A 224573-nucleotide genomic window follows, 5' to 3' on the forward strand; every position below is an offset into this window, starting at 1 on the left:
AGGGAATCAGGTCCTCGCCCGCGCGGTCCGGCCCCAGCGCCAGCGGCGGCAGGGTGCGGCCCGCCTCGAGGGCGGCCAGCGTGGCCGCTTTCTCGTCGGCCCGCCCGAGCTGCCAGCGGCCCAGCGCGACCGTCACCACGACCGTGGCTGCCAGCAGCACCAGGGCCAGCGGGACGGAACCACCGCCGGCATGCCGGCGGACAGCCGCCGGAACTGGCGCCGGCATGCCGGCGAGATCGGACGCCGGGCGTTTCATGCGGCGGAAGAAGCGCACGGCACCGCGTGGACTGCCATAATCGCGGGCTGGAGGAGAGATTCGATGCGCATCATAGTAGGCATAGCCTTCGTCGGCATTCTGTACAGCTTGGCTTCCGCCCTGATCTACCTGATGAGGGATACCGGCAATAGCAAGCGCATGGTCTACGCGCTGACGGCCCGGATCGGCCTGTCGGTGCTGTTGTTCCTGTTCGTGCTGTTCGCCCATTGGATGGGCTGGATCCAGAGCACCGGCCTGCGTTGACCGGTCCGCGCCAGGCGGCGCGACATCTGGACGGCTGCGGCGGCCCCGACGGGCAGGCCCCTGTCCGGCCCACCGGAAGGCCCTAGCCTGCTAGTGTGCCAGCGCCCCACCCACCCCGGAAGCGGCCAACTGTCGCAGGCGGCGCGAGGGCAGATCAACGCTCCCTCACACACCCGCCCCCCACTCCAGGGCACTGCGGATCCGGCTTTGCCGGTCCGCTGGTGCCGCCCCTACGGGGCCCGGCGCCGGGCCGCCCCAAGGCGGGTCCCGGCCCCCTCGGGGGGCTGCCGCGTAGCGGCTGGGGGCTCACCATGCTGGGCGCGCGTCAGCGCGTAGGGGGGATCCCTTCTAGAACCAGTAGACGAAGAGGTACAGGCCCAGCCAGACCACGTCGACGAAGTGCCAGTACCAGGCGGCGCCTTCGAAACCGAAATGGTGGGTAGCCGTGAAATCGCCCCGGATCAGGCGGCGCAGCATCACCGCCAGCATCAACGCCCCCATGGTGACGTGGAAGCCGTGAAAGCCCGTCAGCATGTAGAAGGTGGAGCCGAAGGCGCCCGAGGTCAGCTTGAGGTTCAGCTCGGTGTAGGCGTGGAAGTACTCATAGGCCTGGAAGCCCATGAAGGTCGCGCCCAGCAGGATGGTGACGAACAGCCAGAACGCGGCCTTCGTGCGGTTGCTGGCCAGCAGCGCGTGGTGCGAGATGGTCAGCGTCACGCCCGAGGTCAGCAGCAGGGCCGTATTGATGGTGGGGATCCAGAAGGGTCCCATCGCGGTGAAGGGCTCGATGGTCCCGGCCGGGCCGGTATTGGGCCAGGCGCCGGCGAAATCGGGCCACAGCACCATGCGGGTGTCCAGGTCGGACAGCCAGGGCGTCGTGATCGCGCGGGCATAGAACAACGCGCCGAAGAAGGCCGCGAAGAACATGACCTCGGAGAAGATGAACCAGCTCATGCTCCAGCGGTACGAGACGTCGACGCGCTTGCTGTAGAGCCCGCCGGTGGACTCGGCGATGGCGTCGCCGAACCAGCGGTAGAGCACGAAGAGGAAGCCGAGTACGCCGGCCAGCACGAACCATGGGCCGACGCTCACGCTGTTGACCCACAGGGCCATGCCCAGCAGGAAGAACAGCAGTGCCAGGCTGGCCGTGGCGGGATGCACGGATGGAGCCGGCACGAAATAGTACGGCGCCTCCTTGCCCGAAACCGAGTGACTTGCACTCATCTCAACTCTCCTTCGCGAATTCCACAAAACCGCACATGATTCGGAGACGGCCGTCCCGGCCATCCTTGTTGTTCTAGCCGACGACCGTCCTGACGATCAACAGCAGCACTACCACAAACACCACCGCCATCACGACACCGGCGATGATGACGTAGATCGGATTGAGCTTGGCGGCGTCGTTGCGGTAGTCCGCCCCCCGCCGCAAGCCCGTGAAGGACCACAGCACCGCACCCAGGGTCTGGAAGAAATTGAGCTTGCGGCCGGCCGCCGATTTCAGATCGTCGCTCAACTCTTGCCTCCGGACTCGGCGGGCCGCGCGTCGGCTGCCGGCGCGCCCACCTCGAAGAACGTGTACGACAGCGTGATCGTATTCACATCCTTCGGCAGCTTGGGGTCCACCACGAACACCACCGGGAACTGGCGCGTCTCGCGCGCTTTCAGGTCCTGCTGGGAAAAGCAGAAGCATTCCAGCTTCTTGAAATACTGGCCGGCCAGCATGGGCGCATAGCTGGGGATGGCCTGCCCCGCCATTTCGCGGTCCTGCTGGTTGGCGATCTCGTAGACGATGGTCGCCAGTTCGCCCGGATTGACGTCCATGGACGACTGCACCGGACGGAACCGCCACGGACCGTGGATGTTCGCATCGAACACGATCTTGACGGTACGGCTGGTATCGACCTGCGTATTGCGCGCGAAGGCGGCGGCATCGGCGTCGACCTTGGTCAACACGTTGATGCCGGTCACCTCGCAAATGGCGCGGTACATCGGAACCAGTGCATAGCCGAAGCCGAACATCATCGCGATGATGACGGCCAGCTTGCCCAGCATCCGGCTGTTGTCGGATGCGGGTTTGGCGGGTTGCCTGGGGTCGGGAGGCGTCATAGGGGCACCTGCGACACGTATCGGGTCAGCCGAGGAAGACCTTGCGCAGGATCACCGCCAGGAAAAACGCGGCGACCAGAGCTGCGAGTGCAAGGCCCGTGCGCCGGTTGCGGCGGCGCTGCTCGGACGTGACCATCTACTTGACCTGGGGCGGCGTTTCGAACGAATGGTACGGCGCCGGCGAAGGAAGGGTCCATTCCAGGCCGCCGTCCTCGGCGCCCCAGGGATTGGCGGGAGCGGGCTCGCCATGGCCCCGGTAGGCCTTCAGCACGACGTACAGGAACAGCAGTTGCGACAGACCGAACCAGAAGGCGCCAATGGTGGCGATCTGGTGGAAGTCGGTGAACTGGGCGGCGTAGTCCGCGTAGCGGCGGGGCATGCCGGCCAGGCCCAGGAAGTGCATCGGGAAGAACGTGATGTTGAACGAGATCAGCGAGGACCAGAAGTGGATCTTGCCCAGCTTCTCGTCGTACATCACGCCCGTCCACTTGGGCAGCCAGTAGTAGGTGCCGCCGAACAGCGCGAACAGCGAACCGGCCACCAGCACGTAGTGGAAGTGCGCCACCACGTAGTAGGTGTCCTGCACCTGGATGTCGATGGGCGCGACGGCCAGGATCAGGCCGGTGAAGCCGCCCATCGTGAACACGAAGATGAAGCCGATCGCGAACAGCATCGGCGTCTCGAAGGTCATGGAACCGCGCCACATGGTGGCCAGCCAGTTGAAAATCTTCACGCCCGTGGGCACCGCGATCAGCATGGTCGCGTACATGAAGAAGAGCTGGCCGGTAACGGGCATGCCGGTCGTGAACATGTGGTGGGCCCACACGATGAACGACAGGATGGCGATCGAGGCCGTGGCATACACCATGGAGGCATAGCCGAACAGGCGCTTGCGGGCGAACACCGGGACGATGGCCGACACGATGCCGAACGCCGGCAAGATCATGATGTAGACCTCGGGGTGCCCGAAGAACCAGAAGATGTGCTGGTACATGACCGGGTCGCCGCCGCCGGCCGCGTTGAAGAACGAGGTGCCGAAGTGGCGGTCGGTCAGCACCATGGTGATGGCGCCGGCCAGCACGGGCATCACGGCGATCAGCAGGTAGGCGGTGATGAGCCAGGTCCAGCAGAACAGCGGCATCTTCATCAGCGTCATGCCGGGCGCGCGCATGTTCAGGATGGTCACGATGATGTTGATCGAGCCCATGATGGACGAGGCGCCCATGATGTGGACCGCGAAGATCGCGAAGTCCATGCCCGGTCCCATCTGGACCGACAGCGGCGCATACAGCGTCCAGCCCGCGGCGGTGGCGCCGCCGGGCACGAAGAACGAAACCGTCAGCAGGATGGCGGCCACGGGCAGCAGCCAGAAGCTGAAGTTGTTCATCCGCGCGAAGGCCATGTCCGAGGCGCCGATCTGCAGCGGGATCATCCAGTTCGCGAAGCCCACGAAGGCCGGCATGATCGCGCCGAACACCATGATCAGGCCGTGCATGGTGGTGAACTGGTTGAACAGTTCGGGCTGGAAGAACTGGATGCCCGGCTCGAACAGCTCGGTGCGCAGCAGCAGCGCCAGCAGTCCGCCTTCCAGCAGCATCGTGAAGGAAAAGATCAGGTACATCGTACCGATATCTTTGTGGTTCGTGGCGAACAGCCAACGCCGCCAGCCAGTCGGATGACCGTGGGCGTGGTCGTCATGATCGTGCCCGTGGGCGTGATCGATCGCGGTGCTGCTCATGATGGCTCCTTGCTGCTCCGTACTGCTGTCTTCGCTATCGTGACGAAGGCGCTCAATATGTGAAAACTGAACCGGTACTGCATGGCCGCCCCCTCGGGGCGGCGGCGCGTCCTTAGCGGGCCGACTTCACATCGGCGGGCTGCACGACGGGATCCTGGCCCTTGCCCGCGTTGCTCCAGGCATTGCGGGTGTAGGTGATGACCGCGGCGATCTCGACGTCGGACAAGTGCGCGAACGAGGCCATGGCGGTGCCGGGACGGCCCTTCAGCAAGGTTTCGATCTGCTTGTCCTTGGGGCCCAGTACGGTCGGGTCGGCGTCCAGCGCGGGGAAGGTGCCCGGCACGCCCTTGCCGTTGGCCTGGTGACAGGCCACGCAGTTGGACGCGAACACCTTTTCGCCGCGGGTTTTCAGTTCGTCGGCCGTCCAGGTCTTGTTGGGGTCGTCGGCTTGCGCGGCCAGCTTGGCCTTCTGCTCCTCGACCCACTTACTATAGTCTTCCTGGGACACGACCTTCACGACGATGGGCATGAAGGCGTGGTCCTTGCCGCACAGTTCCGCGCACTGGCCGCGGAATTCACCGGTTTTCTCGGCACGGAACCAGGTGTCGCGCACGAAGCCGGGAATGGCATCCTGCTTGACGCCGAAGGCCGGCACCATCCAGGCGTGGATGACGTCGTTGGCGGTGGTGATGACGCGGACCTTCTTGTTGACCGGCACGACCAGGGGATTGTCGACCTCGATCAGGTAGTTGTCGCCCTTGGGCTCGGTACCGTTGCGCTGCTCGATCGGGGTGGACAGGTTGGACAGGAAGGAGATGCCCTCGCCTTCGCCGTTCAGGTAGTCGTAGCCCCATTTCCACTGGTAGCCGGTGGCCTTCACCGTCACGTCGGCATTGGACGTGTCCTTCATCGCGACCACGGTCTTGGTGGCCGGCAGGGCCATGCCGATGACGATCAGGAACGGAATCACGGTCCATGCGACTTCGACGCCTATGCTCTCGTGGAACGACGCGGGCTTGGCCCCGCGCGACTTCCGGTGCGCCCAGATGGAATAGAACATCACCGCGAACACCGCGATGAAAATGACCATACAGATGGCCAGCATCATCCAGTGCAGCCACTCGATCTGCGCGGCGATGCTGGTGACAGGCTCGTGCAGATTGAGCTGATTGACTTTCGGGCCGCCCACGCTGTCGTTGACGGCAAATGCTGCGTTGCCGGCCAGCATGCTGACCATCAACGCCCCCAACGACCCACCCAACCACTTCTTCATGTCCGACCTCGAAGAACAGCGTTTAGTGTTATTCAGGCAGCCGACACCGTGCGCAGCTTGCGCGGGCCCCCACCGCCACAAAACTCCTCACCATGCGCCGTGGAAAATAATTATGTTGCTAGCGCATAGAATCGCAAGATTATACGGGGTGCCAGACGGGACCAGCAACCCGAGCCACTTTGAGCAGGCTCAGCGCACCCCGCCGCGCCCTATGGACGAGACCGGAATATGCGTCTCGCCGGGCGCCGACCGGTATGACGCGGCACGCCACGCATGGCCGTACGCGACTTCGGCGGTCAGGCGGATCAGGCCGTCCGGCCCGCGTCCCGCCTCGATGGCCTCGACCAGCCGCGCGCGCCACGCGGGCGTGGCCAGCCCCCTCCTGCGGCCGCGCGCGGGATTGCCGCCCAGCCGCCGCACGTCGTCGAGCAGGCTGTCGGCGTGCCGGTAGGTGAAGGTAAGCACCTCCTGGTCCATGACCGGATCCGCGAAGCCGTTCTCGATCAGCAGATCGCCGAAATCGTGCATGTCGACGAACTCGGGCGTGACCGTATCCAGGCCGGCCCGCGCCACCGCCTCGCGCAGCTCGCGGAACGTCGCGGGCCCCAGGCAGCTGAACATCGCCAGCCCGCCCACGCGCAGCAGGCGGCGCCATTCGGCCAGCACCGCGTGCGGCTCGGGGTGCCAGTGCAGGGCCATGTTGGACCAGACGAGATCGAGCGACTCGGGCGGCAGGCCCGTGGCGGCCATGTCGGACTGGACGAACGCCGGCAGCGGCGGCGCGCCGCGGCCGGCCAGCTTGAGCGCGGAATGGCGCAGGCGCGCGCCCATCGACGCAGGAAGGTGCAGCCGGCGCGCATGGGCCAGCACGGCCGCGCTCAGGTCCACGCCGGTATAGGCGGCCCCGGGATAGCGCGCCTGGAGCCGCTCCAGCGCCGCGCCGGCGCCGCAACCCGCGTCCAGCATGGCTTTCGGCGCCAGCCGGATGTATTCCAGGCGCTCGAACATACGGGCGCCGATCTCGCCGTACAGGAACTGCGCCGCCTCCAGGTCGCCCCGGCGCCCGAACTGCAGCGCCACGTGCTCGCGCGCCAGGGGCAGCGTCGGCAGGCGTTCTGGATGGGAGCTTTCTGTCATTGCAACACGCACGAAAATCCAAGGAATTCCTAAACTGCGGCGCAAAAGCGCCCGGACGCGGTAGCCGCGTCCACCCTCCATGATGCCACCGACAGGTTTTTCATGCCCGCACCCTTCCCCCTGCCGCGCTGGCGGCACCTGGCGGCGCGCCTGCGCGCGCTCGTGCCGTCCGACTGCCCCCTGTGCGCCAGCCGCGGCCGCGGCGGCATGCTGTGCGCCGCCTGCGAGGACGCCGCCTGCCGGACCGCCCGCACCCTACCGGGCCTGGGTTTGCCGTGGCGCTGCGCCCGCTGCGCGCTGCCCCTGCCGGAGCACGACACCGCCTGCCCCGACTGCGCGGACCTCGCGCCGGCGTTCTCGCGCACCATCATCGCCTTCGACTACGCGCCGCCGGCCGACGCCCTGGTGCTGCAATTGAAGAACGGCCGCCGCTACGGCCGCGCCGACCTGCTGGGCAACCTGCTGGCCGAGGCCGTGCGCCACCAGCCGCAACCCCTGGAGTCCGGGACCGTATTGGTTCCCATTCCCGCCTCGTTCGCGTCGTTGCGGCGGCGCGGCTTCAATCCCGCCGCCGAGATCGCCCGCGCCCTGGGCCGCGACCTGGCGCTGCCGGTGCGCCACGACCTGCTGCGCCGCCGCCGCGAACAGGCCAAGCAGAGCGGCCTGGGGCGCCTGGGCAGGCGCGAGGCGGTGCGGGGGCTGTATGCTTGCGCGCCGCAGGCCCGGGGGCTGTGCGTCGGGCTGGTGGACGACGTCATGACCACGGGCAGCACCCTGCACGCGGCGGCGGCCGCGCTGCGGATGGCCGGGGCCGCCTCGGTGGTCGCACTGGCCGTGGCGCGCACCCCGGGGCAATTTCCCGCCGGTTTGCGTGCCAGGCCGCGGGCAGAATGTCGGGACTGAGGCAACAAACGATTTCGATCGATTTCAAACCCGGGCTTCTTGTCAACACATTGCGCCGCAACTGGAATACCTTAGAGGGCGCCGCGATCCGGGGCATTTTCCCCGCGGCGCGAATCAGGCAAGCCTTATCTGGAACTCCATGGCCGACATTCCCCCCCAGCCCGAACGGGCTCCGTCTTCTTCCCCGTCGAACGGCAAGAAAAAACAGCGCTGGCTCTGGCTGGCGGTCGTGGTCGCCCTGGCCGGCGGCGGATACTGGTGGTGGCACGCGCGCCAGCAGGCGGCGCCCGAAGCGGGCAAGCCAGGCGTCGGCGCGCCGCGCGGGCCGGGTGGACCAGGCGGGCCGGGCGGCTTCCAGGCCGCCACGCCGGTCCGGGTCTCGCCCGCCCGGGCCGAGGACATGAAGGTCTACCTGAAGGCGCTGGGCACGGTCACCGCGTACAACACGGCCACGGTGCGCAGCAAGGTGGACGGTGAACTGCAGAAGATCCTTTTCCAGGAAGGCCAGTTCGTCAAGGCCGGCGACCTGCTGGTGCAGATCGACCCCCGCCCCTACCAGGTGGCGCTGGCCCAGGCCCAGGGCACGCTGGAACAGAACCGCGCGCAGCTCGACAACGCGCGGCGCGACCTGGAACGCTACCAGACCCTGTACGCGCAGGATTCCATCGCGCGCCAGCAGGTGGACACGCAGGTGGCCCTGGTGCGCCAGTACGAAGGCACGCTCAAGACCAACCAGGCGGCGGTGGACAACGCCAAGCTGCAGCTCGACTACACCCGCGTCGCCGCGCCGATCTCCGGCCGCCTGGGCCTGCGCCAGGTCGACCTGGGCAACCTCGTGCGCAGCAGCGATACCAACGGCCTGGTCATCATCACCCAGACCCAGCCCATCTCGCTGCTGTTCACCATTGCCGAGGGCGATCTGCCCGACGTGCTGGCCCAGCTGCGGGCGGGCAAGACGCTGGCCGTCCAGGCCTATGACCGGGCCGACGTGCGCCACCTCGCCGACGGCGTGCTGACCACGGTGGACAACCAGATCGACACGACCACCGGCACGGTCAAGCTCAAGGCCCGCTTCGAGAACAAGGACGAGAGCCTGTTCCCCAACCAGTTCGTCAACGCCCGGCTGCACGTGCGCACGCTGGCCGGCGCCACGGTCATTCCCGCCGGCGCGGTGCAGCGCGGCACGCCGGGCACCTTCGTCTATGTGGTCAACGACGACAACACCGTCTCGCTGCGCGTGATCAAGCTCGGCCCGAGCGACGGCGAGCGGGTATCGGTGCAGGAAGGCCTCAAGCCCGGCGACCGCATCGTGGTCGAGGGCGTGGACCGCCTGCGCGACGGCGCACCGGTGCAGGTCGTGACCGGCGGCGAGGCCGTGCCCGAGGCGGCCGGCTCGCAGTTGCAGCGCGGTGCCGGCCAGGGCGCGCGCCGCCGCGGCAACGGACGCGCGGCGCCATGAATCCGTCGCGGCTGTTCATCCTGCGCCCGATCGCCACGTCGCTGGCGATGCTGGCGATCCTGCTGTCGGGCCTGATCGCCTACAAGATGCTGCCGGTCTCGGCGCTGCCCGAGGTCGACTATCCGACCATCCAGGTGGTGACGCAGTATCCCGGCGCCAGCCCCGACGTCATGACCTCGCTGGTGACGGCGCCGCTGGAGCGCCAGTTCGGCCAGATGCCCGGCCTGAACCAGATGTCGTCCATCAGTTCGGGCGGGGCCTCGGTCATCACCCTGAAGTTCAACCTCGACCTGCCGCTGGACGTGGCCGAGCAGGAGGTCCAGGCGGCCATCAACGCCGGCTCGAACCTGCTGCCCAACGATCTGCCCGCGCCACCCATCTACAACAAGGTCAATCCCGCCGACACGCCGGTCCTGACGCTGGCGATCAGCTCGCCCACGCTGCCGCTCTACCAGGTGCGCGACCTGGTGGACACGCGCATGGCGCAGAAGATCTCGCAGGTCTCGGGCGTGGGCCTGGTCAGCATCGCCGGCGGCCAGCGCCCGGCCGTGCGCATCCGCGCGAACCCGCGCGCCCTGGCCTCGGTGGGGCTGAACCTCGGCAACGTGCGCACCGCCATCACCGGCGCCAACGTCAACCAGCCCAAGGGCAACTTCGACGGCCCCAGCCGCGCCACCACGCTCGACGCCAACGACCAGTTGAAGACCATCGAGCAGTACCGCGACCTGATCATCGCCTACGCCAACAACGCGCCGGTGCGGCTGTCGGACGTGGCCGAGATCGAACGCGACGCCGAGAACACCCGCCAGGCCGCCTGGGCCGACGGCCAGCCGGCCATCCTTTTGAACGTGCAGCGCCAGCCCGGCGCCAACGTGATCCAGGTGGTGGACAACATCCGCAAGCTGCTGCCCGACCTGCAGGCGGCGCTGCCCAGCACGCTGGACGTGGCCGTGCTGTCGGACCGCACCGAATCCATCCGCTCGTCCGTCAAGGACGTGCAGTTCGAGCTGCTGCTGGCGGTCGCGCTGGTGGTCATGGTCACCTTCGTGTTCCTGCGCAATCTCACGGCCACCATCATTCCCAGCGTGGTCGTCCCGTTGTCGCTGATCGGCACCTTCGGCGTCATGTACCTGGCCGGCTTCAGCGTCAACAACCTCACGCTGATGGCGCTGACCATCGCCACCGGCTTCGTGGTGGACGACGCCATCGTCATGATCGAGAACATCGCCCGCTACCTGGAACAGGGCGAGACGCCGGTGCAGGCTGCCCTGAAGGGCGCGGCGCAGATCGGCTTCACGCTGATCTCGCTGACGTTCTCGCTGATCGCCGTGCTGATTCCGCTGCTGTTCATGGGCGACGTGATCGGCAGGCTGTTCCGCGAATTCGCCATCACCCTGGCGGTCTCCATCCTGATCTCGCTGGTGATCTCGCTCAGCCTGACCCCCATGATGTGCTCGAAGTACCTGCGCCACATCCCCGACGAGGAGCAGGGCCGGTTCTACCGCAAGAGCGGCGAATGGTTCGACCGCATCATCGCCGGCTACGACCGCATGCTGCGCTGGGTGCTGTCGCACCAGCCGCTGACGCTGCTGGTCGCGCTGGGCACGCTGCTGCTGACCGTGCTGCTGTACGCCGTCATTCCCAAGGGCTTCTTCCCCCAGCAGGACACGGGCGTCATCCAGGCCATCAGCGAAAGCTCGCCGTCGGTGTCCTTCGCCGCCATGGCGCGGCGCCAGCAGGCGGCGGCCGAGGTCATCCTGCGCGATCCGGACGTGGCCAGCCTGTCGTCCTTCATCGGCGTGGACGGCACCAACGCCACGCTCAATGCCGGCCGCCTGCAGATCAACCTGAAGCCGCACGGCGAACGCAGCGCGTCGGCGGCGCAGGTGATCGCCCGCCTGCAGCCGCAGTTGGACAAGCTGGAGGACCTGCGGCTGTACATGCAGCCGGTGCAGGACCTGACCATCGAGGACAGCGTCAGCCGCACCCAGTACCAGTTCACGTTGCAAGACCCCGACCTGGACACGCTGGGCACCTGGACGCGCAAGCTGGTCGAGCGGCTCAAGCAGCTGCCGCAACTGGCCGACGTGACCCACGACCTGCAGGACCGCGGCCTGCAGACCTACGTCGAGATCGACCGCAACGCCGCCTCGCGGCTGGGCGTGACGGCGGCCGACATCAACAACGCGCTGTACGACGCGCTGGGCCAGCGGCTGATATCGACCATCTTCACCCAGGCCAACCAGTACCGCGTGGTGCTGGAGGTCGCGCCGCAGTTCCGGCAGGATCCGTCGTCGCTGTCGCAGATCTACGTGGCCACCAGCGACGGCAAGCAGGTGCCGCTGACCAACATCGTGCGGGTGTCCGAGCGCACCACGGCGCTGTCGATCAGCCACCTGGGGCAATTCCCGTCGGCCACGGTGTCGTTCAACCTGGCCCATGGCGCCTCGCTCAGCGGCGCGGTCGACGCCATCCTCCAGGCCGAGCACGAGATCGGCATGCCGCTGGGCATCCAGACCAGCTTCCAGGGCGCGGCCCAGGCTTTCCAGGCCTCGCTGAACAGCACCCTGCTGCTGATCCTGGCCGCCATCGCCACGATGTACATCGTGCTGGGCGTGCTGTACGAAAGCTACATCCACCCCATCACCATCCTGTCCACCCTGCCCTCGGCCGGCGTGGGCGCGCTGCTGGCGCTGATGATCGCGGGCAGCGATCTGGACATGATCGGCATCATCGGGATCATCCTGCTGATCGGCATCGTGAAGAAGAACGCCATCATGATGATCGACTTCGCGCTCGAGGCCGAGCGCAAGCAGGGCATGGCGCCGCGCGACGCCATCCACCAGGCGGCGCTGCTGCGCTTCCGGCCGATCCTGATGACCACCTTCGCCGCGCTGTTCGGCGCGGTGCCGCTGATGCTCAGTACCGGTAGCGGCGCCGAACTGCGCCAGCCGCTGGGCATCGTGATGGTGGGCGGCCTGCTGTTCAGCCAGCTGCTGACGCTGTTCACGACGCCGGTCATCTACCTGATGTTCGACCGCCTGGGTCATGCGATGAACCGCAGGCGCGAGCGGCGCACGGCCTCGGTGGGCCAGCCGGGCGGTACGGCATGAACATCTCCGCGCCGTTCATCATGCGGCCGGTGGCCACGGTGCTGCTGGCCATCGCGGTGGTGCTGGCCGGCGCCCTGGCCTTCGTCAAGCTGCCTGTCGCGCCACTGCCGCAGGTGGACTTCCCCACGATATCGGTGCGCGCCAGCCTGCCCGGCGCCAGCCCCGAGACCATGGCCTCCAGCGTCGCCACGCCGCTGGAGCGCTCGCTGGGCAGCATCGCCGGCATCAGCGAGATGACCTCGCGCAGCACCCAGGGCTCGACCAGCGTCACCTTGCAGTTCGACCTGAGCCGCGACATCGACGGCGCCGCGCGCGACGTGCAGGGCGCCATCAATGCTGCGCGCACCATGCTGCCCAGCTCGCTGCGCAGCAACCCGACCTATACCAAGCGCAACCCCGCTTCCGCGCCCATCATGGTGCTGGCGCTGACCTCGCCCACGCTGGACCAGGGTCAGCTCTACGACGTGGGCTCGACCATCCTGGCGCAGCGCATCGCGCAGATCAAGGGCGTCAGCGACGTCCAGGTCGGCGGCAGCTCGCTGCCGGCGGTGCGGGTGGAACTGAACCCGACCGCGCTCAACCAGTACGGCATCGCGCTGGACGAGGTGCGCACCGCGTTGAACAACGCCAACGCGCGCGGACCCAAGGGCGTGCTCGAGAACAGCGACACGAGCTGGCAGGTCGCCACCAACGACCAGTTGCGCAAAGCCTCCGAATATCGCCAGCTGATCGTGGCCTACCGCAACGGCTCGCCGGTGGTGCTGAGCGACGTGGCGCGGGTCGAGGACTCGGTGGAAGACCTCTTCAACATGGGGTTCCTGAACAACAGCCCCGCCATCCTGCTGGTGGTGGGCCGCCAGCCCGCCGCCAACATCATCGAGACCGTGGACCGCATCCGCGAGGCGCTGCCGCAGATGCGGGCGCTGTTGCCGGGCGACGTCGCGCTCACGGTGGCGCAGGACCGCACGCCCAGCATCCGCGCCTCGCTGGCCGAGGCCGAGCACACGCTCGTCATCGCCGTCATCCTGGTCATCCTGGTGGTGCTGCTGTTCCTGCGCAACGTCCGCGCCGCCATCATTCCCAGCGTGGCGGTCCCGGTCTCGCTCATCGCCACCTTCGCCGTCATGTACCTGTGCGGCTATTCGCTCAACACCATGTCGCTGATGGCGCTGATCGTCGCCACCGGCTTCGTGGTGGACGACGCCATCGTCGTGCTGGAGAACATCTCGCGGCACCTGGAGGCCGGCATGTCGCCGCTGCGAGCCGCCCTCGTGGGCTCCCGCGAGGTCGGTTTCACGGTGCTGTCGATGAGCCTGTCGCTGATCGCGGTGTTCATCCCCATCCTGCTGATGGGCGACATCGTCGGCCGGCTGTTCCGCGAATTCTCCGTCACGCTGTCCGCCGCCATCCTGATGTCGCTGATCGTGTCGGTCACGCTGACGCCCATGATGTGCGCCCGCATGCTGCGCCCCGTGCGCGAAGCGCGGCCCCCGGGGCGGATCTCCCGCCTGATGGAAGCCGGCTTCGCCGGCATGACGCGGGGCTACGGCCGGGCGCTGCACTGGGTGCTGCGCCATTCGCTGCTGACCCTGATCGTGCTGGGCGTGGTGGTCGGGCTCAACGTGTACCTGTACGTGAAGGTGCCCAAGGGCTTCTTCCCGCAGCAGGACACGGGCCAGCTCATGGGCTTCATCCGCGCCGACCAGGGCACGTCCTTCCAGGCCATGCGCCCCAAGCTGGAGTACTTCCGCAAGGTGGTGCTGGCCGATCCGGCGGTCGAGAGCATGGTCGGCTACAGCGGTGGGCGCGGCGGCAGCAACACCAGTTTCATGATGATCCAGCTCAAACCCCTGGCCGAACGCAAGGTATCCGTGGACGACGTGATGAACCGGCTGCGCGGCAAGCTGGGCAACGTGCCTGGCGCGCGCATGTTCCTGATGCCCAACCAGGACATACGCATCGGGGCGCGCATGTCCAACTCCAGCTACCAGTATTCGCTGAAGGCATCGGAGCTGTCGACGCTGCGGACCTGGATGCCGCGCGTCCAGCGGGCGCTGGCGGCCCTGCCCGAACTGACCGACATCGACGTGGACGTCGAGGACAAGGGCCGGCAGATCTCGCTGGAGATCGACCGCGAGACCGCGACGCGGCTGGGGGTGAACATGTCCATGATCGCCGCGGTGCTGAACAACTCGTTCAGCCAGCGGCAGGTCTCGGTCATCTACAACCCGCTCAACCAGTACCGCGTGGTCATGGAGGTGGACCAGCGCTTCGCCCAGAACGCCGACGCGCTGCAGCAGGTCACCGTCATCACCTCGACCGGCGCCCGCGTGCCGCTGTCGGCCTTCGCGAAGTGGCGCACCACCAACGCGCCGCTGAGCGTCTCGCACGAGAGCCAGTTCGCCGCCGACACCATCGCCTTCAACCTGGCCCCGGGCGTATCGCTGGAACAGGCCACCCGCGCGGTCAACGAGGCGGTGGCCCGCATCAGCCTGCCGACCACCGAGATCCAGGCGGGCTTCGCCGGCAGCGCCAAGGCGCTGCAATCGTCGCTGAGCGCCCAGCCCTGGCTGATCCTGGCCGCCCTGGTCACCATGTACCTGGTGCTGGGCATGCTGTACGAGAGCTACATCCATCCGCTGACCATCCTGTCCACCCTGCCCTCGGCCGGGCTGGGCGCCCTGCTGGCGCTGATGATGCTGGGCCGGGAGTTCTCGCTGATCGCGCTGATCGGGGTGTTCCTGCTGATCGGCATCGTCAAGAAGAACGCCATCATGATGGTGGACTTCGCGCTGGATGCCGAACGGCGGCGCGGCCTGAGTTCGCGCGAGGCCATCCACGAAGCCTGCCTGATGCGCTTCCGTCCCATCCTGATGACCACCATGGCGGCCATCCTGGGCGCCGTGCCGCTGGTGATCAGCACCGGCGCCGGCGCCGAGCTGCGCCAGCCGCTGGGCATCACCATCGTCGGCGGGCTGGTCGTCAGCCAGCTGCTGACCCTGTTCACCACCCCGGTGGTCTATCTGTACCTCGACCGCCTGCACTGGCGGGCGCAACGGCGCTGGGGCCGGCCGCGATCGGCGGGCCTCGCGCTACCCGGAGACAATCTATGACCAAGACGTGGCCCGCCGTGGCGGGCACGCCCTGCCCTTCCCCGCTTGCCGATCGCCGCCCGCCGCGGGCCGGCGGCGCGCGCCTGGCTGTCTGCGCCGCGCTGGCCGCCCTGCTGGCCGGATGCGCCATGGGGCCCGATTACGTGCGGCCGACCGTGAACAGCGGCGTCCAGTTCAAGGAAGCCGCCGGCTGGAAGGCCGCCGAGCCTCGCGACGACGTGGGCCGCGGCCCGTGGTGGGAGGTCTACGGCGACCCCGAGCTGTCGCGCCTGATGGCGCAGGTCGAGACCGCCAACCAGACCATCGCGCAGGCCGAGGCGCAGTACCGGCAGGCGCTGGCCACCGTGCAGGCCACGCGCGCCGGGCAGTTCCCCACGCTGAGCGGCAGCGCCTCGGCCACGCGCAGCGGTACCGGCACGAGCAGCAGCACCACCACCAACAGCAGCGGCGTCGTCATCAGCCAGGGCGGCTCGCAAAGCATCCGCAACCAGTACAGCATGAGCGCCACGGCCAGCTGGGAAGCCGACTTGTGGGGCCGCATCCGCCGCAGCATCGAGGCCGACACCGCCAGCGCGCAGGCCAGCGCGGCCAACCTGGCCAACGCCCACCTGAGCGCGCAGGCCGAACTGGCGCGCAACTACTTCCAGTTGCGCATCATGGACGAGCAGCAGCGCCTGCTGGAAGCCACCATCAAGGTCTATGAACGCTCGCTGCGCCTGAACGAGAACCGCTATGCGGTGGGCGTCTCGGCCAAGGCCGAGATCGCCCAGGCCCGCACCCAACTGGAATCGACCCGGGCCCAGGCCGTGGACCTGCGCTGGCAGCGCGCCCAGCTCGAGCACGCCATCGCCATCCTGGCCGGCCAGCCACCGTCCGAGTTCAGCCTTGCCCCCACGACTTTCCAGGCCATGCTGCCGGCGGTCCCGGTGGGCCTGCCCTCGGAACTGCTGGAGCGCCGGCCCGACATCGCCGCGGCCGAACGCCAGGTCCAGGCGGCCAACGCGCGCATCGGCGTCGCCAAGGCGGCCTACTTCCCCTCGTTGACCCTGTCCGCCTCGATGGGCTATCGCAGCTCGCAGTTCTCGGACTGGCTGACCGCGCCGGCGCGCTTCTGGTCGCTGGGCCCCTCGCTGGCCGCGCCGCTGTTCGACGCCGGCCTGCGCCGCGCGCAGACCCGCCAGGCCGAAGCCACCTACGACCAGCAGGTGGCCGCCTACCGGCAGACCGTGCTGTCCGCGCTGGGCGAGGTGGAGAACTACCTGTCGCAACTACGCGTGATGGAAGAGGAACAGGTCGTGCAGCAGCGCGCCCTGGATGCGGCGCGCGAATCGCTGCGGCTCACCACCAACCAGTTCGAATCCGGCCTGATCGACTACCTGAGCGTGGTCACCGTGCAGACCTCGGCGCTCAGCAACGAGCGCACCGCGCTGTCATTGCTGGGCAATCGCCTGACCGCCAGCGTGAACCTGATCGCCGCGCTGGGCGGAGGCTGGCATGCGGACGCCCTGGCGTCCACGCGGGACGGCGCTCAGGCGGATTCGTCCACGCGGTGACGGCCGGCCAGGCGTGCGTCAGACGTCCACGACGGGAACGAAGCCGCCGAATATCATGCGCTTGCCATCGAAAGGCATGGTCTCGCCCATGGCCTTCATGCGCGGGTCGGACATCATCTTCTGGTTGGCGGCATCCCGTACTTCCTTGGACGGATACTCGAACCAGCTGAAGACGACCACTTCGTCTTCCTTGGCCTGCACGGCCCGGCGGAAATCGGTCAGCTTGCCGTCGGGCACGTCGTCGCCCCAGCACTCGACCATGCGCGTGACGCCGAATTCCTTGAACAGCGGCGCCGCGTCGGCGGCGTGCTTGATGTACTGCTCCTTGTTGGCGGCCGGCACGGCCACGAGGAAACCCTCCACATATTTCATCGCCATCGTCGATCTCCTTTGCGGGTGTGGCGGTCCGCCCCCGCGGCGGACCGGTCTTCGTTGGCGATCATGCCTCGCCAATTTGACATTTATGTTGATATCAACATAATAGCCTCATCATGTCAAAGAAAATTCCGTTCGACACCACGCAGGAAGTGCGCGACACCTGCCTGTGCCTGCATGTGCAGCGCGCGGCGCGGGCGCTGGCCAAGCGCTTCGACGATGCCCTGCGGCCGGCGGGCCTGACCAATGGGCAGTTCTCGCTGCTGATGGCGTTGAACCGTCCGCAACCGCCCTCCATCGCACCGGTGGCGACGCTGCTGGCGATGGACCGCACCACGCTGACGGCCGCGCTCAAGCCGCTCGAGCGCGACGGCATGGTGCGGATCGAGATCGATCCCGACGACCGCCGCAGCCGGTTGCTGGTCCTGACCGACGCGGGCCATCTTGCGCTGGCCCGCGCCCTGCCGATCTGGCTGGCCACGCACGCGGACGTCGAGGCCGGATTGCCGGACCAGGACGCGGATCGGCTGCGCGCCAGCCTGCGCGCGCTGGCTTGAGCCCCATTGGCCCGGCTCAGTCGATGCGCAGGCTGCGGGCCCGGATCACGGCGCCGAAACGTTCGGTGTCGGAACGCGCCTTCTGCATCAGCTCCGCGGGCGTGACCGCCAATGGCTGCCCGCCCAGGGTCGCCAGCCCTTCCCTGACTTCCGGCCGTTCGAGGATACGGTTGATCTCCGTGTTGAGGCGATCGACGATGTCGGCCGGTACGCCGGCCGGGGCATAGATGCCGTACCACGAGTTCGCTTCGAACCCTGGCAGCCCCGATTCGGCCAAGGTCGGCAGTTCGGGAAACAGCGGCGAACGCTTCAGGTCGGCAATGGCCAGCCGCTTGAGCTTGCCCGCGCGCACCTGGGCCAGGCCGATGCCGGGATCGAACATGTACTGCACCTGCCCGCCCAACAGGTCCGCCAATGCCGGGGCGGCGCCTCGGTACGGTACGTGCAGGGAGCGGATACCCGCCGCTTCGTTGAACATTTCCCCCGCCAGGTGCGGCAGGCTGCCGGTGCCGGCCGAACCGTACGACAGCTTGCCAGGATGCGTGCGTCCCCATTCGATGAACTCGCGCACGTTCGAAACCGGCAGCGACGCATTGGCGGTCAGGAATACCGAAACCCGCATGATGCCCGCCACCGGCTGCAAGTCCCGGTCGACGCTGAAGGACATATTGGGATACAGGGCAGTGTTGACCGCGAACACGCCGCCCGCGCTGGCCAGCAGGGTATAGCCGTCCGGCGCGGCGCGGGCCACCGCCTCGGCGCCGATATTGCCGTTCGCACCGCCGCGGTTCTCGATGATGACGGGCTGGTGCAGGACCTGAGCCAGCGGCGTGGCGACCAGGCGGGCCACCACGTCGACCGCGCCTCCCGCGGGATTGTTGACGACGATCCGGATCGGACCCGTGGGCCAGGCATCTGCCCAGGCCGGTGTACCCAGGGCCCAGGCCAGCGGCGACAACAACAGTCCCTGCCCCAGCGCGCGGCGGGCGCGAACGAACGATGCTTGCATTTTCCTTCTCCAGGAACGTTGCGGCCGACATACCGGGCGGCCACGGCCCGTATGGCTACCTGGCGAGCACCTGGCCGGTCACGGACGCCAGCCTCACGTCCACGACCGCCGCCTTGCCGCTGCGTACCGTGGCGAGCGCCTGGCGCAGCGTGGCTTGCAGTTGTTCACGGCCGTCGACGCGATACCCGACCGCGCCACCTGTTGCCTCGGCCACCGCCGAGAACTGCGTGCCCGCGCCGGCCGCCACCCAATAGGTATCGTTGCGCTGCGCGGGCCCTTCGGGATGGACGTAGACCGTCGACATCCGCGGCGACTTCCAGCCACCATTGTTGTAGACGATGGTCAAGTGAGGCGCGCGGTACGCGCCCGCGACCCAGTACGCGCTGCTCGGCACGCCGAACATGAAACAGCCGTCGCCGAGCAGGGTGATGACTTCGGCATCGGGATTCGCCAGCTTCACGCCGATCGCGGCATTCGCGCCCCAACCCAGCCCCGCGCCGTGATTGCCGTAGTAGCTTCCGGGCCGGTTCATGCGCAGGATCGCGGGGATCATCTGCGACGCTGACGGCGCCTCCACCAGCACGATCGACCGCTCGTTGACGAGTTCGCGCACGGCCCGCGTCAGTTCCACCGGCGTAATGGCGCCGTCGCCGCCGTCCGGTCCGAATGCCGGCGCATGGGCGCGGCGGGCTTCGGTGATCCAGGCAAGCCTCTCCGCCCGCAGCCGGTCCGCATCCTTGGCCGGCAAGCCGAGCAATTGCTCGAGCACCTGCCGGCTGTCGGCCTGGTAGCTGCGCTGGGCGGGGAAATGCCAGTAGCCCAGGCCGGGCTTGAGCGGATCCAGGTCGACATGAAATACCCTGGCTCCCTTGGCAGGCGTGACCCGGGACTCGATCCAGGGCACGTCGACGTCCACCATCAGGATCAGGTCAGCCTCGGCAATCAGGGTATTTCGCTGATAACCGAGATGGTGGGGATGATCGCCCGGGAAATTCAGGTAATGCGGTCCCAGTTCGCATACGCCGATGCCGAAGCGCTCGGACAGCTCCACCAGCCGCCCCACGCTTTCCTGCTGGTATCCCAGATACGTGGTCACGACCAGCGGCCGCCGCGCCTGCGCCAACGCACGATGCAACTCGAGCAGATCGTCCAGCGCCAGTCCCGCGAACTTCGAGACCGCCCAATTCCCGGCCTCGTCTTCCGGCGGCGACGCCGTGGCTTCCCACGTCTCGCGCGCGCCCGTCAGGTACACCGGTCCCTGGGGCATGGAGCACGCCAGCTGGTGGGCGCGGCGCACCACCTTGTCGGTCATCTCGGCACTGCGCAGCTCGTAGCACCACTTCATGTACTGATCGACGATACCGGCCTGGCGCGGCGCATCCTGCGTGTAGTGGATGTATTCGTTGCGGTGGCCCACGGTGCCCGCATGGGTGGAAACGGGAGACAGGCCCGCCACCACGATCGCGGGCACCCGGCCCCTGGCCGCGTTGTGCACGCTCGCGCCCAGGTTCTGGGTGCCGACGTCCACGTGCACCAGCACCAGTTGCGGCCGACGCGTCACCATCGCATAGCCGTGGGCCGCGCTGAGCGTGGTCATCTCGTGCGGACAGACGATGATGCGCGGCATGGGGCGGCCTTCCTGCTCCAGCCTGGCGAAGGCGTCGATGAACGCCGGATGGTCGCTGCCCAGGTTGGTGAACAGGTATTCGACCCCCAGGCTGGAGCAGACGCGCAGCAACTGCTCGGCAGCGGAAGGAAGACGATCGTCGGTCAGGATGGGTTCCATGCTCACGCGAGACTCCCTTGGGGACCGGTAATGGTGTGATAGCCGCGAAACGACAGCACCCCTTCGAAGCCGAGATTGCGACCGACGCCGCTCTGCTTGAAGCCGCCGAACGGTCCGCGGTCATCCTGGCCCAGCGGCCCGTGCGTATTGATGTAGGTGTAGCCGGCCTCGAACTGCCGGGCGAGCCGCCACGCGCGCGCCATGTCGCGGGTCCATACCGACGAGCACAGGCCAAAGCGCGTGTCGTTCGCCATCGCCATGCCCTGCGCTTCGTCGTCGATCGGAATGATGGGCAGGGCCGGCCCGAATTGCTCTTCGCGCACGATGTCCAGGTGTGGTTCGGGATCGAGCACCAGCGCGGGCTTCTGGAAGAAGCCCGCTCGATAGAGCGCCTCGTCGGGCACCGTACCGCACTCCCGGACTTCGGCGCCCGCGGCGCGAGCCTGCGCCAGCATGTCGGTGACGACCTTCAACTGGCGGCGATTGTTCACCGGGCCCATGGTGGTTTCCGGCAGCAGGCCGTCGCCGACCACCTGGGCCGCGGCCATGGCAGACAGACCGTCCACCACTTCGTCGTAGCGCGAACGATGCACGTACAGCCGCTTGAGCGCCATGCAGATCTGGCCCGAGGTCATGAACGCGCCCAGGTACATGCGCTGGAAGGCAGCCTGGTCCAGCACGGCATCCTCCAGCACCAGGGCCGCATCGTTACCGCCCAGTTCCAGGGTGACCGGCACCAGTTGCCCGGCAGCCATCTTCATCACGTGCCGGCCCACCGGAATGCTGCCGGTGAAATTGATCATGCGGACCGCCGGGTGCGTCAGCATCGCGTCGCCGATCTCGGACGACGAACCGGTGATCAGGTTGACCACGCCGGGCGGCAGGGCCTCGGCGATGCGGGCCACGGTCATGGCCGGCGCCATCGACGAATTCTCGGGAAGCTTGATGACGACGGTGTTGCCCGCCAGCAGCGCCTGCGGCAGTTTCGCCCCGAGGATGGACAGCGGCCAGTTCCAGGGCACGACCAGCAGGGCGACTCCGCGCGGCTGGTGCTCCACCACGGTATCGAACGGCGGGCCCTTCATGACGTCCTGCGTGTCGAGCCGCTGCGCATACGAAGCCACTTGCACGAAGCGGCCCCCCAGCCGGCCCATCTCGATGCGCGACTCCTTCAGCACCTTGCCGTGTTCCCGTGTGAACAGCCGGATGCGCGCCTCGAAATCGGCCTCGTCCGAGGTCAGGTGCACGGCGATGCGCTGCAGGTATTCGGCGCGTTCGGCACACGACAGATCGCGCCAGGCGGGGAACGCCCGCTGCGCGGCATCGAACGCCGCCTCCACGTCGGCGATACCGGCCCGGGCCGCATGGCCGACCAGTTCGCCGGGCCGGGCGGGGTTGTAAAGAGGGTACGTCCTGCCATCGGCCGCAGGCCGGCGCTGCCCGTCGATAAACAGCTGCGATGCGCCGAGCGGATGAGCATGGTCCATCTGGGTCTCCTCGCGGCATCTTCACGTGGTGCCGCTTGCGGGACGCAGTGTAGGAGTGCAGTGGAAGATTGTTCTATACAACGCAACGTCCGGGTACACCCTAGGCTCGTCTGCGCCGCGGATCCGCTTTTGCGTACTATTCGTCTCACCGCACTGAACCGCCGCGCGCCCGCGCAGGAGCTCCCGCCCATGCCCAGCAGCAAACGCCCCGCCCCCGCCGCCACGAAAACCGCCGCGCCGGACCGGCGCAGCAAGGTGCAGTCGGCCGGCATGGGCATGTCCATACTGAAAGCCCTGGCCGGCATGGGCGGCGCGGCCTCGCTGACCGCGCTGGCCGCCCGGGTGGGCGAGAACCCATCCAAGGTGCACCGCTATCTGGCCAGCCTGGTGGAGGCCGACCTGGTCGTGCAGGACATCTCCAGTTCACACTACGTGCTGGGCCCGGAATCGCTGGCCATCGGACTGGCCGCGATGCGGCAGTCCGACCCCCTGACCCTGGCGGCGGCCGAGCTGGTGCAACTGGGCGAGTCCCGCAACCTGTCCTGCTTCGTATCGGTGCTCGGCAACTGCGGCCCGACCATCGTGCGCTGGAGCGAACCGACGCAGCCGGTCGCCGTGAACGTAAGGATCGGCTCGGTGATGCCGGTATTGTGGTCGGCCACCGGGCGCGCATTCGGCGCCTTCTCGCGTTCGACCGCGCAACTCGAGGCGCTGATCGCGCACGAACTGGAAATCGCCACGCCCCGGCAGCGCGCACTGCTGGCCGATCGCCGCGCCGCGGATCACTTGTTCGAGGAAATCCGCGCGCAGGGCTGCGCGCCGGTCAGCGACCTGTACCTGAACGGCATCAGCGCGGTCGCCGCCCCGGTGCGCAACGCCGATGGCGCGGTGCCCGTGGTGATCACCGCGCTGGGGCCATCCGGCGCGTTCGACCCCTCCCCCGGCGGCGAAATCGCTGGAGCGGTACGACAGGCAGCGGCCGCGGTCAGCAAGCGGCTCGGTCATGGGGGGTGGTGATTCTCCCGATTTAATTTTACGCATTGCGTATAATAATTACGCAAATGGACCCCTCCCCTCGGGATCCGGCAACAGGAGACACGCCATGTCCGCACCCCCGCCCCGGGCCGGAGGCTGCCCGATCCATCACGACGCCGCGTCCGCCGGCGTCGGTCCCACCGGCTGCCCCGTCAGCACGCGCGCCGCCGGTTTCGACCCGTTCGAAGACGGCTACCAGCAGGACCCGCCCGAGTACGTGCGCTGGGCGCGCGAACAGGAACCCATTTTCTACAGCCCCCGGCTGGGCTACTGGGTGGTTACGCGCTACGAGGCCATCAAGGCCATCTTCCGCGACAACATCACCTTCAGCCCTTCGATCGCGCTGGAGAAGATCACGCCCACGGGGCCCGAGGCCAACGCCGTGCTCGAGCAGTACGGCTACGCGATGAACCGCACCCTGGTCAACGAGGACGAGCCGGCGCACATGCCGCGCCGGCGCGTCCTGATGGAGCCTTTCACGCCCGAGCACCTGAAGCACCACGAACCCATGGTGCGGCGGCTGGCGCGCGAATACGTGGACCGCTTCGTCAATGACGGCCGCGCCGACCTGGTCGACCAGATGCTGTGGGAAGTGCCGCTGACCGTGGCGCTGCATTTCCTGGGCGTGCCCGAGGAAGACATGGACACGCTGCGGCGCTATTCCATCGCCCACACCGTCAACACCTGGGGCCGTCCCGAACCCGAGGAACAGGTGGCGGTGGCCCATGCCGTCGGCAACTTCTGGCAATACGCCGGCAAGGTGCTGGAAAAAATGCGCCAGGCCCCGGACCAGCCCGGCTGGATGCGCTACGGCATCCGCAAGCAGCAGGAACACCCGGAGGTCGTGACCGACTCCTACCTGCATTCGATGATGATGGCCGGCATCGTCGCCGCCCACGAGACCACCGCCAACGCCACGGCCAACGCGATCAAGCTGCTGTTGCAGCATCCCGACGCCTGGCGCGAAATCTGCGAGGACCCGGGCCTGATCCCCAGCGCGGTCGAGGAATGCCTGCGCCACAACGGCTCGGTGGCGGCCTGGCGCCGCCTGGTGACCCGCGACACGCGCATCGAGGGCGTGGATATCCCCGCCGGATCGAAGCTGCTGATCGTGACCTCGTCGGCCAACCACGACGACCGCCACTTCGCCGACGCCGATTTCTTCGACATCCGCCGCGAGAATGCCAGCGATCACCTGACCTTCGGCTATGGCTCGCACCAATGCATGGGCAAGAACCTGGCCCGCATGGAAATGCAGATTTTCCTGCAGGAGCTGACGCGCCGCCTGCCTCACATGCGCCTGGCCGACCAGCGTTTCAGCTATGTGCCCAATACCTCGTTCCGCGGGCCGGAGCACCTGTGGGTGGAGTGGGACCCGGCACGGAACCCCGAGCGCCAGGATGCCACGCTGCTGCAAATCCAGCCGCCGGTGCGCATAGGCGAACCCTCGCGCCACGCCATCGCGCGCAGCGTGGTGGTGGAAAGCGCCACCCCGGTGGCCGACGGCATCGTCAAGCTGCGCCTGGTGTCGCCCGACGGCCGCGCGCTGCCGCGCTGGGCCCCCGGCTCGCACATCGACGTCGAGTGCGGCGAACCCGAACGCTCGCGCCAATACTCGCTGTGCGGAGACCCCGCCGACGCGGGCGCTCTGGAGATCGCTGTCCTGCATGAACCCGAGGGGCGCGGCGGATCATCCTGGATACACGGCCGCGTGCGCGTGGGCGACAAGCTGCGCATACGCGGCCCGCGCAACCACTTCCGCCTGGACGAGACGGCGGAGAAACTGATACTGGTCGCCGGCGGCATCGGCATCACGCCCATCGCCGCCATGGCCCGCCGCGCCCGCGAACTGGGCATGGACTACGAGCTGCACTACAGCGGCCGCAGTCGCGCCGGCATGGCCTTCCTGGACGAACTGGCCACCCTGCATGGCGAGCGCCTGCACGTGTACGTCTCGGAAGAAGGCCAGCGCAACGACCTGGCCGCGCTGCTGGGCCAGCCCCGGGAAGGCTGGAAGATCTGCGCCTGCGGCCCCAAGCGCATGCTCCAAGCCCTGGAAGCGCACTGCGCGGCCTGGCCGGACGATGCGCTGCGCATCGAGCACTTCGAGTCCAATCTCGCCCAGCTCGACCCGGCCAGGGAACACGCCTTCGAGGTGGAACTGAAGGATTCCGGCATCACCGTGACGGTCCCGGCGGATCGCACCGTGCTGGCCTCGCTGCGCGCCGCCAACATCGACGTGCCCAGCGACTGCGAGGAAGGCCTGTGCGGTTCGTGCGAGGTGCGCGTGCTGGCCGGCCAGGTCGACCATCGCGACATGGTGCTGACCAAGGCCGAGCGCGAGGCGAACGACCGGATGATGACCTGCTGTTCGCGGGCGTGCGCCGGGAAACTGGTGCTGGAGCTGTAGCGCGCCTGCCGGGCGGGATGCGGTACCATCGGCCCACCCAGTCCCGCTCCGTCCCGCACCGTGTTCCACGTCATCCTCGTCCACCCCGAAATACCGCCCAACACCGGCAACGCCATCCGGCTCGCCGCCAATACCGGCGTGCAACTGCACCTGGTGCGCCCGCTGGGCTTCGAGCTCGAGGACGCCAAGCTGCGGCGCGCGGGGCTGGACTATCACGAATGGGCCTCGGTCCAGGTGCATGACGACTTCGCCGCCGCCATCGCCGCCACCGGCGCGGCGGCGGACCGCGTGTTCGCCTTCACGACGCGCGGGTCGCGGCTGTTCGGCGCGGTCCGTTTCCAGCCCGGCGACGCCTTCGTGTTCGGCAGCGAGACGGCCGGCCTGCCCGCCGCCATCCGCGACGGCTTTCCCGAGGAACAGCGGCTGCGCCTGCCGATGCGGCCGGGCCAGCGCAGCCTGAACCTGTCCAACTCCGTGGCGGTAACGGTGTTCGAAGCCTGGCGGCAATCCGGCTACGAAGGCGGCCTGTAAGATACGAAAAAAGGAGGAACGCGATGCCCATACTGACCACCCACGTCGGCAGCCTGCCCCGCGGCGACGAGCTGGCGCAGCTGCTGCTCGCGCGCGACCATGGCCAGGAGGTCGACCCCGATCAATTCGAGCGGACCGTGCAGGCGGCCATCGACGGCGCGGTGCAGAAGCAGGTCCAGGCCGGCGTCGACATCATGAGCGACGGCGAACTCGGCAAGGTCGGCTACGCCACCTACATCACCGAACGGCTGGAAGGCTTCGGCGGCCACATCGACCGGCAGCCCGCCAAGGATCTGGCCGACTTCCCCGACCTGCGCAAGAAGCTGGCCGCGATCATGGGGTCCCAGGAATTCGTGCGCGCCGCCTGCGTCGGCCCGGTCAAGCTGCGCACCATGGAGCCCTGCCATGCCGACATCCGCCGCTTCAAGTCCGCGGTCGAGCGGCACGGCCAGGGCCGCCGGGCCTTCATGAACGCCGCCTCGCCGGGGCTGGTGACCGCGTTCCAGCCCAACAAGCACTACCCGACGCACGAGGCCTACCTGGCGGACCTGGTCGAGGCCATGCGTCCTGAATACGAGGCCATCGTGGCGGCGGGCTTCGACCTGCAACTGGACTGCCCGGACCTGGCCATGGCCGCGCACACCGGCTACCAGAACCTGAGCGAAGCCGAATTCGTGCAGCGGGCGTGGCAGAACGTCGAGGCGCTGAACGCGGCCACGAGCAACATCCCGCCCGAGAAGCTGCGCATGCACATCTGCTGGGGCAACTACGAGGGCCCCCATCACTGCGACATCGCGCTGGAAAAGGTCATCGACCTGATCCTGGCCGCCCGGCCGGCCACCATCCTGTTCGAAGCGGCCAATCCGCGCCACGAGCACGAATGGGAGATCTGGCGCGCGGCCAGGCCCGAGAACAAGATCCTCGCCCCCGGGCTGATCGACAGTTGTTCGAACTATGTCGAGCATCCGGAGCTGATCCGCCAGCGGCTGGAGCGCTACGTCTCGTTCATGGGTGAAGACCGGGTGGTGGCAAGCACCGACTGCGGCTTCGGCACCTTCGCGAACTACGGCAAGATCGATCCGGCCGTGACCTGGATGAAGCTGTCGGCGCTGCGCGACGGCGCCGACCGGGCCAGCGCGGCCCGATAGGCGGACACGGAAGCGGCGGCCCGCGCCGCGGGCCGCCGCCTACCACTCCACCGCCACGTACTTCGTCTCCATGTATTCCTGCATGCCTTCCCAGCTGCCTTCCCGGCCCAGGCCGCTCTGCTTGACGCCGCCGAACGGCGCCGCCGGGTCCGAGACCAGCCCCCGGTTCAGCGCCACCATGCCGAACTCCAGCCGCTCGGCCAGCTTCAGGCCCTTGGCCAGGTCGCGCGTGTAGAGATACGCCGCCAGGCCGTATTCCGTGCCGTTGGCCAGTTCCACCATCTCGTCCTCGGACGCCACGCGCACGATGGGCGCGACGGGGCCGAAGATCTCCTCGCTCAGCACGCGGCTGTCGGCAGGGACATCACCCAGGACGGTGGGCGGATAGAAATAGCCGGGACCGGACAGCCTTTCCCCGCCGCACAGCACTTTCGCCCCGCGCGAGACGGCGTCCTCGACCAGTTCCTCGACCTTGTCGCGGGTCGCGGCGTCGATCAGGCTGCCGACCTGGTTGGCCTCGTCCAGGCCGTGGCCGATCTTCTGGGCGCGCATCCGTTCTGCGAAAGCGCGGACGAAGGCGTCGTAGACGCCCGCCCCGACGTAGAAGCGGTTGGCCGCCGTGCAGGCCTCGCCCATGTTGCGCATCTTGGCGATCATCGCGCCGTCGACCGCGGCTTGCACGTCGGCGTCGTCCAGCACCAGGAACGGCGCGTTGCCGCCCAGCTCCATCGGCGTCTTCAAGACCTGGTCGGCGGCGGCCTTCAGCAGGATGCGCCCCACCTCGGTCGAGCCGGTGAAGGACACCAGCCGCACGCGCGGATCGTGCAGCCAAAGATCCACCAGCGGACCCGAGCGCGACGTCGGCACGATATTGACCACGCCGTCAGGCACGCCCGCCTCGGCCAGGATGTCGGCCAGGGCCAGCATGCTGAGCGGCGTCAGCGAGGCCGGCTTGACCAGCACCGTGCACCCGGCCGCCAACGCGGGCGCGATCTTGCGCGCCCCCATGGCCGAGGGAAAATTCCAGGGCGTGACCAGCGCCACGACGCCTATGGGCTGGTGCTGGACCAGGATCCGGTAGCCGCCGGCCGGCGCGTGGCTGACCGATCCCAGGTTGCGGCAGGCCTCTTCCGAATACCAGCGGAAGAACTCCGCGGCGTAGCGGGTCTCGGCCCGGCTATCGGCCAGCGGCTTGCCGTTTTCCAGCGTGATGATGCGCGCCAGCTCCTCCAGCCGTTCCAGCATCAGCAGGTGGACCTTGCGCAGCACCTCGGCCCGGGTGCGGGGCGGCGTGTCGCGCCACGCGGGCAGGGCCGCCGCCGCCGCGTCGACGGCCGCGCGCGCGTCGTCCAGGCCGGCATCGGCCACCTGGGCGACCCGCTCGCCCGTGGCCGGGTCCGAGACCGTGAACGAACGCGGCTGGGCCGGCTTGGCCCAGTTGCCGTCTATGTAGAGATCGGTGGGCAGATTGGCGATGGATAGCATGGGGGTCTCGCGCATGAGCTCAGGCCGCGGTATCCATGGGATGCCGGCCGACGAAGAAATCGCCGTTGGGCGAGTCGGTGGGCGTCAGGCCCGACTTGACCAGCGCCTGCCGCAGGCTGTTCATGGTGTTCTCGTTGATGCGCATGGTCGGCTGGCGCACCGGGCCGCCGTTGAAGCCGTTGAGCCAGCCCTCGAACTTCCACAGCATGCGGTTCAGGAACTGGGTCTGCGAGGAATACGAGTTGGCCGCGGCGCGGGCCTTGCGCGCCGGCGTCAACTGCCAGTAGAGCCGGGTGGCCTCGTCGTACTTCTTCTCCTGGATCAGGTTGAAGATGCGCGGGATCATGCCGCCGTAGTATTCGGTGTCGCTGGTGCCGATGAACTGGATGGGCACGAGCTGGGCCAGCGCCAGGGCGTACTGTTCGAGCGGCATGGTCACGACCACGTCCTTGCTGAACAGGCGATAGGCCTCCACCCAGCCCATGATGCTGGGCATGCCGCCCTCGGCCTTCAGCGCGGCGATGTTCGGGCAGTCGTCCAGCAGGCGCCGGATCAGCGGCGCCTCGAGGTCGGACGGGTGCACGCGCTCGAAGCCCCAGTGCGGCACCTGGAACAGCATCACGCCCAGGTCCGTCGCGTCGCAGAAGGCCTTGGTGTAGTCGTAGATGTCCTGCGACGTGCGGGCGTAGAAGTTGGCCGGGTACGACAGCAGGATGAGTTCGGCACCGTTGCGCTCGGCAATCTTCGCCGCCTCGATGTTCTCTTCCAGCGTGTTGAAACTGGCGTGGTGAATGAGTTTCAGCCGCCCGCGCGATTCGTCGTTCGCCCAGGCGAAGAACTGCTCGTACTCGGGCAGCGTGATGGCCACTTCCGAGACCATCAGCGTGCCGGAGAAGCCCAGCTCGATCTCGTGGCGGATGTCGTGCCGGATGCCCTGCTCGTTCAGGCCCTTGAGGTCGGCGGTGAACGAGGGGATCACGACGTTGGCGACGCCGCGCAGGTGTTCGTGCGCCCAGTCGCGGGCTTCGTGTCGTTTGTAGGAGGCCATGTTCCAGTTCCTGGTCGAAGAAATCTATTGTTTGTAGGTAAAGGCAATGGGCAGCTCGACGGCCAGCCCCGCGTCGGTAGCCAGGTCGAAGACGAGCTCGGCCGCGACGATGTCCTGCAAGGCCGAGCCCACCGACTTGAACATCGGCAGCCGGGCACCGGCCGCGATCTCGCCGCGCACCAGCTGGTTGAGCGAGCGCAGCCTGGGCGCGAAATCGATACCGCGCGCCCGCGCCTCCAGCATGTCGCCGGACTCGGCGCTGACCTCGTCGGGCATGTCGCAGACGATGAGATCGCAGCGCTCCACCACCGAGGCGTCGATCTCGCGCTGTTGCGGCAGCGTGGAGCCGACCGACACCAGCACCATGCCGTCGCGCAGCGCGTCGGCATGCAGGATGGGGGTCTCGTCGCGCGACCGGGCGGCGGCGATGCCGATGTCGGCACCTTCCATGGCCTGCGCGGCGGTCGCGGCCGGCCGGCAGGGCACGCCCAGCATCGCCTCGAAATCACGCGCGAACTGCTCGCGGTTGGCCGGCGTCGGACTGTAGATCCGCAAGCTCTCGACCTGCCGCAGCGAGGCGATGGCCTGGACGTGGGCGCGCGCCTCGGCGCCGCTGCCCAGCACGCCCAGCCGCACCGGCCGCCGGGGCGCCAGGCAGTCGACCGCCAGCGCCGAGGTGGCCGCGGTGCGGTAGGCGGTGATCTTGTTGGCATCGAGCAGCGCGCGGATCTCGCCCGTGTCCTGGTCCGCCAGCGAGATCAGGTAGTTCATGCCGCGATTGCGGCCGCGGCCGAACACCTTGGCGCCCATGAAGCGCTTGCCGGGCGGCACGCTGGCCAGGGCGCGCAGCGACGCGCCGTCGCCCCGGGCGAAGGTGCGGGGCGGGCTGATGTGCTCGTCGTGGCGCTGGGCATAGGCATCGCGCAGCGCGGCCACCAGCGCGTCCCAGGTCAGCACCCGCTCGACCGCGTCGGTGCCGATGAAGACCGGCGCCGTGCCGCTCATTTGACCACCTCCCGCGTCTCGGTCGCGGCGATCCGGTGCGTGATGGCCGCGATCGACTTCACGTAGGATGCCCAGAACGTCGCGAACTTGGTTCCGGCGGAATACTTGACCTCGCCGCCCGCGCTGGACACGATCTTCTTGAACTCGGGATCGCCGGCCGCGGCCTCCACCGCCTGCCGGATCTTCCGCTCCACGGCCTCCGGCGTGCCGGAGGAAATGAACAGGGCCGTGCCCGCGACCGAGTCGAAGTCCACGCCGCCGTCCTTCATCCGCGGCAGGCCCGCGGGATCGGCCCAGGGTTCGTCGCCGGCCGTGGCCAGGTACTTCAGCCGTCCGGCCTTGACCTGGGTCAGCGACAGCGACCGCGACAGCAGCGCGAAATCGACCTCGCCGGCCACCAGCGCGGTCACCAGCGGACCACCCCCCTGGTAGGGAATGTGCCGCACCTTGATGTGCGCCGTGTCCGCGAACGCCGCGGTGCGCACGTGCACCTCGCCAAAGAAGCCGGTCGATCCGTAGGTCAGGGCATCGGGCCTGGCCTTGGCTGCCGCGATCAGTTCGGGAAAAGTCTTGTAGGGGCTGGCCTCGGGCACCACCATGGCCACCGGCTCGGCGCTCAGCATCGCGACGGGCGTGAGCTGCTCCAGCGTGAACGGCGGTTTCTGCTTGTTGACCACCGCCTGCTCGGGCAGGCTGGCCACGCTCAGCAGCGAGCACAGGATCGAGTAGCCGTCCGCCGGCGCGTTGGCGACCTGGCTCACGCCGATCGCGCCACCCGCCCCCGGGCGATTGATGACGACCACGGTCTGCTTGAGCGCGCGCTGGAGGGCGGGCTGCAACGCGCGAGCCATGTTGTCCGCCGTGCCGCCCGGCGGGAAGGGAACGATCAGGTTGATCGGCCGGTCGGGATACTCCGCCCGCGCGCCCGGCGCGGCGACCAGCGACAGGGCGGTGAACGCCGCGGCCCACAGCGTGGTTTTCATGATGGTCTGTCTCCATGAGAAGGTGGTCTTGTCGCGCTCTGGCGGCGCCTTGCGGACGGCCCGGCATCCGGGCCGCATGACGGTCATCGCGGCGCGACGAACCGGTTTTCGATCACGCCCAGCCCGTCGATCTCGATGCGGACGACGTCGCCCGCGGCCAGGTAGCGCGGCGGCGTCAGCCCCATGCCGACGCCAGCGGGCGTGCCCGTCGCGATGATGTCCCCGGGGTGCAGCGTGATGCCCCGCGAGCAGGTCTCGATCAGCGTCGGAATGTCGAAGATGAAATCGCGGGTGCCGGCGTCCTGCCTGAGCTCGCCGTTGACCCAGCAGCGCACGCGCGTGTCGGTCCCATCCAGCGCGTCGGCGGTCACCACCCACGGCCCCATGGGGCAGAAGGTATCGAAGGACTTGCCCAGGTCCCACTGCTGGTGCCGCATCTGCACATCGCGGGCGGTCACGTCGTTGACGATGGTGTAGCCATAGACGTGGCCCAGGGCCTCGTCGCGCGAGATGTTCTTGCCGCCCTTGCCGATCACCACGGCCAGTTCGGCCTCGTAGTCGATCTGGGTCGAGACCTCGCCCGGCAGCACGACGTCGTCCGCCGGGCCGACGACGCATTCCGGCACCTTGGTGAACACGATGGGCCACGCGGCCGGGTCGGTGTTGCTGGCCTTGAAGACCGAGCCCGACAGTTCCTTGGCATGGGCGTGGTAGTTCCGGCCGACGCAGAACACGTTGCGGCGGGGAACGGGAATGGGTGCTTCCAGGCGTACGCCGTCGAAGGGCACGGTCCTGCCGCGCAGCGTCCCGATGTCGACGCCTCGCGCGGCCATCTCGACCAGCGGCAGCACGCCCCGGTCCGCCGCGCCGTCGGGCAGGTCGAGCAGCGTGACATGGCGGGCGTCGTCGGAAACCATTCCCACATGGCGTTGGCCGTCGAGCATGAAAGTGGCGAGTCGCATGGCAGTCCTTGCTGGATGGTCGGATTCGCTATCTGGCCCGACCAATTGGTTTAATTTGGTTTTAAATGGTATTGATTTGTCGAACTATAAAGCCATTCTCTCACCAAATATACGGGGTTTTCACCTAGATTCACGGCGAATTTGCGCTTTACAATAAAACCAATTTGAACCAATCAAGGGCCAGCGCAACCATGTACCCGTCTCCCAGCCTCCAGGTCCGCACCGACCCCGTCCAGGCGCTGCGCACGGAACTGCTCGATGGCCTGCGCACCGGCAAGTGGGCGCCCGGCAGCCGGCTGCCGACCGAACGCAGCCTGTGCGCGGACTTCGGCGTCAGCCGGTCGGCCCTGCGCCGCGTGCTGCAGGAGCTACGGGACCAGGGCCTGATCGTGCAGAAGGTGGGAAGTGGAACCTATGTGTCGGACACGCCGTCCGGCACCGCGCCGGACATCGTGGCGGCGGCGGGCAAGCTGCTCACGATTCCCTCGGCCAGCCCGGCCGAAATCATGGAAGCCCGGCTGCTGCTCGAGCCCATGATCGTCGAGCTCATCGTCAGCAACGCGACCCTGGCCGACTTCGAACGGCTCGAGGCCTGCTGCGCCCGGTCCGAGACCGCCGACACGCTGGAGGAATTCGAGCACTGGGACAACGCGCTGCACGAGCACCTGGCGCTGGCCACGCACAACGCGCTGTTCGTGAGCGTGTTCAGGCTGCTGGCGGAGGTGCGCAACAGCGGGGAATGGGGCTTCCTGAAGAAAAAGATCGTGACGCCCGAGCGGCGCAGGGAATACGAGGCGGAACACCGCCGCATCGTGGAAGCCTTGAAGCATCGCGACGCGGACACCGCGCGGCGGGAAATCTTCGAACACATCGTGCACGCGCGGACCAATCTGCTGGGCCGGATCTGACGCTCCGGCCCGGGCGAACGCTCAGGCGCGCGCCGGCCGCCGTACCGACCTGAGCGTCCCGCTCTTGCCGCCGCCGCAGAAGAAGCGGTCGCCGCCATCGGATTCCAGTCCCGAGACCCCCGTGCCGGGCGGCATCTCCAGCCTGGCCAGAACCTCGCCGCTTTGCGCATCGATGCGCCGCAGGTCGCTGGCATCGCCTTCCCAGGTGCCGTGCCAAAGCTCGCCGTCCACCCAGGTCACGCCGGTGACGAAGCGCTCGGAGGTGATCGAGCGCAGGATCTTCCCGGTCTCGGGATCGATCTGGTGGATTTTGCGCGCGCGGTAGTGCCCGACCCACAGGGATCCCTCGGCCCATGCCAGCCCCGAGTCCTCGCCGCCGGCCGGCGACGGGATGGTGGCCAGCACACGGCCGGAGTCCGGGTCGATCTTGCGGATCTGGCCATCGGCGATCTGGTACAGGTGCCGGCCATCGAACGCGGTGCCTGCGTTTGCCGGCGTCTGGATCGAGCGCTGCACCTCGCCGCTGGCCGGATCCATGGCACAGAGCCGGTCGCCGATGGCGAACCAGACGTTCTTGCCGTCATAGGTCACGCCGTGCACGCCGTCGGCCTCGGGGAAAGGACCATATTCACGAAGGATGTGGGCTGTCGATGTCTTCATGGCGTCTGCTCGCTGCAAAAGTTGACGAAGAGGATGTCCATGGAGGCATCCTAGCCCTCCGGCAACGCGGCCGGGAGTAACAAGGTTGTCGCGAACCCCGGCACCGGCGGCATCAGCCAGCGGCGGGCCGGCCCCCGCCCGGTGGCCTGCACCCGGCCCGCCTCGGCCAGCTCATCCAGGGCCCGCTGCACGGTGCGCTGGCTGGCTCCCAGTGCCAGCGACAGCGCCGAGCTCGACCATGATTCGCCGTCCGCCAGCAGGGCCAGCACCGGCGCATGCGGCCCCTCGACCGGCCGCGTCAGCACCGCGACGTCGAGCGCCCGGCGCGGCGCCAGCGCGAAGCCGCGCCGGGTCGCCGCCACGTCGGCCAGCCCCGCCAGCGCCTTGCGCAAGCGACCGATTTCCACGCGCAGCCGCGCGCGATGCGTCTCGTCGGGATGCCGGGTACGGAAAGCACGTTCGATCAACGTCTCGCGCGCCACGTCGGCGGGCCAGGCTTCGCCCAGCGCACGCGCGAGCGCGAACAGCACCGGCCGCCGCGCCAGCGGGACCACCTGTCCCGCCTCGCGCACCGCGTGGCGGCAGGCATCGATCACCAGCGCATCCGAGGCCAGCAGCGTTTCCACCTCGGCCAGCGCAATCAGGCGCTCTTCTCCCCGCCACGCCAGCCGCGCCGCGGGCATGTCCAGCACGGAAGCCGCCTGCCGGACCTCGGCTTGCAGCGCGGGGATGCCGGCGCGGTTCGCGGCCTGTTCCGCGCGCGCCAGCGCGGCGCGGGCGGCGGCCGTGCGCAGGCGCCGCATCGCGATCCCCGCCGCCAGCAACTCATGGATGGCCACCGCCGCGACCGTGAGGGGACGGGCATCGACCCCGGCCAGCAAGTGCTCGGCCTCGTCCAGCCGGCCGATAAGCAGGCAGCGCCGGATTTCCAGCTGGCGCACGTGCGCGACATTGGCCAGATCGCCATGCGACTCGAGCGTGGCGCGCGCGGCGGCCAGCGCCTTGTCGGGCCAGGCCAGCTCGCGCGAGGCGAGCGCGATCTCGGCCTCGGCCACGATGCAGCGCGCGCGGGCCAGGGCCTGCCTCGTGCCGAACGCGCTGGCCGCTCGCCGCACCAGCATCCGGGCACGCGCGAACTCGCCAAGCTGGGCCATCGCGATGCCGCGCAGCGCCAGCGCCGGCGGATCGTCGCGCAGCGCCACGCGATTCAAGGCCCCGAAGGGATCACCCGCGGCCAGCGCCTGGGCGGCCTCGGCTATCAATGCATCCATCCGGATCCCGCCACATTTGTCACTCCCGCCGTCCGGCGGCCCGAACCTAATCTAGCACACGCCCCCCGCAGATACGTCGCGCCAGCCGGGCGCGGTCGACGGGACATCCAAGGAGAAAACGATGCGACATACGACAGGCACACGGGAAGAATGGCTGGCCGCGCGGCTGGACCTGCTGGAAGCCGAAAAGGCCTTGACGCGCCAGTCGGACGAACTGGCGCGGCGGCGCCAGGCGCTGCCCTGGGTGGTGGTCGACAAGGACTACCGCTTCGACATCGACCAGGGTCGCGCCTCGCTGGCCGACCTCTTCCAGGGACGCTCGCAACTGCTCGTCTATCACTTCATGTTCGGCCCCGACTACCAGGCCGGCTGTCCGTCCTGCTCGTCGATCGCCGACGGCTTCGACGGCTTCGCGGTCCACCTGGCCAATCACGACGTCATGCTCATGGCGGTCTCGCGCGCCCCGCTGGCCAGGCTGCGGGAATACAAGCAGCGCATGGGCTGGCGCTTCCCCTGGGCCTCGTCCCAGGACGCCGACTTCAACTTCGACTTCAGCGTCTCGCACACCGAAGCCCAGCAGTTCGAGCAAGGCATAGCCTACAACTACCGGCGCGAACCCGCCTGCGGGTGCCACCCGGCCCCCGCCGACAGCGGCCAGAGCCCCGAGGGCCGCCTGGCCGCGATGTGCAGCACCGACACCAACACCTACCTGCGCGAACGCCCCGGCATGAGCGCCTTCGCCATCCAGGACGGCACCGTCTATCACACCTACTCCACCTACGCGCGCGGTCTGGACGGGCTCTGGGGCATGTACCAGTGGCTGGACCGGGCGCCGTTGGGGCGCAACGAGCAGGGCGTGTGGTGGCGGCGGCGCGATGAGTACGGCAGGCGTTGAGCCGACAGCCGCGTCGCCCGCGCCGGCGGAACGGCGCGCCGGCCTGCGCTTTTTCGGCATGCTGGCACTGGCGATGGCCGCCGCCCTCCTCGCCTGGGCCACCGCCATGCGGATCATGGCCGGCATGGCCGTCCTGTGCGGGGACATGGCGATGTCCTGGCTACCCCCACCGGGCGGGACGTGGCTCGGCGTGCTGGCGGCCTTCCTGGGCATGTGGACGGCCATGGCGGTGGCGATGATGCTGCCTGCCGTCGCGCCCGCGCTGTGGCGCTATCGCCGCCGGCTGCATGCATCGGGCTCGCGCCGCGCGGACGGACTGGCCGCGACGGCCGCCCTGGGCTACTTCTGCACGTGGGCGCTGATCGGCCTGCTGGTGTTTCCGCTGGGCGCCATCGTGGCCGTGCTGGAGGCGCAGGCCCCCGCGCTGGCGCGCCTCGGCCCCGCGGCGGCGGGCCTGGCCGTCCTGGCGGGCGGCCTGTTCCAGCTCACCGCGTTCAAGGCCCGCTACCTGGCCGGTTGCCGCCTGGATGCCTGCGAGGCCATCCCGTGCGCGCGCCGCGGCGCGGCCTGGCGCCACGGACTGCGGCTGGGCCTGCGCTGCGGCGTGTCCTGCGCCGGCCTGACCGCCAGCCTGCTTGCCGTCGGCATGATGGACTGGCGGGCCATGGCGATCGCCGCGGCGGCCACGGCGGGCGAACGCCTCGCGCCCGGCGGCCTGCGGGTGGCGCGCATCGCCGGGCTGGTACTGGCCGCCGCCGGCATGTTCATGCTGGCGCGGGCGGCGCATTCGGCCTGAAGCACCAGAAAAAAACGGCGCCCCGAGGGGCGCCGTTTTTGCGGGGAACAGATGCCGCCCGGCTCAATCCAGCGTCAGGTTCAGGCGCTTGATCACCGCGCCCAGCGTCCGCTGTTCCTTCTTGATCAGCGCGGTCAGCTCGGCCGGGGTGGACGGCGCGGCGGTGAAGTACTGGGCGGTCAGCTGCTTCTGCACTTCCTCGCTCTTGATGATCTGCACCAGTTCCTTGTTCAGCCGGTCGACGATGGGCTGCGGCGTGCCGGCGGGCACCAGGATGGCTTGCCAGGAGATCACCTCGAAGTCGGGCACACCCTGCTCCGCCATGGTCGGCAGGTCGGGCAGCGCCGGGCTGCGCTTGGCGCTGGTCACGGCCAGGGCCTTGAGCTTGCCGTCGCGCACCTGCGGCATGGCGATGGCGGGCACCATGAAACCGGCCTGCACCTGGCCGCCCAGCATGGCGGTCACGACCTGCGGGAAGCCGGCGTACGGCACGTGCAGGATGTCCAGGTTCTCCTTGCCCTTGAGCAGTTCCATCGCCAGGTGGGCGGAGCTGCCGGCGCCGACGGTGCCGAAGTTCAGCTTGCCGGGTTCTTTCTTCACCAGCGAGGTGAAGGCGCCGACCGAGTCGACGTTCAGCGAGGGCGGCACGACCAGCACGTTGGGGCTGGTGGCGACCAGCGTGACGGGCGCGAGGTCCTTCAGCGGGTCGTAGTTGAGCTTGGAGTAGAGCGCGGGGGCGGTGGCCAGCGGTCCGTTGATGGTGAACAGCATGGTGTAGCCGTCCGGCGTGGCATGGGCCACCGTGCCGGTACCGATGTTGCCGCCAGCGCCGGGCTTGTTGTCGATCACGATCGCCTGGCCGAGCTGCTTGGCGAGCGGCTGCGAGATCACGCGCGCGATGATGTCGGGCGACGAGCCGGCCGGGAACGGCACGACCAGCTTGATGGGCCGGCTGGGCCAGTCATGCTGGGCGAAGGCGGGGGTGGCGGCCATGAGGCCGGCGGCCACGGCCGCGCCCAGAAGGCCGCGGCGCAGGGCCGACGCGGAAGAAGCGGAAGAATGCATGGATATCTCCGTTATTTGGTGTTGGACTGGCGGGCGGGGCTGCTTCAGACCGCGTCGCTGTTCTTGACCCATCGGTCCACATGTACCGGCTGCGCGCTGGCCAGGCGGTCCAGCAGGCGGTCGATATCCGTGTCGACGATCAGCGCCTCGAGATGCACCGCGCGCACGAAACCCTGTTCATGGGCATGGCGAGCGAAGGCAAGCAAGGCATCGTAATAGCCGTTGGCGTTGAGCAACCCCACCGGCTTGGAGTGGTAGCCGATCTGTTGCCAGGTCAGCACCTCGAAAAGTTCGTCCAGCGTGCCGAAACCGCCGGGCAGCGCGACGAAGGCGTCCGAGAGTTCGACCATGCGGGCCTTGCGGGCATGCATGGTCGGCACGACGTACATGTCGGTCAGGCCCTTGTGGCCGACCTCTTTTTCCCACAGCCGTTCGGGGATGACGCCGGTCACCTGCCCGCCCGCCTCGAGCGCGGCATTGGCCACGTGCCCCATCAGCCCGACACTGCCGCCGCCATATACCAGCCGCATTCCCCGCCCCGCCACCGCGCGCCCGAAGTCGCGCGCCACGTCGGCAAAGAAAGGATCGTTCCCGGCACTGGCGCCGCAATACACACAAACCGCATCCATCTAAATTCCCTCGACTTTTGGATCCCTGGCCAGCAGGCGCGACACTGCCTGCGCCGGCGGCACGCGGTCGAACAGCACCGCGCAGACGGCCTCGGTGATCGGCATCTCGACCCCGCGGCGGCGAGCCAGGTCGCGCACGGCCGGCGCGCAGCGCACGCCCTCGGCCACCTGGGTCATGTCGCCCAGGATCTCGTCCAGCGACCGGCCGCGGCCGATCTCCAGGCCGACGTGGCGGTTGCGGGACAGGTCCCCGGTGGCGGTCAGGATCAGGTCGCCCAGTCCGGTCAGGCCGGAGAAGGTGTCTGCCTGCGCGCCCAGGGCCACGCCCAGGCGCGTCATCTCGGCCAGGCCGCGGGTGATGAGGGCGGCACGGGCGTTGGCGCCCATGCCCAGGCCATCGCCGATGCCGCAGGCGATGGCCATGATGTTCTTGACGGCCCCCCCCACCTCGACGCCGACGATGTCCTCGCTGCCGTAGACGCGGATCGCGCCGCCGTGCAGCGCATCGGTGACGCGGCCGCGCAGTTCCGCGCTGGCGCTGGCGATGGTCAGCGCCACCGGCAGGCCCCGCGCCACTTCCTTGGCGAAAGACGGCCCCGACAGGACACCGGTGGACAGCCCCGCCGCACCGGCGAACGCGGCCTCGGCGATGGCGTGCGGCAGGCGGCCGGTGTCCGCGTCCAGGCCCTTGCAGGTCCAGGCCACCGCCAGGTCGTTCAGGCCGTGGCGGGCCACGCCCGCCGCCACCTCGCGGCAGGCCTGCTCCATGCCGGCCACCGGCACGCCCAGGATCAGCAGCGGGCGCGGGGCGCCGCGCAGGTGCTCGAACAGGTCGTCGAGGTCGCTGGTGCAGCCCAGGTCCTGCGGCAGCGCGACCCCGGGCAGGTAGTCGGCGTTCTCGTGGGTATCGGCGATGCGGCGCGCCAGCTCGGGCCGGCGGGCCCACAGCATGGTGGCATGGCCCCGGGCGCAGGCGGCGGCCAGGGCCGTGCCCCAGCTGCCCGCCCCCAGGACGGCGACGCGCAGGCCCGGCGCCATGTCCGCCACGGTGCTGGCGCCGCTCAGTGCTTGGTGCCCGGCGGCAGGATCAGGCCGGCGTCGTTGCCGGCCTGGGCCACCTGCTGCTCGGCGGCGGCCTGGGCCACGCGCTGCTCGTAGATGGCCTGGAAGTTGACCTCGGCCAGGTGCAGCGGGGCCATCGACGCGCGGGTGATGGCGTCGGCGATGTTGCTGCGCAGGTAGGGGTAGATGATGCCGGGGCAGGCGATGCCCAGGATGGGGTCGAGCTGTTCCAGGGGGATGTTGGCCAGTTCGAAGATGCCGGACTGCTTGCCTTCGACCAGGTACAGGACCTTGTCGCCGACCTTGGTGGTCACGGTGGCGGTCACGGTCACTTCGAAGACGGTCTCGGCCAGCGCCTGGGCGCCGACGTCGATGGCGACCTCGACCCCGGGCTGCTCGGTTTCCAGGAAGATCTGGGGCGCGTTGGGCAACTCCAGCGACAGGTCTTTCAGGTAGACGCGCTGGATGTTGAACACGGGGGCTTGCTGCTCTTGATTATCGGACATGGGAGAAAGTCTGGAAACGGAAAGCCTGCTGGCTGAACCCGGCCCCCGGTACGCGCGGGGCCGAAACGTATGCACCAAAAGAACATGCCGGGGACACGCCCCGGCCACAACGAAATCAATGGTCCTGCTTCGCCGGGCCGGCAAGCAGCGGTTGCAGCCCGCCCGCGCGGTCGAGCGCGGCGAGTTCGTCGAAACCGCCCACGTGCGTATCGCCGATGTAGATCTGCGGCACCGTGCGCCGGCCGGTACGCTCGATCATCTCGGCCCGGCGCTCGGGCTCGGCGTCGATGCGCACCTTCTCGATCTCCTGCACGCCGCGCTGCTTGAGCAGCATCTCGGCGCGCATGCAAAAGGGGCAATACCCCGTCGAATACATCAGGACTTTCTGCATGGCGCTATCCCTTCGCAATGGGCATGCCCGCCTGCACCCAGCCGGACAGGCCGCCCGACAGGCTGCTGACTTCGGCGAAGCCCTGGGCCTTGAACTGAGCCACCGCCTTGGCCGCGTCGCGGCCGTTGCTGCCCACCAGGATGAGCGGCTTGTTCTTGGGCAGGCCGGCCGCCTTCTGCGCCAGGTCGGCCAGCGGCACGCTGCGCGACTGGGCGATGTGGCCAGCCGAGAAGTCGGCCGCCGGGCGCACGTCGACGAACACCGCCTGGCGCTGGTTCGCCGCGGCCGTGGCCTCGGCCGCGCTCATGGCGCCGCCGGACTGGCCGCCGCGCAGCGATTGCCACAGCAGCAGGCCGCCCGAGACGAGAGCCAATGCGATCAGGAGAATGTTGTCGAGGATGAATTTCACGAGCGGACCCTGGGAAACCTGGTGAGAGGAACACACGTGCCGCCGGCCGGACAGCCTGGCGTTACGCGCGCTTACGAATTCGCAAAACGGCGGGAAAACCACATGATCCGCCGGTTTTTTGCCATTGCGGCGGCCCGATTCCGGTCCCACGGCAAAGACAATGCCGCAGGATTATAAAATGTCGGGATAGGCAGCCGTTTTTTCAACGGGCTGCCGTCCGTCCCCGCCGTTTTCCGGGCGGGCAGCCGAATTGTATTCAACCTTTACGCGCAGCGCCCCTGCGCTCCTGGGACATGGTCAAACTCGTACTGATGCGTCACGGCGAAAGCCAATGGAACCTTGAAAACCGCTTCACCGGCTGGACCGACGTCGACCTGACGGACAAAGGCCGCGAAGAGGCCCGCAAGGCGGGCGAACTGCTCAAGCAGGAAGGCTACGATTTCGACCTCGCCTACACCTCGGTCCTGCGCCGCGCGATCCGCACCCTGTGGATCGCCCTGGACGCCATGGATCACATGTACTTGCCGATCGAGCACAGCTGGCGCCTGAACGAGCGCCACTACGGCGCCCTGCAGGGCCTGAACAAGGCCGAGACCGCCGCCCAGTTCGGCGAAGAGCAGGTCCTGGTGTGGCGCCGCGCCTACGCCATCCCGCCCAATCCCCTGGCGGCCGACGACGAGCGCCATCCGCGCTTCGACCCCCGCTACGCCGGCCTGGCCGCCAGCGAGCTGCCGGCCACCGAGTGCCTGAAGGACACCGTGGCCCGGGTCGTTCCCTACTGGAACGAAACCATCGCGCCCTCGCTGAAGGCCGGCAAGCGCGTGCTGATCGCCGCCCACGGCAACAGCCTGCGCGCGCTGATCAAGCACCTGGACGGCATTTCCGACGACGACATCGTGGGCCTGAACATCCCCACGGCCCAGCCGCTGGTCTACGAACTCGACGACGACCTCAAGCCCATCCGCCACTACTACCTGGGCAACGCGGACGAGATCGCCGCGGCCATGGCCGCCGTGGCCGCGCAAGGAAAGGCCAAGGCCAAGTGAAACGGCTCGCGGCGATACTGCTGATCGCGCTGTCCGCTGCGTCGGGCTGGCCGCTTGCCGCGGCCGCCGCCGACGCGGGCAAGGCGTCCTCCGACCCGGCCGCCGTGGCGCGCGAGCGCGAAGCCCTGCGCAAGCGGCTGGAGGCGCTCAAGAAGGACATCGCCGAGGGCGAGGAAGAACACGCCGACGCCGCCGACGCCTTGAAGGAGTCGGAACAGACCATCTCCAAGGTCAACCGCCGGCTGGTCGAGCTGAGCAACGCCCAGCGCCGCGCCAACGCCGAGCTGGAGCGCCAGAAGCAGGCCATCGCCGAGAAGGAAAAGAACCTGGCCCAGCGCCAGGCGCACCTGGCCGACCTGCTGCGCCGCCAGTACGCGGTGGGCGGGCTCACGCCCTGGGGCGCGCTGCTGTCGGGCGACGACCCGCAGCGGCTCAACCGCAATCTTGCCTACCTGGGCTACATCGCCCAGGCCCGGGCCACCACCGTGACCGAACTGCAGGGCGAGCTGGACGAGCTGGCCCAATTGCGCGCCCAGGCCGACACCAAGCGCGGCGAACTCGAACAACTGGCTTCCGAGGAAAACAACCAGCGCCAGGAACTGCTCAAGCAGTCCGACCAGCGCCGCAAGGTACTGGCCGACATCTCGTCCAAACTGAGCAGCCAGCGCCGCCAGGCCGCCAGCCTGGCGCGCGACGAGCGGCGCCTGTCGCGCGTGATCGAGGACCTGACCCGCATGCTGGCCAAACGCGCCGAGGAAGCCCGCCGCAAGGCCGAGCAGGCGCGCAAGGCGGAACTCGCCCGCCGGGCCGAGGAAGCGGCCAGGCGCGCCGCCGCCCAGCGCGCCGCCGAACAGGCCGCGCGCGAAGCGGGCAAGCCTCCCCCGCCGCCGCCACCCGAGCCGCCGCCGGAGCGGGCCGTCGCACGCAACGACACCCTGCCCGACGCCTCGCTGTCCGGCCAGTTCGAGAAGCTGCGCGGCCGCCTGCGCCTGCCCGTGCGGGGCGACATCGTCGGCCGCTTCGGCGCCGCCCGCGGCGAAGGCGGCACCTGGAAGGGCGTCTTCATCCGCGCCAGCGAAGGCACCGAGGTGCGGGCCGTGGCAGCCGGCAAGGTGGTCTTCGCGGACTGGCTGCGGGGCTTCGGCAACCTCCTGATCATCGACCACGGCAGCCAGTACCTGTCGATTTACGGCAACAACCAGTCGGTGCTTCGCCACGTCGGCGACGACGTCAAGAGCGGCGACATCGTGGCCAACGTGGGCGCCACCGGAGGACAGGCGGAATCGGGCCTATACTTTGAACTGCGGCACAAAGGCGCGCCGTTCGACCCGCTGCGGTGGGCCTCGTTGCGCTGACCCCCCTACCCGGATATCCTGATTGCACGCGCATTTGCGCGCCTTCCCCAGCACATTCAACCTATCGACGAGAACCCGCGAGGCCCCTGGGATGTCAAACGTTGGACGTCCCCAACCGGGGCCCGGAGGAATACATGGGCAGCAAGAGTAAAGTTCGCAGTATCGGCCTGGTCAGCTTGGGCGTGGTCGCCGGCGTCCTGGTCAGCCTGGGCATCACCGCCGTGGCCCAACGGGAAACCCGCGGCCCCTTGCCGCTGGAAGAACTCCGGCAGTTCTCGAATGTCTTCGCCACCATCAAGAACAACTACGTCGAGCCGGTCGAGGACAAGAAGCTGATCGACGGCGCCATCGCCGGCATGCTGTCCGACCTCGACCCCCACTCGGCCTACCTGGACGCCGATGCCTACCGCGAAATGCAGACCGCCACGCAAGGCGAGTTCGGCGGCCTGGGCATCGAGGTCGGCACCGAGGACGGCTTCGTCAAGGTCATCTCGCCCATCGAGGACACCCCCGCCGCGCGCGCGGGCGTCAAGGCGGGCGACCTCATCATCAAGATCGACGACAAGTCCACCAAGGGCCTGCTGCTGAACGACGCGGTCAAGCTGATGCGCGGCAAGCCCAAGACCTCGATCACCCTGACGCTGGTGCGCAAGAACGAGGCGCAGCCCATCGTCGTCAAGATCGAGCGCGACATCATCAAGGTCCAGAGCGTGCGCAGCAAGACGCTGGACGGCAATACCGCCTACGTGCGGATCGCCCAGTTCCAGGAACAGACGGGCGCCGACCTCGCCACGCACCTCGAACGCCTGGGCAAGAGCGGCGTGCCGAAGGCGCTGGTGCTGGATCTGCGCAACGACCCGGGCGGCCTGCTGCACAGCGCGATCGCGGTCTCGGCCGCCTTCCTGCCGCAGAACACCCTGGTGGTCTCCACCGACGGCCGCACCGCCGACGCCAAGCGCAAGTACCAGACCAACCCGGCCGACTACCTGCGCAGCAGCGACGACTACATCAAGCGCCTGCCGGCCTGGACCAAGACCGTGCCCATGGTGGTGCTGGTGAACGCCGGCTCGGCCTCGGCCTCGGAAATCGTGGCCGGCGCGCTGCAGGACCAGAAGCGCGCCCGGGTGCTGGGTGCCCAGACCTTCGGCAAGGGCTCGGTGCAGGTGATCCTGCCGATCTCGCGCGATTCGGCCATCAAGCTGACCACCTCGCGCTACTACACGCCCAACGGACGCTCCATCCAGGCCAAGGGCATCGTGCCCGACTACCCGGTCACCGATACGCCCGAGGGCGATCTGTACGAGCGGCCGCGCGAAGCCGACCTGGCCAAGCACCTGCTGAACGACAAGGATCCCAACGGCGAGATCAAGTCGGCGGCGCAGGATCCGGCCAAGGCCGCCGAACGCAAGGCCATCAAGCCGATCGAATTCGGCAGCGCCGACGATTTCCAGCTCGCGCAGGCGATGAACCTGCTGGCCGGCAAGCCGGTGCAGCTGGCCAAGGCGGAAGACGTGGCCAAGGCCGCCGCCGAACTGGCCGAGCGCAACAAGACCCCCGCCGAAAAGGCCAAGGACGCCACGAAGGACGAGAAGCCCGCCGCGCCCGTCCCCGCGCCGCCCGAACAACCCGTTCCCGCGCCGGCCAAGTGAACGACGAGCAGCTACTGCGCTATTCGCGGCATGTGCTGCTGGACGAAATCGGCATCGAAGGGCAGCAGCGCCTCCTGGAGGCGCGTGCCCTGATCGTCGGGGCGGGCGGCCTGGGGTCGCCCGCCGCCTTCTACCTGGCCTCGGCGGGCGTGGGCAATCTGGTGCTGGCCGACGACGACACCGTCGACCTGACCAACCTGCAACGCCAGATCCTGCACACCACCGACCGCGTGGGCCGCTACAAGGCCGAATCCGGCAAGCAGACGCTGGCCGCCATCAACCCCGAGGTCGCCGTCCAGGCCCTGACCCAGCGGCTGATGGACGAGGCGCTTGACGCCCAGGTGGCCGCCGTCGACATCGTGCTGGACTGCACCGACAACTTCGCGACCCGCCACGCCATCAACCGCGCCTGTGTCCGGCACCGCAAGCCGCTGGTATCGGGCGCGGCCATCCGGTTCGACGGCCAGGTCGGCGTGTTCGACCTGCGGCGGGACGACGCGCCGTGCTATCACTGCCTGTTTCCCGATGGCGAGGACGTGGACGAAGTCAATTGCGCCACCATGGGCGTATTCGCGCCGCTGGTGGGCATCGTCGGCTCGACCGAGGCGGCCGAGGCGATCAAGCTGGTGGCGGGCATCGGCACCAGCCTGTCGGGGCGCCTGCTGATGCTGGACGCGCTGGCGATGAAGTGGCACGAAGTGCGGGTGGGCCGGGACGCGGGCTGCCCGGTATGCGGCCAGCGTCCCGGGAGGTCCCCATGAAAATCAAGCACATCGCGCTGGTCGTCCCCGATCTCGAGGCCGCCGCCACCTTCTACGAAACCGCCTTCGACATGAAGCGCGTCGGGCGCGACGACCTGGAAATGGGCTCGGGCATCTACCTGTCGGACGGCAGCACCAACCTGGCGCTGCTGCAGTACAAGGAAGGCCATCCGCTGGCGCCGTCCAGCGGTTTTGCCGGCGTGCACCACTTCGGCTTCCAGGTCGACGACCTGGCCGAGGCCGAGCGCCGGATCGAGGCGGCGGGCGGCAAGTTCTTCTTTTCGCTCGGCAACGATCCGGAAAAGAAGAACTTCGAGAAGAAGTTCAAGGACCCCTTCGGCGTGGTGTTCGACATCTCGAAAAGCGGCTGGGAAGGCACCAGCCGGGACTGACCGCCGGGCGGCGGCGATCAGGCCAGCATGATCTGGATCTGCACGTCCAGGAACTCCGACGGCGACTTCTTCCAGCCGCTCTTGGCATAGCGCTGCCAGCGCCCCAGGATGAAATGCAGGATCAGGCTGGCGCGCGCGTGGATGTCGTCGGTGGGAGGCAGCTCGTTCAAGGCCAGCGCGTTGCGCAGGCACTGCCGCAGCGAGGCCTCGATGCGGTCCAGGAACTGGTTCATGCGTTCCTGCAGCCGCTCGTCCTCGGACACCAGCGCATCGCCGATCAGCACCCGCGTCATGCCCTTGTTGCGCTCGGCGAAGGTCAGCAGCATCAGGATCGCCTTGCGCGCCTGGGCGAGGCCGCTGGTCTCGGATTCGGAAATGACGTTGAACAGGCCGAACACCGAGGTCTCGATGAACTCGATCAGGCCCTCGAACATCTGGGCCTTGCTGGCGAAATGCCGGTACAGCGCGGCTTCGGAAACCTGGAGACGCGCGGCCAGCGCCGCGGTGGTGATGCGTTCGCCCTTGGGGTGCTCGAGCATCTCGGCCAGCATCTGAAGGATCTGGGTCTTGCGCTCGCCCGTCTTGCTAGAGGCCATGTCGCGGTGGGTTTCCGTGCAAAGGAGGAAAAATCGCCCGCTTCGAAGAGCCGACTCCAGCGGAAACGGCTAGCTGCGGCGCAGGGCGCGACGCTGTAACAACAAGTGACTGACGGAGTTTACTTGAAGGTCGATGAAAAGCGGACGTCCTCGATGCGTCTTGGCGAACGGCGTGCCCGGATGCCGCACGTAGACCGTGCGCATGCCGGCCCTGCGGGCACCGCGCAGGTTGGCGGACGTGTCCTCGACCAGCACGGAATTGTTAGCGCTTACTCCCTCCATCGCCATGACGTGGCGCATCAGGGCCGGTGAAGGCTTGACCCGGAATTCGCCGTGGAACCGCATGTCCTCGACCGCCCAGAGACTGTCGAAGCAGTGCAGGATGCCCAGGTGGCGGAGAATGGTGCGGGCGTAATTATGTGGCGCGTTCGTCAACAGGATCTTGCGTCCGGGCAGCCGTGACAACCGGTTACGCAAATCCTTGTCGGCGCGCACCAGCGGACGGATGTCGAAGCTGTGGCTGCGGTGCAGAAACTCCGCCGGCGACACGCCGTGGTGCCGGACCATGCCGATCAGCGTCGCGCCGTAGCGCTGCCAATAGCGCTTGCGCAGCACATGAGCCTCTTCCTCGGACACGTTCAGCGTCTCCATGACCGCCTGGGTCATGGACAAATCGATGTGCGAGAAAATGGCGTGCGAGGCATCGTGCAGCGTGTTGTCAAGGTCGAAGAACCAGACCGGCTGCCCCTTCCCCGCTCCCACCGGCCGCCGCGTCACCCGCACCCGGCTCAGCGGCCGCCGCACCTGCCGCCGCGGCGCCGACGCCACCGAAGGCACGCCGGTCACCGCCGCCGCCACTTCACTTACGTAGAGGTCCCCCCCTACGCGCTGCGCGCGCCCCCCAGGGGGCGATGCGGGCGGACCGGCGGAGCCGGATCCGCCGCATCCTGGGTCCGAAGAAAACGATGCGAGAGTTTGTGTGGATATATCCTGACTCATGAACGAAAACTACCCTCAACCAAACGGTGAGTTGCCAGGGCACAGCGGATCCGGCTCTGCCGGTCCGCCAGTGCCGCCCCCTGGGGGGCGCGCGTAAGCGCGTAGGGGGGGCCTTCTACTAGTGGCTTTTGATCATGGTTCCCACGCCTTGCGCGGTCAGGATTTCCAGCAGCAGACAGTGTTCGACGCGGCCGTCGACGACGTGCACGGAATTCACGCCGCTCTTGGCGGCTTCCAGGGCCGACGAGATCTTGGGCAGCATGCCGCCCGAGATGGTGCCGTCGGCGAACAGCTCGTCGATCTTGCTGGCGGTCAGGCCGGTCAGCAGGTTGCCGTTCTTGTCCAGCACGCCCGGGGTGTTGGTCATCATGATCAGCTTCTCGGCGTGCAATACCTCGGCGATCTTGCCGGCCACCAGGTCGGCGTTGATGTTGTAGGCCATGCCGTCCTCGCCGAAGCCAATGGGCGAGATGACGGGAATGAACTGGTCGTCCTGCAGCGCCTTCACCACCGACGGATCGACCGACGCGATCTCGCCCACGAAGCCAAGGTCCAGCTGCGCGCCGGGGTTGTTCTTGTCCGGCATCAGCATCTTGCGGGCGCGGATCAGGCCGCCGTCCTTGCCGGTCAGCCCCACGGCCTTGCCGCCGAACTCGTTGATCATCATCACGATGTCCTGCTGGACCTGGCCGCCCAGCACCCACTCCACCACTTCCATGGTCTCGGCGTCGGTCACGCGCATGCCCTGCACGAAGGTGCCCTGCTTGCCGACGCGCTTGAGCGCATCGTCGATCTGCGGGCCGCCGCCGTGCACCACGATGGGATTGAGGCCCACCAGCTTGAGCAGCACCACGTCATGCGCGAAGCTGCGCTGCAGGCGCTCTTCCGTCATGGCGTTGCCGCCGTACTTGACCACGATCGTCTTGCCATGGAAACGGCGGATGTACGGCAGGGCTTCGGCCAGCACGCCGGCCTTGATCCGTGGCGTGAGCGTAGCCAGCGGCCCGTGTTCGGAAGACGAGGAATCTGCTTGGTTGGTGTCGGTCATGGCGGCGCGCCTGAGGGAAGGAATGGCAAACAGGCTCAATTGTAGCCACTGCGCCCGCCGGATTCCGTCCACAGGATATCCCGCCGTTATCCCGGGCTTGTCCCGGCCTTTTCCCCAGGCTTGTCCGCAGGGCTGTCCACGGCTTTCCCACAGAGTTCCACACAGCTTTTCCACATGGCCGCCCCCGGTTGTCCACCTGATTTCCCCAGGAAACCCACAGCTTGCCCACAGCCTTTCCACACCGTTGCCCACAAGTTTTCCACATGGGTTTCCAACGGCTTTCCACAGCCTTGTCCCCAGGGTTGTCCACCGCAGCCGGCACGGCTTGAAATACCGGCGAACGACCGTATTTACCTTGACATGATGGCAAGGTCTAGAATCCGCTCCATCTGCCAAGGAGATTGCCATGCAAGCGCTGAACATAGGACAGGCTTCCGACGCCTCAGGCGTTTCGGCCAAGATGATCCGGCATTACGAATCCATAGGACTGATACCGCCCGCCCACCGCACCGAGTCCGGCTATCGGCTCTACGGCGAAAGCGACGTCCATATGCTGCAGTTCATCCGCAACGCGCGCGACCTGGGCTTTTCCATTCCCCAGATCGGGACGCTGCTGGAACTGTGGAACGACCGCGGCCGGCCCAGCGCCGAGGTCAAGCGCCTGGCCTGCGCGCACATCGATGAACTGGACGAGAAGATCCGCGGTCTACAAGCCATGAAGGCCACGCTGGAGCAGCTAGCCTCCCATTGCCACGGCGACCACCGTCCGGACTGCCCCATCCTGAGCGGCCTGGCCACCCCCGGCATGGGCACGCGCGGCCTGGCCGAGCACACCTGCAACGGATGAAACCAATCCCCATGCCCGGGCGGCGCGCTGGTGGACCCTGTTAGCATTTCAGGTATCGGCGGCCAGCCCGCCGCGTCTATCGCCAGAAGGAGAACGCAGTGAAACGTCTACTCGCCCTGATCGCCACGGTCGCCGCCCTCGCGCTGACCGCGGGCGCCGCGCTTGCGCAGGCGCTCAATGCCGAAGGCGAGGTGCGCCGCATCGACGCGGCGAACGGCAAGGTCACCCTCAAGCACGGCCCCATTTCGAACCTTCAGCTGCCGGCCATGACGCTGGTCTTCAAGGTAGCGGACCCCTCGATGCTGAACCAGATCAAGGCCGGCGACAACGTGCGCTTCGCCGCCGACAAGATCAACGGCCAGTACACCATCACGGCCATCCAGCCGAAATAAGGCCTAGAGCACGTAGCGCGCCAGGTCCTGGTGCGCCGCGGCTTCTTCCAGCTGCCGGTTGACGTATTCGGTGTCGATGCGCACCACTTCCCCGCTCTTGCGGGTCGCATCGAACGACAGCTCTTCCAGCAGCTTTTCCATCACCGTGTACAGCCGGCGCGCGCCGATGTTCTCGGTCTTCTCGTTCACCGCGAAGGCCAATTCGGCCAGGCGCTCGATGCCCTCGTCGGTGAACTCCAGCCTGACGCCTTCGGTCTCGAGCAGCGCCGTATATTGCTTGACCAGCGAGGCGTCGGTCTCGGACAGGATGCGCACGAAATCCTTGGCCGACAGCGAATCGAGCTCGACCCGGATCGGGAAGCGCCCTTGCAACTCGGGGATCAGGTCCGACGGCCGCGACAGGTGGAAGGCCCCCGACGCGATGAACAGGATGTGATCGGTGCGCACCATGCCGTACTTGGTGTTGACGGTCGTGCCCTCGACCAGCGGCAGCAGGTCGCGCTGCACACCCTGGCGCGAGACGTCCGAGCCGCTGGTTTCCTGGCGGGTGGCGATCTTGTCGACTTCGTCCAGGAACACGATGCCGTTCTGCTCGACGCTGGCCAGCGCCTTGGTACGCAGCTCTTCCTCGTTCACGCGGCGGCCCGCTTCCTCGTCCACCAGCAGCTTGAAGGCTTCCTTGATGCTCAGCTTGCGGACCTTTTTCTTGCCCTGGGCCATGCCGGCGAACATGCCGCGGATCTGCTCGGTCATTTCCTCCATGCCCGGCGGCGACATGATCTCCATCTGCGGCACGGACTGGGCCACTTCGATCTCGATCTCCTTGTCGTCCAGCTGCCCTTCGCGCAGGCGCTTGCGGAAAGTCTGGCGCGCGGCATTGTCGTCACGCTGGGGATTGCCCATCGCGTCGCGCGCGGGCGGGACCAGCACGTCCAGGATGCGGTCCTCGGCGGCGTCCTCGGCCTGCGTGCGCACCCGGCGCATCTCCGCTTCACGCACCTGCTTGACGGCCACCTCGGCCAGGTCGCGGATGATGGTGTCGACGTCGCGGCCCACGTAGCCCACCTCGGTGAACTTGGTGGCCTCGACCTTCACGAAGGGCGCATCGGCCAGCTTGGCCAGGCGGCGCGCGATCTCGGTCTTGCCCACGCCCGTCGGCCCTATCATCAGGATGTTCTTGGGATGGATCTCGTGGCGCAGCGGCTCGGCCACCTGCTGGCGGCGCCAGCGGTTGCGCAGCGCAATGGCCACTGAACGCTTGGCGCGGTCCTGGCCGACGATGTACTTGTCCAGTTCGGAGACGATCTCACCGGGGGTCATCATGTTCATTCCAGTACCTCGACGGTGTGATGCTGGTTGGTGTAAATGCAGAGATCGCCCGCGATCGCCAGCGACTTCCTGACGACGTCCTCGGGCGCCATGTCGGTGTTCTGCAGCAGCGCCAGGCCGGCGGACTGCGCATAGGCGCCGCCCGAGCCGATGGCCGCCAGGCCGTGCTCGGGTTCCAGCACGTCGCCGTTGCCGGTCAGCACCAGCGTCGATTCCCGGTCGGCCACGATCAGCATGGCTTCCAGCCGGCGCAGCACGCGGTCGGTACGCCAGTCACGCGTCAGGTCCACCGCCGCGCGCAGCAGGTGGCCCTGGTGTTTTTCCAGCTTGCCCTCGAAACGCTCGATCAGCGTGAAGGCATCGGCCGTGGCGCCGGCGAAACCCGCCAGCACCGAATCCTTGTACAGGCGGCGCACCTTGCGGGCGCTGCCCTTCATGACGATGTTTCCCAGGGTGACCTGCCCGTCGCCGCCCAGGGCAACGCGGTTGCCGCGGCGCACGCTGATGATGGTCGTGCCGTGGAATTGTTCCATTTGCTCTTCCTGATGGGCCCGTGGCCCCGCGCTGGCGCGCCGGGCCGACGAGCGAAAACGACTGCTACGGTAGGTGGGGGCGCGAAAGTCCCGATTCAAGGCCGACCGGGCAAAAAAACGGCGCCAGAGGCGCCGTTCATACGGATCGCGCGGACGATCGCGTCAGTCGCCGTACAGCTTCTGCCGCAGTTCGCGGCGCTGCTGCGCCTCCAGCGACAGCGTGGCCGTGGGCCGCGCCAGCAACCGGGCAACGCCGATGGGCTCGCCGGTTTCCTCGCACCAGCCGTACTCGCCCGACTCGATGCGGCCCAGGGCCTGCTGGACCTTCTTCAGCAGCTTGCGCTCGCGGTCGCGGGTGCGCAGTTCCAGCGCATGCTCTTCCTCGATCGTGGCGCGATCGGCCGGATCCGGCACGAAAGGCGTCTCGCGCAGGTGCTCGGTGGTTTCACCTGCGTTCTGCAGCAGCTCGCGTTCGATTTCCTGGAGCCGGCTCTTGAAAAAGGCAAGCTGCGCTTCGTTCATATAGTCGGCCTCGGGCATGGCCAACAACTCTTTTTCAGAGAGCACGGCCTCGGCCGGCTTGGTCATCACGTTTTCCAACGCGTCCTCCTGAGTGACTTTTAAGGTTTTGCTCGACGCTTTCGTTGCCATGAAAATGCTCCGCGCGAATCAATAAGGCTTTCCAATTCCCACACAGCACCGCATATTCCAATCGCTCCCGGCAAGCCGGGTATCCCACCATGGGCGCCGCGGATCCGGCTCCGCCGGTCCGCCAGCGCCGCCCCCTGGGGGGCACGCGTCAGCGCGTAGGGGGGGGCGACCTACACCAGACATTGCTCCAGGCCGTGCATGAAGACATCGCGGGGCAGGTTGCGGCCGATGAAGACCAGTTTGCTGCCGCGTTTTTCGCCCGGCGCCCAGGCCCGGCCGGCATCGGCGCCCATCAGCATGTGCACGCCCTGGAACAGCATCCGGCGGTTCACGCCACTCATGTACAGAATACCCTTGTACCTCAATAAATCGGTTCCGTACACCTGCACCACGCCACCCAGGAATTCCTCCAGGCGCATGGGGTCGAACGGCTTGTCCGACTTGAACACGAAGGCGCCGATGGCGTCGTCGTGATGGTGGTGGTGATGGCCGTGCGCATGATGATGGCCGGGGTCGTTGCAGCCGTCGACCGCGCACTGCTCGCCATGTTCGTGACCGTGGTCGTGGCCATGATCGTGCCCGTGATCATGGTCATGGCCGTGGTCATGCGCCGCGGCATCGGGATGTTCGTCGGCCAGGAACTCCGGATCGATGTCCAGGATGGCGTTCAGGTTGAAGCCATTGATGTCCAGGATTTCCTTCAGGTCGACTTCGCCGAAGTTGACCGGCGTGATCGTGGCGCGCGGGTTGATGTGGACCAGGCGCGAACGCAGGGCCTGGTAGTCGGCGTCGTCGACCAGGTCCACCTTGGAAACCAGCAGGCGGTCGGCGAAGCCCACCTGGTTGAGCGCCTCGGGCTGCTCGTCCAGCGTCTGCATGCCGTGCTTGGCGTCCACCACGGTGATGACGGCATCCAGCCTGAAGTAGCTGGCCACCTCGTCTTCCATGAAGAAGGTCTGGCACACCGGGCCGGGGTTGGCCATGCCGGTGGTCTCGATGATGACCCGCTCGTACTTCAGCGCGCCGGCGCGCTGCTTGTCCTTCAGGTCGATCAGGATGCGCACCAGATCGCCGCGCACCGTGCAGCACACGCAGCCGTTGTTCATCTCGATGATCTGTTCGTCGCGGTCCTGGATCAGGAGATCATTGTCCACGCCTTCGGGCCCGAACTCGTTCTCGATCACCGCGATCCGGCGGCCATGGTGCTCAGTCAGAATCCGGTTGAGCAGCGTGGTCTTGCCCGCGCCCAGGAACCCCGTCAGGACAGTGACCGGAATCTGCTTCGGTGTTTTGTCCGCAGCCTTCATCTATACAGCTCCTTGCACATGCGTCCAGGGACGCGTCAATGCGTTTTGCGTTCGTCGCCGGCTTCGCGGCCGGCCTGGACGCAGGCGGGACAGCGCCCGCGCACGACCATTTCCACATCGCGCCCTTCGAAACCGTCGGGCAGGCGATCGAGATTCTGCTGGATACCCACCGGTGCATCGATACAGAACATGCGCCGGCAGACATCGCATTGAAAGTGCCCATGCGGCTCGCCGTGGTGGTGATGCGCGTGGGGCGTTCCCGCATCGTCGCCGGGCCGGGCGACGCTGAAGCGCCAGACGCGGTCTTCCCCGGCGATGCGGTGCGCGAGGCCGGTCTGCACCAGCCACTCCAGCACGCGGTACACGGTGACCCGGTCGACCGACACCGACGACCCGATGCGGTCGAACAGTTCCTGGTGCGACAGCGCGCTCGCCACCTCCATCAGGGTCGCCAAGACATGCACCCGGGTTGCGGTGACTCGTGCGCCTTGGGCACGTATCGCCTCGCGGGCCAGATCCTCCACGCGTCGCTCCTTCCGTTCGGCCCGCCAAGCGGGGCCGGATTACAGCACAAGCCGCTTTGCCAGGGCAAACCCGGACTAACCCCCGGTCTGCCCTGCGGCGCAAACTGCTTCTCCCCCCGGGGAAACCGCCCCAGGCAAAAAGCACCGGACGGTGTACCACGAATCGCCGCCGGCAGAGGCGAGATATGGGGGCGCTTTGGGGGAATTCAAGCCTTTCGGCCGATTTTGGTAACCGTTTGCGACGAAAGCGGACGAATACGCCCTAGACCCGCTGCAACAGCAGCCCTTTCAGGTACTCGCCTTCGGGGTGGGTCATGCGCATGGGATGGTCGATCCCGGCCGCCAGCCGCTCCAGCAGCACGAAGTCCTGGCGCGCGTCCACCGCGGCGCCGGCCACGATCTTCTGGAACAGGTCCACGCCGATGGCGCCCGAACACGAGAAGGTCAGCAGGTAGCCGCCCGGCTTGACCAGCTTCATGCCCTTCAGGTTGACGTCCTTGTAGGCGCGCGCCGCCTTGTCCACGTGGTGCGCCGAGGGGGCGAACTTGGGCGGGTCCAGCACCACGATGTCGAACAACTGCCCTTCGGCGGCCAGCGCCTTCTGCGCCTCGGCCACCTTGGACACCCGGCACTCGAAGGCGGCTTCGTCCAGGCCGTTGCGGGCCGCGTTGCGGGCGGCCATCGCCAGCGCGTCGGCCGACGAATCCACCGACACGGCGCGGGCCGCCCCGGCGCGCATGGCCGCCAGCGAAAAACCGCCCGTGTACGAGAAGCAGTTCAGCACCGTGGCGCCGGGCCCGGCCAGCGCGGCCAGTTCCGCCACCCGGCGCCGGCTCTCGCGCTGGTCCAGGTAGAAGCCGGTCTTGTGGCCGTGGACCACGTCCACGCCGTAGCGCACGCCGTCCTCGACGATCTCGACCTCGGCGGGCGGCTCCGTCCCCCGCAGCACGCCGGTGCGGGGCGCCAGGCCCTCGCGCTCGCGCGCCGCGGCATCGGAGCGCTCGTACACGTCGGCGCAGCCGGTGGCGGCCACCAGCGCGTCGACCAGGACGTCGCGCCAGCGCTCGACCCCGGCGGCCAGGAACTGGACCACCAACTGGCCGGCGTAGCGGTCCGCCACGAAGCCCGGCAGCGCATCGGCCTCGCCGAACACCAGCCGGACCGCGTCGGTACGGCCGGCCAGCGTGGCGCGGCGGGCCACGGCGTCGGCCACCCGGGCGGCCATCCAGCCGGCGTCGACCGGTTCGTCCTCGCGGAAGGTCCAGCAGCGCACGCGTATCTGCGAATCGGGGCTGTAAGCGCCCCAGGCCAGGAAATTGCCGCGGCCGTCGACCACGCGCACGGTATCGCCGGCCTGCGGCCGGCCAACGGCCTGCGCCACGGCGGTGGCGTAGACCCAGGGATGGCGCCGCAGCAGGGATTTTTCCTTGCCGGGCTTGAGAACGACGTCGTTCATCGGGACTTCTTCAAAGCGGGATGGGGCCGGATGGCAGGCCGCCATGGTACCGCCGCCGGGCCCGAGGCCCAAATCCCGCCCGTCCGGTAGCCGGCTCAGGCCAGGCCGGCATACGCCGGCTTGCTGGCATACACGTCGTCGGGCCGCGCTGCCAGCATGGCCTCCAGCCGCGCGCGCAGGCCAGCATATCCGGGTTCGTGGAAGACGTTGCGCGTCTCCTGCGGATCCGCTTGCAGGTCGTACATCTCGCCGTCTCCGCTGCCCATCTCCATCGTCAGCTTGGCGGTCGCCGTGCGCACGGCCCGCAGCTGCAGCGGCACCCCCCTGCGGCCGGCGCCCAGGTCCCATTCGCACAAGGCATGTTCGCGGCGGTCACGCCCTTCGATCAGGCCGCGCAGCGTCGCGCCGTGCATGGGCGCGGGGGCCGGCACGCCACCGTAGTCGAGCAGCGTGGCGGCCACGTCCAGCGTGGATACCGGATCGGCCACGATCTTGCCCGGCGGGATGCCGGGCCCCTTGGCGATCATGCCGACGCGCATCAATCCGTCGTACAGCATCGGTCCCTTCTGCAACAGGCCGTGGTCCCCCAGCCATTCGCCATGGTCGGAGGTGAAGACGACCAGGGTGTCGCCGGCCAGGCCCAGTTCGGAGACGAGCGCCTCGATGCGGCCCACCTGGTGGTCGATGAGCGAGATCATGCCGTAGTAGTTGGCGATGATGTGCCGAAGCTGGGCATCGGACGGCGGCTCGTTCGCCGGCCGGATGCGCAGGCTCCGCAGGTCCTCGCGGCCCACGGTCGACACGCCCTCCAGGTAGGCTCGGTGCCACCACGGCTTGTCCTCCAGGCGGCGCGTCCGCACCCGTGGCAGGTCGATGTCCGACGGCGCGTGCAGCCTGGACCAGGGCTCGGGACAGTCGAAGGGATGATGGGGATCCGGGAACGATGCCCAGACGACGAACGGGCGGTCGTGGTTGCGTCGTATGAACTCCAGGGTCCGGTCGCCGATCCAGGTCGAGTTGTGCCATGCCACCGGCAGGGCGGAGTAATGCGTTTCCCAGGCGCCGCCGGTCGAGGGACCCAGGTCCCGGGAATACAGCGCGTTGCGCTCCGCCCCCCGGCCATCGCCGTAGTACCAGCGCGAGTAGTGCTGCCCGGCGGGCGGTTCGAAGGGAGGATGGTTGTTGTGCCCCTCAACGATCAGCTCCACGTGCTGAAAACCCATGTAGGGGCCGTTCCAGTCGGCGCCGAAGCTGGCCTGGCTGTGGCGGCACTCCGGGCTGCCCGTGGGCTCGAAGGTCAGGTGCGAGGCGAAGTGGGCCTTGCCGATGAATCCGGTGCGATAGCCGGCGTTCGACAGCGCCGCGGCGAATCCGCGTTCCCCCATTGCCGCCGGCAGGTCGATGCCGTTGTCGCTCACGCCATGCGTCATCGGCAGCAGGCCCGTCAGGATCGAGGCGCGCGCCGGCTGGCAGACCACGCTGGGCGTCACGCAGTGGGCGAAGCGGGTCCCGTGCCGCGCCATGTCGTCCAGGTGGGGCGTGCTGACGTGCCGGCCCTCGAAGCCGTAGCAGTCTCCACGGTGCTGGTCCGACGTGATGAAGATGATGTTCATGCGCTGGTATCCGCTCATTTCCTCAGGGTATTCAGGACCTGGTCCCGTTCGGACGCGATGCGCCGCGCGAACTCGGCCGGCGAGCACGACGTCGCGACGATCCCCGCCTCGGCCAGTTGCCGCGATACCTCGGGCAGCGCCAGCACCCGCGCGACCTCGGCATGAAGCCTGGCCTGGACGTCGGCCGGCAGGCCCGCCGGCGCCAGCAGACCGAACCAGGCCTCGAACGTATAGCCCGGCAGCGCTTCGGCCACTGCCGGCACGTCGGGCATGACATCCAGCCGCCGGGCCGAGGTCACGCCCAGGGCCTGCATCCGGCCGGCCTTGCGCTGCTGTTCGGCCGGTCCCGGCGCGAGCAGCATGGTGTCGATGTTGCCGGCCATGACGTCGTTCATCGCCTGCGGCCCCGCCCGGTAGGGAACGTGCATCATGCTGATGCCCGCCGCCTTCTGCAGCAAGGCCATGCCAACATAGTGGACGGAGGCGTCGCCGGCAGAACCGAAGCGCAGCTTGCCCGGGCTGCGCTTCGCGGTATCGAGCAGGCTGTCCAGCGAGCGCAGGCCCGATGACGGACTCGCCACCACGACCATGGGCAGCGTCGCGAGCAGGGAGATGGGCGTGAAGTCCCGCCGCACGTCGTAGGGCAGGTCCGGCATCAGCGCGGGCACGATGGTCAGGGCGTTCTCGCTGGTCGCCAGCAAGGTATAGCCGTCCGGCCTGGCCCGCGCGACCGCGCTCGCGCCTATGCTGGCATTGGCCCCGGGCCGGTTCTCGATCACGACCGGGGTATCGAGCCCCTTGGCCAGTTGATTGCCGACGATGCGCGACACCGTGTCCAGCGCGCCGCCCGGCGCCGAGGACACGACGATCGTGATCGAACGCGAGGGATAAGTCGACGCCTGCGGCGCGGAACACGCCAGGCAGAGAAACCAGGCGCCTGCCAACTTGGATACCATGGGCGCATTCATCGCCGTGTCTCCCGGGATCTGATTGAAGTCCTTTGCCAGGAATGATGGCCGCTTCCCGGGCGGCAGGCCAATCGCGAATTCGCCGCGGGCCATATTCATCCGGATATGGCACCGGGGCACACGGGGGGGCGACTCACATGCTCAGAGAGGACTGGTATCTTCGCGACCGCCTGAAGCTGCGGCATCTCCAGATCCTGGTGACGCTCGCCTCGGTGCGCAACCTGAGCCAGGCGGCCCGGCTGCTGCACACGACGCAGCCCGCGCTGTCCAAGGCCCTGGGCGAACTGGAGAAAATGCTGGGCGTGAGCCTGTTCGAACGCCTGCCCAAGGGCCTGGCCCCGACGGCGCACTGCCTGGGCATCGTCGAACGCGCCCGGGAAGTGCTGGGCTCGCTGGGCCGGATGCGCGAGGACCTGGACGCGGTCGACACGGGCATCGACGGCGTGATCAACGTCGGGGCGAACACGTCCGCCACCGCCCTGCTGCTGCCGCACATCATCCTGCGCATCAAGTCGCTGCTGCCCGGCGTAACCGTGCGGGTGCACGATGGCGCCTTCGAGGACCTGATGGCCGGCCTGCGCGCCAACCGGCTCGATTTCCTGCTCGGCCGCTTCCACGCCGCCGAGCACCTGGACAACGTCGAGAACATCGGACTCTTCAACATCCGCATGGTCGCAGTCTGCGCCAACGGCCATCCCATCCTGAAGCGGCGGCGCGCCACGCTCGCCCAGCTCGCGCAATGGCCGTGGATACTGCCGCCCGGCGACGGCATCACCCGCCGGGGCCTGGAACTGATCTTCATGGAGGCGGGCGGCGCGCCCCCGCGCTTCGGCGTCGAGTGCGCCTCGGTGCTGGCCAACATGGTCATCATGCAGAACAGCCGCGCCCTGGCGGTGGCGGCCCTGCCCACCGCCACGCTGTTCGCGTCCTCGGGGCAGTTGTCCATCGTGCCGGTGACGCTGCCCCCGGTGTTCGGCCGCATCTCGCTGCTGCATCTGCGCGACCGCGCCCTGCACGCCCGCGACAAACTGTTCATGGACTGCGTGCAGAACGTCTCGGCGCAACTGGGCGAAAGCTACCTGAAATAGCCCGCCCTATTCCTTCTTCCCGGGCTCCTTGCGGCCCGCCCGGGGATGCGCCTTGTCGTACACCTTGGCCAGGTGCTGGAAATCCAGCCGGGTATAGATCTGGGTGGTCGAGATGCTGGCGTGGCCCAGCATTTCCTGCACCGCGCGCAGGTCCTCGGCCGATTGCAGCACGTGGCTGGCGAAGCTGTGCCGCAGCACGTGCGGATGGACGTGGGTGGGCACGCCCGCGGCCTGGCCTCGCCTGGCCAGTTGCGCCTGGACCACGCGGGCCGAGATGCGGCGGCCGCGCAGTCCGACGAACAGCGCATGGACGTCGCCGCCCCCCGCCACCAGGGTGGGGCGCGCCGCCAGCCAGGCGCGCAGGGCCTCGCAGGCCTGGCTGCCGACCGGCACGATGCGGCGCTTGCTGCCCTTGCCCAGCACGCTGACCTCGGCCTCGGCCAGGTCAAGCCAGCTGGACGATTCGTAGCCGGGTTCGCGCGCATAGGCCGTGTCCAGGCCCACCAGTTCGGACAGGCGCAGGCCGCTGGAATAGAACAGCTCGAACATGGCGGTGTCGCGCACTTCGACGGCATGGCGCTGCTCGGCGCTCTGGCCGGTGACTTCGGCCGCGACGGGCGGGGCGTGGTCGAGCAGGGCCTGCGTCTGGTCGACCGACAAGGCCTTGGGCAGGCCGCGCGGCGCCTTGGGGCCGCGCACGCCCGCGGCCGGGTTGCCGGGCATGCCCACGCGCGGCGCCCACCATTGGTAGAAGCCGCGCCAGCTGGCCAGCAGCCGGGCCAGGCTGCGCGGGCTCAGGCCCTGCGCGTGCAGTTGTCCCAGGTAGCGGCGCACGTGCCCCTGCGACACGCGTTCCAGCGGCACGTCATCCGCCAGTTCGACCAGATGGGCGAGGTCCCGCCGGTAGGCGGCCAGGGTGTGGGGGGAATAGCGGCGGCCCGAGCCCAGGTGTTCGAGCCATTCCAGCATGGGCCGGGCCAGCGCCGGCCCCGTGGCCTCGGAACCGGGATGGGGATCGTCGGCCACGGTACGTGTCAGGCGCGCGGCGCCTCGGTCAGGAGGCGCGACAGCGATGCGCTGGCCAGTTCACCGATACGCGTCAGAAAGGTCGTGCCCATCGAGGGCGTGAAACGCTCGGCGTCGGGCGATGCCAGCACCAGCAGCCCGAAGGCCTCGGGCGCGATGCCCACGCGCAGCGGGATCAGGGCCAGCGAACGCACTTCGCGGTCGAGCCAGGCGGCGGCCTCGAAGCCCGAATTCGGGCCGCAGTACGGCGACATCAGCCCATTGGCAAAGGTGCGGGCATCGGCCGAGACTTCGCCGCGCCAGGGGGCTTCGGCATCGCCCGGGGCGGTGTCGGCCCAGAGGCGCAGCGCCACGTCGGGCACGCTGAAGATCTCGCCCAGGCCGCCGGCCACGGCGGCGGGCAGCGCCTGCGGGTCGCGTTCCTTGAGCAGGCCGCGGCTCCACAGCAGCAGCCGGTCGGAAATGTGTTCGTTCTCGGCCGCGGCGCGCACCAGCTCCGACACCCGCAGTTCCATGCCGCGCACGCGCTCGCGCAGCGCCAGCACCTGGCGCTCGGCCAGCGAGACGGCCTTGCCCTCGTGGGGATGGGGCACCTTCATGGTGGAGAACAGCTCGGCGTGCCGTTCGAAGAAATCGGTGTTGTCCTTGAGGTATTGCGCGACTTCGTTGGCGTCCATGTACGTTCCGGAATTCATTGTTGATATAAGGCAAGGGCGCGCGAAGCGCGTAGGAGGTGGATTCCCCTCCCCCTCTAACCCAGGAGGCGGTCGACGTCGACGGTGCCTTCGAACACGGTCACGGCCGGGCCGGTCATCAGCAGTTGCTCGCCGTCCCAGGAGATGGTCAGCACCCCGCCTCGCGTCTGCACGCGCACCGGCGACTCCAGCAACCCGCGGCGGATGCCCGCGGCCACCGCCGCGCAGGCGCCCGTGCCGCAGGCCAGCGTCTCGCCCGCGCCGCGCTCGTAGACGCGCAGCCGGATGTCGTGGCGACCGACGATCTGCATGAAACCGGCATTGACCCGGCGGGGAAAGCGCGGATGGCTCTCGACCCGCGGGCCGACGGACGCCACCGGCGCGAGGTCGACGTCGTCGACCACCTGCACCGCGTGCGGATTGGAAATGCCGACGGCCGACACCCAGACGACGCGCTCGGCCTCGCCCGGCGCCGACACGTCCAGCGGCCAGACGTCGTCCTGGCCTTCGCGCCGGGGCGTCAGGCCCGCCGGGTCGAACGGCACGGCGGCCGGATCGAAGCTGGTGCGGCCCATGTCGACGCTGACCTCGCCGTCGTCCTGTTCGTTCAGCACGATGATGCCGGTGCAGATCTCGGCGCGCACGGGATTGCGGTCGGTCAGGCCCTGCTCGTGGACGAAGCGCACGAAGCAGCGGGCGCCATTGCCGCAATGCTCGACCTCGCCGCCGTCGGCGTTGAAGATGCGGTAGCGGAAGTCGGCGTCGGAGCGGGTGGGCCGCTCGACCAGCAGGATCTGGTCGGCCCCGATGCCGAATTGCCGATGGGCGAGCTTGCGCGCCCGCTCGGGAGTGAGTCGGATATCTTGGCGCACGCCGTCCAGGACGACGAAATCATTGCCCGCGCCATGCATTTTGGTGAAGTGCCAGGTCATGCCGGAATTATAGTCCGCGCCCAGGCGCCACGCGCCGCCGGGGGCGGAGCTTGGTATTCTGGCGACTGGCCGGTCTACTGGAACTTGCAATGGCTCGTATCGTCCCCGACGGCTGGCGGGAAATCAACGCCACCGGCGCCGCCCGCCGGGAAATCGAAACCCTGGCCACGCTCGAACGCGGCCTGCCCGATTCCTACACCGTCTACCATGCCGTCCACTGGACCAACGTGGAGCATGGCTTCTCGGTCTATGGCGACATCGACTTCGCCATCGTCAACGCCGCCGGCGACCTGCTGCTGATCGAGCAGGTCAGCGGGTTCCTGGAGGAAACCGCCGACGGGCTCTGCAAGAAATACCCCAGCCACAGCACCAACGTGCCGATACAGATCGCGCGCCAGCTGGCGGTGCTGCGCGGCCGGCTGGCCCGGCGCCCCCACCTGGACGCCATCCGCGTCGAGTACCTGCTGTATTGCCCGGACTACTCGGTGCGCCATCCCGAGACCGCCGGGCTGTCGGCCGAGCGCATCGTCGACGCCGCCGAGCGCGACCGCCTGTGCGCGGTCATCCAGCTGGCGCTGCCGCAGGCGCCCGCCACCCAGGCCGCGCCGGCCGTGCGCCGCTTCCTGGACGACATCATCCAGCTCGAACCCGACGCCAACGCCCTGGTGGGGCAGGCGCGGGCGCTGGTCACCCGCATCTCGGGCGGCCTGGCGCACTGGGCGCGGCGGCTGGAGTTCGACCCGTTCCGCCTGAGGGTGATCGGCACCGCCGGGTCGGGCAAGACCCAGCTCGCCCACGCCGAGTTCCGCACCGCCATCGATGCCGGCCGCCGGCCGTTGTACGTCTGCTTCAACCGGCCGCTGGCGGACCACTTCAACGGCATCGCGCCCGAAGGCGGGCTGGCGTGCACCTTCCACACCCTGTGCGACAAGGTGCTGCACGCCGCCGGGCAGCCGGTGGACTTCTCGGGCCCCGACGCCTTCACCAGCCTGGTGTCGCGCGCCGCGCGCGAAGCCGTGCCCGACCACCTGCGCTTCGACACCATCATCATCGACGAAGGCCAGGACTTCTCCGATGAATGGCGCGACCAGATCCTGCGCCATGCGCGCGAGCACGCGCGCCTGGTCTGGCTGGAAGACCCGATGCAGAACCTGTACGGCAAGCCGGCCGTGCACCTGCCGGACTGGGTCACGCTGCGCGCGCAAAGCAACTACCGCAGTCCGCGCAGCATCGTGAAGCTGCTGGACCGCCTGTTGCCCGACGACCAGCACATCGAGCCGCGCGGCCCCATCGCCGCCGGCGGGCTGGGCGTGCTGGTCTACGACAATGAGGCGGACCTGCTGGTGCACACCAAGAAGGCCATCTCGCAAAGCCTGGCCGCCGGCTTCAAGCGCGCCGACATCGCGGTGGTCAGCTTCCGGGGCCGCGAAAGCTCGGCCGTGCTGGGCCAGACCCAGCTCGGCCCGCATGCCATGCGCACCTTCACCGGGCGCTACGACCTGTTCGGCAAGCCCGAGTTCTCGGAAGGCGAAGTGCTGATGGAGTCGGTCTACCGCTTCAAGGGCCAGGCCGCGCCCGCCGTCGTGTTCACCGAGGTCGACTTCGACCACCTGGACGAGCGGACGGCGCGCAAGCTCTTCGTGGGCGCCACGCGTGCCATGCTGCGGCTGGAACTGGTGGTGTCGCGGCACGCGATGGAGCACGGGCTGGCCGCGATACTGGAAAGCGCGGCCTGAGGCCTGTCGACGCTAGTCCACCGTCGCGCCCGACTCCCGCACCACCGCGCCCAGCTTGGCGATCTCGCTGCGGATGAAGCGCCCGAACTCCTCGGGCGTATCGCCCACCGGCTGCATGACCTGGGCCAGCAGCCTGGCCTTGACCTCCTTGTCCCGCAGGGCCAGGGCGATCTTGCGCGACAGCGTCTCGACGATGGGTTGCGGCGTTCCCGCCGGCGCGACCAGCCCCAGCCAGCCGACGAACTCGTAGCCGGGCAGCGTCTCCGCCACGGTGGGAACGTCCGGCATCGATTCGAAGCGCTTGGCGCTGGTAACCGCCAGGGCTCGCAGCTTGCCCGACTCCACGTGCGGCATGACGACGGGAATGCTCTCGAAGTCCACGCCGACCTGGCCGGCCAGCAGGGCCGCCACGGCCGGGGCGCTGCCGCGATAGGGAACGTGGGTCATGCGGGTGCCGGCCAGGCTGTTGAACAGCTCGCCGGCGATGTGCATCGAGGTGCCGTTGCCCGCGGAGCCGCGGTTCACCTTGCCAGGGTGCTGGCGGACATAGGCCAGGAACTCCGTCATGTTGGCAACAGGGACGGTGGCGGGGTTGATGGCCAGCACCAGCGGATAGGTGACGGCCAGGGAAATCGGCGTGAAGTCCTTGACCGCGTCGTAGCCCAGCTTGCGATACAGCGTCGGGTTGATGCCGTGCGTGCTGACCGTGCCCATCAGCAACGTATAGCCGTCGGGCTCGGCCCGCGCCACGGTCTCGGCGGCGATGACGCCGCCGCCCCCGCCGCGATTCTCGACGATGAAGGGCACCCCCATGCTTTGCGACAGCTTGTCCCCCAGCAGCCGCGCGACCAGGTCGGTGGGTCCGCCGGGCGCGGCGCCGACGACGATGCGCACGGGTTTGGAGGGATAGCCGTTCTGGGCCGGCGCCGGTCCGGCAAGCGCGGCGGCCGACGTGAACACGATGAAGCGCAGCAAGGCATGCATGGAGGTCTCCTCGTTGTCGAAAGGGCCGCGCCCGGCCTAGGCGGCGGGCGCGACCACGCGGCCGTGGGTGATGTGGCGGTTGAAGATCCAGGTGTCGTAGCGCTTGCGCGTGTCGTTGAGCGCGGAATGCGCCAGGTGCCAGTCCAGCGCGGCCTGGTCCTTCCATTCCTCGAACAGGAAGACGCGGTCGTCCATCGGCGCCGACGGCGTGACGATCTTGAACTGCAGGCAGCCTTCTTCCTTGAGCGAGTTGGCGGCGTGCGTCTGCATGACCGCGAGGAATTCCTCGCGGTGTTCGGGCTTGATGGAGAACTCGACGATCAGCGATATGGCTTGCATGGTGTCTTTCCGTTGCATGAGTTTGAAAAGGGTTCAGGCCGGGATGGCCGCCTCGAGCGTCCGGCAGCGATCGATGGCGATGCGCACCACCTCGTCCGGATCGCGCTCCCACCAGTCGGTGGAGAAGATCTCGACTTCGTACGGACCGGCGTAGCCGTTGCGCGCCAGGCAGGCCAGCAGCCCCGCCAGGTCGGCGGCGCCGTCTCCCATCATGGCGCGGTCGTTGACCGGATGGCGGGTGGGCACGCGCCAGTCGCACAACTGCACGGTGGCGATGTAGGGCAGGTGCCGCGGCGCGAGGCTGTCGTACAGGTCGGGATCCCACCAGGTGTGAAAAACGTCGAGCACGACGCCGCAGCCCGGGCCGGCTTCCTGGCACAGGCGCAGCGCCTGCGCCAGCGTGTTCACGCAGCCCCGCTCGGCCGCGTGCATGGGGTGGAAGGGTTCGATGCCCAGCGTCACGCCCGCCTGGGCCGCCAGCGGCGCGGCCTCGCACAGCAGGTCCCGCACTTCCCCGCGCGCCCGCGCCAGGCCCGCCGCCGCGCCGCCTCCACAGACGAACACGACGGCCCCCGCGCCGATCTCGGCCGCCTCGTCGATGGCCTGCCGGCAATCGGCCAGCGCGGCGCCCGGCCCGCGTGCGCGCAGTTGCGCCAGGTCTCCCGCCTTGCACAGCGACGGCACCCAGGCGTCCGCGTCCCGCAGCAGCCGGCGGGCCCGCGCCACGCCGCATTCGGCCAGCTTGTCGCGCCACACGCCCACGCCGCGCACGCCGTGGCGCGCGTAGCCGGCAATGGCCTCCTCCAGCGACCAGGCGGGCGTGGTGATCTGGTTGATGGCCAGACGCTCCCGCATCATGCGCGTCTCCCGCCGGTGCGGCGCGCCATTACCGCGACCGCAAGGCGTCGATGTTGCGCACCTCGGCCACCTTGCGCACGTATTCCTCGGGCGGAGCCTGGTACAGCAGCTTGCGGCTGACGTGCACGCCGGTCATCTCTTTCATGGCCACGACCATTTCCGTCGCCTTGACCAGCAGCCGGTAGCAGTCCAGCAGCGGCACGCCGTCGACCTCGAAGATGCCGCGCTGGGCCAGCAGCGTGGACGACGGCCCGGCGGGGATCACCACTTCGGCACCGCGCTCGATGGACTTGCGGGACGCGGCCAGGATCTGCTCCACACAATCGTCGCCGGCGCGGGTATCGGTGAACACGGAATCGAAGCCGCGGATATTCGAGAACTCGATGTACTCGACCGAGGCCAGCCGGTCGCGCAACCCGTAGCCGATGGGGATCTCGCGATAGCGCGGCACCATCTTCTCGTTGGGCACGACCAGGCCGAAGCGCTCGCCCATGGTGCAGGCATGGAAGCAGCAGACCTCCATGAAAGACACCACGGGGATGTCGAGGATCTCGCGCAGTTCGACCAGCGCGGGGTCCAGCGAGTTGGCCAGCACGAACGCGTCGTAGCCGCCCTGCTGGCGGATGGCCAGCGCGTTGTCGATGATCTCGCGCACGTCGTAGTTCCAGAACAGGCGGAACTGGTCGCCCAGCGCGCCCTGCTGGGTGCCGCGCACTTCCACCTTGGTCCCCGGCAGCGCGGCGCCGTCGCACAGCGCCTGGGTGGCACGCAGGAAATTCGCCATGCCGGTCTCGGACGAGACGAGCTGATACCAGATACGCATTACAGCCTCCTTGGTTGGGCGGGCACGGCTGCGCCATGCCCATGCAAAAGATGTTGCGCGGCGTCCAGCCGCAGGTCGGTACCCAGTTCCCGGCTCAGGTCCCGCACCTTCTCGAGCAGCTTCAGGCCCTGGCCGTTGCGCGCCAGCCTGGGCAGGCCGTCGGGCCCTTCTCCCTCGGCCCACAAGGTGAGCGGCTGCAGCGTGAACGCGGGCGAACCGTCGCGGCCACAGGTCAGGCGGATGAACAGGGCTTCCCAGGCCGAACGCCGGTGGTAGAAACCGGCGTTGTCGCGCCGCGCCTGGTAGACGTCGGCCAGAGGCCGGTCGCGCATCGCGTAGGCATCGAAGAAGTCCGCGGGCTGGGTGGGAAACAGATAGGGCTGGAACACGAAGGCGCCGATGCCATGGAAGATGGGCCGGCCGCGATGCAGCTCCACGCCCCGTACGCCGTGCGCGCCGTGTCCGATGACGGCATCGGCCCCGGCATCGATGGCGCGGCGGGCCATCTCCACCGCGAAGTCCGGCGGCATGTCGGGGCGCGCGTCGTACTCGTGCGTGTGCATGCTCAGCAGCACCCAGTCGGCGTCGCGGCGCGCCGCGCGCACCGCCGCCTCGATGTCGGCCGCGTCGTCGGGCGCGGCCCAGGACTCCACGCCGAAATCCTTGCCGCGCACGAAGCGCGCGCCCAGCAGCGACAGCGCCGGTCCGCGTTCGTCGTCGTAGGCGCGCGCCAGCGGATGTTCGCGATGATGGCCCGCGGGCAACCGTTCCAGGATGCGCTCGAGCGCGGCATAGGCCTCGGCATCGACGCGGTAGCGCGTGCCGAAGCGCAGCGGCGCGACGCCCGGCCGGCCCGGCGTATCGTCTCGCGTCCGCCCTGCCCGCGCGTGGTCGAGATGGCTGGAGGAAACGGCCAGCACGGCAACGCGGCCGCCCGGCGTATCGACCACGGCGGGGCGCAGGGCCTGCTCCAGGTCGGCGCCGGTGCCGGCATGGGGAATGCCCAGGTCGCGAAGCGTGGCCTCGGTCTGGCGCAGGCCGTCGACGCCATAGTCGCCGGCATGGTTGTTGGCCGTGGACGCCACGTTGACACCCAGCCAGGCCACGTCCCCGGCCAGCGCCGCGGGTGCGCCGGCCCAGGCGCCCGGCGCCTGGGCCGCGGCCACCGTCGGGTGGCTCAGCAACTGGACTTCGAGATTGGCGAAGCGTACGTCGCATTCGCGCAAGGCCCGGACCGCCGCGGCGAAGCCCGGGTCCGTCTCGCCACGCAGCGGCTTGCCGATGTAGAGGTCGCCCACGGCGCCTATCGTGACCGTCGGCGCCCCGCGTGCCGGCTCGTTGGAGGGCATGGCGTCACTCGGCCTGGATGTTGGCGGTCTTCACGACCTTGGCGACGCGGGCGCGCTCGCGGGCGATGAAGTCGGCGAACTGCTGGCGCGTGCCGGGCGACGGCGTCGCCCCCAGGTCCACCAGCCGCTGCTTCACCGCCGCCTCGTCCACGACTTCGCGCAGCACCGCATTCAGCCTGTCCAGCACCGCCGGCGGCGTGGCAGCGGGCGCGGCCAGCCCGTACCACACCGATTCCTCGTAACCGGGCACGCCCGCCTCGGCCGCGGTCGGCACGTCGGGCAGCAGGTCCATGCGGCTGGCGCGCGCGATCGCCAGCGCGCGCAGCTTGCCGCCCTTGATGTGCGACATGGATTCGACCGTGTTCAGCGGCATGAACGAGATGCGCCCGCCCAGCATGTCCGCCAGCGCGGGCGCGGCGCCCTTGTAGGGCACGTGCAGAACCTCGATGCCCGCCGCCTGCTTCAGCGACTCGCCCGCCAGGTGGGCGGAGCTGCCTATGCCCGGCGACGCGTAGGTCAATTCCCCGGGCTTGGCGCGAGCCCGGGCCAGCAGGTCGCCCAGCGTCTTGAACGGCGAGCCCGCCGGCACCGCCACCACCAGCGGCGCGGAGGCGATCATGCCCACCGGTGCGAAGTCGCGCTGGCCGTCGAACGGCAGGTCGGCGAACAGGCTGTTGTTGGTGGCGATGGAATTGGCCACCAGCAACAGGGTGTAGCCGTCGGCCGCCGCGCGCGCCACGGCCTGCATCCCGATGTTGGAACTGCCGCCGGGCTTGTTCTCGACGATGAACGGCTGCCCGAGTTTTTCCGCCATGCGCTGCCCCACCAGCCGCGCGACCGCGTCGGTCGCGCCTCCCGGCGCATAGGGCACGACGATGGTGACCGGATGTGTCGGCCAGGATCCGGCGGCCGCGTGCGCGGATCCCGCCAGCGCCAAGGCGGCCAAAGCCGCCAGAAAGTGTCGAGCCATGCTTGTCTCCGGCATTTATTAAACCAACGTTTGAATTATTAATGCCGATTATAGGCCGTCGTCGACCGCTGGCCACCGGGGTTAACCCTGGCATGGACGGATCGAAAAGCATGCGCCCGGCACGACGAACGCGCCACCGGGCGGCGTGCGCAGGGAGGCGTACGGAAAACGCGAAAAGGGAAGTTGCGGCGCGGGACCGCGCCGGAAAGCTAGTCGGCCAGCAGGCCGGCCAGGAAGAAGCGCACCATGCGGTCGACCATGTCGTCGGGCCGGTGGTGGACGTGCGGCAACGGCGCGGACGCGAAGGCCGCGGGCGGGCGCTCCATGCGCTCCCAGCCGCCCATGGCGTAGATGATGCCGCCCACCATCAGGTTGTAGCGCCAGATCACTTCCTCCAGCGGCAGCTTGGGCAGGAAGTGCTTGAGCGCCAGGATGAAACGGCTGCGCACGGGCTCGTAGTAGGTCTGCAGGAATTCGTTCTCGCCCGGCATGGCGAAGGCGCGCGACAGGAACTGCATGACCACCAGCGCCGAGTTGTTGCTGCGGGCGTTGATCGCCGCGGTCAGCTTCATGGGCGGCTCGACGAAGGCCCGCACCACCGCTTCCAGCGTGGGGGCGCCGCTGGCCAGCGCCGCATCCAGCAGCGCCAGCCGTTCATCGTTCAGCGGCACGACGCGGCGCCGGAACATTTCCTCGAACAACTGGGACTTGCCGCCGAAGTGGTAGGTGATGGCGGCCAGGTTGACGCCGGCCGCATCGCTGATGGCACGCACCGACAAGGCTTCGAACCCTTCCGCCGCGCAGATGCGCTCGGCCACGTCGAGGATGGTGGTGCGCGTTTCCTCTCCGGCCGCGTTCTGCGAGCCACGGGGCCGGACTCGCGTGGCGGGCGGGGCTGACACGGCGGAAGCGGATTTACGGGTCATGGATGGAAGGCCGTAGCGGGAACGAGTCCCGATTGTACGTCGGAAGCGTTGACCGCCTTATTTTGCCTCGCCTATAATTTAAACAAACGTATGTATTTAAGGAGGAGATAGTGCCCACCCCCATCCTGACCTGCGCCATCACGGGCGGGGACGACACGGCCGGGCGATTCCCGGCCGTTCCGGTCACGCCGCGGCAGATCGCGGAATCGGCCATCGAGGCCTGCCGCGCGGGCGCGGCCATCGCCCATATCCACGTGCGCGACCCGGCCACCGGCAAGCCGTCGCTGGACCCCGCGCTGTACCGGGAAGTGGTGGAACGCGTGCGCGACAGCGGCTCGCCCGTCATCCTGAACCTGACCACCGGCGCCGGCGCGCGCTTCCTGCCCGATGCGTCCGCGCCGAACACCGCGGCGGCGGGCTCCAACCTGCGCCCGCCGGCCGAGCGCTGCGCCCACATCCTGGAACTGCGGCCGGAGATCTGCACGCTGGACATGGGGTCGCTCAACTTCGGCAAGGGCGCGCTCATCAACGTGCCGGACCACATCGAGGCCATCGCCGCCGTGATCCGGGAGGCCGGCTCCAAGACCGAACTGGAAATCTTCGACACCGGCCACATCGCGCTGGCGCGGCACCTGATCGACCGCGGCGTGATCGAACCCCAGCCCTTGTGGCAGCTGGTGCTGGGCGTGCCGTGGGGTGCGCCCGCCAACAGCGAGACCATGATGCACCTGCGCGGCCAGTTGCCGCCGGGGGCGCGCTGGGCGGCATTCGGCATCGGCCGCCAGGAATTCCCCATGCTGGCGCAGGCCGCGCTGCTGGGCGGCCACGTGCGCGTGGGTCTGGAGGACAACCTGTACCTGAAACAGGGCGTGCAGGCCCGCAGCAACGCGGAACTGGTCGGCCGCGCGGTCGAGATCCTGCATGCGCTCGACATGGAACCCGCCACGCCCGACGAGGCGCGGCGCATGATCGGACTGCGGCCGCGATGACCACGGAAGACCCGCTGCGCGTCGCGCTGGCGCAGGTGCGGCCGGGCCCGGACCTGGACCGCAACCTGGACGAGCTGGCGGCCATGGCCCTGCAGGCGCGCCGCAAGAGCGCGCAGTGGCTGCTGCTGCCCGAGTACGCCGCCATGCTGCACGGCAGCCGGCAGGCCATGCGGGCCGCGGCCGACCGCGCCGACGACGTCGAGGCCGCCGTGCGCAGCCTGGCGCGGGACCTGGGCATGTGGGTGCTGCTGGGCTCGATGGTGGTGCCCGACGGCCCGCAGCGCATGTTCAACCGCAGCCTGCTGTTCGACGCCGAAGGCCGCCTGGCCGCCCGCTACGACAAGCTTCACCTGTTCGACGCCACGCTGCCCGACGGCCGGACGATACGCGAATCGTCCGCCTATACCGCGGGCGACGAGGCCGTCGCGGTCGATACCCCCTGGGGGCGCGTGGGACTTTCCATCTGCTACGACCTGCGCTTTCCCGGCCTGTACCGGGCGCTGGCGCTGGCCGGCGCGCAGATCCTCGTGGTCCCCGCCGCCTTCGCCCGCGCCACCGGCGCCGCCCACTGGCATGCGCTGCTGCGCGCCCGCGCGATCGAGAACGGTGCCTTCGTGCTGGCCCCCGCCACCTGCGGCGACAGCCCCGGCGGCCGGGCCAGCTACGGCCACAGCCTGGCGCTGGGACCCTGGGGCGACACGCTGGGCGAACTGGACGACGAACCCGGCTGCCTGGTCGTTCCGCTGGACCTGGCCGCCGTGGCCCGGGTCCGCGCGGAACTGCCCGGCCTGTCCCACGAACGCGCGTTCAGCCTGCGGCTGGCCGGCCCTTCACCCTTTGTCCCTTCCGACGGAATGCCTCATGACACAACCGCATGAACAGCGCTCGCCCGCCCGGCCGAGCCAGCCTTCGAACCTTCGCTCGCGCTACGTCGACGCAGCCGCCATGGCCTGGCATCCGACCGATTTTCCCGGCATCGACATGAAAATCCTTTACGCCGATGCCGACAGCGGCATGTCGACCATCCTGTTCCGGATGGCGCCCGGCTCGGTCGTGCCCCTGCACGAACACACGGCGCTGGAGCAGACCTACATCCTGTCCGGACGCCTGGTGGACGACGAGGGCGAAGTAGGACCGGGGGGATTCGTCTGGCGGCCGGGCGGCAACATCCACATCGCCCGCGCCCCGGAAGGCGCGACCTTCCTGTCGGTCTTCATGAAGCCCAACCGCTTCTTCGGCGGAGCGAAGTTCTTCACCGACTGAAGCGCGCGTCATGCCGCGGGCGGGGTCTCGCCGCGTGGCGCCTTGTAGCGGTTGTAGCCCCACAGGTACTGCTCGGGACAACGGCGGATCATGGCCTCCATGCCGGCGTTGACCCAGGCGGCCTGGTCCTCCGCCGTCTCGGGCACCGGGCCGGACAACCGCACGAAATGGACCTTCCAGCCCTGCCCGCCGGGCAGGCGTTCGCCCGCCGCCAGCACCACGGCGGCGCCGGTCTGCGCCGCCAGCCGGCCGGGCAGCACCATGCTGAACGCGGGCTTGCCGAAGAACGGCGCCCACACACCTTCGCCGTTGCCGGGGACCTGGTCCGGCAGGATGCCGATGGCCTCGCCGCGGCGCAGGGCCCGCACCAGCTGGCGCACGCCCTGCAGATTGGCGGGTGCGGTATCCAGGTTGGGCCCGCGCCGGCCGCCCTCGACCAGCTGCGATACCCAGGCCTTGCGCGGCGGCCGGTACAGCACCGTGATGGGGCCGCCCCGGTGGGCGTAGTAGCGCGCCGCGACTTCGAAGCAGCCCAGGTGCGGCGTCAGGAACAGGATGCCCTTGCCCTCGTCCAGCGCACCCTGCACGGCGTCCCAGTCGTCGGTGCGGCACTCGGCCAGCGCCCGGTCGGGCCGGAACCAGACGCGCGGGATCTCCAGCGCGCCCTCGCCCGCGGCGGCGGCCGCACGGCGCGCGAAGTCCTCGCCTTCATAGCCGCCCAGGGCGGCGTTGGCACGCAGGCGCGCGGCATAGTCGGCGGAACTGCGATACACCAGCAATCCCAGGCAGCGCCCCAGGCGGTGCAGCCAGCCCAGCGGCAGCCGCGCGAGCAAACGATAGAAAGTCAGCAGCATCGAACGATCCGAACCTCGAAGAACAAGCCCCGCGGCCACCATGCCGGCAGGGGGGTGGGCTCCATCCGGATTTTCCCCTAAAATGGAAAAGATCGCCGAGTTAACAGACAACTTGCGGGGCGATCGCGGCGCCGGTCCGTCCGGTGCGCGCATAAATGCCGCTAAAGCGTCGCTGCTCGCCACAGGTCCAAGACCCAGCAACGTGCAACACGCCGCGGAACCGATAGCCGGCGTGCGCGCCGGTCAGCTTTCAAAGGACTATCGAGTGGCCAATTCCTACCTCTTCACTTCGGAATCCGTCTCCGAAGGACACCCCGACAAAGTCGCCGACCAGGTCTCGGATGCCATCCTGGACGCCATCCTCGCGCAGGACCCGACCTCGCGCGTGGCCGCGGAAACGCTGTGCAACACCGGCCTGGTCGTGCTGGCGGGCGAGATCACCACGCGCGCCAACGTCGACTACATCCAGGTCGCGCGCGACACCATCAAGCGCATCGGCTACGACAACACCGACTACGGCATCGACTACAAGGGCTGCGCGGTGCTGGTCGCCTACGACAAGCAGTCGCCCGACATCGCCCAGGGCGTGGACCGCGCCTCGGACGACTACCTGAACCAGGGCGCCGGCGACCAGGGCCTGATGTTCGGCTACGCCTGCACCGAAACGCCCGACCTGATGCCCGCGCCGATCTGGTACGCGCACCGCCTGGTCCAGCGCCAGAGCGAGCTGCGCAAGGACGGCCGCCTGCCGTGGCTGCGCCCGGACGCCAAGTCCCAGGTCACCTTCCGCTACGTCGACGGCAAGCCGGTCGAGGTCGACACCGTGGTGCTGTCCACCCAGCACTCGCCCGACGTCAGCCAGGACACCATCCGCGAAGCCGTCATCGAAGAGATCATCAAGAAGACCTTCGCCGACGGCCTGATCACCGACAAAACCCGCTACCTGGTCAACCCGACCGGCCGCTTCGTCATCGGCGGCCCGCAGGGCGACTGCGGCCTGACCGGCCGCAAGATCATCGTCGACACCTACGGCGGCGCATGCCCGCACGGCGGCGGCGCGTTCTCGGGCAAGGATCCGTCCAAGGTCGACCGCTCGGCCGCCTATGCCGCCCGCTACGTGGCCAAGAACATCGTCGCCGCGGGCCTGGCCACGCGCGCGCAGATCCAGGTCAGCTACGCCATCGGCGTGGCCGAGCCCATCAACATCACGGTCGACACCTACGGTACCGGCGTCATCCCCGACGACCAGATCGCCAAGCTGGTACGCGAGCACTTCGACCTGCGTCCGAAGGGCATCGTCAACATGCTGGACCTGCTGCGCCCGATCTACCAGAAGTCGGCCGCCTACGGCCACTTCGGCCGCTCGGAGCCGGAGTTCAGCTGGGAAGCCACCGACAAGGCGGCGGCGCTGCGGTCGGCGCGTTAACTCCCCGCTACCCGCTGAACTCGCCGTAGACTTCGCGCGGATTGCGGACCAGGATCCGTTCGAGCACCGGGCGGTCCTCCACCCACTCGGCCAGCAGGTCGAACAGGTCGCCGTCGTTGGGCATGCCCCTGCCCTGCATATTCGTGTGCGGCCAGTCGCTGCCCCACAGCAGGCGTTCGGGCGCATGACGCACCAGGGCGCGTGCCAGGGTAGTGACCTCGGAATAGGGGTAGTCCTGCGGCGTGCTGCGCATCGGGCCGGAGATCTTCACCCACACGCGCCCGGTATCCAGCAGCTCCAGCAAGCGCCGGAAGGCCGGCTGGTCCACTCCGCCCGCGGCGGGAATGCAGGCGAAGTGATCCAGCACGATGCGGTTGGGCAGGCGCAGCAGCGCATCGGCATGCTCGACCAGATCGGTGCCGTGGGGATAGAACTGTACGTGCCAGCCGAACTCCGCGATCAGTTCGGGAATGCGCGGCGACGACAACCGGGGCAAGGCGCCGCGGTGGCCATGGCTGACGAAGCGGGCGCCGCGCACGCCCAGCGCGTCGAGCTCGGCCACGCGGGCGCGGTCCACGTCGTCGGGCAGCAGCGCCACGCCGCGAAAACGATCCGGGAAACGCCGCAGCACCTCGGCCAGGTGGTCCGGATTCTGGCCGTAGCCGGCGCCGCTGACCACCACCGCGCCGGACAATCCCAAGGTGTCCTGCAAGGCGATGTTGGTCTCGGGCAGCGCGTCCGCCGAGCGGTACTTGCTGTCCGGGTGGAACGGATAGCGGCTGGCGGGTCCGAACAAGTGCACGTGGCAATCGATGGCGCCCGCCGGCGCGGCCAGCCGGGGCTTGCGCGGGTGCGGATCGGGCGGCGGCGTCAGGGGCAGCGCGTCGTGGCCGGGCATCGCGGCCTCCACTAGTTGGCCGTGATGCGGGCACGCCGCACCACGTCCTTCCATTGCCGGATCTCGGCCGAGATCATCGCGGCGAAATCTTCGGGCGTGCTGGTCCTGGGCTCCACGCCCGCCGCCTGCAACTGGCTGTTCCAGGCGGGGTCCTTGCCGATATCCGCCATCGTCCGGTGCAGCACGTCGATCACCTCGCGCGGCGTACCCGCCGGCGCCAGCACGCCCAGCCACAGGAGGCCTTCGTAGCCCGGCACGCCGGACTCGGCAATGGTCGGCACCTCGGGCAGCAACGCCGAGCGCTTCGCGCTGGCGATGGCCAGCGGCTTGATCCTGCCGCCGGCGAAATGCGGCTGCGAGGTGGTGACCGTGTCCATCTTGACCGCGATCTGGCCGCCCAGCAGGTCGTTGAGCGCCGGCGCCGCACCTTTGTACGGCACGTGCACGACCTGGATGCCGAGCCGCTCCAGCAGGAGTTCCGTCGTGACGTGGGGCAGCGTGCCGTTGCCCGCCGATCCATAGGTCAGCTTACCCGGGTTCTTGCGGGCGAAATCGACGAAGCCCTTGAAGTCGTCGAAGGGCTGGTTGCCGCTGGCCACCAGCAGCTCGGGAATCTGCGCGACGAGTCCTATGGGCGCGAAGTCCTTTTCCGTATCGAAGGACAGGCGTGGTGTGATCGCCGGGTTGATGGTGTGGTTGGGTGTCGTGAACAGCAGCGTGTAGCCGTCGGGCGCCGCGCGCGCGACGCGCTGGGTGGAGATCACGCCACCGGCGCCGGGAACGTTCTCGACCACGAACTGCGCGTCGAGCCGCCGGCCGAGCTGCGCGGCCAGCATGCGCGCCACGGCGTCCACCGATCCGCCGGCCGAGAACGGCACCACCAGCGTGACCGGCCGGGACGGATAGCGGGCGGCCTGGGCCGGCGCGGCCAGCGGCAGGCCCGCGGCCAGGCAGGCGGCGGCATGCAGCCACGCGCGACGGACAGGGTATGGGCACGGCATCGGGTCTCGCCTCCTGGTTTGCGGGACGCTGAGCTTAGAGGTCCCGCCGGGCCCGCTTCAAATGATTGTTTTGCACCAGTCCATGAATTCCTTGCATGCCGCCCTGCTCGTGATGATGATGTCGCTGTGCCGTTTTTCTTCCGACGAGACATCCATGCAAATCGATTTCCTCGGCATGCAGGCCTTTCTCTGCATCGTCGAGCAAGGCGGCTTCCTGCCGGCCGCCACCCACCTGAATCTGTCCCAGACGGCGGTCAGCCACCGCCTGCGCAAGCTGGAGGACAGCCTGGGCATGAAGCTGCTGACCCGCACCACGCGCGCGATCACGCTGACCGACGCCGGCCGCGCCTTGCTGCCACGCGTGCGCAAGGCCATGCAGGAACTGGAACTGTCCTACGACACGGTGCGCCAGCACGCCGGCACCGCACCGCGCTGGCTGGTGTTCGGCTGCCTGCCGACCCTGGCGATCACCCAGTTGTCGCCGGCGCTGCTGCGCTTCGCGACGCGGCATCCGGACATCTCGGTGCGCGTGCTGGACGACTCCATCGGCGAGATCGCCGAGCACGTGCACAACGGCACCGCGGCCTTCGGCGTGTCGCTGGCCAGCTCGAACCGGTTCGGCCTGGACATGGACGTGTTCGCCGAAGAACCGTTCGTGTTGGCCTGCCCGCCCCGCCATCGCCTGGCGCGGGCCAGGGAAGTGGATTGGGAACGCCTGCGCGGCGAACCCCTGATCCGCATCAGCCTGCCCGCCGGCAACGCGGCCACCATCGACGACGCGCTGGGCGATCGCCGCCTGCAGTTCCGCTGGGCCTACGAGGCCCAGCACACGTCGATCGCGCTGGACTTCGTCGCCAACGGACTGGGACTGACCGTGGTGCCGGCGCTGTCGGCCACCAAGGCGCCCGGCGTGGTCACGCGTCCGCTGGCCGGCCCCGCGGTGGCGCGACATCTGGCGGTAGTGACGCGCCACGGCGCCGTGCTTGCCCCGGCCGCGCAGGCCATGCGCGACCTGCTCGTGGCCGAGATCCGGGGCCGCCTGGCGGCGGTCCATGAACGGCGCGCATGAATCCGCCAAACAATTCATTTGTCCGCGCCACCCCGACTGCCTAGACTGGCGGCGAATCGACGGTCCTCCCGCATGCTCCCGGCGCGGGCCCGGACCGCGCCACGAGGAGACCGCCATGTTCCACCGCGCCGCGCGGCCCATTGCCGCCGCGCTGATGTTCGCCGCCATCGCCCCGCTCCACGCGCAGGACGACCGCTACCCCGAGCAGCCCATCCGCGTGGTGGTGCCCTTCGGCGTCGGCGGGCTGGCCGACATCTCGCTGCGCCTGGTCACGCAGCGCCTGTCCGAACGCCTGGGCCAGCAGGTCGTGGTCGAGAACAAGCCCGGCGCGGGCGGCGTAGTGGCCGCCAACGCCGTGCTGGGCGCGCCGCACGACGGCTACACGCTGGCGGTATTCGCCAACGGCACGGCGATCAGCAAGACGCTTTTCAAGCTGCCCTACGATCCCGTCGCCGATTTCGAGCCCATCTCCACCGTCGCCTACTTCGACCTGGTGCTGCTGACCAACGCCAAGGGCAAGCTGCAATCCCTGCCCGCGCTGCTGGCCGAGGGCAAGAAACGCCAGCTGGTGCTGGGCACCATCAACCCGGGCAGCACGCAGAACCTGTCGGCTGAACTGTTCAAGTCCATGGCCGGCGTCGACGCCATGATCGTGCCTTTCAAGAGCACGCCCGAAGTGCTGACCGCCTTGCTGCGCGGCGACGTCGACGTGATGTTCGAGTCGTATGCCGCGCTCAGGGGCGCCATCACGTCGGGCCAGGCAACGCCGATCGCGGCCACCGGCAGCCACCGCTCGAGCTGGTTGCCCAAGGTGCCCACCGTGGCCGAGAGCGGCGTGCCCGGCTATGAAGTCGCGGGCTGGAACGCCCTGTTCGCGCCGGCCGGCACGCCGCCCCGCAGGCTGGACCGCCTGAACGCCGCGCTGAACGAAGTGCTGCGCGAGCCCGCCATCCGCCAGCGCCTGGAGGAACTCGGCACGCAGGCCCAGGGCAGCACGCGCGGGGAACTCGCTGACGTGTTCAAGCGCGACATCGCCAAGTGGGCGGACGTCATCCGCAAGGCGGGCATCCCCATGCAGCAGAACTAGCAGGAGTTTTTCCGTGACCTTCGCGATTTCCCCGGCCGACGCCGTGCTGGTCGATGCCCACGTCCACGTCTTCACGCGCGACATGCCGCTCGTGCCCAATCCCCGGCACAGTCCGGACTACAGTTTCACGGTGGAGCAGCTGCTCGACACCATGGACCGGCACGGCGTGCACTACGCCGTCATCGCCGCCGCCAGCCCCTGGGGGGACTACAACGACTACGTGCTCGAATCCCTGGGCAAGTCGGCGCGGCTGCGCGGCACCATCATCGCCGACCCCGCCGTGGAGAAGGTCTCGCTGGACGCCATGCACGCCGCCGGCATGCGGGGCGTGCGGCTGCCCTTCATCGGCCTGCCGGAACTGCCCGACCTGGACTCGTGGAACTATCGCAAGTTCCTGCGCCGGCTGGTGGACCTGGACTGGCACGTGCACGTGCACATCGAGGGGCCCCGGCTGCCGGCGGTGCTGCCCTTGCTCGAGCAATCGGGCGTGAAGATCGTCATCGATCACATCGGCCGGCCCGATCCGGTCTCGGGAACGGCCAGCGAAGGTTTCCAGGCCATGCTGCGATCGGTTCGCAAGGGCCGCACCTGGGTGAAGATGTCGGGCGCCTACCGGCTGGGAGCCAATGCCCGCGAATGCGCGCAGGCGCTGTACCGCGAAGTGGATGTAGACAGGCTGATGTGGGCCAGCGACTGCCCCTTCGTGGGCGCGGAATCGACCATGACCTACGAGGCCGCCATCACGTGGCTGGAGGAAACGATTCCGGACGCGGCCGACCGGCGCCGCATCTTCGGCGGCAACGCCCTGCGCTTCTATTTCTCGTGATCGACCGCGTCCGGCAGGTTCAACGCGCCGAGTCGCCCCAGCGGTAGACCTGCGTCAGCTCGTCCAGCCGCTGCTTCAGTCCCGCGTCCAGCACGTAGCCGGCCGCCGCCAGCGTATCGTCGAGTTGATCGGGCCGGCTCGCGCCCAGCAGCGGCGCGGTAACGAGCGGATTGGCCAGCACCCAGGCCACCGACAGCGTCGTCAGCGATACCCCCGCTTCCTTCGCCAGCGCCTGCAGCGCGTCCACCGTGTCGAAATACCGGTCGGCCCAGTAACGCTCCTGGTAGCGCTCGGCCGCGGTGCCCAGCGTGAAGCGGGTGCCTTCGGTGGGCGCGCCGCGGCGATGCTTGCCGGTCAGCAGCCCGCCGGCCAGCGGGTTGTACGGAATCACGCCCAGGCCCTCTTCCTGCGCCAGCGGCAGCAGTTCACGCTCGATCTCGCGGAACAACAGGCTGTAGCGGGGCTGCACCGAGACGAAGCGCACGAGGCCGTGCAGCTCGGACTTGCCCAGCGCGCGGGCCAGGCGGTACGCCAGGAAATTGGACACGCCCACGTAGCGGGCGCGACCGGACCGCACGATGGTGTCCAGGGCCTCCAGGGTCTCGTCCAGCGGCGTGCGCGTGTCGTCGCCATGCAGTTGGTAGAGATCGACGTAGTCCGTCTGCAGCCGTGCCAGCGAGGCGTCGATCGCATCCAGCAGATGCTTGCGCGACGACCCCTGGTCCCAGGGATGCGGGCCGGTCCGGCCGAAGGCCTTGGTCGCCACGACGAAACCGGCGCGCCGGCCCGGCGCCTCGCGCAGCCAGCGGCCCAGGATTTCCTCGGTGGTGCCTATCGTCTTCAAGCCGCCGCCCAGCGGATAGACGTCGGCGGTGTCCAGGAAGTTGATGCCGCCGTGGGCGGCCTTGTCCAGGATCTGGCGGGCGACGGATTCCTCGGTCTGCAGGCCGAAGGTCATGGTGCCGAGCGCGAGGCGGCTGACGGTCAGGCCGGTGCGGCCCAGGCGGGTGGTGGCCAAGGTCATGGTGGATGCGTCGGTAGGAATGGAAGGAACCACCTATGCTAGAACACCCCGGCGCTTCCTGGAACCATTCCCTGGAAGTAAGGATATGCAGGCCTGGCGCGCGCTGCCGGAAGGGGCCGCGGTTGGCGTTACACTGCCTTCATATGACCGCCAAGCTACCCGTTTCCGATCCCCCACCCTCCGCCTCCCTTCCCGATTCGCCCTGCGTGGCGGTGTGCTCCACCCTGTTCGACGAAATCTGCCGCGGATGCGGCCGTACCGCGATGGAAGTCGCCAACTGGGTGCAGATGAGTCCCGAGGAAAAACAGGTCGTGTGGCAGCGGATCCGGGCCCAGGGCTACCCCCGGCGCAAGGGCTGACCGGCCGCGCGGGGCCGCGGCCCGCTTCATGACAGTCTTCGGCCTGTCACATGCCGCAGGCTAAATAGGCGCCATCGCACCGACCTCTACCGCCCATGCGCATCGTCCTCGTCACGGATGCCTGGCATCCGCAAATCAACGGCGTCGTCCACACCTGGACGTACATGCAGAAAACGCTGACCTCCTGGGGCCACGAACTCATCATCGTCAGCCCCGTCGGCAGCCGCACCATCCCCACCCCTACCGAGCCCGACGTGCGGCTGTGCGTGGAACCGCGCCGGCACCTGCTGCGCACGCTGGCGGACCGCGAACCCGACACCCTGCACATCGCCACCGAAGGGCCGCTGGGCCTGGCGGCGCGGCGGCTGGCGCGGCAGCGGGGCTGGCGCTACACCACGTCCTTCCACACCATGTTCCCGGATTATCTCCAGGCCCGGATAGGCCTCCCGGCGAACTGGACGTGGCACTTCATGCGCTGGTTCCACCGGCCTTCGCAGCGGGTGCTGGTACCGACCCCCACCGTGCGCGACACGCTCGCGGCCAAGGGGCTGGGCAACCTCCACATCTGGGCGCGCGGGGTGGACACCGAGCGCTTCCGGCCCGAGGCCGGCAACGCGCTGCCCTACCCCGGCCCCATCTTCCTGAGCGTGGGCCGCCTGGCCAGGGAAAAGAACCTCGATGCCTTCCTGTCCCTGGACCTGCCGGGCACCAAGGTGGTCGTGGGCGGCGGCCCGGACGAGCCCCGGCTGCGGCGCAAGTTCCCCGGCGCGGTCTTCCTGGGCATGAAGCCGCACAGCGAACTGGCGCGCTACTACGCGGGCGCCGACGTGTTCGTCTTCCCCAGCCAGACCGATACGTTCGGCCTGGTCATGCTGGAGGCGATCGCCTGCGGCACGCCGGTGGCCGCCTATCGCAGCGAGGCGCCGATGGCGGTCGTGAGCGAAGGGCGCACCGGCGTCCTGCACGACGACCTGCGCGCGGCCTGCATGGGGGCGCTGGAACTGTCGGGCACCGACATCCGGCAGCATGCGCTGGAGCACAGCTGGACAGCCATCGCCTCGCGCCTGCTGGAGTTGCAGGTGCCGGCCGATCCGAAACGCGAGAAGGCCGACCTGGACTGGTATCCCCAGGGCGCGGTGTAGCGGTCCCGGGCTCAGGCGCCGGGCGTGCCTTCCCTGAGCGCGACGTCCAGATCGACCAGCACCGGCGCATTGCGCGGCAGCTCGCTCACGCCGATGACGGAACGCGGATGGCGCCCCCGGTCGCCGAACAGCGCCACCAGCAGCTCGGACCCTTCGTCGGCCAGCTCCGACCACCGGCCGCGCTCGCGCCCGACCTGGAAGAAGTAGTTCACGCGCAGCACGCGGTCGACGCCGGCAAGCGTGCCGCCGGCCAGGTGCTGCACCCACGCCAGGGCATGCAGCACGCACAGCCTGACGGCCTCGCGGCCCACGCCGGCGTCCACCGATTCGCCCACGACTCCCTGCGCCAGGAGCGTCTCGGCCCCGGTCTTGGGGATCTGTCCGGCGACGTGGATGGTATCGCGGTGCCGAATCGCCGGCGCGTAGGAGAACAGCGTGGGCGTGGGCGGCGGCAGCGCAAGCCCCAGTGCGCGCAGGCGTTCATCGGCATTCGACATGGGCGGCCCTCCTAGCGCTTGGTGGGCTGGAAGCCCACTTCCCGGGCCAGCTTGGCCCACCGCTGGTTCTCGCCCTCGACGAAGGCGGCGAACTGGGCGGCGGAGCCTCCTTTCACCGATACCCCCTGCTCCTTCAGGCGCGCCGCGACCTCGGGCGACTTGAGCGCGCGGTTGAACGCCGCGTTCAAGGTCTCGACCACCTCGCGCGGGGTGGCGGCCGGCGCCACGATGCCTTGCCAGGACGTGATGTCCAGCCCCTCCAGGCCGGCTTCCTTGTAGGTCGGGATCTCGGGCGCGATGTCGATGCGCGTGGGCGAGGTCACCGCCAGGGCCTGGATCTTCCCGGCCCGCGCATGCGGCAGCAGCGTGATGACGGGATCGAGCAACAGGTCGATGTGTCCGCCCAGCAGGTCGTTGATGGCGGGGGCGCTGCCCTTGTAGGGCACGTGCGTCATCCGCGTACCGGCCCGCGCGTTGAAAAGCTCGCCCGCCAGGTAGGTCGAGCTGGACGCCGAGCCGAACGTCAGCGCGCCGGGCTTCTGCTTGGCCAGCCGGGTGAACGCGGCCAGGTCGGCGACCGGCAGGCCGGGCTTGGCGGCGATGATGTACGGCTGGTCCGCCAGCATGACGACGGGCGTGAAATCGCGGCTCGCGGAGTAAGGCAGGTCCGAGTATTGCAGCTCGTTGATGGACAGGACCGGCAGGTTCGCCACCAGCAGCGTATAGCCATCGGGCGCGGCTCGCGCCACGTGTTCCGCGCCGATGATGCCGCTGGCGCCCGGCTTGTTGTCGACCACCACGGGCTGGCCGATGTCCTGGGCCACCTTCTGGCCCACCGTGCGCGTCACGAGGTCGGCCACGCCGCCGGGGGGAAAGGGCACGACGAGGTGGATCATCTTGCTGGGAAAGGACGCCGCGTGGGCGCCCGCGGCACACGACAGCGCCAGGACGGCGGCGGCGATACGATGCATGGACATGAGAGGTCTCCTTCTTGATGGTTCAGGCCGCGGCGATCGCGACGATTTCTATGTCGCACCCGGGCGAAGCCAGCGCGGCCTGCACCGTGGCGCGGGCCGGGGCCTGGCCGGCGGCGACCCAGGCATCCCAGACTTCGTTCATGGACGCGAACAGCGCCATGTCCCGCAGGAATATCTGGCAGGACAGCAGCCGGGACCGGTTGCTGCCCACGCCTTCCAGCAGCCCGTCGATCATGGCCAGCACTTCCGCCGTCTGTTCGCGGATGTCGCGCCCGCGGGTCTCCCGGGGTACCTGGCCCGCCAGGTACAGGACGCCGTTGAAGACCGAGATTTCCGACATGCGCTTGCCGGGTCCGATTCTCTGGATGCTCATCACGCGGCCTCCCGCGCATCGGCTGGCATGGGTCCGAAACCCGCTTCGAAGAAGCGCAGCCAGTTCTCGCCCAGCACCATCGCGGTGTCCCGGTCGGAGAAGCCCACGGCGCGCAGCCCGGCCTCGATCCGCGCCATGTCGCGGCTGTCCCGGAACCAGTCCGGCTGCGGCGGGAACCCCGGCTGCGCGGCCGATCCTTCACCATAGTCCATGCGCTTGGTGTAACGCCCCATCCGCATCCACTGCACGACGGAGTCCGGCTGGTCCTGGCACAGATCCGAGCCTATGCCCAATGCCTCGACCCCCGCCAGCTCGGCGGTCCGCGCCACCATCTCGCAGAAAGTTTCCAGGCGGCAGGCCGACTTGTCCTTCAGGTGATGGGGATACAGGGAAAAGCCCAGCATGCCGCCGGACGCGGCCAGCGCCTTGATGACCGTGTCCGACTTGTTGCGCAGCGCGGGCGCCCAGGCATGCGGGTTGGCGTGGCTGACGACGATGGGGCGCTGCGACAGCTCGATCGCCTCGAGCGTCGAACGCTCGCCCGAGTGGCTCATGTCGATTACCAGGCCGACGCGGTTCATCTCGCGTATGACCTCGCGCCCCATGCGGGTGACGCCGCCGTCGTTCGCTTCATAGCAGCCGCTGGCCAGCAGGGACTGGTTGTTGTAGGTCAGCTGCATGAAGCGCACGCCCAGCGTATGCAGCACTTCCACCAGACCGATGTCGTCCTCGATGGGCGAGGGATTCTGGCATCCGAACACGACCGCCGTGCGCCCTTCGCCGCGGGCCCGGCGCACGTCGTCGGCGCCGCGGGCCAGGACGATGAGTTCGGGGAAAGTCTCGAACCAGCGGTTCCAGCGTTCGATGACCTGCACCATCTCCCGGAAGTTCTCGTGGTACGCGATGGTGACGTGCACGGCGTCCAGGCCGCCCTCGCGCCATTGGCGGAAGATCTTCTCGGACCAGTTGTTGTATTGCAGCCCGTCGATGCGAAAGGGTTGCGTCCTGTCATTGCCCATTCCCGGTTCCAGCTCCTGCGATATGGATGGCGAAACTGTAGAGATCCGGGGCAAATTCAGTCAAACTAAAAGATATTCAATAAATTCAAATTTTTCTTAAATTAAAATCGACCAACTACGGACTTTCGTCGCGGTGGTGGACACGGGCGCGCTGGTCGAGGCGGGCGACCGGATGGGCCGCACGCCCGCCGCGCTGTCGATGACCCTGAAGCAGATCGAATCGGAACTGGGCGGCGCGCTGTTCGAGGGTGAACGCAAGAACCGGCTGACGCCGCTGGGCCGGCACGTGCATCTCCAGGCGCAGCGGGCCCTGCATGCCTTCGATGCCGCGCTGGCCCAGATGCGCGGCTACGCCCGCGGCGGCCAGGGTATCGCACGGATCGCGGCCGTGCCGTCGGCGGCCACCCGCCTGCTGCCGGCCGCGATCGCGCGCATGCGGGCCACCCACCCCGGCGTGCGCATCGACCTGCGGGACATCGATTCGGCGGCGGTCATCCAGGCCGTTTCCGCCGGCGTCGTCGACTTCGGCATCGCCACGGCACCCGCATCCAGTGCCCATCCGGACCTGAATGCCGAACCGCTGCTGAAGGATCCCTTCGTACTGGTCTGCCCCGCCGGACACCGCCTGAACACGCTGAAACGGCCGGTCCGCTGGCGCGACATCGATCCGGCGGAGTTCATCGCCAACGGCCTGTGCTCGCGCTTTTCCTCGCCCGAGCTGTCGCGCCTGGTGGAACAGGCGCCGCTGAATCTGCACAACACCACGTCGCTGCTGACCTTCGTGGCCCAGGGGTTCGGCGTCACGCTGCTGCCCACCATGGCCGTCACGGCCAGCCGGACGGTCCGCCTGCTGCCGCTGGCCGACCATGGCGCGACACGCAGCCTGGACCTGATCACGCAGCGCGACGCCAGCCTGAGCCCGGCGTCCCAGGCCATGCTGGAACGGGTCCTGGACTGCAGCCGCACCATGGCCGCCACGGTCTGAATCGGGGAATCGGGACCGATGCTCAGATTTGCTCAGATAAGGATGCGATGCCCCCCTTATCCTTTGCATTCTTGACTATCGGTCCATGGGCATGGGCGGCAGGTCGAGAGAACTGACGTCGAAGGCAGCATCCCATGCAGGTTACCCATCCATCGCCAGCGCAGCCGGCCCTCCCTCTCTCCTTCCCCCTCCCTCCGCCCGTTTACGCCGTCACGCCCGCCATGCCCGGCCCCGATGTCCGGGCCTTGGCGTTCCAGCCCATCTCGTCGCTGCTGGACGGCACGTGCAATCTCTACCAGAGCGTCACGGCCCGCCTGCTGGCGGCGCCGGATGACGACGTGCCGGACGCGCCCGGCCTCCCGCTCGTCCAGGCCGTGATGGCGGTCCTGCGCGACCACCCCTGGATCACGCTGGGCTGCGCGGTCTCGCCCGACATGCTGGCCGACGAGGCCGGCTGGGCTCCCCTGCTGGGCGAACTCCGCGCCGACAACCGGCTCGCCCGGCGGCTGGTGATCGAACTGGCACAAGGTGGCGACCGGCTGGAAACGCGGCAAGCCCTCGGCCTTGCCGGCCGGCTGCGGCGACTGGGCTGCCTGCTGGCCATCGACGACTTCGGCGCGGCCGGCGGCACCGTGGACTTCCTGCTGGATGCCCGTCCCGACATCGTCAGGATCGCCCCGGCGTACCTGCATCGCGCGCGGCGCCTGCATGGCGTCGGCGGCACCTCCGGCCTGATCCGGCTGTGCCGCCGGCTGGCGCCGGCGATCGTCATCCAGGGCGTGGACGATCCCGCCGACCTGCTGCGCCTGCCGCGCGAGGCCGGCGTATGGATCCAGGGTGTCATGGCGGGCCTTCCGGCGCTGCATGCTCCCTGGCTGCGGCACAGCCCCTGGCGCCTGGCGGCCTGCGCCGGCGAACGCCACTGACCGGACCCGCCTCCATGACCACCGCCCCCGCCCGGAACGAACAAGCCGACCCCGCCGCCAAGGCCCGCCCCGCGCGCAAGACGCCGCGCCGCAGCGCCAAGCGCATCTCCCGCAACGATTTCGCCCTGGCCATCGCCACCCCCTCTTCGCCGCCCGTGCGCACCAACAAGCGCGTGCTGGTGGCCGACATGGGCAAGCGGTTCTGCGCCGACGTCTGCGACTTCCTCAGCCAGCAGGGCTGCCATGCGCGTGCCGTGCACGACCGGCGGCACCTCCTCCAGACCCTGGCCGAATGGCAGCCGACGACACTGTTCCTGAACGTCTCCCTGCCCAGCCTCGACCTGGGAGAACTGACGCCGCTGTACACCCACTTGCCGCGGGACTTCCAGATCGTCCTGCTGCTCGAGCCCGGCGTCCCCTTCACCTTGTCCGTTCCGCCCAAGACGCCATGCCTAGCCCGTCTACTCAAGTCCCCATGCCTGACGGATCTGCGCCACTTCCTGTGACCCGGCAGGCCGCCGGCGCCACCGGCGGGGCAGGCCACGTCCGGGGCGACCGGCGCTCCCCGACCGGATTGCGCCGCCTCCTGTCCAGGCTCGTCCGCAACTACGTCCACGGCATGAAACGTCACGAGCGCTATCTCATGGACCCCGTGCACGGCCGGTCCCCGGCGCTGCGGCCCGCCGCTCGGCGCTGGCCGGCCGGCGGCGGCCCCCGCTCCATGACCGCGCCCCGGGCCTTCTCCTTCCAGGGCATCGAACGCGTCCTGCCGGATTCGCGCGGCTGGCATCACCAGCCCTGGGGCCAGGACTGGATCGCCCAACTGCACCGCTTCGACGACCTGAATGCCGCCGACGCCGAGCAGCGGCGGGACTGGCACCGGGCGCTGGTCCTGAACTGGGCCGTCTCCAACGGCCCGGGCCGCGGCCCCGGATGGGAGGCGCCCAGCCTGGCGCCCCGCATCGTCAACTGGATCAAATGGGACCTGCGCGGCGGCGGACTGGCCAGCGAGACCACCCGCCGCAGCCTCGTCGTCCAGGTCCGCTACCTGCGCCACTTCTTCTCGCGCCACTGGCGCGACGGTTCGCGCCCGGACATCGCCAAGGCGCTGATCTTCGCCGGCAGCTATTTCGCCGACAGCCGCGAATCGCGGGCCTGGCTGCGCAAGGGCATGCGGGCCTTGAACACGCTGGAGCCGACCGCGCTGTCCACGGAAGACCTGCGCGACCTGGCGCTACTATCCCTGGCCTACCCGGACCTGCATCCGCCGCACGGCCACCGCTGACGCCTCAGGCAACCCCGGCGGGCAGCGGCGATGCGTCGGCATGCTCGATCATGGACGCCAGCAGGAGATCGGTCAGCTCGGCGCGGCGGCCTGCCGCGGCCGGATCGTCCCAGAGATTACGCTGCTCCAGCGGATCCTGCTCCAGGTCATAGAGTTCGCACAGCGCCCGGTCGTCCGACTGCGTGATCCGCCACCGTCCGGTCAACAGCGTACGCAGGCGGAAGCGCCGCGGACGTCCGAACTGGAACATGACCGGCTCGTTCTCCACCAGCACGCCCGGCCGCGGCAGCGGGGCGCCGTGCTCCAGCATCCGGCGCAGGCTCAGGCCCTGCATGCCGTTGTAGGCGGCGATGCCCGCCCGGTCGAGCACGGTCCCGGCGATGTCCAGGGTCCCGGCCGGCGCCCCGCAGGCCGTTCCGCGCCGGGTTGCCGGCAACGCGGGATCGCTCCAGATGAACGGCACCCTGACCACGCCCTGGTAATGCATGGGCCCCTTCAGCATGACGCCGTGGTCTCCCATCATGTCGCCGTGGTCGCTGGTGAAGACGACGATGGTGTTCTCGCGCATGCCCAGGCGGTCCAGCGTCGCCATCACGCGGCCGACCTGCTCGTCGATCAGGCCGATCATGCCGTAGGTCAGGGCCGTGATCTCGCGGCACTCGCGCTCCGAGACGGGGAAGGCCGTATAGCCCTCGCGCGTGCCGCCGTCACGGCCGTAGTCGTGCACGCCCCGTACCAGCGGCGAGCTGCCGGGCGCGCGGAACGATGCCGGCAGCGGCACGTCCGCCGGATCGTACATGTCCCAGAACCGGCCCGGCGGCGTGAAGGGGTGGTGCGGGTCGGGAAAGGAGCACATCAGGAAGAACGGCGATGCCGTCCCCGCTTCGGCGGCCCGGGACTCCAGCCAGCCGCAGGCCCGCTCGCCGATGTAGGACGAGGGATAGAGCGACTCCGGCAGGCGCGTGCGCCAGGCCTGCGGCGCCCCGTACCCTTCGGCGGACAATGCATGGTCCCGCCCGCGCAGGCTGTCGGGATCCGGATGGCGCTCGGCCAGCCAGCGGGCGTAGTCGCCCTGCACCTGGTCGCCATGCAGCGTGCACAGTTCGACGTGATCGAAGCCGTAGTAGGGCGTGTCGACGCGCTGGCGCCGCCCCGCCTTCCAGTCCGGCGTCCATTCGTTGCCGTAGCCGTCCCCCATGCGCGGCCGCTTGGTGGCGTCGCGCAGGCCCTCGGCGGGCGACCGGCGCCCCTCGACGGGCCGCCAGGCGCGCTTGTCGGGATGGTCGTAGCCGAAGCATTGCAGGTGCGACTTGCCGATCAGCGCGGTGGCATAGCCCGCATCCCGCAGCAGTTCCACGAAGGTGGTCTGGTCCAGCGACAGGTTGATGCCGTTGTGGACGACTCCGTGCACCGATGGCAGGCGTCCCGTCATCAGCGTCGCGCGGTTGGACATGCAGGTCGTGCTGGCGGCGTAGAAACGCTCGGCGCGGACGCCCGCCGACGCCAGCGCGTCGATGTGGGGCGTGCGCAGCGCGGGGTTGCCGTAGCAGCCCAGATGGTCGGCCCGGTGCTGGTCGGTGATGAAGATCAGGATGTTGGGCGCGGCCATGGCTCAGTCCGCCTGGATCTTGAAGCGTTTCACGATCTCGCCGTAACGCTCGTAGTCGTCGCGGGTGGCCTTGGCCAGCACCTCGCGCGGGCCGCCCACCACCAGTTCGCCGCGCTGCTTGAAATGCTCCACGGCATCCGGCTCGCGCAGGGCCGCGTTGATCTGCGCGTTCAACGAGTCGGCCAGCGCGGGCGCCATCCCCGCCGGACCGTAGACGCCGAACCAGATGTTCACGAACACGCCGGGGAAGCCCTGCTCCGCCATCGTGGGCAGGTCGGGGATCAGCGGGCTGCGGCGTTCGTCCACCACGGCGAGCGGCACCAGCCGTCCGCTCTCGATGTAGGGCTTGGCGCCGCCGTAGCCGAGATAGATGAGCTTGACCTGTCCGCCCAGCGCGTCGTTCAGCGCCGGCCCCACGCCACGGTACGGAGAATGCAGCAGCGACAGCCCGGCGGCGCGGTTGAACAGTTCGCCGGCGATGTGCATGGGCGACCCGTTGCCGGAGGTCGCATAGGCCAGCGGCGGTCCGGTCCGGGCAAGCCCGGCCAGTTCGCGGGCGTTCTTCACGCCCAGGCCGGGATGCGCCAGCAGCAGCATGGGCGTGGAGGAAATCATCGCGATGGGCGTGAAGTCCCGCTGCACGTCGAAGGTATAGCCCAGGTTCCGGGGCAGGACGTGGGGCGCCATGGCGAAGGTGTTGGCCGTGACCAGCAAGGTGTAGCCGTCGGGTTCTGCACGCGCCACGATGCCGGTGCCTATGCTGCTGCCCCCGCCGGGACGGTTGCTGACCACCACCGGCTGGCCCCAGGCCTTGCCCAGCTTCTCGCTCAGCAGCCGGGCGATGGGGTCCACCCCGCCCCCTGGCGGGAACGGCACGACCAGCGTCACCGCCCTGGCGGGAAATCCCTGGGCCATCGCGGGCCGCGGCAGCAGCCCCCCGCCCGCGAGCCAGCAGGCCCCCAGCCCGGCGCCCGCGCGCAGCCCCGCTCGCCGGCCGGGCCGCATGCCGTCCTTGCGCTTGCCATCCATGCTTGCTCTCCCAAAGGCGTTCGATGCAAACGCAGTCTAGGGTGGTCGATATTTATCGTGTAGTGGATAATCGCTTGAATCACTTTCAATCTGTATTTGTAAATCCATGGACCACCTGCGGCTCATCGTCACGTTCGCCCGGGCGGCGGAAGCGGGCAGCTTCAGCAAGGCGGCCCGCACGCTGGGCGTCACGCCGCAGGCCGTCAGCGCCCAGATCCGGCAGCTCGAACAACAGGTCGGCGTGCGCCTGTTCTACCGCACCACCCGCAGCATCAACCTGACCGAGGAAGGCCGGGCCTTCCACGAACGCTGCCGCGCCGGCATGGAAACCATCCAGGGCGGGCTCGACGTCCTGCGCGACCGCACCGAGCAAATGGTGGGCACGGTCAGGCTGGCGCTGCCCTATGCCATCAGCTATGAACTGGTCGCGCCGCTGATGGGGCGCTTCATGGACCGCTATCCCCAGGTCCGGGTCGACATGCTGACCCTGAACCAGTTGCCGGACGTGGTCGAGCACGGCGTGGACGTGGGCATCATCGGCGGCGAGCTTCCCAGCAGCTCGCTGGTCGCCCGCAAGGCCGGGGCCTTCAACCACGTGCTGTGCGCCTCGCCGGACTACCTGGACGAACGGGGCGTGCCGGACCACGTGGACGCGTTGCGCGACCATCGCTGCGTGCTGCTGCGCCACCCCCGCACGGGAAGGCTCTGGCCCTGGACCTTCCAGTCGGGCGGCGACATCGTCACGCTCAATCCCGAAGGCGCGCTGTCGGTGCAGGACGCCGAAAGCCAGCACCGCGCGGTGCTGCACGGCGCGGGCATCGGCCAGATCGCCAGCTACTACGCGGCGCCGCACATTCGCGCGGGCAGGCTGCGCCCGCTGTCCATCGGCTACGTCTCGCGCCAGGTCGACGTCCATCTCTACCTGCCCCAGCGCGACCACATCCCCTTGCGCTGCCGGGCGCTGGCCGACTATCTGCTGGCCGAACTCAAGCGCAATCCGGACCTGGTTCCCGCAACATTCTGATGCCCGAATCCCGCGCCGCGCGCCCTCTCCTGTCATGCCGGCGACGCGGGAACCCGCTACAATGCCAGCCACCTGAGGAGCGTTGCGACGACCGGCATCCCCGCCAGGCCGCCAGGCTCAGGTAACGGATCGGCCGCGGCCCGCCTGGGCGGCACCGGTCCACGGCAACGGCGCTCGCCCCACATCCTGCCCCTTGCAGGCCATGCGGCGAGCCTTCCCGGCTCACGCCGCGGCGTCAAAGGGCAAGCACTTTGGAGTCCTCATGAACGCTGTACCCAACGCCCAGACCCCCGACCACCGCATCGCCGACATCGCACTGGCCAACTGGGGCCGCCGCGAGATCAGCATCGCCGAGACCGAGATGCCCGGCCTGATGGCGATCCGCGAGGAATTCGCCGCCACCCAGCCGCTCAAGGGCGCCCGCATCGCCGGCAGCCTGCACATGACCATCCAGACCGCCGTGCTGATCGAGACGCTCAAGGCCCTGGGCGCCGACGTGCGCTGGGCTTCGTGCAACATCTTCTCGACCCAGGACCACGCCGCGGCGGCCATCGCCGCCTCGGGCACGCCGGTGTTCGCGATCAAGGGCGAGTCGCTGGCCGACTATTGGGAATACACCCACCAGATCTTCGAATGGCCGGCCGGCGCCCATGCCAACATGATCCTGGACGACGGCGGCGACGCCACCCTGCTGCTGCATCTGGGCACCCGCGCCGAGCAGGACGCCACCGTGCTGGCCAAGCCCGGCAGCGAAGAGGAAGTCGCGCTGTTCGACTCGATCCGCAGCACCCTCAAGCGCGATCCGAAGTGGTACTCCACCCGCCTCGCCCAGATCAAGGGCGTGACCGAAGAAACCACGACCGGCGTGCACCGCCTCTACCAGATGTCCAAGAAGGGCGAGCTGGCCTTCGCCGCGATCAACGTCAACGACTCGGTCACCAAGTCCAAGTTCGACAACCTGTACGGCTGCCGTGAATCGCTGGTGGACGGCATCAAGCGCGCCACCGACGTCATGGTCGCGGGCAAGGTCGCGGTCGTGTGCGGCTACGGCGACGTGGGCAAGGGCTGCGCCCAGGCTCTGGCCGCGCTGCGCGCCCAGGTCTGGGTGACGGAAGTCGATCCCATCTGCGCGCTGCAGGCCGCGATGGAAGGCTACAAGGTCGTGACCATGGACTACGCGGCCGACAAGGCCGACATCTTCGTCACCGCCACCGGCAACTACCACGTCATCACGCACGAGCACCTGGTGGCGATGAAGGACGAGGCCATCGTCTGCAACATCGGCCACTTCGACAACGAGATCGATGTCGCCTCGCTCAAGCAGTACAAGTGGGAAGAGATCAAGCCGCAGGTCGACCACATCGTCCTGCCCTCGGGCAAGCGCATCATCCTGCTGGCGCAAGGGCGGCTGGTGAACCTGGGCTGCGCCACCGGCCATCCCTCGTTCGTGATGTCGTCCTCGTTCGCCAACCAGACCATCGCGCAGATCGAGCTGTGGACCCGCAACGAGAACTACGCCAAGGGCCAGGTCTACGTGCTGCCCAAGCAGCTGGACGAGAAGGTCGCGCGCCTGCACCTGAAGAAGCTGGGCGTCCAGCTGACCCAGCTGCGCGCCGACCAGGCCGCCTACATCAACGTGGCGGTCGAAGGCCCCTACAAGCCCGAGCACTACCGCTATTGATCGATCCCGTCCGGGGCCCCGCGCCCCGGAACGCCCCACCCTTTTCCCTCTGGCAAGGAGTTCGCGATGACCCTGTTACTCGTCTGGTTGCTCAACGCCGTGGCACTGCTGGTCGTGGCCTATCTGCTGCCCGGCATCACCGTGGCGAGCTTCGGTTCGGCGCTGATCGCGGCGCTGGTGCTGGGCCTGCTCAATTCGCTGGTCAAGCCGGTGCTGGTGCTGCTGACGCTGCCGATCACCGTGGTCACGCTGGGCCTGTTCCTGATCGTGCTGAACGCGCTGCTGTTCTGGTTCGCGGGTTCGATCCTGAAGGGCTTCCAGGTCAGCGGTTTCTGGTGGGCCGTGATCGGGGCGCTGCTCTACAGTCTGATCTCGGGCCTGTTGTCGGCCATCGTGCCGAACTGACCCTTTACCTACAGGTTGCCCGCAAGTGAGTTCATCCTTATCTCCCGACCCGGCGCCGGCTGACGCCGCGCCGGTCTTCAGCCTGGAGTTCTTTCCGCCGCGCGACATCGCGGCGCAGGAACGGCTGGTACGCACGGCCAAGCAGTTGCAGGGCCTGCATCCCCATTTCGCCAGCGTGACGTTCGGCGCGGGCGGTTCGACCCGCGACGGCACGATGCTGGCGGTGTCGATGCTGCAGAAGCTGGGCTACGAGGCCGCGCCGCATCTGTCGTGCATAGGTTCGACCCCCGAAAGCCTGCGCGACATTCTCTATACCTACCGTCAGGCCGGGATCCTGCGCCTGGTGGCCCTGCGCGGGGACATGCCGTCCGGCATGGGCGACATGGGCGAGCTGCGCTATGCGCGGGACCTGGTGGAGTTCATCCGCCAGGAAACGGGGGACTGGTTCCATATCGAGGTGGCGGCGTATCCGGAGATGCATCCGCAGGCCCAGGGGCCGGAGGCGGATCTGGACCGGTTCGTGGAGAAGATGCGGGCGGGCGCGGACAGCGCGATCACGCAGTATTTCTTCAATGCGGATGCGTACTTCGATTTCGTGGACCGGGCGACGGCGAAGGGCGTGTTGGCGCCCATCGTGCCGGGGATCATGCCGATCACGAATTACACGCAGCTGGCGCGGTTCTCGGATATGTGCGGGGCGGAGATTCCTCGATGGATACGGTTGCGGCTGGCGTCGTACGGGGATGATCGGGCTTCCATCCGGGCGTTCGGGCACGACGTGGTGGTGGAGCTTTGCCAGACCTTGCTGGACGGGGGCGCGCCGGGGCTGCATTTCTATACGATGAACCAGGCGGACGCTACCCAGGCTGTCTGGAAGGAATTGGAGCGGTGACGTCTCTTGGACGTTAGGGTTCTTTAGACGGTTGTTTCCGGCCTTGGGGCGCGGGGCGCTGTGAGGCGCAGCGCCCCGCGCCCCAAGGCCGGAAACAACCTGCGGCGTCTTATGGTGTGGCGCCTTGGTCGGTGGTGTGGGGACCGGGCATGCATCCTTCTTCGGTGATGATGGCGTCGAGCCGCATGTCGTGCGGCTCGGGTACGTGCACGTCGGGAGCCAGGCGGCCGCAGGCGTAGGCGATGCCCAGGGCCAGGGTCTCGTGGCCGCCCTGGCGCAGGGCGGCCAGGGTGCGGTCGTAGTAGCCGCCGCCGTAGCCGATGCGGTCGCCGTCGACGGTGTAGCCCAGGGTGGGGACGAGGACGATGTCGGGGGTACGGGGCTCGGTGGACCGGGGTTCGGGGATGCCGTAGGCGCCGGGGGCCATGGGGGTGTCGGGGGTCCAGGCGCGGAACTCCAGGGGGGCGGCCTTGGTCAAGATCACGGGTAGGGTCAGTTCCAGCCGGTCGTCGCGGGCCCAGGCCTGCAAGGCGGGGCGCAGGTCGGGTTCGTCGCCGATGGGCCAGAAAGCCGACAGCACCACGCGCCTGCCGCCCCCAGGGGCCGCGGCCAGGTAGTCGTGTATCCTGCCTTGCAGGAGGCCGGCGATGCGGGCGTCGGCCGCGGCGCGCTCGGTGGCGCTCATGGCCGCGCGCAGGGCGCGCAGGCGTGGACGCAGGGCCGCGGCGGTGGCCTCCCTGGGTTTACCCGATGCTATTCTTGCTGCCATGGCCTATTCAGCTCTCTTCAACAGAATCCGCATTACAGCACTTGCCGCCGTGCTGGCAAGCGCCGCCGTGGGCTCCGCCTGCGCGCAGGTCTCGGCGCCCGGGTCCGACGACGCCCTGCTGGCGGCGCGCACCGCGGTGCAGACCGGCAACTGGGACATCGTCCAATCGCTGATCCCGCGGCTGGAAGGCCATGTGCTGGCGGCCTATCCGCAGTACTGGGTGCTGCGGCAGCAGTTGAACGATCCGCGCAAGCCGCTGCCCGAGTCCGAGCTGAACGAATTCGTGAACGCCCATCGCGGCACCTACCTGGCCGAGCGGCTGCGCGGCGAATGGCTGCTGGCCGCCGCCAAGCAGGCCGACTACGCCACGGTGCGCACGCTGGCCGACACCACGGTCAACACGCCGCAGGTGGACTGTGCGGTGCTGCTGGCCATGCATGCGCGCGGCGAACGGGTCACGGCCCAACTGGCCATGTCCAAGTTCGAGCCCGGCGACAGTTGCTGGTCGCTGTACGACCGGCTCCAGGCCGACGGCGTCATGCAGTGGGACGACTTCGCCACGCAGATGCGCAACCTGTTCGAGACCAACTCGCTGGCCCATGCCAGGCGCATGGCGCGCTACGTGTTCGACCCGGCCCAGCAGAAAACGCTGAACGGCCTGCTGGACCAGCCCATGATCTGGCTGGTGCGGCAGAACACCCTGCCGCGCGACCGGGCCGGCCGCGAACTGGTGGTGACCGCGCTAAGCCGCCTGGCGCGCAACGACCTGCAGGTGGGCTACGACTATTTCGAACGCAGCTGGGCACGGCAGTTGCCGGCCGACGATGCCAGCTGGGTGCGCAACCAGTTCGCGCTGCACGCCTCGTTCAAGCTCGATCCGGTCGCGGTCGCCTGGTACCGCGCGGGCGAAGGCGGCAGGCTGACCGAATACAACCAGGGCTGGCGCGCCCGCATGGTGCTGCGCCAGCAGCCCGTGGACTGGCGCACGCTGAACCGCTACATCGAGCAGATGCCGCCGGCCATGCGCGAGGACCCCACCTGGGTCTACTGGCACTCGCGCGGCCTGGTCGCGCAGGGCGCCGTGCAGGAAGGCCAGGCGGGCTACCGCAGCATCGCCGGGCAGTTCAACTTCTACGGCCAGCTGGCCGCCGAGGAACTGGGCATTGCCACCACCATCCCGACCTCCACCGCGCCGATCACTCCGGATGAACTGGCCAAGGCGCAGTACAACCCCGGCCTGCAACGCGCGGTCGCGCTGTTCCGGCTGGGCTGGCGCACGGAGGGGGTGCGCGAATGGAACTACGCGCTGCGCGGCATGAACGACCGGCAACTGCTGGCCGCCGCCCAGCTCGCCCACCGCGAGAACCTGTACGACCGCGCGGTGAACACCGCCGAGCGCACGCGCGACCAGCACGATTTCAACCTGCGTTTCCTGACGCCCTTCCGCGACCAGCTGGTGGACAAGTCGCGCGAGATCGGCGTGGACGCGACCTGGGTGTATGGCCTGATCCGCCAGGAATCGCGCTTCGTCATGGATGCCCGCTCCAGCGTCGGCGCCTCCGGCCTGATGCAGCTGATGCCGGCCACCGCCAAGTGGGTAGCGCGCCGCATCGGCATGAGCGACTACGCGCAGCACCGCGTCAACGACATGGACACCAACCTGACCCTGGGCACCAGCTATCTGCGCATCGTGCTGGACGACCTGGGGGGTTCGCCCCTGCTGGCCTCGGCGGGCTACAACGCCGGTCCCCGCCGGCCCCATACCTGGCGCTCGACCCTGCCGGGCCCGGTGGAAGGGGCGATCTTCGCCGAGACCATTCCCTTCACCGAGACCCGCGACTACGTCAAGAAGGTGCTGTCCAACGCCACGTACTACGCGGCCCTGTTCACGGGCCAGCCGCAGTCGCTCAAGGCCCGGCTGGGAACGGTCGCCCCGCAAACGGTGGAGACCACCGCCATACCCTGAGGAAGCGCACGCCATGACCATGATCTATCCACGCATACTCGTGCTGGGCGGTTCGGGCTTCATCGGCAGCCACCTGGTCGCCCGCCTGGCGGCCCAGGGCCGCAAGCTGCTGGTCCCGACCCGCCGCTACATGAGCGCCCGCCACCTGCTGCCGCTGCCCACGGTGGACATCGCCCAGGCCGACCTGTCCGACGACGCCACCCTGAACCGCCTGGTCCAGGGATGCGACGCGGTCATCAACCTGATCGGCACGCTGCACGGCGACCGCGGCACGCCCTACGGCAAGACCTTCCGCAAGCTGCACGTCGAGCTGCCCGAGCGCCTGGCCCGGGTCTGCGTGGCGCATGGCGTGACCCGCATGCTGCACATGAGCGCACTGGGCGCGGATTCCCACGGCGCCAGCATGTACCAGCGCTCCAAGGGCGACGGCGAAACCGCCGTGCGCGGCGTGTTCGATGCCTGGCCCGAGGGCGCGCTGACCATCTTCCGGCCGTCGGTGGTATTCGGCCCCGACGACCGCTTCCTGAATACCTTCGCCGCGCTGGCGCGCTGCTTCCCGGTGCTGCCGGTGGCGGGCGGATCGGCGCGCCTGCAGCCCATCTACGTGGGCGACCTGACCGAGGCCATGACCAACGCGCTGGACGACCACCGCACCTACGGCAAGACCTATGCCGTGGCCGGGCCGCAGGCCTATACGCTGCGGGAACTGGTCGAGAAGGCCGCCGCCTGGAGCGGCCATCCCCGCCGCGTGCTGCCGCTGCCCATGGGCCTGGGCAAGCTCCAGGCGGCCGCCATGGAAATGCTGCCCGGCGCGCCGCTGATCACGCGCGACAACCTCGATACGCTGACGCGGGATGCGGTCCTGGACGGGCCGCTGGCGCCGGAGCTGGGCATCCATCCCAGCTCGCTGGAAGCGCTGGCGCCCGACTATCTCGGACAGGCCGAACACACGCGCTTCGACATGTTCCGCATGCGCCATGGCCGACGCTGACCTCGCCCGGCCGGCGCCGGGTCCCGACCCGGCCACCGACGGACTGGAGGTCTTCGTCGTGGGTGGCGCGGTGCGCGACGCCCTGCTGGGCCTGCCCGCGGGCGACCGCGACTGGGTGGTGGTGGGCGCCACGCCGGAACAGATGTCGGCCCGCGGCTTCGTGCCCGTGGGCGGCGACTTTCCCGTCTTCCTGCACCCGGCCACCCGCGAGGAATACGCGCTGGCCCGCACCGAGCGCAAATCGGGACGCGGCTACAAGGGCTTCACCTTCCACACCGGCCCCGAGGTCACGCTGGAAGACGACCTGGGCCGGCGCGACCTGACGATCAACGCCATCGCCCAGGCGCCCGACGGCCGCCTGATCGACCCCTACGGCGGCCAGGACGACCTGCGCGCCCGACGCTTTCGCCACGTCGGCCCGGCCTTCGCCGAAGACCCGGTGCGCATCCTGCGGCTGGCGCGCTTCGCGGCCCGCTTCCACGACTTCGAGGTGGTGCCGGAAACCCTGGCGCTGTGCCGCCGCATGGCGGCCGAGGGCGAGGTCGACGCCCTGGTGCCCGAACGCGTCTGGCGCGAACTGTCGCGCGGCCTGATGCAGGAGCGGCCTTCCCGCATGCTGCAGGTGCTGGCCGACACCGACGCGCTGCCGCGCGTCGCGCCCGGCCTGGCGGTGGACGGCCCGTTGCTGGCCATTCTGGACCTGGCCGCCGATGCGGGACTGCCGCTGGCCTCGCGTTACGCGCTGCTGTGCTCCGACAGCGCCGACCCGGCCGGATTGGGCAAGCGGCTGCGCGCCTCGAACGACTGCAACGACATGGCGCGCCTGCTGCAACTGGCCCTGGCCGAACTGCCGCGCGCGGGCCGGGATCCCGAACGCGTGCTGGCCTTGCTGGAACGCGCCGACGCCCTACGCAAGCCCGAGCGTTTCGAACAGTTGCTGGCCGCCGCGCAGCGGCGGATGCCGGTGGACGTGGCGCAGTGGACGGCGTGGCGGGACACGGTCAGGGCGGTCGACGCGGGCGCCATCGCCGCCCGGCATGCCGATCAGCCCGGCGGCATACGCGAGGCCGTGCGGGCCGCCCGGCTGGCGGCCCTCGCCCCCGCCACCGACACGGGCGCCTGACCGTCCTTCCGGTCGCTCAGTTCGCGTCCAGCTTCAACCCCTTGGCCGCTTCGCCCATCCAGACCAGGTCCGCTTCGATCAGTTGCTTGAAGTCTCGGCTGCTGGAGCTGATTGCCGGATGAATGCTGAAAGTCGCCAGACTCTCGCGAACCTGCGGCGCCATGGCGGCCTTCGCGACGGCCTGCCTCATGGCCTGCGCAACGGCCGGCGGCGTGTCGGCCCGGATGCCGTAGCCTCCCCAGAGCACGAGCGGCGGCACCCGGTAGCCGGCTTCCGCCACGGTGGGAACATCCGGCATGTCCGGCATCCGTTTGTCGTCGACCACCGCCAGCGCGCGCACCTGTCCCTTGGGCACATACATGGACGCGAAGGTCGCCGCGGTCATGGTGAAATCGACGCGGCCGGCGATCAGGTCCGTCATCATGTCAGGCCCCGATTTATAGGGAACGTTGGCTGCGTCGAACCCTGCGATCCGGCCGAACTGCACCGCTTTCAGGTGCTCGGTGCTGCCGACGCCCAGGGACGAATAGTTCAGCTTGCCGGGATGCTGCCGCGCAAACGCCACCAGGTCCTTGAGCGACCTGAAGGGCGAATTGCCCGGCACGAGCAGCACCATGGGCGTCACGGTCGTCTGGGTAAGGGGCAGCAGGTCGCGGGTCAGGTCGAACTGCTTCTGCACGACCTGCACGGATGCCAGGCTGTTGTAGAGATAGAGCAGCGTCAACCCGTCGGGCGGGGCAGCATGCAGGGCGCGCATGCCGATGGTGAACAGGCCGCCTGGCTTGTTCTCGACGATGACTGGACGGTTGAGGATCTTGCCGAGTTCGCCCGCCAGGTTGCGGCTGCTGGTATCGGCCACGCCGCCGGCCGTCAGGGGAACGATGATCCTGACCGGGCCAGCCGCCGGCAGGAGGCCGGCATCGGACGCCCAGGCCGGGGATGCCAGCGATGCCGCAACGGCCGTGGCCACGGCCAGGCGCCGCAGGGAACGGATCAGCGATGTAGTCAACATGGGGTCTCCTCCCACTTCTCGAGCAGGTTCTTGTCGGCTGACGCGGATCGCGCCCGCCGCCTCGCGGTCAATGATTCATCATGCCGCCGTTGATGTGCAGGGTCTGGCCCGTGATCCAACGGCTGTCGTCGCTCATCAGGAAGCTCGCCACCCCCACCATGTCGCCGGTATCAGCGGTCCGCGCCAGCGCCTGGGACTTCAGGATGGCCGCCAATTGCTCCTGGGTGAACGTGGCGCGGGGCACTGCGGTCTCGATGAAACCCGGGGACAAGGAGTTCACGCGGATGTTGTACGCCCCGAGCTCGCGCGACATCGCATTGGTCATGCCAAAGATGCCCCCCTTGCTGGCGACGTAGTGCAGGTATCCCGTCTTGCCCATCCAGGCGGCGTCCGACCCGATGTTGACCAGGCTGGCGCCCGGAGAACGCCGCAGGTGCGGCAGCAAGGCCTTCACCAGCAGCCACGGCCCTTTCACATTGACGGCCATGACGCGGTCCCATTCCTGCTCCTCGATTTCCCAGAACGGTTTCAGGGTCAGGGCGGAGAAAATCGCCGCGTTATTGATCAGTCCGTCCAGGCGACCGTACTGCTCGCCTATCCAGTCGGCGAAGGCGCCCACGTCGCGGGCGTCGGCCACGTTCATGGCGAACTGGCCGACGGCCAGGCCTTCCGAGGCCAGTCTCCGGACCGCGTCGGCCAATCCCTGCTCGTTGATATCGGTCAGAACGACGGTGGCGCCATCGCGCGCCAGCCGCCTGGCGTAGGCCGTGCCTATGCCCTGGCCGGCGCCGGTCACGACGATGATCTTGCCCGCCAGGACGCCACGGACGGTAGAAGACTGTTCGATGCTCATGCGGATTCTCCTCGGGTTCAGGCCATGCGGAAAGGATCGCGGGTCGCCCCCGCCAGCTCGACCCAGATCGACTTGGACTCCAGAAAGTCGTTGATGGAATCCAGGCCGTTCTCCCGCCCCATGCCGCTCGCCCCGAAGCCGCCGAACGGAGCGCTAGGCGCCACCGCCCGGTAGGAATTGATCCACACTGTGCCAGCGCGCAGTCGGGCCGCCGCGCGATGCGCGCGGCGCACGTCGTTGGTCCATACGGATCCGGCCAGCCCGTACTCCGTATCGTTCGCGATGCGCAGGGCCTCCTCCTCGGTCTCGAAGGTCTGCGTGCAGAGCACCGGTCCGAACACCTCGTCGCGCGCGATGTGCATGCCGGCCTTCACCCTGGTGAACACGGTGGGTTTGATGAACCATCCGCCAAGCTCTTCATCGGGGCCGCCGTACACGCACGTGGCGCCCTCGTCGCGGGCAGTCCGAAGATGCGACAGGATGCGCTCGTACTGCGGAGCGTTGGAGATCGGCCCCAGCTCCGTCGCCTCGTCCTGCGGATCGCCCAGGCGTATGGTCCGGGCCCGCGCCAGCACGCGCTCGATCACGGCGTCGTGGATGTCGCGATGGATGACCAGGCGGGAACCCGCCATGCACGTCTGGCCCGCCGCAGCGAAGATGCCGGCAATCACGCCATTGGCGGCCGCTTCGACGTCGGCGTCTTCGAACACTACCTGGGGCGACTTCCCCCCCAGTTCCAGTACGACGCCGTTCAGGTTGCCGCCCGCAGCCTGGGCCACCTTGCGCCCGGTCGCCGACGAGCCGGTGAACAGTACCCGGTCCACCCCGGGATGCGCGGCCAGGTAGGCACCCAGCTCCGGCGAACTTCCCGTCACGGCATTGAATACTCCGGGCGGAAAACCCGCTTCCTCCAGCAGTCTCCCAAACGCCAGCGTCGAGGCAGGCGCATGTTCGGACGGCTTGACGACAAAGGTGCAGCCGGCCGCCAGCGCGGGCGCCAGCTTGAACGCCATCAGCATCAGCGGGGCGTTCCACGGCGTGATCGCCGCCACGACCCCCGCGGGCTCGCGCGTGGTGTAGACGAGAAAATTGCGCTTGTCCGTCGGAATGCACCGGCCCTCCAGCTTATCGGCCAGACCGGCGAAGTAACGGAACCACACCGGCAGGTAGCGGAGCTGGAAGATCATTTCGCGGTACAGCTTGCCCGAGTCCTGGACTTCGGTGCGAGCCAGACTCTCGGCCTGTGTCTCCAGCCTGTCCGCGAGGGCGTGCATGAGCCGGGCGCGGTCGAAGCCGGTCATGCCGCCCCACGGCCCCTGCAACGCCCGCCGCGCCGCGGCCACCGCGGCGTCAACGTCGGCAGTCCCACCGTCCGGAACGCTGGCCCAGGGTTTGCAGGTATAGGGGTCCAGAGTCTCGAAGCTGCGGCCGGTTCGGGCTTCGACCGCCTTGCCGTCAATCAACATGGGAAAAAAGCGGGTGGACGCATCCACGGTGTGTCTCCTGTACGGGTAGTAGGTACGGGGTCTGGGGCCCCCATCGACCGGAACCGTCACTGTAGAAACACAGCTATTACTTTAGTATTGAATTTTCTGGGCAACCGTATATCCTTTGGTTATATGATCTCGCCGTGCCGGTTCCCGCGAACGTCCTCATGAGCAGCCTTCACCCCTTGCTGAACCGGGTCCGCCTGACCCACCTGCGCCTGCTCGTCGCCATCGCGGACTCCGGCTCGCTGCTGGCCGCTGCCCAGCTGCTGCACATGAGCCAGCCGGCGGCCACCAAGGCCCTCAAGCAGATGGAAGCGGGGCTGGGAGAAACCCTGGTCACTCGCACGGCGACGGGCAGCGCCCTCACACCGGTGGGACACCTGCTGTGCCACCGGGCCCGGCAGGTGTTGGCCGAACTGCGCGATGCCGAGCACGACATCGAGCTGTTCCACGAGGGCCACGTCGGCCAGGTCATCGTCGGATCGCTACCAGTCGCAACGACCTCGCTCGTACCCCAGGCCGTCTCCCGGCTGAACCAGGATCATCCCGGCATCGCCCTGCGGGTGTTCGAAGGCAGTTCCGAATCGCTGTTCCCCCGCCTCATGCAGGGCGACCTCGACGTGCTGATCGGCCGCTTCTGGCTGGGCGAACAGTCGGGTCTCGTCAACGAACCGCTGTTCGATTCGGAGTTTCGCATCGCGGCCGGCGCGCACCATCCGTTGGCGGCGCACGCCGGCCTCACGCTCGACGACCTGTTGACCTACCCCTGGATTCTTCCCCCGCCGAGCGATCACTTCCGAGTAGCCATCGACGACTTCTTCCGGTACCGGCGCGTGCGCCCGCCCGCGCACATCGTCGAGACGACCGCCTATGGCGTAGTGCGCGGGCTGCTGCGCACCACGAACATGGTGGTGCTGCTGCCGGAGGTCACGTTGCGCGACGACGTGCGCGACGGGTTCATTCGCTGGCTTCCGCTCAATCTGGAACTGCGCCTGCCGCCGGTCGGCATCGTCCGGGTGGCCCAGCGACCGGTGGCGCCCGCCGTGCAGACCTGGCTGCGCTACGTCCGGCAATCGGCCGCCGACCTGCTCACGCCTCCGGCGCCGGGCGCCCCCTTTAAGGCGTCCTTAAGCCTGCCTGGCTAGGATGCTCGGGAGTCCCTTCGACCGAGTACAAGCCATGTCCCTCGCCATGCCCCGCCACGACGCCCCGGCCGCCGACACCGGCCCGGCGCCCCGCGACATCCGCGGGCAGCTGCGACTGGGCGCCACGTGGCGGCTGCTCAAGCCCTACTGGGTGTCCGGCGACCGCAGGGCGGCGCTCGGCCTGCTGGCGCTGGTCGTCGGCCTGAACCTGGCCCTGGTGGCCGCCAACGTCTGGCTGACCAACTGGAACCGCGTCTTCTACAACGCCCTGGAAGCGCGCGACTTCGCGGCCTTCAAGCTGCAACTGGCGCACTTCTGCGCGATCGCGGTGGCATTCATCGTCATCGCCATCATGAAGCAGTTCTACACCATGATGCTGGAGATGCGCTGGCGCACCTGGCTGACCGGCGAATGGCTGCAGCGCTGGACCTCGGGCCAGGCGTACTACCGGGTCGAGCAGGCTCACGGCGCCGACAACCCGGACCAGCGCCTGGCCGAAGACCTGCGCACCCTGGCCAGCACCAGCCTGACGCTGTCGCTGGGGCTGCTCAATTCGGTGGTGACGCTGCTGTCCTTCGTCACGCTGCTGTGGACCATATCCGGACCGCTCGTATTCGCGCTGGGCGGCAGGACCGTTTCCATTCCCGGCTACATGGTGTGGTTCGCCGTGCTGTATGCCGTCGCGGGATCCTGGCTGACCCACAGGATAGGCAAACCGCTGATCGGCCTGAGCTTCCGCCAGGAACAGACCGAGGCCGATTTCCGCTACGCCCTGATGCGGCTGCGCGAGAATGCCGAGGGCGTCGCGCTGTACGGCGGCGAACCCGCCGAACGCGCGGGGCTGCGCGGATCCTTCGATCACATCCGCGAAAACTGGCGCGGGCTGATGGTCTACACGCGCCGGCTGGTATTCGTGAACTCCGGCTATGGGCAGGTGGCGATCGTCTTTCCGCTGATCGTGGCCGCGCCGCATTATTTCTCCGGCGCGATCACGCTGGGCGTCCTGATGCAGATCGCCTCGGCCTTCGGCCAGGTGCAGGGCGCGCTGTCGTGGTTCGTGGACGGCTATGCCTCGCTGGTGGGCTGGCAGGCCGCCGCCAACCGCCTGCTGGATTTCCAGTCGGCGCTGGGCGCGGCCGAGGCCGAGCAGGCGGCGCGCGACGGCCTGCGCGGCATCGCGCTGGTCGAACGGGACCGCGCGCCAGCGCTTGGCGCCATCACCGCCGCCGGACTGGTGCTGGCCCTTCCCGGCCGGAACGAACGGCGGCCGTTGACCGATCCGTTCTCGATGACCGTGCGGCCGGGCGAACGGGTGCTGGTGACCGGTCCATCGGGCGCGGGCAAGAGCGTGCTGTTCCGCGCCATGGCCGGCATCTGGCCCTACGGCCGCGGCATCATCGAACGCCCCGCCGATGCGCACACCCTGTTCCTGCCGCAGCGCAGCTACGTCCCCTCCGGCACGCTTGCCGCCGCGCTCGACTACCCCTCGCCGCCGGGCACCCACGACGACGCTACCCTGGCCGCCCTGCTGCGCGACTGCCGGCTGGAGCGGCTGGCCGGCCTTCTGCAGCGGCGCGACAACTGGGGGATGCGGCTGTCGCCGGGCGAGCAGCAGCGCCTGGCCTTCGCCCGCGCCATCCTGCAGCAGCCCGACTTCCTGTTCCTGGACGAGGCGACCTCGGCGCTGGACGAGGAAACCGAGGCCGCCATGTATGCCCTGCTGGTCGAACGCCTGCCGCGCGCGGCCATCGTCAGCATCGCCCACCGCAGCACGGTCGCGCGCTGGCATGGCCGGCATCTGCGCTACCGGCCGGTGCACGCGGCGGGGGACGAACCGCGCTACCTGCCGGCGGACGAAACGCTGCCGCAGCCCGCTTAGGCGGCCGCGTCCCTGGCCTGGGCCGCCACCCGCTCGAACGCCGCCCGCAGCACGGCCAGCGCCGGCTTGTCGACGTCCGCGCGGCGGCAGACGAAGGCGATCTGGCGGCGGGGACCGCCGCGCCCCAGCGACAGTTCGCGGAAGCGGTAGGCCTTGCGCAACGGGTCGTAGGGCTGCGGAATGATGGAGACCCCCAGTCCCGCCGAGACCATCGCGATGATGGCGTGGCTGGACAGGAGATCGATGCGGCTCTTCATGCGCGGATGCAGGCGGTGCACGTATTGCGCGGCGATGCGGCCGCCGGTGGAGGTCTTGTCGAAGCGTATCCAGTCATGGCCGCGCAGCAGTTGCTCGACCGTGTCGCCCCGCGCGTCGGGCGGCGCCACCAGCACCATGGTTTCGTGCATCAGCGTCTGCCAGTGCAGCCGGCTCGATCCGCCCGATTGCGGCCGCACCAGCACCGCGGCGTCGATGGCGCCGTCGCGCAGCTCGCCCAGCAGCCGCTCCGAGCGGCCCCGGGCCAGGTGCACGTCCAGTTCGGGATAGTCCGATTGCAGCACCTTCATCGCCATGGGCAGCAGCGTGGCCTGAATGGAATCGATGGTGCCCAGCGCGACCTTGCCGGACACCCGGGTCTGGCGCCGCGCGCGCAGGGTCTCCAGCGATTCCAGCGTGCCCTGGACCAGCGCCGCGAGTTCGTGGGCGAACGGCGTGGGGCGCGCCCGGCGCGCCGCGCGGTCGAACAGGGGCTGACCGAAATGCTGCTCCAGGTACTTGATGTGCTGGCTGACCGCCCCGGGGGTCAGGTTCACCTCTTCGGCGGCGGCCGCGAAAGTGCCTCGGCGCAGGACGGCGCAAAGGGTCTGCAGGAATTCCAGTTTCATTAGATTTCCTAAACTGACGTATCACGAAAAATCGCTTTTCGTAGTTTATCGAGTGTCTAGAATCCTCCGGATAATCATGACAGGAGACACCCGTGAAGACCGTCCCGCCCACCCCTGATCTGCCCCTTTTCCGTCCCGGCCGCCGCGCGGCCTGCCTGGCCGCGGCGCTTGCCTGCGCCGGACCGGCGCAGGTGCTGGCCCTGGAAGCCTTTCCCGCCCGGCCGGTCACGCTGATCGTGCCCAATCCGCCCGGCGGCTCCAACGACGTGTTCGCCCGCGCGATCGGCAAGCGCCTGGGCGACGCGCTGGGCCAGCCGGTGGTGGTGGACAACAAGGCCGGCGCGGGCGGCAGTGTGGGCGCGGGGCTGGCTGCGCGCGCGCAGCCGGACGGCTACACGCTGCTGTTCGTGTCGTCCACCTACACCACCAACGCCGCCATCCAGACCGGCCTGCCGTTCGATCCGGTGCACGCGTTCACGCCGGTCGCCATGGTGGCCAAGGGACCGATGATCCTGACGGTGAACAACGACCTGCCGGCCAAGACGCCGCAGGAGCTGCTCGCGCTGGCGAAAAGCCAGCCGGGCAAGCTGAACTACGCCAGTTCGGGGGTGGGCAGCATCAACCACTTCGCCACCCACCAATACGCGCAGGTCGCGGGCGTACGGATGACGCACGTCCCGTACAAGGGCATGGCGCCGGCCATCAACGACCTGATCGGCGGACACATCCAGGTGCTGATCGCCAGCGGTCCGTCCATCCTGCCCTCCGTGAAGGCGGGCAAGGTGCGCGCGCTGGGCGTGACCAGCGCCACGCCCTCGGCGGTGGCGCCCGGGCTCGCGCCGCTGGCCGCCACCGGCGCGCCGGGCTACGAGTCGGGACTGTGGTGGGGCATCCTGGCGCCCGCGGGCACGCCGGCCCCGGTCGTGGCTCGCCTGAACACCGAGATCAATCGTATCCTGGGCCAGGACGAGATCAAGGACCTGCTGCTGCGCGAAGGCGCCGAGCCCGACCCCAAGACGGCGGACGCGTTCGGCGCCCAGCTGCGGGGCGACATCGAGCAATGGCGCCGCATCGCCCAGCAGGCGAACATCAAGGCGGAGTGATGGCATCGTTGAAGCAACGCGGTTACGAACCCGGCGCGGGCGGCCCGCTGTCGGACGTGCGCATCCTGGACCTGTCGCGGCTGGTGGCGGGCAACACGCTCACCCAGGTGCTGGCGGACTTCGGCGCCGACGTGGTCAAGGTGGAAAGCCCGGACGGCGACACCCTGCGCGCCTGGCGCACCCAGGACGTGGACACCAACTGGAAGCTGTACGCGCGCAACAAGAAAAGCCTGGGCCTGGACTTGCGCCAACCCGCGGCGCGCGAACTGCTGCTGGAGTTGGCGGCATCGGCCGCGGTGCTGGTCGAGAGTTTCAAGCCGGGCGTGCTGGAAGCCATGGGCCTCGCGCCCGACGTGCTGCTGGCGCGCAATCCCCGCCTGGTCGTGGTGCGCATCTCGGGCTGGGGCCAGACCGGGCCCTATCGCGGCCGGCCCGGCTTCGGCACGCTGGTCGAAGGCATCTCGGGCTTCGCCGCCATGAACGGCTTCGCCGACCGCGAACCGGTGCTGCCACCCATGTACCTGGCCGACACGGTGGCCGGGCTGTACGGCGTGGCGGGCCTGCTGATCGCGCTGCGCGAGGTCGAGGTCAACGGCGGCCAGGGGCAGGTGATCGACCTGCCCCTGCTCGACCCGCTGTTCGCGGTGCTCGGCCCGCAAGCCGCCAACTACCGGCTGACCGGACGCGTCAAGCCGCGCACCGGCAGCCGCTCGACCAACTCCGGTCCGCGCAACGCCTATCGCTGCAAGGACGGCCTGTACGTGGGCCTGTCGGCCTCGACCCAGAAGATGGCCGAGCGCCTGTTCGTTTCCATCGGCCGGCCCGACCTGGCCGCCGATCCCCGCTACCGCACCAACGCCGACCGCGTGCGCCATGCCGAGGAACTCGACGCCATCATCGCCGCCTTCATCGCCCAGCGCACGCAGGCCGAGAACGTCCGCTTCTTCGAGCAGGCCCAGGTCACCATCGGCCCCATCTACGACATCTCGCAGATCGTCGACGACCCGCACTTCCTCGACCGCGAGATCCTGGCCGACTACCCCGATCCCGACATGGGCGCCTTTCCCATGCATCACGTGGTGCCGCGCATGAGCGGCACGCCCGGCGCGATCCGCACCCCGGCCCCGGCCATCGGCCAGCACAACCGCGAGCTGCTGGCGGGGCTGGGCGTGGACGACGGCCGCTATCGCGAACTGCTGCGGGACGGCGCCGTACACCAGGAAAACGAGGACCGCTGAAGGTTCCCACCGCCAAGAGATTTCCCATGCGCAGCAAACTCTTCGTTCCCGGCTCCCGCCCCGAACTCTTCGCCAAGGCCCTGGCCGGCGAGGCCGACGCACTGTCCTTCGATCTGGAGGATTCGGTACCGCCCGACCGCAAGAACGAGGCGCGCGAGGCCGTCGCGGCCTGCCTCGCGCAGCGGACCGCCGACTCGGGCAAGCGCATGGTCGTGCGCATCAACGCCTGGGATACGCCGCATTTCGGCGCCGACCTGGACGCGGTGGCGCTGCCGGCGCTGGACCTGGTCAACCTGCCCAAGGCCGAATCGCCGCGCGCCATCCAGGCCACGGCGCTGCGGCTGGACGAGATCGAACGGGCGCGGGGCATCGTCCGGCCGATCGGCATCCTGGTCAACATCGAGACGCCCGAGGCCCTGGCGCGGGCCGCGGAACTGGCGGGCGCCCATCCGCGCGTGGCGGGCCTGCAAGTCGGGCTGGGCGACCTGTTCGAAGACCTGGGCGTGGACCGGCGCGACGCCGCCGCCGTCCACCACGTCCTGCTGGCCATACGGCTGGCCGCCGGCCGCGCGGGCGTCTGGGCCTGCGACGGCGCCTACGCCGACATCGCCGATCGCGCGGGCTACGTGGCCGAGGCGCACATGGCCCGGCGGCTGGGCTACGTGGGCAAGAGCTGTATCCACCCCAGCCAGGTGGCGGCGGCCAACGAGGCCTTCCGGCCCACCGACGAGGAAATCCGGCACGCGGCACGGGTGCTGCAAGCCGAGCAGGAAGCGGCGCGCGCCGGCCTGGGCGCCTTCACCGTGGACGGCCGCATGGTGGACGCGCCCTTCATCCGCCGGGCCCGCGCGATCGTGGAAACGGCGCGCCGCCTGGGGCTGGCGGTCTAGGGCCTGTTCACGCTAAAAGGAGGCTCGCACAGGCCGGGAACGGGCCCTAGTATCCCCGCCGCGGGTCCAGGCCCTGGAGCGGTTCGCCGGCCTCGTGGCGGGCGATGCGGGCGGCGATCTGCGCCACGCTTTCCTCGACCATGGACAGCGCCGAGACGTGCGGCGTGACTTCGATGCGGGGATGGCGCCAGAAGGGATGGTCCGGCGGCAGCGGTTCCTGGTGGAACACGTCGAGCGCCGCGCGACTGAGCCGGCCGCTGTCCAACGCGCGCAGGAGGTCCGCCTCGACGACGTGGCTGCCGCGGCCCAGGTTCACCACATGACCGCCCTCGGCCATGGCATCGAACACCCGGGCCGACAGGATGCCCCGGGTGGCCGGCGTGTCGGGCAGGAGGTTGAGCAGCATGCGCGCGCCGGACGCGAAGCGGATCAAGGCGTCGGGGCCGACATGCGTCTCGATGCCCGGGACCGTTCGCGGCGTGCGGCTATAAAGCCGCACCGGATAGCCCTGGGCCGCCAGCGCGCGCGCCACCGGCAGGCCGAGCTGGCCGGCACCGAGCACGCCTACCGTGAACGCCTCGGTGCGATGGGGCTCCAGCGGTTGCCATACGCCCTCGCGCGCCTGTTCCTCGTAGGCGTCGAAACGCCGCTGGTAGCGCAGCGCGCAGTACAGCGCGTACTCGACCATCTGCCGCGCCATGCCCGCATCCTCCAGGCGCAGCAGCGGCACGCGATGCGTCACGGCTTCGGGGTGGGCGCGCATGATGGCCAACAGGGCGTCCACGCCCGCGCCCAGGTTGAAGACGGCCTTCAGGCCGGGGCGCTCGGCCAGGGACGGCGCCGGCGCCATCCAGTACAACAGGTAGTCGGCGGGTCCGTCGTCGCCGGGTTGCCAGCTGCGCACCCGCGCCGACGGCAGCGCCGCGCGCAGCGCCGCCAGCCAGCGGCCGTGGTCGATCCCGCTCATGGCCAGGAGTATGTCCATCGCGTTCCCCAACGGCTACAGCGTGTGGCTGCGGTCGCCCCGGCCGAAGCCCGACAGCGGCCGGTCCAGGCCGCGGCCCACCGCCAGCACCTTGAACAGCTCGCCCATCTCGGCCGGCGACAGCAGTTTCTGCACCGGCGCCACCGCCTGCGCATAAGCGGCCACTTCGGCCGGATCCACGCGCGACAACAGGTCCATCAGCCCGGCGTTCATCAGGAAGCTGGCCTGCGAGGCATAACCCAGCACCTCCAGCCCGCCCTCGACCGCCGCCTCGGCCATGGCCGTGAAATCGACGTGGGCGGTGATGTCCTGCACGCCCACGGCGACGAGCGGATCGGCGTGCGCCACGTGCCGCAGGTGGCACATCAGCGTGCCTTCCGCGCGCTGCGGATGGTAGTACTCGGCCCGCGCGAATCCATAGTCGACCAGCAGCGCCGCGCCCGCCTTCAGCCATGCGCCCATGCCGCGCACGAAAGCCTCGCCCCGCAGGTTGATCTCGGACACGTAACCCGGCAACGGCGGCATTCTCGATGAAACGGCCTCGGCCAGGTCGGCCGGGGCGGCGCGCTCCCGCCATACGAAGCGCGCGTTCTCGTCCAGGGCCACGCCGCGCTCCGCCAGGCCGCCTTCGGTCCAGCGGAACAGCCGCACGGGCATGGCGTCGAGCACCTCGTTGGCGACCACGCAGCCGGTAAAGGCGGCTGGCAGGGCATCGAGCCATTCCACCCGGTCGCCGTAAGCGGCCAGCCGGGCGCGCTGGCGATCGCGCAAGTCGGCCGAAACCTCCACGATGCGGTAGCGCGCCGCCACGCCCAGTTCGTCCAGCGCCGCCAGCATCCCCGCCGCCAAGGCGCCGGTGCCGGCGCCGAACTCCAATACCTCGATGCCGCCGCAGGCCTCGAGCACCTCGGCCACCTGGCGCGCCATGGTCTGCGCAAACAGCGGCGTGAGTTCGGGCGCGGTCACGAAATCGCCGGACGGATGCCGTCCCCCTTCGGCCAGCTTGGCGCTGCCGGCGGCGTAGTAGCCCAGGCCGGGCGCATAAAGGGCCTGCTCCATCCAGCGATCGAACGGCAGCCAGCCCGCAGCGCCGCGTATCCGCGCGGCAAGATGGTCGGCAACCAGACGGGAATGGGCGCTGGACGCGGGGTCGAGATCGGGAAGCTTGTTCATGCCGCCATTTTCCCATGACCTCGCGCCGCAACCGGCGGACGGCCTTGCGAATACCCACTTATAGGGATCCCGCCCCGCCGGCGGCGCTGATAGGCTGATCCGTCCTTCATGCGAACCGGATCCCATGGATAGACGTGATTTCCTGAACACCGCCGCCGCGAGCGGCATGCTGGCGTGGCTGTCCGGCTGCGGAGGCAGCGGCGCCATCGTGTCCGACGAGATCGAGTACCGCTACGGCCTCGACATGCTGCCCGAATCCCCGGCCATCGACCCCGCCCTGCTGTCGGCGCCCACGCCGGGCCAGAGCTTCTCGGTATCGGTCATGATCGGCGATACCCCGCAAGCCGGCGTGCAGGTACAGGTCTACGACATCCACGACATCCTGGTGGACAGCGGCACCACCGATGCCGCCGGCGCATTCGTTTCCACCGCGGAAGGCCGGAATTTCCTGGTGGCCGTGGCCGATACGGCCCAGGGTCGGCTGTACGGGTTCGAATACAACTTCGGGACGAAGATCCAGCCCGTGATCGACGTCAACCTGCTGCCGACCGTCCTGGCCAGGCTGTACGATCGCACCCGCCTGTCTCCGGCCGGCATCGATTTCGTGATGAAGAAGTTCTTCGGCGTCGACGCCTGGATCCTGCTGTCGGACCTCGGCCCGACGGGCAGCGCGCTGGACCAGGCCCGGCTCGCGCAGCGCGCCCAGGCCTCGGGCCTGGGGCTGCAAGGCTACCTCGACGCGCTGGTCGATGGCATGGCCCAAGGCATCGCCGACGGCTTCGCCACGAACTACGAGACGCTGGCCGGCTCCGGCTCCCGGCGTTCCGTGCAATCGGCGGCCAAGGCGCCGGACGAGTGCGGCGGCACGCCCCGGTACGACGATCTCATCGATGAAAACATTCCCGACGAGTTGAAGGATCTGGTCAACCGCTACTGGACCCAGGCCGCCAAGTGGGCCCTGGGCTTCGCCGTCAAGAAAGGCGCGAGCGCCATCGGCGTGCCCATCATCGGCACCGTGGGCGACCTGATCCTGGGGATGCTGTTCCCTTCTTCCGATCCCGTCAAGGAAGCCCTGGCGGAAATCAAGGCGCAGCTGCGCGACCTGTCCGCCAACATCCAGCAGCTCCTGCAACGGCTGGACAAGGCCGAGTTCAACCGCAGCTTCGACGAAGTGCGCAGCGTATTCAACGCCTTCGACGCGATCGCCGTCTCGATAAACCGCACCTCCGGCAACTACGAACGCGGCGCGATTTCGCTGGAAGACTACTCGGCCGACATGCTCAGGCACTGCAACGACCTGGTGGCCCGGGACGCGCAACTGGTCGAAGCCTACAACCGCTTCGTCGGCCTGCGTTCATTCCTCGGTGCCGGCGTGCTTACCCGCTGGATGGAATACATGGGCAAGGGCCACTATTACTCCGCCCTGGTGCAGAAGCAATACACCGACCTGCTCGATTACTTCCAGCAGTGGAACACCCTGTGCTACGCCTACCTGATCAATGCCCATGTGTCGATCGAGAAGCTTACCGGCAAGAAGGTCAACGCCGCGACGGTGCTGCGGCTGAACCAGTTGCTGGAAGCCACCGCCACCAATCTGGAAAAGCTGCGCCCGCGCTACCTGGGCAGCCGCCGCCAGTTCATCGACCTGCGCTACGGCCTTACCTGGGTTGGCCGCTGCACGGCCACCGACCAGGTGGATGCCATGATGCCCGCGGCGCAAAGCCAGGCGTTCCGGCTGCCCGGCCATCTGGACCTGCCCAGGGAGATGCGCAATACCTACGTCGATCCGTGCTCGCCCGACGACATGCCGCCCGGATGGTCCGCGGCCATCGGCGAAGACCTGATCGCCCAGTTCTCGTGGCGGCTGCCCAGCGCGGCCGAGCTCAACAGCTCGTTCGCCACCGTCATCCGCGACCGCTACGGCAAGGCGTTCAACTTCCAGACTTTCGCCGACGAGTTCAACCTGTCCGACAGCACCGGCTTTTGCCGCGTATCCAAGCCCGCCGTACCCATCGACGCCGTCGTGCTGCGCGACCCCATCGAGGGCGCGGGCCGCCGGCCCATCGACGGCGGCAGGGGCTTCCGGCTGAGCCTGTACGACCTGGGCAAGCTGGCCTCCTACAAAAGGACCGCCTATGCCCAGCCGGACGGCGGCCAGTTGTTGGGCGGTGAATACTATTTCTTCCCCGTGGCCGACATACCGCAGGAAACCCTGGCCAGGTACCTGCCCTGGTCCGTCTATCAGGCGGCCGACGATCTGAACCTGTAATCCACCCGCCTTCTCCCCCCGGCCCTGGCCGGGCGAGGGGCGCAGCCGGGCGGCTCCTTGCTAAAATCCCCGCTTTGCCGCCTTTCCGGACCCGACTCGCCATGCGCGAAGCGCGCCCTTCCTCCCCCCGTCCCGTCGTCCTGGTCACCGGCGCCGCCCGCCGCATCGGCCGGGAAATCGCGCTGGCCTTCGCCCGCGCGGGCTGGGACGTGGCCGTGCACTATGCGACCTCGCGCGACGCCGCGCTGGAAACCTGCGACGCCCTGCGGGCCCTGGGCGCCCGCGCCGAGGCCCATGCCTGCGACCTGGCCGACCCGGCCGCCGCCGAAACGCTGGTCCCCGCCGTCCAGGCCGGATTCGGCCGCGTGGACGCGCTGGTCAACAACGCCTCCACCTTCGAATACGACGACGTCGCCTCGTTCGACGCCCGGATGCTGCAGACCCATCTGCTGCCCAACCTGGTCGCGCCCGTGGTACTGGCGCGCGCGCTGGCGGCGGACGTGGCGCGGCGCGGCCCGGACGCCCGCGGGGCGGTGGTCAACCTGCTGGACCAGAAGCTCTGGAACTACAACCCGGACTTCTTCTCCTACACGCTGAGCAAGGCCGCCCTGGAAGCCGCCACGACCATGCTGGCCCAGGCGCTGGCGCCGGCGGTGCGGGTGGTGGGCGTGGCGCCCGGGCTGACCATGATCAGCCATCTGCAAACGCCCCAGCAGTTCGCGCAAACCCATGCGATGTCGCCGCTGGGCCATGCCAGCCATCCCGAGGACATCGCCCAGGCGGTCCTGTTCGCGGCGCAGAACCGTTCGATCACCGGCACGACGCTGCTGGTGGACGGCGGACAGCACCTGGTCGGTTTCGACCGCGACTTCAGCATGATGAACCCGCCGGCGGGCGCCGCCGCCGGCCAGACTTGAGTGGAACCATGGGCACACGCCGCATTTTCTTCAACCGCCTGGCCATCGATGCGCAGATAGGCATACTGGACCACGAACGCGGCGCCACCCAGCCCCTGCACGTGGACGCCGAGATCGACCTGGAAGGCGTGGACATGCCGGCCCATGACGGCATCCAGGAAGTGCTGGACTACCGGCGCCTGCGCGAGTGCATCATCGACGAATGCACGCGCACCCACGTCAACCTGATCGAGACCCTGTGCGACCGCCTGGCCGCGCGGCTGCTGGCCCAGTTCCCCGAGATCCGCGACGTGCGCCTGCGCGTGGCCAAGCCCCAGGCCTTCGCCGACTGCGCCGCCGTGGGCATCGAGGTCACGGCCAGCCGGGGCCAGGGGATCTGACATGGACGCCATCGTCATCCCCGCCACGCCGGCCGCGGACGCGGGCCGCGCGCGGCTCAAGCTGGAACGCGAGCGCAACAAGCTGGAAAAGCGCCTGATGCGCGAGGCCGGCCGCGCCATCGGCGACTTCAACATGATCGAGGCGGGCGACCGCGTGATGGTGTGCCTGTCGGGCGGCAAGGACTCCTACGGGATGCTCGACATCCTGCTCAAGCTGCGCGAGCGGGCTCCCATCGACTTCGACCTCATCGCCGTCAACCTCGACCAGAAACAGCCCGGCTTCCCCGACGACGTGCTGCCGCGCTACCTGACCGAACTGGGCGTGCCCTTCCACATCGAGACCCAGGACACCTACTCCATCGTCACCCGCGTCATTCCCGAAGGCAAGACGATGTGCTCGCTCTGTTCGCGGCTGCGGCGCGGCATCCTGTACCGCGTCGCCGACGAGCTGAAGGCGACCAAGATCGCGTTGGGCCACCACCGCGACGACATCCTCGCCACGTTCTTCATGAACATGTTCTATGGCGGGCAGCTGAAAAGCATGCCGCCCAAGCTGGTGTCCGACGACGGCCGCCACACGGTGATCCGGCCGCTGGCCTACATCAAGGAAGACGACCTGATCGCCTACGCGCAGTGGAAGGGCTTTCCCATCATTCCCTGCAACCTGTGCGGCTCGCAGGAAAACCTCAAGCGCAAGGAAGCCGGACGCCTGATCGACGAATGGGAACGCGCCTTCCCGGGACGGATCGAGAACATCTTCAACGCCCTGTCGCGCGTGACGCCCTCGCACCTGCTCGACCGCGGCCTGTTCGACTTCGCCAACCTGCGGCCCACGGGCGTGCCCGACCCGGACGGCGACACCGCCTTCGACCACGTCGATCCGCAGCCCTCCGCGGCCAGCCCGTGCGGCGACGAGGCCGACGAGCCCCTGGCCGAACGCACCGTACGCTTCTTCCGCGACGGCCCCGCGCATTGAACGCCACGCCGGTCCTGGAAGCCCGAGGCGTCGCCCGCCGCTTTCCCAACGGCGTGGATGCCCTGTCGCCGATCGACCTGACCGTGCGCGCGGGCGAGTTCGTCACCCTGCTGGGCCCGTCCGGGTGCGGCAAGACGACCCTGCTGCGCATCTTCGCCGGACTGGACACGCCCACCGCCGGCACCCTGCGGCGGCATGGCGACGTCGACGACCTGTCTTACGTATTCCAGGACGCCACCCTGATGCCCTGGGCCTCGGTGGCGACCAACGTGCGGCTGCCGCTGGACCTGGAGCGCGGCCCGCGCCGGCTGCCCATGGAGGCCCGGCGCGGCAGGGTGCGCGAGGCGCTGGAACGGGTGGGGCTGGCCGACTTCGATACCGCGCGCCCCAGCGAACTGTCCGGCGGCATGCGCATGCGCGTATCCATTGCCCGCGCGCTGGCGACCAGGCCCAGCCTGCTGCTGATGGACGAACCCTTCGGCGCGCTGGACGACATCACCCGCCAGCACCTGGACGATGAACTGCTGGGACTGGCCGCCCGGCAGGACCTGACCGTGGTGTTCGTGACCCACAGCATCTTCGAGGCCGTCTACCTGTCGAGCCGCGTCGTCGTCCTGTCGCGCCGGCCCGGCCGCATCGTGGCCGACATTCCCATCGAGGCCCCCGTCCGCGACGCCGCCTTCCGCGTCTCGCCCGCCTTCGCCATGCAGGCCGCGCGCCTGCAGGCGGCGCTGCTGGAGGGGCAGCGATGAACGCCTGGCTGCGCCTGGGCGCCCCCGCCGTGGTCGCGCTGGTCGTGATCGCGCTGTGGCAGGCTCTGGTGCGCGCGTTCGACGTCCCCATCTACCTGGTGCCCGCGCCGACGGACGTGGCCCAGGCCCTGGTGCGGGACTGGGACCTCCTGTCCGGCTCGCTGTGGGTCACGCTGGAGATCACCGGCCTGGCGCTGCTGGCGGCTACCGTACTGGGCGTGCTGCTGGCCTTCCTGTTCGTGCAGAGCCGCGTCATCGAGGCCAGCCTGTTCCCCTACGCGGTGCTGCTCCAGGTCACGCCCATCGTGGCGGTCGCGCCGCTCATCATCATCTGGGTCAAGCACACCCTGGTGGCGCTGACCCTGTGCGCCACCATCGTCGCGATCTTCCCCATCATCAGCAACACCGTGCTGGGGCTGCGCAGCATCGACCCGGGCCTGCTCGACTTCTTCCGCCTGAAGCGGGCCAGCCGCTGGCAGATCCTGTGGCGGCTGCGCCTGCCGTCGGCCCTGCCGGCCTTCTTCGGCGGCCTGCGCATCGCCTGTGGCCTGGCCCTGATCGGCGCCGTCGTGGCCGAGTTCGTCGCCGGCACCGGCGGCTCGCAAACCGGCCTGGCCTACCAGATCCTGCAGGCCGGCTACCAGATCAACATCCCCCGCCTGTTCGCCGCGCTGCTGCTCATCACCGTGGCCGGCGTGGTGCTGTTCGCGGCGATGACGCTGCTGTCGCGCGTCGTGCTGCGGGGCTGGCACGAGATGCGGTAGCGACCCCATCTGGCGACCCTTGCCCGTCCCCGGTACCATGCAACACCACCGCATTCCTTTACCCGGAGCCCGCCCATGCGTCCCTCCCACGCCCTGATCTCCTCCCTGCTGGCCACCCTTGCCCTGGCCTTCCAGGCCCACGCCCAGGCCCCCGCGCCCGCCGACAAGCTCGTCTTCGGCTCGAACTGGTACGCCCAGGCCGAGCACGGCGGCTTCTACCAGGCCCTGGCCGAAGGCACCTACAAGAAGCACGGGCTGGACGTCGCCATCAAGATGGGCGGCCCGCAGATCAACGTGCTGCAACTGCTGCTGGCCGGCCAGTACGACGTCGCCATGGGCGACGACCTGCAGACCTACAAGGCCGTGGAACAGGGCCTGCCGCTGGTCACCGTGGCCACCACCTTCCAGCAGTCGCCCACCGTCCTGGTCTCCCACCCCGGCCCCAAGACCCTGGGCGACTTGAAAGGCAAGACCCTGTACATCGGCCAGGCCAGCGAAACCACCTACTGGCCCTGGCTCAAGACCAAGTACGGTTTCACCGAGGCGCAGAAAAAGCCGTACACCTTCTCGGTCCAGCCCTTCCTGGTGGACAAGAACTCCGCCGTGCAGGGCTACCTGGCGTCCGAGCCCTACACCATCGAGACCCAGGGCCGCTTCAAGCCCACGGTGTTCCTGCTGGGCGCCTACGGCTATCCCCCGTATGCGCAGACCATCGTCGCCACCAGGTCGGGGCTGGACGCGAAGAAGGACGCGATCCGCCGCTTCGTCGAGGCCAGCGCCGAGGGCTGGAAAAGCTACCTGAAGAACCCCGCCCCCGGCAACGCCCTGATCCTGAAGGACAATCCGCAGATGACGCCGGCGCTGCTGGACTACGGCGTCAAGGCGCTGCGCGACGCGCGGCTGGTCGACGGCGGCGATGCCCGGACGCAGGGCCTGCTGACCATGACCGACGTGCGCTGGAAGAAGACCTACGACTTCATGGTGCGCGAGAAGCTGCTGAGTCCCAAGGTCGATTACCGGTCGGCGTTCACCACCGACATCGTCGACCAGGTCCATGTGCTGCCCTGAGCCGCGCGGCGTTCCGGCGCGGACCGGCCATGCATAGCGACGAGCTCGATTGTTTCTACCAGGTCGCCTTGTGCGGCGGCATACGCAAGGCCTCGGAGCGGCTGGACCTCGCGCCCTCGGTCGTGAGCCGGCAGATCGGCCGCCTGGAATCGGAACTGCAGATCAAGCTGTTCGACCGCAACAGCCGCAACATGACCCTGACGCCCGCGGGCCAGGTCTACCTGAACTACGTCGAGAGCCTGCGCCAGAACCGCAAGCTGGTGCTGGAGGAACTGGACGCGCTCAAGGGGCTGCGCACCGGCCATGTGAAGTTGCGCACGATCGAAGGCTACGCCGCCGAACTGGCGGCCTCCACCATCGCGACCTTCCGGCGGCAGTACCCCGGCATCACCTTCGAGCTCGCCATGGACGGCAGCGACCAGATCATGGCGGCCATCGAGGCGGGGCGGGCGGATATCGGCATCGCGCTGTCGCCGCGTGCGGCCAGCGCGATCGAATGCGCCGTCCGCCTGCCGGCGCCGCTGTGCGCGGTGGTCTGGCCCGGCCATCCCCTGGCCGGACGCGCCTCGGTGTCGATGGCCGAGCTGCTGGCCTATCCGCTGGCGCTGCCACCGCCGGACACCGGCATCCGGCACCTGCTGGACGCGGTGGCCCGGGTCGACAAGCTGGAACTGGCACCGGCCCTGGTCACCAGTTCCATCGCCGCGATGCAGGCCTTCGTGCGCGACCAGGGCGGCGTCGCCATCCTGCTGGGCCTGTCCCTGCACCCGCAGGGTCCCGGCGGCCAGGTGGTGGGCGTGCCCCTGTCCGACCCGCTGCTGGGCCGCACCGCGCTCGAGATCTGCGTGCTGGGCAGGCGCCGGCTAACGCCGGCGGTCAACGCCTACCTGCGCCATCTGCGCGCCCACGTCGAGGGCGGCCGCTAGTCCAGCGACACGCCGGCGCGCTTGATGAAGCCGCTCCACTTCTCGGTGTCCTTGCGGACGAACTCGGCCAGTTCCTGCGGCGAGCTGGTCGCCAGTTCCGCGCCCTGCTCGGACAGGCGGCGCATGACTTCCGGCGATTGCAGGCTGGCGACCACGGTGTCGTGCAGGACCTTGACCACCGGCTGGGGGATGCCGGCCGGCCCCATCACCGCGTACCACAGCGAGGCATCGAAGCCCTGCAGGCCCGCCTCGGCCAGCGTGGGCAGTTCGGGCAGCACCGCGGAGCGCTTGGGCGTGGTCACGCCGATGGCGCGCAGCGCACCGCTGCGGATATGGGGCAGCATGGTGGGCAGGCTCTCGAAAGCCATCTGCACGCGGCCCGCCAGCAGGTCCACCACCGCGGGCGCCGTGCCCTTGTACGGCACGTGGGCCGTCTGCACGCCGGCCAGCTGGTTGAACATCACGCCCGACAGGTGCTGGATGGAGCCGGCGCCCACCGACGAGAAGTTCAGCTTGTTCGGGTTGGCCTTGGCGTAGGCGATCAGTTCCTTCAGGTTGTGCGCCGGCACCGAGGGATGGATGACCAGCACGTTGGCCACGGTCGCCACCAGCGTGATGGGCGTGAAGTCCTTGACCGGATCGTAGGTCAGCTTGCTGTAGATGGCCGGGGCCGTCGCGTGCGTGGCGGCGCTGGCCAGCGTCAGCGTATAGCCGTCGGGCGCGGCCCGCGCGACCTGGGAAGTGCCGATGGTGCCGGTGGCGCCGGGCCGGTTCTCCACGACCACCGGTTGCCCCAGGCGGCTGGCCAGTTGCTCGGCCAGCGCGCGCGACAGGATGTCGTTGCCGCCGCCCGCGGTCCACGGCGATATCCACTGGATGGGCTTGGCCGGATAGGACTGGGCGCCGGCGCCCTGCCAGCCTAGCAGGCCGGCCGCGAGCAGGATGAAAGCGGAGAGTTTCCTTGCAGGATTCATGATGGGTTCCTTAGTCAAACAAGCGCCCGCCGCACGAAATCCAGGCGATCCTGTCCGAAGAACAGTTCACCGTCGATGACGAAGCTCGGTACGCCGAATATCCCGTTGGCCAGCGCCTCGCGGGTATGGTCCTCGAACAGGCCGCGGCAGGACGGAGCATCCCCCTCGGCCACCAGCTCGCGGCCGGGATAGCCGGCCTCGTCGGCGATCCGGACCAGCGTCTCCCGGTCGGAGATGTCCAGATCGCGCACCCACACCCCGGCCAGGATGGCCTGGGCCAGCGGCCAGACGGGCAGCCCCGCGCGCTCGGCGGCCAGGACAACACATGCCGCCAGCGACTCGTCCACGGGATGATGGCGCGGCTGGTCGTTGATCGGCATGCCCAGGTGCAGGGCCCAGCGCGTGCGTTCGATACCGCGGTAGGCCCGGCGCGAGGGATGCAGGCCCGCCAGCGGCGCGCCGCCGGTTTCGCGGAACACGCGCAGGAGGTCGATGGGGCGGTAGACGATGCGGGTGCCGGTCTCGGCGGCCAGTTCGTGCAGCCTCGGCCCGGCCATGTAGACCCAGGGCGACAGCAGCGAGAAATAGAAGGTCAGGGTCTTCACGCGCGGCCTCCGTCTTCCGGCTCGCGGGTCAGCAGCACGGCATCGAGCGCGGCGGCGCCGCGCCCGGTCTCGAACACCCGGAAAGGATTGATGTCGATGGAGGCGATGCGGTCCGCGTGCTGGTGCGCGAACACCGACAGGCGCACGATGGCGCGGACCAGCGCGTCCAGGTCGGCGCGGGGCCGGCCGCGCGCGCCGTCCAGCAGCGGGAAGGCCTTGAGCTCGCGCACCATCCGCATCGCGCCCTCGGCATCGACCGGCGCGATGCGCAGCGATACGTCGTCCAGCAGTTCGGCGTAGATGCCGCCCATGCCCACCATCACCACCGGGCCGAACACCGGATCGCGCTGCACGCCCAGGATCATTTCCACGCCGGCGGGGGCCATGGGCGCGACCAGCATGCCCTCGATGCGCGCCCGCGGCGCGGCCCGCGCGACACGTTCGCGCATGGCGGCCCAGGCCTGGCGCAGCCCCGCCTCGTCGGCGATGTCCAGCGCCACGCCTCCCGCCTCGCTCTTGTGCACGATGTCGGACGACAGCACCTTCAGCGCCACGGGATAGCCCAGTTCCCGGGCGGCCGCGCAGGCGGCGTCGAGATCCGCCACCGCGCGCTCGGGCAGCACGGGAATGCCCACCCGGGCCAGGATTTCCTTGGCCGCATGCTCGTTGGCCGCCTCCAGCGCCGCGAAATGCGGCACGCGCGGCAGGCTGGCCGGGTCGGCCGGCCCGGGGCTGGGCCGCGACAGCGCGCGCAGCGCGGACAGCGCCCGGATCGCGCGCGAGGCATCCTCGATCAACAGGTACCCGTGGTCGGCCAGTTCGTCCTGCAGCGCCTGCGGCGCCAGCATGGACAGCACCAGGGCCGGCTCGGGGAATTCGCGGCGCAGGTCCGCGAAGATCTCGGCCAGCGGCTGCTGCAGCGGCGGCGAATACGGCATCGCCGTCAGGAAGAACACCACCGCCTCGTAGCGCCCCTCGCGCAGCATCGTGCGCAGGAAACGCCGGAACAACTCCATGTCGCTCCAGATCTGCGCCGTGCCGTCCACCGGATTGCGCACGGCGGCCAGCGGCAGCATGGCGCGCAGCTCGTCCTGCGCCGGCTGCGGCAGCGGGGCCATGTCCAGCTTCTCGTGCTCGGCGACGTCGGCCATCAGCACGCCCACGCCCCCCGACACGGTGAACACGCCCACCCGGCCTTCGGTGATGCGCTTGCCGCTGCCCGCCGCGTAGGCGGCGTCGAAGAAGGACTCGATGGAGTCGGCGCGATGCACGCCGTACTGGCGGAACAGGCTATCGAACACGCGGTCGTTGCCGGCCAGCGCGCCCGTGTGCGACTGCGCCGCCGCCCTTCCCACGTCCGAGCTGCCCGCCTTGACCATGACCACGCGCTTGCCGCGCTCGCGCGCCAGCGCCAGCGCGTGCACCAGCCGATCGGGGCTGCGGCAGCCTTCCATGTAGCCCATGATGACGTCGGTTTCGTCGTCGCGCGCGAAATGCGCCAGGCAGTCGGCCATCTCGACGTCGCATTCGTTGCCGGTGGTCACCCACGCGCCCAGCGGCAAGCCGCGGCGGCGAGCCATCACCAGCGCCTGGCCGCCGAACGCGCCGCTCTGGCTGACCAGCGCGGTGCGGCCCAGGCGCGGCAGGCCCAGGTCCACCATGAAGGCGAAGCTGCCGATCATGCCGATGCGGAAATTCATCACGCCCATGCAGTTCGGGCCGATGATGCGCATGCCGCTCTCGCGCGCCAGCGCCGACAGCCGGGCCTGCATAGCGGCGCCCTCGGGGCCGACTTCCGCGAAGCCGGCGCTGAACACCGTCATCGCCTTCACCCCGCGGTCGGCGCAGGCCTGCGCCGCCTCCAGCACCGCCGAGGCCGGCAGCGCCACGACCGCGTGGTCCACGCCCCACGGCAGCTCGGCCACGCCGCGCAGGGCCGGTAGCCCCTGCACCTCGCCGCCGCGCGGGTTCACGGGCAGTATGGTGCCGCCATAGCCGTGCGCCTTCAGAAACTTGATGGGGCGCCCGCCTATCTTCAGCGGATCGGCCGAGGCCCCCAGCACGGCGATCGAAGCCGGGGAAAACAACGGGTCGAGGGAACCGGCCGCGTGCTCGCGGGCGGGAGATTCAATGCGGTCCAGCATGGTGCAGGGGTCCTCCGGACAGGGCGGGAAAGCCGCAGTCCTTGACGGCGATGACATCGATGAATTCGGCGCGGGGCGCCAGGCCCTCGGCCAGGCAGGCGCGCGCCGCCTGTATCCACGCGGCGTAGGGCGGCACGGGCTCGCCCGCCGCGCGCAGCCGGCGGGCGATGCGGGTGCGCGTGGCGGCGTCGGGCGCGTCGGCGGCCTTGGCCAGCGCGCGCTCGGCGAAGAACAGATGCAGCAGGGCCCGGGCCTGCGGGCCCGCGGCCAGTTGCGCGAAACGCTCGCGCTCGACCTCGCAGCCCTGCTCGAAGGGCACGGTTGCGGCGGCCAGGATCAGCTCGACCGCCTGCGGACCGGCCTCGCGGCCGGGAAAGGCCTGCTCGGCCACGTCCAGGTAGCGCGCCCGCAGCATGTCGGCCCTGGCGCCGTCAGGAACGGCCAGCTCGGCGGTACGCCGCCACGGCAGGCGGCCCGAGGCGATGTCGTTCGCGCGGCGCACGGCGGCGGCCACCGGATCGTCGGCTACCTCGTCCAGCAGGCCCTGGGCCAGCGCCGCCGCGGCGTCCACGCCCCGGGCCCGCGCCACCATGTCCAGCGCCGCCTCCAGGCCCACCAGGCGCGGCAGGCGCTGGGTCCCGCCGGCGCCGGGCACCAGGCCCAGGTTCAGCTCGGGCAGCATCAGCAGCGCGTCGTCGGCGCCGACCCGCGCATGGCAGGCCAGCGACAGCAGCGTGCCGCCGCCTATGCATTTGCCGCGCACCGCGGCCACGACGGGTTTGGGAAACGTCTCGATGCGCCGGGCCAGGTCGGCCATGCGGACCGTGCCCGGCGCATCGGGCCGGCCGACCTCGCGCAGGTCGCCGCCGCCCGAGAACATGCGGCCCGTGCCGGCCACGACCACGCCGCGCAGGGCGTGGTCATGCTCGATGCCGGCCAGCGCCTCGGCCAGCGCGGCGCGCACGTCCGCCCCGATGGCGTTGACCGGAGGATGATCGATCCACAGGATGGCGATGCCGTCCCGCAGCACGGAGGAAACGAAGGAAGAAGACACGAAACCGCCCGGGAAATACCAGGCGCCCATTCTCGCGGCCGCTACCGGCGCGGACAATCACCGTGGGCGGAACATTGCGTTGCTGGGCGAGCAACGCAGGCCGCGCCCGGGCGCCGGCTTGCGAGGCCCCGGCTTTTACTCGAGAATGCGTCCACCCCCGGCTTTCCCCGCTGTCATGGATCTTCGCCAACTCAAGCAATTCGTGGTGCTCGCGACCGAGTTGAACTACCGCAAGGCGGCGGAACGGCTGAACATGACGCAGCCCCCCTTGAGCATCGCCATCAAGAAGCTGGAGGCCGAGATCGGCACCCCGCTGTTCGAACGCGACCGCCTGGGCGTGCGGTTGACCGTGGCCGGCGGCGCCTTCCTGGGCGAGGCGCGGCGCCTGCTGGACGGCGCGGAGTCGGCGCTGGCGATCACGCGCGATGCCGCCCAGGGCCGCATCGGCACCCTGCGGGTCTGCGCCGTGCCCAGCGCGTCGCTGAACCTGCTTCCCAAGGTACTGCCCGTCTTTGCCCGGCGCTACCCGCAGATCCGGCTGCGGCTGACCAGCGGCAGCACCGTGGGCATCCTGGCGGAGTTGCAGCGCGACGAACTGGATGCCGCCTTCCTGGTGCCGCCCGCCTCCCGGGTGCCCGGCGCGGACATGATCGCGCTGGCGCCGCAGCGCCTGATCCTGGCCGTTCCGGCGGACCACTGGGCGGCCGGCAAGCCCGCCATCTCGCTGTCGGAGCTGGGCGACGAAACGCTGGTGACGCTGGCCCATTCGGACAGCCCGGGTTTCGCCGGCAACATCGCCGCCACCTGCCGGGAGGCAGGGTTCCATCCGCGCACCTTGCAGGAATCCTCCCATGCCCTGATCAGCCTGCCCCTGGTGGCCGCCGGCCTGGGCATAGCCATCGTTCCCGAGGCCCACCGGAGAATCAGCATCGAGAACGTCGCCTACCTGGACGTCTGCGACGCCAGGAGGCGGCCGTTGACCTACCCGATATCGCTGGCGGTGCAAGCCAACTCGTCCAACCCCGCGTTGCGGCCGCTCATCGACATCGTCCGGGAAACCCTGGCGTAACCTGGCCGGTCAGTGGGCGGGTGAACCCAGGATCCCTTCCCACTTCTTCTGCTCGGCCGCCACGCGGGCGACGAACGCTTCCTGCGTCCCATCCACCGGTTCGCTGCCCCGGGCGTAGATGTTCTGCCGCACCGCGTCGCCCTTGGCGACGGCCGCGATGGCCGCGTTCAGGCGCTTGACGATCTCCGCGGGCGTGCCGGCGGGCACGGCGATCCCCGAAAGCGACCCGCCTTCGAGAGGCTTGCCCAGCACTTCCCCGACCGTCGGAATCTCGGGCAGATTCGGCAAGCGGCGGGAAGACGTGACAGCCAGGGGACGAATCTGGCCCGACTTCACGAAACTGACGGCGGGCACGGCCGACACGGCCGTCATGTCCACGTTGCCGCTCAGCAGCGAGGTCATGGACTCGGAGCCTCCCTTGTAGGGAACGTGAAGCATCTTCACCCCGCCGATCTGCTGCAAGAGCTGCAGGACCTGGTAGCTGTCGGAGCCCTCCCCCGCCGTGGCGAAGGAAACCTTGTCCGGTTGAGCCGCCGCTTTCTCCAACAACTCCTTCAACGAACTCGAAGAGCTTCCCCCCGCGACCGCCAGTATCGTCGGGGTATTCGCCAGCAACGCCACGTACGTGAAGTCCCGCTTGGGATCGTAGGGCAGCTTCTTGTAGATGAGCGGGTTCACCGCGTACATGCCGTTGGTGATCACCAGCAAGGTGTAGCCATCGGGCTTGGCGTTCGCCACAGCGCCGGCGGCGACGGATCCCCCCGCGCCCGTGCGGTTCTCCACCACCACCGTTTGCCCCAGCTCCTTGGCCAGCCCTTCGGCGAACATCCGCGCCGTGATGTCGGTGATACCCCCCGCGGCGAAGGGAACGACCATCCGTATCGGCTGCGTCGGGTAGCCCTGCGCCCAGGAAAGGGAGAACGGCAGGCCCGCCGCCAGCAGGCAAAGCATCGGGCGCAACAATGTTTTCTTCATGGCTTGATCCCCATCTTCATCATGATCGAGAGAAGTTCGCGCTGCGGCTCCGGGCCGAGCTGCGCCAGCGGAGCACGCAGATACCCGCCGGGCACGCCCAGCAACTGGAGCCCGGCCACCACCACCCGGGGCAACCCGTGGGCCATCAGGAAATCGAGCAGCTCCGATTGTCTGGCGAACCAGCTTTCGGCGCCGGCCCGGTCTCCATCGGCCACGCAGCGATAAAAATTCAGCATGAACGGCGCGCACAAATTCGGCGCGCAGGTGCACCAACCGACGGCGCCGTCATTGAAGCCGCGCAGCGCCATGCTGTTCAGGCCGACGTAGATCGACAGCCGGTCGCCACATGCCTCATGAATGCGGGCGATCTTCGTCTCGTCCGGACTGGCTTCCTTGATCATCGTGATATTGGGCAGATCCGCCAGCCGGCGGATGAATCCAACCGGCATGTCCATGCCCGTGGTGAACGGATTGTTGTACGCCATCACGGGAAGGGAGACCGCTTCGCACACCGCCCGGTAGTAGGCGAAGATCTCGTCTTCGGTCAGCTTCCAGTAGGTGCTGGGCAGGACCTGGATGGCCGAGGCGCCGGCCTGCTCGGCGTAGCGGGCATGCCGTACCGTGCTGGCTGTGGTCAGGCTCGATACGCCCGCCACGACGGGAACGCGGCCCGCCGCCGCCCGGACCACCGTCCGGATGACTCCCTCGCGCTCCTCGTCCGTCAGGTATGGCAGGCAGCCGGTGCTGCCGAGCGGAGCCAACCCGTGCACGCCCTCTTCGATCAGCCGTTCTACATGGCTGGCCAGCACGGCATGATCGACCCGACCCTCGCTATCGCAAGGCGTCAGAAGATAAGCAATGATTCCCTTCAAGACTGTTTCCCCCCGGTCATCTGGTGTGAACCAGTCTAGGCAGGGGGGAAAACCCCGTCCAATTTCAAATTTGTAGGCGCCTGATATGCGCCGCGCTCGGGGGGCTCGGGGCTACGGCCGTTCGATCTTCTGCACCACCTGGTCCAGGAAGTCGCCGTCGGCTTCGTTCGACAGCACCCGTACCGGCAGCCAGTCGTGCGCGGGCGACAGCCAGACCTCGATCTTCTGGCCGTCGTCGTGGTCGCGTTCGCGCCTCAGGTGCACCGCGTCGATGCTGCCCATGGGCGTGGACAGCTTGTCGCGGCCCACCACCCGGAAGCGCCAGTTGTCCGACTGGCTGGAACCGGCGACACGGAAAGGCACGACCTTGCCGTCGGCGAAGGCGCCGCTGTCGGCACGGCCGATGGACGCCAGTTGCAGCAGCACCGACATGCGATCCTGCGTGCCGGGCTTGAGCGGCTCCTCGTTGCCGCTGGGCAGGCGCAGGCGGCCCGCGGCGGCGTCGAACTCGGCCGTCTTGACGCGCTTGTTGCGCGTCTCCTGGTAGCGCGCGGGCTGCAGGCCGCCGTCGCCGACCTTGCCGGTGCTTTCCCAGACGAAGCTGAAGAAAAGGAAGCTGCCGCGGTTCACCAGCCGGTAGTCGCTGCCGTTGCGCTGCCATTCCAGCGTGCTGTCGACGTTGATCTTGAAGCCCTTGGCCGAGGCGTTGAGCTTGTAGGTCAGGAGGGCCGAGGCGGGCGGCGCGTAGCGCTCGGCCGCCTGCAGCGCGGGCGCCGCGGCGGCCAGCGCGAGGGCCGCGCAGGCGCGGGCGAAATGTCGGCGGGCGGGGCGAAAGTCGAAAGGCATGGCGGGTCCGGGCCACGCTCGAGCGGCCCTTGATACGGTGATGCCTCTATCGTACCGGACACCCGCAGCCAGGCTGTTAGCGACTGCTACCGTGCCACGGCGGCCCCCTGTCCGCCTCGTGTTACTGTTCGGCATCTTGTCCCCCCATCGCATTCCTTCCAGGCAGCCATGAAACTCGCTTCCTATCGCGACGGCTCGCGCGACGGCCAGTTGATCGTCGTTTCCCGCGACCTGCGCACCGCCCATTTCGCCACCGAGATCGCGCCCACGCTGCAACGCGCGCTGGACGACTGGAACTTCATCGCCCCGCAATTGCAGGACCTGTACGACGCGCTGAACGCCGGACGCGCCACGCGGCCGTTCGAGTTCTCGGCCGGACAGTGCACGGCACCGCTGCCGCGCGCCTTCCAGTGGGCCGACGGCTCGGCCTACGTCAATCACGTCGAGCTGGTGCGCAAGGCCCGCAACGCCGAAATGCCCGAGACGTTCTGGACCGACCCGCTGATGTACCAGGGCGGCAGCGACGACTTCCTGGGCCCCACCGACGACATCGTCTGCGGCGCGGAAGCCTTCGGCATCGACTTCGAGGGCGAGGTGGCGGTCATCACCGGCGACATCGCCATGGGCGCCACGCCCGCCGAGTCGGCGGACGCCATCCGGCTCATCATGCTGGCCAACGACGTCTCGCTGCGCAACCTGATCCCCAACGAGCTGGCCAAGGGCTTCGGCTTCTTCCAGAGCAAGCCCGCCACCGCCTTCTCGCCCGTGGCCATCACGCCCGATGAACTAGGCTCCGCCTGGCGCGACGGCATGGTGCACCTGCCGCTCACGGTGACCTGGAACGGCAAGGTCGTCGGCCGGCCGCACGCCGGCACCGACATGGTGTTCAGCTTCCCGCGCCTGATCTCCCACATCTGCAAGACGCGCAACTGCCGCGCGGGCAGCATCGTGGGCTCGGGCACCATTTCGAACAAGGACGCGTCGGTCGGCTACGCCTGCATCGCCGAGAAGCGCTGCCTGGAAGTCATCGCCGACGGCTCGGCCACCACCGAGTTCATGAAATTCGGCGACACTATACGCATCGAGATGTTCGACGAAGCGGGCGCCAGCCTGTTCGGCGCCATCGACCAGGTCGTCGCCGCGCCCGAGCAGCAGCAGTAGCGCCTTCCCAGCAAGGAAACCGCCATGGCCTCCCATACCGCCGGTCCCGGCAACCCTTTCGGCATCCCGGGCCTCCAGCTTCCGGGCAGCGACGGCAACATTGCCAACCCGGTACTGCAAAGCATGGAAATGCTGCGCCAGGTCTGGGGCAGCCTGGGCGCCCTGCCGCAGGCAGCGCCGATCTCGCCCGCGATGGGGCTGGACGACCTGGACCGCCGCATCAACGACTTGCGCGCCGTCGAGAACTGGCTGAACCTGAACCTGACCATGTTGCGCGGAACCATCCAGGGCCTGGAGGTGCAGCGCGCCACCATCTCCACCCTGCGCTCGTTCGCGCAGACCGCCGGCCAGGCCTACGGCGGCGGCAGCGCCGATGCGCCGCCTTCGCCGCTGGAGGTCGCGCTGGGCCTGCGGCCCGCGCCGGCCAAGCCCGCCGCGAAGCCCGCCGCCCAGGACAAGCCGGACGCGGCTCCAAAGGCCGAGGAACAGGCGCCGCAGGCCTCGGCCAAGCCGGCCGAGGCGCCCGCCGCGAACCCCTGGTGGAACATGCTGCAGGACCAGTTCAATCGCATGGCGACCGCCGCCGCCGCGTCCATGCCCACGCCGCCCGCAGCCACGGCCAAGGCAGGCAACGGCAAGGCGAACGCGGCGCCCAGGAAGCCCACCGCCCAACCCGCCGCCAAGCGCGCCAGCACGGCCTCCCGGGCCCGCAAGCCCAAGGCCCGGCCATGACCCGGCCCGCCCGGCCGAACGCGGCAGCCGCCCGCCCCGTCACGGGCGGGGCGCCGCGCGGCGACAGCGGGGCGGCATCGTGAGTTCGCAGTTCCCCTGGGCCCACGCCACGCACCCCGACTGGCGCATGTCGGCCTCGCTGTGCCTGGCGCAGATCGAACGGGCCAGCCGCACCGGCGCGGGCGCCGGCGCGACGCTGGGCTTCCTGTACCTGACCGACCACCACGCCGCCGAGGCCGCCGACATCCTGGCCTTCCTGCGCGAGCGCACGGGCGTGACGCACTGGACCGGCGCGATAGGCGTGGGCATCGCGGCCGGCACCGCCGAATACATCGACGAACCCGCCATCGCGCTGATGCTGGCGGACTTCGCGCCCGACGACTTCCAGGTCTTCTCGGGCGCCACCCCGCCGCCCGAGCGGCTGGCGCGCACGCCCGACGGCCGCCGCGCCGCCTGGACCGCTCTGGTCCATGCCGACGCCGCCACGCCCGACCTGGCCGATCTGGTCCATGACATGCGCGGCAAGCTGGCCGGGGCGACCGTTTTCGGCGGCGTCTCCAGCAGCCGCCATCCGCAGACCACCATTGCCGACCGCGTCCTGTCCGGCGGCCTGTCGGGCGTGGTGCTGTCCGAGAACATCGCCGTCGCCAGCCGGGTCAGCCAGAGCTGCCAACCCATCGGGCCCGTGCACCGGGTAACCGAATCCGCTGGCCACCGGCTCAACCGCCTGGACGGTGTGCCCGCGCTGGACGTGCTGCTGCGGGACATGGGCGCGCCGGACATCCTGCAACGGCGCGGCACGCCGGCCGGCGCATCGCCCACGCCGGCGGCGGTGCAGATGCTGCAGGGCACCTTCGTCGGCATGGGCAGCGGCGACGCCTTCATGCATGGCGACTACCAGGTCCGGCCGCTGATCGGCGTCGATCCGCACGAGCGCGCGCTGGCCCTGGGCACCGACCTGGAAGCCGCCGACCACGTCGTGTTCTGCCGCCGCGACCGCGCAGCCGCGCAGGCCGACCTGATCCGTGCCTGCACCTCGCTGCGCGAACAGATCGAGTCCGGGCACGGCGGCATGGGCCGCGTGCGCGGCGCCCTCTACATCTCCTGCCTGGGCCGCACCGGCACCCTGTTCGGCGGCCCCTCGGCCGAGATGCAGCTGGTCCAGCAGCAACTGGGCGACCTGCCGCTGATCGGCCTGTACGCCAACGGCGAGATCTTCAAAGACCGGCTATATTGGTATGCGGGCGTACTGGCCGTCTTCCTCTGACGGCGCACCCGCCGGGAGCCGCATCATGAAGCCATCCCCACTCCCCCGCGCGGCCGCCGCGCCGCACCCGCTGCGCCGTGCCGCCATCGTGATGGCCGCGGTACTGCTGGCGGCAGCGGCGATGGCCGCGATGCCCCGCGCCGCCCGGGCCGAGACGCCGGCCGCGCCCGCGGCCGCCGGAGCCTGCCCCGCCCTGCTGGACGTGACCTTCCCCAAGCTCCAGGACGAATCGCCGCAGAACCTGTGCCAGTACCGGGGCAAGGTGCTGCTGGTGGTCAACACCGCCAGCTATTGCGGCTACACCTACCAATACGAAGGCCTGGAGCGCGTCTACGCCAAGTACCGCGACCGCGGGCTGGTGGTGCTGGCCTTCCCGTCCAACGACTTCGCGCAGGAAACCGGCTCCAAGGAACAGATCGCCGACCTGTGCTTCAACACCTACGGCGTCAAGTTCCCGATCTTCTCGAAGTCGGTGGTGTCGGGCAAGGATGCCAACCCGTTGTTCGCCTCGCTGGCCAGGACGACCGGCCAGCAGCCCAAGTGGAATTTCCACAAGTACCTCGTGGGCCGCGACGGCAAGCCCGTGGCCGCTTTCCCCAGCGCCGTCGAACCCACCGACGCGCGCATGACCCGCGAAATCGAAAAACTGCTGGCGGGCTGATCTACGACGCCGCGCCCTGCCCGGCCAGCGCCAGGCAGTCCTCGGCCAGCCGCAGCAGCCGCTCGCGCGCCTTGTCGCGCTGGGCCGGCGTGGCCATGTTGAAAAGATCGGCGGTCAGTTGCGCGCGGGCCCGTTCGCCCTCGTCATGGCGCGCCCGCACCGGTGGCGCGGACGGCGTTTCCAGGTCCGAGAAGAACGCCCGCAGGCGCGAGGCCGTCTGCGGCGGCGACTTGCCGCGGGCCGCCTCGTCCACGATGCCGACGAACGCCCGCTGCCTGTCCTGCCGCAGCGACAGGCGCCATGCCGCGTCCGTGCCACGCGCATCCACCCATTGCTCGAGATGGGTGCGCTGCTCGGGAGACAGCCGCCCCAGCCAGAACTGGTAGCGGTCCACCATCTGGTCGATGCGGCGCTTGCGCACCGCGCCCGCGTCGGCATCCACGTAGTCCTGGCGGAACTCGTCGTTGTTCTCGTCCAGGCGCGCCAGCAGCCGGCGGCGCTGCGCGGGGCCGAACTGGACCAGCACGTTGGCGAACTCGTCGGCCACCCGCCCGCCCAGAATCTGGAGGCGGCCTGTCACCTGTTGTTGCAAAGCCAGCAGTTCAGCCGCGCTGAGCGGCGCCGGATCCGCCAACCTGCGCTCGGCCGAGCGCAGAATGTCGGCATAGCGCGGCAATTCCTCGCGCCGGTGCCAGGCCAGCACCCGGTGCAGGCGGTCGCGGGCCGGCTGGCGCAGGCCGTCCGACAGGTCGAACCAGTCGTCCATGCGCCAGGCCAGGACCTTGTCCGCGCTGTTGTAGCCCAGCTTCACGCCGCTGCATGCGGCCACCAGGGCCAGGAAGACAACGATCAATACACTTCTGATCATATGTTCGTCTCGAAGCTGCCTTAAACTGCCACGCTTTCACCCATCTCCAACCGGAGTAGTGCTGCAAATGCTCAACATCGTGATCCTGGCCGCCGGCATGGGCAAGCGCATGAAGTCCGACCTGCCCAAGGTACTCCACGGGCTGGCGGGCCGCCCCATGCTGACCCACGTGCTCGGCGCCGCGCGGGCACTGGACCCCTCCCGCATCGTCCTGGTGGTCGGCCACGGCGCCGACACGGTCAAGCGCCACTACGAACAGGACACGGACCTCGGATTCGTTTTACAACAACCGCAGCTGGGCACGGGGCACGCCGTGCAACAAGCGGTACCCGAGCTGGCCGGCAGCGACGCCCCGGGCGACGTCACCCTGGTGCTGTATGGCGACGTGCCGCTGGTGAACAGCGACACCCTGAAACGGCTGCTGGATGCCCAGGCCTCGAAGCCCGGCGCGGTGGCCGTGCTGACGGTGGAGCTGGACGATGCCACCGGCTACGGCCGCATCGTGCGCAACGGCGCCGGCTCCATCGACCGGGTGGTCGAGCACAAGGACGCCTCGCCCGAGGAACGGGCCATACGCGAGATCAACACCGGCATCCTGGCCGCGCCCACCGCCGCGCTCAAGCGCTGGCTGGCCGCGCTGAAGAACGACAACGCCCAGGGCGAATACTACCTGACCGACATCATCGCGATGGCCGTGGCGGACGGCGTGCCGGTGCTGTCCGCCGCCCCCGGCCACGATTGGGAAACATTGGGCGTGAACAGCCGCGTGCAGCAGGCCGAACTGGAACGCATCTACCAGCGCGCCCAGGCCGAGCGCCAGCTGGAAGCGGGCGTCACGCTGGCCGACCCGGCCCGCTTCGACGTGCGCGGCAGCCTCCACTGCGGCCGCGACGTCTTCATCGACGTGGGCTGCGTTTTCGAGGGCAGCGTCGAACTGGCCGACGGCGTCTCGGTCGGGCCGAACTGCGTGCTGCGCGACGTGCGCATCGGCGCGGGCACCCGCGTGGCGGCCTTCAGCCACCTGGACGGCGCCGCCGTGGGCGCCGACGCCCGCATCGGCCCCTACGCGCGGCTGCGCCCCGGCACGCAACTGGGCGACCAGACGCACGTGGGCAACTTCGTCGAAATCAAGAACAGCAGCTTCGATGCCGGTTCCAAGGCCAACCACCTCAGCTACGTCGGCGACGCGACCGTGGGCGCGCGGGTGAACATCGGCGCCGGCACCATCACCTGCAACTACGACGGCGTCAACAAGTCGCGCACCGTGATCGAGGACGACGTCTTCATCGGCTCGGACACCCAGCTGGTCGCCCCCGTCACGGTGGGCCGGGGCGCCACGCTGGGCGCCGGCACCACGCTGACCAAGGATGCGCCCGCGGACAAGCTCACGCTGACCCGCGCCCCGCAGACGACGGTGGAAAGCTGGAAGCGGCCGGTCAAGAAGAAGTAAGGCCTCAGATCGCGACCCGCGTATCGAACTTGCTCCGGTGCACCGAAAAGAACGTGCGCACGTTGCGCACGTTGCCCTGGGCCGTGAACGCCCGGTGCGCCAGCGCATGGTAGGCGGCCATGTCGGGAACCTGCACCACCAGCACGAAATCCGGCCCCGTCGAGACCCGGTAGCATTGGGTCACGGCGGTTTCTTGCGCCATGGCGGCCTCGAATTCGGCCATGCGCTCGGCCGCCTGCACGTCCAGCGTGATCTCGACGATACCGGTCAGGCCCGCGCCCACCTTCTCGGGCGAGACGATAGCCACCTGTTTCTCGATCACCCCCTGCTCGATCAGGCGGCGGACGCGGCGCAGGCAGGTCGGCGCCGACACGTGCACGCGCGCGGCCAGCTCCTGGTTGGTCAGCGTCGCATCGTTCTGCAAAACCGACAGAATGCGCCGGTCGACGTCGTCGAGATCCACGGTCGCGCTCATGGTAGCCTAAGAGATGAAATTTTCCATAACTATTATGCTAATTTTTTCATAAAAATTCTTCCACCTGAAAAGACGAAATTTTCACGAAAAAATACCTAAAAATAGTAATTACATTTCTCCGCGAAAAGACCAGAATTGCGCCGAACCCGTTCATCAAGGACACAAGCACCATGTGTGGCATCGTCGGCGCCGTCGCCCAACGCGACATCGTTCCCGTTCTGATCGAAGGCCTGAAGCGCCTGGAGTACCGCGGCTATGATTCCTGCGGCGTGGCCGTCCACCTCGAGGGCGAACTGCGGCGCACCCGCAGCACCTCGCGCGTGGCCGAACTCGAATCGCTGATCGCGGGCGAGAAGGTGGCCGGCTTCACCGGCATCGCCCATACCCGCTGGGCCACCCATGGCGCCCCGGCCACCAACAACGCGCATCCGCACTTCTCGGCCGACCGCAACGGCCGCAGCCGCGTCGCGCTGGTGCACAACGGCATCATCGAGAACTACGAGGAACTGCGCACCGAACTGCAAGGCTACGGCTATGAGTTCGAAAGCCAGACCGACACCGAGGTCATCGCCCACCTGCTCAACCACCTGTACGACGGCGACCTGTTCGCCGCCATGCAGCAGACGGTCAAGCGCCTGCAGGGCGCCTACGCCATCGCCGCGTTCTGCCGCGACGAACCGCACCGCGTGGTCGGCGCCCGCCACGGCTCGCCGCTTATCGTCGGCCTGGGCGAGAACGAGAACTTCCTGGCCTCCGACGCGCTGGCCCTGGCCGGCACCACCAACAACATCATCTACCTGGAAGACGGCGACGTCGTCGACCTGCAACTCGCGCGCGTCTGGATCGTCGACGAGAACGGCCAGCCGGTCGAGCGCCCGGCCCGCGCCGTGATCGCGCACACCGCGGCGGCCGACCTGGGCCCCTACCGGCACTACATGCAGAAGGAAATCTTCGAGCAGCCGCGCGCCATCGGCGACACCCTGCAGGACATCGAGACCGTCACGCCCGAGCTGTTCGGCGACACCGCCGCCAGCGTCTTCGACCAGATCGACTCGGTGCTGATCCTGGCTTGCGGCACCAGCTATTACGCCGGCCTGACCGCCAAGTACTGGATCGAGGCCATCGCCCAGGTGCCCGTCGCCGTCGAGATCGCCAGCGAATACCGCTACCGCACCAGCGTGCCCAATCCGCGCAGCCTGGTCGTCACCATCTCGCAGTCGGGCGAAACCGCCGACACCCTGGCCGCGCTCAAGCACGCGCAGCAGCAGGGCATGAAGCACACCCTGACCATCTGCAACGTGGCCACCAGCGCCATGGTGCGCGAATGCACGCTGAACTTCCTGACCCGCGCGGGCGTGGAGATCGGCGTCGCGTCCACCAAGGCCTTCACCACCCAGCTCGTGGGCCTGTTCCTGCTGACGCTGGCGCTGGCCAAGAGCAAGGGCCGCCTGTCCGAGGAACAGGAAGCGGACCACATCCGCTCGCTGCGCCACCTGCCGGTCGCCATCCAGGCGGTGCTGGCCCTGGAGCCGCAGATCATCTCGTGGGCCGAGGAGTTCGTGCGCAAGGAAAACGCGCTGTTCCTGGGCCGCGGCATGCACTACCCGATCGCGCTCGAAGGCGCGCTCAAGCTCAAGGAAATCAGCTACATCCACGCCGAGGCCTATCCGGCCGGCGAACTCAAGCACGGTCCGCTGGCCCTGGTCACCGACCAGATGCCCGTGATCACCGTGGCGCCGCAGGACGCCCTGCTCAAGAAGCTGCAATCGAACATGCAGGAAGTGCGCGCGCGCGGCGGCCATCTGTACGTGTTCGCCGACGCGGGCAGCAACATCCGTTCGGAAACCGGCGTGCACGTGATCCGCATGCCCGAACACTACGGCTGGCTGTCGCCCATCCTGCACGTGGTGCCGATGCAGTTGCTGGCCTATCACACGGCCTGCGCGCGCGGCACCGACGTGGACAAGCCGCGCAACCTGGCCAAGAGCGTGACGGTGGAGTGATGCCACGGGGCCGGCGATACGGCCCCGCTACGCCTAGGCAGATGGCGGCGGCCTGATCCCGGCGGGGGCCGCCGCTTGGCACGCCTGCTCGCACAAGGGAAATTGCCGTATCTCCTGCACGGGCACATCGTCGCGATGCGCGCCGATCTAAGCCCGGCGGCCGGTCACCCTTTCCAGGACGGCGCGCGCCTCGTCGGCGCTGCCCCCCCGCCAGGCGACGATCTGGTCGGGCCGGATGAGCACCAGCGGCGCTTCGTACAACGCGCGCAGCGCGGGTGAGGCCAGCCGGACGGGCGTCAGGTCGATGGCCAGTTCATGCGCGGCGGCCTCGAAGCCGGCGTGCGGCGCCTCGTCCTCGCCCAGCACCAGCAGCGTCCATTCGCGGTGGAACAGGTCGAACAGCGACCGGCCGTCCTCCAGCCACATGTGCGGCGGGCGGCCGCCGGGACTGGCGGTAGGAATGTACTGGTTGGGCTCGTCCGGCGGCGGCGGCACGCCGTCGCCCACGATGATGGGCGAGCCGTCGTAGCGGCCGCCGAACGTGACGCCGGGAATGTTGAACTCCAGCCGCGCATGCTCGTCCAGGTGGCGCGCGGCCGCCGCGCGCTCGGCCTCGCCTTGCGGCGTGTCCGCTTCCAGCACGGCCCTGGCCTGGAACAGGCCCACCGAATCGGCGAAGCGCCGGGCAAAGCCGGTATTGCGCTCGGCCAGCGGCCTGCGCTCGGCCTCGTAGCTGTCCAGCAGCGCTGGCGGTGCCTGCCCCTTCAGCACGCTGGCAAGCTTCCAGGCCAGGTTCACCGCATCCTCGACCGCCGTGTTGTAGCCCAGGCCGCCGGTGGGCGTGAACAGATGCGCCGCGTCGCCGGCGATGAACACGCGGCCGCGGCGAAAGCGCCGGGCGACCAGCGCGTGGCCGGCCAGCCAGGTGCCCATGGACAGGATCTCCATCGGCACGCCCATCCCCACCGCTTCGGCGAAGATGCGGCGGGCGTCCGCCTCGGTCCAGCTTTCCGGGTTCTCTCCGGGGTGGACCGCCGCATGGAAGGCGAACTCGGCCACGCCGTCCACCGACGCCATGAAGGCGCGCCGCTGATGGTTGACCGCGACGTACATCCAGGCCTTGGGATGGGGCAGCCTGGACAGGAAGTCGGGCGAGCGCAGGTAGATGGCGAACATCTTGCCGCCCATGAACTCGCGCTGGATGCCCGTCTCTCCCCCCCACTCCACCCCCAGTTGCCCCCTGACGAAGCTGCGCGCGCCGTCGGCGCCCACCAGGAACTTCGCTTTCACCTCCACGGGTTCGCCGCCCTCCATGGGCTGCACCCGCGCGGCGATGCCATCGTCCTCTTCACGGAATTGCTTCAAGGCCCACCCATAGCGCAGGTCGATCGACGGCCAGGCCTGCGCATGCCGCCGAAGCGCCGATTCGACGAATTTCTGCGACACGCGGTGCGGCAGTTCGGCGGCGCTCCAGGAGCCCGTCATCGTCTTGATCCGCACCGCGGCCTCGGCGGCGGTGGGCAGCTTGATGCGCGCGAGCTCGTGGCCCGCGTAGCGCGTGAAGTAGGCGATGTCCGTGGGATGGTCGGCCGGCAGTCCCAACGCCCGGATCTCGTGCGCGAAACCCAGCCGGCGGAAGTGCTCCATGGTGCGGGCCTGGGTGGCATTGGCCTGCGGATTGAAGGCCGTGCCGGGCTTGGCGTCCACGACCAGGCAGCGCACGCCGCGCGGCCCCAGTTCGTTCGCCAGCATCAGTCCGCACGGGCCGCCCCCGGCGACCAGCACATCGACCTCGAGCCGGGCCGGCCCCCGGACAGTAGACTGTGCGCCGTCAAGCATCGTATGTATCCTTCTTCGGGTGGCCCGGTTCGATTTATTTAGGTTACCAAAGCAAATAACCCCGCACAATCCGATTCGATCCCGTGAAAACCCTTGATAGCAACGCCTACCGCTGGCGCACCCACAATCCCGGCCGCGTGCTCAACAGTGCCTTGCGCCGCTTCGAGCAGCGCGTCATGGACCTGATGACCGAGGCGGGACACGCCGAAACGCGCCGCTGGCACGTGAACCTGACGCGCCACCTGGACCTGGAGGGCACGCGCATCACCGATCTGGCCCGGCGCTCGGCCATGACCAACGCGGCGATGAACGAATTGATAGGACAATGCGAGGAACTGGGCCTGGTGGAACGCGTGGCCGATCCGGCGGACAAGCGGGCCCGCATCGTGCGCTTCACGCCCGCGGGGCTGGCGTGGCTGGATGATTTCGGGCGGGCCGTGGCGGTGGCCCAGGAAGAGATGGTCAAGGAAGTCGGCAGCCGCAGCCTGTCGGTCCTGTTGAAGGACCTGGCCGCCTACGCCGCGTCGGTCGACTAGCTGGGAGCCGGCCCTTTCGCCGGCTCCCCTCCCTACTTCAAGTCCTCCTCCAGCCCCAGCAGCTTGAGCGCGTTCAGCAGGTAGATCTTCTTCTTGTCGTCTTCGGCAAGATCCAGCGACTCGATCGAGCGTATGCCCTCGCGGATGAACATCGGTCCTTCCTCGGGATCGAACGGGCAGTCGCTGGCGAACACCACCTTGTCGCTGCCGAAGAAGTCCAGCCCGCAGCGCAGGGCCGAGGCCGAGCCGCCCAGCACGGTGTCGGCGTAAAACATCTTGAAGTAGTCGATGGGCTTCTTCGCCATGCGATCGAGCAGGCCGTTGTAGTCGTCCTCGACGCTGCGGCTTCCCAGCTGGGCCCACAGCGTCTCGGCGCGGCCGCCGAAGTAGGGAATCATCGCGCCGCAGTGGTGCGTGATGATGCGCAGCTCCGGCAGGCGGTCGAACATCTGCGAGAACACCATGCGCGCCATGGCCACGCTGGTCGCGTACGGCCAGCCCAGGACCTGCCAGATCTCGAACCGGGACTTGTCCTCGGCGGGATAGTCGGCCTGCGACGCCGGGCGGAACGGATGCATCCAGACCGGAATGCCGTGGACCCTGGTCGCCCGCTCGAACACGGGGAAGAACTCCGGATCGTCCAGCGGACGGCCGTTGACGCTGGTGGTGACCTGGATGCCGCGCGCGCCCAGCGTCGTCACGGCCCGATCCATTTCCTCGAGCGCGGCGGGCACGTTGTTCATGGGCAGGGCCGCCACGAACGCGGGAAATACCTGGGGCGAACGCGCCACGATCGCCGCCATGTCATCGTTGGCGACGCGGGCGAAGCCGGGCGACTGGTCGGCATTGCCCAGGGCCTCGGGCGGCGGCAGCGCCAGGGTCAGCACCTGCTGCACTTCCGGCCACTGCGACAGCATCTCCATCCGGGCGTCCATGTCCCACAGCATGCGCAGGTTGCTCATGCGCTTGATAAGGCCCGGATCCTTGGCATGCTCCTTCATCAGCTCCAGGTAGCGCCGCGGCATGATGTGGCTGTAGATGTCGATCTTTCTCATGGTTTTCCGTCTCCCTGGCCTCTACGCGAGGCGCGCCGCCATTTCTTCCACCCGCATCACGTCGCCGAAGTTCTCGATGAATCCCGACAGCGCGGCCACGTGCGCGGACGCCAGTTTTCCCGCCAGCGCATCGGCCAGCATGATGGTCTTGAAGTTCAGCATCATGGCGTCGCGTCCGGTGGACTCGCAGCACACGTTGGTGACCGTGCCGGCGATCAGCACCGTATCGATGCCACGTCCGCGCAGGTCGGACTCCAGCGGCGACGAACCGTGGACCAGGGCGCTGAAGGTGCGTTTGGTGACCTGCAGGTCCTGCGGCTCCACCTCCAGGCCGCTCCACAGGGCGAAGCCGTCGCTGCCCGGCTTGAGCCCGGCCCTGCGGCCACGCTCCTGCTGCGGCGTCAGCAGGTGGTCGTGCATGACGGACCAGAACTTTTCCGCCCCGTCGGACGAGGTCGAGACCCAGACCACCGTGCCGCCGCGGCTGCGCACCACGCGCGCGGCCTCGTTGACCTTGGGCACGATCTCGCGGGCGGCGGGCACGGAGCTGGGATACTCCGGCTTCATGAAGTAATTCTGCAGATCGATGACCACCAGGGCCGTGTTGGCCGCGGCGATGGTCTCGTAGGCATGCAGGCGGCCGCGGCGGGCCACCACACGATCGATGATTTCCTGGCTGATGCCGTACATGCGGCGCTCCTTTCTCGGATTGTTCTCAGTCCACGCTGATGCGGGCCGCCTTCACCACCGCCTGCCAGCGCGCCAGTTCCGCGCGCAGGTGCGCGGCCAGCCGCTCGGGCGACCCCCCGGCCGGATCGATGCCCTGCTGCCGCAGGGTGGCCACGACCTCGGGACGGGCCAGCGCCTCGTTGACCTCGCGATTGAGCCGGTCCACGGCGCTCCGAGGGGTGCCGGCGGGCGCCAGCAGTCCGTACCAGACACCGACCTCCACCTTGGGCAGGCCCTGCTCGCGCAGGGTGGGCACGTCCGGCAGGCCGGGGAAACGCCCGGCGCTCATCACCCCCAGCACCTTGACCTTGCCGCCCGTGGCCAGCGGCAGCACGGTGTCTATCGGCACGACCATGGCCGAGATGTGGCCGCCGGCCAGGTCGGTCACGGCGCCCCCGGTGCTCTTGTAGGGCACGTGGAACAGGTCGACGCCGGCCTCCAGCTTGAACAGTTCCATGGCCAGGTGCTGCGGCGTACCGTTGCCGGGAGACGCGTAATTGATGGCGCCGGGCGTCGCCTTGGCGAGCTTGATCAGTTCCGGCACCGACGCGGCCTTGAGCGTCGGCGCCACCGCCAGGGTCATCGCGCCGGTGCTGAGCAGGCCGATGGGTTCGAAGCTCTTGACCGGATCGTAGGGCAGCGTGCGGTTGACCGCCGCGTTGGTGGCGAAGGTGGTGGCGGCCAGGAGCAGCGTGCGGCCGTCGGGCGCGGCGCGCGCGACGTGGTCGGCGCCGATGTTGCCGCTGGCGCCCGGCCGGTTCTCGACGATGACCGGCGTCCCCATCTGCGCCGCCAGCTGCCGTCCGAGCACACGGGCGATCACGTCCACGCCCGTTCCCGCCGACGTCGCGACGACAATGGTGGTCGGCGGGCCGGATTGTGCCTGCGCGGGCAGGCTGGCCGCGCAGCACGCGGCGGCGAACGTCAGGTACAGGTATCGCATGTCGGCTCCTCAGTCTCCCGCCAGCGCTACCGTCAGCGGATCGTAGGAATACAGCCACTGCGCGCGGCTCTTGTTCATGTCCTTGCGCTGGAAGGCCAGGCGCATCTCGTTCTCGTCCTCGATGCGGTAGAGATCGCGGTTCTCGGCCGATTCGCGCACCACGGCCGCGGTGCGGTCCATGCGGCTGTTCTGGTAGCTGCGCAGCGCGCCGGCGACGCTGCCATGCTCGTTCAGGCAGCGCGCCAGCACCGCGCCGTCCTCGATGGCCATGGCCGCCCCAGAGGCCAGGTAAGGCAAGGTGGGATGCGCGGCATCGCCCAGCAGCGTCGCCCTGCCGGTGCTCCAGTTGTCCACCGGCGTGCGGTCGTTCAAGGCATAGCGGTAGCAGCCATCGCGGTCGATGGCGTCGATCACCGTCTGTATGGTGGGATGCCAGCCTTCGAAGTCAGCCTTTAGATCGGCCCAGGGCCGCCGCTGCGTCCACGATTCGTTCTCGGGCTGCGCATGCTCGACCAGCCCGACGAAGTTCATCAGCTTGCCGGCGCGCAGGTAATACATCACGGCGTGCTTCTTCGGCCCGCACCATACCGTGGACACGGTATCCATGATGCCGGCGGGCAGGCGGTCCGTCGGAATCACCGCGCGCCAGGCGATGTCGCCGGTGTAGCTGACCGGGGTGGCCCCCAGGATCTGCGCGCGTATGGCCGACTTGATGCCGTCCGCGCCCACCAGGACCTCGCCCGTGGCGCGCGTGCCGTCGGCCAGCCGCAGCGTGACGCCGTCGGCGGTCTCGTCGAAGCCTTCCGCCCGCGCGTTCAGCGCGATGCATTCCGGATCCAGCGCCAGCACCGCCTTGGCCAGCAGCTCGTGCAGGTCGGCGCGATGGATGTGGAAGTACGGCGCGCCGTTCGCCTGTTCATGCTGCGCGCCGAGCGGGATGCGATGCATCATCTCGGCCGTGTCGAAGCGCCGGAACTCGAACGCCAGCGGCCGCACCACGGTCTTCTCGAGCTCCTCACGCAGCCCGAGGTCGTACAACACCTTGACCGCGTTGGCGCTGGACTGGATGCCGGCGCCGATCTCGCCCAGAGCGGGCGCCTGTTCGTACACGCGCACGGGAAAGCCGCGCTTGAGCAGGCTGGCGGCGGCGGTCAGGCCGCCGATGCCGGCGCCGACGATGATGATTCGGGGTTTCTGGTCTTTCTTCATGTCATTCAATCCGCGCTGATGCGGGCCTTCCTGATCACATCCGCCCAACGGGCGTGTTCGGTGGAAACCAGCTGGCCGAAGGCCTCCGGCGTGCCGGAGGCGACGGTCAGCCCCTGCTTGTCCAGGCTTTGCTGGACGTCCGGCATGGCCAGTACCTGGTTGATCTCGCGGTTCAGGGCCGTCGCGATGGCCTGGGGCGTCCTGGCGGGGGCCAGCATGCCGAACCACAGGTCGACGTCGGCCCCGCGCACGCCCTGCTCGGCCAGCGTGGGCACGTCGGGCATCACCTGGATGCGGCGCGGCTGGGTGGCGGCCAACACACGCAGCTTGCCGGACTGTTTGAGCCCCAGCGCGGTGTTGGCCGGCAGGATCATGGCCTGCACCTGCCCGCCCAGCAGGTCCGTGACGGCGCCGGCCGATCCGCTATAGGGCACGTGCATGATGTCCACGCCGGCATGCAGCTTGAACAATTCCATCGCCAGGTGCTGCGGCGTGCCCTTGCCCGGCGATGCGTAGCCGTACTGGCCCGGCCTGGACCGGAAAGCCTTGATCGCCTCGTCCAGCGTGGCGGCCGGGAAGGCCGGATTCACCGCGAACACCAGCGCGCCGACCGCCACCTGCCCGATCGGGACGAAGCTGGTCCGCGGGTCGTAGGGCACGCTTTTGAAAAGGCTGGGGTTCATCACGAAGGTGCTGACCGTCATCAGCAGCGTGTGCCCGTCCGCGGCGGCATTGGCGACGTATCCCGTGCCGATGTTGCCGCTGGCGCCGGGGCGGTTCTCGACGATGACCGGCTGCCCCAGCCGCTGCGCGAGCCTGGGACTGATCGTGCGCGCCAGGGTGTCCATGCTGGTGCCCGGCGTGTAGGGCACGACGATGGTGATCGGCCGTTCGGGCCACGCGGCCCGCGCCGTGCCCGTCCAGGGCAGCAGCGCGGCGGCGAGCGACACCGCCAGCAAGGTACGGCGCGGGAACATTGAGTTGGTCATTTGCTGTCTCCTTTCGTCACCGCTCCAGCGGACCGCCGGCCAGCCAGCTCGCGCCGCGCCGGTACAGCGTCTGCACCGCCTCTCCCGTGAGCATGGGCATGTCCATCTTGACCCGGTAGCCGATGCGGGTCTGGATGTAGGCCAGGTGCCGATACCCCTCGGGCATGCGCGCCAGCTCGTCCTGGTCCAGGGTCAGCTTCGCGCCCGGATCCACCGGGTCGACGCGGTCCTTCTCGTAGATGGGCTGGCGATGCAAGAGCTGCCATCGGCCCTCGTGCCTGACCAGGAAGTCGTAGAAGCGGCCCGTGCACACCACGTCGCACGGCACACCGTCGATGGGGCCGCGCTGGGAGATGGTCATCTTGGTCTGGGCAATGGCGCGGTCACCCTGGACCTCGATCGCCGAGCCGCCCAGGAAGTGAAGAATGCTTACGCCCTTGTCCCACCCTTCGCGCGTGACGCGGATGAAATCGGCGTAAGGCCCCTGGAACCAGGTGGCCATCATGACGCCCTCCGGATGCCAGACGGTGGCGAACCGTTCCCAGTCCCCGGCATCGCGCCACACCGCCCATCGTTCCACCAACTGCCGGATTTCCCGCTCGTCGTTCCAGGCGTCGCTCATGTCGTCTCCTCTTCTCGTGATCGATGGCCCAGCCTTGCGCCGGACAAGCCGGGTCCCTTCGGCTTGTCGCTTCGAAGCCGAACCGCGACGCTCCTGCCGGAGCGGAGGGGGAGATGGGAAAGGGCCTGGAACGGCGCATGTTCCGGGCGTTTTGTGTATGCGGCAGATTCTAGGAACCGCATGTTAATTTGTCTAATATATCTCTTATATCTATTGATTTTCTGACCTTATGAATCTGAGCATCCGGCACTTCAAGGCGTTCCTCTGCATCGTGCAGACACGAAGCTTCACGCGCGCCGCGGAACAGCTGCACATCAGCCAGCCGGGGCTCAGCCTGATGATGCAGGACGTCGAAGGCCAGCTCTCGTGCCGCCTGTTCGAACGCACGACGCGATCAGTCCGCCTGACGGCGGCGGGGCAACGGCTGCTGCCGGTCGCGCAGCAGGTCGTGGACGAGGTCGAGACCATCGCGCCCGTCCTGAGCCAGCTTTCCGAGACGCGCCGCCGCACGCTGCGCGTGGGCGTGCCGCCCATCTTCTCGGCCAGCGTCATGCCCCACGTCTACATGCGCCTGCGCAAGACCCAGCCCACGCTCGATCTCCATATCCTGGACCTGCCCAAACCCGAGGTCGAACGCCAGGTGCAGAGCGGCGAACTCGATTGCGGGCTGGGCGTCTTCCCCAAACGCGTGCTCGAGGTCTCCCGCCGGCCGCTGTTCGAATTCGATTTCGTCTACCTGGAATCCCGCGCGGCGCCCTTCCGCTCCAGGGCGAAAGGCAGGAACGCCAAGCGGATACGCTGGGACGAACTGCCGGCGGTGCCTTTCGTCGAACTCCATCCGGCGCAGGACCTGCAGCAGCAGATCAACAAGTGCCGCGCCGCCCGCGGCATGGCGCGCACCGACGGCATCCGCATGAACCGGCTCGAATCCCTGATCGGCATGGCGGCGGCCGGCGTGGGGCCGACCATCATCCCGACGTTCGCCGCCCCGATCGGCACGGAATTCCAGGTGGCGACCGCGCTGCTGACCGATCCCGTCCTGACGCTGGACTTCCATCTGATCATCAAGCGCGGCCGCGAGCAGCCCGCCGTGCTGGAGGCATTCACCCGCACCCTGCTCGAAGTGATCGAGGAACGCCGCGACCGGATCTACCGCACCGCGGGCAAGGACTGGAGCTAGGACCGCGCGGCCGGCGTCCTGCGGTCGTGGCGCGGGAAGTTCTCGCGCAGGAAATCGGCGAACGCTTCCGCCGCCGGCGACAAGGTCCGCTGCCGATGCCGCATCAGCGCGATCGGACGCTGGATCCGCTGCGGCTCGAACGGCTGCATCGCCACGTCGGCGAACTTCTGGACGATGGGCCGCGCATGGCCGGGAATCAGTGACAGCCCCAGCCCGGCATCCACCATGCCGATGGCGGTCCAGACGAACGCGACTTCGCACGCGGGCGTAAGCCGCACGCCGACCTGCGCGGCATGGTAGTCGACCAGGTAGCGGGTGGAGTTGTGTTCCCCCAGCGCGATGAAGGGATGGGCGGCGATGTCCTTCCACGTTGGACGGCGCCGGGGCCCCCAGCCGTAGCTGCGGGGATGGATCAGCAGCAGATCGTCGGTCAGCAGGGGTTCCGCGGCGACGAAGGGCGTATCGGCCGGCAGCACGCCCAGCGCGAGATCGACCTCGCCGCTGGCGACAAGATCGATGATTTCGCCGCCCGGCGTATCGCGCAGGACGATGGTGATGTGCGGATACCGCGCCTTGAACGTGCCGATCAGGCGCGGCACCAGCAGCGAGGATTGCAGCGGCGAGCAGGCGAAGCGCACGCGTCCCCGGCGGCGGTCGGCCAGTTCGCGCGAACCGGCGATGGCCGCGCCCAGGTCCTGCAGGACGCGGGCGGCGACGGGATGCAGTTCGGCTCCCGCTTCGGTCATGCGCACCGACCTCGTGGTCCGGTCGAGCAGTTTGAGCCCCAGCTCCGACTCAAGCTCGCGTACCAGCAGGCTGACCGCGGACTGGGACAGGTTGAGCAGGGTGGCGGCCGAGGTGAAGCTGCGCGATTCGGCCACGCAGACGAAGGCCCGCAGCTGCTTCAGGGACAGATTCCCCAGCGAGGCGTGGAAACTCATTGGTCAACCTCATCAATGAATGAGAATAACTCTCTGGAATAATAAATCGTCTGGCGCTGTAATGCTCCCTCCAGAAAAAATGCACGATAAGAGGAGACAAGCGCCATGGAGACTGGGATACGGTCGTTACGCCGCCGGTGGGCGGCGCCGCTTGCGGCCCTGGCGGCCTGGACGGTGGCGGCGCTGCCGGCCGCGGCCACCGCCGCGCAGAACACGATCACGATCGTGGTCGCCTCTTCGCCCGGCACCGGGCCGGACATCCTGGCCCGCACCGTCAGCCAGCAATGGGCGGCGAAATCCGGCACCGCCGCGGTGGTCGACAACCGCCCCGGCGCCAGCGGCAACATCGGCGCCGACCACGTCGCCCGCTCGCGGCCCGACGGCTCGACGCTGCTGGTGGCGGCGACGACCTTCGCCACCAACGCGGCGGTCAACCGCACGCTGCCCTACGATCCGGTCAAGGACTTCGCCCCCATCGCGCTGCTGGGAACCGGCACGCTGGCACTGGCCGTGCCCCCCTCGTTCCCCGCCGAGACGCTCAAGCAGTTCGTCGCCAAGGCCAAGGCCGCGCCCGGCACGATCAACTATGGCTCGCCCGGCAACGGCACCCCGCAGCACCTGGCCATGGAGCTGTTCAAGCAGGAAGCGCACATCGACCTGTTCCACGTCCCCTTCAAGTCGGCGGGCGGCGCGGTCAACGATCTCGCTGGCGGGCACGTCTCGGCCATGATCGTTCCGCTGCACACCATTCAGCCCCTGGTCCAGGGAGGCAAGCTGCGCGTCCTGGCCGTCATGAGCGCCCAGCGCGCGCCATCGCTGCCCCAGGTGCCGACCTTCCGCGAGGAAGGCTATGACCAGGTGCAGGTCGACGTCTGGTACGGCTTGCTGGCGCCCGCCGGCACGCCCGACGCGGTGGTCCGCAAGCTGAACGCGGAAGCGAACGAGGCATTGAAGAACAAGGACGTGGTGGCCAGCCTGGCCAAGGTGGGCATCGAACCGGCCGGCGGTACGCCCGCCCGCATGGCCGACACGCTGGCCCTGGAGCTCAAACGCTGGCCTCCCGTCGTACGCGCGGCAAACATCACGGCAGACTAGGAACACAAGAATGCAGAAGACATGGAACGACTACGACCGTCCCCACCAGGACCTGCGGGAACTGCTGGAGCGCGTCGACAAGGCAGGCGAACTGCTGCGCGTCTCGGGCGCCGACTGGAACCTGGAAGTCGGCACCCTGGCGGAGATCATCCACGGCTCCCAGCACGGTGAAGCCCCCGCCATTCTGTTCGACAACATCCCGGGCTACCCGGCCGGCTTCCGGCTGCTGTCGGGCGCATCGAACTCGTCGGCGCGGCTGGCCCTGACGCTGGGCTTCCCCGTTCCCCGTGGGCCGATGGACGTGGTCCAGTCGTATCGCGACCGCATGCAGCGCCACGAACCCATTCCGCCGCGCGTCGTGGAAACCGGTCCTATCCTGGAGAACATCGACCGCGACGAGGACGTCGACATCTTCAAGTTCCCCATCCCCTTCCTGCACGAGCTGGACGGCGGCCGCTACATCGGCACGGATGACCTGGTCATCATGCGAGATCCCGAACTGGACTGGATCAACATCGGCACCTACCGGTCGATGGCGCACAGCCGCAACCAGGTTGGCCTGTGGACCTCGCCCGGCAAGCAGGGGCGGCAGATCCGCGACAAGTATTTCAAGCAGGGCAAGCCCTGCCCGGTCCTGATTTCCTGCGGCCACGATCCCATGCTGTTCCTGGCCGGCGGCAACGAACTGCGCTTCGGCCTGTCGGAGTACGACTACTCCGGCGGCCATCGCGGCCTGCCCTTCGACGTGGTGCTGAGCGAAGTGCACAAGCTGCCCATGCCGGCCCACAGCGAGATCGTGCTGGAAGGCGAGATGTATCCGGACGACACGCTGCCCGAGGGGCCCTTCGGCGAGTTCACCGGCTACTACGCGGGCGGCAAGAGCAACCAGCCGGTGGTGCGCATCCAGCGGGTCTACTACCGCAACGATCCCATCCTGACCATGGCCACGCCGCTGCGGCCGCCATCGGACTTCTCGTTCTCCAAGTGCGTCATGAAGGCCGGCATGATCTGGGACGAGGTCGAGCGCGCGGGGCTGAGCGGCGTCAAGGGCGTCTGGTGCCACGAAGCCGGCGCAGCGCGCCTGTTCAACATCATTTCGATCAAGCAGGCGTACGCGGGGCATGCCCGGCAGGCCGCGATGCTGGCGGCGAACTGTCAGTCCGGGTCCTACCTTGGACGCTTCGTCGTGGTCGTCGACGAGGACGTCGACCCCACCAATCTGTTCGACGTCGTCTGGGCGATGTCAACCCGCTGCGATCCGGTGGAGGACATCGAATTCATCCGCAAGGCCTGGAGCGGGCCCCTGGATCCACGCATTCCGCGCGGGACCGCCACCAACTCGCGCGCGGTGATCGATGCCTGCCGGCCCTTCGAAATGCTGAAGGACTTTCCGCCGGTGGCCTGCGCCACGCCCGAGCTGCGGCAGAAGGTAGAGGCGAAGTTCGCCGACCTGCTGGCGAAGCTGAAGTAAAGCGGATGGCGGGCGGCCCGTGGCGTCACGGGCCGCCCGGCGTCTCCTTCACCGCCTCGAAGCGCGTCAGCGTGCGGGTACGCGCCCGCGCATGGTCCACCACGGGCAGCGGGTAGTCCCGCCCCAGCCGCAGGCCGCACGCCTCGGCATCCACCGGCCGCATCGCGGCGGGGAAATGGATGTGCCGGTCGGGCACGCGCGCCAGCTCGGGCAAGTAGCGCCGGATGAAGCTCCCGTCGGGATCGAATTTCTCGGACTGGGTGACCGGATTGAAGATGCGGAACCACGGCTGCGCGTCGCAGCCCGTGGAAGCCGCCCACTGCCAGCCGCCGTTGTTGGCCGCCAGGTCGTAGTCGTTCAGGTGCCGGGCGAAGTGCCGCTCGCCCCGGCGCCAGTCGATGCCCAGGTCCTTGGTCAGGAACGAGGCCGCCACCATGCGCAGGCGATTGTGCATGTAGCCGGTCTGGTGCAGCTGGCGCATCGCGGCATCCACCAGCGGGTAGCCCGTGCGGGCCTCGCACCAGGCCTGCCAGAGTTCGGGCGCGTCGTCCCAGGACAGGCGGTCGAAGACCGGCTTGAAGCAGCCTTGTACCACGTGCGGGTGGTGCCACAGGATCATCTGGTAGAACTCGCGCCAGACCAGTTCCGACAGCCAGGCCTGCGCTCCCTCGCCGCCATGGCGGCGCGCCAGCGCGGCCAGTTGGCGGATGGACACGGTGCCGAAGCGCAGATGCGTGGACAGGTACGAGACGCCCTTGCGCGCGGGATAGTCCCGCGTCTCGTGATAGCGCGCCAGGCGGCGCTCGAAATCCCGCAACAGCTCGCGGCCGCCCCGCATGCCGGTGGGCAGCGCCAGCGCGGAAAGATTGGTGGGCAGGAAGCCCAGCGACTCCAGGGCGGGCGGATGCTCGCCGGCGGGCTTGGGCGCCAGGCGCGCGGCATGGCGCTCGACCGGATAGGACTTGAGCTGGAAGCCGTCGGCCCGCTGCAGCCAGGCGCGCTTGTACGGCGTGAACACGCTGTAGGGCCGGCCCTGCTGCGTCAGCACCTCGTCCCGGTCCAGCACCACCTGGTCCTTGTAGTCGCTGAACACGATGCCGCAGTCCGCCAGCTCCCGCGCCACCCGCTGGTCGCGCGCGATGGCGTCGGGCTCGTAGTCGCGGTTGGCCAGGACCTCCCGCACGCCCAGCTCCCGCGCCAGGCGGACGATGCAGGCCGGCGCGCCGCCATGCCGGACGATCAGGCCGCTGCCCGCGGCGCCCGCCTCGCGCGCCAGGCGGTCCAGCGCCTGGTCCAGCTCCAGCACGCTGGCGTGGATGAATTCCACGCGGCGGTCAGCGCGATCGGGCAGGGCATCGAGGATGTCGGTATCGAAGACGAAGGCGCAATACACCTTCTGGTGACGCATCAGCGCCTGGTACAGCGCGGCGTGATCGAAACTGCGCAGGTCGCGCCGGAACCACACCAGGGCGGTCCCGGCCCGCGCCTCATTCGTCATGGGCGACGGCCCGCTTCTGGCGCGGTCCGGCGGCCTGCGTCCGGACCTCGGTCTCGCGCCGGGGCGCGCGGGCACGCTGGCGCTCCACGCGTTCGGACACCCGGCGCGACAACTCACGGGTGGACGGGATGCGCAGGCTGCGCTCCTCGGCCTTTTCCTCGTCCTCGGCCAGGTTGGCGATGATGCCCAGCAGCACCTTGCGCGCCACGCCTATCTCGTCCGCCGTCAGCCCCCGGATGCCGATGCGGTTGACGTCCTCGGCCAGCGGGATCAGCTTGCGCTCGAGCTCGCGGCCCCGGTCCGTCAGGTACACGTACATATTCTTCTTGTTGCCGGGCAGGTGCTTGCGCTCGACGTAGCCCAGGGCCTCCATGGCCTTGAGCGCGCTGTAGGTGGTGGGCTCCATCACTCCCGCCTCGTCGCTCAGTTCGCGCTGGGTCAGGCCGTCCTGTACCCACAGGATGCGCAGGAAGGCCCAGTGCCCGAACGAGACGTGATGCTCGTTCAGCCTCATCTGCAACGCGCGGACGAAGGCGCGCGTGGCGTCCTTGACGAGGTGGGCCAGGCGGTCGTTGGGCGCCGCGCTTTGCCAGTGCTCCAGGATCTTGCGGGTGTCTTCGGCGGAACTCATGGTCTTCCGGGGGGGCTGTGCTCGCGCAAATGATACCCGTCCGGTACCGCCGAAACGGGGGCTTGAAAAATACTTAGAGCTTTAATATTATTCTTATAGCTCTAATAAAACCAGTGTACCCGGATGACCGGGACATCCACCCCCAGGAGACCTCCATGACCCATTCCGTACACCGTTTCGTCCGAGATGCCGCCACGGCGGCCACCCGCCTGGGCCTGGCCGCGCTGCTGGGCTGTGCGCCGGCGCTGGCCAGCGCCGACGACGCGGCCGACTACCCCTCGCGTCCCGTCCGCTTCATCGTGCCCTACGCCACCGGCGGCCTGCCCGACACGGTGGCCCGCATCATCGGCCAGCGCCTGACCGAGCACATGGGCAAGTCCTTCGTGGTCGAGAACAAGCCCGGCGCCAACGGCGTGGTGGCCGCGCAAACACTGATGAACAGCCCGCACGACGGCTATACCTTCCTGGTGACCGACGGCTCGATGATGTCCATCAACCCGTCGCTGTACAAGGATCTCGCCTATCAGCCCAAGCGCGATTTCGTGCCGGTCTCGCTGGTGGCGACCTCGCCGCTGTTCATCGCCGCCCGCCCCGACTTCCCCGCCAGCACGCTGCAGGAATTCGTCGAGCTGGCCAAGAAAAGCCCCACCGGCATCACCTACGGTTCCTCGGGCGTGGGCAGCAGCCACCACCTGACGATGGAAGCCTTGAAAAGCGCGCTGAACCTGCGGCTGGACCATGTCCCGTTCCGGGGATCGGGCCAGGCCGTGCCCGCGCTGGTGGGCAAGCAGGTGGACCTGGTGGTGGCCGCGCTGCCCTCGTTGTCCGGGTTCGCGCAAAAGGGGCAGGCCAAGATCCTGGCCACGAACTCGCTCAAGCGCTCGACCCTGGCGCCCGACGTCCCGGCCATCTCCGAGATCGTTCCCGATTTCAATTTCGCCGTCACCGTCGGGGTGCTGGCGCCCACCGGCACTCCCCCGGCCATCGTGCAGAAGCTCAGCGCCGAGGTCGCCAAGGTGGTCAAGCAGCCCGAGGTCATCAAGCAATTGCAGGGGCTGGGCATCGAACCCGTGGGCGGAACGCCGTCCGAATACGCGCAAGCCATCGATGAGGAAGCCCGCCGCTACGCCGGCCCCATCAAGGCCGCCGGCATCAAGCCAGAGAATTGAAGGAGAAACAGCATGTTGTCGCATGAAAAGAACGAGCGGCTGTGCCGCGTGGAGGGCGCAGCCCCGATGGGCGCGCTGATGCGCCGCCACTGGCTGCCGCTGTGCCTGGTCGAGGAAGTGGCCGAGCCGGACGGCGCGCCGGTGCACGCCCGTCTGCTGGGACTGGACCTGGTCGTGTTCCGCGACACCCAGGGCCGCATCGGCGCGCTGGACGAGAAATGCCCGCACCGCCGGGTCTCGCTGGTCTACGGCCGCAACGAGGAAGGCGGGCTGCGCTGCCTGTACCACGGCTGGAAGATGGACGTGACCGGACAGGTGCTGGACATGGCCTCCGAGCCCGAGACCAGCCCCATGGCCTCGAAGGTGCGCACCAAGGCCTATCCCACGCGCGAGTGGGGCGGCATGGTCTGGGTGTTCCTGGGCAAGGAGGAAGACGCACCCGAGTTCGTTCCCCCGCCCTGGGCGCCGACCCGCGACGCCAAGGTCAGCATCGCCAAGGTCATCCTGCCCTGCAACTGGGCGCAGGTCCTGGAAGGCGCGATCGATTCGGCCCACAGCTCCAGCCTGCACTCGTCGGACTTCGTGCCGGCCAAGGTCAGCGGCGCCGAAGCCACCGACAAGAACTGGCTGCGCCCATCCACCGACAAGGCGCCGCGCCTGCAGGTCGAGCGCACGCCCTATGGCTTTCGCTACGCCGCCATCCGCCGGCCGATCTTCGAGGCCGACACGCAGGACTACGTGCGCTCGACCGTGTTCGTCGCGCCCTTCACCGTGCTGGTGCCGCCCAATAACCTGTACAACGTCGCCAACGTGAACGTGCCCATGGACGACACGAACACGGCGTTCTACTTCCTGGCCTGGGGCCATCCGGCCAAGACGCCCGATACCGAGACCTGGCGCAAGTTCCTGCGCGCACAGATCGGCCCGGACGTGGACGACCGCTACCGGCCGCACCGCAACCACGACAACCGCTTCTGGCAGGACCGCCAGGCGATGAAGGCGGGCAACTTCACCGGCATCACCGGCTTCCCCAACCAGGACATCGCCATGTGGGTAACCATGGGCGCCCTGGCCGACCGGTCCGAGGAAAGGCTGGGCACCAGCGACCTGGCCATCGTCGAGTTCCGCCGCCGGATGCTGACCGCGCTGGACGAGTTCGCCGCGAGCGAAGCGCCCATCGCGCTGGGCGAGAACGCCATTCCCAGGGAAATCTGTTCGTTCCAGGCCATCGTGCCGAAGTCGGTCGACTGGCGCGAATACAAGGTGTCCCACGTGTGGGACGACGTGCCCGCCGCCCAACGACTCGACTCCAACTACGAGGTATAGCCCCCCCTACGCGCTTACGCGCGCCCCCCACGGGGCGGCACTGGCGGACCGGCAAAGCCGGATCCGCTGTGCCCTGGGTCAGGCCACGGATTTTCGAAGGAAGACGGATGTCAATTGCTCCATTGCGGCTGGGCGTAGCCGGCCTGGGACGCGCCTTTTCGCTGATGCTGCCGACCTTCCTGGGCGATGCGCGCATCGTGCTGGCGACGGCCTGCGATCCGCGCGAGGCCGCGCGCGCGCAGTTCGCGCGCGACTTCGGCGTGCCGGTGCACGGCGACATCGACGCGCTGGCGGCCGATCCGTCGCTGGACGCGATCTACGTCGCCAGCCCCCACCAGTTCCACGCCCGCCATGCCGAGATCGCCGCGGCGCACGGCAAGCACGTGCTGGTGGAAAAACCCATGGCGCTGGCCATGGACGAATGCGATCGCATGATCGCGGCCTGCGAGCGCGCCGGCGTGCACCTGATCGTGGGCCATTGCCACAGCTTCGACACCCCCTACCTGAAGACCCGCGAGCTGATCGCCAGCGGCGAGTTCGGCAAGGTGCGCATGATCCATGCGCTGAACTACACCGACTATCTCTACCGTCCGCGCCGGCCGGAGGAACTGGTCACGGCCGAAGGCGGCGGCGCCATCTTCAGCCAGGCCGCGCACCAGGTGGACATCGTGCGGCTGCTGGCGGGCTCGCCGCCCACGCGCCTGCGCGCCGCGGTCGGCAACTGGGATCCGCGCCGCGTCACCGAAGGCGCCTACTCGGCCATGCTGTGGTTCGAGTCGGGCGCCTACGCCTCGCTGTCCTACAACGGCTATGCGCATTTCGATTCCGACGAATGGACGGGCTGGATAGGCGAGATGGGCAACCGCAAGTCGCCCGACGATTACGGCGCCGCGCGGCGCAAGCTGGCCGCCGTCGCCTCGCCGGAGGAAGAGGCCCGTGCCAAGGCCGCCGGCACCTATGGCGGATCGGCCTACAAGCCGCCGGCCGACAACGACGCGGCCCGCGCCTACCAGCACTTCGGCCCCATCATCGTGTCCTGCGACCATGCCGACCTGCGGCCGCTGCCCGACGGCATCGCGATCCACACCGACGAAGCGAAACGATGGATACCGCTGGACCGCCCGGCCGTGCCGCGCCATGAAGTGATCGACGAACTGGTGGCCGCCGTGCGGCAGGGGCTGCCGCCCCGGCACGACGGCCGCTGGGCCCGGGCCACGCTGGAGATCTGCCTGGCCATGCTGCAATCGTCCAAGGACGGCCAGGACGTCCCGCTGGCGCATCAGCCGTCCTGGTAATCGCCCGCGGGACGCGCCAGGAAATCACCGACGTAGACGAGGTGCTCGAACGGCAGTTCATGCCGGCCCGCCACGTCCACCAGCGTATCCAGCGTGGCGCGCAGCACCTGCTGCCGCGCCGCGCGTCCGGCATGGCAGACGATGGCCACGGGCGTGTCGCCCGGATAACCGGCGCGCAGTTCCTCCACCACCCGGGCCAGATCGGTCCGCATCGTGAACAGGACCAGGGCGCTGCGGCTTTGCGCCAGCACCGACAGGCGGTCGCTGCCGCCATAGCCTTCGTTGGCGTTCTTGCCCAGGCTCAGGATCACCGACTGGCTGGTGCCGCCGCCCGTCACGGCGCAGCCCAGCACGGCGTTGCCCGCGGCGAAGCTGGAGATGCCCGGCACGACCTCGGGCGCCAGGTCGCGGAACGCATCCAGGTAGCCGACCTGCGGTCCGTACAGCGTCGGGTCGCCCTGCGTGAGGACCGCCACGCTGCCGCCCGCCGCGACGCAATCGCGGATGGCCTGCCGGCGCGGCGACTCTTCGGCCTCGATTTCTTCCCGCGAGGCGCGGCGCCTCGCCATGGGCGTGAACAGGCCGTGGCCGGCTTCCATGAACCGCTTGCCAGCCAGTTGCTCGGGGTAACGGGCGGGCGCATCGGCCTGGCCCAGCACCAGGTCGGCCTCGCGCATGATGCGGTCGGCCCGCAGCGTCAGGAGGTCGGGATCCCCCGTGCCCAGGCTGACGAGATAGAGCTTGCCGGGTTGGGACGGCATCGGGTTCCTCCTAGCGATCGGTGCGCCACATGCCATCGCGCGCCATCCTGTCCACGATCTCGCCGATCAGGCCCGCGATGGCCGAGACGGCCTTGGCCGGCCCCTTGGTCTTGGCGAAGACCAGCGCGACGGCGCGCTGGAACGGTGGGTCGACGATGCGCGCGGCCTGCACCTCGCCCTTGCCGACCTCGGTCCACACCGCGTGCAGCGGCAGCACCGTGTACAGCCGCTCGCGCGCGACCAGCGAGGCCTGGAGCGGCAACGAATCGGCCTCGATCACCGGGGCCAGCGTGATGTGTTCCTGGCGCGCCATGGAATCGAGCGCCGTGCGCAGCCCGTTGGGCGCGCTGGGCAGGATGAAGGGCAGTTCGTGCAGGCTGCGAAAGGTCACTTCCTCCTGCGCGGTCAGGCGATCGCCCGCGGGTCCGATCAGGTAGCTGTCCACGGTGGCCAGGCACTGCTCGTGCTCGGGCAGCGTGCCGCCGTAGCGGTACAGGATGCCGATGTCCACGCGCGCGTCGACCAGCCATTCCTCGACCTGGCCGCTCGACCCTTCCAGCACCTTCAGGTTGACGCCGGGATAGCGGGCCCGCACCTCGGTGAAGAGCTGACCGACCAGATGGTGGCCGATGGACGGCAGCGTGCCCAGCGTGACGCGGCCGCTGGCGTCGCGCGCCTGCTCGCGGATCTCGTTTTCCAGTTGCTCGGCGTCGGCCAGCAGCGCCCGCACCTGGGGGAAAATGCGCTGCCCCACGTCCGACAGCTCCACGCCCCGGCCGGTGCGCACGAACAGCCGCGTGCCGCACTCGCGTTCGAGCGCGTTCAACTGCCGGCTGAGCAGGGATTGATTGCTGTTCAGGAACAGGGCCGCACGCGTCAGGCTGCCCAGTTCGCCGATCGCCAGGAAGGCCCGCCATTTCTGCAGGCTGGCGGTGACGTCCAGTTGGATGCTGGTGGCTTTGGGATGCTGCATCGCAAGCGGCGCTCGTCCAGGAAAAGAAGACGAGTTTATACCCGCCCGCGCATCGCGGGACGCCGCGCCCCGCGCCAGGCTCCTACCGCCCCTTGAACACCGGCGCCCGCTTCTCGCGGAACGCGGCCTGCGCCTCGGCGGCATCCTCGGTGGTGGCGATGATCGCGGTCATGTCCTGCTCGTAGCGATAGCCGTCGCGCAGGCTCATGTCCTCGATGGTGTTCAGCGTGTGCTTGCCCATGCGCGTGGAGACGGGGCTCTTGGCGGCGATCACGCCGGCCATTTCCATGGCGGCGGGCAGCAGGTCTTCCGGCGCCGTGCAGGACTCGACGATGCCAAGCCGGTAGAGTTCTGCCGCCGGCACCCGGTAGCCGGTCAGCATCATGCGCCGCAGCAGCGAATGGGGGAACAGGCGCATCGCGTGGCGGCATCCGCCCAGCAGGCCCACGTCCACTTCGGGCAGACCCAGCGTGGCGCGCTCGGAGGCGATCAGCACGTCGGCCGAGGCCACCATGGCCAGCCCCGATCCCAGCGCCGGACCGTTGATCGCCGCCACCACGGGCTTGGCGCATTCGCGGATGGCGTGGAAGCACTCGCGGGTGCGGCGCAGGTGCGCGGGCAGGTCGCCCGGCCCCTTGATCACGTCGGCCCGGCCCTTCAGGTCGGCGCCGGCGCAGAACACCTTGCCCGCCCCCGTCAGCACGACCACCCGAATGTCGGGCGTCTCGGATATCCAGTCCAGCGCGGCGGTCAGTTCGTCGTTCAGCACGCGGGTCAGGGCGTTGACCGGCGGGCTGTCCAGGGTCACCAGCGCGATGTGGCCATCCACCCGCAGTTGCAGTTGCTTGAATTCGTTCATGGAAAAGATCGTGGTCGTGGGCAGGGTACGCAGCGAGTCTAGGCGCGCGCGCAACCCGCGCAAAGGCGGGCGCGGTCAAGGCTGCTATGCGCCCCGCGCCATAGCGCGCGCGGGCGCCGCACCCGATAATGCGGCGAAGACGAGAGGAGCCCATGCCGAGAATCGACCTGCCCACGCCCGAAACCATGAGCCCGGAACAGCGCCGGGTGCACGACAAAGTCATCGCCGGCAAGCGTGGCCGGCTGCGGGGCCCGCTGCGCGCCGCGCTGTACAACCCCGAGCTGGCCGACCGCTGGTCGGCCATGGGCGAGCTGCTGCGCTACGACACCACGCTGCCGCCCCGGCTGTCGGAACTGGCCATCCTGGTCACCGCGCGGGCCTGCAGTTCGCCTTTCGAGTGGGCCGCCCACAAGACCGAGGCCGAGAAGGCGGGCGTGGAAGCCTGGATCATCGAGGCGCTGCGCGAGCGCCGCATCCCCGTTGAACTGACGCCGGACGACGCGCTGGTGGTGCGCTACGCCAGCGAGCTGAACGCCCACCGGTCGGTGTCCGACGCCACCTATGCCGCCGCGCTGGCCCGCTTCGGCGCGCGCACCCTGGTGGAACTGACCGCGCTGGTCGGCTACTACACGCTGGTGGCGATGACGCTGAACGCGCACCAGATCCCGCTGGAACCCGGCGTCGTCGCCGCCTTTCCGCTGCCCCAGGACGACCCGGCGGTATGGGGCAAGGCCCGATGAGCGACACCGCGCGACAGGTTGCCCCGATCACGGGCTGGGATTGCCACAACCACCTGCTGGGCCCCTACGACCGCTTTCCGCTGGCGGCTGAACGCAGCTACACCCCGCCCGAGGCGCTGGTCGCGGACCACTCGGCCATGCTGGCCAGCCAGGGGCTGTCGCATGCGGTGCTGGTGCATCCCAGCGCGTATGGGGAAGACTATGCGCTGCTGTTCCACGCGCTGTCGGCGCACGACCACCTGCGCGGCGTCATCGTCGCGCGGCCCGGCTCGCCGCTGGATCTGGGCACGTTGCGCGAATGCGGCGTGCGCGCGCTGCGCTACAGCCACCGCAGCGGCACGGCCGGGAATTTCGCCGGCAGCGCCTCGATCGACGACCTGCGGCAAATGGCGCACGCGGTGGCCGATGCCGGCCTGCACGTCGAGCTCTGGACCGACTGCCAGGCGCTGCCCGGCATCGCCCCCCTGCTGGCAAGCCTGCCCTGCCCGGTCGTGATCGACCACATGGGCAGCTTCGACGTGGACGCGGGCACGAACGACGCGGGTTTCCAGCAACTGGTCCGGCTGCTGGGCGAAGGCAAGGCCTGGGTCAAGCTGTCGGCCTACCGCAGCCTGCTGAAGGTACCGGACCTGGAGCCCGGCCGCCCCTTCCATCGCGCGCTGGTCCAGGCCAATCCCGACCAGCTCGTCTGGGGCAGCGACTGGCCCCACATCCGCATCGATCCGTGGCCCGGCACGCGCCGGCTGTTCGATGCCTTCCTGGCCTGGACCGGCAGCGAACCGCTGGCGCGCCGGATCCTGATCGACAATCCGACCCGGCTCTACGCGTAGGGCGGCTCATCCTTCCAGCACGGGCTCCGTGCGCCGGAAGGACGGCCGCGCCGCGACCTCGTCGTACCAGGCGGCCAGATAGGGCGCCCGCTCGCGCCATTGCAGCGCGCCGAAGCGAAAATCCAGATAGCCCAGCGCGCAGCCCATGCCGATGTGGCCGATGCCGAACGGCGCCGCCGCCAGTTCGCGCGCCTCGCCTTCCAGCCTTTGCAGCGATGCCTCTGTCTTGATCCGGAAGGCCTCGATCAGCGCATCCGAACGCTGCCCGCCGTCCCGGTCGGCTTCGTTGCGCCAGAGGATCAGCACGTCCAGCAGGCCATCGGCGAAGGCGTGCCAGCGCAGGGTTCGCCATTTCTCCTGGCCCCGCGGCGGAAACAACCCGCCGCCGGCAAGGTCGTCCAGGTATTCGCAGATGACCGCCGAATCGAACAGGGCGGACCCGTCGTCCAGCACCAGCGTGGGGATCTTGCTGAGCGGATTGTCCCGCATGATCTGCGGATTCGGCCGTAGCATGGCCGCCACCGACCGCACCCGTTCCACGCGGTCTTCCAGCCGGAGTTCGTGCAGGCACACCATGACCTTGCGCACATAGGGCGACTTGGGCGACCAGTGCAGCTTCATGCGTGTCTCCTTCAGATGGCGCCGGCGGCGCGCAGGGCCTCGATGCCGGCGGCGTCGTAGCCCAGTTCGGCCAGGATCTCGGCGCTGTGCTGGCCCAGCGTGGGCGGCGCCGCCAGGCCCGGCAGCGCGGCATCGGCGAAGCGCATGGGACTGGCGACCTGCGGGACCTGGCCGCCGCTGGGGTGCTCGATGTGGCGCAACAGGCCGCGCGCGATCGTCTGCGGTTCCTCGAACACCTCGGCCACCGAATTGATCGGCCCGCAGGGCACGCCCGCGCCATCCAGCAGGGCCAGCAGGCTCGCGCGGTCGCGGCGGGCGAGATCCTCGCGCAGCATGGCCGACAACTGTTCGATGTTGCGCACGCGCTGCGCATTGGTGGCATAGCGTTCGTCCGCCGCCCATTGCGCGTGGCCCAGGGCTTCGCACAGCTTGCGGAACTGGCCGTCGTTGCCGACCACCAGGATGATGTCGCCGTCGGCGCAGCGGTAGACGTCCTGCGGCTGGATGTTGGGATGGGCGTTGCCGTTGCGACGCGGCGGCTTGCCGGACACGAGATAGTTCATGGCCTGGTTGGCCAGGGTGGCCACCTGCACGTCGAACATGCCGATGTCGATGTATTCGCCCTGCCCCGTCTCGCTGCGCCGGGCCAGCGCGGCCAGCACGGCCACGGCCGTGTACATGCCGGTCATCAGGTCGACGATGGGCACGCCCACCTTCTGCGGGCCACCGCCGGGACGGCCGTCGCGTTCGCCGGTCACGCTCATCAGGCCGCCCATGGCCTGTATCAGGAAGTCGTACGCGGGTTGGTCGCGGCGCGGGCCGGTCTGTCCGAAGCCGGTGACCGAGCAATAGATCAGCCGGGGGTTCAGCGCCCGCAGCGACGCCTCGTCCAGGCCGTAGCGCGCCAGCGTGCCGACCTTGTAGTTCTCCAGCAGGATGTCGGCGCGCACGGCCAGCTCGCGCACGACGCGCTGGCCCTCGGGCGTATCCAGCCCGATCGTGATCGACCGCTTGCCGCGGTTGACCGCGAGGTAATAGCCGGCCTCCTCGGTATCCTCGCCGCGGCCGTCCTTCAGGAAGGGCGGTCCCCAGGCGCGCGTGTCGTCGCCGCTGCCCGGGCGCTCCACCTTGATGACGTCGGCCCCCAGGTCGGCCAGGGTCTGGCTGGCCCAGGGGGCGGCCAGGATGCGGCTCAGGTCCAGGACTTTGACGTGCGACAACGGGCCCGTCGATCGATGCATACATTCCTCCGCGTGCGCGCCGATGGCCGGACGCGTCTCGTCCGTCCGCGCCTGTCGCCGCTGTCCGGACTCTAGGGGCGCGGCGCGGGCTTGCCTACTGCCTGCGCCGGCAAGACTGCAATGCGTCCATGCGCATAACGTGGGCGCTATATCCCCGGCGCGCAGGCAGAAATGCCGCGCGAGTACACCGCGCGGGCGGCGCGGGCCGGAATAATGGACCGCATCGCCAACGCATTCCGGAGACACCACCGATGGACGACGCGCACGACCGGACCCCGTCCGACTCTGGCCGCATGAGGATAGGCGTCGCTGGCGCGGGCGCGATAGGCGGCTTCCTGGCCGCGCGCCTGGCCCTGGCGGGCAACGACGTCAGCGTGCTGGCGCGCGGCGCCACGCTGCGCGCGCTGGACGAACACGGCATCCGGCTGGATAGCGGCGGCACGCGGTCGGCCGCCCGCGTCCGCGCCAGCGACGACCCGCGGCAACTGGGCCCGCAGGACCTGCTGATCCTGGCGGTCAAGTCGCCGTCGCTGCCCGGGCTGGCCGACCGCCTGGGCCCCATGATCGGGCCGGACACCCTGGTGCTGCCCGCGTTGAACGGCGTGCCGTGGTGGTTCTTCCAATCGGGCGACGGCCCCCTGGCGGGCCACCGGCTGCGCGCCGTGGATCCCGACGGCCGGCTCGAACGCGCCATTCCCGCGGACCGCGTCCTGGGTTTCGTGGTGTTCCCGTCCAGCTCCAGCCCCGAGCCCGGCGTGGTCGCCCACGCCTCGGGGTCGCGGCTGGTGGTGGGCGAACCGGCAGGCGGCGCCAGCCCGCGCGCGCGGCGCGCGGCCGACAGCCTGGCCGGTGCCGGCTTCGAGGCCTCCGCCAGCCCCGACATCCGCCGCATTGTCTGGGAAAAACTGCTGGGCAATGCCTGCTTCAACCCGGTCAGCCTGCTGACGGGCTCGCACACCGACCTCCTGATCGACGACGAACGCGTCAACCGCCTGTTCCAGGCCATGATGCGCGAACTCCTGGCCGTGGGCGACGCGCTGGGCCTGCCGCTGGCCATCGAGCCCCCGGCGCGGCTGGCGGTCACGCGCAAGCTGGGCCACATCAAGACCTCCATGCTGCAGGACGTGGAAGCGGGCCGCGCGGTGGAACTGGACAGCATCCTGGGTGCCGCCGTCGAGATCGCCGGCGAACTGGGCGTGCCGGCGCCGCTGCTCGACACCGTCTACGCGCTGGCGCGGGTGCGCGCCGAGCGGCTGGGCCTGTACGCCCCGCCGTTAACGCCCACGCCATAGCAGCTTTGCACGGCGGCGCCTATCCGGCGGCGAAGCCGGCCCGATACCATGCCCGGACATCGACAAAACAGGCGGCCACGTCCGCCACGGAGGAGACTGCCATGCACGCCAGACGCCTTGCGGCATGCCTGATCGCGAGCTGCACCCTGGGACTCTTCACGGCGCCGGCCATGGCGCAGGGCGCCTCGTGGCCCACGCGGCCGATCCGCTTCATCGTGCCCTTCCCGCCCGGCGGCCCGACCGACACCTATGTGCGCACCATCGCCGGCCCCCTGGGCGAGGCGCTCAAGCAGACCATCGTCGTCGAGAACCGCGCGGGCGCGGGCGGCTCGATCGGCACGGCCGCCGTGGCCAAGGCGGCGCCGGACGGCTACACCATGGGCCTGGGCGCCGGCGGCGCGCTGATGGTCATGCCTCACCTGATGAAGGTCCCCTACTCGGTCACGCAGGACCTGACCTACGTCTCCAGCCTGGCGCAGGTGCCCGCCGTCATCGCGGTCAACGCCAAGTCCGGCATCACCAACATGGCGCAATTCCTGGAGCGTGCCCGCAGCCATCCCGGCAAGATGAACTACGCCAGCGCGGGCACCGGCACCATGGTCCACCTGGCCGGCGAACGATTCAAGCGCGAAGCCGGCATCGACATCGTCCACGTTCCCTATGCCGGCGCGGCCCCCGCCATCACCGACCTCCTGGGCGGACAGGTCGAGTCCATGGTCTCGGACCTGACGCCCATCCTGCCCCATGTGCAGGCGGGCACGGTCCGGGTCCTGGCGGTGACCACCGAGAAGCGCACCCCGCTGCTGCCCGATGCGCCCACCCTGGTCGAGCTGGGCTATCCCAAGGTCGTACAGGCGACCGAGTACGGCGTCATCATGCCGGCCGGCACGCCCGCCGCCATCGTCAACCGCGTCCAGCGCGAACTGGCCACCATCCTGGCCACCCCCGAGGTGCGCAAGGCCTACGAGCAGATGGGCTCGCTTGCCGTCTCCAGCTCGCCCGAGCAATATCGCAAGAACGTTCTCGGCAGCTATGAATTCTGGGGCCAGTTCATCAAGGAAACCGGCATTTCGCTGAATTGATCCAAACCACGGGAAACCCTGCCATGCCTGCCTCCAGCGGCCAGACCATCGCCCAGAAAATCCTGGCCCGCGCCGCGGGCCGCGAGACCGTGGCGCCGGGCGAGTACGTCAACTGCGTGCCGGACCACGTCGTCACCCAGGAGATGGTCTGGCCCATGCACAAGCGCAACCTGGAGAAGATCGGCGCGACCGCGTTCGCCCGGCCCGAGAAGGCCATCATCGTCATCGACCATACGCCGGCGGCCGCCACCGGTTCGCCGCACGCCGCGACGCACCACATGCTCAAGCAGCTGACGCGCGACTTCGGCATCGACAACTTCTACGGCCCCAACACCGGGCTGCGCCACCTGGTGCTGGTCGAACGTGGCTTTGCCCGGCCCGGGTCCCTGGTGTTCTCGGACGAAGGCAACATCGCCTCGATCGGCGCGGTGGGCGCGCTGAACATCCCCATGTCCACCGACGTGCTGGCGCCGCTGCTGAACGACCGGCACTGGGTGTGCGTGCCGCGCACGGTGCGCATCGAGCTGGTGGGCAACCTGCCCTTCGGCGTGACCGGACGCGACCTGGTCCAGGCCATCATCCGCGACCACGAGGAACAGGGCACCTTCCTGCAATGCTGCGTGGAGTACGGCGGGCCGGCGCTGGCGGAGCTGAGCCTGGACGACAGGCAGGCCATCCTGGCCTCGACCTTCCACACGGGATCGGACACCGCCATCATGGACGTCGATGCGCGCGCGCTCGACTATGTGGACGAACACGCGGACGGCCGGCCCTACCAGGTGGTGCGCAGCGATCCGGACGCCGACTACGCGGCGGTGCTGACCTACGACCTGTCGCGGTTGACGCCCATGGTGACCGTGCCGCCCACGCAAAGCGGCGCGGTCGACGTCGCGCGGGTGGCGGGCCGGCGCATCGACCAGGCCGCCGTCGGATCCTGCGCCAACAACCGGCTGGAAGACATGCGGGCGGCGGCCGCCGTGCTGCGCGGCCGCCGGATCGCCCCGCACGTCACGATGTACATCTCGCCGGGCAGCCAGAACATCTACGCCGCGGCGGCGCGCGAAGGTTTGCTGGAGGTGTTCGCCGAAGCCGGCGCCACCGTGCTGTCGCCCGGCTGCAATACCTGTTGGGGCTACCTGGGCGTGCTGAGCGGCGAGGACGTCTCCATCACCACCCACCAGTTCAACTACCAGGGCCGCAACGGCAGCACCCAGGCCGCGGTCCACCTCGCCTCGCCCTATACGGTGGCGGCCTCGGCCGTGGCCGGCGAGATCGCGGACCCCCGCCCGCTGCTGGCGGGCAGGCTTTGAGGAGCGGCACGACATGAACGAAGCATCCTCCGTGCGCACCCTGCGGGGCCGGGTCTGGAAATTCGGCGACCAGGTCTGCGGCGACGACGGCATCATCGAATTCGCCGCGGTGCGGGACGGCTTCGGCAAGCCGTTCGACCTGGACGCGCTGCGCCAGATGTGCTTTCGCCAGTTGCGGCCCGAGTTCCCGTCGGAAGTCCGGCCGGGCGACATCGTGGTGGGCGGCAGGAACTTCGCGCATCACAACCACGTGGAAGTCAGCGTCGCCATCAAGGCCTCGGGCATCGCGGCGGTGCTGGTGGAGTCCTGCGAATCGGGCTTCATCCGGCGGGCGCTCAGCCAGGGGCTGCCGATACTGCTCGTTCCCGGCATCACGCGGGCCGTGGCCGATGGCGACGTGATCGGCGTCACGCCGGCCACCGGCGCGATCGAACTGGCCGATGGCCGCGTCATCCCGTCGCCGCCATTCTCGCCGCAGATGGTGCGGATCTGGGAAAACGGCGGCCTGATCAATGCCCTGGCGGGCGAATTCGCCGCGGCCCGGACCTAGGCGGGCTTTTGCAGGCGCGGATCGAACTGCACCGTCCGGCGCAGCGATTCGCGCTCGGCCATGCGGTCGGCCCAGGCCGACAGACGCGGCCGCGTGGTGCGCCATTGCAGGTCGGCGAAGCGGAAATCGGCATGGCCGACCCCGACCGCCACGCCCAGGTGGCCGATGTCGAACTCGCGGCGGTCCAGCTCATCCACCGTGGCTTCCAGCGCATCCAGCGTGGCCAGGGTCTTGGCGTGGTACGAAGACAGATGTGCCGGCGACTGGATGGCCGGGTCGCGCCCGCGCTCGTTGTTCCACAGGATCAGGATGTCGGTCAGTCCGTTGCCCAGCGCATGCCAGCGCAGCGCCTCCAGGCGCTGATCGAAACCCCGGGGGAACAAACGGCCCTTGCGGCTGTGGTGGTCCAGGTATTCGCAGATGACCAGCGAGTCGTACAGGGCCATGCCCTCGTCCGTCACCAGGGTGGGGATCTTGCCCAGCGGGTTGTCCCGCTCCACGTCGGCGTTCACGGTCGACAGCGAAACGGTGGACAACCGGGTCTGGATGGACGCGTCCAGGCCGGTCTCGATGGCCGCGGCCATGACCTTGCGCACGTAGGGCGAGCGGGTGGACCAATGCAGCTTCATGCGCGCTTTCCGTCGAAACATTCCATATGGCGGCCAGTATATCCACCCGGGCGTGCGCGAGCGTCCGCAAAGCAGCTGTGACGGCCGGGTGATAGCAGCGGACGGGCCGCGTCGCTATAGTCCATGGATGCCTAGGAACGCGCGCGCCCGGACGCGCCACAGGGGAGACAGATGGCCATCAGCTACGACCTCGTGCGGTCGGTCAGCGCCCAGCTCTACGAACGCGCGCTGAAGAAGATACCCGAGGACACCAAGGAAGCGCTGCGCGCGGCCGAGCGCGGCGAACACAACGAGGTCGCGCGCGGCACGCTGCGCATCATGCTGCAAAGCGCCGACGCCGCCGAGGCCCGCCAGCACTTCGTCTGTTCCGACTCCGGCGTGCCGGTGTATTTCGTCGGCATCGGCACCGGCGCCCGGCTGGAGGGCGACATCAAGCGCGCCTTCGCCGACGGCTTCGACGACCTGGTCGCCACCATCCAGCCGCCGCTGCTGGCCCACGTGACCAATCCGCTTACCAACGAGCGCGGCTACAAGGGCAAGGACATGCCCATCGTGACCTTCGACCTGATCGACGGCGCCGACTACGTGGACATCACCTGTTCGCCGAAGGCGCTGGGCTCGGGCCGCTGGGCCGCGCTGGAGATCTTCACCTTCCCCAGCCTGGAGACCATCGAGCGCTACGTGATGGAAGTCATTCTGAAAGCCGGATCGCAGCATTGCCCGCCCGTGGTGATCGGCGTGGGCATAGGCGGCACCTTCGACTATGCCGCCAAGCTGGCCAAGCAGGCGACGCTGCGGCCCATCGGCACGGTCAATCCCGAACCCACGCTGGCCGCGATGGAAGACCGCTTGAAGGAAGCCGCCAACGCGACGGGTTTCGGTCCCATGGGCACGGGCGGCGACAGCACGGCGATGGCCGTGCACGTGGACTACGCCTCGGGCCACGGCTTCACGCCGGTGGCGGTGTGCTTCAACTGCTGGATCAACCGGCGCACCCGCGCCCGCATCCATGATTCGGGCCGGGTGGAGATCATCGAATGACCCGCCGCCATGACGAGGACACGACATCGTGAGCACCGTACACGAACTTGAATTGCCGCTGAGCGAGGAGGCGGTCCGGTCGCTGCGCGTGGGCGACCAGGTCCGGCTGCATGGAGAGGTCGTGCTGTGCGCGGGCATGACCACGCATGAACGGCTGACCGCCCTGCTCGACCGTGGCGAGGCGCCGCCCATCGACCTGAAGGGTGCCGCGCTGCTGCACCTGGGCAGCTATAGCCGGGAGGTCGATGGCCGGTTCGAGGTGCTGTACCTGAACCCCACGACCAGTACGCGGTTCAACGGGTTCATGCCCGGGCTGATACGTGGGCTGGGACTGCGGGTGGCGGGGGGCAAGGGTGGACTGGACGCCCGCAGCGTCGAGGCGATGCGCGAGGAGGGGTGCGTCTACCTGTCGTTCCTGGGGGGTGGATGCACGCTGCTTTCCGAGGCGATACGGGAGGTGGTGGCGGTGCACTGGAACGATCTGGTGCACCACTACCGGCTGGTGAAGCTGCGAGTGGACGGGCTGGGCCCCGCCACGGTCGGGATCGATGCGCAGGGCAACAGCCTTTACGGCGATCTGGCGGAGACGGCTCGGGAGCGGTTGCCCGAGATCCTTGCCCGCCTGGATGAACGCCGTGGCCGGGCGAAGGAAGAAATCTGATGCCCCAGCCCCTTGAAGGACGCTACGCCGCGCCTCCGGCCAGCGCCTGGATCTGCGGCCAAGGATCGGGATGAATGCTCTTGAACGGCGCCCAGTTGACTTCCGTCATCCGTTGAAAGATCGCCTCCTGGGTGGACGCACGCGCCCGCACCCGCGTCCACCACCGCGACACGGCCGGCAGGCTCTCCCATAAGCCGGACAGCCCCAGCAATTCCAATCTGAGCATATAAGGGATCACGGCCGCCTCGGCATTGGACCAGGCCTCGCCGGCGATATAGGAGCCACCGTCCAGGCTCTTGTCGATGGCCGTCACCAGTTTCACCATGTCCTGTACCGCGCCGGTGACGAAGGCAGACGCGAGCCCATGCTGGACCACGTCGCGCTTGTACTCCGCACGGTTCCTGATGGGAGAACGCCCGAAACTCGCTTCCCGCTCCTCGGGCGGCTTGCTCAAGAGAGCGGGACGAAAGGCAATCGCGAACGTCAGCACGATGCAGGCGTTGTGGACATATTCGTCGACAAGCTTGTTGATCAGGTGGACCTTGACCTTACCCAGCGGATCGGCGGGCATCAGCGCCGGCTGGGGAAACACGTCGTCCAGGTAATAAAGCATGACCGTGGATTCGAGCACGACATGTCCATCGTGGACCAGCGTTGGGACGACCCCATTGGGATTCAGTTTCAGGTAGGCGGGATCGTACTGATCGCCGTTGAGTTTCAGCATATGGTCCTGCGCCTGCAACCCCTTCTCCGCCAGCGCCAGCCGGACCTTCTGTGCGCAGACGGAATTGATGGCGTGATACAGCTCAAGCATGGCGTCTCCTGGATGGCGGACCTATTCCGCCCGGATATTGAGGCTGCGCGCGATTGCGCCATACCGGTCATCGTCGGCCTTCACCAACCCGGCCAGCTCCGCCGGCGTCCCTCCCAGCACTTCCACCCCCTGCGCGGCGAAATCCTTCTTCACCTCGGGCAGCGCCAGCACGGCATTGACGGCCTGGTTGAGTTTGTCGCGCACGGCATCCGGCGTCCCCGTCGGCGCAAAGATGCCATACCAGGCATGGATCTCGACATTCGATACGCCCTGTTCCGTGGCGGTAGGCACTTCGGGCAGAAGGGAAGAACGCTTCTTCTCGGTGATTGCCAGCGGGACCAGATTGCCGTTCTTGATCTGTGGCAGCGCGGCTCCAAGCGCGGCGAACAAGAGAGACGTATCCCCGCGCATGGTGCCGACGATGGATGGCGCAACCCCGGGATAGGGCACGTGCAGCAGATCGACTCCGGCGGCGCGCTTGAACATCTCGCCCGCGAAATGCGTACCCGATCCGATGCCAGCGGATCCGTAGGTCAGCCCGGGCTTGCTGCGCGCCAAGTCGATCAGCGGCTTGAGCGAGGTCACTCCCAGCCGGGGACTCGCCACCAGGAGCATGGGAGTCGTCGCCGGAGCGATGACGGGCACCAGCGTTCCGAGGATGCCTTTCCTGTCACCGGCCTCCTTGGACAGGACATATGGCGCGATGACAGTCGTGATCGTCGTGAACAAGAGCGTTTGCCCATCGGGCGCGGCCCGCTCCACGGCCGCCAGGCCTATCATCGAACTGGCGCCGGGCTTGTTTTCGATAACCACGGCCTGGCCCAGGCGCTCCTGCAGCCGGCTCGCCAGGATTCGCGCCGCCAGGTCCGGGCCGCCCGCGGCCGGAAAAGGCACGATCAGCGTCACCGGACGATTGAAAACCACTTCCGCGCCGGCCAGCGGCAACGACGCCAGCAAGGCCGCCATTCCGCAAAGAAAACCCGGGAAACGTCGTCTCTTCATCGATCGCATTTCATCGCTCCTTTGTCGCGCCGGGTAGCGGTGCCGACCAAGCGTCATAGGTATAGACCCAGTCGGCGTTGCCGCCAACCTTCAACCACTTGTTGTCATACGACTGCTGCTGAACTTCGTCCGCTCGCGGCTTGCGCGCCTGTTGATAAGACGCCAGCGCGCCCTCCAGTCCGGCGCGCCCGGCAACCGACAACGCGCGCGCCAACACGACTGCGTCCTCGATCGCCATGGCCGCGCCCTGTGCCATGAAAGGCGGCATCGCGTGGCATGCATCGCCAAGCAGGACCACATTCCCACGCCACCATCGCGGCAGAGGATCGCGGTAATAGAGAGCCGTCTTGGTCACCTCGGTACATGCGTCGATGTATGCGCGCGCCTCCGGATGGAAGCCAGCGAAGGCCCGTCTGACCTCGTCGATGTCTCCTGGCGCGGTCCACGATTCGTGCCGCCAGTCGGATGCAGGCGTGGTGGCGAAGACGAAGATTTCTTCCCCGCGGGTCAACGGGAAAGTCGCCAATTGGATGTCTCGCGTCGGCCCCCACCATTTCACGAACGCGTCCAGGTCTGGCAGCAAAGGCGCGCGGGCGCGATCGAAGACCCCGCGGTGCGACACAATGCCGGTGTATTTCGCGCTCTCCGGGCCGAACAAGGCCGCTCGGGTGGCGGAGTGAATACCGTCGGCGCCTATCCATGCATCGAAGACGCCGCGCTGTCCGTTATCGAACGTCACCGCCACGGTGTTCCCGGCCTGCTCGACGCCTATCGCCTTGTGCCCGAGCCGAATCGAGTCGTCCGGAAGGCGCCCCAGCAATGCGTCGAGGAGGTCGGCACGATGCAACGTAAGCTGCGGTGCACCGTACTTGCGCACCGCCGTCTCAGCCAGTTCCAGGCGTGAGGTCTCTTCCCCTGAATCCCACACGCGGCTTATCCGGAAGGTGGGACGTGCCGCCGTCTCCAGCAAGGCGGGCAGTACGCCAAGACCGGTCAAGGCACGCACCGCGTTGGAAGTCAGGTTGATATCGGCGCCGACCCTGCGATACGCCTGAGCCTGCTCGAAAACCGTCGCTTCATGGCCCAGGCCGCGCAGCGCGATCGCCACCGACAGCCCTCCGACCCCACCTCCTGCAATTCCGACTTTCAACGCCATCGCTTTCATCCTCCGCCTCGAGCCCTCGACCCAGGCATCGATAGTAGGAATCCGGTTAGCGATTAGTAAAATGTATAATCTGCATGAACTTCATGAATGATATCGATCGAATGCGGCATGGCGTCCTGTACGGCGCCCGGCCACCCATGTCATGAGCGACTTCGACCTGCGCCGCGCCGATCTCAACCTCCTTGTGACGTTCGAGGCGCTGATGAACGAACGCCACGTCGGTCGAGCGGCCGACAAGCTCCACGTCAGCCAATCCGCCGTCAGCCATGCGCTCGGCCGGCTGCGCGAACTGTTCGACGATCCCCTGTTCATCCGCCATCCCCGCGGCATCGAACCCACCAAGCGAAGCCTGGCTCTGTCCCCTGCGATCAGCGACATCCTGCACCGCACCCGATCGCTGCTGGCGCCCGAGCAGCCATTCAGTCCCGAGCAATCACATCGCTTCATCATCGGCCAGACCGACGGATCCATTCCTATCCTCGTAACGCTGATGGAACGGCTGCGCGTTCAAGCGCCGAACATCGAACTGCATGCGCGCTGGGTGGATGCGGCAGGAGTCATCCCCGCGCTCGACCGTCAGGAAGTGGACCTGGCCTTCGCCGTCATGCCTCCCGCGCGGCTCCCGGCCCGAATTGCCAGGACAGCGCTACTGCAAACCCACCACGTCTGCATCGCGCGCCGCGACCATCCAGCCGTGCGCAAACCGCCGCGCAGCGTGGACGAATTCGCGGCCCTGCCCCATCTGGCCATTTCCCCGCACGGCGCGGCAATTAGCCGGGTGGATGGCTTGCTGTCCGACATCGGCGTGCGCCGCAATACGGTGCTGACCGTTCCACACTTTCTTGCCGCGCCGCTGATCGTGGCCAGGACGGATCTGGTCGCGGTCGTGGACGAGTCCATTTATCGTCTGTTCGCCGACCATAGGAAGCTGGGCATCATCGCCATTCCGGCCCCCCTGCAATCCATCTCCATCGACCTGTTGATGGCCTCGGCCCGCATCGACGATCCGGCTCTGAGTTGGTTGTGCGACGAGTGCGCGGCCGCGGCGCACAGCTACACGTAAGGAGCGGCGCGGGTCACGGCGCCGGTGGCTCCTGGCCAGGCTGGCGCTGAAGCATGGGCCGGTGAAAGATCTCGCCCAGCGCGGCATAGAAGGGCCCGCCCAGGCGGGCGATGGGGCGCATCGCGGCGCTGTTGACGCGACGGCCGTCGTAGATGTCGGGAGACAGGTGGAAGGCGACGACCTGGCCGATGTACAGGGTGTTGTAGCCCTCGCCCAGCGTAATGGCCTGGTCCAGGCGGCACTCCATCTGCACGGGGGTCGAGGCGATGCGGGGCGGCTGGACGTGGTGGCTGGGCAAGAGGGGGATGCCCAGGGCCTCGGGTTCGCTGATCTCGGGCGGGTACTCGGCGGCGCTGGCGTGCATGGTCTCCAGGTCGGCCTCGGTCGAGACGTTGACGACGAATTCGCCCGTTTCGACGATGTTGCGCGCGGTGTCCTTCAGGTCGCCGTCCAGCGTCGAGATGTTGACCGCCAGCATGGGCGGGCGGGTGGCGACGTAGTTGTAGGAGCTGAATGGCGCGGCGTTGACGCGGCCGTTGCGGTCCTGCGTGGTGATCCAGGCCACGGGGCGCGGCACCACGCAGCCGACGACGAGGCGATAGGCATCGGCCGGGTCCAGGCCCTGGCCGTCGACACGTATGAATTCCTTCATGTTCTCCGGTTCCGATTCATTTCGCCAGCATGTCCAGCGCGCCCAGCAGCTCGGTCATCGCCGTCTTGTCCTTCCGGGCGAAGGCGGTGACTTCGCTCGGCGTCATGTTGTCGATGCTGCCGTCCTGCTGCGCCAGAAAGCGCTGGTGTTCCGGCTCGGCGTTGATCGCCGTCAGCGCCGCGCTGAGTTTCTCGATGATAGCCGGGGGCGTGCCGCGCGGGGCGGCCAGGGCGTACCAGGTGGAGACTTCGTTCCAGTTCTTGACGCCGGCCTCGGCCATGGTGGGCACCTCGGGCAGCAGCGAGGACCGCTTGGCCCCGCTATAGGCGATGGCCTTGAGGCGGCCGTCCTTGACGAAGGGCAGCACGGGCGAGGCGCTCAGCATGCCCAGCTCGACCTGGCCGCCGATCAGGTCCTGCAGGGCCGGGGCGGCGCCCTTGTAGGGAACGTGGGTGATTTCTATGTTGGCGCGCCGGCGCAGCAGTTCGCCGGCCAGGTGGGTCGGGCCGCCGGTGCCGGCCGATGCGAAGTTGAGCTTGCCGGGCTGCTTGCGCGCGCGGTCGAGCAGGTCCTGCAGGGTGTTGATGCCGAGCTTGGCGTTGGCCACCAGGACCACGGGCTGGTTGGCGACCAGCCCGATCAGGTCGAAATCCTTCAGGCCGTCGTAGGTCGCGCGCTCGATCAGCGGACCGACCACCATGCCGGGCGAGGTGCCCATCAGCAAGGTGTAGCCGTCGGGCTTGGCCCGCGCCACGTAGCCGGTGCCGACCATGGCGCCGCTGCCGGCCTTGTTCTCGACCACCACCGGCTGGCCCAGGCGGTCCTTCAACCGGGACGCCAGCTCCCGGGCCAGGGTATCGGCGGGGCCGCCGGGCGCGTAGGGGTTGATCAGGGTGACCGGCCGGCTGGGGTAGCCGGACTGGGCGTGGGCGGCGGGCAGCAGCAGGGCCGTGGCCGCCAGGCCTCCGAGCAGGATGGCGAGTGCGCGTTTCAAGGTCGTCTCCATGGCTTATGGTTATCCGCCATCCGGCCGTATCCGGCCATGGCGCTGCGACCCACTATAGAAGCGCGCCCTTCCCCGTCCCAGGACCGGGGAAGGCAAAGCTGATATGTACGGCGGCGCAACCGCCGCCGCTACTCCGCCTGGATTCCCGCGTGCCGGATCTGCGCGCCCCATTCCTCGTGCTGGGCGCGCACGAAGCGCTGGAAATCGTCGCCGGCCAGGAAATCGGTCTCCATGCCCATGCCGCGCAGGCGCTCCTTGACCTCGGGCTTGTTCAGCGACAGTTTCAATTGCTCCTGCCACCACTGCACCACCGGTGCCGGCAGCCGCGCCGGCCCCGCCACGCCTATCCAGCCGGTCAGGTCCAGTCCGGACAGGCCGAGTTCGGCGGCAGTGGGGACATCGGGCAGGATGGTGGAACGCTTGTTGGACACCAGCGCGACGGCATTCAGGTTGTGCGCGCCGATCTGCGGCAGCACGGCGCCCAGGTCGGAGGAAACGAAATCGACGCGCCCGCCCAGCAGGTCGGTCACGGCCGCGGGCTGGCCCTTGTAGGGCACGCTCAGCACCTCCATGCCGGCGGCGCGGCTGAAGGCGGCCGAGGCCACCTGGCCGGTGCCCGATCCGTATCCGGTGGCCAGCGATTTCGGCTTGGCGCGGCCGGCGGCGATCAGGCTCTTGGCGTCGGCGTATCCGCCCGCGGCGCGGGTCACGACCACCACGTCGAAGCGCACCATGCGGGCCACCTGGGTGAAGTCCGCCAGCGCATCGTGCTTCTGGATGGCCTTGGACAGGAACGGGCCCGACGAACTGGTGGCGCTGGAGCTGGGCATCATGGTGTAGCCGTCGGGAGCGGCGCGCGCCACCGCGTCCACGCCCAGCGCCCCCAGCGCCCCGGCCCGGTTCTCGACGACGATCACGGCGCCCGTGCGGGCGCGTATGTCGTCGGTCACGATGCGCGACACGTTGTCGATGGAGCTGCCGGCCGGAAAGCCGATCACGAAGCGCACGGTCCTGCCCGCCTCGGGATAGCCCTGGGCATGCGCCGGCATTCCCGCTTGCAGGGCGGCCGCCGCCAGGCCCAGCACGATCACCTTCCGCATAGAAGTCTCCTCTTTCCTTGTCGTGGTTGTCGTCAGCGCGGCACGGACCAGGTCCGGCCGCCCAGCACTTCTTCGGTGTGTTCGCCCAGGCCCGGCGCGTGCCGGCGCACGTCGCCCGGGGTCGCGCCGAAATGCACGGGAATGCCGGCCTGGCGCAGGCGGCCTTCGGTGGGGTGTTCGCATTCTCGCCAGAAACCCAGCGCCGCCAGGTGCGGGTCGGCCAGCAGGTCGTCGAAGCTGTGCACGGGCGCGAACGGGATGTCGGCGGTCTCCAGCGCCTCCAGCCATTGCGCGGTGGTGCGCGCGCGCAGGGTGTCCTCGACGTAGCGGTACAGTTCGGGGAAATGCCGGCTGCGGTCGCGGGCCGTGCAATAGCGCGGGTCGTCCGCCATGCCCGGATCGCCGGCCAGCGCGAAGAAACGCCGCCATTGGGCGTCGGTGTAGGGCACCACGCTCAGGTAGCCGTCGCGGGTGGCGAAGGGCCGGCGGTATTCGTTCAGCAGCCGGGCATAGCCGGCCTCGCCCTCGGCCGGCACGAAACTGCGGCCGGCCAGGTGTTCCGGCGCCAGGAAGGCCACCATGCATTCGAACATGGGCACTTCTATGGACTGCCCGGCGCCGGTGCGCTCGCGCGCGTACAAGGCGCAGGCGATGGCGTTCGAGACGTACAGCGCGACGGTCTTGTCGGCCACGACCGAGTTCACGTAGCGCGGCGCCTCGGCTCCGGCCGCCCCTTGCAGCCAGGCCAGGCCGGAGGCCGCCTGTATCGTATCGTCGATGGCCGGCCGGCCCGCGTAGGGGCCGCGCTCGGAATAGCCATAGCAGACGCAATGGATGAGCCGGGGAAAGCGCGGCGCCAGCGATTCGTGGTCCAGCCCCAGGCGCCGCAGCGCCGGCGCGCGCATGTTGGAGACGAACACGTCGGCGCCGGCGATCAGTTCCAGCAGCGCTTCGAGGCCCCGCGGCGTCTTGGCGTCGAGCACCACGCTGCGTTTGTTGCGGTTCAGGTTCAGGTGGGCATGGCTCATGCCGGCATGGCGTTGCGGCGTGACGTGGCGGAACACGTCGCCCGCCGGCGGCTCGACCTTGATCACGTCGGCGCCCATGTCCCCCAGCATCTGCGTCGCCATGGGCCCCATGCCGACCGTGCTCATGTCCAGGATGCGCACCCCGTCCAGCGGACCGGCCATGTTCATTCCCCTCCCAGCAGCCGGCGCGCCAGCCGCAGGTGCGGCCGGTCGATCATCTTGCCGTCCAGGTTCAGCGTGCCGGCGCCGGGATGGGCGTCGAACGCCCGGACCACCGCCCGCGCCCACCGCAGCTGAGCCTCGTCGGGCGTCAGCAGCCGGTTGATCGGCTCCACGTGGCGGGGGTGGATGGCCAGCTTGGCGACGAAGCCGTCGCGTACCGCCTCGCGCGTTTCTCCCTCCAGGATGTCGGGCGCGTCCAGGTCCACGCACACGGTGTCCACCGCGCGCACGCCGGCGGCGGCCGCGGCCGCCAGGCACAGGGAACGCGCCAGCCGGAACGGCTCGGTGTAGCGGCCGGCCTCGCGGTTGCCCCGCGCGCCCAGGTCCGCGGCCAGGTCCTCCGCGCCCCACGACAGCCCCCACAGCCGCGGCGTGGCGCCGGCGTAGTCGTGCAGGCCGAACAGCGAACGCGCGGTCTCGGTAACGATGGCCAGGATGCGGATGCCGCCTTCGGGCAGGCCGGCCATGGCCTCGCAGGCATCCAGGTAGTGGGCCGCCCGTTCCAGGTCGGCGCGCCGGGCGCACTTGGGCAGCACGATGCCGAATGGCCGCCCGGGCACGACGGCGGCCAGGTCGGCCAGCGCCTCGCCGCTGTCCAGCGCATTGGTGCGCACCCACACCTGCTTGCCGGCCGGCGCCTGGCCGAGCATGGCGCGCACGGCATCGCGCGCCGCCGCCTTGCGGTCGGGCGCGACCGAGTCTTCCAGGTCGAGGATCAGCGCGTCGGCGACGCTGGCCGCGGCCTTGTCGAACTTGCGCGGCGCATCGCCCGGAACGAACAGCATCGAGCGGACCATGGCGGTCTCCTCTAGGCCGGAGCCTTGTGCATCAGGGCCGAGCGCTTGCAGCGGGCGACGATGTCGTCGTCCTGGTTCAGCGCGAGGTGTTCGAACTCGACGATGCCGGCGTTGGGGCGCGAACGGCTTTCGCGCACCGACAGCACGCGGGTGCGCACGTGCAGCGTGTCGCCGGCGAACACCGGCTTGGGAAAGGCGACCTCGCTCATGCCCAGGTTGGCCACCGTGGTGCCCAGCGTGGTGTCGTTCACCGTCATCCCTATCATCAGCCCCAGCGTGAAGAGGCTGTTCACCAGCGGACGCTTGAATTCGGTCCGGGCCGCGAAGTGCGCATCGATGTGCAGCGGCTGCACGTTCATGGTCAGGGAGCTGAACAGCACGTTGTCCATTTCCGTGACCGTGCGGGTCCAGTCGTGGGCGAACTCCTGCCCGGGGGAGAACTGCTCGAAATACAGTCCGGCCATCGTCGTCTCCTGGTCGTCGTTCTTGTTTATGAATAAAAGTTTATATACTTGAACATCAATATTCAAGCCTGGCCGGGCGCAGGCGCCGGAAAGTGGCACCCTCGCGTTCATGCCTATAGACTTTTGCCCATGAATACGAACGACGTGAAAAGCGCCAAGCGGGTGCTGACCATCCTGCAATATTTCGCCCAGACCCGGGCGCCGGCCTCGCTCACGCAGATCTCGGCGGCGCTGGGCTTTCCCAAGTCCAGTTGCCTGGCGCTGCTGGATACCCTGGAAGGGGAAGGCTACGCCCACCAGACGGGCGGCCGCTACTACCTGACGCGCCGGTGGTTCAACGAAGCGCGCGCCATCGCCGAGCACGACCAGCTGGCCGCCCGCATCCGGCCGGTGCTGGAAGACCTGCGCGACAAGCTGCGCGAGACACTGATCCTGGCCCAGCGCTCGGGCAGCCAGGCGCTCTACCTGGACGTGGCCGAACCCGAGCGCATCGTCCGCTTCACCGCCCGCACCGGTGAACTCAAGCCGCTACACGCCGCCGCGTCGGGGCGCGCGCTGCTGGCCGCCATGGCGCCGGCCGAGCGCGAGGCGCTGCTCGCGCGCATGCCGCTGCCGCGCTTCACCGACCAGACGCCGACGACACGGGACGCGCTGGAAAAAATGCTGGAAGAAGGAGACCGGCGGGGCTATCACGTGAACCTGGGCGAGCACCAGGCGGACACCTTGTCGGTGGCCGCCCCGGTCGTCCTGTACGGCACGCCCTATGCGCTGACCGTGGGGGCGCCGCTGGAACGCGCGAAGCCGCGCGTGCGGGAGATCGGCGGGATGCTGGTGGAAGCGGCGGCCAGGCTGGCCGCCGAGGTCGACCGCGCCGACGCGGCGCCGGCCTGACGCCGGCGGCCGGGCCGGCCCCTACGGCGCCTCGTTCTCGTCCAGGCGCAGCGAGCGGGCCAGCTCGTTGATCCGCTCCTTGGTCTCTTCGACCAGCGTGCCGATCTCGCTGGCAGACGTGGACGAACGCATGGCGAGCTTGCGCACTTCGTCGGCCACCACCGCGAATCCGCGCCCGGCGTCGCCCGCGCGGGCCGCCTCGATGGCCGCGTTCAGCGACAGCAGGTTGGTCTGGGCGGCGATCTCGTTGATGACCGCGACGATCTGGCCGATCTGCTCACTGGAGGCCAGCACGGAATTCATGGCGCTGTGCGTGGTCTCGCGTTCCGTGTGCTCGGCCTGCACGTTCTTCAGGAAGGCGGTGTAGGCGATCTTGCCTTCGAGCCGTATCTTCGACAGCGACAAGAGGCCCCATATGCGCGTGCCGTCCTTGCGCTCGATGGGCACCTCGCGGCTGGTGCCCACGATCTTGTCCTGGCCCGTCTCGCGGTTGGCCTCGACCAGCCGGTCGTGGCCGGCCTGGATGGCGTGGGGCACCAGCATCTTGACGTTCCTGCCCAGGACCTCGTCGCGGCCGTAGCCCCACAGCCGCTCGGCGGCGGCGTTGAAGAAGGTGACGTTGTTCTGCTCGTCGATGGTGACCACCGCGTCCAGCGCCTGCTCCAGCGTCTGGTTCATCATCTCGCGCGCGTTGTGCTCGCCCGTGATGTCCTTGACGAAGGCCGTGTAGGTGATGCGGTCGCCCACCTTCACGCGCGACAGCGACAGACAGGCCCACACCTTGGCCCCGTCCTTGCGTTCGAGCCGCACGTCGCGGCTGGTGCCCACGATCTTGTCCACGCCGGTGCTGCGGTTGGCGTTCACGTAGCTGTCGTGCACGGCCTGGATGGCCTGCGGCACCAGCATCTTCACGTTGCGCCCGATCACCTCGGACCGCTCGTAGCCCCACAGCCGTTCGGCGGCCGAGTTGAAGAACGTGACGTTGTTCTCGCCGTCGATGGAGACCACGGCATCGATGGCCTGCTCCAGCGTCTGGTTGATGACCTCGCGCACCGCGCGCTCGCGCGAGATGTCCTTGACGAACGCGGTGTACAGAATGCGGCCGCCGACCCGGATCTTGGACAGGGACAGCGCGCCCCAGACCTGGGAGCCGTCCTTGCGTTCGACCTGCACCTCGCGGCTGGTGCCCACGATCTTGTCCTGGCCCGTTTCGCGGTTGGCCTCGACCAGCCGGTCATGGTCGGCCTGGAGGCCGCGGGGCACCAGCATCTTCACGTTGCGGCCGATCACTTCCGAGCGGTCGTAGCCCCAGAAACGCTCGGCGGCGGCGTTGAAGAAGGTAACGTTGTTCTTCTCGTCGATGGACACCACCGCGTCCAGCGCCTGCTCCAGCGTCTGGTTGATGGTCTCGCGTTCCTCGTGCTGCGCGGTGATGTCGCGCACGAAGGCGGTATAGGTGATGTGCCGGCCGATGTTGACCCGCGACAGCGACAGGCTGACCCAGACCTTGCGGCCGTCCTTGCGGTCGATCTGCACCTTGCGGCTGGTGCCGACGATCTTGTTCTGTCCGGTCTCGCGGTGGGCGTCGACGTAGCCGTCGTGCGCGGCCTGGATGGCCTGCGGCACCAGCATCTTCACGTTGCGCCCGATCACCTCGGACCGCTCGTAGCCCCACAGCCGCTCCGCCGCGGCGTTGTAGAAGGTCACGTTGTTGTGCTGGTCGATGCTGACCACCGCGTCGACGGCCTGCTCCAGCACCTGGGTGGAACGATCCGAACGGAATTCCAATACGCGCGCCAAGCGACTTGCGGTTCCCGACATGCCGACCTCCTTTGAATAACAGGATCTCGGCGCGCGCCCCGGGGAATGGATCAGGGACAACCCTGAGCATGCACAACTTCGGCCATCACGAGTCTTCTTGACGTGAAAGCCGCCCCGCCGGCGTCAATCCAGGCGGATGCCGAACTCGGCGACGATCGCGCCCGCCCGCGTGTAGTCCTCGCGCGTGCGGCGCGTGAAGTCTTGCGCCGAGCCCCCCACCGGCACTTCCCACTGCGCGCGGAACTCCTTCTGCACGTCGGGTTCGGCCAGGATGGCCGCCACCTCGCGGTTGAGCCGCGCGACCACCGGAGCGGGCGTGCCGGCGGGCGCCAGCATGCCGTACCAGGTCGTCACGTCCAGCCCCTTCACGCCCTGCTCCTCCAGCGTCGGCACCTGGGGCAGCAGCGTGGAGCGGGTGGGCTGCACGACGCCCAGCGCCACCATCTTGCCGGCCTGGACATGGGGCCAGAGCGAACCGGGCACGCCATAGATCAGGTCGATGTGGCCGCCCAGCAGGTCGGTGATGGCGGGCGCCGTGCCCTTGTAGGGCACGTGGGTGATCGACACGCCCGCCGCGCGGTTGAACAGTTCCCCGGCGATGTGCATGGGCGAACCGCTGCCCGGGCTGCCGTAGCTCAGGCCCGGGCGCTTCTTCGCCAGCGCGACCAGCCCCGCCGCGTCCGATACACCCAGGCCCGGCCGCGCGGCCAGCAGCAGCATGCCCTGCGACAGCTGGATGACCGGCGCGAAGGCGCGCACCACGTCCGGCGTGGAGGCCTTGGGCAGCAGGTGGGCCGCCAGAAACAGGGTATTCGGCGCCACCAGCAGCGTGTAGCCGTCGGGCGCGGCCTTGGCGACGTGGCTGGCGCCGATCATGCCGCTGGCGCCCGGCAGGTTCTCGACCACGAAGGGCTGCCCCAGCCGCTTGGCCAGGCGCTGGGCCACCAGCCTGGCCAGCACGTCGGTGCCGGCGCCGGGCGGATAGCCGACCACGATGGTCACGGGCCGCGCGGGGTAGCCGGCGTCAGGCGCGGGCTGGGCCTGCGCGAGGGAACAACAGGACAGCAACAGGCAGATCAGGATTCTCACGGCGCTCTCCTGGCCGCACGAAGGCGGCCGGCTTCGGGGTTCAGGCGGGTTCCAGCATCCGGTCCAGCGCGGGCGCGCGGCGGGCCAGGATGTCCTGCTGCATCTCGTGGGCATAGTCCTGCTTGGCCGCCCACTCCGCGCCTTCGTCCGGCAGGCTGGGGGCGGGCCGCGTCAGGGCATAGCCATAGGTCGGGCACACGCCCTCGCCTTCGGCGCGCATGCCCTTGGGCCGCTCGCCGGCCTGCACGGCGCGGATGCCCGCCCGCAACTGGCGGCGGAACAGGGCGATGCCGGCATCGGCGGCGGTCAGGTTCTCGTTGGCCTGGATCGCCATCCTGCCCTGCGCGACCCAGGCGTCCCAGTCGCCCGGATTGCGGTGCCGTTCCTCGTAGCTGCGCTCGCCCGTCTGGCCGAAGGTGATCGTGGCCAGGTAGTCGGCGCGCGCCTTCTCGCTCCATTTGGGCGACAAATGCAGCCATCCCATGTGCATCGCGTTGAAATCGTCGTTGGGCACGATCCAGGTCGACAGACCCAGGCCGTGGCTGGAAGGCAGCTGGCGCCGGTAGCGCAGCTCGATCGCCTGCCGCCTGCCCGGCTCGCCGGCCATGTTCTCGGGAATGGCGTCCCCCAGGCGGATGCCGTCGGGCACGCGGGCGATGTTGGGCAGGATCAGCTCGTTGACGCGGCAGTAGTACAGGTCGTGCACGCGCCGCACGCTGGTGGTGATCTGCCCGATGGGCGTCTCGCAGGCCTGGATGACGGGTAGATCGTAGGCGTAGTCGCCGAATTGCTGCACGTCGAACATCGAATGCAGGAAGGTCAGATGGATGGGATCCTGCGTGTTCTCGCGCAATTGCACCCAGTTGCAGGGGTTATGCCAACAGAATGGCAGATATTCTTCCTCGTCGTTGTGCATGAAGTCGTAGTCGGGAAACGGCGGCCGCTGGTCGGGCGGCCCCATGTACGCGAACACCAGCCCGCGGAACTCCCGCACCGGATAGGCGCCATGGTACATGCGGGACGCCAGCGAGCCGGGCACCTTCTCGCCCGGCACGTCCAGCAGCGCGCCATCCACGCCGTAGTGCCAGCCATGGTAGGCGCAGCGCAGCCCATGGTCCACGATCAGCGCGAACTCCAGCGAGGTGCGGCGGTGGCTGCAATGGCGCTCCAGCAGGCCGAGATCGCCGGAGCGGTCGCGGAACACCACCAGCTCCTCGCCCAGGATGGTAATGGGCACGGGCAGGTCCTTGATGTCGGCGGCCAGCGCCACCGGCTGCCAGAAGCGGCGCAGGTACTCGCCGGCGGGCGTGCCGCGGCCGACCTCGGCCAGCTCGCGGTCGGGCGTCGTGGAGGGCCGGCGATCGTAGCCGCCGTAGGGTCGGGTTGCGTTGCGGACATCCTGCGCCATCTCGGGCCTCGTCGGTGTGGGGATCAGCGCATTGTCCCGGCCGGCCCGCGGCCGGGGAAGCCGGCCACGGTCAATACAGTTGTAGGTAAATACGATGCAATCGAACGCGCAGCGCTAGGTGTGGCGATAGAGCCATGGCACACTCGACCCGTTCCGTCCGGCCTCCGGGATCGCGCCATGGACCATTACAAACAGCTCGAATCCTTCGTTTCCGTGGCGCTGCACGGCAGCTTTTCCGCCGCGGCCCGCAGCGAAGGCGTGGCGCCCAACGTGATGCGCGAACGCATCGACGCGCTGGAGCAGCGCCTGGCCGCCCGGCTGGTGCATCGCAGCCCGCGCGGACTGTCGCTGACCGAAGCCGGCGCCGGCTTCCTGGACGCCGCGCGCGCCCTGCTCGCCAACCTGGAACAGGCCGAGGCGGCCGTCTCGGCACGCGCCTCGGGCGCGCACGGGCACCTGCGCGTGACCGCGCCCGCGGGCTTCGGGCGGCGCCACATCGCGCCGCTGATCCCGGCGCTGGTGGCGCGCCACCCCTCGCTCGACATCACGCTGGACCTGCACGACCACTACGCCAGCCTGCCCACCGGCGACTTCGATTGCGCGTTCTTCATCGGCGATCCGCCCGACAGCAGCCAGGTCGCCATTCCGCTGGGCGGGACGCGGCGCGTGGTGGTCGGCAGTCCCGCCTACCTGGAGCGCGCGGGCATACCGGCGCGCCCCGCCGACCTTGCCCGCCACAACTGCCTGTGCTTCCACGGCGAAAGCCAGATGCAGGCCCGGCATTGGCAGTTCCGCGTGGATGGGCGCCTGCTGCAGCAGCCGGTGTCCGGCACGCTGCGCTGCTCGGACGGCTCGACGCTGCACCAATGGGCGCTGGCCGGCATGGGCCTGGCCTGGCGCGCGCTGTGGGAGGTCGAGGACGACCTGCGCCACGGCCGGCTGCGCTCGGTGCTGGACGACTACGCGGTCGCGACCGTGGGCATCTACGCGGTGGTACCCCAGCGCCGGCACATGCCGTCGCGGGTGCGGGTGTTCATCGACCACCTGCGGCAGGCCTACGGCGATCCGGGCTATCCGTCGGCGCCGGCGGCCCGGCTGTAGTTCAGGACGCCTGCGCGGCCCGCGCCTTGGCATAGCGGATGAACAAGGCGGGAATCTCCGGCAGGGTCCGGCCCCGCATGCCGACCAGCACCGGTTGCAGCCTGGGCGACTGCCCCGGCACGGCATGGAACTCCAGCACGCCCGCCTGCACCTCCGCCGCGAAGACGCTGCGGCCAGCCAGGGTGAAGCAGCCCCCCAGCGCCAGCATCTCGCGCAGTATCTCGGCCGAGCCCGCCTCCTGGAAAAGCGGCATCGCGGGGGTGACTCCCGCGTCCTGGAACAGCAGCCGGACCGACGCTTCGTACAACGTGCCGCGACGCACGGAATACAGCGGCAGTCCGGCCAGCACCTGCATCAGCGGTCGCCCGCCGGGGCGCACCGTTCCCGCCTTCGCCACCCAGCCCAGTTGCTCGTTGAAGCGGGCCTGGACCGTCATGGTGCCGTCCACCGCCGCGCCAGGCAGGAAGGCGCAATCGATATCCCCTTCGGCCAGGCAGGCGCGGATTTCCTCGGAGGTTCCCGCGCGCACGGTCAGCCGCACGCCCCGGTTTTCGCGGATGAAGCCGGACAGCACCCCGGGCACCAGGCTGGCCGTGGCCGTGTGGAAGGCGCCGATGCGCAGTTCGGGGCGCCCGCCGGCACCCTGCTGCACCGACGCGATGGCGCTGGCCGATAGCCGCAGCAGTTCGCGGCAATGCGGCAGCAGCGCCTCGCCCGCGCTGGTCAGGTTGACGCCCCGGTTGTGCCGGCGCAGCAGCGCCACGCCGACGCTGGCTTCCAACTGGGCGAGGCGGGTGGAGACGTTGGACTGCACGGTGCCGAGCGACACGGCCGCCCCGGAAATGCTCTGGGCTTGCGCCACGGCCAGGAAGTAGCGGGCGGATTCGATGTCGAGCAGCGGCGCGTTCATCGTTCCAGCATAGCAGGATGGCACTTTCTGATATCCATGAAAAAGATTGATCCAATCTTTAAAACAGGGATCCATCTCCACATCCCGGGACTATCGTGACGGCATGGAAAAAAGCTATGACGCAATCGTGATAGGCGCCGGATCCGCCGGCTGCATCGTCGCCCGCCGACTGTCGGAGGACGGCCAGTGCCGGGTGCTGCTGCTCGAGGCGGGCCTGGACCCCGGCCCCCTGGAAACGCCGGCCATCCGCCATCCCTATCCGCTGTCGGCCTACGACGCGGCGCTGCAATGGCCCGGGCTGACAGGACAGATCGTGGGCGGCGCCGACCGTCGCATGGCTCGCGTCCCGCAGGGCCGGCTCGTGGGCGGTTCATCGTCCATCAACGCCATGGTGGCGATGCGCGGGATCGCGGCGGACTTCGACGAATGGTGCGAAGCCGGCGCCCAAGGCTGGAGCTGGCGCGACGTGGAGCCCTACTTTCGCAGGCTCGAATCGGCCGACCCGCGCCAGGACTGCGACGATGCCGCCGCCATCGCCATCGCGCGGCAGGCGGCATCGCCGCACCGGCGGCTCAGCAACGCGCTGCTCGATACGTGGGAAGACGCGGGTTATCCGCGTATCGCGGATCCCAACACCGACTTTCGCGATGGCTGCTTCGTGCAACCGGTCTCGACCGACCGGGGCGGCCGATGCTCGGCGAACCGCGCCTACCTGGGCACCGCCACGCGGGCCCGGACCAACCTGGACATCCTGGCCGACACGCGCTGCCTGCGGCTGCGGATAGCACAAGGACGCGTGCGCGGCGTCGAGACTGAATCGGCCGGCACCCCACGGGTGTTCCTGGCCCCCCGCGTCTTCCTGTGCGCCGGCGCGCTGCAGACCCCCACCCTGCTGCTGCGTTCCGGCATCGGCGATGCCGCCGCACTCGAAGCGCTGGGCATCCGGACGGTGGCGGACCTGCCCGGCGTCGGCCGCAACCTGCAAAACCATTGCGCCCTGCCCCTGGGCATCATCCTGAAAGGCAGGAAGGGGCTGCCGCCCGGCCTGCCGACTGCACACGCGGCCCTGCGGCTGTCCTCGGGCGCGCATCGCTCCAGCGGCGACGTCTACCTGTCGGTCTGGGACCGGGCCGCGTGGCATGCCGCGGGCAGCCACGTGGGTGTACTGAACGTGGTGCTCCACCGCCCCGCGTCGAGCGGATCGGTCACCCTGCGCTCCGGCGACAGCCGAATCGCGCCCGCCATCGACTTCAACATGCTCGACCACCGATCGGACATCGAGCGCCTGTCGATGGGCGTGCGCGCCGCGATGGAGTTCCTGGAAAGCCCCCGCGTACGCGCCATCGGCCGCGGCACCGGACTGGTCAAGCTCGGCAAGGCCGCCGCGTGGATGGGCTTTCGCACGTCCGCAACGCGCCTGGCCAGCCGCGCCATGACAGCCGCCAGCGGCCTCTGGCCCGGACTCCTGTCACCCCTGTATGCGCTGGCGGTGAAACCGCTGCCTGATCCGCTGCTGGGCGCCGCCGGCCCGCAGGCCATGCGGGCGGCGCTGCGGGCGTCGATCGTGCTCCAGTACCACCAGGTCGGCACCTGCGCGATGGGCCCGGCGGCATCGAGGCTGTCGGTGGCATCGCCCGACGGCCAGGTCCACGGCGTGGCGGGGCTGACGATCGCCGACGCGTCCCTGCTGCCCGCGGTGCCGCGCGCCAACACCAATCTTCCGGTCATGATGGCCGCGGAGAAGATCTCGGCCATGTTCCTGAATCGATGAAAAAAGACACCCGCGCGACAGGCGCGAACAAGGAGACATCATGCTGACACGACGGACCTTCCTGGGCATCGCCGCCGGCGCCGCCATCACCGTCCGGCCCGCTTTCGGGGAAACCTTTCCTTCCCGGCCGGTCAAGGCCCTGCTGGGCCTGAGCCCCGGCGGCGGCGCGGACCTGCTGGCCCGCATTCTCTTCCGCAGCATGGAGGCGGAGCTTCACCAACCCATCGTGCTCGAGAACCGGCCCGGCGCCGGCACCACGCTGGCGGCGGAAGGCACCGCCCGCGCCGAGCCCGATGGCTACACGATGTACGTGGCCACGGGCAGCTACGTCACGAGCGCCGTCTTGTTGCGCGAACGCGGCGCGGCGCTGCAGCGTTCGGGCCGGGGCCTGCTGGATGCGCTCGCGCCGGTCAGCCTGATGTTCACCGCGCCCTATTGCATCGCCGCGCGTCGCGGTTCGGGCCTGGACTCGATCCGGGACGTGCTGACGCAGGCCCGGCGGCGCCCGGGCGAGCTCACCTATGCCTCGTCCGGCATTGGTAGCCAGCCCCATTTCGCTGGCGAGCTGTTCCAGTCCGCCACCGGGACCCGGCTCCTGCACATTCCTTACAAGGGCCTGGGGCCCGCCATCGTGGGCGTGCTGGGCGACCAGGTGCAACTGGTGTTCTCGGACATGAACTCGGTCTTTCCCCGGCACCGCAGCGGCGAGATGAAGATCCTGGCGGTGACCGGAGACGCGCGGCCCGCGCTGGCGCCCGACATACCGACGATGAAGGAATCCGGCATCGCCGGCATGGACATCGCCGCCTGGCAAGGCTATCTGGTGCCCGCACGGACGCCGGCCGCGCGCATCGACGTACTGGCCTCGGCCATTGACCGCAGCCTGCGCGACCCGGCGGTGCGCGACCGGGTGCTCGAGAACGCCGGCGTGCCGGCGGACACGTCGCCGGCGCACTTCCGCGCCTTCCTCGAAAAGGAAACGCGGCTCTATCGCAAACTCGCCGAGTCCGCGGGCATCAAGGCGGATTACTAGCAGCGTCCGGCATGGACATGGAGAGACAGGTGGTCAAATACGATTTTTCCGGACAGGTAGCCGTCGTGACCGGCGCAGCCAGCGGCGTAGGGCTGCGCATCGCGCAGGACCTGCTGGGTGCCGGCGCCCGGGTGTCGATGTGGGATGTGGGCGCCGAGGCGCTGCGGGCGGCGGCCGCTGCCCTAGCCACGGCCGACGGCATCGATCAACGCACGGTCGATGTGCGGCGCCACGAGCAGGTGGAACATGCGGCCCAGGCCGTCCTTGCCCGCTGGGGGCGGATCGACATATTGATCAACAATGCGGGCATCATCCGCCCGCCCGGCCCGCTGGCCTCGTCGTCGCTGGCCGACTGGGACGACGTCCTGGCAGTCAACCTGACCGGCACCTTCCATTGCTGCCGGAGCGTGATGCCCATCATGGCGCAGGCGGGATACGGACGCGTGGTCAACGTCGGCTCGACCTCCGGCAAGGAAGGCAATCCCTACACGCCCTCCTATTCCGCGGCCAAGGCGGGCGTCATCGCGCTGACCAAAAGCCTGGGCAAGGAATTCGCCGCCAGCGGCGTGCTGGTCAACTGCGTCGCGCCTACCGTGCTGAACACGCCCATGACCCGCCGCAACGTCGAGATCGCGCCGGAACGCACGCAGCGGCTGCTGGAAAAGATTCCCATGGGCCGCTTCGGCGAAGTGGAAGAGCTGGCCGCCATGCTGGCCTGGCTGTCGTCGCGGGCGTGCAGCTTCAGCACGGGCGCGGTCTTCGACCTGTCCGGCGGGCGCGCCACCTATTAGTCCCCCACAGCCGCACTTGATCCGCAAATGAAAAACGCCCGTGAGGGCGTTTTTCATTCAGATCGCAGCGAACATCCGTTCACCCCAGGGCACAGCGGATCCGGCTCCGCCGGTCCGCCAGTGCCGCCCCCTGGGGGGCGCGCGTCAGCGCGCAGGGGGGGCCTCTAGCCCAGCTTGGCCAGAGCCGCGTTCAGCGTGGCGCTGGGACGCATGGCCTTGCTGGCCAGCTCGGCGCTGGGACGGTAGTAGCCGCCGATGTCGTTCGGCTTGCCCTGCACCGCGCCCAACTCGGCCACGATCTTGGCTTCGTTGTCGGCCAGTTCCTTGGCGATGGGCGCGAACGCGGCCTGCAGTTCCTTGTCCTCGGTCTGGGCGGCCAGGGCCTGGGCCCAGTACAGCGCCAGGTAGAAGTGGCTGCCGCGGTTGTCCAGGCCGCCGACCTTGCGGGCGGGCGACTTGTCCTCGTCCAGGAACTTGCCGGTGGCCTGGTCCAGGGTCGTGGCCAGCACCTTGGCCTTGGCGTTCTTGTACGTGTCGGCCAGGTGTTCGATGGACGCGGCCAGGGCCAGGAACTCGCCCAGCGAATCCCAGCGCAGGAAGCCCTCTTCCAGGAACTGCTGCACGTGCTTGGGCGCCGAACCGCCGGCACCGGTCTCGAACAGGCCGCCGCCGGCCATCAGCGGAACGATGGACAGCATCTTGGCGCTGGTGCCCAGTTCCATGATGGGGAACAGGTCGGTCAGGTAGTCGCGCAGCACGTTGCCGGTGACCGAGATGGTGTCCTGGCCCTTGCGGATGCGCTCGACCGACAGCTTGGTGGCCTCGACCGGCGACAGGATCCGGATGTCCAGGCCGCTGGTGTCGTGGTCCTTCAGGTACTTCTCGACCTTGGCGATGACCTGGGCGTCGTGGGCGCGGTTCTTGTCCAGCCAGAACACGGCCGGCACGCCGGTGGCGCGGGCGCGGCTGACGGCCAGCTTGACCCAGTCCTGCACCGGGGCGTCCTTGGTCTGGCACATGCGGAAGATGTCGCCGGCTTCGACCGGCTGCTCCAGCAGCACCTTGCCCGCTTCGTCGACCACGCGCACCGTGCCGTCGGCCGGGAGCTGGAAGGTCTTGTCGTGCGAACCGTATTCCTCGGCGGCCTGCGCCATCAGGCCGACGTTGGGCACGGTGCCCATCGTGACCGGGTCGAACGGGCCGTTCTTCTTGCAGTCCTCGATCACGACCTGGTAGACGTCGGCGTAGCAGCGATCGGGCACGACGGCCTTGGCGTCATGCAACTGGCCGTCCGGGCCCCACATCTTGCCCGATTCGCGGATCATGGCGGGCATCGAGGCGTCGATGATGACGTCGCTGGGCACGTGCAGGTTGGTGATGCCCTTGTCGGAGTTCACCATGGCCAGCTCGGGCCGCTTGGCGTATTCGGCCTTGATGTCGGCTTCGATCTCGGCCTGCTTGTCGGCCGGCAGGTCCTTGATCTTGGCGTACAGGTCGCCCAGGCCGTTGTTGGGATCGAAGCCCACCTGCCTGAGCGCGTCGGCGTGCTTGGCCAGCACGTCCTTGAAGAACACGGAAACCACCTGGCCGAACAGGATGGGGTCCGAGACCTTCATCATGGTGGCCTTCAGGTGCACCGAGAACAGCACGCCCTGCTTCTTGGCGTCTTCGATCTGGGCTTCGATGAAGCTGCCCAGCGCCTTCTTGCTCATGGTCGAGGCGTCGATGATCTCGCCCGCCTTGACCGCGGTCTTTTCCTTCAGGACCTTGGTGGCGCCGTCCTTGCCGACCAGCTCGATGCGGACGTTACCGGCATTCTGGACCACGGCCGACTTTTCGCTGCCGTAGAAGTCGCCGCTGTCCATGTGGGACACGTGCGACTTCGAATCGGCGTTCCAGGCGCCCATCTTGTGGGGGTGCTTGCGGGCGTAGTTCTTGACCGACAGCGGCGCGCGGCGGTCGGAGTTGCCTTCGCGCAGGACCGGGTTCACGGCGCTGCCCTTGACCTTGTCGTAACGGGCCTTGACGTCCTTGTCGGTGTCGTTCTTGACCTCGTCCGGATAGTCGGGAAGCTTGTAGCCCTTCTGCTGCAGTTCCTTGATCGCGGCCTTGAGCTGCGGGATCGAGGCGCTGATGTTGGGCAGCTTGATGATGTTGGCTTCGGGCGTGGTCGCCAGTTGGCCCAGGTAGGCCAGGTCGTCCGAGATCTTCTGCGCGTCGGTCAGGTACTCGGGGAACACGGCGATGATGCGGCCGGAGAGGGAGATGTCCCGCGTTTCGACGTCTACGCCGGCGGAACGGGTGAAAGCCTGGACGATGGGCAGCAGCGAGTACGTCGCCAGTGCAGGCGCTTCGTCAGTGAGGGTGTAGATGATCTTCGACGTGGTAGACATTCTTTATTGAATCTCACTCGATTACGGAAGTAGCGGAGATTCTCGGACAACCCCCCGAGGGGGCCGGGCATGGCGCGGGCGGCCATGCAGGGGGACGTCGCGCGTGCGCCCTGGCACCCGCGCGCCGGTTTCGATTGCCTGAAGAATCGCGTCCTCGCGAATGCCGTGGCGGCCCGGGCCTCCCGGCCCCGGAACCGCGGCTTTCACAATGCGGAGTGGGATTTTATCACTGCCGGCCCGGTGGGCGCCCGGGTGGAAACGCCGGGAAGCCGACCTCGTCATGCACGCCCATGCACAACGGAGAACGCTGGCGGCCGCGGCGCCCGCCGCGATCCGGCCACGAGCGAGCCTTTCCGGCTCGACCGGGCACGGCGCTTGCGCAATCGGAACGCCCGCGGCGGGCGTTCATGCCTCCGCCGTCCATCCACCCTCTTGTTCGGAGATCTTCAATGCGCGCCATCCTGCTCTGGCTCCTGGGCGTCCCCATTCCCATCATCATCCTGCTCGCCCTGTTCTGGCACTAGCGCCCGCGCCGCTTCGCGGTCCACGCCTCCTTCCAACCACAAGAAAAGGCCACCTCATGGAAAACGCTACATCCGCAGGTAATTCTTACGTCACCAGCCCCGCCCTGGCGCGCGCGAACGAGTCCCCCGCCTCGGCGGTCTCGTGGGCCGCCATCATCGCCGGCGCCGTCATCGCCTCGGCGGTCTCCTTCATGCTGCTGGCCGGCGGCGCGGGACTGGGCTTCGTCTCGATGTCGCCCTGGTCCGGCGAAGGCGCCTCGGCCACCACGCTGGGCATAGGCGCCGTCGTATGGATGATCCTGACCCACATCATCGCGTACGGCCTGGGCGGCTACCTGGCCGGACGGCTGCGCACGAAGTGGGTCGGCATCCATACCGACGAGACCTACTTCCGCGACACCGCGCACGGCTTCCTGGTATGGGCGCTGAGCGCCGTCGTCAGCGCCATGGTGGTCGGCTCGGCGCTGATGTCGGCCGCGGCCGGCACCGCGAAGGCGGGCGCCACGATCGCGGCGGGTACCGGTGCCGCGGCCACGGCCGCCGCCGGACAGGCGGCGCGGACGGATGCGGGCGGCATGCCGACCGACTACGTGGCCGATCTGTTGCTGCGGGGCGACCAGCCCAACCCGGCCGGCGATCCGGGCGCGGCGCGGGCGGAAGTCGGCCGCATCGTCGCCGCCAGCGTGGCCCGCGGGGAATTGAACGCCGAGGACCGGGGCTACCTGGCGCGTGTCGTCGCGGCGCAGACCGGCGCCGACCAGGCCACCGCCGAGAAGCGGGTGGACGACATCGTCACCCGCGCCCGGCAGGCCGCCCAGCAGGCGGAACAAACCGCGCGGCAGGCGGCGGACACGGCGCGCAAGGCGGCCGCCGCCTTCGCCCTGTGGGCTTTCGCGTCCATGCTGATCGGCGCCTTCGTGGCGAGCTGGATGGCCACCGTGGGCGGCCGGAGCCGGGACGACATCGTCTAGCGGCACGAACGGGGGGCGGGCCGCCGGCGCCGATTTGCGCGACAATTGCGGCATCGATCACACGCGGCGCCCGCCGGCCCCGCTCCAGCCCCGTCCCCCCGCAATGACAGCGCCGCGCAGCGACACCCCCTTCAGCCTCAAGCAAATCGCCGTCCCGGCATTCGGTCCATCAGTCCTCTACGGCATCGGCAACGGCGCCATCCTCCCGGTCATCGCGCTCAGCGCCCGCGAACTCGGCGCCTCGGTGGCCGTGGCGGGACTGATCGTGTCGCTGATGGGCATAGGTTCGCTGGTCAGCAACATCCCGGCCGCCATGATCACGTCCCGCTACGGGGAACGGCGGTCCATGGCGGGGGCGGCCGCGTTCAGCGTGCTGGCGCTGCTGCTGTGCATCTTCGCCACCCACGCCTGGATGCTGGGCCTGGGCGTCTTCCTGGTGGGCATGGCCGCGTCGGTATTCATGCTGGCCCGCCAGACCTACCTGATCGATGCCGTGCCGCCCTACATGCGGGCGCGGGCGCTTTCGACCCTGGGCGGCACCAACCGGATCGGCGTGTTCATCGGTCCCTTCGCCGGGGCGGCCATGATCCACTTCGTCGGCCTGGACGGCGCGTACTGGGTGGCGGCCGTCGGCATCTCGGGCGCCGGACTGATCGCCTGGCTGGCGCCCGAGATGGCCGGCGAAGTCCACGTCGGCACGGCGCGCGCCAAGCCGCGGGTCCAGGACATCGCGCGCGACCATGCCAAGGTCTTCCTGACCCTGGGCCTGGGCATCCTGCTGGTCAGCGCGCTGCGCTCGTCGCGCCAGGTCGTGATCCCGCTGTGGGCCGACCACCTGGGGCTCGCCCCGACCGCCGCCTCGATCATCTACGGCCTGGTCGCCGCCATCGACATGTCGGTGTTCTATCCGGCCGGCACGATCATGGACCGGCGCGGCCGCCTGTGGGTCGCGCTGCCGTCCGTGCTGCTGATGGGCGGCGCGCTGATGGCCACCTCGCTGACGACCGGCGTCGTGCCCTTCCTGATCGTGTCGCTGATCCTGGGCTTCGGCAACGGCATCAGTTCGGGCATCGTCATGACGCTGGGGGCCGATTCCTCGCCCGCCCACGGCCGCACGGAATTCCTGGGCATCTGGCGCCTGATCGCCGACGTGGGCAACAGCCTGGGGCCGGTCATCCTGTCGGCCATTACGGCCGTGGCGTCGTTGACGATAGGGGTTGCCTCGGTGGGCACACTGGGCCTGGCCGCCGCCGCCGTACTCTGGCGTTGGCTTCCGAAGAGATCCCCCCCTACGCGCTGAGGGGGAAGCCCACCCCCTACCCGCTTACGCGGGCCCCGAATGGTGGGCCTCCAGCCGCTACGCGGCAGCCCCCCAAGGGGGCCGGGACCCGCCTTGGGACGGCCCGGCACCGGGTCCCGTGGGGCGATGCGGGTGGACCGGCGAAGCCGGATCCACCGCATCCTGGGACTGCTTGGGCGGGCTCTACATCATTCTGGTTTTACCCCGGCTTCGACGATGACTTCTTCCCAGCGTTTCTTTTCGCTGCGGATGAAGTCGCGGGCCTGGGCTTGGGACTTGATCATCGGATAGGTGCCCAGCTCCGCCAGGCGCGCCACGAAGGGGCCCTGGCGCAGTGCTGCGTTGACGTCGGCGCTGGTCCGGTCGATCACGGCCTGGGGGGTGCCCTTGGGGGCGAACATGGCGAACCATCCGGAGGCGATGGTGCCGGGCACGGCGTCCTTCGCCAGCGGAATGCCTTCCAGGCCGGGCAGCGCTTCGTCGGCCGTGACGGCGATGGCCTTGATGCGGCCGCTGCGCACCAGCGGGAGCAGCGGCGCGGTGCCGTCGACGTACAGCGGGATGTCGCCCTTGATCAGCGCCTGGATCGCCTGGGTCGTTCCGCTGAAGCCGATCTGCCGGAAGCGGACGTGGCCGTACTGGCCCATCATCTCGGACGTCAGATGCGGAACGGACCCGCGGCGGGGGCTGCCGATGACCACGTCGTCGGGTTTGGCGCGGGCCGCGGCCAGGATCCCGGCCACGTCCCGGTAGGGCGCCTGCGCGTTGGCGACGAACAGCATCGGCGTATAGGCGATGGTGGCCACGGTTTCGGCGTCGCGCTCGACGTCGAAGCGGGCTTCCTTGTACATGACCGGCGTGGTCACGGCCGCCGCGGCGTGGAAAAGGCCCAGCGTATAGCCGTCGGGCGCGGCCTGGGCCAGTTCCTGCATGGCGGCGATGCCGTTGCCGGCGGGGCGGTTCTCCACCACCACCTGCTGGCCCCAGGCCGCGGTCAGCCGTTCGGCCACCAGCCGCGCGATGATGTCCGGGGCGCTGCCGGCGATGGACGGCACCACCATCTTCACCATGCGGGCCGGATAGGTCTCGGCGGCAAGCGCCGGCACCGTGGCCAGGATGCCCGCCAGCGCGGCGGCGCAGGCCAGTTTGCGATCCATCTCGTGTCTCCTCCGGTACGCGCGGACAGCTTGGGCGATGTCCGGTCCGCGACCATATTTGATATGCATTCAATTAATGTACGAATAATTGACTGTCTATCAAATAATGGTTTGTACGGAGGCAGGAAAGCGCCGCGCCCGGCGCCGGCAAGGGCGGCGGGCGCGGCGGGACAACGCGGCGCTCAGGCTTTCGGTGCCAGCCGCTGCATGGACGCGGTCGCGGCGCGGACGATGGCCGTCTCGTCGGTAAAGGTGAAGCGCCCGCGCTGGCGCAGGATGCGGCCGTCGACGATGACGGTATCGACGTTGGCCGGCGACGCGCGGTTCAGGAGCGCATCGTAGGGATCGCGGCAAGGCGCGATGTTCAGGCCGCCGGTGCCGACCAGGATGAGGTCGGCGCGCTTGCCCGGCGCCAGCGTGCCGATCTGCCCGTCCAGGCCCAGCGCACGGGCGCCGTCCACGGTCGCCAGCTCCAGCATCCTGCGCGCCGTCAGCGGCACGGTCTCGCCCAGCCGATGCTTGTGGTACTTGTACGCGATGCGCATCATGTCGAAGTAGTCGGCGTTGCCCGAGACGGTCTCGTCCAGCGACAAGCCCACCAGCACGCCGTCGCGCAGCAGCTCGCCCAGCTGGATCTCGCCGCCGTCGGGCGGGCGCGCCGCCTCGGCCGTGGCCGAGGTGCTGAAGCTGGTGCCGCGCGCTTTCAGGATGGCGCGTTCCTCGGCCGTGGTGAACATGGGGTGGACGAGCTGCACGTCGGGTCCCAGCAGCTTTTCATCCTCCAGCCGCCGCACCAGGCCCCTGGGCGAGGCATGCAGGGTGATGGGCAGGCCCAGGGCACGGGCGGCGCCCCAGTCGCGCCGGGCCATGTCGTAGTCGATGGTGCCCCGCAGGCTCTGGCCGGCCACCAGGTTGCGCGAAACGATGCCCAGCGACAGCAGCGGATTGTGGGGCCCTATCCATTCGCGCTGGACCCGGGCGAGGTCCTTGCTGTCCATGGGCTGGTCGGTCGGCCCGCCCTGCGGCCCGCCGTACGAGAAACGGCCGCGTACCCCCAGGTCCCGCATGGCCGACAACTCCGCGTCGGCATGGGCCGGCGTGCGCGTGTTGTGCGACCAGTTGTGCACCGTCGTGATACCCGAGGCCAGGCCCTCGGCCAGCCCCAGGCATACGGAGTGATAGGTGTCGGCGGGGGTCATGTGCGGGCCGAGCCGCGAGGTCAGCGGAAAGTAGGTATTCCTGGGCACGTCGATCTGGTGGAACATGCGGCACGCGCAGTTCCACAGGTGCCAGTGGGTATCGACCAGGCCGGGCAGGCAGATCATGCCGGCCGCGTCTATCCGCCGCGCCCCCGGCGCATCCACGCGCGGCCCGACCGCGACGATGGCGCCGTCCTTCACGTGCACCTGCCCGCCCACGAATTCGCCCAGCCGGGCGTCCATGGTCAGGACGTGCGCGCCGTCGATCACGAATTCGCCGCGCGCCGGCGGCGATCTTCCGGCCGCGGGCGCGGCGATGACGCCCGCTCCGCTGCCCGCCCAGGCCGCCAGTCCCGCGCCAGCCTGCCAGAACCGCCGGCGGCCTGGAAAAAACGTCTCCTCCATACTTCCTCCTTTTGAATACTTATTTTCCTTAAAGGATACACATTCCATTAAATGGATATTTTTTTAATGAATGGTATACCAATTATGCGGCCGTGAAGACCCCTGCCAACCGGCATCCAGGAAGAAAAAACGGAGAAGGGAGGAACCCTCAGGCCGGCTTGCGCGGGCGCCGGGTCGTGGAAGCGCTCGCGCGCCAGGCGGCGATGCCGTCCAGCGTGATGCGCAGCCCTTCGTCGAAGGCGGTGGCCGAACTCAGGCGGGCGAACGAGCGGCCGATGGCGCGCGCGGCGGGGTACGGGTCCGCCGACTCCAGGCGGGCCCGGATGAAATCCTCGTGGTAGGCCGGCATCTGCCGCGAGGCTTCGGCCATGCTGGCGCCCACCAGGTACTGGGCGATCAGGTGATAGGCCAGCGCCACCTGGTCATGCGTGAAGCCGCCCTGCATGATGGCCGAGGCCATGTGGTTGAAGAACACCATGCCGTAGTCGGTCTCGTCCGGCTCGACGTCCTGGAACAGGCGATAGCGGTTGTGCGAGGCCACGTACATGCTGGCGCCGGGGTTGGCGATGGCGACGGCGAAGCTCAGCCGCGCGATGGTCTCGACGTCGGAGCGCCAGTCGCCGGTCAGCGCGGGCAGCTTCTCGACCCGCTGGCGGTAATAGTCGTTCAGGACGCCCGACACCAGCTTGTCGCGTCCGCCCATGTAGTAGTGGATGAGGCCGGGCGCCACGCCGAAGTCCCGCGCCAGCTGCACCATCGATATCTGGTCCAGCGGCATGCTCTTGGCCAGGTCTATCGCACGCTGGAGGATGGCCCAGCGGCTCAGCAGCGGCTCGGCGGTGATCGGCGATTCGACCTTGGGAGGCCGGCCGCGGCGGCGGGGCGCGGCGGCCTGGGCAACGGCCTTCTTGGAGGCGGACATGGCGGGCGGAGCGGATGGAAACGGCACTATCGTAGAAAATTATTGCCAGGGGGGCAATTTACGCGCCGTTCCACGCCGCCCGGCCTATCCGGCCAGCGCCGCCACCCCGGCCTCCTCCATCTCGCGGACCAGGTCCGGATACTGGAGCTTCAGGCGGTCGCGATCGACCCGCCCGGTGCGGGTCATGAAGTGATAGACGAATTCGTGCGGCGATTCGATCCGCATCCACTCGCGCACGCGCTCGTACCAGTTGTAGGACGCTTCCGAGGCGCGGATGAGCCGCTGCTTGGCGGGCTTGCGCGACGCCACGTACAGCTCCAGCGCGCCGCCGACGTCGTCCGACCGCTGCCGCAGCGCCTCGGCCAGCGCGACGGCGTCCTCCATCGCGATGCGGGTGCCCGAGCCGATGGAGAAATGCGCGCTGGCCAGCGCGTCGCCCAGCAGCACGCGGTTGCCCGCGTGCCAGGCGCGATTGCGGACCACCGGGAATTGGCGCCAGCTGGAATGGTTGGACACCAGCCCATGCCCGCCCAGCTCCGGCGCGAACACTTCCTCGAACAGGGCTTGCCGCGCCCGCGCGTCCATCGCCTCCATGCCGAACTCGACCCAGGTCCGGTCGTCGCACTCGGCCACGAAGGTGCTCATGGCCGCCGAATACGGGTAGTAGTGCGCGACGAAGCAGCCGCCCCGCCATTCGCGGAACACCAGCGCCGGCGTCTCGAAGGCCTTGTCCACGCCGTACCACGCGAAGTGGTTGGTCAGCCGACCGTGCGTCGTGCCGAAGGCGGCTTCGTCGGCCGCGCGCAGCGTCGAGTTCACGCCGTCCGCGCCCACCACCAGCTCGGCGTCCAGCGCGTGGACGTCGGCCAGCCGGTGCTCGTGGCGCACGTCCACGTCCAGGCGGCGGGCATGGTCCTGCAGGATGCGCAGCAGGTCGATGCGCGGGATGGCGCCGCCGCCTGCTCCCGGCCGGCGCACGACGATGGGCCGCTCGCGCATGACGATGGTCTGGCGGTCGTTGAAGCGCATGGCGCCCATCAGGTCCTCGACCACCTCGGGCGCCGCCTCGCGCAGCGAAGCCAGGCCGGTATCGGCCAGCACCACGCCGAAGCCGAAGGTCGCGCCCGCAGGATTCTGCTCGTGCACGTCGACCTGGACGTGCGGCAGGCGCTGCTTGAGCAGGATGGACAGGAACAATCCCGACGGGCCCCCGCCGACGATGGTGACCTTCATGGCGACTCCGTCGGATCGATGGCAAGGGTGTCCATGTCGAACGTGGCGATGCTTCCAGCCAGGCCGCCCGTCAGCGCGCCGTACCAGAGCGCGGGCTTGAAGCCCAGCTCCTTGCGGCGAAAGCGCAGGCCGGGCGTGCCGTCGATGCGGGCATAGCCGGCCGCGCCGCGGCGCACCGCATAGCCGCGGGCACGCGCATCGTCCAGCAGCGGGGCGAACTCGGGCACGTCCAGCACGTACACCGAGGCCGCGCCCGCCGGCCGGTCGGCATCGTCCAGCGCCGCCGCCTTGCGGCGCCATACCGGCTCGATGCCGTCCAGGCGCTCGCCCTGCCCCGCCTCCAGCGCCATCGCGGCTTCCAGCGTGCGGGCCGCGTCGTCCGCGTCGGCCTGGTTGAAGGGCCGCAACTGGGTCGTGATCTCGATGGGGTAGCCGTTGGGATCGTTGAAGTAGATCGACTCGATCACCTCGTGGCGGATCTGGTAGCGCAGCGGAATGCCGGCGGCCTCCACGCGCGCGCGCCATCGCAGCAGCGCGGCCTCGTCCGGCACCAGCCACGCGGTGTGGGTCGCGCGTTCCTGGTAATGGTCGCTCACGCGCAGCTTCTCCGGGCGCTGCGTGCCGATGTAGTAGAAGAACGCGATGGTGCTGCCGTTGCCGCTGTCGAAAAAGAAATGCAGGAAATCGGCATGGCCGTCCTGGCCCCAGCCGCGCGCGGAAATCGCGTGCACCAGCGGCAGGCCGAGCTGGTCGCGATAGAAGCGCACCGTCTCGGACAGTTTCCAGGTGGGGCGCGCGGTGTGGTGCACGCCGTGCAATCGCAGGGGGGAAAGCGCTTCGGTGTTCATGTCGGAAGTTCCTCGTTTGGCCGCGCCAGGATGGCGGCGATCCGTTCCCGCAGGATCTGCTTGCTGAGCTTGCCGGAGGCCGAGAGCGGAAAATCCGCCAGGACCTCGATGCGTTCGGGCCACTTGAACTTGGCCAGCCCTTCGCCGTGCAGGAAGCGGCCCAGTTCCTCGACGTCCGGCGCGCGCGCCGACGGCCTCAGCGTGGCGAACAGGCAGGCCTTTTCGCCATAGACGGGATCGGGCATGCCGACCAGCGCGCAGTTCAGGATGGCGGGATGGCGGCTGACCACGCCCTCGACCTCCTCGGCGTTGATCTTCTCGCCGCCGCGATCGATCACATCCTTGATGCGGCCCTGGAAGAAGTAGTAGCGACGGCCGCCCTCGACCCGGCTGGACATCAGGTCGCCCGAGCGGTAGTGGCCGTCCGCCGTGAAGCGGTGCGCGTCCTCGGCGGCGGACTTGTAGTAGCCCTGGATGGTGTACGGGCCGCGGAACAGCGCCTCGCCGACCTCGCCGTCGGCCACCGGCTCTTCCGTACCCGGGCGCACGATCTTCACTTCGTCGTGCACGGACACCGGCCAGCCGACCGAGCCGTCGTTCAGGTGGCGCGGGTCGTCTTCCCGCGTGAACATGATCACGCCCTCGGTCATGCCGAAGATATGCCGCGCGGGCGACCCCGTGAGCCGCGCCATGCCGCCCGCGTTCTTCGAGGTGATGAAGCGCCGGCGCGCCTTCTCCCCGGCGTCGGCGCGGACCAGCTCGGGCACGATGCGCGTCAGGATGGGGCCGGGCGCGCCGAACCAGGTGGGGCGGTGCTCGCGGACCAGCGCGCACAGCGTTTCCTCGGCCAGGTCGGGCGCCACCGTGATCGCGCCGCCGCACAGCAGGAAGGGGCCGAAGCAGCATCCCATGTTGAGGTTGTGCATGTACGGCGTGGGAAAGAACAGCACGTCGTCGCGGGTGTAGCCGTTGCAGGCGGCGACCTCGCGCATGTTGTACAGGTACTCGCTCTGGAAGCGGGGAATGATCTTGGGCACTCCGGTCGTGCCGCCGGACAACTGGAACACCGCCACCTGCCACGGGTCGTGCTCCACATCCGCCAGCATGGTCCTGGCGCGCTCCCAGGGCATGCCGTCGATCAGTTGGCGCAGCCCGTGCGCGCCGGCGCGCGGCTCGCCCCGCGCCTGCACGATGTGACGCAGCGTGGGCACGGCCTCCTGCATCTCGCGCGCGAAGGCCACGTCGTCGAACCGGGCGTCGTCGCCCTGGACGAGGTGCAGGCGGGCATCGGCCAGCTTCGCCAGATAACCCACTTCCAGCTTGCGGAAGGCCTGCAGCGCGCAGATCGGGATCAGGCCCGCCTTCAGGCAGGCCAGGAAGGCCACCAGCAGTTCGGCGCAATTGCCGCTCTGCAGCAGCACGCGATCATGCCGGACCAGTCCCAGCGCCAGCATGGCCGCGCCCAGCCGGCCGCTGTCGCGATCCAGTTCGCGGTAGCTCATCCGTACCTGCGGACCGACCAGCGCCAGCCGGTCGGCGTGCAGCGCGAACGAGCGGGCGAACGCGCCGGCCAGCGTCTCGCCGCCCAGCAGTCCCAGCTCCGCGTAGCGGCGCAGGCGGCCGGCGTCGGGATAGCGCACGCCCTCGAGCCGGACCCTTGGTTCCACGTCCATCATGTCTCCATCCATTTCATTCTTCCGCTAGGCCATCTTCTCGCGCAGCCACTCGCCGGCCGCGCGCCCGGCGATGCGCTGGCCGGGCTCCTCGCCCGGCGCCAGCGCCAGGCCATGGTGATTGCCGCGCACGCGCAGGTGGCGCTTGTCGGCGGCGCCGATCTGCTCGTGGATCGTCCGGATGTCGGCCGGAAAGGTGCATTGGTCCCCGGTGTACTCCACCAGCAGCGTGGGCTGGGTGATGGCGCCCGCGGTCTTCTCCAGAGCCGCGTTGGACGACAGCCCCGACCAGGTGGACAGCCAGGACTCGGGCGTGACCACCCGGCCGAACCCCACGCTGCCCCAGTTCGAGACCAGCGGGTTCCTGCCCCACAGCGATCCCGTCCTGCGGTCCGACGGATCGATGGAGATGTCCCATGAACGCAGATCCGCATCGGTGCGCCATACCTGGAAGATGGGCGCATGCGCTGCGATCCGCTGCTCGGCCATCGACGCCCCGCCCGCCTTGACCTTCGCCCGGGCCTCGGCCTTGCGCCGCAGCAGCTCGCGCGCGCGGGCGTCGATGCGCGCCACCCGCTCGGCCTGGGCGCCACGGTAGCGCTGGACGAATGCCGGATCGTAGGACGCGGCGCCCGTCTCGGCATCGTAGCCGTTGTCCCGCGAAAACGGATCCAGCGCGGGATCGGTTTCCAGCGGGTCGTCCTCGGACACCACCGAAGGGTCGATGCCGGCCATCAGCAGCCGGCCCTGCCCGGGATGCGGAGACAAGAGGATCATGCCGTCGGCGCGCGGCATTTCCAGCTCGGCCAGGGCGGTGGGCCGGCCGCCGGGCGTGCGGGCGATGCGCTGCGCGGCCGGCAGCGACGACTGCTGGTTGTAGAGCGTGTACAGGCCGGCGCCGCCCGAGTTGCCCAACAGTACGATGTTCTCGTAGCCCAGCGACCGCAGGTGCGCCATGCCGGCCGCCACGTCGAACAGGGCCACCTCGTGCTCGAGCCGCAGGTCGTTGCCGATGGATCTCGACCCCTGCACCCAGCAGGCGCAGCCGGCCTCCAGCACATGAGGCACCATGTAGTGCGTGACCGCCATTTCCCGCGGATGCATCAGCGACACGACCGTCTTGCCCGACTCGGCCGTGGTGAACAGAAAACCCAGCGTGCGCTGGCCGTCGGCCGTGCCCAGCGCATAGGGCACCACCTGGTACGGCCGGCTCATCAGCCGGGGGTCCCACGACGCGCCTCTCATGCCGGCCGTGACGACCGGCTTGTCGGTAGTGGCCAAGGGAGTCTCCTCGAATTAAATATCACCCTATCAATTAAATTATGCTTTATTTGACATCGTGTCAATTATTTCCATCGTATGGCGATTCACCTTGTTACAGGCCCCTTGAAAGAGCGTGTATAGACTCGCGGTTCGAGCACGACGAGGTGACGCCTTGAGCTTCTCAGCCATGGACTCGGCCCGTCTCCAGGCCGGGGAAAAGGAACCCACTCCCGGCGTAGCGACGACGGAACCCGGAAGCGATACGGACATCGGCTTCCGCATGCTCGTGGACGCCATCGAGGACTACGCCATCTTCATGCTGTCCCCCGACGGCCGCGTCAGGACCTGGAACGCCGGTGCCGCCAAGATCAAGGGCTATGCGGCCGACGAGATCCTGGGCAAGCATTTTTCCGTCTTCTACTCGGCCGAGGCCGTGGCGCGCGGCTGGCCCCGCTACGAACTGGAAGAGGCCGCGCTGCACGGCCGTTTCGAGGACGAAGGCTGGCGCGTGCGCAAGGACGGCTCGACCTTCTGGGCCAACGTCGTCATCACCGCGCTGCGGGATGCGTCCGGCACGCTCAAGGGCTATGTCAAGATCACCCGCAACCTGAACGAGCGCCGCCGCCAGACCGAGGCGCTGCGGCAGAGCGAGGAGCGGTTCCGCCTGTTGCTCGAGGGCGTGGAGGGCTACGCCATCTACATGCTCGACGCCGAAGGCACGATCACGAGCTGGAACACCGGCGCCACACAAATTACCGGCTACCGGCGGGACGAGGTCATCGGCCGGCACTTCTCGATGTTCCATCCCGCCGACGACGCGTCCTCCGAAGGCCCCGACCGGGTACTGCGCATCGCGCAGGCAGGGGGTCGCTACGAGGAAGAAGGCTGGCGCCAGCGCAAGGACGCCACATTGTTCTGGGCCAACGTGACCACCACCGCCGTCTACGACGAGACCGGGCAGTTGCGGGGCTACGCCAAGATCATGCGCGACATGAGCGAGCGCAAGCGCCTGGAGGAACTGGAGCTGGCCAACCGGCGCATGAGCGAATTCCTGGCCACGCTGGGCCACGAACTGCGCAACCCGCTGGCGCCGGTGCGCAACGCCATCGGCATCCTGCAGAAGGACCCGGACATCGGCCCCACCGCGGCCCGCTGCCGCGACATGATCGATCGCCAGATCACGCACCTGTCGCGGCTGGTCGACGACCTGCTGGACATCGGCCGCATCACCTCCGGCAAGATCGAGCTGCGCCTGGCGCCGGTGGACATGCGCACCATCATCGAACGCAGCATCGAATCCTCGCGCTTCCACACCGATGCCCGCGAGCAGCGCATAGACGTGGACCTTCCCGCCGAACCGCTGACGGTGAAAGGCGACATGACGCGGCTGGTGCAGGTGGTCCACAACCTGCTGCACAACGCCTCGAAGTTCTCGCCGCCGGGAACGGCCATCGCCATCCGCGCCACGCGGCAAAGCCGGTCGGCGTTGATCGAGGTGCGCGACCAGGGCCGCGGCATGCCGGAGCAGGCCCTGGAGGCGGTCTTCCAGCTGTTCGTGCAGGAAGACCGCGACACCAACCCGACCGACAGCGGGCTGGGCATGGGGCTGACGCTGTGCCGCTCGCTGGTGCGCATGCACGGCGGCGCCATCTCGGCATCCAGCGCGGGCCCCGGCCACGGCAGCACATTCACGATCCGCCTGCCCCTGGCCGAACCGGCGCTGCCCGTGCGTCCCATGTCCGCGATCTCGCGCCGGACCTCGGCCGCCAAACGCATCCTCGTGCTGGACGACAATCGCGACTCGGCCGACAGCCTGGCCATGCTGCTCGAGATCAACGGCCATCAGGCGCGGCCGCTGTACACCGCGGAAGCGGCCCTGCGCATGGCGCCCAGCTTCCAGCCGCACCTCGTCTTCATCGACCTGGCCATGCCCACCATGGATGGCTTCGCGGCCCTGCGGGCCTTCAAGGCCATCCCGCAAATGGCGCGCACCATCTTCATCGCCATGACCGGCTACGGACAGGAGGACGACCGCCAGCGTACGGCGCAGGCGGGCTTCGACCTGCACCTGGTCAAGCCGCTGGACGTCTCCCAGCTCGGCCCCATTGTCGACGGGGCCGAGCCTGCCGTACCATTCGACGCTCCCTGGAACGACTCCGACGACGCAGGCCCCCACGATGAACGATGAACTTGTCTTCTACACCCATCCCATGTCCCGCGGCCGCATCGCGCGCTGGATGCTCGAAGAAGTCGGCCAGCCCTACCGCACCGAGGTGCTGGACTTCGCCACGTCCATGAAGGGCCCCGAATACCTGGCCATCAATCCCATGGGCAAGGTCCCCGCCATCCGCCATGGCGGCACCGTGGTGACCGAATCGGCGGCGATCTGCGCCTACCTGGCCGACGCCTTCCCCCAGGCGCAGCTCGCTCCGCCGCCGCAAAGCCCGCTGCGCGGTCCCTACTACCGCTGGCTGTTCTTCTGTGCCGGCCCCGTGGAAGCGGCGGTCACCAACCAGGCGCTGGGCATCAGCGTGCCGGAAGACAGACGGCGCATGGTGGGCTACGGCACGCTGGCCGAGGTGCTGGACGTGCTGGAGACGGCCGTGTCCGGCGAAGGCTACGTGGCGGGCGACGCGTTTACCGCGGCCGACGTCTACGTGGGCTCGCAGCTGGCCTGGGGCATGATGTTCGGCACGATAGAGAAGCGGCCGGCCTACCAGCGCTACGTGCAGCGCCTGACCAGCCGCCCGGCGGCGGCCCGCGCCCAGCGGATCGACGACGAACTGGGCGCGGCCCTGAAGGCGGGCAAGGCCGGCTGACGCGGCCTATCGCGCCACGTGCAGGAAATGCCGGTGGCGCTCGTACTGGTCCAGGATGTCGCCGATGACCGCGTCGCGGCTCCAACCCATGATGTCGTAGTCCTGGCCGCCCTCGCGCAGGTGGACCTCGGCCCGGAAGTACTTGCGCCCCTCTTCGTTGCGCACCTCGTCGGCGGTCAGGCCGGGGCGCACGAAGGACTCCGGCCGCACGGCGTAGGAAAAATCCAGGGCCTCCTGGTGCACCACCTCCAGCGCCACCTCGCCTTCCTCGCCGTCGCGCACCCGCGCTTCGTAGCCCAGCTTCTGCAACTCTTCCACCACGGCCTCCATGGCCGGCCGCACCACGTCGGCGGTGAAGCGCAGCACGTGGGCGCGGCGCGGCATCATGACCATGTTGCGCAGCCGCGATTCCCAGGGCTCCCCGCCTCCGGCCGGCCGTGAAAGCGCCAACGACTGATAGTGGATGCGGCGCTTGGTGGCGTCCAGCTTCAATGCCTTGAACAACCCCCATACCGAGGCCAGCAGCACGATGGAGAACGGCAGCGCGCTGGCGATGGTCGCGGTCTGCAAGGCCTGCAACCCGTCGGCCAGCAACAGCGCCACCGCCACCACGCCGGTCAGCACCGACCAGAAAATGCGCTGCCATACCGGCGTGGACTCGGCGCCGCCCGAGGCCAGCAGGTCCACCACCAGCGCGCCCGAATCGGCCGAGGTCACGAAGAACACCACCACCATCGCGATGGCCACCATGGAAATCGCGTACCCCCACGGGTAGTGTTCGAGAAAGGCGAACAGCGCCAGCGAACTGTCGGCCTTGACCGTGCCGGCCAGGCTGTCCAGGTGCTCGAACAACACCAGGTGAATGGCCGAGCCGCCGAACACCGTCATCCACAGGAAGGTGAAGCCCGTGGGCACCAGCAGCACGCCCAGCACGAATTCGCGTATGGTCCTGCCGCGCGAGATGCGGGCGATGAACAGCCCCACGAACGGCGACCAGGCGATCCACCAGCCCCAGTAGAACAGCGTCCAGCCGCCTATCCAGTCCGTGGGGCGGTAGGCGTAGAGGTTGAAGGTCTTGGCGACGATGTCCGACAGATAGGCGCCGGTGTTCTGCAGGAAGCTCTGGAGCAGGAAGATGGTCGGCCCGACCGCCAGCACGAACAGCAGCAGGATCACGGCCAGGTACAGGTTGAGCTCGGACAGGATGCGGATGCCGCGGTCCAGCCCGCTCGCCACCGACAGCGTCGCCAGCCCGCACGCGATGGCGATCAGGATGATCTGGGTGGCCGTGCCGACGGGCGTGCCGAACAGGTGGTGCAGGCCGCTGTTGATCTGCGCCACGCCCAGTCCCAGCGACGTGGCGACGCCGAACACGGTGCTGATGATGGCGAAGATGTCCACCGCGCTGCCCAGCGGGCCGTAGATGCGGTCGCCGATGAAGGGGTACAGCGCGGACCGCAGCGTGAGCGGCAGGTTGTGGCGGTAGCTGAAATAGGCCAGGATCAGCGCCACGACCGCGTACAGCGACCAGGCGTGCAGTCCCCAGTGGAAGAAGGTGATCTTCATCGCCTCGCGGGCCGCGGCCACGGTGCCCGCCTCGCCCACCGGCGGCGCCACCAGATGCATGACGGGCTCGGCCACGCCGAAGAACATCAGGCCGATCCCCATGCCGGCCGAGAACAGCATCGCGAACCAGGTGAAATTCCGGTAGTCGGGTTCGCTGTGATCGGGGCCGAGCTTGATGTTGCCGTAGCGGCTCATGGCCATGTACACGACCGACAGCAGGATGACTGCCACCGCCAGGATGTAGAACCAGCTCGCGTTCGCCAGGATCCAGCTTTGTATCGCGTCGAAGACGTCTCCGACGGCACGCGGGGCGGAGACGGCGCAGACCACAAGCGCCAGGATGAAAGCGGCCGCGGTGAAGAACACTGGGCGATCTATCGTTGTTTTCATGAGGACTCCCCGTTGAAGATGCATGCGCGCGCTCGAAGCGCGCGCGGCGGGTATCGCCTGCCTGCTTTTTTATTTCACCATGACTTCGGTACCGGACGCCCCCGGCCTTACCATTTCCCCATCAGCATCAGCAACCCCGGTACCCAGCACGTCGCGACACCGATCAATATCGTGTACGCCCCCAGGAAGCGCAAGGGCTTGCCCAATCCCAGGGCAAGGAAAAAGAAAAACCACAGGCTGGCCCATAGCAGCCACATGGCGATCAGGCGCCCGTCGCCGGCGACGGGCGCGAAGGCCAGCGCGCTGATCGCCACGAACAGGCAGTACCAGCCCAGCCCGACACCTTTCAACGACCGCCACTGCACTACGGCCAGGTACAGGTAGGTGAAGGCGAACAGGAGGCCGCCGGCCACGGCAAACAAATCCGCCGTCGAGACGGCCCGGTAGAGTCCCAGGCCGTTGATGAACAATGCCAACAGGCCCACCAGCAGATTGAAGGGGGCGGAATCCCTGCCGTCGATACGGCCGGTCAGCCCCACTCCGTTGACGATCAGAACGGCCCCGATGAAGAACAATGCCAGACCCAGCATGATGAATGCCCATTTTCAGCGTTGAAACTCCGTCCCGGCGCATGCAGGCCAGCCCCCGGGCCTGGACTCTACCACGGGCGTTCCGGGGGGCCGGGGCCGGCGTTAACCAGTTAACGGACAGTCCCGCGCCATGCGCGCAGAATGGCCGCTTCCCCATGGAGACCCGCGATGGCATCCCTACGATTCGCGCTGGCGGCGGTACTGGCCTGCGCCGCAACCGCCCCTGCGGCGGCCGATTTCCCGACCCACCCCATCAATCTCGTCGTGCCTTTCGCCGCGGGCGGTACGACCGACCTGCTGGCCCGCACGGTTGCCGGCGGCATGAGCCGCCAACTGGGCCAGGCGGTAGTCGTCATCAACCGTCCGGGCGCCGGCACGGTGGTGGCCGCGCAGTCGGTGGCCAAGGCGCCGGCCGACGGCCACACTCTGCTGGTCGCCAGCAACGCCACCCTGGCCATCAACCCCCTGTTGATGAAGGACGTGGGTTATTCGCCCACCGATTCCTTCGGCTACGTCTCGCTGCTGGGCAGCGTGCCCAACGTGGTCGTCGCCCGGCCCGACGCCCCGTGGACCACCCTGGTGCAGGCGCTGGACCAGGCGCGCGAGCGCCCCAAGGGACTGGCCTACGGCTCGATGGGCGCCGGCACGTCGAACCAGATCGGCATGGAACTGGTGGGCCTGCAACGGTCGGCCACCCTGCTGCACGTCCCCTACAAGGGCAGCGCGCCCGCGCTGGTGGACCTGATAGGCGGCAACGTCGACGTGGTGGTGGACACGCTGGCCGCCACGCTGCCGCAGGTGCGGGCCGGCAAGCTCAAGGCCCTGGCCATCCTGAGCGCCAGGCGCTCGCCGCTGGCGCCCGAGATCGGCACCGCGCAGGAACAGGGTGCGGGCGAGGTCGACCTGTACTCGTGGTTCGGCATCGTCGCTCCCGCCGGCACGCCCGGTCCGGTCATCGACCGCCTGAACGCCGCCGTGCGCGCGGCGCTGGCCGACCCCGGCGTCGCGGCCGCCCTGAAGCAGGCCGCCATCGAACCCTCGGGCTCGACGCCGGCCCAGTTCGCCGAGTTCGCCACCCGGCAGCGCGAGCTGTATGCCCGTATCATCGAACGTACCCGGATCACGCTCAACTGACGGCCGTCATGCACCCCTACGTCTCCTTCATCAATCCCACCCGCCTGCCCGCCCCCAACGGCTTCACCCACGTCGCCGTCGCCCCGGTGGACCGGCTGATCATGGTCTCGGGGCAGGTGGCCTACGCGCCGGACGGCAGCATCGTCGGCAAGGGCGACCTGGCCGCCCAGACCCGGCAGGTGTTCGAGAACCTGGCGACGGCGCTCGAGGCGGCCGGCTCGGCGCTGACCTACGCGGTCAAGCTCAACTACTTCGTGCGCGACCTGACCGAGGAAGCCGTGGCGACCATCCGGCGCGTGCGCGCGCCGTACCTGGACGCCGGCCAGCCCCCGGCCAGCACGCTGGTGGGCGTGGCCGCGCTGGCCAAGCCCGACCTGCTGCTGGAGGTCGAGTGCCTGGCGCTGCTGCCGCCTCAGTATCCGTCCGAATAAAGCTGCGTCAGCCGCGCCACGTCGGGCACGCCCAGCCCGTTCCGCGTGCGCAGGACCAGCCCGGCGCGCTCCAGGGCGGCCAGCCTCAGGCTGGTCCAGGTACGGCTGATGCCGGCCATCTTGGCCAGGTCCGCGCGGGTCACGCCCGCGATCACGGCACCCTGCCCGTCGTAGCCGGGCGCGGCCAGCGCGAGATCGTGCAGGACGCGCGCCAGTTTCGCCGTGGCCGAATCCAGCACCCTGGGGCCGGACCGCGCGATGCTGTTGGTCGCCAGCATGGCGGCCACGCGCGCCACGTTGATGGCGAAGGCCGGCACCGTTTCCATCAGCGCCAGCAGGTCGGCCCGCTCCATGGCCAGCAGCGACGCCGGCTCCAGCGCCTCGCACGATATCGCGCGGGGCTGGTCCAGCAGCGTGCTCAGCAGCCCCAGGGTCTGGCCGGACGTCCACACGGCCGTGGTGAACTCCTCGCCCGACGGCGCCAGGTGATAGGTGCGCAGCCGGCCCGCGCGTATCACCCACAGGCGTGGACTGGGCTCTCCCTGCGCGAACAAGGGCTGGCCGCGCGCCAGCTCGCGCGCCGTCATGCGGCCGCGCACGGCCCGCGCCTGCGCATCGGACAGGCGCTCGAGCAGCAGCGAAAAGGCGGTGTCGGGCGAGGTCATGGCGCATTCTTCTAGCCGTCCGGAGAAAAATCAACCGAGCCGCATCGCGGGGGATTCATTACACTGGCCGCGTAGCAGCCCCTGTCCTGTCGACCCATCGCGGAAACCACGATGCTTCAAACGTACGCGGAACGCCTGCTTGCCAACACCCTGAAAGACCTGGTCCGGCGCGGCACGCTGGACGTCACCCTGCCCGGCGGCCACAGGCGCGCCTTCGGCGACGGCACCCCGCCGCGCGCCGCCATCCGCTTCACCGACACCCGCGCCGTGCTGGCGCTGCTGATGGACCCCGACCTGCGCATGGGCGAACTGTTCATGGACGAAAGGCTCGTGGTCGACGAAGGCAGCATCTACGACGTGCTGGAGCTGCTGCTGCGCGATGCCGACGCGGTCAAGCCCGGCGCCGCGGTACGGATGCTGGACGCGGTGCGCATGTCGATCCGGCGCTTCCTGCAGAACAACCGGCCCGGCCGCGCGCGCGCCAACGTCGCGCACCACTACGACCTGGACGACCGCCTGTACGCCCTGTTCCTGGACGACCAGCGGCAGTATTCCTGCGCCTATTTCGAACACCCCGGGCAAGACCTGGAGTCGGCCCAGCGGGCCAAGCAGCGCCACATCGCCGCCAAGCTGCTGGTCGAGCCCGGCCACCGCGTGCTCGACATCGGCTGCGGCTGGGGCGGCCTGACGCGCTACCTGGTCGAGGTCGCCGGGGCCTGCCACGCCACGGGCATCACGCTGTCCGAGGAACAACTGAAAGGCGCGCGCGAACTGGCCGCCCGCGCCGCCCATCCCCAGGCCTACGACTACCGCCTGGAAGACTACCGCGCGACCCCCGGCCGCTTCGACCGGATCGTGTCGGTGGGCATGTTCGAGCACGTGGGCACGGGCTACCACGACGCCTTCTTCCGGAAATGCCATGAACTGCTGACCGACGACGGCGTGATGCTGCTGCATTTCATCGGCAACTCCGACGTCCCGGACTTCAACAATCCGTGGATAGAGAAATACATCTTCCCCGGCGGCCACATCCCTTCGCTGTCGGAATTCACGCCCGCCATCGAACGCTCGGGGCTGGTCGTCACCGACATCGAGGTGCTGCGCCTGCACTACGCCAGCACGCTGCGCATATGGCGCGACCGCTTCCTGGCGCGGCGGGCCGAGGCCGTCGCGCTGTACGACGAACGCTTCGCCCGCATGTGGGAGTACTACCTGTCGATGTCGGAGACAGCGTTCCGCTACCAGGACATCGCCATCTTCCAGGTGCAGCTGGCGCGGCGCCAGGAAAGCGTGCCGCTGACGCGCGACTACGTGGGCGAGCGCGAGGGCCGGCTGCGGGAGGCCGAGGCGCGCCTCGGCAGCCCTGGGCTCATATCTTCAGGAACATGAAGACGCTCATCGAGACGCCCACCAGCACCACGATGGCCCGCATCACGACGACCGGCACGCGGCGCGCCAGGCGTGCGCCGGCAAACCCGCCCACCGTCGCGCCCACGGCCATCACACCCGCCTCGCGCCACTCCACCAGCCCGCCCGCCACGTAGACCACGACGGCCACGACGGTCAACACGCCCGACAACAGGTTCTTCAGTCCGTTGATGGCGCTGAAGTCGCCGCGCTGGGACATGCCGAACAAGGCCAGCAGCATGATGCCCATGCCGCCGTTGAAATAGCCGCCGTACAGGCTCACGGCGAACAGGCCGGCCGCCGCGGCGCCGGGTGACAGCATCCGCCCGCGCGCCATCCGCAGCATGAGGGGCGCGAACAGGAACAGCGCGGTGGCGAACAGCAACAGCCAGGGCGCCACGTTCCGGAAAACGGCGCCCGACGTCCAAAGCAGCAGCAGCGCCCCCGCGGTCCCGCCCGCCAGCGCGATGCCCGACAGGCCCGCGAGCGAGCCCGGCTCCGACTGCGCGATATCGCGCCGCAGCGCCCAGGCGCCGGTCAGATAGCCGGGCAGCAGCGCCAGCGTACCGGTGGCATTGGCCACCGCCGCGGGCATGCCCACGGCGACCAGGGCGGGCAGCGTGAGGAAGCTTCCTCCGCCCGCCGCGGCGTTGAGCATGCCGGCGCCGAAGGCGGCCGCCAACAAAAGCAGGTCCGACATGAGTCCCCCATCACCTGAGCCGTTGGCTCCGCAGCGGCGCGACGGCGCGCAGGTCCACGCGCGGATCGCGGCCGCCCGCCACGTCGGCGATGATACTTCCTGTCAGCGCGGCCAGCGTCACGCCCAGGTGGCCGTGGCCATAGGCCAGCAGGACGTGGGGCGCGGCCGGGGCCTGCCCCAGGATGGGACGGCTGTCGGGCACGGAGGGACGCGGCCCCACCCATTTCGATACCGGTTCGGCATCCACGCCCTGGACGAACCGCTCCAGTCCGCCGAATACCGGCGCCGCGCGCGCATGGTCGGCCGGCGCGTCGGCCGGCGTGAACTCCGCGACGCTGGCCATCCGGATGCCCGCCGCCATGGGCGTCAGCGCCACCTTGCGTTCCACCATCAGCACCGGCATGCGCAGCGGGCTGCTGCCCGGCGCCAGCATGACGTGATAACCGCGCTCGGCCACCAGCGGGATGTCCACCCCCAGCCCCCGGGCCAGCCGGTGGGACCAGGCGCCGGCGGCCAGTACCACGCGATCGGCGCGCAGGCGCCCGTCCTTCGTCCGCACGCCGCCGGCATCGATGCCGGTGGCCTCCGCCCGCAGGATGCGGCCGCCGAGTTCCTCGACGCGGGCGGCCAGGCGCCGCGCCAGCATCAGCGTATCGGTAACGTATCCCATGCCCGGTATCGACATCGCGCCGCCGATGCGATCGGTCAGCGCGGGCTCCATCGCCCGCGCCTGGTCCACGTCGAGCGGCGTGCACGCCACCCCCAGGCTGCGCCGCAGCTCATAGGCCCCATGCGCCGCGCGCAGCGCCGCCTGCGACCCGAACACGTGCAGGGCGCCGGACCGGCGCACCAGATCGTTGCCACCGATGTCGTCCAGCACGGGCTGCCAGGCCTCCCAGGCCTGCGCCATCATCGCCGCCATGGCGTGGGTCCCGACGCGCGCGCGCTCGGCGGTGCCCTGCGCCACGAAGCGGGCGAACCACGGCAGATGCCGGACGGCATAGCCGGGCCGCACGATCAGCGGGCCCTGGGGATCGCGCAGCATCCGGACCGTCTGCCCCAGTATGCCGGGCGTGGCCTGCGGGAAGATGGAAGCGACGGCGATGTGGGCCGCATTGCCGAAGCTCGCCCCTTCGCCCACGCCGCCACGGTCGATGACCGTCACGGCGTATCCGTCCCGCTGCAAGGCATGGGCGCAGGCCAGGCCCACCAGCCCCGCGCCCAGCACGACGACCGAACCGCTCACTGGACTACCCTCCTGTCGCTGCGCGACATCCTCCCCAGGGGAGGGCGCGCTCATGCCCGAACCTCCGACCTGGCCTCGTTGCGCAGGCCGGCCAGACTGTCCGCGCTCAGCGCATGCCACAGCACACCGGCGGCCAACGCGGTGGCGGTGCGCAGATGGTTCTCGTCCACCAGGGCCCGCGTATCGGCCGGCGTCAGCAGCAGGCGCAGCGCGCTGTCGGGTTCGTCGAAACCGGCGATCAGGCGCAGCGCGGGAATGCCGCAGGCCGCGAAATTCGCATGGTCGCTATTGGACATCAGCGGCAGATGCACCCCCAGCGTGCCGCCGGCCAGCGACGCCCCCGACCGGGCGAACTCGCCCAGCCGCTCGAAGCCCGAGGTCAGCGCGGTCAGGCGCGGCGATCCCGCCAGCGAATCGAGGTTGACATTGAGCGCCATCGCCGCGCGCCGCGCTTCCGGCAGCGCCGCCAGCCATTCGCGCGAACCGTTCAACGCCCATTCCTCGGCGCTGAACAGACACACGGTCAGCCCCCGGCTCATGGCATGCATCCGGGGCGCGAAGGCGCGAGCCAGCGCGATGGCCGCCGCCACGCCGGTCGCATTGTCCAGGGCGCTCTCCGCCAGGGGATGCCCGTCGATATGGGCGGACAGCACGACGCGCTCGTCCGGGCGCGCGGCCTGCCCGGCCGGCAGGTCGAGCACCAGCGTATCGGTGCGCGACTGCGGCAGGTCTTCGCCGACGATGCGCAGGCGCACGCGCGCCCCGGGCTGGCGCAACGCCCGCCCGGCCTCGGCCGAGATCCCCATGGCCGGGATGCCCGGCCCGCCCGCGCGCCCCGAGGACCCCGACACCGGACCGATCCCCGCTTCGGGCTGGACCACCAGCAGCGCGGCGGCGCCTGCCCGCTGGGCCGCGGCCAGCTTGACGCGGCGATGGACGGTCTGGGTCGAGAAGGGATACTCGTGCCGCACCATCACCGCGTGTCCGCGTACGCCCTCGCCCGCGGCGGCGATCATCTCGGGCGTTCCTCGCCCCAGGTCCAGCACTGGCAGCTCGATGCCCGCGTCCGGCGTAAAGGCCGTCCCCAGCAGCGGAACGGCCTCCAGTTGCCGGCCATCGGACAGGTGCGTCAGGACCGCATGGTCGCACCGCCATCCGGCGTAAGGCGTGGACTCGCGCGCGACGGGTCCGAAGGCCGCCAGTTGGCCTTCGCACCAGTCCTGCGCGGCGCGTTCGCTGGCGGTACCCGCCATGCGCCCGCCGTGCCGGCACAAGGCCTCGAAATCGGTCCACAACGCGTCGTCCCGCCGAAGGCGCGTGACCATTTCGCCGAAGGCCGCCTGTTGGGCGGCCCATGCGCCGGTGTCGTCCCGCGTCATGCCAGGTGCTCGTCGAGGAAGTCCAGCGTGCGCTGCTGCGCCAGGGCCGCCGATTCCGCGTGGTAAAGGTCGCGCTGGTCGCAATTGAAGCCATGTCCGGTGGCGTAGAAGTGCACGGCCACCTCGGGCGCGGCGCGGCCCGGCTCCATCATCTTTTCCTTGGAGACCAGATGATCGCGCTCGCCCCAATGCAGCATCATGGGAATGCGCGGCGTCGGCTCGAGCACGGTGGGGATGGCGTTGCCGTAGTACGAGACCGCGCACGCGAATCCCGTGCCGCGCGCGGCTGTCACCCAGGCCGCCGTGCCGCCCCAGCAGAAGCCGACGATGCCCACCTTGCCGGCCTGGGCCGCGAACGCGCCGGCAGCCTCGATGTCCTTGACCGCGTCGTCCCAGTCGATCAGCTTCATCAGGGCCTGCCCCTTGCGGACGTCGTCGTCGCCATATCCCAGGTCCAGCCCCGGCTCCACGCGATCGAAGACGCTGGGCGCGATCGCCAGATAGCCCCAGCCGGCGTACCGGTCGGCCACGCTGCGCATGTGGCTGTTCACGCCGAAAATCTCGGGCAGGATGACCACGCCCGCGCGGGGCGCGCCCGCCGGCCGGGCCACGTAGCCGTCGAATTCGAAACCGTCCGCCGCGGTCAGGCGTATTCGTTCACCGCTCATCTTGCCTATCCTCCTTGTTCGCACGAACACCTGTCGGTGCCGTCCATCAATCCACTTTGATACCGGCCTGGCTGGCCACGTCGCGCCAGGCGGCGAATTCCTTGCTCATCAGGCCGGCGAAGGCCGCCCCGTCGCGCGTCGACGGCGAGACGCCCAGCGCCGCGAAGCGTTTCACGATGGCGGGATCGCGCACGGCCGCCGCCACCGCCTTCGCGATGCGGGCCGAGATGTCGGCGGGCAACCCCGCCGGCGCGATCACCCCCCACCAGTTCAGGACGTGCACGCCCTGCACCCCCAGGCGGTCGAACGTGGGGATCTCGGGAAAGTCCTTCAGCGGCTCGGGCGACGCGACGGCCAGCGGCCGCAGGCGCCCGTTCTTGACCAGCGGCATGCCGGAAGCGGTGCTGGTGAAAATGGCGTCCACCTGCCCGGCGATCGTCTCGTTCATGGCGGGCCCCGACCCGCGGTACGGCACGCTGACCAGCGTGGTCTTGGTGCGCAGCTGGAGCAGTTCGGCGGCCAGGTGGCCCAGCGAGCCGGGGCCGGCGTTGGCGATGTTCACGGGGCGATCGTGCGCCTGCTTGAGAAACGACGGCAGGTCGGCCGCGCCCGAGGCGGGTACGAACAGCACCAGCGGCGCGGACCCCACCTGGGCGATGGCGGAGAAATCCTTGGCCACGTCGTAGCCGGGCGACGTATGACGCACCGCGGCGTTGAGCACCAGCGCCACGTCGGCCAGCATGATCGTGTAGCCGTCCGGCGCGGACCGCGCCAGCTGCGTGGCGGCGATCGCCGTGTTCGCGCCGGCGCGGTTGATGACGACGACCGATACGCCCAGCTCCTTCTGCAACTGCGGCGCCAGCGCCCTGACGACGATGTCGGAGGCGCCGCCCGGAGCGTAGGGCACGACGAACTCGATGGGCCGGGACGGATAGGAATCGGCCACGGCGGGGGCGGCGGCCAAGGCGCCTGCCGCGCTCGCGATGCAAAGACGGAGAATGGAAAGGGCACGCATGTCACGGACGCCTGGAAAAATGAGAGGCGCCACATTAAGTTCCGCTCCATGGAGGGTCAAACGAAAACTTCGGAACCCTCATTCCGCCATGGAATACCCCGAATCCAGATGCTTCTGTATGCGCATCTGCGTCGCTTCGGCCTCGGGCAGCATCCAGTCCAGAAACCGTTCCCTGGCCGCGCCATGGCCGGCGCCCGTGGGCAGCACGGCGTGATAGGCATGCCGCGTCCGCACGCACTCGCCCAACGGGCGCACCAGGCGGCCGCTTTCGAGCTGGTCCAGCACCAGGAACAGCGGGCATATCGCCACGCCCAGCCCGGCCACCACCGCCGGGATCAGCACCGAGAACCCTTCGAACAAGAGGCCGCTGCCGACGCGCGGCGTCCAGGCCGGCGCCACGCTCGCGCTCCATTCCCTCCAGTCATAACCCCGCTGCGCGCGGTGCAGCACGGGCAGGGCCTGGATCTGCCGCAGCGTGGCGCGCGTGTCCCCCAGCAGATCGGGACTGGCCACCAGCGCCATTTCGCGTCCCAGCAGCCGGATCGCCCGGGCGTCGGGCCATCGTCCGGCCCCGACCCGCACCTCCAGGTCGAAGCGCTCGGTTACCGGCGAGAAATCCGGCAGGCGCGGACGGACCACCAGACGCGTGCCGGGCGCCCGCTCGCGGAAACCCGGCAGGCGGGGAATCAGCCAGTACGAGGCGAACGCCGGCGACGCGGAAATCTCCACCGCGGCGGCGGGCGTTTTCTCGCCGGCCACTTCCTGCGCGATCGCCATGCCGTCCTGCAGCATGGCCAGCGCATCGCTGGCGTGCGCGAGGTAGGCATGGCCGGCGGGCGTCAACGCCAGCAGCTTGCCGGAACGCACGAACAACCGGCATCCCAGCTGCTCCTCCAGCGCCTGCACCTGCTTGCTGACGGCGCTCTGGGTCAGGCACAGCGTATCGGCCGCGCGGGTGAAGCTGTTGCAGCGGGCGACCTCGATGAAGGCGCGCAGCACCGGTACGGAAGGAATGTTCATGATGAAGGACGTTGGCGGCGCTGCATAATATTTGCTTATCGATAGCGCCGAGAATTCGATTATGCCGTCCGACGCGCTACGACCCAGAATGGCTCCAGTCTAATCCAGAGCCATCCGGGAGCCTCCGATGCCGGACATCATCGGCGAATACGTCGACCGTCTCGTCACGGTCGAAATGCGCAACCGCGCAATGAACCACAACATCATCGGCCCGATCTACGACCGGGCGCGCGCCGAAGGCGGCGGCCGGCCGATCAGCGCGCGCGCCGCGCAGGCCCTGTTCGATGCCGTGCGCCCCGGCGACCGCGTCCTGATCGTGACCGGCGCCGGCTACGCGCCCGAGGCGCCCAACGGCGAGAGCGACGGCCCGCCCGGCGCGGCGGCCCTGGCCCATGCCCTGTTCTGGGGCCTGCAGGCGGTGCCGGTGTTCGTGACCGAACCCTGCCACGCCCCGCCGGTCGTGGCCAGCAGCCAGGCCGCCGGCATCATGGTGCGCGACTTTGCGCTATGCCGCGACCGCCGGATGGGCGCCGCGCTGGCGACCTCGCCCCAGAGCCAGGACGAGGTGCAGGCCTGGGCCGCCGGCCTGCTGGACGACTACCGTCCCCGGGCCATCGTGTCGATCGAACGCCTGGGGCCCAACGAGCACGGGCTGATCCACTATTCCACGGGGGTGCGGCCCCAGCCGTGCGTCGACCTTTCGCCGCTCTTCGCGCAGGCCGCGGAGCGCGAAATCCTGTCCATCGGCATCGGCGACAACGGCAACGAGATCGGCTTCGGCCGGATCTTCGACTTCATGAAATCCTTCCACCCCTACGGCCGGCGCTGCCAGTACGAAGGCGGGGTAGGTGTGCCGACCACGGTCGCGACCGACATCTTCCTGCCGGCCTCGATTTCCAACTGGGGCGCCTACGGGCTGTGCGCCATGCTGGCCTTCCTGTGCCGCCGGCTCGACGTCCTGTACACGCCCGCCATCGAGCGCGACGTGCTGCGCGCCTGCCTGGACGCGGGCGGCTGGGAGATGCGCTATTGCACCTCGCGCTTCATCGTCGACGGCACCGAAGGCGAAAGCTCGATGGCGATCATCCAGCTTCTGCGCGATATGGTGCGCGTCAACATCGCGCCGCCCGACCGCGGCCTGTCCCACGGCACGCTCGACCGCTAGATTTCTACCTCGGGAGAATCCGACATGTCTGCTTCGTTCAGGCGCATCGCCGCCTGCCTGTCCCTCACGCTGGGCGCACTGGGCACCGCCCACGCCCAGACGCCCGCCTCCGGCCGTCCGCTGCGCATCGTCGTTCCCTACGCCTCGGGCGGCCTGGCCGACATCACGGCGCGGCTGCTGTCCGAACACCTGACCGCGCGGCTGCACCAGCCCGTGGTGGTGGAAAACAAACCGGGCGCCAATGGCGCGATCGGCACGGCGCAGGTCGCCAAGGCCGCGCCCGACGGCAATACGCTGGTGTACGTCGTCAGCTCGCACGTCTTCGGCCGCGCGCTCGTCCCCGACCTGCCCTTCGATCCCATCAAGGACTTCGCGCCCGTCACGCTGGCGACGCGCACGGCGATGGTGCTGGTGGCCTCGCCTTCGCTGCCGGTGAACAACGTGCCGGAACTGGTGGCCTACGTGCGCGCCCGGCCGAACCAGCTCGCCTTCGCCTCGGCCGGCAACGGCAGCAACGTCCACGTCTTCGGCCAGTGGTTCGCCGACCTGGCCGGGCTCAAGATGACCCACGTTCCCTACAAGGGCAGCGCGGCGGCGCACATGGACCTCATCGCGGGCCGCACGCAGATCGTGTTCGACACGCTGGGCGCCGTGCAGCCGCACGTGGCCGCGGGCAACCTCAAGATCCTGGCCGCGGGCGCCGACCGGCTCCCGCGGTATCCGGACATCCCCACGGTGGCCGAGGCCGGCTATCCGGGATTCCGCGCCGAATCCTGGGGCGCGGTGCTGGCGCCGGCCGGCACTCCGGCCGCCCGCATCGACCAGCTCAATCGCGAGATCGTGGCGACCCTGAAGCTGCCGGAGGTCCGCAAGCGCCTCGAGGACGCCGGCGCGCAAGTGGTCGGCAGCACTCCCGCCGAACTGGGCCAGCTCCTGGTAGCCGAGGAAAAGAAATACGGCGAACTGATCCGCAGCATGGGGATACGGCTCGAATGACCCGGGAACCAGGAAGGAGCAAGTCCATGAAGGCCGTTTCCCTGTACGCACCCTATGGCTGGAAGGCGAAGATCGGCCTGATCGTTCCCTCCACCAACACCATCAACGAGCCCGAGTTCTGGCGCATGGCGCCCGAGGGCGTGGGCGTGTTCACGGCCCGCGCCATGCTGCTGGGCAGCATGACCCGGGAATCCTACGTCGCGATGGCCGAGGCGACCCGCTCGGCCGCCGACCAGCTGGCCACCGCCGAGGTCGACATCGTCGCCTACGGCTGCACCTCGGGCTCGTTCATGTGCCCCATGTCCGAGATCGTGGCGGACATCGGCAAGCGGGCGGGCGCGCCGGCGCTGGCCGCCTCGGGGGCCGTGGTCGCGGCGCTGCGGGCGCTGGGTGTGCGCAACGTGGCCGTGGCCACGCCCTATGTGCAGCTCGTCAACCGGCGCGAGCGGGAATTCCTGGAGGAATACGGGTTCGGCGTGACATCGCTGCACGGCCTGGAGCTTGGCGAAACCCAGGAGGAACGCCGCGCCATCGGCCGGGTTCCGCCCGAGGCCCTGTACCGGCTGGCGCGCCAGGCCGACCGCCCGGAGGCCGACGCCGTGTTCATTTCCTGCACCAACCTGGCGTCGCTGGGCGTGGTCGCGGCGCTGGAGCGGGATCTGGGCAAGCCGGTCATCACCAGCAACCAGGCATGCTTCTGGGCATGTCTGCGCCGCCTGGGCCTGAACGACGCGATCGGGGGCCATGGCAGGCTGCTCGAGACGTGCCTCGCGCCTATCGACGACGCCGCCTTCGAAGTATGATCGGCCTCGTCCGAGCTTCGATAACCGCCTTGCCACCTTGGCACGTCCGCTGAACTTCCGCCAACTCGAAGCATTCCGCGCCGTCATGCTGACCGGCAGCATGACGGGCGCCGGCCATGCGATGTCCATTTCCCAGCCGGCGGTCTCGCGGCTGATCCACGATCTCGAGCACGAGTTGAAGCTGGTGCTGTTCCAGCGCCAGGGCGTGCAGATCATCGCGACCGAAGCGGCGGTCCGGCTGTACAGCGAAGTGGAGCGGCACTTCACCGGCGCCGACCGGATCCGCGAGGCGGCGCGCGCGATCCGGCTGTCGACGGCGGGCTACCTGCACGTGGGAACCATGCCCAATCTCGCCTCGCACTGCCTGCCGGAAGCCATCGGACTACTGCTGCGGGACCATCCCGACGTCATCGTCTCCGTCCATCCCGACAGCTCGATCAACCTCGTCTCCATGCTGCTCCACGCGCAGCTGGACATCGTGTTCGGCACGATGCCGCCGGATCCGGACGGCCTGGAGCACGACCCCTTTCCCTCGACCCAGGCAGTCTGCGTCATGCCCGCCGCCCATCCGCTCGCGCGCAAGAAGCGGATCTCGGTCAACGACCTGGACGGCCAGGACTTCGTCGCGCTGGGCCAGGCCAGCCGCCAGCGCATGCAGCTCAACAACGCGATGCTGACGGCCGGCGTGCGGCCCAACATCCGCGTCGAGACCATGCACTCGTCCTCGGCCATCGGCTACGTCAGCCGCGGGATAGGAATCGCGGTCATCGACCCCATCGCCATCATCGGCCATCGCACCCCCAAGGTCGCCATCCGGCCCTTCACGCCGGCCATATCGCTGGATTTCTCGGCCGTCTACCGGCGCAACGTGCCCAGGCCGGATGCCGCGGCCGCGCTGACCCGGGCGCTCAGGCGCGTGGTGGACGACAAACTGGGGGAACTGGGCGCCCGGACCCCGCGGACGGGCAAGGATTAAAATACCGGCCACCCTCCCTAGATAGTCCAGTCCAGATCATGTCCGAAGGCTTCACCACCCGCATCCTGCACAGCGACCGCCGCGGCTCGGTCGAGCATGGAGCGCTGCACAAACCCATGCACACCGCCTCCGCCTTCGGCTACGGCGACGCGCAAACCCTGGTCGACGTGTTCCAGGGCCGCAATCCGGGATACTCGTACGGCCGCCAGGGCAACCCCACCACCGCGGCGCTCGAAGCCAAGCTCACCGAGATGGAGGACGGCATCGGCACCGTCTCGTTCTCGACCGGCATGGCGGCCATCGCCGCGGTGCTGACCACCCTGCTGCGCGAAGGCGACCACGTGGTCTCCAGCGGCTTCCTGTTCGGCAATACCAACAGCCTGTTCGCCACGATGAAGGGCCTGGGCGTGGAGGTGGATTTCGTCGACGCCACCGACGCGGCCAACGTCGAGCGCGCGCTGCGCCCCAACACCCGCCTGGTGTTCGTCGAAACCATCGCCAATCCCCGCACGCAGGTCGCCGCGCTGGCCGAGATCGGCGCGCTGTGCAAGGCCCGCGGCGTGCTGTACGTGGTCGACAACACCATGACCTCGCCCTACCTGTTCCGTCCCAAGACGGTGCAGGCCGACCTGAGCATCAACTCGCTCACCAAGTACATCTGCGGCCACGGCAACGCGCTGGGCGGCGCGATCACCGACACCGGCCTGTTCGACTGGACCGCCTATCCCAACATCAGCCCGTCGTACCGCAGCACCAAGCCGGCCATGCAGGGCCTGCAGCAGATCAAGAAGAAGGGCCTGCGCGACATGGGCGCGACCCTGGGTTCCGAGGCTGCGCACCGCATCGCCGCCGGGGCCGAAACACTAAGCCTGCGCATGGAGCGCGCCTGCGCGACCGCCGCCGCGCTGGCCGCGCAACTGGCCGCCCATCCCAAGATCAAGCGCGTCTATCACCCCAGCCTGCCCGACCATCCGCAGCACGAGCGCGCCCGCGCCCTGTTCAAGCGGGGCGGCGCCCTGCTCGCGTTCGAATTGCAGGACGGGCTCGATCCGGTGCATTTCCAGAACCAGCTGCGCGTGGTCATTTCCGCCACCCACCTGGGCGACAACCGCACGCTGGCCATCCCGGTGGCGCAGACCATCTATTGGGAAATGGGCCCCGAGCGGCGGCGCGAGATGGACATCGCCGATTCGCTGATACGCGTCTCGGTCGGCATCGAGGACCCCGAGGATCTGCTGGGCGACTTCGCCCAGGCCTGCGACGCCGTCTAGGCCCTAGCCCGCGTCCTCATTCAGGCCGCGTATCGCCGCGATCAGCGTCGCGGCCCGGTAGGGCTTGGTCACGTGGGCCTGGAAACCGCTCTCCAGCGCGCGCCGGCGATCGTCCTCGCGCGCCAGGGCGGTGACCGCCACCGCGCGCAGGGCCGTGCCATCCAGGCCCATGCCCTTGCGCACCGTCTCGATCAACTGGTAGCCGTCCATGCCCGGCATGCCGATGTCGGCCACCAGCGCGGAATAGAAGCCGGCGCCGCGCCCGGCCAGTTCCTCCAGCGCCGCGTAGGCCGAGGTCACGCCCGTGACTTCGGCGCCGTATTCGCGCAGCAGGTGGGTCAGGTACTCGAGCATGTCGGGCTGGTCTTCCACCGCCAGGATGAGCTGGCCCGCCAGGCTGTCGGCATGCAGCAGGTCCCCCTTCTCGCCCTGGACGTCGCCGGTCTCGGAAGCGACAAGCGGCGACCGGTACACCGGCAGGCTGACCGTGAAACAGGCGCCGCGGTTCATCCCTTCGCTCTCGGCCCAGACCTCGCCGCCATGCATCTCGACCAGTTGCTTGACGATGGACAGGCCCAGCCCCAGGCCGCCGTAGCGCCGCGACGTCGAGCCGTCCGCCTGGCGGAAGCGGTCGAACAGATGAGGAAGGAAATCGGGCTCGATGCCCACGCCGCTGTCTGCCACCGCGATTTCGAAACGCGTGTCGGTGCGGCGCGCCGCGATGCTGATACGGCCGTTGGGTGGCGTGAACTTGATCGCGTTGGACAGCAGGTTCCACAAGATTTGTTGCAATCGCGCGGGGTCGGCCAGCACCAGGCAGACCTCGAAGCTGTGCTGGAACTCCAGCCGTATTCCCTTGCTCTGCATGGACGGCTCGCTCGATTGCACGACGCGCGCCACGTGCTCGAAGCCGTCCAGGGGTTCCAGGTCGAGCTTGACCTTGCCCAGGAAAATCGCGCTCATGTCCAGCATGTCGGAAATCAGCGTGGCCTGAGTACGGGCGCTCTGCAATATGGTCGAGAGCCCCTTGCTCAGTTGCTCGTTGTCCGCCGCACGCTTGAGCAGCAACTGGCTCCAGCCGATGATGACGGACAACGGCGTGCGCAGCTCGTGCGACAGCGTGGCCAGGAACTCGTCCTTCATGCGGGTGGCGGTCTCGGCGTCGTGCCGGGCGGCGCGCTCGGCGGCCAGCAGTTGCTCGCGCTGCGCCTCCATCAGGTAGCGTTCGGTGATGTCGCTGAACAGCACGGCAACGGTGGCCTCGTCGGGCTCGCCCAGGCGGAAGGCGTAGACGTCGAACCAGCGCCCCAGCGTTTCGGCATGGTGCTC

Annotated in this window: 214 protein-coding genes, 1 pseudogene and 1 riboswitch (2 of these 216 only partly in view); of the genes and pseudogenes, 96 read left to right on the plus strand and 119 right to left on the minus strand. The window is 69.0% G+C overall.

Features of this window, described 5'->3' with window-relative positions:
• Positions 1–226: the 5' end (the start) of an SURF1 family protein gene (locus tag WKR98_RS01385; protein WP_341431813.1), read on the minus strand. The gene continues 560 nt to the left of window position 1, outside the view; only the first 226 of its 786 coding nucleotides appear in the window; the start codon lies at positions 224–226; its stop codon lies off the left edge, out of view.
• Between the two features lie 93 nt (positions 227–319).
• Between WKR98_RS01385 and WKR98_RS01390 the strand changes: the two genes are divergently transcribed.
• Positions 320–520, plus strand: a complete 201-nt coding sequence (locus WKR98_RS01390; protein ID WP_124691527.1) for a twin transmembrane helix small protein — start codon at positions 320–322, stop codon at positions 518–520.
• A 348-nt stretch (positions 521–868) separates the two neighbouring features.
• Here WKR98_RS01390 and WKR98_RS01395 read toward each other — a convergent pair whose 3' ends face one another.
• The 7 genes from WKR98_RS01395 to WKR98_RS01425 all read right to left on the minus strand — a co-directional run bounded on the left by WKR98_RS01395 (position 869) and on the right by WKR98_RS01425 (position 6774).
• Entirely contained in the window at positions 869–1744 is an 876-nt protein-coding gene (locus WKR98_RS01395) for a cytochrome c oxidase subunit 3 (RefSeq protein WP_124691528.1), read from the minus strand.
• Positions 1745–1817: 73 nt separating this feature from the next.
• Positions 1818–2033, minus strand: a complete 216-nt coding sequence (locus tag WKR98_RS01400) for a DUF2970 domain-containing protein (RefSeq protein WP_087838631.1) — start codon at positions 2031–2033, stop codon at positions 1818–1820.
• Complete coding sequence (locus tag WKR98_RS01405; RefSeq protein WP_341431814.1) at positions 2030–2626, minus strand: cytochrome c oxidase assembly protein; 597 nt, start codon at positions 2624–2626, stop codon at positions 2030–2032. Before WKR98_RS01405 ends, WKR98_RS01400 begins: the two co-directional genes overlap by 4 nt.
• A 25-nt stretch (positions 2627–2651) precedes the next feature.
• Positions 2652–2762, minus strand: a complete 111-nt coding sequence (locus WKR98_RS01410) for a cytochrome oxidase small assembly protein (RefSeq protein WP_238160194.1) — start codon at positions 2760–2762, stop codon at positions 2652–2654.
• Positions 2763–4364, minus strand: a complete 1602-nt coding sequence (ctaD, locus tag WKR98_RS01415; RefSeq protein WP_124691530.1) for a cytochrome c oxidase subunit I — start codon at positions 4362–4364, stop codon at positions 2763–2765. It lies immediately after the preceding gene.
• Between the two features lie 112 nt (positions 4365–4476).
• Positions 4477–5637 carry a cytochrome c oxidase subunit II gene (coxB, locus tag WKR98_RS01420; protein ID WP_341431815.1) on the minus strand — a complete coding sequence of 387 codons (1161 nt, stop codon included), beginning with the start codon at positions 5635–5637 and terminating at the stop codon, positions 4477–4479.
• Between the two features lie 189 nt (positions 5638–5826).
• On the minus strand, positions 5827–6774 hold the full coding sequence (locus tag WKR98_RS01425) for a methyltransferase domain-containing protein (protein WP_341431817.1): 948 nt from the start codon (positions 6772–6774) through the stop codon (positions 5827–5829).
• Between the two features lie 102 nt (positions 6775–6876).
• On the opposite strand from WKR98_RS01425, the gene WKR98_RS01430 reads away from it, so the two are divergent.
• The 5 genes from WKR98_RS01430 (at position 6877) to WKR98_RS01450 (ending at position 16915) form a co-directional block, all read left to right on the plus strand.
• Positions 6877–7677: a ComF family protein gene (locus WKR98_RS01430; protein WP_341431818.1), complete on the plus strand. Its 801-nt coding sequence runs from the start codon at positions 6877–6879 to the stop codon at positions 7675–7677.
• A gap of 139 nt (positions 7678–7816) precedes the next feature.
• On the plus strand, positions 7817–9136 hold the full coding sequence (locus WKR98_RS01435; RefSeq protein ID WP_124691534.1) for an MdtA/MuxA family multidrug efflux RND transporter periplasmic adaptor subunit: 1320 nt from the start codon (positions 7817–7819) through the stop codon (positions 9134–9136).
• Positions 9133–12249, plus strand: coding sequence for an MdtB/MuxB family multidrug efflux RND transporter permease subunit (locus WKR98_RS01440; RefSeq protein ID WP_341431819.1), 3117 nt, complete (start codon positions 9133–9135; stop codon positions 12247–12249). Before WKR98_RS01435 ends, WKR98_RS01440 begins: the two co-directional genes overlap by 4 nt.
• Positions 12246–15362: a multidrug efflux RND transporter permease subunit gene (locus WKR98_RS01445; protein ID WP_341431820.1), complete on the plus strand. Its 3117-nt coding sequence runs from the start codon at positions 12246–12248 to the stop codon at positions 15360–15362. Before WKR98_RS01440 ends, WKR98_RS01445 begins: the two co-directional genes overlap by 4 nt.
• Positions 15359–16915 carry an efflux transporter outer membrane subunit gene (locus WKR98_RS01450; RefSeq protein WP_341431821.1) on the plus strand — a complete coding sequence of 519 codons (1557 nt, stop codon included), beginning with the start codon at positions 15359–15361 and terminating at the stop codon, positions 16913–16915. Before WKR98_RS01445 ends, WKR98_RS01450 begins: the two co-directional genes overlap by 4 nt.
• An 18-nt stretch (positions 16916–16933) precedes the next feature.
• Here the strand turns inward: WKR98_RS01450 and WKR98_RS01455 are convergent, their stop codons facing one another.
• Positions 16934–17287, minus strand: a complete 354-nt coding sequence (locus WKR98_RS01455; protein ID WP_124692502.1) for a DUF1428 domain-containing protein — start codon at positions 17285–17287, stop codon at positions 16934–16936.
• 119 nt (positions 17288–17406) lie between these two features.
• Between WKR98_RS01455 and WKR98_RS01460 the strand changes: the two genes are divergently transcribed.
• Entirely contained in the window at positions 17407–17847 is a 441-nt protein-coding gene (locus WKR98_RS01460) for a MarR family winged helix-turn-helix transcriptional regulator (RefSeq protein WP_341431822.1), read from the plus strand.
• Between the two features lie 16 nt (positions 17848–17863).
• On the opposite strand, the gene WKR98_RS01465 is transcribed toward WKR98_RS01460, so the two are convergent.
• Genes WKR98_RS01465 through WKR98_RS01475 form a run of 3 tightly spaced genes read right to left on the minus strand, consistent with a single transcriptional unit; the run spans position 17864 to position 22129 of the window.
• The gene (locus WKR98_RS01465) at positions 17864–18856 is read right to left on the minus strand and encodes a Bug family tripartite tricarboxylate transporter substrate binding protein (protein WP_124691539.1); all 993 of its coding nucleotides are present in this window, start codon (positions 18854–18856) and stop codon (positions 17864–17866) included.
• Positions 18857–18911: 55 nt separating this feature from the next.
• Positions 18912–20642 carry a thiamine pyrophosphate-requiring protein gene (locus tag WKR98_RS01470; protein WP_341433761.1) on the minus strand — a complete coding sequence of 577 codons (1731 nt, stop codon included), beginning with the start codon at positions 20640–20642 and terminating at the stop codon, positions 18912–18914.
• A 2-nt stretch (positions 20643–20644) separates the two neighbouring features.
• Positions 20645–22129: an aldehyde dehydrogenase family protein gene (locus tag WKR98_RS01475; protein WP_341431823.1), complete on the minus strand. Its 1485-nt coding sequence runs from the start codon at positions 22127–22129 to the stop codon at positions 20645–20647.
• A 189-nt stretch (positions 22130–22318) separates the two neighbouring features.
• Between WKR98_RS01475 and WKR98_RS01480 the strand changes: the two genes are divergently transcribed.
• The 4 genes from WKR98_RS01480 (at position 22319) to WKR98_RS01495 (ending at position 27253) form a co-directional block, all read left to right on the plus strand.
• A complete protein-coding gene (locus tag WKR98_RS01480) occupies positions 22319–23146 on the plus strand; it encodes an IclR family transcriptional regulator (protein WP_341431824.1) in 828 nt (275 codons plus the stop codon).
• Positions 23147–23231: 85 nt separating this feature from the next.
• Entirely contained in the window at positions 23232–25574 is a 2343-nt protein-coding gene (locus WKR98_RS01485) for a cytochrome P450/oxidoreductase (RefSeq protein ID WP_341431825.1), read from the plus strand.
• Positions 25575–25634: 60 nt separating this feature from the next.
• Complete coding sequence (locus WKR98_RS01490) at positions 25635–26105, plus strand: tRNA (cytidine(34)-2'-O)-methyltransferase (RefSeq protein ID WP_124691544.1); 471 nt, start codon at positions 25635–25637, stop codon at positions 26103–26105.
• 23 nt (positions 26106–26128) lie between these two features.
• Positions 26129–27253: a cobalamin-independent methionine synthase II family protein gene (locus WKR98_RS01495; protein ID WP_341431826.1), complete on the plus strand. Its 1125-nt coding sequence runs from the start codon at positions 26129–26131 to the stop codon at positions 27251–27253.
• Positions 27254–27292: 39 nt separating this feature from the next.
• On the opposite strand, the gene WKR98_RS01500 is transcribed toward WKR98_RS01495, so the two are convergent.
• From WKR98_RS01500 to WKR98_RS01520, 5 genes are all read right to left on the minus strand, one after another.
• Entirely contained in the window at positions 27293–28738 is a 1446-nt protein-coding gene (locus WKR98_RS01500) for an NAD-dependent succinate-semialdehyde dehydrogenase (RefSeq protein WP_124691546.1), read from the minus strand.
• A 19-nt stretch (positions 28739–28757) separates the two neighbouring features.
• A complete protein-coding gene (locus tag WKR98_RS01505) occupies positions 28758–29786 on the minus strand; it encodes a dihydrodipicolinate synthase family protein (RefSeq protein ID WP_124691547.1) in 1029 nt (342 codons plus the stop codon).
• 24 nt (positions 29787–29810) lie between these two features.
• Entirely contained in the window at positions 29811–30791 is a 981-nt protein-coding gene (locus WKR98_RS01510) for an ornithine cyclodeaminase family protein (RefSeq protein WP_124691548.1), read from the minus strand.
• Complete coding sequence (locus WKR98_RS01515; RefSeq protein ID WP_341431827.1) at positions 30788–31774, minus strand: Bug family tripartite tricarboxylate transporter substrate binding protein; 987 nt, start codon at positions 31772–31774, stop codon at positions 30788–30790. The genes WKR98_RS01510 and WKR98_RS01515 overlap by 4 nt, the downstream gene beginning before the upstream one ends.
• An 83-nt stretch (positions 31775–31857) precedes the next feature.
• Positions 31858–32736 (minus strand): fumarylacetoacetate hydrolase family protein, encoded by an 879-nt coding sequence (locus WKR98_RS01520; protein ID WP_124691550.1) that lies wholly within the window; start codon positions 32734–32736, stop codon positions 31858–31860.
• A 191-nt stretch (positions 32737–32927) separates the two neighbouring features.
• Between WKR98_RS01520 and WKR98_RS01525 the strand changes: the two genes are divergently transcribed.
• The gene (locus tag WKR98_RS01525) at positions 32928–33644 is read left to right on the plus strand and encodes a FadR/GntR family transcriptional regulator (RefSeq protein WP_124691551.1); all 717 of its coding nucleotides are present in this window, start codon (positions 32928–32930) and stop codon (positions 33642–33644) included.
• A gap of 21 nt (positions 33645–33665) precedes the next feature.
• Here WKR98_RS01525 and WKR98_RS01530 read toward each other — a convergent pair whose 3' ends face one another.
• Entirely contained in the window at positions 33666–34304 is a 639-nt protein-coding gene (locus tag WKR98_RS01530) for a Vgb family protein (RefSeq protein WP_124691552.1), read from the minus strand.
• A gap of 50 nt (positions 34305–34354) precedes the next feature.
• Entirely contained in the window at positions 34355–35575 is a 1221-nt protein-coding gene (locus WKR98_RS01535; RefSeq protein WP_124691553.1) for a helix-turn-helix domain-containing protein, read from the minus strand.
• Between the two features lie 121 nt (positions 35576–35696).
• On the opposite strand from WKR98_RS01535, the gene WKR98_RS01540 reads away from it, so the two are divergent.
• Positions 35697–36470 (plus strand): DUF899 domain-containing protein, encoded by a 774-nt coding sequence (locus tag WKR98_RS01540; protein WP_124691554.1) that lies wholly within the window; start codon positions 35697–35699, stop codon positions 36468–36470.
• On the plus strand, positions 36451–37266 hold the full coding sequence (locus WKR98_RS01545; protein WP_341431828.1) for a DUF2182 domain-containing protein: 816 nt from the start codon (positions 36451–36453) through the stop codon (positions 37264–37266). The genes WKR98_RS01540 and WKR98_RS01545 overlap by 20 nt, the downstream gene beginning before the upstream one ends.
• A 63-nt stretch (positions 37267–37329) precedes the next feature.
• Here the strand turns inward: WKR98_RS01545 and WKR98_RS01550 are convergent, their stop codons facing one another.
• The 6 genes from WKR98_RS01550 to WKR98_RS01575 all read right to left on the minus strand — a co-directional run bounded on the left by WKR98_RS01550 (position 37330) and on the right by WKR98_RS01575 (position 41328).
• The gene (locus WKR98_RS01550; RefSeq protein WP_370282626.1) at positions 37330–38331 is read right to left on the minus strand and encodes a Bug family tripartite tricarboxylate transporter substrate binding protein; all 1002 of its coding nucleotides are present in this window, start codon (positions 38329–38331) and stop codon (positions 37330–37332) included.
• Between the two features lie 44 nt (positions 38332–38375).
• Complete coding sequence (locus tag WKR98_RS01555; RefSeq protein WP_341431829.1) at positions 38376–38960, minus strand: LOG family protein; 585 nt, start codon at positions 38958–38960, stop codon at positions 38376–38378.
• Positions 38961–39998 (minus strand): NAD(P)H-dependent glycerol-3-phosphate dehydrogenase, encoded by a 1038-nt coding sequence (locus WKR98_RS01560; protein WP_341433763.1) that lies wholly within the window; start codon positions 39996–39998, stop codon positions 38961–38963. It abuts the gene before it with no gap.
• Positions 39999–40021: 23 nt separating this feature from the next.
• Complete coding sequence (gene secB, locus WKR98_RS01565) at positions 40022–40528, minus strand: protein-export chaperone SecB (protein WP_124691556.1); 507 nt, start codon at positions 40526–40528, stop codon at positions 40022–40024.
• A 115-nt stretch (positions 40529–40643) separates the two neighbouring features.
• On the minus strand, positions 40644–40919 hold the full coding sequence (gene grxC / locus WKR98_RS01570) for a glutaredoxin 3 (protein WP_124691557.1): 276 nt from the start codon (positions 40917–40919) through the stop codon (positions 40644–40646).
• Between the two features lie 4 nt (positions 40920–40923).
• The gene (locus tag WKR98_RS01575) at positions 40924–41328 is read right to left on the minus strand and encodes a rhodanese-like domain-containing protein (protein WP_238160195.1); all 405 of its coding nucleotides are present in this window, start codon (positions 41326–41328) and stop codon (positions 40924–40926) included.
• A gap of 293 nt (positions 41329–41621) precedes the next feature.
• Here WKR98_RS01575 and gpmA point away from each other — a divergent pair, with 293 nt between their 5' ends.
• The 5 genes from gpmA (at position 41622) to WKR98_RS01600 (ending at position 46531) form a co-directional block, all read left to right on the plus strand.
• Complete coding sequence (gene gpmA, locus WKR98_RS01580; RefSeq protein ID WP_341431830.1) at positions 41622–42374, plus strand: 2,3-diphosphoglycerate-dependent phosphoglycerate mutase; 753 nt, start codon at positions 41622–41624, stop codon at positions 42372–42374.
• The gene (locus WKR98_RS01585) at positions 42371–43729 is read left to right on the plus strand and encodes a murein hydrolase activator EnvC family protein (protein WP_124691559.1); all 1359 of its coding nucleotides are present in this window, start codon (positions 42371–42373) and stop codon (positions 43727–43729) included. The genes gpmA and WKR98_RS01585 overlap by 4 nt, the downstream gene beginning before the upstream one ends.
• Before the next feature lie 134 nt (positions 43730–43863).
• Positions 43864–45378 (plus strand): S41 family peptidase, encoded by a 1515-nt coding sequence (locus WKR98_RS01590; protein ID WP_124691560.1) that lies wholly within the window; start codon positions 43864–43866, stop codon positions 45376–45378.
• Positions 45375–46139, plus strand: a complete 765-nt coding sequence (locus WKR98_RS01595) for a HesA/MoeB/ThiF family protein (protein WP_341431831.1) — start codon at positions 45375–45377, stop codon at positions 46137–46139. The genes WKR98_RS01590 and WKR98_RS01595 overlap by 4 nt, the downstream gene beginning before the upstream one ends.
• Positions 46136–46531: a VOC family protein gene (locus WKR98_RS01600; RefSeq protein ID WP_161567967.1), complete on the plus strand. Its 396-nt coding sequence runs from the start codon at positions 46136–46138 to the stop codon at positions 46529–46531. Before WKR98_RS01595 ends, WKR98_RS01600 begins: the two co-directional genes overlap by 4 nt.
• Before the next feature lie 17 nt (positions 46532–46548).
• Here WKR98_RS01600 and slmA read toward each other — a convergent pair whose 3' ends face one another.
• From slmA to argB, 3 genes are all read right to left on the minus strand, one after another.
• Positions 46549–47127: a nucleoid occlusion factor SlmA gene (slmA, locus tag WKR98_RS01605; protein WP_124691563.1), complete on the minus strand. Its 579-nt coding sequence runs from the start codon at positions 47125–47127 to the stop codon at positions 46549–46551.
• Between the two features lie 69 nt (positions 47128–47196).
• Positions 47197–47964, minus strand: a complete 768-nt coding sequence (locus WKR98_RS01610; protein WP_341433765.1) for a pyrimidine 5'-nucleotidase — start codon at positions 47962–47964, stop codon at positions 47197–47199.
• Positions 47965–48244: 280 nt separating this feature from the next.
• A complete protein-coding gene (argB, locus tag WKR98_RS01615) occupies positions 48245–49174 on the minus strand; it encodes an acetylglutamate kinase (protein ID WP_341431832.1) in 930 nt (309 codons plus the stop codon).
• Positions 49175–49589: 415 nt separating this feature from the next.
• Here argB and cueR point away from each other — a divergent pair, with 415 nt between their 5' ends.
• Together cueR and WKR98_RS01625 are read left to right on the plus strand one after the other, a co-directional pair.
• The gene (gene cueR / locus WKR98_RS01620) at positions 49590–50021 is read left to right on the plus strand and encodes a Cu(I)-responsive transcriptional regulator (RefSeq protein WP_130357868.1); all 432 of its coding nucleotides are present in this window, start codon (positions 49590–49592) and stop codon (positions 50019–50021) included.
• Positions 50022–50119: 98 nt separating this feature from the next.
• Positions 50120–50413, plus strand: coding sequence for a copper-binding protein (locus WKR98_RS01625; protein ID WP_124691566.1), 294 nt, complete (start codon positions 50120–50122; stop codon positions 50411–50413).
• Positions 50414–50416: 3 nt separating this feature from the next.
• Here WKR98_RS01625 and hslU read toward each other — a convergent pair whose 3' ends face one another.
• The 8 genes from hslU to WKR98_RS01665 form a co-directional block, all read right to left on the minus strand.
• The gene (gene hslU, locus WKR98_RS01630; RefSeq protein ID WP_124692506.1) at positions 50417–51733 is read right to left on the minus strand and encodes an ATP-dependent protease ATPase subunit HslU; all 1317 of its coding nucleotides are present in this window, start codon (positions 51731–51733) and stop codon (positions 50417–50419) included.
• Between the two features lie 5 nt (positions 51734–51738).
• Positions 51739–52275, minus strand: coding sequence for an ATP-dependent protease subunit HslV (gene hslV / locus WKR98_RS01635; RefSeq protein ID WP_341431833.1), 537 nt, complete (start codon positions 52273–52275; stop codon positions 51739–51741).
• Between the two features lie 162 nt (positions 52276–52437).
• Entirely contained in the window at positions 52438–52863 is a 426-nt protein-coding gene (gene dksA, locus WKR98_RS01640) for an RNA polymerase-binding protein DksA (protein ID WP_370282629.1), read from the minus strand.
• A gap of 233 nt (positions 52864–53096) precedes the next feature.
• The gene (locus WKR98_RS01645; protein WP_341431834.1) at positions 53097–54233 is read right to left on the minus strand and encodes a CobW family GTP-binding protein; all 1137 of its coding nucleotides are present in this window, start codon (positions 54231–54233) and stop codon (positions 53097–53099) included.
• Positions 54234–54268: 35 nt separating this feature from the next.
• On the minus strand, positions 54269–54757 hold the full coding sequence (locus WKR98_RS01650) for a Fur family transcriptional regulator (RefSeq protein ID WP_124691569.1): 489 nt from the start codon (positions 54755–54757) through the stop codon (positions 54269–54271).
• Between the two features lie 262 nt (positions 54758–55019).
• Positions 55020–56213 (minus strand): class I SAM-dependent rRNA methyltransferase, encoded by a 1194-nt coding sequence (locus WKR98_RS01655; RefSeq protein ID WP_341431835.1) that lies wholly within the window; start codon positions 56211–56213, stop codon positions 55020–55022.
• 95 nt (positions 56214–56308) lie between these two features.
• On the minus strand, positions 56309–57826 hold the full coding sequence (locus WKR98_RS01660) for a sulfatase-like hydrolase/transferase (protein WP_341431836.1): 1518 nt from the start codon (positions 57824–57826) through the stop codon (positions 56309–56311).
• Between the two features lie 14 nt (positions 57827–57840).
• Positions 57841–58782, minus strand: a complete 942-nt coding sequence (locus WKR98_RS01665) for a Bug family tripartite tricarboxylate transporter substrate binding protein (protein ID WP_341431837.1) — start codon at positions 58780–58782, stop codon at positions 57841–57843.
• A 149-nt stretch (positions 58783–58931) separates the two neighbouring features.
• Here WKR98_RS01665 and WKR98_RS01670 point away from each other — a divergent pair, with 149 nt between their 5' ends.
• Positions 58932–59882: a LysR substrate-binding domain-containing protein gene (locus WKR98_RS01670; protein ID WP_341431838.1), complete on the plus strand. Its 951-nt coding sequence runs from the start codon at positions 58932–58934 to the stop codon at positions 59880–59882.
• A 6-nt stretch (positions 59883–59888) separates the two neighbouring features.
• Here WKR98_RS01670 and xerC read toward each other — a convergent pair whose 3' ends face one another.
• From xerC to dapF, 3 genes are all read right to left on the minus strand, one after another.
• On the minus strand, positions 59889–60851 hold the full coding sequence (gene xerC / locus WKR98_RS01675; protein ID WP_124692507.1) for a tyrosine recombinase XerC: 963 nt from the start codon (positions 60849–60851) through the stop codon (positions 59889–59891).
• A 65-nt stretch (positions 60852–60916) separates the two neighbouring features.
• Positions 60917–61585: a DUF484 family protein gene (locus WKR98_RS01680; RefSeq protein WP_238160197.1), complete on the minus strand. Its 669-nt coding sequence runs from the start codon at positions 61583–61585 to the stop codon at positions 60917–60919.
• A gap of 74 nt (positions 61586–61659) precedes the next feature.
• Complete coding sequence (gene dapF, locus WKR98_RS01685; protein WP_124691575.1) at positions 61660–62535, minus strand: diaminopimelate epimerase; 876 nt, start codon at positions 62533–62535, stop codon at positions 61660–61662.
• A gap of 89 nt (positions 62536–62624) precedes the next feature.
• Here dapF and WKR98_RS01690 point away from each other — a divergent pair, with 89 nt between their 5' ends.
• On the plus strand, positions 62625–64271 hold the full coding sequence (locus WKR98_RS01690; protein ID WP_341431839.1) for a DEAD/DEAH box helicase: 1647 nt from the start codon (positions 62625–62627) through the stop codon (positions 64269–64271).
• 12 nt (positions 64272–64283) lie between these two features.
• Here WKR98_RS01690 and WKR98_RS01695 read toward each other — a convergent pair whose 3' ends face one another.
• From WKR98_RS01695 to WKR98_RS01725, 7 genes are all read right to left on the minus strand, one after another.
• Positions 64284–65255 carry a Bug family tripartite tricarboxylate transporter substrate binding protein gene (locus WKR98_RS01695; protein ID WP_341431840.1) on the minus strand — a complete coding sequence of 324 codons (972 nt, stop codon included), beginning with the start codon at positions 65253–65255 and terminating at the stop codon, positions 64284–64286.
• Positions 65256–65291: 36 nt separating this feature from the next.
• A complete protein-coding gene (locus tag WKR98_RS01700) occupies positions 65292–65594 on the minus strand; it encodes a putative quinol monooxygenase (protein ID WP_161567970.1) in 303 nt (100 codons plus the stop codon).
• Between the two features lie 33 nt (positions 65595–65627).
• Positions 65628–66452, minus strand: coding sequence for a sugar phosphate isomerase/epimerase family protein (locus WKR98_RS01705; protein ID WP_341431841.1), 825 nt, complete (start codon positions 66450–66452; stop codon positions 65628–65630).
• A gap of 28 nt (positions 66453–66480) precedes the next feature.
• A complete protein-coding gene (locus WKR98_RS01710) occupies positions 66481–67275 on the minus strand; it encodes an aspartate/glutamate racemase family protein (RefSeq protein WP_341431842.1) in 795 nt (264 codons plus the stop codon).
• Positions 67275–68624, minus strand: a complete 1350-nt coding sequence (locus WKR98_RS01715; RefSeq protein ID WP_341431843.1) for a CapA family protein — start codon at positions 68622–68624, stop codon at positions 67275–67277. The genes WKR98_RS01710 and WKR98_RS01715 overlap by 1 nt, the downstream gene beginning before the upstream one ends.
• Positions 68625–68628: 4 nt before the next feature.
• Positions 68629–69594 carry a tripartite tricarboxylate transporter substrate binding protein gene (locus WKR98_RS01720; protein WP_341431844.1) on the minus strand — a complete coding sequence of 322 codons (966 nt, stop codon included), beginning with the start codon at positions 69592–69594 and terminating at the stop codon, positions 68629–68631.
• A 209-nt stretch (positions 69595–69803) separates the two neighbouring features.
• Positions 69804–70520 (minus strand): TetR/AcrR family transcriptional regulator, encoded by a 717-nt coding sequence (locus tag WKR98_RS01725; RefSeq protein WP_124691583.1) that lies wholly within the window; start codon positions 70518–70520, stop codon positions 69804–69806.
• Between the two features lie 107 nt (positions 70521–70627).
• Between WKR98_RS01725 and WKR98_RS01730 the strand changes: the two genes are divergently transcribed.
• From WKR98_RS01730 to WKR98_RS01740, 3 genes are read left to right on the plus strand one after another with little or no spacing between them, the layout of a single operon-like run.
• Positions 70628–71509: a 3-keto-5-aminohexanoate cleavage protein gene (locus WKR98_RS01730; protein ID WP_445936085.1), complete on the plus strand. Its 882-nt coding sequence runs from the start codon at positions 70628–70630 to the stop codon at positions 71507–71509.
• Positions 71506–72387 (plus strand): carbon-nitrogen hydrolase family protein, encoded by an 882-nt coding sequence (locus tag WKR98_RS01735; RefSeq protein ID WP_341431846.1) that lies wholly within the window; start codon positions 71506–71508, stop codon positions 72385–72387. The genes WKR98_RS01730 and WKR98_RS01735 overlap by 4 nt, the downstream gene beginning before the upstream one ends.
• Positions 72371–72772: a cupin domain-containing protein gene (locus WKR98_RS01740; RefSeq protein ID WP_124691585.1), complete on the plus strand. Its 402-nt coding sequence runs from the start codon at positions 72371–72373 to the stop codon at positions 72770–72772. The genes WKR98_RS01735 and WKR98_RS01740 overlap by 17 nt, the downstream gene beginning before the upstream one ends.
• Positions 72773–72780: 8 nt before the next feature.
• On the opposite strand, the gene WKR98_RS01745 is transcribed toward WKR98_RS01740, so the two are convergent.
• Positions 72781–73626, minus strand: a complete 846-nt coding sequence (locus WKR98_RS01745; RefSeq protein WP_341431847.1) for a lysophospholipid acyltransferase family protein — start codon at positions 73624–73626, stop codon at positions 72781–72783.
• Positions 73627–73891: 265 nt separating this feature from the next.
• Here WKR98_RS01745 and metK point away from each other — a divergent pair, with 265 nt between their 5' ends.
• The gene (metK, locus tag WKR98_RS01750) at positions 73892–75052 is read left to right on the plus strand and encodes a methionine adenosyltransferase (protein WP_341431848.1); all 1161 of its coding nucleotides are present in this window, start codon (positions 73892–73894) and stop codon (positions 75050–75052) included.
• Between the two features lie 7 nt (positions 75053–75059).
• Here the strand turns inward: metK and WKR98_RS01755 are convergent, their stop codons facing one another.
• Entirely contained in the window at positions 75060–75950 is an 891-nt protein-coding gene (locus WKR98_RS01755; protein ID WP_341431849.1) for an amidohydrolase family protein, read from the minus strand.
• Between the two features lie 11 nt (positions 75951–75961).
• A complete protein-coding gene (locus tag WKR98_RS01760; RefSeq protein ID WP_341431850.1) occupies positions 75962–76951 on the minus strand; it encodes a Bug family tripartite tricarboxylate transporter substrate binding protein in 990 nt (329 codons plus the stop codon).
• A 154-nt stretch (positions 76952–77105) separates the two neighbouring features.
• On the opposite strand from WKR98_RS01760, the gene WKR98_RS01765 reads away from it, so the two are divergent.
• The 3 genes from WKR98_RS01765 to WKR98_RS01775 all read left to right on the plus strand — a co-directional run bounded on the left by WKR98_RS01765 (position 77106) and on the right by WKR98_RS01775 (position 79933).
• Positions 77106–78020, plus strand: a complete 915-nt coding sequence (locus WKR98_RS01765) for a LysR family transcriptional regulator (RefSeq protein WP_341431851.1) — start codon at positions 77106–77108, stop codon at positions 78018–78020.
• A gap of 115 nt (positions 78021–78135) precedes the next feature.
• Positions 78136–79107 (plus strand): Bug family tripartite tricarboxylate transporter substrate binding protein, encoded by a 972-nt coding sequence (locus tag WKR98_RS01770; RefSeq protein WP_161567971.1) that lies wholly within the window; start codon positions 78136–78138, stop codon positions 79105–79107.
• Between the two features lie 13 nt (positions 79108–79120).
• Positions 79121–79933, plus strand: a complete 813-nt coding sequence (locus WKR98_RS01775) for an amidohydrolase family protein (protein WP_341431852.1) — start codon at positions 79121–79123, stop codon at positions 79931–79933.
• Between the two features lie 19 nt (positions 79934–79952).
• Here WKR98_RS01775 and WKR98_RS01780 read toward each other — a convergent pair whose 3' ends face one another.
• Positions 79953–80957 carry an aldo/keto reductase gene (locus WKR98_RS01780; protein WP_445936053.1) on the minus strand — a complete coding sequence of 335 codons (1005 nt, stop codon included), beginning with the start codon at positions 80955–80957 and terminating at the stop codon, positions 79953–79955.
• Positions 80958–81100: 143 nt separating this feature from the next.
• Here WKR98_RS01780 and WKR98_RS01785 point away from each other — a divergent pair, with 143 nt between their 5' ends.
• Positions 81101–81316 (plus strand): DUF1289 domain-containing protein, encoded by a 216-nt coding sequence (locus WKR98_RS01785; RefSeq protein ID WP_124691593.1) that lies wholly within the window; start codon positions 81101–81103, stop codon positions 81314–81316.
• A gap of 95 nt (positions 81317–81411) precedes the next feature.
• Positions 81412–82458, plus strand: coding sequence for a glycosyltransferase family 4 protein (locus tag WKR98_RS01790; RefSeq protein ID WP_341431853.1), 1047 nt, complete (start codon positions 81412–81414; stop codon positions 82456–82458).
• A gap of 11 nt (positions 82459–82469) precedes the next feature.
• Here WKR98_RS01790 and WKR98_RS01795 read toward each other — a convergent pair whose 3' ends face one another.
• From WKR98_RS01795 to WKR98_RS01810, 4 genes are read right to left on the minus strand one after another with little or no spacing between them, the layout of a single operon-like run.
• Positions 82470–82955 (minus strand): RidA family protein, encoded by a 486-nt coding sequence (locus tag WKR98_RS01795; RefSeq protein WP_341431854.1) that lies wholly within the window; start codon positions 82953–82955, stop codon positions 82470–82472.
• Between the two features lie 11 nt (positions 82956–82966).
• Positions 82967–83932, minus strand: coding sequence for a Bug family tripartite tricarboxylate transporter substrate binding protein (locus tag WKR98_RS01800; RefSeq protein ID WP_124691596.1), 966 nt, complete (start codon positions 83930–83932; stop codon positions 82967–82969).
• 22 nt (positions 83933–83954) lie between these two features.
• The gene (locus tag WKR98_RS01805) at positions 83955–84305 is read right to left on the minus strand and encodes a RidA family protein (protein ID WP_124691597.1); all 351 of its coding nucleotides are present in this window, start codon (positions 84303–84305) and stop codon (positions 83955–83957) included.
• Positions 84305–85324: a membrane dipeptidase gene (locus tag WKR98_RS01810; protein ID WP_124691598.1), complete on the minus strand. Its 1020-nt coding sequence runs from the start codon at positions 85322–85324 to the stop codon at positions 84305–84307. Before WKR98_RS01810 ends, WKR98_RS01805 begins: the two co-directional genes overlap by 1 nt.
• A gap of 106 nt (positions 85325–85430) precedes the next feature.
• Between WKR98_RS01810 and WKR98_RS01815 the strand changes: the two genes are divergently transcribed.
• From WKR98_RS01815 to WKR98_RS01830, 4 genes are all read left to right on the plus strand, one after another.
• Complete coding sequence (locus WKR98_RS01815) at positions 85431–86309, plus strand: LysR family transcriptional regulator (protein ID WP_341433774.1); 879 nt, start codon at positions 85431–85433, stop codon at positions 86307–86309.
• A gap of 221 nt (positions 86310–86530) precedes the next feature.
• Positions 86531–87235, plus strand: coding sequence for an EAL domain-containing protein (locus WKR98_RS01820; RefSeq protein ID WP_161567972.1), 705 nt, complete (start codon positions 86531–86533; stop codon positions 87233–87235).
• 14 nt (positions 87236–87249) lie between these two features.
• Positions 87250–87741: a hypothetical protein gene (locus WKR98_RS01825; protein ID WP_341431856.1), complete on the plus strand. Its 492-nt coding sequence runs from the start codon at positions 87250–87252 to the stop codon at positions 87739–87741.
• Between the two features lie 113 nt (positions 87742–87854).
• Positions 87855–88520, plus strand: a complete 666-nt coding sequence (locus WKR98_RS01830; protein WP_341431857.1) for a hypothetical protein — start codon at positions 87855–87857, stop codon at positions 88518–88520.
• Between the two features lie 4 nt (positions 88521–88524).
• Here the strand turns inward: WKR98_RS01830 and WKR98_RS01835 are convergent, their stop codons facing one another.
• Together WKR98_RS01835 and WKR98_RS01840 are read right to left on the minus strand one after the other, a co-directional pair.
• Positions 88525–90129, minus strand: a complete 1605-nt coding sequence (locus tag WKR98_RS01835; RefSeq protein ID WP_341431858.1) for a sulfatase family protein — start codon at positions 90127–90129, stop codon at positions 88525–88527.
• Positions 90130–90132: 3 nt separating this feature from the next.
• Entirely contained in the window at positions 90133–91158 is a 1026-nt protein-coding gene (locus tag WKR98_RS01840) for a Bug family tripartite tricarboxylate transporter substrate binding protein (RefSeq protein WP_238160202.1), read from the minus strand.
• 106 nt (positions 91159–91264) lie between these two features.
• On the opposite strand from WKR98_RS01840, the gene WKR98_RS01845 reads away from it, so the two are divergent.
• From WKR98_RS01845 to metF, 4 genes are all read left to right on the plus strand, one after another.
• Positions 91265–92182 (plus strand): LysR family transcriptional regulator, encoded by a 918-nt coding sequence (locus tag WKR98_RS01845; protein ID WP_124691604.1) that lies wholly within the window; start codon positions 91265–91267, stop codon positions 92180–92182.
• A 68-nt stretch (positions 92183–92250) separates the two neighbouring features.
• Positions 92251–92365: riboswitch (S-adenosyl-L-homocysteine riboswitch) on the plus strand.
• A 79-nt stretch (positions 92366–92444) separates the two neighbouring features.
• Positions 92445–93863, plus strand: a complete 1419-nt coding sequence (gene ahcY / locus WKR98_RS01850) for an adenosylhomocysteinase (protein ID WP_124691605.1) — start codon at positions 92445–92447, stop codon at positions 93861–93863.
• 66 nt (positions 93864–93929) lie between these two features.
• On the plus strand, positions 93930–94268 hold the full coding sequence (locus tag WKR98_RS01855) for a phage holin family protein (protein ID WP_124691606.1): 339 nt from the start codon (positions 93930–93932) through the stop codon (positions 94266–94268).
• Between the two features lie 25 nt (positions 94269–94293).
• On the plus strand, positions 94294–95160 hold the full coding sequence (gene metF, locus WKR98_RS01860) for a methylenetetrahydrofolate reductase [NAD(P)H] (protein WP_341431859.1): 867 nt from the start codon (positions 94294–94296) through the stop codon (positions 95158–95160).
• Positions 95161–95269: 109 nt separating this feature from the next.
• Here metF and WKR98_RS01865 read toward each other — a convergent pair whose 3' ends face one another.
• On the minus strand, positions 95270–95929 hold the full coding sequence (locus tag WKR98_RS01865) for a 5-formyltetrahydrofolate cyclo-ligase (protein ID WP_341431860.1): 660 nt from the start codon (positions 95927–95929) through the stop codon (positions 95270–95272).
• 49 nt (positions 95930–95978) lie between these two features.
• On the opposite strand from WKR98_RS01865, the gene WKR98_RS01870 reads away from it, so the two are divergent.
• Genes WKR98_RS01870 through WKR98_RS01880 form a run of 3 tightly spaced genes read left to right on the plus strand, consistent with a single transcriptional unit; the run spans position 95979 to position 100009 of the window.
• Positions 95979–97895 (plus strand): lytic transglycosylase domain-containing protein, encoded by a 1917-nt coding sequence (locus WKR98_RS01870; RefSeq protein WP_238160203.1) that lies wholly within the window; start codon positions 95979–95981, stop codon positions 97893–97895.
• A gap of 13 nt (positions 97896–97908) precedes the next feature.
• On the plus strand, positions 97909–98886 hold the full coding sequence (locus tag WKR98_RS01875; RefSeq protein WP_341431861.1) for a complex I NDUFA9 subunit family protein: 978 nt from the start codon (positions 97909–97911) through the stop codon (positions 98884–98886).
• Positions 98873–100009, plus strand: a complete 1137-nt coding sequence (locus tag WKR98_RS01880; protein WP_341431862.1) for a CCA tRNA nucleotidyltransferase — start codon at positions 98873–98875, stop codon at positions 100007–100009. Before WKR98_RS01875 ends, WKR98_RS01880 begins: the two co-directional genes overlap by 14 nt.
• A gap of 16 nt (positions 100010–100025) precedes the next feature.
• Here the strand turns inward: WKR98_RS01880 and WKR98_RS01885 are convergent, their stop codons facing one another.
• From WKR98_RS01885 to WKR98_RS01895, 3 genes are all read right to left on the minus strand, one after another.
• Complete coding sequence (locus tag WKR98_RS01885; RefSeq protein ID WP_124691611.1) at positions 100026–101021, minus strand: tripartite tricarboxylate transporter substrate binding protein; 996 nt, start codon at positions 101019–101021, stop codon at positions 100026–100028.
• A gap of 67 nt (positions 101022–101088) precedes the next feature.
• Positions 101089–101874: an SDR family NAD(P)-dependent oxidoreductase gene (locus tag WKR98_RS01890; protein WP_124691612.1), complete on the minus strand. Its 786-nt coding sequence runs from the start codon at positions 101872–101874 to the stop codon at positions 101089–101091.
• A gap of 17 nt (positions 101875–101891) precedes the next feature.
• Positions 101892–103367: an aldehyde dehydrogenase gene (locus WKR98_RS01895; RefSeq protein WP_341431863.1), complete on the minus strand. Its 1476-nt coding sequence runs from the start codon at positions 103365–103367 to the stop codon at positions 101892–101894.
• Positions 103368–103528: 161 nt separating this feature from the next.
• On the opposite strand from WKR98_RS01895, the gene WKR98_RS01900 reads away from it, so the two are divergent.
• Together WKR98_RS01900 and WKR98_RS01905 are read left to right on the plus strand one after the other, a co-directional pair.
• Positions 103529–104509, plus strand: coding sequence for a LysR family transcriptional regulator (locus WKR98_RS01900; protein ID WP_341431864.1), 981 nt, complete (start codon positions 103529–103531; stop codon positions 104507–104509).
• A gap of 103 nt (positions 104510–104612) precedes the next feature.
• Positions 104613–106388, plus strand: a pseudogene (locus tag WKR98_RS01905) (ABC transporter ATP-binding protein/permease); the annotation flags it as partial.
• Here WKR98_RS01905 and WKR98_RS01910 read toward each other — a convergent pair.
• Positions 106385–107272, minus strand: a complete 888-nt coding sequence (locus tag WKR98_RS01910; protein WP_124691615.1) for a LysR family transcriptional regulator — start codon at positions 107270–107272, stop codon at positions 106385–106387. The pseudogene WKR98_RS01905 and the gene WKR98_RS01910 overlap by 4 nt on opposite strands.
• A 92-nt stretch (positions 107273–107364) precedes the next feature.
• Here WKR98_RS01910 and WKR98_RS01915 point away from each other — a divergent pair, with 92 nt between their 5' ends.
• Genes WKR98_RS01915 through WKR98_RS01925 form a run of 3 tightly spaced genes read left to right on the plus strand, consistent with a single transcriptional unit; the run spans position 107365 to position 110503 of the window.
• Positions 107365–108375: a tripartite tricarboxylate transporter substrate binding protein gene (locus tag WKR98_RS01915; protein WP_341431865.1), complete on the plus strand. Its 1011-nt coding sequence runs from the start codon at positions 107365–107367 to the stop codon at positions 108373–108375.
• On the plus strand, positions 108375–109613 hold the full coding sequence (locus tag WKR98_RS01920; RefSeq protein WP_341431866.1) for a CaiB/BaiF CoA transferase family protein: 1239 nt from the start codon (positions 108375–108377) through the stop codon (positions 109611–109613). The genes WKR98_RS01915 and WKR98_RS01920 overlap by 1 nt, the downstream gene beginning before the upstream one ends.
• Positions 109614–109639: 26 nt before the next feature.
• On the plus strand, positions 109640–110503 hold the full coding sequence (locus WKR98_RS01925; RefSeq protein WP_341431867.1) for an HpcH/HpaI aldolase/citrate lyase family protein: 864 nt from the start codon (positions 109640–109642) through the stop codon (positions 110501–110503).
• A 46-nt stretch (positions 110504–110549) separates the two neighbouring features.
• Here WKR98_RS01925 and WKR98_RS01930 read toward each other — a convergent pair whose 3' ends face one another.
• A complete protein-coding gene (locus tag WKR98_RS01930; RefSeq protein WP_445936059.1) occupies positions 110550–111488 on the minus strand; it encodes a 2-hydroxyacid dehydrogenase in 939 nt (312 codons plus the stop codon).
• 15 nt (positions 111489–111503) lie between these two features.
• Positions 111504–112661 (minus strand): class I SAM-dependent methyltransferase, encoded by a 1158-nt coding sequence (locus WKR98_RS01935; protein WP_341431868.1) that lies wholly within the window; start codon positions 112659–112661, stop codon positions 111504–111506.
• 124 nt (positions 112662–112785) lie between these two features.
• On the opposite strand from WKR98_RS01935, the gene WKR98_RS01940 reads away from it, so the two are divergent.
• The 8 genes from WKR98_RS01940 to WKR98_RS01975 all read left to right on the plus strand — a co-directional run bounded on the left by WKR98_RS01940 (position 112786) and on the right by WKR98_RS01975 (position 120713).
• Entirely contained in the window at positions 112786–114930 is a 2145-nt protein-coding gene (locus tag WKR98_RS01940; RefSeq protein WP_341431869.1) for a hypothetical protein, read from the plus strand.
• A 101-nt stretch (positions 114931–115031) separates the two neighbouring features.
• Complete coding sequence (locus tag WKR98_RS01945; RefSeq protein WP_341431870.1) at positions 115032–115847, plus strand: SDR family oxidoreductase; 816 nt, start codon at positions 115032–115034, stop codon at positions 115845–115847.
• Between the two features lie 8 nt (positions 115848–115855).
• Positions 115856–116227, plus strand: a complete 372-nt coding sequence (gene folB, locus WKR98_RS01950) for a dihydroneopterin aldolase (protein ID WP_341431871.1) — start codon at positions 115856–115858, stop codon at positions 116225–116227.
• Between the two features lie 10 nt (positions 116228–116237).
• Positions 116238–117203, plus strand: a complete 966-nt coding sequence (ttcA, locus tag WKR98_RS01955; protein WP_445936086.1) for a tRNA 2-thiocytidine(32) synthetase TtcA — start codon at positions 116238–116240, stop codon at positions 117201–117203.
• Positions 117200–117955, plus strand: a complete 756-nt coding sequence (locus WKR98_RS01960) for an ABC transporter ATP-binding protein (protein ID WP_124691624.1) — start codon at positions 117200–117202, stop codon at positions 117953–117955. Before ttcA ends, WKR98_RS01960 begins: the two co-directional genes overlap by 4 nt.
• On the plus strand, positions 117952–118719 hold the full coding sequence (locus WKR98_RS01965; protein ID WP_341431873.1) for an ABC transporter permease: 768 nt from the start codon (positions 117952–117954) through the stop codon (positions 118717–118719). Before WKR98_RS01960 ends, WKR98_RS01965 begins: the two co-directional genes overlap by 4 nt.
• 75 nt (positions 118720–118794) lie before the next feature.
• A complete protein-coding gene (locus tag WKR98_RS01970) occupies positions 118795–119787 on the plus strand; it encodes an ABC transporter substrate-binding protein (protein ID WP_341431874.1) in 993 nt (330 codons plus the stop codon).
• Positions 119788–119816: 29 nt separating this feature from the next.
• Positions 119817–120713 carry a LysR substrate-binding domain-containing protein gene (locus WKR98_RS01975; RefSeq protein ID WP_341431875.1) on the plus strand — a complete coding sequence of 299 codons (897 nt, stop codon included), beginning with the start codon at positions 119817–119819 and terminating at the stop codon, positions 120711–120713.
• Here WKR98_RS01975 and WKR98_RS01980 read toward each other — a convergent pair.
• The 4 genes from WKR98_RS01980 to WKR98_RS01995 are packed head-to-tail and all read right to left on the minus strand — an operon-like array spanning position 120710 to position 125490.
• Entirely contained in the window at positions 120710–121687 is a 978-nt protein-coding gene (locus WKR98_RS01980) for a Bug family tripartite tricarboxylate transporter substrate binding protein (protein ID WP_341431876.1), read from the minus strand. The two genes, WKR98_RS01975 and WKR98_RS01980, sit on opposite strands and share 4 nt — an antisense overlap.
• Positions 121688–121701: 14 nt before the next feature.
• A complete protein-coding gene (locus tag WKR98_RS01985; RefSeq protein ID WP_341431877.1) occupies positions 121702–122292 on the minus strand; it encodes a 2-hydroxychromene-2-carboxylate isomerase in 591 nt (196 codons plus the stop codon).
• A complete protein-coding gene (locus WKR98_RS01990; protein ID WP_341431878.1) occupies positions 122289–124436 on the minus strand; it encodes an acetate--CoA ligase family protein in 2148 nt (715 codons plus the stop codon). The genes WKR98_RS01985 and WKR98_RS01990 overlap by 4 nt, the downstream gene beginning before the upstream one ends.
• A complete protein-coding gene (locus WKR98_RS01995; protein WP_341431879.1) occupies positions 124420–125490 on the minus strand; it encodes an enoyl-CoA hydratase/isomerase family protein in 1071 nt (356 codons plus the stop codon). The genes WKR98_RS01990 and WKR98_RS01995 overlap by 17 nt, the downstream gene beginning before the upstream one ends.
• 175 nt (positions 125491–125665) lie before the next feature.
• Between WKR98_RS01995 and WKR98_RS02000 the strand changes: the two genes are divergently transcribed.
• Positions 125666–126559: a LysR family transcriptional regulator gene (locus WKR98_RS02000; RefSeq protein ID WP_124691633.1), complete on the plus strand. Its 894-nt coding sequence runs from the start codon at positions 125666–125668 to the stop codon at positions 126557–126559.
• A gap of 9 nt (positions 126560–126568) precedes the next feature.
• Here the strand turns inward: WKR98_RS02000 and WKR98_RS02005 are convergent, their stop codons facing one another.
• From WKR98_RS02005 to WKR98_RS02015, 3 genes are all read right to left on the minus strand, one after another.
• The gene (locus tag WKR98_RS02005; RefSeq protein ID WP_124691634.1) at positions 126569–127534 is read right to left on the minus strand and encodes a Bug family tripartite tricarboxylate transporter substrate binding protein; all 966 of its coding nucleotides are present in this window, start codon (positions 127532–127534) and stop codon (positions 126569–126571) included.
• Positions 127531–128406, minus strand: coding sequence for a dihydrodipicolinate synthase family protein (locus WKR98_RS02010; protein ID WP_124691635.1), 876 nt, complete (start codon positions 128404–128406; stop codon positions 127531–127533). Before WKR98_RS02010 ends, WKR98_RS02005 begins: the two co-directional genes overlap by 4 nt.
• Positions 128407–128517: 111 nt before the next feature.
• Positions 128518–129252 carry a DUF3108 domain-containing protein gene (locus WKR98_RS02015; protein WP_161567975.1) on the minus strand — a complete coding sequence of 245 codons (735 nt, stop codon included), beginning with the start codon at positions 129250–129252 and terminating at the stop codon, positions 128518–128520.
• A gap of 168 nt (positions 129253–129420) precedes the next feature.
• Here WKR98_RS02015 and WKR98_RS02020 point away from each other — a divergent pair, with 168 nt between their 5' ends.
• The 4 genes from WKR98_RS02020 to WKR98_RS02035 all read left to right on the plus strand — a co-directional run bounded on the left by WKR98_RS02020 (position 129421) and on the right by WKR98_RS02035 (position 133073).
• Positions 129421–130413: a fumarylacetoacetate hydrolase family protein gene (locus tag WKR98_RS02020; RefSeq protein ID WP_124691637.1), complete on the plus strand. Its 993-nt coding sequence runs from the start codon at positions 129421–129423 to the stop codon at positions 130411–130413.
• A gap of 24 nt (positions 130414–130437) precedes the next feature.
• Entirely contained in the window at positions 130438–131145 is a 708-nt protein-coding gene (locus WKR98_RS02025) for a PhaM family polyhydroxyalkanoate granule multifunctional regulatory protein (protein WP_341431880.1), read from the plus strand.
• Positions 131146–131224: 79 nt separating this feature from the next.
• Positions 131225–132412, plus strand: a complete 1188-nt coding sequence (locus WKR98_RS02030; protein WP_124691639.1) for an FIST signal transduction protein — start codon at positions 131225–131227, stop codon at positions 132410–132412.
• A gap of 25 nt (positions 132413–132437) precedes the next feature.
• Positions 132438–133073 carry a glutathione peroxidase gene (locus tag WKR98_RS02035; RefSeq protein ID WP_341431881.1) on the plus strand — a complete coding sequence of 212 codons (636 nt, stop codon included), beginning with the start codon at positions 132438–132440 and terminating at the stop codon, positions 133071–133073.
• A gap of 1 nt (position 133074) precedes the next feature.
• Here WKR98_RS02035 and WKR98_RS02040 read toward each other — a convergent pair whose 3' ends face one another.
• Complete coding sequence (locus tag WKR98_RS02040) at positions 133075–133941, minus strand: DUF6279 family lipoprotein (protein ID WP_341431882.1); 867 nt, start codon at positions 133939–133941, stop codon at positions 133075–133077.
• 67 nt (positions 133942–134008) lie between these two features.
• Between WKR98_RS02040 and glmU the strand changes: the two genes are divergently transcribed.
• Positions 134009–135391 (plus strand): bifunctional UDP-N-acetylglucosamine diphosphorylase/glucosamine-1-phosphate N-acetyltransferase GlmU, encoded by a 1383-nt coding sequence (gene glmU / locus WKR98_RS02045; protein WP_124691642.1) that lies wholly within the window; start codon positions 134009–134011, stop codon positions 135389–135391.
• A 4-nt stretch (positions 135392–135395) separates the two neighbouring features.
• On the opposite strand, the gene WKR98_RS02050 is transcribed toward glmU, so the two are convergent.
• Positions 135396–135866, minus strand: a complete 471-nt coding sequence (locus tag WKR98_RS02050; protein ID WP_124691643.1) for an Lrp/AsnC family transcriptional regulator — start codon at positions 135864–135866, stop codon at positions 135396–135398.
• A 170-nt stretch (positions 135867–136036) separates the two neighbouring features.
• On the opposite strand from WKR98_RS02050, the gene glmS reads away from it, so the two are divergent.
• Positions 136037–137869: a glutamine--fructose-6-phosphate transaminase (isomerizing) gene (gene glmS / locus WKR98_RS02055; RefSeq protein ID WP_124691644.1), complete on the plus strand. Its 1833-nt coding sequence runs from the start codon at positions 136037–136039 to the stop codon at positions 137867–137869.
• A 147-nt stretch (positions 137870–138016) separates the two neighbouring features.
• On the opposite strand, the gene WKR98_RS02060 is transcribed toward glmS, so the two are convergent.
• Positions 138017–139708 (minus strand): FAD-dependent oxidoreductase, encoded by a 1692-nt coding sequence (locus tag WKR98_RS02060; RefSeq protein WP_341431883.1) that lies wholly within the window; start codon positions 139706–139708, stop codon positions 138017–138019.
• 83 nt (positions 139709–139791) lie between these two features.
• Between WKR98_RS02060 and WKR98_RS02065 the strand changes: the two genes are divergently transcribed.
• Positions 139792–140244, plus strand: coding sequence for a MarR family winged helix-turn-helix transcriptional regulator (locus WKR98_RS02065; RefSeq protein ID WP_238160207.1), 453 nt, complete (start codon positions 139792–139794; stop codon positions 140242–140244).
• A 32-nt stretch (positions 140245–140276) separates the two neighbouring features.
• Here the strand turns inward: WKR98_RS02065 and WKR98_RS02070 are convergent, their stop codons facing one another.
• Genes WKR98_RS02070 through WKR98_RS02095 form a run of 6 tightly spaced genes read right to left on the minus strand, consistent with a single transcriptional unit; the run spans position 140277 to position 145791 of the window.
• The gene (locus tag WKR98_RS02070) at positions 140277–141299 is read right to left on the minus strand and encodes an amidohydrolase family protein (protein ID WP_341431884.1); all 1023 of its coding nucleotides are present in this window, start codon (positions 141297–141299) and stop codon (positions 140277–140279) included.
• A gap of 21 nt (positions 141300–141320) precedes the next feature.
• The gene (locus WKR98_RS02075; RefSeq protein ID WP_341431885.1) at positions 141321–141989 is read right to left on the minus strand and encodes a cysteine hydrolase; all 669 of its coding nucleotides are present in this window, start codon (positions 141987–141989) and stop codon (positions 141321–141323) included.
• Positions 141990–142014: 25 nt separating this feature from the next.
• Positions 142015–142971 (minus strand): Bug family tripartite tricarboxylate transporter substrate binding protein, encoded by a 957-nt coding sequence (locus WKR98_RS02080; RefSeq protein ID WP_341431886.1) that lies wholly within the window; start codon positions 142969–142971, stop codon positions 142015–142017.
• Positions 142972–142980: 9 nt separating this feature from the next.
• Complete coding sequence (locus WKR98_RS02085) at positions 142981–144180, minus strand: FAD-dependent monooxygenase (RefSeq protein WP_341431887.1); 1200 nt, start codon at positions 144178–144180, stop codon at positions 142981–142983.
• Between the two features lie 5 nt (positions 144181–144185).
• Positions 144186–145169, minus strand: coding sequence for a tripartite tricarboxylate transporter substrate binding protein (locus WKR98_RS02090; protein ID WP_341431888.1), 984 nt, complete (start codon positions 145167–145169; stop codon positions 144186–144188).
• A gap of 16 nt (positions 145170–145185) precedes the next feature.
• Complete coding sequence (locus WKR98_RS02095; RefSeq protein ID WP_341431889.1) at positions 145186–145791, minus strand: nuclear transport factor 2 family protein; 606 nt, start codon at positions 145789–145791, stop codon at positions 145186–145188.
• Positions 145792–146020: 229 nt separating this feature from the next.
• Between WKR98_RS02095 and WKR98_RS02100 the strand changes: the two genes are divergently transcribed.
• A complete protein-coding gene (locus WKR98_RS02100; protein ID WP_341431890.1) occupies positions 146021–146971 on the plus strand; it encodes a LysR family transcriptional regulator in 951 nt (316 codons plus the stop codon).
• On the opposite strand, the gene WKR98_RS02105 is transcribed toward WKR98_RS02100, so the two are convergent.
• Entirely contained in the window at positions 146968–147912 is a 945-nt protein-coding gene (locus WKR98_RS02105) for a LysR family transcriptional regulator (RefSeq protein WP_341431891.1), read from the minus strand. The genes WKR98_RS02100 and WKR98_RS02105 overlap by 4 nt on opposite strands.
• A 105-nt stretch (positions 147913–148017) precedes the next feature.
• On the opposite strand from WKR98_RS02105, the gene WKR98_RS02110 reads away from it, so the two are divergent.
• Together WKR98_RS02110 and WKR98_RS02115 are read left to right on the plus strand one after the other, a co-directional pair.
• On the plus strand, positions 148018–149007 hold the full coding sequence (locus tag WKR98_RS02110; protein ID WP_341431892.1) for a Bug family tripartite tricarboxylate transporter substrate binding protein: 990 nt from the start codon (positions 148018–148020) through the stop codon (positions 149005–149007).
• A gap of 10 nt (positions 149008–149017) precedes the next feature.
• A complete protein-coding gene (locus WKR98_RS02115) occupies positions 149018–150478 on the plus strand; it encodes a UbiD family decarboxylase (RefSeq protein ID WP_341431893.1) in 1461 nt (486 codons plus the stop codon).
• A 25-nt stretch (positions 150479–150503) separates the two neighbouring features.
• On the opposite strand, the gene WKR98_RS02120 is transcribed toward WKR98_RS02115, so the two are convergent.
• Both WKR98_RS02120 and WKR98_RS02125 read right to left on the minus strand, forming a co-directional pair.
• The gene (locus WKR98_RS02120; RefSeq protein WP_341431894.1) at positions 150504–151976 is read right to left on the minus strand and encodes a cryptochrome/photolyase family protein; all 1473 of its coding nucleotides are present in this window, start codon (positions 151974–151976) and stop codon (positions 150504–150506) included.
• A complete protein-coding gene (locus WKR98_RS02125) occupies positions 151966–152607 on the minus strand; it encodes a MarR family winged helix-turn-helix transcriptional regulator (protein WP_124691656.1) in 642 nt (213 codons plus the stop codon). The genes WKR98_RS02120 and WKR98_RS02125 overlap by 11 nt, the downstream gene beginning before the upstream one ends.
• 155 nt (positions 152608–152762) lie before the next feature.
• Here WKR98_RS02125 and WKR98_RS02130 point away from each other — a divergent pair, with 155 nt between their 5' ends.
• The 3 genes from WKR98_RS02130 (at position 152763) to WKR98_RS02140 (ending at position 156397) form a co-directional block, all read left to right on the plus strand.
• Positions 152763–153776, plus strand: a complete 1014-nt coding sequence (locus WKR98_RS02130) for a Bug family tripartite tricarboxylate transporter substrate binding protein (protein WP_124691657.1) — start codon at positions 152763–152765, stop codon at positions 153774–153776.
• A 12-nt stretch (positions 153777–153788) separates the two neighbouring features.
• The gene (locus tag WKR98_RS02135; protein WP_341431895.1) at positions 153789–155102 is read left to right on the plus strand and encodes a Rieske 2Fe-2S domain-containing protein; all 1314 of its coding nucleotides are present in this window, start codon (positions 153789–153791) and stop codon (positions 155100–155102) included.
• Between the two features lie 107 nt (positions 155103–155209).
• A complete protein-coding gene (locus WKR98_RS02140; protein ID WP_341431896.1) occupies positions 155210–156397 on the plus strand; it encodes a Gfo/Idh/MocA family protein in 1188 nt (395 codons plus the stop codon).
• On the opposite strand, the gene WKR98_RS02145 is transcribed toward WKR98_RS02140, so the two are convergent.
• The 3 genes from WKR98_RS02145 to WKR98_RS02155 form a co-directional block, all read right to left on the minus strand.
• On the minus strand, positions 156382–157158 hold the full coding sequence (locus tag WKR98_RS02145) for an SAM-dependent methyltransferase (RefSeq protein WP_341431897.1): 777 nt from the start codon (positions 157156–157158) through the stop codon (positions 156382–156384). The two genes, WKR98_RS02140 and WKR98_RS02145, sit on opposite strands and share 16 nt — an antisense overlap.
• A 10-nt stretch (positions 157159–157168) precedes the next feature.
• A complete protein-coding gene (locus tag WKR98_RS02150; RefSeq protein ID WP_341431898.1) occupies positions 157169–158131 on the minus strand; it encodes a LysR family transcriptional regulator in 963 nt (320 codons plus the stop codon).
• Positions 158132–158213: 82 nt separating this feature from the next.
• The gene (locus tag WKR98_RS02155) at positions 158214–158990 is read right to left on the minus strand and encodes an enoyl-CoA hydratase/isomerase family protein (protein WP_341431899.1); all 777 of its coding nucleotides are present in this window, start codon (positions 158988–158990) and stop codon (positions 158214–158216) included.
• Positions 158991–159142: 152 nt separating this feature from the next.
• Here WKR98_RS02155 and WKR98_RS02160 point away from each other — a divergent pair, with 152 nt between their 5' ends.
• Together WKR98_RS02160 and WKR98_RS02165 are read left to right on the plus strand one after the other, a co-directional pair.
• The gene (locus WKR98_RS02160) at positions 159143–159730 is read left to right on the plus strand and encodes a carboxymuconolactone decarboxylase family protein (protein WP_341431900.1); all 588 of its coding nucleotides are present in this window, start codon (positions 159143–159145) and stop codon (positions 159728–159730) included.
• Positions 159727–160560, plus strand: a complete 834-nt coding sequence (locus tag WKR98_RS02165) for an amidohydrolase family protein (protein WP_341431901.1) — start codon at positions 159727–159729, stop codon at positions 160558–160560. The genes WKR98_RS02160 and WKR98_RS02165 overlap by 4 nt, the downstream gene beginning before the upstream one ends.
• 6 nt (positions 160561–160566) lie before the next feature.
• Here WKR98_RS02165 and WKR98_RS02170 read toward each other — a convergent pair whose 3' ends face one another.
• A complete protein-coding gene (locus tag WKR98_RS02170) occupies positions 160567–161181 on the minus strand; it encodes a glutathione S-transferase family protein (RefSeq protein WP_341431902.1) in 615 nt (204 codons plus the stop codon).
• A gap of 11 nt (positions 161182–161192) precedes the next feature.
• Positions 161193–162422 (minus strand): CaiB/BaiF CoA transferase family protein, encoded by a 1230-nt coding sequence (locus WKR98_RS02175; protein ID WP_341431903.1) that lies wholly within the window; start codon positions 162420–162422, stop codon positions 161193–161195.
• 251 nt (positions 162423–162673) lie between these two features.
• Between WKR98_RS02175 and WKR98_RS02180 the strand changes: the two genes are divergently transcribed.
• The 4 genes from WKR98_RS02180 (at position 162674) to WKR98_RS02195 (ending at position 166656) form a co-directional block, all read left to right on the plus strand.
• Positions 162674–163714 carry a ketopantoate reductase family protein gene (locus tag WKR98_RS02180; RefSeq protein WP_341431904.1) on the plus strand — a complete coding sequence of 347 codons (1041 nt, stop codon included), beginning with the start codon at positions 162674–162676 and terminating at the stop codon, positions 163712–163714.
• 101 nt (positions 163715–163815) lie between these two features.
• On the plus strand, positions 163816–164796 hold the full coding sequence (locus WKR98_RS02185; RefSeq protein ID WP_124691667.1) for a Bug family tripartite tricarboxylate transporter substrate binding protein: 981 nt from the start codon (positions 163816–163818) through the stop codon (positions 164794–164796).
• A 23-nt stretch (positions 164797–164819) separates the two neighbouring features.
• Positions 164820–166106 (plus strand): 3-isopropylmalate dehydratase large subunit, encoded by a 1287-nt coding sequence (locus WKR98_RS02190; RefSeq protein ID WP_341431905.1) that lies wholly within the window; start codon positions 164820–164822, stop codon positions 166104–166106.
• Positions 166107–166119: 13 nt separating this feature from the next.
• Positions 166120–166656 carry a hypothetical protein gene (locus tag WKR98_RS02195; protein WP_341431906.1) on the plus strand — a complete coding sequence of 179 codons (537 nt, stop codon included), beginning with the start codon at positions 166120–166122 and terminating at the stop codon, positions 166654–166656.
• Here WKR98_RS02195 and WKR98_RS02200 read toward each other — a convergent pair.
• Positions 166653–167285, minus strand: a complete 633-nt coding sequence (locus WKR98_RS02200) for a glutathione S-transferase family protein (RefSeq protein WP_341431907.1) — start codon at positions 167283–167285, stop codon at positions 166653–166655. The genes WKR98_RS02195 and WKR98_RS02200 overlap by 4 nt on opposite strands.
• 171 nt (positions 167286–167456) lie before the next feature.
• On the opposite strand from WKR98_RS02200, the gene WKR98_RS02205 reads away from it, so the two are divergent.
• Entirely contained in the window at positions 167457–168326 is an 870-nt protein-coding gene (locus WKR98_RS02205; protein WP_341431908.1) for a fumarate hydratase, read from the plus strand.
• Between the two features lie 28 nt (positions 168327–168354).
• Entirely contained in the window at positions 168355–168987 is a 633-nt protein-coding gene (locus tag WKR98_RS02210; RefSeq protein WP_341431909.1) for a fumarate hydratase C-terminal domain-containing protein, read from the plus strand.
• 22 nt (positions 168988–169009) lie between these two features.
• On the opposite strand, the gene WKR98_RS02215 is transcribed toward WKR98_RS02210, so the two are convergent.
• From WKR98_RS02215 to WKR98_RS02225, 3 genes are read right to left on the minus strand one after another with little or no spacing between them, the layout of a single operon-like run.
• Positions 169010–169801, minus strand: coding sequence for a glutathione S-transferase family protein (locus tag WKR98_RS02215; protein WP_341431910.1), 792 nt, complete (start codon positions 169799–169801; stop codon positions 169010–169012).
• A gap of 21 nt (positions 169802–169822) precedes the next feature.
• Positions 169823–170860, minus strand: coding sequence for a Bug family tripartite tricarboxylate transporter substrate binding protein (locus tag WKR98_RS02220; RefSeq protein ID WP_341431911.1), 1038 nt, complete (start codon positions 170858–170860; stop codon positions 169823–169825).
• Positions 170814–171959, minus strand: coding sequence for an FAD-dependent monooxygenase (locus tag WKR98_RS02225; RefSeq protein WP_341431912.1), 1146 nt, complete (start codon positions 171957–171959; stop codon positions 170814–170816). The genes WKR98_RS02220 and WKR98_RS02225 overlap by 47 nt, the downstream gene beginning before the upstream one ends.
• A gap of 151 nt (positions 171960–172110) precedes the next feature.
• Between WKR98_RS02225 and WKR98_RS02230 the strand changes: the two genes are divergently transcribed.
• Complete coding sequence (locus WKR98_RS02230) at positions 172111–173031, plus strand: LysR family transcriptional regulator (protein WP_341431913.1); 921 nt, start codon at positions 172111–172113, stop codon at positions 173029–173031.
• Positions 173032–173044: 13 nt separating this feature from the next.
• Here WKR98_RS02230 and WKR98_RS02235 read toward each other — a convergent pair whose 3' ends face one another.
• From WKR98_RS02235 to WKR98_RS02260, 6 genes are all read right to left on the minus strand, one after another.
• Positions 173045–173683, minus strand: a complete 639-nt coding sequence (locus tag WKR98_RS02235; protein WP_341431914.1) for a flavin reductase family protein — start codon at positions 173681–173683, stop codon at positions 173045–173047.
• Between the two features lie 16 nt (positions 173684–173699).
• Positions 173700–174677, minus strand: coding sequence for a tripartite tricarboxylate transporter substrate binding protein (locus WKR98_RS02240; RefSeq protein ID WP_238160210.1), 978 nt, complete (start codon positions 174675–174677; stop codon positions 173700–173702).
• A gap of 140 nt (positions 174678–174817) precedes the next feature.
• Positions 174818–175789 carry a Bug family tripartite tricarboxylate transporter substrate binding protein gene (locus tag WKR98_RS02245; RefSeq protein ID WP_161567977.1) on the minus strand — a complete coding sequence of 324 codons (972 nt, stop codon included), beginning with the start codon at positions 175787–175789 and terminating at the stop codon, positions 174818–174820.
• A 32-nt stretch (positions 175790–175821) separates the two neighbouring features.
• Positions 175822–176979 carry a CaiB/BaiF CoA transferase family protein gene (locus WKR98_RS02250; protein ID WP_341431915.1) on the minus strand — a complete coding sequence of 386 codons (1158 nt, stop codon included), beginning with the start codon at positions 176977–176979 and terminating at the stop codon, positions 175822–175824.
• Between the two features lie 2 nt (positions 176980–176981).
• A complete protein-coding gene (locus WKR98_RS02255) occupies positions 176982–177836 on the minus strand; it encodes an HpcH/HpaI aldolase/citrate lyase family protein (protein WP_341431916.1) in 855 nt (284 codons plus the stop codon).
• 11 nt (positions 177837–177847) lie between these two features.
• On the minus strand, positions 177848–178411 hold the full coding sequence (locus WKR98_RS02260; protein ID WP_341431917.1) for a MaoC family dehydratase: 564 nt from the start codon (positions 178409–178411) through the stop codon (positions 177848–177850).
• A gap of 18 nt (positions 178412–178429) precedes the next feature.
• Between WKR98_RS02260 and WKR98_RS02265 the strand changes: the two genes are divergently transcribed.
• Positions 178430–179191, plus strand: coding sequence for an IclR family transcriptional regulator (locus tag WKR98_RS02265; RefSeq protein WP_124691679.1), 762 nt, complete (start codon positions 178430–178432; stop codon positions 179189–179191).
• Between the two features lie 21 nt (positions 179192–179212).
• Here WKR98_RS02265 and WKR98_RS02270 read toward each other — a convergent pair whose 3' ends face one another.
• The 3 genes from WKR98_RS02270 to WKR98_RS02280 all read right to left on the minus strand — a co-directional run bounded on the left by WKR98_RS02270 (position 179213) and on the right by WKR98_RS02280 (position 183509).
• Positions 179213–181012, minus strand: coding sequence for a PAS domain S-box protein (locus WKR98_RS02270; protein ID WP_341431918.1), 1800 nt, complete (start codon positions 181010–181012; stop codon positions 179213–179215).
• Between the two features lie 123 nt (positions 181013–181135).
• Positions 181136–182101 carry a Bug family tripartite tricarboxylate transporter substrate binding protein gene (locus tag WKR98_RS02275; protein ID WP_161567978.1) on the minus strand — a complete coding sequence of 322 codons (966 nt, stop codon included), beginning with the start codon at positions 182099–182101 and terminating at the stop codon, positions 181136–181138.
• Between the two features lie 40 nt (positions 182102–182141).
• The gene (locus WKR98_RS02280) at positions 182142–183509 is read right to left on the minus strand and encodes a Rieske 2Fe-2S domain-containing protein (RefSeq protein ID WP_124691682.1); all 1368 of its coding nucleotides are present in this window, start codon (positions 183507–183509) and stop codon (positions 182142–182144) included.
• Between the two features lie 177 nt (positions 183510–183686).
• On the opposite strand from WKR98_RS02280, the gene WKR98_RS02285 reads away from it, so the two are divergent.
• Complete coding sequence (locus tag WKR98_RS02285) at positions 183687–184610, plus strand: LysR family transcriptional regulator (protein WP_341431920.1); 924 nt, start codon at positions 183687–183689, stop codon at positions 184608–184610.
• A gap of 1 nt (position 184611) precedes the next feature.
• On the opposite strand, the gene WKR98_RS02290 is transcribed toward WKR98_RS02285, so the two are convergent.
• On the minus strand, positions 184612–185544 hold the full coding sequence (locus WKR98_RS02290; protein ID WP_341431921.1) for a LysR family transcriptional regulator: 933 nt from the start codon (positions 185542–185544) through the stop codon (positions 184612–184614).
• Positions 185545–185623: 79 nt separating this feature from the next.
• On the opposite strand from WKR98_RS02290, the gene WKR98_RS02295 reads away from it, so the two are divergent.
• The 3 genes from WKR98_RS02295 to WKR98_RS02305 are packed head-to-tail and all read left to right on the plus strand — an operon-like array spanning position 185624 to position 189115.
• The gene (locus WKR98_RS02295) at positions 185624–187291 is read left to right on the plus strand and encodes a GMC family oxidoreductase (protein WP_341431922.1); all 1668 of its coding nucleotides are present in this window, start codon (positions 185624–185626) and stop codon (positions 187289–187291) included.
• A 40-nt stretch (positions 187292–187331) separates the two neighbouring features.
• Positions 187332–188324 carry a Bug family tripartite tricarboxylate transporter substrate binding protein gene (locus tag WKR98_RS02300; protein ID WP_341431923.1) on the plus strand — a complete coding sequence of 331 codons (993 nt, stop codon included), beginning with the start codon at positions 187332–187334 and terminating at the stop codon, positions 188322–188324.
• A gap of 11 nt (positions 188325–188335) precedes the next feature.
• Positions 188336–189115, plus strand: coding sequence for an SDR family NAD(P)-dependent oxidoreductase (locus WKR98_RS02305; RefSeq protein WP_238160212.1), 780 nt, complete (start codon positions 188336–188338; stop codon positions 189113–189115).
• A gap of 164 nt (positions 189116–189279) precedes the next feature.
• Here the strand turns inward: WKR98_RS02305 and WKR98_RS02310 are convergent, their stop codons facing one another.
• Positions 189280–191508: an NADP-dependent isocitrate dehydrogenase gene (locus WKR98_RS02310; RefSeq protein ID WP_341431924.1), complete on the minus strand. Its 2229-nt coding sequence runs from the start codon at positions 191506–191508 to the stop codon at positions 189280–189282.
• Positions 191509–192088: 580 nt separating this feature from the next.
• On the opposite strand from WKR98_RS02310, the gene WKR98_RS02315 reads away from it, so the two are divergent.
• Entirely contained in the window at positions 192089–193003 is a 915-nt protein-coding gene (locus WKR98_RS02315) for a hypothetical protein (protein WP_202865571.1), read from the plus strand.
• Positions 193004–193106: 103 nt separating this feature from the next.
• A complete protein-coding gene (locus WKR98_RS02320; RefSeq protein ID WP_341431925.1) occupies positions 193107–194303 on the plus strand; it encodes an MFS transporter in 1197 nt (398 codons plus the stop codon).
• Between the two features lie 188 nt (positions 194304–194491).
• On the opposite strand, the gene WKR98_RS02325 is transcribed toward WKR98_RS02320, so the two are convergent.
• The 7 genes from WKR98_RS02325 to WKR98_RS02355 all read right to left on the minus strand — a co-directional run bounded on the left by WKR98_RS02325 (position 194492) and on the right by WKR98_RS02355 (position 202955).
• On the minus strand, positions 194492–195460 hold the full coding sequence (locus WKR98_RS02325) for a Bug family tripartite tricarboxylate transporter substrate binding protein (protein WP_341431926.1): 969 nt from the start codon (positions 195458–195460) through the stop codon (positions 194492–194494).
• Positions 195461–195642: 182 nt separating this feature from the next.
• The gene (locus tag WKR98_RS02330) at positions 195643–197064 is read right to left on the minus strand and encodes an amidohydrolase family protein (protein WP_124691690.1); all 1422 of its coding nucleotides are present in this window, start codon (positions 197062–197064) and stop codon (positions 195643–195645) included.
• 148 nt (positions 197065–197212) lie between these two features.
• On the minus strand, positions 197213–197986 hold the full coding sequence (locus WKR98_RS02335) for a TetR/AcrR family transcriptional regulator (RefSeq protein ID WP_124691691.1): 774 nt from the start codon (positions 197984–197986) through the stop codon (positions 197213–197215).
• Between the two features lie 84 nt (positions 197987–198070).
• On the minus strand, positions 198071–199219 hold the full coding sequence (locus WKR98_RS02340) for an FAD-dependent monooxygenase (RefSeq protein ID WP_341431927.1): 1149 nt from the start codon (positions 199217–199219) through the stop codon (positions 198071–198073).
• The gene (locus tag WKR98_RS02345) at positions 199216–200067 is read right to left on the minus strand and encodes a VOC family protein (RefSeq protein ID WP_341431928.1); all 852 of its coding nucleotides are present in this window, start codon (positions 200065–200067) and stop codon (positions 199216–199218) included. Before WKR98_RS02345 ends, WKR98_RS02340 begins: the two co-directional genes overlap by 4 nt.
• Positions 200064–201734: an AMP-binding protein gene (locus WKR98_RS02350; protein ID WP_445936068.1), complete on the minus strand. Its 1671-nt coding sequence runs from the start codon at positions 201732–201734 to the stop codon at positions 200064–200066. The genes WKR98_RS02345 and WKR98_RS02350 overlap by 4 nt, the downstream gene beginning before the upstream one ends.
• A 33-nt stretch (positions 201735–201767) precedes the next feature.
• Entirely contained in the window at positions 201768–202955 is a 1188-nt protein-coding gene (locus WKR98_RS02355; protein ID WP_341433781.1) for an alpha/beta hydrolase, read from the minus strand.
• 328 nt (positions 202956–203283) lie between these two features.
• Between WKR98_RS02355 and WKR98_RS02360 the strand changes: the two genes are divergently transcribed.
• On the plus strand, positions 203284–205191 hold the full coding sequence (locus WKR98_RS02360; protein WP_445936087.1) for a hybrid sensor histidine kinase/response regulator: 1908 nt from the start codon (positions 203284–203286) through the stop codon (positions 205189–205191).
• A complete protein-coding gene (locus WKR98_RS02365) occupies positions 205181–205822 on the plus strand; it encodes a glutathione S-transferase family protein (protein ID WP_124691696.1) in 642 nt (213 codons plus the stop codon). Before WKR98_RS02360 ends, WKR98_RS02365 begins: the two co-directional genes overlap by 11 nt.
• A 6-nt stretch (positions 205823–205828) precedes the next feature.
• Here WKR98_RS02365 and WKR98_RS02370 read toward each other — a convergent pair whose 3' ends face one another.
• Together WKR98_RS02370 and WKR98_RS02375 are read right to left on the minus strand one after the other, a co-directional pair.
• On the minus strand, positions 205829–207778 hold the full coding sequence (locus WKR98_RS02370) for a BCCT family transporter (protein WP_341431931.1): 1950 nt from the start codon (positions 207776–207778) through the stop codon (positions 205829–205831).
• A 107-nt stretch (positions 207779–207885) separates the two neighbouring features.
• Positions 207886–208368: an AmiS/UreI family transporter gene (locus tag WKR98_RS02375; protein ID WP_124691698.1), complete on the minus strand. Its 483-nt coding sequence runs from the start codon at positions 208366–208368 to the stop codon at positions 207886–207888.
• A gap of 168 nt (positions 208369–208536) precedes the next feature.
• Between WKR98_RS02375 and WKR98_RS02380 the strand changes: the two genes are divergently transcribed.
• Both WKR98_RS02380 and WKR98_RS02385 read left to right on the plus strand, forming a co-directional pair.
• A complete protein-coding gene (locus WKR98_RS02380; protein WP_161567981.1) occupies positions 208537–209502 on the plus strand; it encodes a Bug family tripartite tricarboxylate transporter substrate binding protein in 966 nt (321 codons plus the stop codon).
• Positions 209503–209510: 8 nt separating this feature from the next.
• Positions 209511–209933 carry a RidA family protein gene (locus WKR98_RS02385; protein WP_124691700.1) on the plus strand — a complete coding sequence of 141 codons (423 nt, stop codon included), beginning with the start codon at positions 209511–209513 and terminating at the stop codon, positions 209931–209933.
• Here the strand turns inward: WKR98_RS02385 and WKR98_RS02390 are convergent.
• Positions 209915–210598 carry a Crp/Fnr family transcriptional regulator gene (locus WKR98_RS02390; RefSeq protein ID WP_124691701.1) on the minus strand — a complete coding sequence of 228 codons (684 nt, stop codon included), beginning with the start codon at positions 210596–210598 and terminating at the stop codon, positions 209915–209917. The genes WKR98_RS02385 and WKR98_RS02390 overlap by 19 nt on opposite strands.
• 111 nt (positions 210599–210709) lie before the next feature.
• Here WKR98_RS02390 and WKR98_RS02395 point away from each other — a divergent pair, with 111 nt between their 5' ends.
• On the plus strand, positions 210710–211987 hold the full coding sequence (locus tag WKR98_RS02395) for a cyclopropane-fatty-acyl-phospholipid synthase family protein (RefSeq protein WP_341431932.1): 1278 nt from the start codon (positions 210710–210712) through the stop codon (positions 211985–211987).
• Here WKR98_RS02395 and WKR98_RS02400 read toward each other — a convergent pair.
• The 6 genes from WKR98_RS02400 to WKR98_RS02425 all read right to left on the minus strand — a co-directional run bounded on the left by WKR98_RS02400 (position 211968) and on the right by WKR98_RS02425 (position 218033).
• Positions 211968–212705 carry a sulfite exporter TauE/SafE family protein gene (locus tag WKR98_RS02400; protein ID WP_341431933.1) on the minus strand — a complete coding sequence of 246 codons (738 nt, stop codon included), beginning with the start codon at positions 212703–212705 and terminating at the stop codon, positions 211968–211970. The genes WKR98_RS02395 and WKR98_RS02400 overlap by 20 nt on opposite strands.
• Before the next feature lie 10 nt (positions 212706–212715).
• Positions 212716–213951: an NAD(P)/FAD-dependent oxidoreductase gene (locus WKR98_RS02405; RefSeq protein ID WP_341431934.1), complete on the minus strand. Its 1236-nt coding sequence runs from the start codon at positions 213949–213951 to the stop codon at positions 212716–212718.
• A 50-nt stretch (positions 213952–214001) separates the two neighbouring features.
• The gene (locus WKR98_RS02410) at positions 214002–215330 is read right to left on the minus strand and encodes a M28 family peptidase (RefSeq protein ID WP_341431935.1); all 1329 of its coding nucleotides are present in this window, start codon (positions 215328–215330) and stop codon (positions 214002–214004) included.
• Entirely contained in the window at positions 215327–215998 is a 672-nt protein-coding gene (locus WKR98_RS02415) for a dienelactone hydrolase family protein (protein WP_124691706.1), read from the minus strand. Before WKR98_RS02415 ends, WKR98_RS02410 begins: the two co-directional genes overlap by 4 nt.
• A gap of 46 nt (positions 215999–216044) precedes the next feature.
• Positions 216045–217013 carry a Bug family tripartite tricarboxylate transporter substrate binding protein gene (locus WKR98_RS02420; RefSeq protein WP_124691707.1) on the minus strand — a complete coding sequence of 323 codons (969 nt, stop codon included), beginning with the start codon at positions 217011–217013 and terminating at the stop codon, positions 216045–216047.
• Positions 217014–217091: 78 nt separating this feature from the next.
• The gene (locus tag WKR98_RS02425; RefSeq protein WP_341431936.1) at positions 217092–218033 is read right to left on the minus strand and encodes a LysR substrate-binding domain-containing protein; all 942 of its coding nucleotides are present in this window, start codon (positions 218031–218033) and stop codon (positions 217092–217094) included.
• Positions 218034–218160: 127 nt separating this feature from the next.
• Between WKR98_RS02425 and WKR98_RS02430 the strand changes: the two genes are divergently transcribed.
• From WKR98_RS02430 to WKR98_RS02450, 5 genes are read left to right on the plus strand one after another with little or no spacing between them, the layout of a single operon-like run.
• A complete protein-coding gene (locus WKR98_RS02430; protein ID WP_341431937.1) occupies positions 218161–219198 on the plus strand; it encodes a glutamate cyclase domain-containing protein in 1038 nt (345 codons plus the stop codon).
• A gap of 24 nt (positions 219199–219222) precedes the next feature.
• Positions 219223–220194, plus strand: coding sequence for a Bug family tripartite tricarboxylate transporter substrate binding protein (locus tag WKR98_RS02435; protein WP_341431938.1), 972 nt, complete (start codon positions 219223–219225; stop codon positions 220192–220194).
• A 26-nt stretch (positions 220195–220220) separates the two neighbouring features.
• Complete coding sequence (locus tag WKR98_RS02440) at positions 220221–220997, plus strand: maleate cis-trans isomerase family protein (protein ID WP_341431939.1); 777 nt, start codon at positions 220221–220223, stop codon at positions 220995–220997.
• 37 nt (positions 220998–221034) lie between these two features.
• A complete protein-coding gene (locus WKR98_RS02445) occupies positions 221035–221973 on the plus strand; it encodes a LysR family transcriptional regulator (protein ID WP_341431940.1) in 939 nt (312 codons plus the stop codon).
• Positions 221974–222011: 38 nt separating this feature from the next.
• A complete protein-coding gene (locus WKR98_RS02450) occupies positions 222012–223244 on the plus strand; it encodes a cystathionine gamma-synthase family protein (protein WP_341431941.1) in 1233 nt (410 codons plus the stop codon).
• Between the two features lie 3 nt (positions 223245–223247).
• Here the strand turns inward: WKR98_RS02450 and WKR98_RS02455 are convergent, their stop codons facing one another.
• A protein-coding gene (locus WKR98_RS02455; RefSeq protein WP_341431942.1) for a hybrid sensor histidine kinase/response regulator crosses the window boundary here: on the minus strand, positions 223248–224573 show its 3' portion. Its footprint extends 327 nt past the window's final position; only the last 1326 of its 1653 coding nucleotides appear in the window; its start codon lies off the right edge, out of view; it ends in the stop codon at positions 223248–223250.

It is taken from the genome of Pigmentiphaga sp. YJ18, assembly GCF_038066655.1.
GTDB lineage: Bacteria > Pseudomonadota > Gammaproteobacteria > Burkholderiales > Burkholderiaceae_B > Pigmentiphaga.

What these genes read in the sequence shown, in the direction of transcription:
- WKR98_RS01390 (WP_124691527.1), top strand. Translation starts at nt 320, where the DNA reads ATGCGCATCATAGTAGGCATAGCCTTCGTCGGCATTCTGTACAGCTTG.
- WKR98_RS01395 (WP_124691528.1), bottom strand. Translation starts at nt 1,744, where the DNA reads ATGAGTGCAAGTCACTCGGTTTCGGGCAAGGAGGCGCCGTACTATTTC.
- WKR98_RS01405 (WP_341431814.1), bottom strand. Translation starts at nt 2,626, where the DNA reads ATGACGCCTCCCGACCCCAGGCAACCCGCCAAACCCGCATCCGACAAC.
- WKR98_RS01410 (WP_238160194.1), bottom strand. Translation starts at nt 2,762, where the DNA reads ATGGTCACGTCCGAGCAGCGCCGCCGCAACCGGCGCACGGGCCTTGCA.
- ctaD (WP_124691530.1), bottom strand. Translation starts at nt 4,364, where the DNA reads ATGAGCAGCACCGCGATCGATCACGCCCACGGGCACGATCATGACGAC.
- coxB (WP_341431815.1), bottom strand. Translation starts at nt 5,637, where the DNA reads ATGAAGAAGTGGTTGGGTGGGTCGTTGGGGGCGTTGATGGTCAGCATG.
- WKR98_RS01425 (WP_341431817.1), bottom strand. Translation starts at nt 6,774, where the DNA reads ATGACAGAAAGCTCCCATCCAGAACGCCTGCCGACGCTGCCCCTGGCG.
- WKR98_RS01430 (WP_341431818.1), top strand. Translation starts at nt 6,877, where the DNA reads ATGCCCGCACCCTTCCCCCTGCCGCGCTGGCGGCACCTGGCGGCGCGC.
- WKR98_RS01435 (WP_124691534.1), top strand. Translation starts at nt 7,817, where the DNA reads ATGGCCGACATTCCCCCCCAGCCCGAACGGGCTCCGTCTTCTTCCCCG.
- WKR98_RS01440 (WP_341431819.1), top strand. Translation starts at nt 9,133, where the DNA reads ATGAATCCGTCGCGGCTGTTCATCCTGCGCCCGATCGCCACGTCGCTG.
- WKR98_RS01445 (WP_341431820.1), top strand. Translation starts at nt 12,246, where the DNA reads ATGAACATCTCCGCGCCGTTCATCATGCGGCCGGTGGCCACGGTGCTG.
- WKR98_RS01450 (WP_341431821.1), top strand. Translation starts at nt 15,359, where the DNA reads ATGACCAAGACGTGGCCCGCCGTGGCGGGCACGCCCTGCCCTTCCCCG.
- WKR98_RS01455 (WP_124692502.1), bottom strand. Translation starts at nt 17,287, where the DNA reads ATGAAATATGTGGAGGGTTTCCTCGTGGCCGTGCCGGCCGCCAACAAG.
- WKR98_RS01460 (WP_341431822.1), top strand. Translation starts at nt 17,407, where the DNA reads ATGTCAAAGAAAATTCCGTTCGACACCACGCAGGAAGTGCGCGACACC.
- WKR98_RS01465 (WP_124691539.1), bottom strand. Translation starts at nt 18,856, where the DNA reads ATGCAAGCATCGTTCGTTCGCGCCCGCCGCGCGCTGGGGCAGGGACTG.
- WKR98_RS01470 (WP_341433761.1), bottom strand. Translation starts at nt 20,642, where the DNA reads ATGGAACCCATCCTGACCGACGATCGTCTTCCTTCCGCTGCCGAGCAG.
- WKR98_RS01475 (WP_341431823.1), bottom strand. Translation starts at nt 22,129, where the DNA reads ATGGACCATGCTCATCCGCTCGGCGCATCGCAGCTGTTTATCGACGGG.
- WKR98_RS01480 (WP_341431824.1), top strand. Translation starts at nt 22,319, where the DNA reads ATGCCCAGCAGCAAACGCCCCGCCCCCGCCGCCACGAAAACCGCCGCG.
- WKR98_RS01485 (WP_341431825.1), top strand. Translation starts at nt 23,232, where the DNA reads ATGTCCGCACCCCCGCCCCGGGCCGGAGGCTGCCCGATCCATCACGAC.
- WKR98_RS01495 (WP_341431826.1), top strand. Translation starts at nt 26,129, where the DNA reads ATGCCCATACTGACCACCCACGTCGGCAGCCTGCCCCGCGGCGACGAG.
- WKR98_RS01500 (WP_124691546.1), bottom strand. Translation starts at nt 28,738, where the DNA reads ATGCTATCCATCGCCAATCTGCCCACCGATCTCTACATAGACGGCAAC.
- WKR98_RS01505 (WP_124691547.1), bottom strand. Translation starts at nt 29,786, where the DNA reads ATGGCCTCCTACAAACGACACGAAGCCCGCGACTGGGCGCACGAACAC.
- WKR98_RS01510 (WP_124691548.1), bottom strand. Translation starts at nt 30,791, where the DNA reads ATGAGCGGCACGGCGCCGGTCTTCATCGGCACCGACGCGGTCGAGCGG.
- WKR98_RS01515 (WP_341431827.1), bottom strand. Translation starts at nt 31,774, where the DNA reads ATGAAAACCACGCTGTGGGCCGCGGCGTTCACCGCCCTGTCGCTGGTC.
- WKR98_RS01520 (WP_124691550.1), bottom strand. Translation starts at nt 32,736, where the DNA reads ATGCGACTCGCCACTTTCATGCTCGACGGCCAACGCCATGTGGGAATG.
- WKR98_RS01525 (WP_124691551.1), top strand. Translation starts at nt 32,928, where the DNA reads ATGTACCCGTCTCCCAGCCTCCAGGTCCGCACCGACCCCGTCCAGGCG.
- WKR98_RS01530 (WP_124691552.1), bottom strand. Translation starts at nt 34,304, where the DNA reads ATGAAGACATCGACAGCCCACATCCTTCGTGAATATGGTCCTTTCCCC.
- WKR98_RS01535 (WP_124691553.1), bottom strand. Translation starts at nt 35,575, where the DNA reads ATGGATGCATTGATAGCCGAGGCCGCCCAGGCGCTGGCCGCGGGTGAT.
- WKR98_RS01540 (WP_124691554.1), top strand. Translation starts at nt 35,697, where the DNA reads ATGCGACATACGACAGGCACACGGGAAGAATGGCTGGCCGCGCGGCTG.
- WKR98_RS01545 (WP_341431828.1), top strand. Translation starts at nt 36,451, where the DNA reads ATGAGTACGGCAGGCGTTGAGCCGACAGCCGCGTCGCCCGCGCCGGCG.
- WKR98_RS01550 (WP_370282626.1), bottom strand. Translation starts at nt 38,331, where the DNA reads ATGCATTCTTCCGCTTCTTCCGCGTCGGCCCTGCGCCGCGGCCTTCTG.
- WKR98_RS01555 (WP_341431829.1), bottom strand. Translation starts at nt 38,960, where the DNA reads ATGGATGCGGTTTGTGTGTATTGCGGCGCCAGTGCCGGGAACGATCCT.
- WKR98_RS01560 (WP_341433763.1), bottom strand. Translation starts at nt 39,998, where the DNA reads ATGGCGCCGGGCCTGCGCGTCGCCGTCCTGGGGGCGGGCAGCTGGGGC.
- secB (WP_124691556.1), bottom strand. Translation starts at nt 40,528, where the DNA reads ATGTCCGATAATCAAGAGCAGCAAGCCCCCGTGTTCAACATCCAGCGC.
- grxC (WP_124691557.1), bottom strand. Translation starts at nt 40,919, where the DNA reads ATGCAGAAAGTCCTGATGTATTCGACGGGGTATTGCCCCTTTTGCATG.
- gpmA (WP_341431830.1), top strand. Translation starts at nt 41,622, where the DNA reads ATGGTCAAACTCGTACTGATGCGTCACGGCGAAAGCCAATGGAACCTT.
- WKR98_RS01590 (WP_124691560.1), top strand. Translation starts at nt 43,864, where the DNA reads ATGGGCAGCAAGAGTAAAGTTCGCAGTATCGGCCTGGTCAGCTTGGGC.
- WKR98_RS01600 (WP_161567967.1), top strand. Translation starts at nt 46,136, where the DNA reads ATGAAAATCAAGCACATCGCGCTGGTCGTCCCCGATCTCGAGGCCGCC.
- slmA (WP_124691563.1), bottom strand. Translation starts at nt 47,127, where the DNA reads ATGGCCTCTAGCAAGACGGGCGAGCGCAAGACCCAGATCCTTCAGATG.
- argB (WP_341431832.1), bottom strand. Translation starts at nt 49,174, where the DNA reads ATGACCGACACCAACCAAGCAGATTCCTCGTCTTCCGAACACGGGCCG.
- hslU (WP_124692506.1), bottom strand. Translation starts at nt 51,733, where the DNA reads ATGACCCCCGGTGAGATCGTCTCCGAACTGGACAAGTACATCGTCGGC.
- hslV (WP_341431833.1), bottom strand. Translation starts at nt 52,275, where the DNA reads ATGGAACAATTCCACGGCACGACCATCATCAGCGTGCGCCGCGGCAAC.
- dksA (WP_370282629.1), bottom strand. Translation starts at nt 52,863, where the DNA reads ATGACCAAGCCGGCCGAGGCCGTGCTCTCTGAAAAAGAGTTGTTGGCC.
- WKR98_RS01645 (WP_341431834.1), bottom strand. Translation starts at nt 54,233, where the DNA reads ATGAAGGCTGCGGACAAAACACCGAAGCAGATTCCGGTCACTGTCCTG.
- WKR98_RS01655 (WP_341431835.1), bottom strand. Translation starts at nt 56,213, where the DNA reads ATGAACGACGTCGTTCTCAAGCCCGGCAAGGAAAAATCCCTGCTGCGG.
- WKR98_RS01660 (WP_341431836.1), bottom strand. Translation starts at nt 57,826, where the DNA reads ATGAACATCATCTTCATCACGTCGGACCAGCACCGTGGAGACTGCTAC.
- WKR98_RS01665 (WP_341431837.1), bottom strand. Translation starts at nt 58,782, where the DNA reads ATGGTATCCAAGTTGGCAGGCGCCTGGTTTCTCTGCCTGGCGTGTTCC.
- WKR98_RS01670 (WP_341431838.1), top strand. Translation starts at nt 58,932, where the DNA reads ATGCTCAGAGAGGACTGGTATCTTCGCGACCGCCTGAAGCTGCGGCAT.
- xerC (WP_124692507.1), bottom strand. Translation starts at nt 60,851, where the DNA reads ATGCTGGAATGGCTCGAACACCTGGGCTCGGGCCGCCGCTATTCCCCC.
- WKR98_RS01680 (WP_238160197.1), bottom strand. Translation starts at nt 61,585, where the DNA reads ATGGACGCCAACGAAGTCGCGCAATACCTCAAGGACAACACCGATTTC.
- dapF (WP_124691575.1), bottom strand. Translation starts at nt 62,535, where the DNA reads ATGACCTGGCACTTCACCAAAATGCATGGCGCGGGCAATGATTTCGTC.
- WKR98_RS01690 (WP_341431839.1), top strand. Translation starts at nt 62,625, where the DNA reads ATGGCTCGTATCGTCCCCGACGGCTGGCGGGAAATCAACGCCACCGGC.
- WKR98_RS01695 (WP_341431840.1), bottom strand. Translation starts at nt 65,255, where the DNA reads ATGCATGCCTTGCTGCGCTTCATCGTGTTCACGTCGGCCGCCGCGCTT.
- WKR98_RS01700 (WP_161567970.1), bottom strand. Translation starts at nt 65,594, where the DNA reads ATGCAAGCCATATCGCTGATCGTCGAGTTCTCCATCAAGCCCGAACAC.
- WKR98_RS01705 (WP_341431841.1), bottom strand. Translation starts at nt 66,452, where the DNA reads ATGATGCGGGAGCGTCTGGCCATCAACCAGATCACCACGCCCGCCTGG.
- WKR98_RS01710 (WP_341431842.1), bottom strand. Translation starts at nt 67,275, where the DNA reads ATGCGTATCTGGTATCAGCTCGTCTCGTCCGAGACCGGCATGGCGAAT.
- WKR98_RS01715 (WP_341431843.1), bottom strand. Translation starts at nt 68,624, where the DNA reads ATGCCCTCCAACGAGCCGGCACGCGGGGCGCCGACGGTCACGATAGGC.
- WKR98_RS01720 (WP_341431844.1), bottom strand. Translation starts at nt 69,594, where the DNA reads ATGGCTCGACACTTTCTGGCGGCTTTGGCCGCCTTGGCGCTGGCGGGA.
- WKR98_RS01725 (WP_124691583.1), bottom strand. Translation starts at nt 70,520, where the DNA reads ATGACCCGTAAATCCGCTTCCGCCGTGTCAGCCCCGCCCGCCACGCGA.
- WKR98_RS01735 (WP_341431846.1), top strand. Translation starts at nt 71,506, where the DNA reads ATGACCACGGAAGACCCGCTGCGCGTCGCGCTGGCGCAGGTGCGGCCG.
- WKR98_RS01740 (WP_124691585.1), top strand. Translation starts at nt 72,371, where the DNA reads ATGACACAACCGCATGAACAGCGCTCGCCCGCCCGGCCGAGCCAGCCT.
- WKR98_RS01745 (WP_341431847.1), bottom strand. Translation starts at nt 73,626, where the DNA reads ATGCTGCTGACTTTCTATCGTTTGCTCGCGCGGCTGCCGCTGGGCTGG.
- WKR98_RS01755 (WP_341431849.1), bottom strand. Translation starts at nt 75,950, where the DNA reads ATGCCCGGCCACGACGCGCTGCCCCTGACGCCGCCGCCCGATCCGCAC.
- WKR98_RS01760 (WP_341431850.1), bottom strand. Translation starts at nt 76,951, where the DNA reads ATGCCGTGCCCATACCCTGTCCGTCGCGCGTGGCTGCATGCCGCCGCC.
- WKR98_RS01765 (WP_341431851.1), top strand. Translation starts at nt 77,106, where the DNA reads ATGCAAATCGATTTCCTCGGCATGCAGGCCTTTCTCTGCATCGTCGAG.
- WKR98_RS01770 (WP_161567971.1), top strand. Translation starts at nt 78,136, where the DNA reads ATGTTCCACCGCGCCGCGCGGCCCATTGCCGCCGCGCTGATGTTCGCC.
- WKR98_RS01780 (WP_445936053.1), bottom strand. Translation starts at nt 80,957, where the DNA reads ATGACCTTGGCCACCACCCGCCTGGGCCGCACCGGCCTGACCGTCAGC.
- WKR98_RS01785 (WP_124691593.1), top strand. Translation starts at nt 81,101, where the DNA reads ATGACCGCCAAGCTACCCGTTTCCGATCCCCCACCCTCCGCCTCCCTT.
- WKR98_RS01790 (WP_341431853.1), top strand. Translation starts at nt 81,412, where the DNA reads ATGCGCATCGTCCTCGTCACGGATGCCTGGCATCCGCAAATCAACGGC.
- WKR98_RS01795 (WP_341431854.1), bottom strand. Translation starts at nt 82,955, where the DNA reads ATGTCGAATGCCGATGAACGCCTGCGCGCACTGGGGCTTGCGCTGCCG.
- WKR98_RS01800 (WP_124691596.1), bottom strand. Translation starts at nt 83,932, where the DNA reads ATGTCCATGCATCGTATCGCCGCCGCCGTCCTGGCGCTGTCGTGTGCC.
- WKR98_RS01805 (WP_124691597.1), bottom strand. Translation starts at nt 84,305, where the DNA reads ATGAGCATCCAGAGAATCGGACCCGGCAAGCGCATGTCGGAAATCTCG.
- WKR98_RS01810 (WP_124691598.1), bottom strand. Translation starts at nt 85,324, where the DNA reads ATGGGCAATGACAGGACGCAACCCTTTCGCATCGACGGGCTGCAATAC.
- WKR98_RS01820 (WP_161567972.1), top strand. Translation starts at nt 86,531, where the DNA reads ATGCCCGGCCCCGATGTCCGGGCCTTGGCGTTCCAGCCCATCTCGTCG.
- WKR98_RS01825 (WP_341431856.1), top strand. Translation starts at nt 87,250, where the DNA reads ATGACCACCGCCCCCGCCCGGAACGAACAAGCCGACCCCGCCGCCAAG.
- WKR98_RS01830 (WP_341431857.1), top strand. Translation starts at nt 87,855, where the DNA reads ATGAAACGTCACGAGCGCTATCTCATGGACCCCGTGCACGGCCGGTCC.
- WKR98_RS01835 (WP_341431858.1), bottom strand. Translation starts at nt 90,129, where the DNA reads ATGGCCGCGCCCAACATCCTGATCTTCATCACCGACCAGCACCGGGCC.
- WKR98_RS01840 (WP_238160202.1), bottom strand. Translation starts at nt 91,158, where the DNA reads ATGGATGGCAAGCGCAAGGACGGCATGCGGCCCGGCCGGCGAGCGGGG.
- WKR98_RS01845 (WP_124691604.1), top strand. Translation starts at nt 91,265, where the DNA reads ATGGACCACCTGCGGCTCATCGTCACGTTCGCCCGGGCGGCGGAAGCG.
- ahcY (WP_124691605.1), top strand. Translation starts at nt 92,445, where the DNA reads ATGAACGCTGTACCCAACGCCCAGACCCCCGACCACCGCATCGCCGAC.
- WKR98_RS01855 (WP_124691606.1), top strand. Translation starts at nt 93,930, where the DNA reads ATGACCCTGTTACTCGTCTGGTTGCTCAACGCCGTGGCACTGCTGGTC.
- WKR98_RS01865 (WP_341431860.1), bottom strand. Translation starts at nt 95,929, where the DNA reads ATGGCAGCAAGAATAGCATCGGGTAAACCCAGGGAGGCCACCGCCGCG.
- WKR98_RS01875 (WP_341431861.1), top strand. Translation starts at nt 97,909, where the DNA reads ATGACCATGATCTATCCACGCATACTCGTGCTGGGCGGTTCGGGCTTC.
- WKR98_RS01880 (WP_341431862.1), top strand. Translation starts at nt 98,873, where the DNA reads ATGGCCGACGCTGACCTCGCCCGGCCGGCGCCGGGTCCCGACCCGGCC.
- WKR98_RS01885 (WP_124691611.1), bottom strand. Translation starts at nt 101,021, where the DNA reads ATGTTGACTACATCGCTGATCCGTTCCCTGCGGCGCCTGGCCGTGGCC.
- WKR98_RS01890 (WP_124691612.1), bottom strand. Translation starts at nt 101,874, where the DNA reads ATGAGCATCGAACAGTCTTCTACCGTCCGTGGCGTCCTGGCGGGCAAG.
- WKR98_RS01900 (WP_341431864.1), top strand. Translation starts at nt 103,529, where the DNA reads ATGAGCAGCCTTCACCCCTTGCTGAACCGGGTCCGCCTGACCCACCTG.
- WKR98_RS01910 (WP_124691615.1), bottom strand. Translation starts at nt 107,272, where the DNA reads ATGAAACTGGAATTCCTGCAGACCCTTTGCGCCGTCCTGCGCCGAGGC.
- WKR98_RS01920 (WP_341431866.1), top strand. Translation starts at nt 108,375, where the DNA reads ATGGCATCGTTGAAGCAACGCGGTTACGAACCCGGCGCGGGCGGCCCG.
- WKR98_RS01925 (WP_341431867.1), top strand. Translation starts at nt 109,640, where the DNA reads ATGCGCAGCAAACTCTTCGTTCCCGGCTCCCGCCCCGAACTCTTCGCC.
- WKR98_RS01930 (WP_445936059.1), bottom strand. Translation starts at nt 111,488, where the DNA reads ATGGACATACTCCTGGCCATGAGCGGGATCGACCACGGCCGCTGGCTG.
- WKR98_RS01935 (WP_341431868.1), bottom strand. Translation starts at nt 112,661, where the DNA reads ATGAACAAGCTTCCCGATCTCGACCCCGCGTCCAGCGCCCATTCCCGT.
- WKR98_RS01940 (WP_341431869.1), top strand. Translation starts at nt 112,786, where the DNA reads ATGGATAGACGTGATTTCCTGAACACCGCCGCCGCGAGCGGCATGCTG.
- WKR98_RS01945 (WP_341431870.1), top strand. Translation starts at nt 115,032, where the DNA reads ATGCGCGAAGCGCGCCCTTCCTCCCCCCGTCCCGTCGTCCTGGTCACC.
- folB (WP_341431871.1), top strand. Translation starts at nt 115,856, where the DNA reads ATGGGCACACGCCGCATTTTCTTCAACCGCCTGGCCATCGATGCGCAG.
- WKR98_RS01965 (WP_341431873.1), top strand. Translation starts at nt 117,952, where the DNA reads ATGAACGCCTGGCTGCGCCTGGGCGCCCCCGCCGTGGTCGCGCTGGTC.
- WKR98_RS01970 (WP_341431874.1), top strand. Translation starts at nt 118,795, where the DNA reads ATGCGTCCCTCCCACGCCCTGATCTCCTCCCTGCTGGCCACCCTTGCC.
- WKR98_RS01975 (WP_341431875.1), top strand. Translation starts at nt 119,817, where the DNA reads ATGCATAGCGACGAGCTCGATTGTTTCTACCAGGTCGCCTTGTGCGGC.
- WKR98_RS01980 (WP_341431876.1), bottom strand. Translation starts at nt 121,687, where the DNA reads ATGAATCCTGCAAGGAAACTCTCCGCTTTCATCCTGCTCGCGGCCGGC.
- WKR98_RS01990 (WP_341431878.1), bottom strand. Translation starts at nt 124,436, where the DNA reads ATGCTGGACCGCATTGAATCTCCCGCCCGCGAGCACGCGGCCGGTTCC.
- WKR98_RS02000 (WP_124691633.1), top strand. Translation starts at nt 125,666, where the DNA reads ATGGATCTTCGCCAACTCAAGCAATTCGTGGTGCTCGCGACCGAGTTG.
- WKR98_RS02005 (WP_124691634.1), bottom strand. Translation starts at nt 127,534, where the DNA reads ATGAAGAAAACATTGTTGCGCCCGATGCTTTGCCTGCTGGCGGCGGGC.
- WKR98_RS02015 (WP_161567975.1), bottom strand. Translation starts at nt 129,252, where the DNA reads ATGCCTTTCGACTTTCGCCCCGCCCGCCGACATTTCGCCCGCGCCTGC.
- WKR98_RS02020 (WP_124691637.1), top strand. Translation starts at nt 129,421, where the DNA reads ATGAAACTCGCTTCCTATCGCGACGGCTCGCGCGACGGCCAGTTGATC.
- WKR98_RS02025 (WP_341431880.1), top strand. Translation starts at nt 130,438, where the DNA reads ATGGCCTCCCATACCGCCGGTCCCGGCAACCCTTTCGGCATCCCGGGC.
- WKR98_RS02035 (WP_341431881.1), top strand. Translation starts at nt 132,438, where the DNA reads ATGAAGCCATCCCCACTCCCCCGCGCGGCCGCCGCGCCGCACCCGCTG.
- WKR98_RS02040 (WP_341431882.1), bottom strand. Translation starts at nt 133,941, where the DNA reads ATGATCAGAAGTGTATTGATCGTTGTCTTCCTGGCCCTGGTGGCCGCA.
- glmU (WP_124691642.1), top strand. Translation starts at nt 134,009, where the DNA reads ATGCTCAACATCGTGATCCTGGCCGCCGGCATGGGCAAGCGCATGAAG.
- WKR98_RS02050 (WP_124691643.1), bottom strand. Translation starts at nt 135,866, where the DNA reads ATGAGCGCGACCGTGGATCTCGACGACGTCGACCGGCGCATTCTGTCG.
- glmS (WP_124691644.1), top strand. Translation starts at nt 136,037, where the DNA reads ATGTGTGGCATCGTCGGCGCCGTCGCCCAACGCGACATCGTTCCCGTT.
- WKR98_RS02060 (WP_341431883.1), bottom strand. Translation starts at nt 139,708, where the DNA reads ATGCTTGACGGCGCACAGTCTACTGTCCGGGGGCCGGCCCGGCTCGAG.
- WKR98_RS02070 (WP_341431884.1), bottom strand. Translation starts at nt 141,299, where the DNA reads ATGAGAAAGATCGACATCTACAGCCACATCATGCCGCGGCGCTACCTG.
- WKR98_RS02075 (WP_341431885.1), bottom strand. Translation starts at nt 141,989, where the DNA reads ATGTACGGCATCAGCCAGGAAATCATCGATCGTGTGGTGGCCCGCCGC.
- WKR98_RS02080 (WP_341431886.1), bottom strand. Translation starts at nt 142,971, where the DNA reads ATGCGATACCTGTACCTGACGTTCGCCGCCGCGTGCTGCGCGGCCAGC.
- WKR98_RS02085 (WP_341431887.1), bottom strand. Translation starts at nt 144,180, where the DNA reads ATGAAGAAAGACCAGAAACCCCGAATCATCATCGTCGGCGCCGGCATC.
- WKR98_RS02090 (WP_341431888.1), bottom strand. Translation starts at nt 145,169, where the DNA reads ATGACCAACTCAATGTTCCCGCGCCGTACCTTGCTGGCGGTGTCGCTC.
- WKR98_RS02095 (WP_341431889.1), bottom strand. Translation starts at nt 145,791, where the DNA reads ATGAGCGACGCCTGGAACGACGAGCGGGAAATCCGGCAGTTGGTGGAA.
- WKR98_RS02100 (WP_341431890.1), top strand. Translation starts at nt 146,021, where the DNA reads ATGAATCTGAGCATCCGGCACTTCAAGGCGTTCCTCTGCATCGTGCAG.
- WKR98_RS02105 (WP_341431891.1), bottom strand. Translation starts at nt 147,912, where the DNA reads ATGAGTTTCCACGCCTCGCTGGGGAATCTGTCCCTGAAGCAGCTGCGG.
- WKR98_RS02110 (WP_341431892.1), top strand. Translation starts at nt 148,018, where the DNA reads ATGGAGACTGGGATACGGTCGTTACGCCGCCGGTGGGCGGCGCCGCTT.
- WKR98_RS02115 (WP_341431893.1), top strand. Translation starts at nt 149,018, where the DNA reads ATGCAGAAGACATGGAACGACTACGACCGTCCCCACCAGGACCTGCGG.
- WKR98_RS02120 (WP_341431894.1), bottom strand. Translation starts at nt 151,976, where the DNA reads ATGACGAATGAGGCGCGGGCCGGGACCGCCCTGGTGTGGTTCCGGCGC.
- WKR98_RS02125 (WP_124691656.1), bottom strand. Translation starts at nt 152,607, where the DNA reads ATGAGTTCCGCCGAAGACACCCGCAAGATCCTGGAGCACTGGCAAAGC.
- WKR98_RS02130 (WP_124691657.1), top strand. Translation starts at nt 152,763, where the DNA reads ATGACCCATTCCGTACACCGTTTCGTCCGAGATGCCGCCACGGCGGCC.
- WKR98_RS02135 (WP_341431895.1), top strand. Translation starts at nt 153,789, where the DNA reads ATGTTGTCGCATGAAAAGAACGAGCGGCTGTGCCGCGTGGAGGGCGCA.
- WKR98_RS02140 (WP_341431896.1), top strand. Translation starts at nt 155,210, where the DNA reads ATGTCAATTGCTCCATTGCGGCTGGGCGTAGCCGGCCTGGGACGCGCC.
- WKR98_RS02145 (WP_341431897.1), bottom strand. Translation starts at nt 157,158, where the DNA reads ATGCCGTCCCAACCCGGCAAGCTCTATCTCGTCAGCCTGGGCACGGGG.
- WKR98_RS02150 (WP_341431898.1), bottom strand. Translation starts at nt 158,131, where the DNA reads ATGCAGCATCCCAAAGCCACCAGCATCCAACTGGACGTCACCGCCAGC.
- WKR98_RS02155 (WP_341431899.1), bottom strand. Translation starts at nt 158,990, where the DNA reads ATGAACGAATTCAAGCAACTGCAACTGCGGGTGGATGGCCACATCGCG.
- WKR98_RS02160 (WP_341431900.1), top strand. Translation starts at nt 159,143, where the DNA reads ATGCCGAGAATCGACCTGCCCACGCCCGAAACCATGAGCCCGGAACAG.
- WKR98_RS02165 (WP_341431901.1), top strand. Translation starts at nt 159,727, where the DNA reads ATGAGCGACACCGCGCGACAGGTTGCCCCGATCACGGGCTGGGATTGC.
- WKR98_RS02170 (WP_341431902.1), bottom strand. Translation starts at nt 161,181, where the DNA reads ATGAAGCTGCACTGGTCGCCCAAGTCGCCCTATGTGCGCAAGGTCATG.
- WKR98_RS02175 (WP_341431903.1), bottom strand. Translation starts at nt 162,422, where the DNA reads ATGCATCGATCGACGGGCCCGTTGTCGCACGTCAAAGTCCTGGACCTG.
- WKR98_RS02180 (WP_341431904.1), top strand. Translation starts at nt 162,674, where the DNA reads ATGGACGACGCGCACGACCGGACCCCGTCCGACTCTGGCCGCATGAGG.
- WKR98_RS02185 (WP_124691667.1), top strand. Translation starts at nt 163,816, where the DNA reads ATGCACGCCAGACGCCTTGCGGCATGCCTGATCGCGAGCTGCACCCTG.
- WKR98_RS02190 (WP_341431905.1), top strand. Translation starts at nt 164,820, where the DNA reads ATGCCTGCCTCCAGCGGCCAGACCATCGCCCAGAAAATCCTGGCCCGC.
- WKR98_RS02195 (WP_341431906.1), top strand. Translation starts at nt 166,120, where the DNA reads ATGAACGAAGCATCCTCCGTGCGCACCCTGCGGGGCCGGGTCTGGAAA.
- WKR98_RS02200 (WP_341431907.1), bottom strand. Translation starts at nt 167,285, where the DNA reads ATGAAGCTGCATTGGTCCACCCGCTCGCCCTACGTGCGCAAGGTCATG.
- WKR98_RS02205 (WP_341431908.1), top strand. Translation starts at nt 167,457, where the DNA reads ATGGCCATCAGCTACGACCTCGTGCGGTCGGTCAGCGCCCAGCTCTAC.
- WKR98_RS02215 (WP_341431910.1), bottom strand. Translation starts at nt 169,801, where the DNA reads ATGCTTGAGCTGTATCACGCCATCAATTCCGTCTGCGCACAGAAGGTC.
- WKR98_RS02220 (WP_341431911.1), bottom strand. Translation starts at nt 170,860, where the DNA reads ATGACGCTTGGTCGGCACCGCTACCCGGCGCGACAAAGGAGCGATGAA.
- WKR98_RS02225 (WP_341431912.1), bottom strand. Translation starts at nt 171,959, where the DNA reads ATGGCGTTGAAAGTCGGAATTGCAGGAGGTGGGGTCGGAGGGCTGTCG.
- WKR98_RS02230 (WP_341431913.1), top strand. Translation starts at nt 172,111, where the DNA reads ATGAGCGACTTCGACCTGCGCCGCGCCGATCTCAACCTCCTTGTGACG.
- WKR98_RS02235 (WP_341431914.1), bottom strand. Translation starts at nt 173,683, where the DNA reads ATGAAGGAATTCATACGTGTCGACGGCCAGGGCCTGGACCCGGCCGAT.
- WKR98_RS02245 (WP_161567977.1), bottom strand. Translation starts at nt 175,789, where the DNA reads ATGCGGAAGGTGATCGTGCTGGGCCTGGCGGCGGCCGCCCTGCAAGCG.
- WKR98_RS02250 (WP_341431915.1), bottom strand. Translation starts at nt 176,979, where the DNA reads ATGGCCGGTCCGCTGGACGGGGTGCGCATCCTGGACATGAGCACGGTC.
- WKR98_RS02255 (WP_341431916.1), bottom strand. Translation starts at nt 177,836, where the DNA reads ATGGTCCGCTCGATGCTGTTCGTTCCGGGCGATGCGCCGCGCAAGTTC.
- WKR98_RS02260 (WP_341431917.1), bottom strand. Translation starts at nt 178,411, where the DNA reads ATGAACGCGAGGGTGCCACTTTCCGGCGCCTGCGCCCGGCCAGGCTTG.
- WKR98_RS02265 (WP_124691679.1), top strand. Translation starts at nt 178,430, where the DNA reads ATGAATACGAACGACGTGAAAAGCGCCAAGCGGGTGCTGACCATCCTG.
- WKR98_RS02270 (WP_341431918.1), bottom strand. Translation starts at nt 181,012, where the DNA reads ATGTCGGGAACCGCAAGTCGCTTGGCGCGCGTATTGGAATTCCGTTCG.
- WKR98_RS02280 (WP_124691682.1), bottom strand. Translation starts at nt 183,509, where the DNA reads ATGGCGCAGGATGTCCGCAACGCAACCCGACCCTACGGCGGCTACGAT.
- WKR98_RS02285 (WP_341431920.1), top strand. Translation starts at nt 183,687, where the DNA reads ATGGACCATTACAAACAGCTCGAATCCTTCGTTTCCGTGGCGCTGCAC.
- WKR98_RS02295 (WP_341431922.1), top strand. Translation starts at nt 185,624, where the DNA reads ATGGAAAAAAGCTATGACGCAATCGTGATAGGCGCCGGATCCGCCGGC.
- WKR98_RS02300 (WP_341431923.1), top strand. Translation starts at nt 187,332, where the DNA reads ATGCTGACACGACGGACCTTCCTGGGCATCGCCGCCGGCGCCGCCATC.
- WKR98_RS02305 (WP_238160212.1), top strand. Translation starts at nt 188,336, where the DNA reads ATGGACATGGAGAGACAGGTGGTCAAATACGATTTTTCCGGACAGGTA.
- WKR98_RS02310 (WP_341431924.1), bottom strand. Translation starts at nt 191,508, where the DNA reads ATGTCTACCACGTCGAAGATCATCTACACCCTCACTGACGAAGCGCCT.
- WKR98_RS02315 (WP_202865571.1), top strand. Translation starts at nt 192,089, where the DNA reads ATGGAAAACGCTACATCCGCAGGTAATTCTTACGTCACCAGCCCCGCC.
- WKR98_RS02320 (WP_341431925.1), top strand. Translation starts at nt 193,107, where the DNA reads ATGACAGCGCCGCGCAGCGACACCCCCTTCAGCCTCAAGCAAATCGCC.
- WKR98_RS02325 (WP_341431926.1), bottom strand. Translation starts at nt 195,460, where the DNA reads ATGGATCGCAAACTGGCCTGCGCCGCCGCGCTGGCGGGCATCCTGGCC.
- WKR98_RS02330 (WP_124691690.1), bottom strand. Translation starts at nt 197,064, where the DNA reads ATGGAGGAGACGTTTTTTCCAGGCCGCCGGCGGTTCTGGCAGGCTGGC.
- WKR98_RS02335 (WP_124691691.1), bottom strand. Translation starts at nt 197,986, where the DNA reads ATGTCCGCCTCCAAGAAGGCCGTTGCCCAGGCCGCCGCGCCCCGCCGC.
- WKR98_RS02340 (WP_341431927.1), bottom strand. Translation starts at nt 199,219, where the DNA reads ATGAAGGTCACCATCGTCGGCGGGGGCCCGTCGGGATTGTTCCTGTCC.
- WKR98_RS02345 (WP_341431928.1), bottom strand. Translation starts at nt 200,067, where the DNA reads ATGAACACCGAAGCGCTTTCCCCCCTGCGATTGCACGGCGTGCACCAC.
- WKR98_RS02355 (WP_341433781.1), bottom strand. Translation starts at nt 202,955, where the DNA reads ATGAGCCGGCCGTACCAGGTGGTGCCCTATGCGCTGGGCACGGCCGAC.
- WKR98_RS02360 (WP_445936087.1), top strand. Translation starts at nt 203,284, where the DNA reads ATGCTCGTGGACGCCATCGAGGACTACGCCATCTTCATGCTGTCCCCC.
- WKR98_RS02365 (WP_124691696.1), top strand. Translation starts at nt 205,181, where the DNA reads ATGAACGATGAACTTGTCTTCTACACCCATCCCATGTCCCGCGGCCGC.
- WKR98_RS02370 (WP_341431931.1), bottom strand. Translation starts at nt 207,778, where the DNA reads ATGAAAACAACGATAGATCGCCCAGTGTTCTTCACCGCGGCCGCTTTC.
- WKR98_RS02375 (WP_124691698.1), bottom strand. Translation starts at nt 208,368, where the DNA reads ATGCTGGGTCTGGCATTGTTCTTCATCGGGGCCGTTCTGATCGTCAAC.
- WKR98_RS02380 (WP_161567981.1), top strand. Translation starts at nt 208,537, where the DNA reads ATGGCATCCCTACGATTCGCGCTGGCGGCGGTACTGGCCTGCGCCGCA.
- WKR98_RS02385 (WP_124691700.1), top strand. Translation starts at nt 209,511, where the DNA reads ATGCACCCCTACGTCTCCTTCATCAATCCCACCCGCCTGCCCGCCCCC.
- WKR98_RS02390 (WP_124691701.1), bottom strand. Translation starts at nt 210,598, where the DNA reads ATGACCTCGCCCGACACCGCCTTTTCGCTGCTGCTCGAGCGCCTGTCC.
- WKR98_RS02395 (WP_341431932.1), top strand. Translation starts at nt 210,710, where the DNA reads ATGCTTCAAACGTACGCGGAACGCCTGCTTGCCAACACCCTGAAAGAC.
- WKR98_RS02400 (WP_341431933.1), bottom strand. Translation starts at nt 212,705, where the DNA reads ATGTCGGACCTGCTTTTGTTGGCGGCCGCCTTCGGCGCCGGCATGCTC.
- WKR98_RS02410 (WP_341431935.1), bottom strand. Translation starts at nt 215,330, where the DNA reads ATGACGCGGGACGACACCGGCGCATGGGCCGCCCAACAGGCGGCCTTC.
- WKR98_RS02415 (WP_124691706.1), bottom strand. Translation starts at nt 215,998, where the DNA reads ATGAGCGGTGAACGAATACGCCTGACCGCGGCGGACGGTTTCGAATTC.
- WKR98_RS02420 (WP_124691707.1), bottom strand. Translation starts at nt 217,013, where the DNA reads ATGCGTGCCCTTTCCATTCTCCGTCTTTGCATCGCGAGCGCGGCAGGC.
- WKR98_RS02425 (WP_341431936.1), bottom strand. Translation starts at nt 218,033, where the DNA reads ATGAACATTCCTTCCGTACCGGTGCTGCGCGCCTTCATCGAGGTCGCC.
- WKR98_RS02430 (WP_341431937.1), top strand. Translation starts at nt 218,161, where the DNA reads ATGCCGGACATCATCGGCGAATACGTCGACCGTCTCGTCACGGTCGAA.
- WKR98_RS02435 (WP_341431938.1), top strand. Translation starts at nt 219,223, where the DNA reads ATGTCTGCTTCGTTCAGGCGCATCGCCGCCTGCCTGTCCCTCACGCTG.
- WKR98_RS02440 (WP_341431939.1), top strand. Translation starts at nt 220,221, where the DNA reads ATGAAGGCCGTTTCCCTGTACGCACCCTATGGCTGGAAGGCGAAGATC.
- WKR98_RS02450 (WP_341431941.1), top strand. Translation starts at nt 222,012, where the DNA reads ATGTCCGAAGGCTTCACCACCCGCATCCTGCACAGCGACCGCCGCGGC.